Raw genomic sequence first — 230686 nt, 5'->3', positions numbered from 1 at the left:
TTATATGCAATGTCTTTTAAGTGCACTAGATTATTATCCAACCATTCTCTATATGGATGTTTCGAGGCTATTTCTTCCTTTATTTCTTCATCATTAATAATTCTACCTTCATCCATATTTACCAAAAACATCTTACCAGGCTCTAATCTCCCATGAAACTCTAAATTGCTTGGTTCTATATCTACTACACCAGTTTCAGAAGACATAATTACATATCCATCTTTAGTAACGGTATAACGAGAAGGTCTTAATCCATTTCTATCCAATACTGCTCCAATATAATTACCATCAGTAAACGGGATAGATGCTGGGCCATCCCAAGGCTCCATTGCACATGAATTATATTCATAAAATGCCTTTTTAGCTTCAGACATTTCTGAGTTCTTCTCCCAAGCTTCTGGCACCATCATCATCATAACTTCTGGAAGCGATCGTCCAGTCATCAATAACAACTCTACAACCATATCCATAGATGCAGAGTCTGATTTTCCTTTAAGAACTACTGGTAGTATCTTTTTTATATCATCTCCAAACCAATCACTGGCTAATAATTCCTCTCTAGAGCGCATTCTGGTTACATTTCCTCTTAAAGTATTAATCTCTCCATTATGACACATATATCGGAATGGTTGTGCTAAATCCCAGGTAGGAAATGTATTTGTAGAAAAACGTTGGTGTACCAAGGCTAACCTAGTTACCACTTTTGGATCCATAAGATCTGTATAGTACAATTTAATATCTTCTGGCATTAATAAACCTTTAAATATTAAAGTCTTTGTAGATAAGCTTGGTAAATAAAAGAACTTATTCTCTGACAGTTTAGAACTGTATATTTCATGTTCTGTAACCTTACGAGCAGTAAATAACTTTAAATTAAAGTCAAAATAGCTCTGCTCCCTATCACTTTTGCCAATAAAAATTTGTTTAATCGAAGGTTCTGTAGTTGCTGCTATTTCTCCTAAATGTACTGTATCAACAGGTACGTCTCTCCATCCCAAAAGAACAAGACCTTGATCGGTGATATTTTTTTCAAAAGTATCAATACAGTATTGTCTTTGATTTTCTTTTTTAGGTAAAAACACATTACTTACAGCATATTCTCCAGACTCAGGTAAATTAAATGAACAATTTTCTATAAAGAAATCATGTGGTATATCTATCAGTATTCCCGCTCCATCTCCTGTTTTTCCATCAGAGCTTACAGCTCCACGATGTTCTAATTTTTCAAGAATTTCTAGTGCCTTATGAATAATATCATTAGACTTTTTCCCTTCCAAGCTACAAATAAATCCGGCACCACATGCGTCGTGTTCGAATTCTGGCAGATACATTCCTTGTTTCTTCATATTATTTCCGATCTAAAGTGTTTCAAGTTGTTGAAATTAACAAAACCTTAAGGAAGGAGAAAGAAAAACCACTTATCGAACACCACTTTTTGGAGCTCAATAAAAAAAGTACTATTTAACTAATAGAATCCTAAAATAAGGACTTCAAATTACGAATTTAATAACGCGATTTTTGGTAAAAAACACCAAATAACATAGGGGTTTACAGCATTATAAGGCCAATAGGTACTAAAGAAAACGTTTTCGTAAAAAACAAAAACACCTAACTGCGAAATCCTCATTTATTTCTTCAAAAAATACACACCCCCAATTTTTTAGGGGGTAAATATTTTAAAATGATAAAAATACCTTGATTACCCTTCAAAATTTTGAGGCTAAAGAGTAATTCACATATTTTTGACATAGATTTAACATTAATTTTAACTTTTTAGTCTTTATGAAGAAAATAGAAGCAATCATCAGAAGATCAAAATACCGTGTTGTAAAAGAAGCTTTACACGAAAAAGGTATCACATTCTTTTCTTATTGGGATGTTACTGGTGTGGGTAATGAGAAACAAGGACACGTATATCGTGGAATCTCGTATAGCACCACAGATATCCAGAGACGTTTTTTATCTATCGTGGTAAACGATGAATTTGAAGAAGCAGCCGTATCGGCAATTCTTGAAGCTGGTAAAACAGGAGAAGTCGGAGATGGAAAGGTATTTGTATCCGATATCAAAGAAGCATACAGAATTCGTACTTCTGAAAAAGGAGGTTCTACACTATCCTAACCACCACACACACACAAATTACCAACTGAAAACAAAAAATAACTTTTAATAGTCAATTATATAATGGAAATGTTAACTATAAACAACGTATGGATGATGGTGTGTACAGCACTAGTCTTTTTCATGCATTTGGGTTTCTCTTTTTTAGAAATTGGATTAACTCGTCAAAAAAACACAATTAATATTCTTTTCAAAAATGTATTCATCATCTGTGTAGGTTTATTATTATACTGCCTAGTAGGATTCAATTTAATGTATCCAGGATTTGGAGAAGGTGCAGCAGGATTTATTGGATTTGCTGGATTTGGATTGAGTTCTCCTGTTGTAGAAGGAGCTTTAGACTTAACATATAATGAAGGGTATACATACTGGACTGATTTCTTATTCCAAGGAATGTTTGCTGCTACTGCAGCTACTATAGTTTCTGGAGCTGTTGCAGAACGTATAAAGCTAGGAGCTTTTATGATTTTTACCATAATATACGTAGGTGTTGTATATCCAATTGTAGGTTCTTGGCAATGGGGAGGTGGGTTCTTATCATCATTCCAGATTGGTGAAGCTGAAGGTTTTTATGATTTTGCCGGTTCTACCTTAGTTCATTCTGTAGGAGGATGGGCTGCTTTGGTAGCTGTATGGTTATTAGGGTCTAGAATTGGTAAATTCGGTTCTGATGGTAAACCTAAAGCTATACCAGGACATAACATCCCGTTAGCTGCTGCCGGTGTTTTAATTCTATGGTTAGGATGGTTTGGATTTAATGGCGGTTCTGTACTTTCTGCAGATGCTGCTGGAACATCTCTTACCCTAGTAACTACATCTCTTGCTGCTGCTGCCGGTGGAGTTGTTGCATTTTTAGTTTCTACATTATTATACAAGAACTACGACTTAACAATGTTCTTAAATGGTATTCTAGGTGGACTAGTAGGAATTACAGCTGGTGCTGATCAAATGACACCAACAGATGCTGTATTAATTGGAGCTATTGCTGGTGCTATCATAGTATTTGGTGTAGCATTGATTGACAAATTAAAGCTAGATGATCCTGTAGGAGCTATTGCTGTTCACTTAATCTGTGGTATTTGGGGAACATTAGCTGTTGGAATTTTTGGAGCAAAAGCAGGTTTTGACCAATTCTTAGTACAAGGAGTTGGAGTATTAGCTGCTGGTGGATTTTGTGTAGCTACCTCATTTATTATCATATTTGCATTAAAGAAAACTATCGGTATTAGAGTTTCTGAAAAAGAAGAAATTGATGGTCTTGACGGTCATGAACACGGAATGGATGCTTATCCAGATTTTAGATTAAATCAACACTAGAATTTAATTCAACTTATATATTTATAAAAAGGGTCGATTTACAATCGACCCTTTTTCTTATTCATTATTTTATAATGTCCATGGATAACGGATATGATGGCTCTTCTCCGTTACTAGCTTTAATTGCATTTATTATAGGAAATACTAAGCATAAAATACCTATAACAATTAATCCTAGAATTCCTACTCCAAATAATAGTATTAACGGTATACAAACAATTGCATAAATAAACATACTTATCTGAAAATTCATAATTGATTTTCCGTGATTATCCATTGCTAATACTTGTTCTCTTTGTGTAAGCCATAATATTAATGGTACTACAAACCCTCCGAACCCGGTTACAAGGTCTAATAATTGTGATAAATGGGTAATGACTAGTAATGATCTGTCTTGTCTCATGATTTCTTTTATTTTTGGTTGATGATTGCTTTACAGAATTGCTAATTTAATTAGCAACCTATGCATATATGACGAAATATTGAGCGAAACGTTACAGTTACATCTATGTATAAGAGAAAAAATTACAAAAAAAGCACCCTAAAAACCTAGGGCGCTTCTCTATTTTAGTAACTAAATTTAATTCTATATCATTTATTAATTGATTATTAGTTTTTGTGTTATAGATTCTCCGTCGCTCTCTATTCGAATTAAATAAATACCTAATCCTAATGATAAATTCTTAGCAGAAATCGTGTTTGCTCCTGGTTGAAGTTCTATCTCAGCTTGTTTTTGACCTAGAATAGAAAATACTGTCGCATTTGCTTTTTTAACAAACGGATTAAGATATATCGAAAAATTATTCGTCGCTGGATTCGGTGCAATTCTTACGTCATTAAATATACCTTCTGGTTCATCTCCTAAAATCGCTTCAGCAGATTCCAAATCAGCGATTAGACTTTCTGCATTAGCTGATTGTCCACAAGAACCTTCATAAATTTTAACATCAGAAAAAGTAGAGTTGTTACCACTACCCGCGTCATTATCATTTATAAATACTAACCTGTCCATATTTCCGGTATAAAAATTACCTACAGGAATCACATAAGTTGTAGATCCACTGCTGTAATTATCAAAATTAGTCACACCATAATTCTGGGTTCCATGAACTTTAAAATATCTGCTAGAGGTCAGCGTATTATCATCTTCAAAACCAACTCCGTGGATTTCTCCTTGACTACTACTACTAAAAGTAAACTCAATAACCGTATTAGCTGTTACATTATAATTAAAAGGAATAAATTTCCAAGTATTATTAGTCATTGATATCGATGCTCCTCCATTACCTATAGAAAAGTTCCCTGCAGAATCTTGGTTAGAAAAACCTGTAATTGCATAATCATTAAAATTTAATGAATCACAAGTCGGCGGTGGTGGTGTATTACCATTAGTTATGCTTAGGTCATCAATTGTAATATCTCCTTGCCAGCTAGTACCTGTAACTACATTTAATCGTAATTGTACACTAGAATTACCCGCATATGCAGAAAGATCTACGCTTGCAGCATTCCAATCAGCACCTTGATCTCCAGATCTAGTAAATACACTACTCCAGTTCCCAGTATTATTAGTTCTAGCTTCAACATTTAATGTTCCTACCGCATTTCCGGTCATATGATATTGAAAGCTTATTGTTGGAGAAGACACGCCATTAAAATTTAAACAAGGAGCATTTAAGATTGCTTGTTTATTTGGATATCCAGTTCCATTACCTGAAGCTTCTACATAAATGTAAGAATTACCATCTACTGCTCCACTAGGTCCTGTTCCATTAGAAGGAGTACCTCCTGAATTTACAGTCCAATTAATATCATCATTAGATGATTGTGACCAAGCACCGATAGATCCTTCAAAACTTTCGCTGTAAGGGAAAGATGAAACATTCCCTGAACACTCATCTGTTGGAGGTGGCGGCGGTGTCCCTAACCCCATTGCATCCCAAAAAGCAGGAATCGTAGCTCTTTCTCCGGAATTAGATCCTCCAGATCCAGAACATCCTCCATATGCATGCACTCCAACAGCATTACCCGTTGCTGTATCTATAATTGGGCTACCAGAGTTACCTCCTGTAGTATCTGTTCTATATCTTACAAAAGTATTTGTCGAAGAGCTTAATGGTCCAGTGTGAATTTGTTGTGTTTGATTATCAATTCCTGTATCTGTTCCGAAACCAGTTATTGTGATATTAGCTCCAGGCGCATCCTGTGTCACATTGTATGATGCTCCTTGCCCTTGAATTGGCGTTTGACCTGTTTGAGAATTCGCAAAACCATCAAAAACTGCCCAGTCATTTGCCTGACTCGGACTATTTGGATATGGTGATACAAAATTTCCTATTGGATATTGATCTTCTGGTCCAGGATGTACTATCGTTCTATCAGGATTTGATTTTGGTACATTAAATTCGATTATCTCAGCTCTACTACCCACACAGTGACCAGCAGTTACTAATTTACCATTTGTGATAATCCAACCTGTACATCCTATTGGAACAATTCTTCCAATAGCATCATCCGCAGAATCCACCCTATCATCGCTAGATCCGCATTGTGATTTTACAGTAGGATCAAGTTCCCCAACACTTAATTCCGAAATATTAATTCCTACTGATGAATCGTTTGCAGCTACCGATAATGTAACTGTAACTGCATCTCCGTTAAAATAAGCACTAGAGTTATTCCAGTCCTTTATAGTTTTGGATGTTAAGGTCTGAGTTGCTCCATCTAGTTTTGAAGTAATAGTAATTGTACTATTATTACCCAAATTTACGTCCTTAAAAAACAGACGTAGCCAAGTAGCTCCTGTTTCTGAAACTTCTTCGGTAATCACTTGTGAGTTATTCTTACCCACAACTCCATCTGATTTTAAGGTTAAATTATAAGGAGTTTCATGTCTTGCTAAACTCTGCGTCTGAGCATAATTGACAAATGGAATTAGCATAAATACTACGCAGACGGCAGCAATAATTTTGTGTTTTAATAGTAGTTTCCTATTATTAAATGAGTTTGTGCTGTGAAAATTCATAAAAATAAAAGTTTTAGTATATAGAAATTAAATTTAGTTACTAAATCAATTTTGTTTAAGGTTAGTTACTCCTTAAACATATACTCCATATAAATGCATTTAAAAACTATTAAATTACATCTACTTTATTTCCCTTTATTTTTTGTCTTAGAAATCTATTAAAATTTCAACCCCAGCAATAAAAGTAAGGAAGAAAATTTTGTCTACAAAAAAGTTTGAAGTCTAAAATGAAATGTAAGATTATATTATGTCTATTTTTGTACTTTCTATTAGTAAAATATGATTTCACAAGATACCATAGTTGCTTTAGCTACTCCAGCAGGAGCTGGTGCTATAGCAGTGATTAGAGTTTCGGGAAAAGATGCAATTAGTATTTGCGCTCCCCTATTTCGTTCTATTAAAGGAAAAGATCTAAATAAACAAAAAAGTCATACAATACATCTAGGTCATATTATTGATAATGAGCGTATATTAGATGAAGTATTACTCTCTTTGTTTAAAGGAACGACTTCTTATACAGGAGAACCTACTGTAGAAATATCATGTCATGGGTCAAGCTACATCCAACAAGAAATTATTCAGTTATTACTTCGTAAAGGATGTAGAATCGCTAACGCCGGAGAATTTACATTAAGAGCATTTATTAATGGTAAATTAGATTTATCACAAGCAGAAGCAGTGGCAGATCTTATCGCTTCTGATTCTGAAGCTTCTCATCAGATTGCTATGCAACAAATGCGTGGTGGTTTTAGTAATGAAATTCAAAAACTGCGGGATGAGCTTCTCAATTTTGCATCATTAATAGAACTAGAACTTGATTTTTCCGAGGAAGATGTAGAGTTCGCTAATAGATCGCAGTTTCAGGATCTAATCTCTCGGATCACCAAAGTTCTAAAGCGACTAATTGATTCTTTTGCTGTTGGAAATGTAATTAAAAATGGTATTCCGGTTGCAATTGTGGGAGAACCTAACGTTGGTAAATCTACGCTATTGAATGCTTTATTGAATGAAGAGCGGGCTATTGTTTCGGATATTGCTGGGACAACGCGTGATACCATTGAGGATGAAATTAACATAGGGGGTATTGGATTTAGATTTATCGATACTGCTGGTATTAGAGACACTAAGGATATCGTAGAAAGTATAGGAATAAAGAAGACTTTCGAAAAGATTGAGCAAGCACAGGTGGTTATTTATTTGATTGACAGTTCTGCATTAACCGTTGATAGTTTAAAGTTATTAAAAACTGAAATCGGTAAGATCAAAAACAAATATCCGCAGAAACCATTAATTGTTGTAGCTAACAAAGTAGATAAACTTAGTGAATCCGAGATTTCATCATTAACTTCAGAGATCGAGAATATACACCTGTTGTCCGCCAAACAAAATATTGGAGTTGAAGAATTACAAAGTAAACTCTTAGATTTTGTAAATACAGGAGCTTTAAGAAATGACGAAACTATTGTGACCAATTCTCGTCATTATGATGCTTTATTAAAAGCTTTAGAAGAAATTCAAAAAGTACAATACGGTATTGACAATGGTTTATCTGGAGATTTAATGGCGATTGATATTCGTCAGGCATTATATCATTTTGGTGAGATTACCGGTGAGATTACTTCTGATGATTTGCTTGGTAATATTTTTGCTAATTTTTGTATTGGGAAGTAGTTTAGATAATACTTCTCAACTCTGCTTTGTTATATGATTATTTATTTAAACTTATAATGCAATAAACTTAAATACAAAAAGTAGATCACCTCATTGTATTATCCATAATTATTCTGAAATAATTATTGTATTTTCATTCTATGAATGCAACAAGCTATACTCAAGGTATTTTACAATATATTCCTTTCTTTTATGTAATCTGGTCAGACGATTTATTATCCTACTCGGAAATTTCTGTTGTAAAGACAGCAATCCAAGGAGATGAAACATTAGGCAAGGAGGACAGAGGTGTTCTTACAAGTTGGTTAAACCCTAATGACCCACCTAAAGATCAAGAGCTAAAAAACTGGAAAAAAACAATAACAAATTCTTCCATTAAACTAGTAGAAAGTGAAGTGCATCCACTGGCAACATTCAGCCAAAATTTAGTTTGTTATTATCAGTCAGCATGTCCTTTTAATACACATTTAAAAGATATAGAAATAAACCTTGGTATTCAGCCCAACCACTACAGGCATTTATTTGATTTAGAAGTAGTCCAAGAAACATCGGCTGAACATTATGAAGCTTCTGCTATTGACCAGATTCTAAAGGGCGAGCACACCGATGTGGTTGATGCTTTTAGAGAAGTTCTTAAAGATCCAATTTTTGATTGGGATATCAGGAGAACCAAAGAAGAATTTAGAGAACACGTATTACAACAAGTAAAATTCTTAGCCAAAGAAGGATATGGAGCTATGGCGTATCCAGAAACCTATGGCGGCACCGAAGATATGCCTGGATATGCAGCTATTTTTGAAAATCTAATGTATGTAGATGGAAGTTTAGCGATAAAGTTTGGGGTTCAGTTTGGTCTTTTTGGAGGAAGTATTCAAAAATTAGGCACAAAAAAACATCATGATCAATACCTAGCAGATACCGGAAAAACAAAACTATTAGGATGTTTTGCCATGACCGAAACTGGACATGGTTCTAATGTAAGAGGTATTAAAACTACTGCAACATATCATAAAGAAACAGATAGTATAATTATACATACGCCAGGACAAAACGATAATAAAGAATATATAGGTAATGCCTTAGATTCTAAGATGGCATCAGTTTTTGCCCAATTAATTGTTAATGGTAAGAACGAAGGAGTACATGCTATTCTGGTTCCGATAAGAAATAAACAACACGAATTAATGCCTGGAGTCACTATTGAGGATAATGGTTATAAATTAGGACTTAACGGAGTAGACAACGGAAAGATATGGTTTCATCAAGTGCACGTTCCCAGAGAGAACTTATTAAACAAATATGGAGATATTGATGCAAATGGCTCATATCATTCTGATATCAAAAATCCAAACAAACGTTTCTTTACGATGTTAGGCACATTAGTTGGAGGTAGAATATGTGTAGCTCGCGCTGGACTAGGCGGAGCTAAAAAAGCCCTAGCAATCGCTGTTAGGCATGCTTTAAAAAGAAGGCAATTTAATGATAGTATAAAAATCCAAGAGGATCTCCTTATGGATTACCCCACACATCAATTACGCCTCACACCGGCTGTAGCAACTTGTTATGTATATGATATTACATTAACGCATATGATGAAAATCTACAGTGACAAATCAGTAATAGATAAACGAAAAATTGAAACTCAGGCAGCTGGACTTAAATCCATAATTACCTGGTTTGCAAATGATACGATACAAGAATGTAGAGAAGCCTGTGGTGGAAAGGGATATTTAATAGAGAATCAAATTGCTGACCTAAAAGGCGATGTAGATATCTTCACCACTTTTGAAGGAGATAACCATGTATTACTATTATTAGCGGCAAAGGGTATATTATCAGAGTTTAAATCTGAATTTAACAGTGCCGGTTTTACGGCTGTGCTAAAATTACTGGGAGCTAGACTTAATGATAAATTAAGTACTATAAATCCTGCTTATACTAACAATGTAGACAAGGATCATCTGTATAATCCTAAATTCCACAAACATGCATTTGATTATCGAACCAGAAGACTTACGTATACCTTAGCAATGCGAATTCGTAATTATGTAAAAAAAGGAATTCCCTCGTATCAAGCTTTTCTAAAAGTTCAAACACATTTATTATCCCTAGGAAAAGCATATAGCACTGAATTGGCATATAGCACTTTTACAAGTTTTGTAGATACCATAGAAGATAAAAAATATCAACAGTTGTTTCAGAAAATAGGTACTTTGTATGCATTACACGAATTAAGAAAAGATGCATCCTGGTATTTAGAACAAGGATATATTGGTAGTGCAAAATCAAAAGCAATTCGAAACCGTGTAGAGCGGCTTTCTACAGAATTAAGACCGCATATAAAAACATTAGTTGATGGATACGGAATTCCAGAGCATTGTATGAGTGCTCCAATAGCAATCTAAAAATAAAAAACCAGTAAATAAACAATTCATTTACTGGTTTTTTTAATAACTATATCTATTTTTATTTACTCTTGTTCCGAAACTTCTTCTTCGGCCTTCTTTTTATCTTCCTCAATCATTTTTTTATCCTCATCAGTAATACGCTCGTGTTCTGCAGCTATACCTTTATGCTCTTTCTCCATATGCTCATGTTCCGCTTTCATGGATTCATGTTCAGATTTCATTTGCTCCAATGTAATCTCTCCAGAAACATGTTTTGTTTCTAATTCAGCGTGCTTTTCTATCAATGTCTGATGATCTTCAATAAGTTTACCGTGTTTGGCTAATAAATCTATGTGACTCTTTTCTGTTATCAAATGAATTGAATCATTTTCGATTGTTTTATGAGCAGCTACCATCTGCTGATGATCATCTTTCATAGTGTTATGTTCTTTAGCCATAGTTTCATGAGAAGCTTCCATTTCTTGATGCTTTTCTACCATAGCTTTATGCTCAGGTGCTTCTGCGGGGTTTTGTTTGCAAGACACAAATAAAAGAACTGTTGCAATTACTGCTAATCTACTAAGTGTTTTCATGATTTTAATTAATTGGTTTACGATTCAAATGTATAAACTATTTTTTTACTGAATTATTTTAGTTTTGCTTTTTAAAAAAATTTAAAAATTCCCTATTCCCTAACAATCTAATTTGGAAAAATTTCCTTTATAAGTAAGGTTTGGATTAATCAGAAGACAAAATGGTGAGGTATACTTTTTTCGAATTTTATGAAAAAAAAGTACTTATGGTCAAAAAATCATTATTTTCGATAAAGTAAAGGAATCCGAATACGATAGCATGGAGATTAAAAAATCAAGAAATACTGAAAAACAAAATCTTGTTAAAAAAATCCTTTCTGACACGGAACATGCAATGTCTGCTGAAGAAATTATGGCTACTATGCCAATAAAAGTTAACAAGACCACCATATATAGAATTTTAGATCGATTTGCCGATAAAGGAGAGGTTCATTTCGTAACTGGCAAAAATGGAAAAGCGTATTATGCACTTTGTGATACTAATTGCGGAACATCTCATAAAATTCATAATCACATACATTTCGAATGTCAGACATGTAAAGAAGTAACTTGTCAACCCAATACACTACATATCCCAAGCTTAGAAGGGTTTACAATCCAAGAGACTCAATTTTTAATTATTGGTATTTGTAATAAATGTAAATAAAGAGAAACCATCAGCTCTCCAGCCAATGGTTTCGTAACTACACATCCCAACGTAAAAATAAAGACTGTGTCTTTTATCTTACTGCTATAGGATAGTTTTCTCCTCTGTTACTTACAGTACCAGATGTTCTAGGTCCGTTATTTCTAGCATGCATAATTCCAGCTACGTGAGGTGATGCCATTGATGTACCACTCAATGTTGCATAACCACCGTTTAAATATGTACTTCTAACGCTACTACCTGTAGCAATAACATCAACAGGATTCATATTGTAATTTGAGAAAGATGAGAATCCTTGACTACAAGTCATAGAAGCTACTGTGAATATATTAGTTCCATTCACACAAGCTGGTTGATAGTTTGCTGAATTAGCACTACTATTTCCTGCTGCAATAGCAACTCTAGTTCCTGCATTTCCAAGAGCTAATAATGCACTTCTGTAAGAAGAATTGTTTGCACATCCTGACCCAAAGAAACCTCCTAAACTTAAGTTAGCTACATCACCAGCTAAATCATATTGACCAACGTGGTTGATTCCATTTAATATTGTAGAAGTACTTGTACCACCACTACATCCAAAAACTCTTACTGGCACAACTGGTGCTCCAGCAGAAACTCCTACTACACCAATACTATTGTTTATAGCAGCTGCAGTTCCTGCTACGTGTGTTCCGTGACCATTACAATCATTAGCGGATCCACCTACAAATGATCTAGCATAAGTAGTATTTGTAACTACATTAAGGTCTGGATGATCTAAATCAATACCAGTATCGATTACCCATATCCAAGCATTACTACCAGAACCATCAGCGGCTCCACCAGCTCTAGTAATACCACAAGGTGTTTGCTGAGCCATTCTTTGTGATTGATCTCCAGAAACTACTTCTTCGATATCGAATTTAGGCAATTCTACCACTCTATCGTACTCGATCGCTGCAATATTAGCGTCTTTAGATAATTTTTGAAATTCACTATCGCCTAATTCAATAGCCATCCCCGAAATTTTGGTAGTATAGTAACTTAATACTTTAGACTGATCCAAATCATTTTCTGATAAGATGTCATTCATTTTTTTGATAGATACTTCGGAGATCTCTCTAACCGAATTTGCCTTATCTTCTCTACTCGTAAAAGATCTTTTTTCTAAAACTTTCGATGCAGGTTCTATTTTAGAATCTTTAAACACTACAATATACTGTCCGGGAATTATTTTCCCTTCAGTACTAGTAGGTTCTACAATAGTTTCTGCAGTTCCATCATTAAAATTTTCATTTTGACATGATGTGAATACCATAGCTGAGAGTAGTGTCCCCACAGCGATTTTACTTAAATTTTTCATATTGAGTTAAATTTGTGTTAGGCGCAAATTTATAAATTCAAACGAAAAATTTAATATGGTAAAACCGTATGCTATTTCGTTAACAATTAATAATTAAGATAAAAAATTGCATTTAAAAATAATTTGTTGCAACTTTGTTGCTTTAGTGATAATAATGGTTTCAAGAAGAATTAACAAAAACAAAAACCAGTACAAAAACACATAAAACTAAAATAATTAATCAAAATTAATTAACATTTAATTAACACTATTTAACTAAATTTTCCAAAGACAAGTACTTCTAAAGGTTAAAAACTGTTTAATTAACTAAAAATTATATTAAACAAAGTGCCACTTTTTCGAAAACATAGTAAAACAAAATAGCTTTATTAAATACTTTATTATCTAAAAAAGCTTATTAGTTATCATATCTAACCAATGAGGTTGAACTTTTATAAAAATATAATTTCTCTTTTTTTAGTTACAACTTTTCTGCTTTTAAGAGTTGTTAGTGCACACGCATTTTCACATTTTTCCGATGACACGTATCCAGATACAAATTGCGAATTATGTGAGATCATTACAGCATCAAATCAGCTTACACCTTTTATAGGTGATACTACCGAAGAAATAGAACAAAAATCTACAGCAGATTATCAAGAACATAAAGTAGATTTTAGTTACGAAACATCTAAATATAGTATAACACTGCCCAAAAGTGTTTACAACAAACCTCCTCCAACACTTTAAATTAGAGTTAAAACACTTTATTTTTTGCTTATTCTTTTACGATTATACAGTGATATATAAAATAACTCAACTTTTCCTGCTAGAAAACCTTATTTCAAATTTTTCTAATCTATAACAATTTTACTCATTATCAAGAAGGTTCTCTATCAGGTATAAAACCTCTCAATATTAAGATTTACATCAAATAACATTATTAATAATTTAAAACTTACCATGATTACTAAAAAAGAAATTGAAAATGCCCAAAAAATTTGGGGAGAAGGAGTTGTTCAAATAGGTGCACTTCATACAGATAGATCAGCAAATGAAACTTATACGGAAAACTTCGTAAATGATTTGTATGATTTTGACAACAAAGAAGTATTATTTAAACCAACTAAAGCTGCAATTGACCAGTTTAGAATTACTAAAGAAGGTGCGATTTCCTATTTTATTGGTGGTAATTCAAAATTTTCTGAAGATAAAGGTTTTGCTCTTCAACCTTGGACACAGGTTAGGTTTGAAAATGCAGCCTTAATATTAGAAGAAAGTAGGGCGTTAGCCATGGGGAATTATTTTTTTACTGATACAAATGGACAAGACACTAAAGTTGAATACACTTTTGGATATCGAAAAGATTCCAACGGAAAACTAAAAATAGATGTACATCATTCATCTTTACCATTTAGCATAGTAGAAAGTGTATGACTTTTAATAAACTAAAATCAGGTAATTCTCTGTTTTTGATTTGCCCAACGGACCATATAGAAGGTGTTTTAAGACAAACTTGTAGTAATGAAGCATTTTTCTATACGGCCCTTGGGGCTAATTTTAGATGGGATATTGATACTCAAGAAAACCTTATTTCTGTAATTAAAAATCAAAACATTACTCAAGTTATTTTTATAACAAAAAACACAAATATTTTTTACAGAGAAGTACTTGAACCAGAAATCGAACCCTTTTTCAACGCTAATAAAACCTTATTACAGCTTGATAAAACGTTACCTAAACATTTCTTAAGTCAAAGTCATCCAATATTGAGAGTAATGCTTTTGGCCTCCAGACATTTACAAAAACAACGAAAATACATGTTAGACACTCCAATACTGGGAAAAGCTTTAAAACATCACAATGTTATTACCCAAAGTTTTGTCTACTATTCAAATAACCAAATTTTTTATCCTCCAAAAACAATCGAAAATAAGGTTTTGTTATATGGTAAACTATCTCCTAACTAAAAACTAGGTAGCCAATTGTACAAAATGAAAATTATCATAATAATTAAAATACTGTAATTATGAAATTCTATCAAATATTACTTCTCGGATGTCTATTGCTATTTTCTACATCATTTAGCCTAACACATCCAATAAAGCTAACCTCATCATTAATTCAATCTTTTCCGGAAAGTAATATTTTAGGAGTAGAATGCAGAGTTTTTATTGATGATTTTACTTTTAGTATGAACGATACATTTACTAAAAATTTTAATGCATCAGACTTATCCGAAGAAGATATTGAAGGAATTGAGAATTATTTTAAAAAGTATTATAAAATAATCATTAATGATAAAATATACACCCTTAAATATATTTCATCAGAAGTTTTTGAAAAGCATAATGTTTTATCAATTAAGTTTTCCAAAAAAATTCCGGTGATAAAAGAGGGAGATCAAATTTGTATCGAAAACACACTTTTTTTTCAAGAATTTGACTTTTTACAATCGAATAGGATGACTGTTCGTATACCTCCATTTATTTCAGAAGATTACTTCGAAGTTACATCACTAGACAAACCTATAACTCTTAATTTATAATACCCTAATCCTAATGGATAATTTAAGTTCTTTTTTTATTAATGGATGGCATCATATCGTAGATATTAATGCATACGACCATTTATTATTTGTAATGACATTATGTGCTGCTTTTAAACTAGAGCAATGGAAGCAAATATTAGTAATCATTACCGCTTTTACTATTGGGCATAGCGGAACTCTTATTCTAAGCGCCTTAGATATAATTCCGGCAAATTCCAAACTTATAGATATGCTCATTCCTTTTACCATAATGTTAACTGCATTAGCCAATATTATCAATTACAATAAACACGGTAAATTTTCTGATACTAAAGTAAAATATAGCATTGCCTTAATTTTTGGGTTAATTCATGGATTAGCATTTGCCAGCAATTTTAAATTTATGCTATTTAGTGATAGCATAATTATGCCACTATTGGCTTTTAATATTGGTATCGAGGTTGGACAGTTATTTATTGTACTCCTTTTTATGTTATCCCTATGGATATATACTCAATTTATTAGGGGAGAACATTTAAAATGGAACCTGTTCATTTCGGGAGCTGGTTTTGGAATTGCTGCCACGATTTTATTAAACGCTTTTAATGATATACAATAATAGACTATGTTAACAAAGGAGTTTTAATATGTTTAAACAAATAGCTATTTACTTAATTCTTTCATTTTTGTTTGGATCTTGTGGGGCACAAGAAAAAAAAGAAGAATCTGAACTTATTATTGATCGAAAAAAAATTGATGCAACTTTTAACAAAGATGTATCTAAGCTATTATTAGATCATTTATACGTGGTTGTAGATAGCATTACTTATGAAAAATTAATAAAAAACAATAGCTGGAAAAGTAAATATGCCTCTATAGATATAGGATTACCAGATTTTGCTCCCGCAGATCATAAAGTATCTACCTGTTATTTACGAGGACATCAACATTATATTGAAATCTTAAGTCCAAAAAATAACTATAACGAACCTGTAGGAAAAAGTGGAATTGGTTTCTCTTTAAAAAACAATGACGAACATTTTCATTTGGGTGTTAAACCAAAATTAAAAACTACTAAAGACTCGCTTCTTTATGCTATGGAAACTGTTGAGATGCCTTTGGATGATCATAACCATACCTGGTTCAAGGCTTTTTACACACCAAGTCCTGGCACATCTTTACACACTTGGTATGGTTTTTATAACCCAGCTTTTTTAGATAACCTTCTAGGCAAAAGACATACCACATATTCACGGGAAGCATTTCTTGAATCTACGTATACTGATGAAAAACTTTTTAACGGGATTAAAGAAATTCATTTAAGCTGTATCCCAAATGATTATCGCCGCGTAACCCAAGAACTAAGGCATTTAGGTTGTAAGCTATTAGAAAAAAACGGAAATACTCTAACCATAGCTAGCGGTGACATTACTATTAATATTCAACCCTCTAATCAGATCGAATACAGTCAAATTACCAAAATAATTTGTCAATTAAACGAAAAAGATAACAGCACGATTCAATTAGGTAATGTTACCATAACCAATCAAGGGAATGAATCTACATGGAATTTTGATAAACTTCATAAAAACAATTTTTAGAAAACACTGTAATATTATTTAAAATTAAAACAAAATGAACAAAAAAACTCACTATCAAATTATTGTAACTCTTCTTTTATTTTTTGCTATTACATCCTGTAAACAAGAAAAAAAGGCTCCAGAAACTACTGATGAGTTAGAAACAGAAATTACTGAAGAAGCCGAAGTAGTACAATCTAAAATTATCTTAGAGAAATTAGAAGGTTCGCCTGCATATAAAGACGCCGCACTTATTTTAGATACTTCTGATGAAATAGTCGCTAAAAAATCTGGAGAAATGGATTTCTCTTTTAACGTTGAAAATTATGAATTAGGTGCTCAAACTAAAGGTCCAAACGCACAAAAACTAGCAAATTCTGGGAAAGGACAACATATTCATTTTATCCTAAATAATCAGCCCTACTCTGCACACTATGAACCAAATTTTAAAAAAGAAATACCTGATGGCATTCACCATTTAGTTGCCTTTTTAAGCCGTTCATTCCACGAATCAGTAAAGAACGAAAATTCTGTAGTTGTTCGTAAACTAGTAGTAGGAGAAAAACCTGAGGATAAATTAAACCTTAATATGGAGGCACCAACACTAATTTATAGCCGACCTAAAGGTGAATATACTGGTGACGGCACAAAGGAAGTATTATTGGATTTCTTTGTACTAAACACAAAACTTTCTAAAGAAGGAAATAAAGTTCGTGCAAAAATTAATGGCACAGAATTTACAATCACAGAATGGGTTCCTCACGTTATCAAAGGGCTTCCTATGGGAGAAATTACTATTCAACTAGAATTAGTTGATGAAGCTGGAAATGTAATTCCAGGGCCATTTAACAAAGTGACTCGTAAGATCACCTTAAAAAACTAAAAAATAAAGCCCATGAAAAAATTACCTGTAACTGTATTAAGTGGCTTTCTTGGAGCAGGAAAGACAACACTTTTAAATCATATTTTACATAACAAAGAAGGATTAAAAGTTGCTGTTATTGTAAATGATATGAGTGAAATCAACATTGATGCACAGCTTGTAGAAAATGAAAACACCTTATCTAGAACCGAAGAAAGACTCGTAGAGATGTCTAATGGTTGTATTTGCTGCACCTTAAGAGAAGACCTAATGGTGGAGGTAGAAAAATTAGCCAAAGAACAACGCTTTGATTATTTGATTATAGAAAGTACTGGGATTTCGGAACCTATTCCTGTAGCACAAACCTTTAGTTTTACTAGCGAAGATGGACAACTAGACTTAAGCAAGTTTAGCTATGTAGATACCATGGTTACTGTTGTAGATGGTTATAATTTTCTAAGGGATTTTTCTAGCCCACAATATCTAACAGATAGAAACCTTACTAATATTGAGGGAGACGACCGTACTATTGTTAATCTATTAACTGATCAAGTAGAGTTTGCCAATGTTATTTTGCTAAATAAAGTAGACTTGATAACGGAATCAGAATTGAGGAATTTATATGATATTATCCATAAATTAAACCCAAACGCTCGTGTTATTCCTACTCAAAATTCTCAAGTATCAATACGTGAAGTAATTGATACAGGTTTGTTTGATTTTGAAGAAGCAGAAGCATCTGCCGGATGGATACAGGAACTCGAAAATGAGCACATCCCGGAAACCGAAGAATATGGGATTGGTTCTTTTGTTTATCGAAAATGCAAACCCTTTCACCCTGAACGTTTTTTAAAATTTGCTACAGATCACTTTCCTTCAAATATTATTCGTAGTAAAGGATTATTTTGGCTTGCCTCTCGTCCCGACCAAGCCCTTATTTGGGGTTCTGCAGGAGGTTCACTCAAAACAGATCCAGCTGGGGTATGGTGGGCTTCGATGCCTTTTAGTGAACGAATCACTTATGCTTCGTTTTTAGATAATCAAAAAATGATTGAAACTGAGTGGGATCCTACATTTGGCGATCGTAAAATCGAACTCGTATTTATTGGTCAGAACATTGATGTTGATCTGGTAACTAAACAATTGGATGATTGTTTGATTACAAAATCAGAACTTGACGAATGGAAAAAAGGAGTATTTGCTGCAAATGATCATTGGCCAATTCCTAATTACGAAGGATCATCCATCTAACATATAAAACTGAAAGGTGTGAAATAACAATAAATCCGGTTAACTAAAAGCTAACCGGATTTATTTATACTCTATATATTATTAGAATTTTATACAACCATAGCAGTTCCGTCTGAAGTTTTATTTTTTTGGCTATCAAAATAAAAATCTATCCTACCTAGGTACAGACCGTAACACCCAACCTGATTTACCAGCACATTTTTATCTTTTCTATTTTTTACTACTGTTGGTTCTTTTAGAAAGGTATGCGTATGTCCACCTATAATTAGATCAATGTTTTCTGTAGCTGCCGCTAGGCTTAAATCACTCACTTTATTTGGCTCGTTTTTATAATCATATCCTAAATGAGATAAACATATAACCAAATCACACTTTTCTTCGTTTTTTAATACAGCACTCATGTCCTGAGCAATCTCTATTGGATTAAGATAGTTAGTCTCCTTATATAAATCTTTCATTACAAGTCCTTCTAACTCTATTCCTAAACCAAATATTCCAATCTTAATAGAATCCTTTATTATTATTTTATAAGGCTTTACGAACGTATCCATAACTGTATTAGTAAAATCATAGTTAGCGGACACAAAATTAAATTTTGCATAAGGCAATTGTGCATGCAATCCTTCAATCCCATTATCAAAATCATGATTCCCTATAGTTACTACATCGTATTTAAGCATACTCATCAACTTAAATTCTAGCTCACCTCCGTAAAAATTAAAATAAGGAGTTCCCTGAAAAATATCACCTGCGTCTAATAACAAAGTATTAGGGTTCTCTTTTCTTATATTTTCGATAATTGTAGCTCTTCGGGCCACTCCTCCTTTATTAGAATTTCTACCATCATTTGGCCCAAAAGGATCTATATGACTATGTACATCGTTTGTGTGTAAGATGGTTATCTTTTTCGCGTTACTCGCAGAAAAAGAAGATAAACCTACACCTCCAACTGTTAACAAGCCAGCCGTTAATGCAGAATGTTTTACAAATTCTCTTCGTTTCATCGCTTTATTTAATTAGTTGGTTTGTAAAAATCTATCGTCAATTTTCGGTGCAATTGTATCTACTTTTTTAAAGTAGTCAATCATTGCATTCCTAATTTTATAATTCAACTTATGAGCCTTGCCCGCTTTTTTAAAAAAATACATCTCACTACCACCATGATACAGATAATCATTAGTTGCTACGAAATAAACCTTGTCTTCGTTAATTTCCATATCATTAATCAAAGCTTTCACGATATTAAAATCTTCATCAACGGTCAATTTTAATCCAGAAATAGGATGTGCTTTTCTAGATTTTTGTAAATAGGAAATCAATTCTTTAATATGGGCGCCATTCATTTCCACAACTATGATACTATTCTCAAATGGCATCACCTGATAGGCAGTACGTGCGGTAACATTACCTTTTGGAATTGGTGCTCGTATTCCTCCTTGATTTAATAATACCATATCAATGGCACTTTTAGTTTTTGAGATAAAAAAAGGATTGGCTTGTTCTAATACGATATCGGCCATTAAATTACCAATAGCTGTATTAAGGTTTCCATCTCTTTTAGAGTAAGTTTCTGGAGCATACGCCAAGGTACTATCCAAAGTCTTATTTACATGTTCTTTATAAGGTTTTATAAAAGCCTCCACATCTGAATTATCCAGAGTAGTATCATTTATTTCAATTCTCACTCCTTCTACTTTTATAAGATGTTCTTTTTTCTTACAAGATGAGAAAACCAATATGAATGTAAGCAATAAGAAACTCTTATCAATCATATTTTTTCGCAGGTAATTATGATCTATTATTTTATCCATGTATTATAAAACTTGATTAATCCTTTCTCTAGCAGCTAATGTATAATTTTAATTCTATTTTACTGTATCAATCTAGCGGTTGCTTTTTTCAATATATAATTACAGTGATCAACATCATCCGCATTTAATTCTAGTATTCCCGTTACTTCTATTATTTGGTCTGTTTTATAGCCAGGTTTATTTTTAAAAATCACTTCTACAATAGTTTCAGGACCAGCTCCCCCGCAGAAAAAACAAGATGACATTGGATTTCTAGAAACCATAAAAAACTCTTCTTTATAAGAAAAATCTAAAAAATAACCCCTGATACTAATTTTGGATCCTTCATAAGACTTTATTTTAGGCCCAAATGTTGGTTTCAAAAAATAATCATCATAATGTACATTATAAATATCTTGAAAACTAACATCTGTAAAATCATCCCATAACAATTTTTGCTGAGCCATAAGATGAAGTGGGATACTGAAGACCAGAAATAAAAATACTTTACGCATCGGCTAAAATTTTAGAAATATTTAATTTAAATAAAGAATAAGAAGCAAAAATTGTAGCAAGTATTGTGGTAAAAAGTACTAGAGTGAATATAAAAAACTCTTCTGTATCAGGTATACTTATCTCCAATTGATACTGATATACCTCCGAAGCTAAGGTTGCAAATAGCAAAACACTTCCTCTACCTAAAATCCATCCTAAAATGCATCCAATGATGGATAAAGAAAGTGCCTCGTAAAAAACTAATTTCAGCAATTGAAAGTTCGTTGCTCCATATGTTCTTAATAAAGCTAATTCATGTTTTCTTTCTCTAACAGTCTTTATTAGGTTAGTAAAAATACTTAACCCTGCTACAAGTAGTATTGCTATGGCAATTCCATTAATTGCCTGAAAACCAACACCTAAAAATCTCAATAATCGGTCAATCTCTAATTTTGGAAGTGCTGCCTGTAATGAGCTATTTTTATTGATAGATCTAGAAAGTTGCAAGGCCCCAATAGGGTTTCTGAAATTTAATAATAAAGCTGTAATTTCTTTATGCTCTTCCTCGTGCTCTGTATGTTCCTCACCTTCGATGTGTTCTTCATCTGATGGATGCTCATGAACTTCCCAAATACTTTCAAGATTTGTTATAATAAGATCATCCACTACTGTTCCTGTAGACACTAAAATTCCACTAACTACAAAAGGTTTATCATCATGAATATCAATTTCATTTTGTATCAACCCATGAGAACTAACAAAAGTACTTCCAACGCTAAGGTTTAAGTTACTAGCTACTTTACTACCCAATACCGCTTCAAAATTTTTCGTGTTTAGTTTCCCTTCTTTACAGGTAGCATTATATTTAAGTAAATACTGACTAGAAGTTCCTAAAATCTTATAACCTTTATAATTATCACCATAAGAAACAGGTATAGCTTCCTTTATCATAGGATTTTTACTTATCCTTAAAGCTTCATCTAGAGATATATTTCCAGTTGGGTTATCTATGTGAAAGATAGTCGATAATACAAGTTGCAAAGGACTTCCTTTTGCCCCAACTACCATATCAAATGGTTTACTATTTTTCTCTAGATGATGATTAAGCTGTTTGCTTATTTGTAAAACAAAAGTAGCTAACAAAATACTTAACGTTAATAGCAAAACGCTAAGCATTGTATTAAGAGGTTTTGAAATGAGATTTTTAAACGCTAAGTATAACAAATTTAGAGGATTATATGTTTATCAAAATGTGGTTTAACTCTTTGATCATGGGTGATAATGACCAAATTACTTTTGCAAATCTGAGCCTCTTTTTTTAATAAGGAGATGACCCTCTCACAATTCTTATCATCTAAATTAGAAGTAGGTTCATCTGCTAAGATTACCTTTGGTTTATGTATAATCCCAAGAGCAATGGAAAGTCGTTGTCTTTGACCCTCGCTTAATTCTTGAACTTTCTTATTCCTAACATTCATTAAATCTAATTTCTCTATTAATCCTATTCTCCTTTCTTGATCTATTGTTTTTTTAGACAGTTTCTCACGAATTTTAATGTTCTCTAATAAACTTAAAGACTTAATAAAATATGCTCTTTGAAAAATTATTCCTATATGCTTACCTCTGAAATTATTTAATTGATTTCTTGTAAGTTGTTGCACACAAGTATTACCAATAAATACATTTCCTTTTTTTGGAACTAAAAGACCAGCCATGATATGTAACAACGTAGTTTTACCAATACCTGAGTCTCCCAAAATCAAAGCATTTTGTTCAAATGATAAATCTATGTCTGGAAAATAAAAAGTATTAGTTTTTGTGTTCTTATATGCAAACCTTAACGATGTCGTTCGGATCATAAAAAAGTTTTGTCAAAAATAAATAAATATTATTAACGCAACAAAGTTGCGTTTGTAAATTATACACTATCTTTGCCCTCATTAAAATATATACACTTTTACTTTGAATATTTTACAAATACGCAGCAACTCCGATACCTTAGGTATTATAGCCAGTAGCTTATGTTTAGCACACTGCTTAGCAACTCCTTTTTTATTTCTAGCCAATACCGGCTCCACCTTATTTCAAGATGGACATTCTTTATGGTGGAAATCACTGGATATTATTTTTTTAGGGCTTTCATTTATCGCAATTCGTCAAACCACTAAAACCACCACAAACCATAGAATAAAATATGCTTTTTGGTCAGCTTGGACGATGTTGTTATTTATTATAATGAATGAAAAACTATCAATTATACCGCTTCCTGAAGAAGTTATTTACGTAGTATCTTTAATATTAGTAGGATTACATTTTTATAATAAGAAGTACTGCCGTTGTAAAGATGAAAAATGCTGCACAAATTAATGCATAATGAGCACTAAGAATCAAAACGAAATAGAATTAATTGGAGATGCGCATATTTCCAATTCAACAGAAACTCCTTTACGGGCAAATGCTTTTGACACATCTGATGAAGACAAAATTAAAAACATACAACATCATTTTGCTGAAATCATGAAAGAGTTAGGACTTGATCTAACCGATGACAGTCTCTCTGGAACTCCTTACAGGTTTGCGAAAATGTATGTAAAAGAACTTTTTTACGGTCTAAATCCAAAGAACCGCCCTAAGACTTCCATTTTTGAAAATAAATATGGATATCAGAAAATGTTGGTTGAGCAAAACATCAATATTGATTCTTCTTGTGAACATCACTTTTTACCAATTGTTGGTACCGCACATGTGGGATACATTCCTAAAGAAAAGGTAATCGGGCTATCAAAAATCAATAGATTGGTAGATTATTATGCCCATCGTCCCCAAGTACAAGAAAGATTATGCTTACAAATTTTAAAAGACTTACAAGAAACTCTAGGAACTGAGGATGTGATTGTAGTAATACAAGCTAAACATCTTTGTGTTTCCTCAAGAGGAATTAAAGATAAAAGCAGTTTTACGACTACCATCGAATATAGAGGAAAGTTTATTGAACCGGATACTAGAAAAGAATTCTTTGATGTTATAAACAAACCTTTTGAAAGTATTTAAATGTTAGAAATCATTAAGTAAAAACCAATAATGAGATATAAACTAACATTACTTTTGCTTTTCACTATTTTTAAGTGTTTTGTTTCTTTTTCCCAAAATGGGAAAATTATAGAAAAGGAAAGGTTAATTTTAAGTGATTCTATAATTGCCAAAATCCACAAGGCTGATTCAGCCATGATTAAAGCACTTAAAAACATTGAATTTTTTCGAATTACATATCTATCAGACTCTCTTAAAGTTAAAGGTTTTATCGTTAAACCAGTTCAGAAAGGTAGTTTCCCTTGTATCATTTCAAATCGCGGAGGTACAGGTGAATTCGGGAAATGGAATGAGACTGGAGTGGGTTTCTTTTTAGGAAAACTTGCTAGTTGGGGATATGTAGTCGTGGCAAGTCAATACCGAGGTAATGATGGTGGTGAAGGACAAGAAGAAAGAGGCGGAAAGGACGTAAATGATGTACTAAGTCTTGTTAATACTTTAGGAGAAATTGATAATGCCGATACATCGAGAATTGGAATAGAAGGTGCTAGCAGAGGAGGTATGATGACATATCTTTCACTTAAAAAGACATGTCAATTCAAAGCTGCCGTTGTCCTTGCGGGTGCTGCTAATGCTTTCGAACATCTCGTACATAGACCCGATTTTGAAGAGCATGTATATGCCAAGGTTATTCCTAATTATTATGAAAATAAAGAAAAAGAACTCAAAGCACGGTCGGCAGTATTTTGGGCTGATAAAATGTGTAAAACAACTCCAATGTTAATAATGCAAGGTAGCGCTGACTGGCGTGTTCCGGCAACAGAATCACTAGAGTTATTGAACAAGTTGTATGAATATAAACATCCAGTTCGTTATATTTTATTTGAAGGAGCTGATCACCGAATATCTGAATTTAGAAAAGAGTTTTTTGCACAAACCAAAAGCTTTTTTGACTTTTATGTAAAAGAGCTTAATGATTTACCTAACATGGAGTTACATGGCGGATAACCTTCTTTTATTTAAAAGATGGATTAGTATTAAAAGTGTTGTATTGTTATTCGGAAATATAATCCCCGTCTAATCCAGTGGTATTTTACTCCTTTATTAATCTTCTTTAACCATATAAAATTTTACTTTTTTATTAAAACATGGAAGCTATAATTACAATTGTTGGTTTTTTGGGAGCTGGAAAAACGACACTTTTGAAGCATTTGGTAACAAGCTATATCAAGAATAATTGGAACCCTTTTATTGTTCTAAATGATTATGAAAATGCAAATCTCGATGCACTTCAGCTTATCGATAAAATTGATCCTAAATGGATAAGAGCCCTTACAGGTAGTTGTATTTGCTGTAGTGGTATTAATGAATTAAGAGATCATGTAAACCGAATTCCAGTACGTACTAATGGAGTTACTTTAATCGAAGCCAATGGCACTTCTGATGCATGTGCGCTAATGGAGTTCTTAGGTGTTGGACTTAACGATAGATTCTTACCCCCTATCCAGATATCCGTTGTTGATGTAAAAAATTGGCAAAAAAGAGGAGAATATGATGAGCTAGAAGCAAATCAAGTACAAGTGTCTTCATTGATTATCCTAACTCATCTTGAAAAAACAACTAAAAATAGACAAACTCTTGTTAGGAAAGAATTAAAAGCACTCAACCGATTCGCCAAAATTTTAACAATGGATGAAATTGATGCCACACTGCTTCGTGAACTTTTGCCTTCTAAAAACATCGCTCAAAAACTTGATCATCAAAAAGCGCATTGGTCTTCTTGCTCCACAGATCTGCCAGATCTGCCCAACTTAGATTGCATATATACTATCTGCAATGCATTACCAAAAAGTATACTAAGGGTAAAAGGTTGCACAAAAATTGGAGACGAAAAAAAGTATACTTATTTTGAACGTAATCCAGATGGTCAAGTTTTTATTCGACCATTTAACGGCATACCTATCACAGGTCCAAAACTTCTTACTGTAGGACCGGGAAGTGAATCTTCATTATTAGAAAAAGTTATCCAAACTAGTCTTAAAAAATAAAACTAAGACCCTAGTAAAATAAAAAAGAGTATCGCAGTAAATAGACAATATGCTCTACATATTCTTTATAAATATACCAATCTATTTCCAAAAATGAATCAAATAATATTTGTGCTAATACCACAGAATTTTAAAATCCATTAACATAATATTAACGCAACAGTGTTGCAAAAACAAATATTATAATTAAGTTTGCAACATAGTTGCTTTAAATACTCTTTTACAGTATAAACTATATGTTTTTTGATCAATTGTATAATTTGATTAAGGAACAAAAAGGGCTTAACTCTCAATTAAAAAAAACTCATATGCTTAAAGCAATAAATCTCACCAAAACATATGGTAAACATCAAGCACTTAGCCAATTAAATTTATCAGTTGATAAAGGAGAAATATTTTGTTTACTAGGTCAAAACGGTGCCGGAAAAACAACTACTATTAATTTATTTTTAGGCCTAATTGAATCTACTAGTGGCGAAGCTTTAATTAATGGAGTTACCGTTACACCCAATAATAACAAAACCACTAACATGATTGCATACATCCCTGAAGTTGTGCAATTATACGGTAATCTATCTGGTACTGAAAATTTAAACTTCTTCAGTAGATTGGCGGGTTTTAAATACTCAAACAAACAGCTTTCTGACTTTTTATCAAAAGCAGGACTACAAGAAAACGCACATCAAAACAAGCTATCCTCCTACTCCAAAGGGATGAGACAGAAAGTTGGTATTGCCATTGCACTTTCTAAAAATGCGGATTACATCTTCATGGATGAACCCATCTCAGGTTTGGACCCCAAAGCCACACTTGAGTTTACCAAAATTTGTAAAGAATTAAGCAATGACGGCAAGGCTATTTTTATGGCTACTCATGACATTTTTAACGCAGTCAATGTAGGAACAAAAATTGGAATTATGAAAGAGGGACAACTTGTACATACTTCCAATACCGACTCTATAACCGCAACTCAACTACAAGATTTATACTTAAAAACTATCTAAACGTAAAACAAATCAATTAACACACAATGAAACTTTTTAGATTATTACCCACCCTTTTATTTATACTATTTGGTTGTGCCACATTTGCACAAGTAAAAGTAACAGGAACCATCGTCGACGCCGAAAATACTCCAATAGTCGGAGCTACCATTTTATTAGAGAATTCTGAAAATAATTTTGGAAAACTAACTAATAGATCTGGACAATTTGAAATAGATGCTCCTTCTGGCAACTACAACCTAGAAGTGAGATATTTAGGATTTCAATCCTATAAGAAAAGTATCGAAATAGGTGATGATTCTACATTTGACGTAGGAACTATTCAATTAGAAGCAGGTACTGAGCAATTACAGACTGTCGAAGTTGTCGGTCGTGTAAGAAAAGATTACAATAGTGATTATTCCTTTTCTGCTACCAAAATAGCTATTAAAAATAAAGAATTGCCTCAATCGGTAGCTACAGTAACTAAAGAACTTATTGATGATCGTCTAGCATTTCAATTACCAGATGCTGTCAAAACAGTAAGTAGTGTATCAGCGACGGGATTATATAATCATTATAACATTAGAGGTATAACTCAAGCTGATGACGGACAAATGCTTAATGGAATGCGTACACGTCAATATTACTTTTTACAACCTATAACATCTCACCTTGAGCGTGTAGAGGTTATCAAAGGGCCTTCTTCAGTAACTTTTTCTAGTGCAGATCCTGGTGGAACTGTAAATATGGTAACTAAAAAACCATTGACTGAAAAAAGAAATTCAGTAAGTTTAACAACAGGGAGTTTTGGAACTTTAAGAGCGACAGCTGATTTCACAGGACCATTGAACGAATCTAAAACTTTATTATATCGTTTTAATGCGGCTTTTCAAGAAGCAGATTCTTTTAGAGATGTTGTAAATAACAATGCTATTTTAATCACTCCTTCTTTAAGTTATATTCCTAACGATAAGACCTCACTTAATGTTGAAATGATTTACAATAACGCCGAGGGTAATTTAGACAGAGGTCAGCCAATTTTTGGTGCAATTAATGGCGAGTTTGATTTGAATAGCACACCAATCACAAGAAACGTAGGTGCATCAAACGATCACTATAAAACTAAAGAACTCATATTCATGGCTAATTTTAGTCAAAAGTTTACTGAAGACTTTGGCTTTAATGCACAGTTCATGAAACAAACTTGGGATGAAGATTTAGCTGAGCATAGAGTTGATGGTACAGCCGTTGATATTGATGGAAATGTGATTCCTACACTTGCTAGAATGCGATATGACAAAAGACAACAATTTTGGGAAACAGATAACTTTAGTGCCTATTTTAATTATGACATCAAAAAAAATAATATTACCAATAAATTATTGGTTGGATACGATGCTACGAGATGGGAAAGAAAAATTGGAGCTGGATTCCTTCGCGCAAGAAGATATCTAACAGTTGATGGAGGTCAGGCTAATTATGACCCAACTAACCCTGGTAATTTTCAACAAATGGTTGTAGATGGTGTAACTATGCCTGTACCAGCTGTTCCACATTTTAATTTAGAAAACCCTTTTAATGGAGCCAGAAATACAAATAGTTACAATCTTGCTGAATTAACAATTCCTGCAAATTTAAACACTTCAAACGGTATCTATATTCAAAACCAATTCAAAATTGGAAAATTATCAGCATTAGTAAACTTAAGGTATGAGTGGTTTACAGACATTTTTGATTACAAAAATGATGAAGAAGAATTTAAAACTAGTGCTTTTGTACCTAGACTTGGTGTAACTTATGAAATTACAGATGATATTAGTGCGTATACAACATATTTAGAAGGATTTCAACCACATACGAATACAGTATCATTATCTCCAACTGCAGAAGGTTTTTTCTGGGCAGCCTCACCAAGTAGATTCGATCCATTAGAAAGTAGTCTAATAGAAGTAGGTGCTAAAGGAGAATTTTTAAATGGAAAAATCTTTGCCAACTTCGCAATTTTTAATGTTACTCAAAAAAACATCTTGCTAGGAGACACCTACGATTTAGATAATTTAACAACAAGAGGAGAACAAAGAAGTAGAGGTTTTGAAGCAGATATATCAGGTTATATACTACCAAATTTACAATTAACAGCTTCTTATTCTTATACAGATGCTACAATTGAAGAAGATGCTATCGCAGAATTTATAGGAGCTCGAATCGGTGGGGCTCCAAAACATAATGCAAATTTTTGGGGGAGATACGATTTTAATTCAATTTCATTTTTAAAAGGAATTGGAGTTGGTTTAGGTGCACAATATGTAGACGAAAGATTTACGTGGTACAATCCTACATACGATACCAATAGAGTATTATTACCAGAATACACAATATTTGATGCAGCTGTATATTACAAGCCTAGTTACATCAATATGCAGTTAAGCCTAAAAGTAAACAACCTATTTAATGATACTTATTGGTTAGGTGGTCTTAACCCTTCTAGACTAGGACCAGGTGCTCCAAGAAATATTTTGTTAAATGCAACGTATACATTTTAAAGAATGAAACCGATATGATTGGATCAATCATATCGGTTTTATATCACCATTGACAAACAATAAAAGCGAACATATGAAATGGGTTAATATTAAGTTATTCGTATTAAACTTTTGGCATAATGCAACAACTCCCAAGAGTTTCTATCTATTGTATTCCATTTTTATAGTATTAACGTGCTATGCCGCTGTTAGTGGTGTGAAAAATCATATTACACAGAATGAAATTCGATTAGATCATCAAGTCAAAGCTAGACAGAGTTGGGAGGCTAACCCAGATAAGCATCCACACCGAATGGCTCATTTTGGAACTTTTGCTTTTAGAATAAATGCTTCCTTAGGAATATTTGATCATGGGTTAGAAAGTTTTACTGGGAATACAGTTTTTTTAGAAGCCCATCGACAAAATAGCGTAAACTTTTCTGAAGCTACTTTTTCTACAGGTATGCTGCGATTCGGAGAATTAAGCTTATCATTATTATTACAGCTAGTACTTCCGTTGGTCTTGTTTTTTTTAGGATTCTCTAGTGTTGCAAAAGATCGCCAGAATGGAACGCTAAAAATGTTATTGTCCCAAGGAGCTACCTGGAAAGAGATCTTATTCGGAAAATCTCTCGGACTTTTTGCTATTTCTATGTTGTATTTTATTCCCGTTTTTTTGACAGTAATTATTGCCCTTTTGATTTATGGACAACAAGGTGCTAATGATTTTCTTTGGCTACGGTTATTATTCATAAGCTTTGGCTATTTAGCTTTTCTATTTATTATATCAACCTTAACCATCATTGTTTCTGCAAGCACCCATACTTCAAAAGGTGCTTTACTTAGGTTATTAGGTATTTGGTTACTATTAGTGGTGTTATTACCAAAATCTGCACAAGCTATGGGTAATTATTGGTTTCCTACTCCTAGCAAATTAGCATTTCAATCTGCTATTGAAAAAGAAGTTGTTAAAAAAGGTGATAGTCACAATCCTAATGATCCACATTATAATAATCTAAGGGACTCTGTTTTAAGTGTTCATAATGTTAAAAAAGTAACAGATTTGCCTTTTAACTACTCAGGTTTTGTTATGAGAGAGGGAGAAAAAATAACGGCTAATTTGTATCGAAAGCATTATAAAAAATTGATCTCTATTTATAACAGTCAAAATGATGTAACCCAGTTTTCATCATTTATCAATCCTTTTACTGCTATCAAACAATTATCCATGATAATGTCAGGAACAGATTTTTCATCTTATATTGATTTTCAAGATCAAGCCGATACGTATCGTTATCAGTTAGCTCAAACTATGAATGAATTACAAATGGAATATATAAGTCCAAAAAAAGAAAGTGGATCTGAAGGAAAAAAACATGTAGTTGATCATGAACATTGGTCAGAATTTAAAGATTTTAGACACCAACCAATGATTTTTTCTAAATCAATTAAAGAAGCTTCTCTTACATTGATCTCCATAACATTATGGATGTTATTTGTCTTCTGGTTATTGTTATTCACATCAAAAAAAGCAAAAGCTATATGACAACGTTAAAGTTATTTTTACAGCAATGTATCAGATCTAAAGAGGTCCGGATAAGTTTATTGCTTATTACACTTTTAGGTATAATTAGTATTGTTATTGGCAATAAACATCTGGAGAGACAACAAGATGCAATAGCAGAAGTAAAATCATATCAAGCACAACATTTTGATCGACAAGTAGCGCTGCATAATGAAGACTTAGGGTTATTACTATATTATGCAAAATTCGCCTATATAAACAACTTAAACCCATTAGCTGGACTATCCATTGGTCAGTCAGATGTGAATCCTACTGTAAAGCGAATTACTATTAAGACTTTTGAAGCTCAAAAATATGATACTGATTTGGTAAACCCAATGAATTTACAATCCGGTAATCTCGATCTATCATTTGTAATCATTTATTTATTTCCATTATTAGTCATTGTGCTATCTTTTAATGTTCTTTCTGAAGAAACAGAAACTGGTACTTGGCGATTAGTAACCATACAAGCGAGATCTAAATTAGGGTTCATTATATTAAAGCTTTTAATCCGAATGCTATTATTATATGCTGCACTAATCGTTCTTTTTTTCATAGCAAAACTAGTGCTTAATCTAACTTTTGACCGTAACTTATTTTGGATGTTAGGGCTATCAATGTTATATATCCTATTTTGGTTTACGCTTACTTTTTTTATCATTATTTTCAAGAAATCTTCTGGTTTTAATGCCTTATTACTTTTATCAGTTTGGCTAGTACTAATCATTCTTTTACCTGCTGGCATTAATGCATATGTATCAACGAAATATCCGGTCCCAGAAGCATTAAGCACAGCTATAGCACAGAGAGATGGGTATCACGTTAAATGGGATACCGATAAATTAGCAACTATAGAGAAGTTTTATGAACACTATCCTCAATTTAAAAGATATGGATATCCTACAGATGGGTTTAACTGGTTATGGTATTACGCCATGCAACAAATGGGAGATGATGACTCTAAAAATCAACAAGAAGCTTTAAATGAAAAGATAAAGCTACGTGAACAAACCAGTAATCAAATTGCATCAATAATTCCGAATATGCATATACAACTAGTTTTTAATCGATTATCTGGGACAAGTATGAGTCAACAAATGGATTATCTAGAAGCTACTGATGCGTATCATGAAAAACTAAGATTGTTTTTTTATCCAAAAATATTTGAAAAACAACAAGCAGAGACTATCGATTGGAAACAATTTACTCCAGAATATTATGAAACAAACACTAAGATATCACCTGTAAGAAGTATGATTCCAATTGTAATTGCATCCATATTTATGATTTTGATTTCAATACCAAGAATAAGACGTTTATAATTCGAATAGTAAGCTTTGTGTCTCTTTACATTGTTGGTATCATACCAACATTCATAATAGTTTCACCTTTATTAATAGGAGGAGTACCAATCATATAAAGGATCATTCCATTTTGTGATGCTTTAATATTTTCTAATGTATTGCCAAAAAAATCAGTTATGTATCCAACTGGTTCTCCTTTTTTAATAAAGTCCCCTGCTTTTTTATCAGAATAAAAAAGTCCAGTTGATAGACTTTTAATTGTAAATCGCTTCGCTACGATTATTGGTTTTGTTGAAACAGATTCGTCATTAGAGCTAGAGCTCATCATGTTAAGATGAACTAATAACGAAAACATTCCATCAACAATTCTATTCGTTTCCATTTTATCAGGAATCCCCAATTTACCACACTCAATATCAACCGAAGGTATTTTACGATGAAATGCTTCTTGTGAACAATACAAACTAGGTGTCTGGAGTCGTTCCTTTTTAATATTAAAAATGATAGTATAATCAAAACCCATTGCTAAAGCCATTTCTTTTCCTTTTCTAGAAACTTGTGGGAGCGCTTCGCTCTGATACCATGCATTATAAGAACGTAAATCTTCTGGTGCATCCCCAGCATGTATATCAACAAAGAAATTAGATCTTGCGATTACTTCTTTGGTAAGTACATCTGCCATGCGTTCGGTTATAGATCCATTAGCATCGCCAGGAAAAGAACGATTTAAATTCTTATTATCCAATGGATTTAAAAATGGGCTTCTACCTAAAAAAGCTGGTACATTAGCTATTTGCACTAAGATAATCGTACCTGATAATTTTGTTGGGTTTATTTTTTGATTCAATTGTTGAGCTGCAAGAATAGGTGGATATTCATAGCCATGAACTCCCGCTGTGATTCCTAAAACAGGCCCTGATTTTAATCCATGAAATATAGTAACAGGAATATAGGTACTATCCTTATCACTAACTACAGGTATTTTGAAATTTTCTTTAGTTCCTGGTTTGATAGATTTATTTTGAAAAATAAAAGAATTTTGTGCTATCCCATTAGCGACAAAAAAAATAAAAACGTATAACAAGAGTCTTGTGTTGAGCATATAAACAAAGATAATTAAGCTTATACAAAGTAAATTATAATAAGCTTTTATACATCATTATTATAATATAAAGTTTTGGTAAGTTTTATTAAAATTATGAAAGCTATTATAAAATACATAGACTATTAAGGTGATTTAAAATTTAGATATGAGTAAGAATTTTGTTAGTGATATAGCGTTTAGTGCAGAGGTAAAAAAGCGACAGGAAGAAATGGGGTCCAGAAAAACTTATCAAAAAATGGCAGAACGTCGTGATTGGCAGGATGAGATAAATGATAGTCTTAGATCTTTTATCAGTTTAAGAGATTCATTTTATATGGCTTCTGTAAATGCTAATGGGCAACCTTATATTCAACATCGAGGTGGACCTAAAGGATTCCTTAAAATATTAGATAAAAAACACTTAGCATTTGCTGATTATTCTGGAAACAGGCAGTACATATCAGTTGGTAATTTTGACACTAACACTAAAGTTCATCTTTTTTTAATGGATTACCCTAACAGGATGAGAATAAAAATTTGGGGAGAAATTGTTACTCACGAACCAAATAACCCACTTTTACAACAGGTACTTGATGAAAATTATACCGCCGAAGTAGAACGTATAATAAAAATTAAAGTTAACGCGTGGGATATCAATTGTCCTCAACATATAGAACAAAGATTCACAACCGAAGAATTTCAACCTCGTGTAAAACAACTTGAAAATAAAATAATCGAATTAGAAAAACAGTTAAAGGAACTTCAAAAATAGAACTATAAAAAAGGATAATTAAAAACTAATTATTTTTCCGCTTTTATATAACAAAATATAATTGCCAATTTAATCTCTAGAATACTAGACTAAACACGGTACCTTCATTTTCTCTGCTATTAACCAAAATTTTACCCTTATGGAGTAACATTATTTGTTTACATAAACTAAGTCCTATTCCACTACCTGTAGATTTACTTGTGAAAAACGGAATAAAAATACTATCCATAATATCTTGAGGAATCCCAGAACCATTATCATATACTTTAATAACTATATTTCTATTTGGTTTTTGTTCTGCTAGTACTCTTATTTGTGGATCTGGTCTATGCTTACACGCATCAACCGCATTAAGAATAAGGTTAATTAGTACCTGTTCTATAAGGTAGCTATCAATATCTAATTCAATTTTTGGAGGAGTAACCTTAAACTCAATGTTTATATTTTTTACATCTAGAGATGGTTGCATTAATAATTGTATCGTTTCAAAAAGTTCGGTTATTTTTTTTCTATCAAGGTTTAAGTGTGTTACTTTACTAAGACTTCGATAGGTCTTAGCAAATTTCAATAGACCTTCACTCCTATTCTTAATTGTTTTTATACCTGAATTTAAATCTTCAATTTCTAATGGATAGTCATCTGGATTATCAAGAGTAAGCTGTAAATGCGACTGTAAAGTATCTGCCAAAGACGAAATAGGCGCTATAGAATTCATAATTTCATGAGTCATTACACTCAACAATTTCTTCCAAGCTTCAGATTCATTCCTATTTAGTGTATCATCTATATTTTGTAATACTATAAGCTTAAATGGATCTTCTTTTACCTGAAAAACGGTATCAGAAATTAATACTTTTATTTTCTCATTTTGAACCGCGATAGAAATTGAATTTGGTTCTTTATGATATGTTTCAAATATAGCATCATATAGATCTGGTTTTCTTCCTTCTACAAAACGAATATTCTTAAACGAAGGAACATCTAAAGTTTCTCTAAAAGAATCATTAGACCATAATACATCTCCTGTTTCTAGATTATAGGCAATAATCCCAATATCTACCATTTCTAAAATCTTCTGTAGATATACATATTGGGCTTCATTCTTAGAGTTTATTTCTTTAATCGTTCTATTAACTTCATTAAAACCTTTATATAAAAACCTGATATCCTTTGGTCCTCTATCTTCTGGGAACCATCTAGAAAAATCTCGATATTTAACAGCTTCAAAAAAATCATCCATCACTACAAAACGTCTTTTCACAAAACTATATGTAGAATATAAAAAGTATAAAATAACGAAGCTAATTATAGTAATACTACTGGTATACTCTTTATCAATAGTATACACAAGACCTAATATTAGAGCTACCAATATTAAAATCCTAAAAAAGAGTCTGGCAATATAACCGTTATAGTTCATATTTATCTAGCCTTCTATATAATGCTGCTCTGGTTATTCCTAACTCTTTTGCAGATTTTGAAACATTCCCTTTATTTTTTTCTAAAACAGTAAGAATTGCATTTTTTTCTAAACTATCTAAATTCATTGTGGTGCTAGAAGTTTTACTAGTCTGTCTTTCTATGGAAGAAAACACCAAATCTTCTGGTTTTAAGGAAGTACTATCAGCCATAATTACGGCTCGTTCTAAAACATATTGTAATTCCCTTACGTTACCAGGGAAATCGTGATTTTTTAATTTAGAAATAAAACCAGAATCCAATGAAAATTGGCTTTTATTGTATTTATCAGCATATACGGATATAAAATGTTTTGCCAACAATGTAATATCCGTTCCTCTATCTCGTAAAGGTGGCATTACAATATCTACCGTATTAATTCTATAAATTAAATCTTTTCTAAACTTTTGCTCATCTGCTAATACTTTTGGTTCAATATTAGTAGCGCAAATAAGTCTAATATCAATTGATATAGCTTCATTAGATCCTAGTGGAGTAACTAATCTATTTTGTAACACAGTTAGTAAACGTACTTGCTGTCCTAAAGTAATATTACCAATCTCATCTAAGAATAATGTTCCACCATTAGCAGCCTCAAACCGCCCTACTCTATCTTCTTTAGCATCTGTAAAGGCACCTTTTTTATATCCAAATAACTCACTCTCGAACAATGAAGATGTTAATGCTCCAACATCTACTTTAACAAAAGGTTGATCTCTTCTATTAGAATTATCGTGTAATGCTTTTGCAATTAAATCTTTACCAGTACCATTTTCTCCTAAAATCAGAACATTTGCATCCGTAGGTGCAACCTTTTTTAGTTTTAAAAAAACATCTTTAATTGCTTCGCTTTCGCCTATTATTGCACTTGTTCCTACCTGAGATGATTTATTATCAGAAGCATTGGATTTTCTAGCCTTTAATAAAGAACTAATCGTGTGTATTATTTTTTCATTTTTCCAAGGTTTCACTAAAAAATCAGAAGCCCCTTCTTTTAATGCTCTAATTGCTAAATCAATATCCGCATAAGCAGTGATTAACACCACATCTGTTTTTGGTTTCGACTTTTTAATTTCATTTAACCAAAAAATACCTTCATTTCCGGTATTGACCAAACCATTAAAATTCATGTCAAGTATAATAATATCAAAACTCTTTTTATTTATCTGAGCTCCAATATTACTTGGGTTTTTTTCGATTACCACCTCTTTCACCAAAGGCTTAAATAAAAGACGTAATGCAGTTAGTACATCTACATCGTCATCAATAACTAAAATCGTAGCTTCTTTTAATACCATTGATACAATATTACAATATTATCTGCAGCATATAAAAAATAGAAAAATAAAATACTAAAGATTCTTAAATGTACTATTTCCGAACAGAAAGTGTATCGAAATCGAACACTTTTATTTTTATAAAAAATCATTAAATACTGATAATCAGCACCTTGTTTTTTTGGCACCATCTTGACTACATAAGAAATGAACACAAATAAGATGATAACCTATAACTAGATAACACAAAATAAAATGAGCAAATCAATTCTAATATTAATAGTAAGCTTACTGACTATAAAAGATGTTTGAAAATCTATTAACCAATTCGAAAAAAAAATAAAACAAAATCAACTAATAAACATCAATAATCAAAAGACCTGACATGGACGTTCCAATTCAAAAAAAGAAATTCTCAAAATCACGTGTAGCAATGTTGATAGGTGGTGTACTACTCCTAGCACTTTTAATATTTGTGTTTTCACAATCAATGGGTGGTTCTAAGTTAAATGTAGAGAAAGAACGCATTGCAATAAGTACAATTAAAAAAGATGTATTTCAAGAAAACATACCTGTTAATGGAATTGTATTACCAATTACAACTATCTATCTAGATGCTTTAGAAGGTGGAAGAGTAGAAGAAAAATTTGTAGAAGATGGTGCCATAATGAAAAAAGGAGAACCAATATTAAGATTGTCAAACACCGATCTAGAATTAAGTCTTATCAATCAAGAAACTTCAGTATATAATTTATTAACTCAAATGCAGATTTCTCAAAATGCTGCTCGTCAAAACACAATCAATCGTCGTAATCAATTTACCGATGTAGAAAACAGTTTGATAGAAGCTAAAAGAGTATATGAATTAAATAAAAGATTATATGATAAAGGAGCTGTAGGGCGACAAGAATATGAATCTTCTGCTAATGATTACAAATATCAACAACAACGTATGCAACTGGCTAAACAAGTATTAAGTCAAGATTCTTCTGCTACTAAACAAGAAGTTAGTCAAGCGCAGAGTTCATATGCTAGAACACAAAGTGCTCTAGAACTAATGAGAAAAAAAGTTGGTGATCTTGTAGTGCGTGCCCCAGTAGATGGCCAATTAACATCACTAGATGCAGAAATTGGACAATCAAAAAACAAAGGAGAACGACTAGGGCAAATTGATGTATTAAGCGGATTTAAAGTAAGAGTAGATATTGATGAACATTATATTTCAAGAATTTATAATGGCCAAAAAGGAACCTTTGCCTTTAATAATGAAACATATACGTTAATCATAAAAAAGGTATTTACTCAGGTAAACAATGGAAGGTTTCAAGTAGATATGCAATTCGAAGGTAATGTACCGGAAGGAATAAGAAGAGGGCAAAATCTTCAAATCCGAGTAGCACTTAGCGCAGAAAAACAAGCACTATTAATTCCGAAAGGAGGATTCTTTCAAAAAACTGGAGGTAATTGGGTATATAAAATAACAGAAAACGGAAACTCAGCATATAAAGTAGCTATCCGATTAGGTAGTCAAAATACAGAATACTATGAAATTATTGAAGGGTTACTACCTGGAGATAAAGTGGTAACATCAAGCTATGATAGCTTTGGAGACACTGAAGAATTAATATTAAAGTAAAAAAAGTCAATTAAAAAAACGAATAAAATGATACAAATTACGGACTTAGAAAAGTTTTACAGAACTGAAGAAGTACAGACCATAGCACTAAACAAACTATCTTTTAATGTTAAAGAAGGGGAATTTGTTGCCATCATGGGACCATCAGGGTGTGGTAAATCAACGCTACTTAATATTCTAGGGTTATTAGATGATCCCGATGGAGGAAGTTTCAAATTTAATGGTCAAGAAGTAGCTGGATATAATGAGCGTAAACGTTCGGATCTTCGAAAACATAATGTAGGTTTTGTTTTTCAAAGCTTTAACCTGATTGATGAACTTACAGTTTTTGAAAATGTAGAGCTTCCATTAATCTATACAGGTGTTAAACCAGCAGAACGAAAAAAACGTGTAGAAGAGGTTTTAGAAAAAATGCAAATCATGCATAGACGTAACCACTTTCCGCAGCAATTATCCGGTGGACAACAACAACGTGTAGCAGTAGCAAGAGCTGTTGTCAATAACCCGAAACTTATCTTGGCAGATGAACCTACAGGTAACTTAGATAGTACCAATGGTAATGAAGTAATGGATTTATTAATTGAATTAAATGAAGCGGGCACCACAATTATCATGGTTACACATAGTGAACATGATGCTAAATATAGTCATCGAATCATAAGAATGCTAGACGGACAAAAGGTTACAGAAAACGTATTAGTATAGAGGTCATCATCAAATCATCAAAAAACGAACAGTAAATCAGTAATTATGTTTAAGAATTATATCAAAATAGCATTTAGAAATCTCCTTAAAAACAGAATATATTCCTTGATTAATATTTCTGGTCTAGCCATTGGTATGGCAGTGACTATTATGATTGGACTTTGGGTTACAGATGAACTTAATTACAACAATTATTTTAATAACAAATCTACCGTTGCTCAGATATTTCAAAGTCAAACCTTTAATGGAAAGACTGGAACTGGGCCTGCAATCCCAAGGCCTTTGGAATTCGAACTACGTGAAAATTACAATGACCATTTTGAACATTTAGTAATGTCTTCTTGGACCAACTCTTCATACTTACGATATGGAGAAACTAGTATTTCACGTTCAGGTAATTTTATGCAAGAAGGTGGCCCTAAAATATTAGATTTAAACATTTTACAAGGAGTAAGACAAGGGTTAAAAGAAAACAATTCTATAATGCTATCACAATCTACTGCAAAAGCATTATTCAATAAAGAAAATCCTATTGGTAAGATAATCAAATTACAGAATGAAACAGATATGATCGTTACCGCTGTATATGAAGATGTTCCTATCAATAACTCTTTTGAAGATATGCATTATATCAGTCCTTGGAAATTTTATACTAAAATGCAACCTTGGATAGAAAATGCAAAAGATTCTTGGGGTAATAATTCTTTTCAACTGTTTGTTCAGATTAACAAAAACACAACAATGGAAGCTGTAACTTCCATTATAAAAGATGCTAAGAAAAAAGTAGCAGAGGACGAATCTAGATTTAATCCGCAATTAATGCTATTACCAATGGATGATTGGCATCTACGTTCTAATTTTGTAGACGGTATACGCAAAAATGGACGTATAGAAAATGTTTGGCTTTTTGGGATAATTGGGCTTTTTGTTTTATTACTTGCTTGTATCAATTTTGTCAATTTAAGCACAGCGCGTTCAGAAAAACGTGCTACAGAAGTTGGTATTAGAAAATCTATTGGCTCTAAAAGAGGACAACTTATTTTTCAATTTTTAAGTGAATCATTTTTAGTAGTTGTCTTTTCTTATGTATTAGCCATTATAATGGTATTACTCTTCTTAAGCAGTTTTAACAACCTAGCCAGTAAAGAAATTGTATTTCCTTGGAGTAGTATCCAATTTTGGGGTATTTCTTTAATTTTTATCCTTATCACTTCCTTCTTATCAGGTAGCTACCCTGCTTTATACTTATCTTCTTTCAACCCTGTTGCTGTATTAAAAGGCACATTTAAAGCAGGTCGTTTTGCAGCATTGCCAAGAAAAGTATTAGTAGTTACACAGTTTACTGTTTCCATTGCTCTTATAATAGGTACACTCATAGTTATGAATCAAATAGAGTTCAGTAAAAACAGACCTGCAGGTTATAGTAAAAAAGGATTGGTACAAATTCCAACATTCAGCCCAGAATTCGAAGGTAAGGCAGATATTATGCGTAATCAATTTATCGCGTCTGGTGCTGTCACGGAAATGGCAACCACCAGTAGTCCCACCACAGCAGTTTGGTCTAATCGCGGAGGATATACTTGGGAAGGGAAACCAGAAGGATTTCAAGAAGATCTAGCATATACCGCTGTTTCGTATGAATTTACAGAAGCGCTTAATATTGAATTAGTAGCCGGCAGAGGCTTCTCTAGAGAATTTGCTACAGATTCTAACGCCGTAATACTTAATGAAACAGCCGTTAAGTATATGGGGCTAAAAGATCCAATTGGAAAATATATAAGAGATTCTGATATAGAAGATCCGGAACCTCCAATGCAAATTATCGGTATTATGAAAGATATGATTGTGCAATCACCTTATAGTCCTGTAAAACAAGCAATGTACGTATTTGATAGACATAATAATGCTAGTTATTACAATGTACGTTTAAACCCCGATAAAAGCATAAGTAGTAGTTTACAATTAATCGAAGAAATATTCAAAAAGAATTTTCCAAACCTCCCTTTTGATTATCAATTTGTAGATCAAGAATATGCCAAAAAATTTAGAGCAGAAGAGAGAATTGCAGGTCTTGCCAAAGTATTTACAATCTTAGCTATTTTTATAAGTCTTTTAGGTTTATTTGGCCTAGCTTCTTTTGTAGCAGAACAACGTACCAAGGAAATTGGTGTAAGAAAAATACTTGGAGCTTCTCTAGGTAATTTATGGATGTTACTTTCTAAAGACTTTATAACCTTGGTAATTATAGCACTCTTTATTGCCGCTCCGATTGCTTATTATTTTATGAGTCAATGGTTACAAAAATTTTCTTATCGTACAGAGATCTCTTGGAATACATTTATTATAGCAGGTTTTGGAGCACTTATTATTACAATCATAACTATTAGTATACAAGCCATAAAATCGGTCACAGCCAATCCAGTCGATTCATTACGAACAGAATAAATAAATCAATCAATTTATCACTTTAGACAAATCAAAAAACGAACAGTAAACTAACAATCATGATCAGGAATTATTTTAAAATAGCATGGAGAAACCTTTGGAGAAGAAGAGGTTTTACATTCATCAATATTACGGGGTTATCAATAGGAATGACGGCTAGTTTTCTTATGCTGCTATATGTTAGTTTCGAATTAAGCTACGATAGCTTTCATAGTAAAGCTGATGACATTTACAGAGTAGTTGCCGATATTAAAACTCCTTCTGATAATATAGAAGCTAATATTACTGCTTGGGCAGTACCACCAAATCTAGAGAAGGATTTTCCTGAAATAATTTCTGCGGTAAGAATTAATGATTTAAATATGATTGTTCGAAAAGGCGATCTAAAATTTAAAGAAACAAATGCTATTGCTGCTGATTCTAGTTTTTTCTCTGTTTTTGATTTCGAACTACTACAGGGAAGCCCAAAAGAAGTATTAAAAAAACAATTCAGTGTCGTATTATCTGAAACTACAGCTAAGAAATATTTTGGTGATCAAAACCCTATTGGTAAATCCTTAAAAATAACTGAAGAAGGTTATAATTCTATTGTAACTGGAGTTATGAAAGATTTTCCTGAAAACTCTCATATACAAGCGGATATAATATTATCATTAACAACTTTTACGCAGCATTTAGATAAAGAATTAGATACTAGATGGGGTAGTTATGACGCTGCAGCTTACATTTTAGTGAATTCTAATACTGACCCTGATCAGCTTGCTTCCAAGTTTCCTGCTTTCTTAGAAAAGCATAGTGGTGAATTCATGAAACAGAGCAAAATGTTTGTAACTCTAAATTTAGAACCTCTAAAAAGTTTATATCTAGAATCCACAAGAGGTGGAACTAGAGGTGGCAGTATGACTAATGTGTATATATTTTCTATCATTGCCATTTTTATTCTTCTTATTGCATCTATTAATTTTATTAATCTTACCACCGCTCGTTCTGTAGAACGAGCAAAAGAAGTAGGAATTAGAAAAGTAATGGGAGCAGAAAAACAACAGCTATCATTACAATTTATTGGAGAATCTATTATAACTTGTTTATTAGCCTTTTTAATAACAACTTTATTAATCATTATAATCTTACCATTTTTTAATGAAATTGCTGGAAAAATAATTAGTGAAGGTCTTTTTTCTAACTACGTCAATATAATTAAACTATTAGGTATTTCATTAGCTATAGGAATTTTTGCTGGAATTTACCCTTCAATAGTTTTATCATCTTTTAAACCAATACAGGTTTTAAAAGGAAATTTTTCTACTGGTGGCAAAGGTGTTCTTCTTCGAAAAAGCTTAGTAATTGTCCAATTTACTATTTCAATTATTCTTATAACTGGTACGATTATTATTTATAATCAAATGAAATATATGCAAAATCAGGAATTAGGATTCAACAAAGATCGTTTACTAATTCTTGAGGCTGAATCTTCTAAATCACAATTATCGCTAAAGCACGCTATTGATAAAATCCCTGGGGTTAAATTTACAAGCTTAGGATCTAGTGTTCCTGGAGGAGGAAACTCATCTGCCTATTCTGAAATAGAAAATAAAGCGGGGGATCTTCAAATTGCAAACTTAGATCTCTATTTTGTAGATCACGAATATATCCCTCAATTCGATCTTAAAATAATAGCAGGAAGAGCTTTTTCTAAAGATTTTGCTTCTGATTCTACGCAAGCAATGATTATTAATGAAGAAGCGGTAAAACTTTTGGGATATAATGATCCGCAAAATGCAGTTGGTGCCAGGTTCAAGCAATGGGGTCGAGAAGGTCAAGTAATAGGTATTGTTAAAGATTTCCATTTTAATTCATTACACGATAATATTGGTCCACTCACGATGCGAATGGAGCGAAATAGAAATGATTTAATTACAGTAAAATTAGCACCTAACAATATAAAAGAAACCATTGGCGAAATTGAAAAATTGTGGGAATCTTTTTTACCTGAGCAACCATTTGATTACTTCTTTCTAGATGATTCTTTTAATGAACAATATGAAAACGAAGAACGATTCGGCAACCTATTTTTATACTTCGCTAGCTTAGCTATATTAATTTCTTGTTTAGGATTACTTGGACTTGCAGCATATAGTACCTTGCAACGAAGAAGAGAAATCGGAATTCGCAAAGTAATCGGAGCTTCTGTTTCAGAAATTGTAAACCTTCTGTCTAAAGACTTCTTAAAACTAGTAATGATCGCTTTTGCTATCGCCTCTCCTATTGCGTGGTATGTTATGTACAATTGGTTACAAGACTTTGCTTTTAGAATAGACATAAAATGGTGGATGTTCCTTTTATCAGGTGGTTCTGCTATATTAATTGCAATACTAACAGTTAGTTTTCATGCGGTAAAAGCTTCCTTATCAAACCCAGTGAAAACATTACGAACAGAATAAATCAATCAATTTATCACTTTAGACAAATCAAAAAACGAACAGTAAACTAACAATCATGATCAGGAATTATTTTAAAATAGCATTTAGAAGTCTATGGAAAGATCGAACCTTCTCCTTCTTAAATATTATAGGGCTTACAATAGCATTTGGGGTAGCTATATTGTTATCTATGTATGCAGTTTTTCAACTTTCCTTTGATCGTTTTCATGAAAAAGGAAACCAACTTTATCAAGTATATTCAGAAGATAGCACTCCCAAAGGGCTTAAAGCTAATATTGCAAAACCAGAGCCTTTTGCAGCAGCACTTCAGAATGAAACAACTGGCATTAAAAGGATTACACGACATAGTGGCTCGGGTATTCTATTAAGTCATCAAGGCAAACAACTGAATATGCATGCATCTTATGTAGATCCTGATTTTTTTGATATGTTTAGCTTTCCAATAATAAAGGGAAATGTTCAAAATCCAATAACCTCAGAATCTTCCATTGTTATTACTGAAGAAGCTGCAAAACGAATATTTGGAGCAGAAAATCCTATTGGGCAAACTGTTACAGTTTTAAGAGATGAAGAAGAAGTACCATTTAATGTTACTGCCATTGTTAAAGATTTTCCTGCTACAAGTTCCATGGGTTTTGATGTTGCGCTCAATTTTAAAAGTCAATCGAAGCACGCTTACGCCAGAACTATAGGGAGATGGGATATGTCGAATCACGAAGTTTATATACAACTCTCTAAAGAAATAACACCTGAACAGCTAGAGAAAAGCACGGTAAATTTCACCAAACTGCATTATAAAAGTCAGATTGAACATGCCAAACGTGACGGTGCACAACCTAATGCGGATGGACATTATAAACAAATTAAACTATTGTCATTTCCTGACACTCGTTTTGCTAATTTTAATCAAGGTATGGTAACTGTAAATCGTAGTATGCCATATTCGGTATTAGGTATTGCTATTTTGATTGTATTTATCGCCTGTATCAACTTCATAAATATGACCATCGCAAAAAGCTCGCAAAGATTAAGAGAGATTGGAATGCGTAAAACGTTAGGAGCTAATAAATCGCAACTGTTCTTTCAGTTTTGGGGTGAAAGTATTTTAGTCTTTTTGGTATCTACAAGTCTAGGAGTTTTTACTGCTTCTTTATTGTTACAACCTTTTCAGACATTATTTAAAACTAAAGCTTCTTTCGAAACCTTATTGAATCCTTATACATTATCTGGTTTAATTTTAAGCTTGGTAGTTATCACAGTAATTACTGGAGGGTATCCTTCTTTATTAATGAGCCGATTAGGCACTTTGCAAAGTCTAAAAGGCAAAATAGAAAGTAGTGGAAAGAATCATTTAAGAAACAGTTTAATAGTATTGCAATTTGGAATTGCTATAGTACTCATTAGTGGAACACTGGTGCTTTGGAATCAGTTAGAGTTTATGCGCACAAAAGATTTAGGATTTAATAAAGACCAGGTAATTGCTTTTCCTCTTAATGGAAAACGTAATGATCAGCAAGCTTTGAAACTACTTCGAAACAAACTTGAAGCCTATACAGATATAGTTAGTATTACAGCTTCCAATAATATTTTAGGTTTTGGAAAAGACGGAAATCGTTCTACCAGTGTTTTAGGTTTTGACCATAAAGGTCGTGGTATAAATACTCACATGTTAGTTGTTGATGCAGACTATGTAGAAACCTTAGATATAAATCTTACAGAAGGTCGTTCTTTTCGAAAAAACTTAGCCAGTGATAGTTTATCGGTAATCATCAATGAATCGATGGCGAAGCAATTAAACGAAAAAGATATTTTAAACACAAAAATCATCTTAGAAGATTCTATAGCGTTTTCGGTAGTAGGAGTTATAAAAGACTTTAATTTCCAGGAACTCGATCGAAATATTGCACCGATGTCGCTTTTTGCATTACCTAATTGGAATTTAAGACACGTATATGTAAAAGTATCACCTCACAATCTAGAACAATCCTTTACGAATGTAAAAGCTGCATGGGCATCCATAGAACCTAATGCAGAATTCCTAGGATCATTTTTAGATGAAAACATCGAACGTACACTACACAACGAGCGCTCAATGATAACTATGATTGGTAGTGGTTCTATCCTTGCAATTATCTTAAGTTGTATTGGTTTATTTGCTATCTCACTTCTAGTAGTGGCACAACGCAGAAAAGAAATTGGAATCCGAAAAGTAGTGGGTGCCAGTGTCTCAAAAATTACAATGATGCTCACTACCGACTTTTTAAAACTTGTACTCATAGCATTCATAATAGCTACTCCCATCTCGTGGTATTTTTCTTCTCAATGGCTTCAGAATTACACCTATCGTATACATCTCACCTTTTGGATTTTTCTTACAGCAGGAAGCATTGCAATCATAATTGCATTGGCTACGATTAGCATAAAAACGATCAATGCTGCTATACAGAACCCAATAAAAAGTCTTAAAACCGAATAAATCATCAATCAAAAAACGCACAATCATGATAAGGAATTATTTTAAAATAGCTTGGAGAAATATACGGAAGCAAAAAGTATTTTCTTTGATCAATGTAATTGGTCTTACTATAGGTTTAAGTGTATCATTCATTATTGGTCTAATGGTATATTATGATTACAGTTTTGATAAGTTTCATACCGATGGTGACCAGATCTACAGAATCGTTACAGATTTTCACAGTCCAGAAGGAACATTCTATAACTCAGGTGTCACGGTAGCCTTAGAAGATGCTATAAAAGATAATTCGAATTTTGAAATAGTAAGTGGCTTCTATGTTGAAAGACCAGCAAGTGTTCAAAACAAGGAACAAAACATCAAATTAAAATGGCCAAAACATGTGATTTTTACCGACCCAGATTATTTCGATCTTTTTCAATATAACTTTATTGCAGGAAATCAGTCAACTGCATTATCAAACCCAAATAATGTTGTGCTAACAGCCGAAAGAGCTTCCGATTATTTTCCTGATTTATCACCGAATGAAGTTATAGGAAAAACATTAATTTACAACGATTCATTAAATATTACGGTAACAGCAGTCGTAGAATCTTTTAAAGAGCGAACAGATTTTGTTTTTCAAGAATTTATCTCAGGTCCAACACTTCTTAAAACAAGATTAAGAGGAAACTTCTTAGACAAGAATTGGAATTCTACTGATTCTAATTCACAGTTATTTGTTAAGGTAAATCAACAAGCAAACTTTCAAAAAATACAGGAAGAGTTTAATGCTTTGGCAGATGAACATTTAGATGAATACTCTCGTAGCCACGGACAATCTAAAGAGTTTAAATTACAAACTCTAAATGATATTCATTTTAATAAAAACTATGGTGTTTACGATTGGACACAAGGGCAAGCCAGCAAACCTTTATTAAGAAATCTAGCACTTGTGGCATTATTTCTATTATTACTTGGATGTATTAATTTTATAAATCTTAATACTGCTCAAGCAACAAGGCGCGCAAAAGAAATTGGAATAAGAAAAACATTAGGTAGTTCTAGAAAACAACTAATTAGTCAATTCTTAGGAGAAACATTTTTATTGGTATTATTTTCTACTATACTATCACTAATATTATCAAAATGGTTACTTAATCTTTTTTCAGATTTCATAGCCGAAGACCTAGATTTTCAGTTATTCAGCAATCCAATAATTATCATTGGCATCGTAATACTTGTAGTAATAATCACCATACTATCTGGTTTTTACCCTGCACTGGTACTATCAAAATTTAATACTATTACGGTCCTGAAAAATAATATCGCAGTCGGGGAAAGAAAAAATGGGCTTAGAAAGTTTCTTACTGTTTTTCAGTTTACAATTGCTCAAGTTTTTATAATAGGAACCTTATTAGTAGGAAAACAAATTAATTTTTTGCTTAATCAAGATATGGGGTTTAAAACAGATGCTGTTGTATCGGTCTATAGTCCTAGAGGAGAACGACAACTTGATAAGAAGAAACGATACTTACAAAAGTTACAAAGTATTCCACAAATTAAACAATTAAGTTTAGGAGGTGCGCCACCAGCTTCTTTATCTTCTAACACTACAACCACCAATTACAAAACTGAAGAAAGAGATGTTCAATCAGATTTACAATTCATTTTTGGGGATACCAATTATTCAAAACTTTTTGAACTAGAATTATTAGCGGGTAGAACATATAGAAACGATACTATAAAAGAAATCGTTATTAACGAAGCAGCAAGAAAAGTCTATGGGTTTAAAACACCAGAAGATGCCATCGGAAAAAGAATAGACTTCGGAGATTATACTGTTCCTATTGTAGGTGTTATGGCCGACTTCTATCAACGTTCATTAAAATCAGAGATTCGTCCAATGGCATTACGAGGTGATTGGGACAGAGATGTTTTTAGTCGATTCCAAGCAGTACATATCGCTTTCCAAAACACCAATCCCGACGATTTGCAATCTACATTATCCAAAATTAAATCTGCATATGGTGATGTATACACAGATAAAGAAGACTATCGTATCGATTTTATGGATGAAACTGTAGCTAAGTTTTATAAAAGAGAACAAAAAGTTTCTAAATTATTGAATTGGGCAACAGGTTTATCAATTCTAATTAGTTGTTTAGGACTTCTTGGATTAGTAATCTATACTACCAATAGAAGGGTTAAAGAAATTGGAGTTCGCAAGGTTTTAGGAGCTTCATTATTACAGATAAACACATTGCTATGCAAAGAATTTTTAATTCTAGTAGGTATTGCATTTATAATAGCAACACCAATTGCCTGGTATGGAATTCATAATTGGTTACAGGATTTCGCATACAGAAGCGATATAAGTTTTTGGACATTTTTAGTAAGTGGATGTTTAATGATGCTATTCGCATTATTGGTAATAGGTTTTAAAACCTTTCAGGCAGCAAATGCTAATCCGGTAAACTCATTACGCACAGAATAAATCATCAATCAAAAAACGAACAATCATGATAAGGAATTATTTTAAAATAGCTTTGAGGAGTCTTCAAAAGAATAAATTACAAACAATAATCAACTTACTTGGATTAACTGTTGGGACTGTCTGCTGTTTAAGTATTTTAATTTATGTATTTGCTCAATTAGGGTATGATGATCATCATAAAGATGCAGAAGCAATATATCGGGTAAGAACCATTATTGAAGATCCTAACGCAAAACTATTTAATGCTGCTTCTAGCGGTCCTCCTATTGGGTTTGCTATGAAAGAAGATTTCCCAGAAGTAATTGAAGCTACTCGATTAGTATATATGGGTGAAGGCACCGAAGATTTACTTCGCACAAGTGATGGTACGGCAGGATTTTACGAGCCTAGAGGGTATCTTGCAGATCCCACAATATTTAACATTTTTAATTTCAATTTACTCGAAGGTAATCCAGATACTGCTTTGGTAGCTCCCAATACTGTAGTATTATCTTCTAGCTTAGCCAAAAAACTATTTGGTGATGTGCCTGTGCTTAATAAAACTATTATTTCTGGTAGTGGAGAACAACAATTATCACTAACTGTAACTGGTGTTTTTGATGATAGCGATCTAGAAAAATCTCATCTAAACCCTAATTATTTAGTCACCATAAACACTCCTGGGTTAGGACAGTTTGTTAGAACCGTTCAGAACTTTGCTACTCAAAACTTTATCTATACCTATGTAAAGTTAAATAATCCAGAAAATGCGTCTTTAGTTCAGAACAAATTACCTGAATTTTTAGAGAATCGTGGTGCAAAAGACTTTGCTGCTTTTAATTTTAAGAAAGAACTTATCTTACAAAAAGTGAGTGATATCCATTTACATTCCAAAGGTATATCTAGGCAAATCGGTCCGGTATCCGATATTAGCTACTTATACTTATTAATTACGTTAGCACTATTCATACAATTAGTAGCTTGTGTTAATTTTATCAATCTAAGTACTGCAAGAGCTAATAAACGTGCTAAAGAAATTGGTGTTCGCAAAACTATCGGTGCAGATAAAAAATCATTAATTGGTCAATTTCTTGGAGAATCTATTCTATTATCCCTATTAGCTACCGTTGTTAGTATTCCATTAACATGTATTTTATTACCTCTAGTGAATCAACTAACCCAAGGAGACATAAGTTTCTTAGCAATTCTTGACTGGCGTGTATTATCAATACTTCTTGTAATTGGTATTCTAACGGGCATTATCGCTGGGATATATCCAGCTCTTATATTATCTTCTATAAAGCCAACTCGTGTTTTGAAAGGAGCCGTCACCGCTGCTGTCGGTGGAACTTTTTTAAGAAAAGGCCTAGTAGTTTTTCAATTTGTAATCTCAATTGGCCTAATCGCCACGGTATATATTATCACGGAACAAGTTCGTTATGCTCAAAATAAAGATATGGGTTTTAATAAAGATAATTTAATTGCAGTTCGTTTAGGAACACAAGAAGCCTTTACTCAATACAATACTTTAAAAACAAATATGAGTAAGATTCCTGGAATAAAATCCATTTCTGGATGTAATATATATCCATCTCAATTTTTACGTGGAGATGTAGGTGCTTATTTACCTGGTAACGATCCAACGAAACCTTTATTGGTAAAAGTAAATGGTATTCAAAGTGATTATTTAAAAACAATAGATACCGAATTATTAACAGGTAGAGGACTAAAAAGTCAGGATAGTAGTCGTGTAGTAGTAAATAAAGCCACTATTGATGCATTTAACATTTCAATAGAAAATGCGGTAGGTACAAACCTTTCATTTTCTACAGGTGGTGATGTACAAACTGTAGAAGTGGTTGGTATCACAGAAGATTTTCATTTTGCTTCATTAAAAGAGGAAGTAGAACCAATTATGCTTTTTCTAGATATTAGTTCAGAATGGTTGCTTGTAAAAACGAACACTTCTGATTTCGAAATGATTCTTAATCAGATGGAAACTGTATGGAAACAAGTAAATAAAACTACACCTTTTATTTACAATTTCATTGATAAAGAAACAGAAAAATTAATAGCAGAAGAAAAAAGACTGGCAAATATTTCGATTGTATTTACTACCCTAGCAATCCTAATAAGTTGTCTTGGATTATTTGGCCTAATCTCGTTTATGGCAGAACAAAAAAAGAAGGAAATCGGTATCCGAAAAGTTTTGGGAGCAAGTGTCAGTACAGTCATGAAAATGTTAACAAAAGATTTTTTCTTACTAATACTTATTGCATTAGCCATTGCTACTCCTCTATCCTACTATTTTATGGAAAACTGGCTACAAGATTTTACATATAGAATTTCAATAAGCTGGTGGGTTTTCCTAATAGCAGGTATTGTAACAATGACTATTACTTTTTTAACGGTTAGTATACAAGCTATTAAAGCAGCAACCGCCAATCCTGTAAATTCATTGAGAACGGAATAAATAAAACAATATTTCTGCCCTTGGCAGGTCAAAAAACGAACTATCATGATCACTAATTATATAAAAATAGCTTTCCGTAGTTTACTTAAAAACAAAGGATATAGTTTCTTAAACATTTTTGGTTTAGCCATTGGAATTACGTGTGCTAGTCTAATTTTTCTGTGGGTAGAAGATGAATTAAGTTTTAATGAATCCTTCGCTGATCAGGATCAAATATATTATATTCCTACCAATCAGAACTATGACGGAGAGTGGCGAACTTTTTATTCAACACCTGGGCCATTAGCACAGGCTATGAAAGATGAAGTTCCTGGTGTAATTAAAGCAACTCGATCAAGTTCTGAAGAACGTCTTTTTACCGTTGGTGATAATGCTATCAATCGACAAGGAAGATACGCTGATGTAGATTTTTTAGAAATTTTTAGTCTAAAATTTATTGAAGGTACTAGAGAGAATGCTTTTAATAATCCTGAGGCCATTGTACTTACTTTAGAAACAACTGAGCAACTTTTTGGTAAAAATGCGAAAGCATTAGGTAAAACTATCAAAGTAAACAACAGAGATAATTATGTCATAACCGGTGTTATAGAAAACCTTCCTACCAATGTTACATTCCCTTTTGATTGGGTTGCTCCTTTTGAACGATATCAGGATGGTGCCGAATGGATGAATGAGTATGGCAGTAACTTTTCTGACACTTTTGTAAAATTATCTCCTGAAGCTAATATTGCGGAAGTAGATAACAAAATTAGAGAAATTATACCATCAAAAAATCCGAACACCGATACCTACGCCTTTTTGCACGCTTTAAAACATTGGCATTTAGAATCTAAATTCGAAGGAGGAGAAAAAGTCGGAGGAAGAATTAAGTATGTTCGTCTCTTTTCTATAATAGCTTTAATCATCATGTTAATAGCTTGCATTAACTTTATGAATCTATCTACAGCTAGAAGTGAAAAAAGAGCTAATGAAGTTGGAGTAAGAAAAGCTATCGGATCTAGTCGTCCAAAATTAATGATTCAGTTTGTAATAGAAGCACTTATGATGTCTTTATTAGCATCTATTCTAAGTATTTTTCTTTTATTACTGATATTACCACAATTTAATATTTTAATAGAAAAAGATCTGGTATTAGGTTTATCCAATCCATTACATATCGCTATTTTATTTATCACAACCATTATTAGCGGATTATTTGCTGGTATATATCCAGCATTCTATCTATCATCCTTTAAGCCTGTAGAGGTCTTAAAAGGAATAAAAGCTACTAGTGGTTCTGCTTCCTTTATTAGAAAAGGACTTGTGGTGGGGCAGTTTACAATTTCAATCGTCTTCATTATTTGTACTATACTAGTTTACCAACAAATTCAGCACGTAAAAAATAGAGATTTAGGATATAATAAAGATCAACTAATTAGAATGCGTGCTAATGGCAATATAATTGAGAAGTTTACAGTGATAGAACAAGACCTAAAAAACACAGGAGTTGTAAGCGGCGTGGCATTAAGTAATTCTCAAATTTTATCCGCAGGAAATAATGGTTCTGGCTTACAATGGCAAGGAGGAACCGATACAGAAGATGTTTTAATATCATATAGGCATGTCAATTCTGACTTTTTTAACACAACTGGTATAGAGCTTATAGAAGGAAGAGGTTTTAAGAAAAATCAGAGCTTGGATAGTACTAACATCATAATTACTCAATCTCTTGCTAAACTTATGGGAGAAAATTCTCCTATCGGAAAAACAATCACTGCCGGTGATGATGTTTTACAGATAATAGGTGTTACTAAGGATTATCAATATGGAGATATGTATGCTTCTAGTGATCCTGTTATATTTTTTAATAATCATAACTATGCCAGATACTTCTATATAAAGACTAAATCAGGTGTAGCTATGGAAGATACCTTAGCTTCTATCGAGAAAATTATGAAAAACAACAATCCTGCATTCCCTTTTGAATATACTTTCGTAGATGAGGCGTTTGACGCAATATTTAAAAGTGAACAGCTAGTTGGTAAATTATCTCAAATATTTGCATTACTCGCAATACTTATTTCTTGTCTGGGTCTTTTCGGTCTAGCTGCTTATACTGCAGAACAACGTAGTAAAGAAATTGGTGTTCGAAAAGTCTTAGGAGCCAGTGTAACAGGAATTGTAAAACTATTATCTAAAGATTTTTTGAAACTGGTATGTATCGCTATTGTATTAGCTACACCATTAGCTTGGTTAGTAATGAGTAATTGGTTACAGGAATATGCCTATCGAATAGAAATTAACTGGGTAGTCTTTATTATTGCTGGATTTGTTGCTATTATAATTGCATTAGCTACCGTAAGTTTTCAAGCATTTAAAGCCGCGATAGCAAATCCTGTGAGTAGTTTAAAAACTGAGTAATAAAAACGTACGTTATGATTAGACATATTTTTTTAATCGCTATTAGAAATCTAAAAAATAACAAAGTTAATTTTATAATCAATATTACAGGGTTATCTACTGGATTAGCCTGCGTTTTATTAATTCTTCTTTGGATACGTGATGAGAAAAGTGTTGACACTTTTCATAAAAATAAAGAGGACCTATACCAGGTCATAGCTAATTTCGAGGTAGAAAATAAGATCATCACTATGGATAACAATTCTTTTTTGTTAGGAGAATCCTTGGCAAAAGAATTTCCCGAAGTAGTATCTTCTACTGTAATTAATGCAGATTTCATAACACCAAAAGGTATATTTTCTAATCTAGAAAAAGAACAACTAGGGCAAGGTATTTTTGCAAGTTCAAATTTTTTCGAAAACTTTTCTTTTGATCTTTTAATAGGAGAAAAAACTACCGTTTTATCAAACAAAAAAAACGTAGTATTATCAGAAGAATTGGCAACAAAATTATTCAAAACTCCCGAAAATGCTATTGGAAAAATACTAGATTGGGATTATAAATGGAGTGACGGTTCAAAAAAAGTTACTGTTCAGGTCTCTGGAGTGTTTAAAAATGTTCCAGATAATTCTACACTTCAATTTGATTCAGTTGTACATTCTGATTTACTTAAAGAAACTTCACGCTGGGTCACCGATTGGAAAAGTGGTTATGCCAAAATTTTCCTAATCCTACAAGAAGGAACAGATATCAATAATTTCAACAAAAAAATTGCAAAACATCTATCTACTAAAGTTGATAATAGAGAAATGTTCACACTCTTTGTTCAACAATTTTCGGAAAGGTATTTAAAACAACCTTACCAAAATGGAATACAAGTTGGGGGTCGTGTAGTTTATATTAGATTATTCGGAATGATAGCATTTCTTATTTTGCTTATTGCCTGTATAAATTTTATGAATTTATCAACAGCTCAAGCGAGCAAAAGGTTAAAAGAAATTGGTATTAAAAAAGTTCTCGGTGGTCGTAAAAAAATATTAATAGCTCAATTTATTGGAGAGTCTTTTGTCCTGTCATTAATTTCTTTACTGGTAGCCATTGTCATTGTTATTTTAGTATTACCATATTTTAATACTATTACAGCCAAACATATCGAACTAACTATTAATCTAAATATTATAATCTCACTTATTGTATTATTAATATCCACAGGGTTTTTAGCAGGTAGTTATCCTGCATTTTATTTATCTAGTTTTAAACCTATTTATATATTAAAAGGAAAATTAAAAAAATCTTTTGGAGATGCATGGATTCGCAAAGGTCTTGTAATTTTTCAGTTTACATTGGCAATTGTTTTCATTATTGGAGTGTTTATAGTGAATAATCAGATCAACTTTGTAATGAATAAAAACTTAGGATACGAACGTGATCATATTCTTACTTTTTCTTATAATGGAGATGATACTAAACTAGACACTTTTATCAATGAATTACAAAACATATCAGAGGTTACTTCTGTTTCCTTTATAAATGGAAGTATCCTAGAAGCCAATGATAGTCAAAGTGGATTTTATTGGGGCAATCTTCCTTCTGATAAAAATATTATGTTTCAATCCCCTAGAGTTGGATATAAGTTTACAGAAGTAATGGGTATTCCACTTATAAAAGGGCGAAGATTTTCTAAAAAATTTCAGGATGATTACACCAAAATCATTATAAATGCTTCTGCTGCAAAACTTATGGGGTTACAAAACCCTGTGGGCACTTTAATAGATCAAGGAAATAAAAAAGTGGAAATAATAGGTGTCGTAGAGGATTTTCAATATGGTTCTTTACACAAAAAATTAGAACCTCTTATTTTAAGGTTTAGAAAATTTGGTACTGATATAGTACTAAAATTAAGTGGGTCCCAGACAACTACTGTCTTAGATCAAATCGAATCCATCCATAACACTTTTCAACCCGGATATCCTTTCGATTTTTCATTTTTAGATGCTGATTATCAGCAACTTTATGAAGCAGAACATAAAATTGCAACCTTATCAAAAATATTTACCCTATTTGTAGTATTAATCTCTTCTCTAGGGCTTCTAGGATTAGTAATTTTTAATGCTGAACAAAGAAAAAAAGAAATAAGTGTAAGAAAAATTCTAGGAGCAAGTGTTCTGGGAATTGTAAAATTATTATCTAAAGATTTTTTAAAACTCGTTTTGATTGCTATCATTATTGCAGTTCCAATTGGTTGGTTACTAATGAATCAATGGTTACAGGATTTTGCATATCAGGTACAAATAAACTGGTGGATTTTTATTATCGCTAGTTTAGCAGCAATCTTAATTGCTATAATAACAATAAGCATTCAAGCAATAAGAACCGCTCTAGCCAATCCTATTACATCTTTAAGATCTGAATAAATAAGTTTTAGAGTGTTCGTTTTTGAACAAAAAGTGTATCAAAACCGAACACATTTAATTTCAAAAACAAATTCAACTTTCTGTTTTTCAGGTTTTTATGATTTTGGCATCATCTTCACTATATAGATATCAAATTCAACAATCAAAAAATAAAATCAACGTCGTGATCAGAAACTATCTTAAAATAGCATGGAGAAATCTCATAAAAAACAAAGGGATTACTTTTATCAATACAGCTGGACTTTCATTAGGAATATGTTGCTTTATTCTTATTGCTTTATTTGTAACGGATGAAATAAGTTATGATCGATTTCACGAAAAAGCAGATCAAATTTATAGAATCAATTCTGATATACTCTTTGGCGGTACCCAAATGAATATGGCGGTGAGTTCTGATCCTATGGGAGCTACTTTGAAAAAAGATTATCCTGAAGTAGAAGAGTACACTAGAATATATGCTTCTGAAGGATCTAGATTAATCAGAAAAGGAACGGAACTTATAGAAGAGTTTTCAGTTGCTTATGTAGATTCTACTTTTTTTAATGTATTTACATTTCCCGCCTTAAAAGGAAATCCTAAAACAGCATTACAAGCGCCAAATACAGTCGTATTATCAGAAAAAGCAGCTATCAAATACTTTGGGAATGTTGATAATGCCATTGGTGAAACTTTAGAAACCAACAGTAATGGTAAGACCTTATATAAAGTTATGGCTGTTATAGAAGATATGCCAAAAAACTCTCATTTCCGGTTAGATTTTTTATTCTCTATGGAGAACGTTGATTATGGTTTCGGAAATTATCTAAGTCATAATTTCCATACATATGTTGTACTAAAAGAAGGTACAAATTATAAAGAGTTCAATACCCATTTTAGGGAAATTGTAGCAAAATATTTATTACCACAAGTATCTCAATACATGGAAGTTAAAACCATAGAAGATATTGAAGCCGCTGGTAACAAAATTGAATATTCCCTAATTCCTCTTAAAGATATTCATTTACATTCCTCTCGTAGTATAGAACTTAGTGCTAATGGCTCTATAAAGTATGTATACATTTTTTCTGCTGTTGCTTTATTTATTCTTCTTATTGCTTGCACTAATTTTATGAATCTTACAACAGCCAGATCATCGGGTAGAGCAAAAGAAGTTGGGATTCGTAAAGTATTAGGAACAGAGAAAAAATCATTAGTATTACAATTCTTAAGCGAGTCTACACTTATTGTAGTATTAGCACATAGTATTGCCATTATATTTGTATTTCTTTCTTTGGATTGGTTTAATAACATCTCCGGCAAGGAAATCTCAATAAAAGCATTACTACAACCACAATTTCTGGTTTTCTTAATTCTACTGCCTTTTATTGTTGGACCTTTAGCAGGTATTTATCCAGCATTTTTCCTTTCTAAATTCCAACCAATAACCGTATTGAAAGGAAATCTATCTAAAGGGGGAAACAAAAACAACTTAAGAAATTTCTTAGTCATTTTTCAATTTACCACCTCGATCGTGCTCATTATTGGAACCATTGTGGTTTATCAACAACTAAAACATATCCAAACTACCGATGTGGGATTTGACAAAGATCAAGTATTAATTGTAGATAATGCTAATTTATCCGATGAAACCCGGAAATCATTAAAATCAGAGATAGAACAATTTCCTGAAGTAAAATCAGCTTCTTTTGCAGGATATATTCCAGTTTCGAAATCTGCAAGATCTGATACCACTTTTAGCACAGAAATAGTTGCTACTACAGAAAACGGTTTTAATATGCAATATTGGAGAACGGATTATGATTATATAAAAACTATGGGAATGGAGCTTATCGCTGGTAGAAATTTCTCTCGTTCTTTTGGAACCGATTCTACCGCTATCATTCTAAATGAAAAAGCAGTAGCGTTAACAGGTTTTAAAGATCCAATTGGTAAGAAACTATATAAAACCACAGATACAAAAGAAAAAATAATTTATACGATCATCGGAGTAGTAAAAAACTTCAATTTCGAATCTTTACGTCATGATGTAGGACCTTTAAGTCTTAGATTAGGTGATAATAATTGGAGAACCGCATATCGATTTAATACAAGTGATGTAGAAAGTTTTATTAGCAAAATTCGTAATAAATATGAGACTACCTCTTCCGAACTAGCATTTACCTATAGTTTTTTAGATGATTCCTTCCTTGATATGTATCAGCAAGAAAAAAGAATTGGTACAATTGCTTTGATTTTTACCGTACTTGCTGTTATTATCGCTGCTTTAGGATTATTTGGATTAGCCACTTATATCGCAGAACAACGTACCAAAGAAATCGGAATACGTAAAGTTCTCGGAGCTTCTACGGCAATTATCGTAAAAATACTATCTAGAGATTTTATAAAACTAATTGTATTTGCCTTTTGTATCGCGACACCTATTGCGTGGTGGTTTATGAGCAGTTGGTTACGAGATTTTGCTTTCAGAATTCAACTAAATTGGTGGGTTTTTGCACTCACAGGTATTATCACTCTGCTAGTTGCAATCATCACACTAAGTTTTCAGACTATCAAAGCAGCTATCGCAAACCCAATTAAAAGTTTAAAAACAGAATAAAAATTAATATCATCAATTCAATCATATAAACGAACATAAAAACTCATTCATCATGAAACATTTAAAATATTTTTTGGCTTTAATTGCGCTATCTATTGCACAATTAATTTTTGGACAAACAAAGAAAACTGTTACTACTTTTAACAAAGTAATCATCAGCCCACATATAGAGGCAACTTTTGTGGAAAACAATCAAGAATCTGTAATCATAGAAAAGAGTACCGAACCAGAAGACAAAATAAATATCGAAGTAAATGGAAATGTACTTCGTGTCTATCTAGATGATGCTAAAGAGACTACAAAAAATAAAACAGTAATGATTAATGGCACCAAAAGAAAAGTACCTATTTATAAAGGCAAAGTACTTACCGTAACCATAAACTATAGACAACTTACTGATCTTTCTATTAGAGGAGAACAAGCTACAGTTTGTAAAAGTAAGATCACCGCAGAAACATTTCGATTAAAGGTTTATGGGGAATCACAAATAATTTTAAACGATGTAAATTTTGAATACTTTGATGTTGATATGTATGGAGCCAGCACATTAGCTATCAAAAACGGATCTATCGAAAATCAGAAAATAACAGCTTTTGGAGAAAGCACTTCGGATCTACTTGCCGTAGACAATAAAAATACTAAGCTAAAAGCCTTTGGAGAGGCCGAATTTAAAATTCAAGCATCTGATCGTATTAAACTTACAGCTTTTGGAGAAGCGAAATTGTACTACAAAGGTGATGCGAGCATTCAAAAAGGTTTAAATATTGGAGACGTAGAAATATCAGAAATTCAGTAATATTATGATTACAAAAATGAATTCAATTTCAGAAAATTATGTCTGTATGAGACGAGAAAACCCCAGAATATTTAATACCATTCGACCAAGACGCATCTCTCAGAAGACTCTTAAAAAATTAAACTGATTATTTTTTACACCAACGAAAAACAACATAGATAATCATCATCAAAAAACAACTATGATTTTACAACTTAACAATACATCAAGAATAATTAATTCAGGTGGAAAAAAAATAGCATTACTCGATGCTATCGACCTAAAAGTGCAAGAAGGCGAGTTTATTTCATTAATGGGACCATCCGGATCCGGTAAATCTACATTATTAAATTGTATCGGCATGCTTGACAATTTTACAGAAGGTAGTTACGCCTTTTTAGATGAAGCCGTGCATACCATGAAAGAAAAACAACGATCTAAACTATACAAGGAATACATAGGCTTTGTCTTTCAGGCGTATCATCTCATTGATGAATTAAATGTTTATGAAAACATCGAAACTCCCCTACTCTATAAAAACGTAAAATCTTCAGAAAGAAAAGCACTCGTAGCTGATATGTTAGATCGTTTTAATATTGTGGGTAAAAAAGATTTGTTTCCATCTCAATTAAGTGGTGGACAGCAACAATTGGTAGGAATTGCAAGAGCATTAATTACTAAGCCAAAACTAATTTTAGCTGATGAACCAACCGGAAATTTAAACTCTAAACAGAGTACGGAGATTATGGAGTTATTTTCTGAATTAAATAAAGAAGGTGTTACAATAATACAAGCCACTCATTCTGAAAAAAACGCTTCTTATGGATCAAGAATTATTAATCTTTTAGACGGACGTATCGTCTCTGAATAACCTAACAACTCATGTCACTGAAATCAATTATATGTATCAGTGTCTTTCTTTTACAATTCCTAGGATTTACACAAAGAAAAGACGCAGAAAGGTACTCCCTAGCCCAATGTGTAGATATAGCACTAAAAAATAATCTGGACCTAAAATCTTCGGTTCTAAATGCAAGTACTGCCAAAATTAATCATAGGCAGGCCACAGCAAACATTCTACCATCATTAAATGGGAATTATAATATAGGTGTAAATAACGGAAGAAGTATTGATCCGTTTACCAATGATTTTATAAATCAAGAACTTACTTTTTCTAATGCACGATTAAATCTCGACGCTACTATATTCAATGGTTTTAGATTATTAAATACAGTTAAGCAACAAAGATTAAATAGACAAGCTTCTGAAATGGAAATAGAAGAAGCTAAACAAACATTAATTCTTAATGTTACTTTAGCATATCTACAGGTACTAAACAGAACAGATATATTAGCATTAGCCAAAGCAAGATTAGTAGCGACCAATAAACAATTAAAACAACAAGAAGATTTATATAGTGAAGAATCTGGAAATCCAGCTGATTATGCCGACATAAAAGGTCAAAAAACTATTGATGAAACTAATATACTAGCGGCAGAAAGTGATCTAAACAGTGCAAAATTAAGTCTTACTAGATTGATGAATATCCGTGAAAATATTGATGCTGACAAAACATCTATTTTATTAGATTTTGAAAAATACGAACTTTCGTCTGAAGATGTTTTTAATGATGCAATGAAAAATTTAGCCACTTTTAAAGCTAAAGAATTAAGAGCAAAAGCAGCAGCAAAAGGAATAAAAGTTGCTAGAGCTCAATACATCCCAGAAATTTCATTTTTTGGACAGTTAAACACCAACTATTCTAGTGTTGCAGAAACATTTACTGAAATTGGATCGAGTATTGTAGAAACAGGAGATTTTGTTACCGTTAACAATGAAGAAATTTCGGTTTTCACTGAACAATCCCAGTTTAGAGGAGATAAAATTGAGTATTTGGATCAATTTGACAATAATTTGAATACAGTTGTTGGTATCGCGGTTGATATTCCTCTTTTTAATAGTTTTAGAGCAAAAAACAATGTAGCATTAGAAAAAATTAAAGCAGAGGAATCTCTTATAGAATTAGAACGAACTTCATTAGAAGTAAAAAATGCAATTGCCCAAGTCCATTTTGATATGCGGGCTGCATTTAATAGATATGAAAGTCTACAAAATCAAGTAACAGCTTTTGAAGAATCTTATCGGGTAAATGAAATTAGATTTAATAATGGAGTGTCAAATTTTATTGCTTATATAACAAGTAAAAATAATTTGGATAATGCAAGAACCAACCTCACCAATGCTAAATATGAATACTTACTTCGGGTTAAAATTTTAGAGTTTTATAGAGGTAATACTTTATAAAGATAAAACTATATCATCTCACCAGAAGATTGAATATTTAGTTCTACACGTTAGAACAGAAAAACATCTTATGTTCTTATAATTTCTCTCAAAAAAACAAAAAAGAGGCTGAAATTACTCAGCCTCTAACTAATTCAAAACTATTTATCTATTTTTAATTTAAGGTAGCAATAGGAGCTGTATATCCTCCTTTACTTACGGACCCATCTGTTCCTGTACTGTTACCTCTTAATAATAATATTCCTGCTACGTGTGGTGACGCCATAGAGGTACCTGAAATATTATTAAACTGACCATTTAACCAAGTAGACCAAACTGCTGTACCTGGAGCCCAACGATCGACACTACTACCAAAATTTGAACCAGAGGCAGGAGCATCTACATTAGTCATATTTCCAACACACCAAGATCGGCTAGTTATTAACCTTTGTGGTGAATAAAATTGAGTATCATCGTTACTGTTACCCGCTGCCATAGCTCCATAAGTTGTATTTTCTAAATTTCTAAACGTGTCGTCTATTGCCTGAGATGTAAATCGATTACGGAAACCTACGCTATAGTTCCAAGTATCTCCATTACCAGCATTGTTAGCTACATAGTCTATTCCTGCAAGAATTCCATCTGTAGCACCACTCCCTGCGGCATTTAAAACTCTAACAGAAACTACAGTTGCTCCATAAGCTACGCCAATAACTCCAGAACCATTATTTCTTGCAGCAACCGTTCCTGCTACATGAGTTCCGTGTCCATTTTGATCTTGCCAAGATCCACCAACAAAACTTCTACTTCTGCCAGTGTCTATGTTTAAGTCACTATGTGGTGCAATACCACTATCTACTATCCAGCAAGTTCTTCCTGCACCGTTAGCTCTACCTACTCGATTTATTCCCCAAGGAAGAAATTCTCCATTAGATAACTGTGAGTCATTAGTCACCGCTTTATTTTGTACTGTTGCCGGTAGTGTACTTACAGGTTTTCCTATTTTAACATCCAACTTTTGGATATAGTTAGGCTCTAAATAAGCTACTTCAGGATCGTTCCTAAGCAAATCAGCTTGCTTCTCGGATAAGTTTTTAACCGCAAATCCCTGAATAGCAGAACTATACGTTTGCTTTATATTATCTTCTGCTATTGCATATTTAGATAATGTTTGCGCCGATTTTGTTTTCATTTCTGCGCTTTTTCCAGAAATAGACTGATCTTCTGTATAAACTACTATATACTCTCCCGGTATCGCTTGATCAGCTCCTATAGCATCTACATTTTCAATTTCTGATTCTAAATCTGTAATTCCTTCTCCATCTTTTTCACAACTGTAAAAAAGAAAAGAAAATACTGTTACTGTGCTTAAAATTCTAAGTCTAGTTTTCATAATTTTTAATTTTGCGTTAAGTTTTAATTTTAGTTTTAAATTAAATGTTGAGTTCTAATAAAATTAGACTAACAAAATTATAGATTATTAACAACAACAGAATACGGGAAACACACAACAACCAAAGGGCAACACTCTACTCACTGCCCATGAATACTACAAAAAAAGTCTACACTACCAATAAAGCAACATAGTTGCATTATTGAAAATCAACAGGTTGAATCAAAAACCAAGAATTTCAGAAAAAGGAAAAAATAACAGGGAATTTACCCCTTAAAAAAATAAAAAATAAGTGAGTTTAACACTTAATTAACTGTAATTTGGCGAAAAAATAAAATTTATTAAGACTAATTCTAAAGAATTTAAATAAAAAAACTCCCAATAAATCATTCAATTTTCATAATTCAACCTAAAAAACTCCAAATTATACCTTAAAACTAATTATTGACTTGTATATAATTTTAAAACGCTTTCAAAGTCAATTTTATCATTAATTTCATAAAAATAATTAAGTTGCCATTTTTGGGTTTGTTGCGCCTGTTTACTTTTCGTGATGTCCCATTTAGGGTATACTCTAAATGCTCTTTTTCCTTCTTTTATTTCTGTTGATATAATCCCCTTTTTAATCAATAAAGATTTTGGAAATACAAATTGCCCCAACTTATTCTTTTTACTTACATTAACTATATAGAAGTCTATTTGATCAGATTTATCATATGGTTCGATAGGTCCATTCTCTTTTCGTTTCCAAAAAGTTACGAATTGCCCCACTTTTTTTGGTGTAACTTTAGCAGTTCTACTTAGAACATTTTGTCCATTAAGCTTAAATCTGCAAGCAGAATATTCTTGACTTTCTGATTCTTTTACATAATCTAAAATTTTTAAAGAACATCTATCATACACTTTCTTTTTTATCTGACTAAGATTATCATCCATGCGTTTAACTCTGTTTGTTTTTTCAATTCATAGGGTAATTAATAATATATACCATGTCCCATTTCAGTTTGTATTAAGCTCATATAGATGATCCTTATTTAAAAAATATTATGATCATTCTTAAACGTTTTAAACTCAATAGCATTTTTACTAAAATCTAAAATAAACATTGTTTGTTGTTCTCCTTTTTTATTTTGATATCTTTTTTGAGGCTTAAAAACAAAATCTACTTTATGATCTTCTAATCTATTTTGTATATCCCGAAATACCTTTCCATCTACAATACAACCAAAATGCGGAATCGGAACTTTAAGGTTCTCCACTCTTCCGCAATAATCTAATTCTGGTATTGCATCCGATACATGAGCAGAAAGTTGATGTCCAAAAAAATCAAAATCCACCCAATATTCTGTTTGTCTTCCTAATTTGCAGCCAAGTATGGTGTGATAAAATGAAATAGTACTTTCTATATCCTTTACCTTAAATGCTATATGAAATTTTGTATCCATTTTACTAATACCCTTTATGTAACGAAACCCTATTTAATAGTTCTCTATCATCTAAAAATCGCTTATAATTTTCTACAATTTTATTTGTCGCACTTTCTACATTAGTTAAACTTGCCACGTGTGGTGTTATTTGAATTTTTGGATGCTTCCAAAAAGGATGCTCTTTTGGTAATGGTTCTATTCTAAAAACATCAAGAAAAGCACCGGCAAGTTTATTCTTATCAAGTAATTCTATTAAATCTTCTTCTACCAAATGTTCACCTCTTCCTACGTTAATAAAAATTGCATCGGTAGCTAATCTCCTTAATGTATTTCTGTTTATAATATCTCTAGTTTCATCAGTTAAAGGCAATAGATTAATCAAAACATCAGATTGACTTAAACAAGAATCAAATGCATCAACTCCATTGAAACTTTTTACTCCAGAAATTTCTTTTTTCGAATTACTCCATCCCTTTACGGTAAATCCTAAATCAGCAAACTTCTTAGCTACATATCCCCCAATACTACCTAAGCCCAAAATTGTAATGGTCGTGTTTTCAATAGATTTATATTCTTTTTGATCCCAAATTCTCTTTTCTTGTTGTTGTACATATCTTTTGGTATTCTTTAATTGCATTAGTACAACAGTTAGCAAAAACTCCCACATATCAATAGACAATTTCATATCCACCATTCTTGTAATAATAATGTTTTCTGCAATTGTTTGCGAATTAGTAATATGATCTATAGAGGCACCCACAGATTGGATGACTTTTATGTTTGGGAACTTCTTCAGAATATCTTTTTCTGGTTTCCAACAAATAACAAAATCTACAGCAGCTACATCTTTTACATTTGGATATATTTCAATACTAGTAGTAACTATTTTTTTGCTTAATACCTTCTTCCAAGGTTCTGGATCTTTATTATTAAAAATTATAAGAATACTCATGAACAAGAATTTTACACAAAGGTAGACTAAACCCTATACACCAAAAAGTTGAATCGTCGAAATATAACTATATTTACCATCGAAAAACTGAATTTAAAAACAAAAAATCATCGATTCCATGATAGATACTATAGATAAGCAGTTGTTAGACATTTTAAAAAATAATTCACGACTATCATTTGCTGATTTAGGGAGAACTATCAATTTATCTCCTTCATCCGTTAGAGAAAGAGTTCAAAAGATGGAAGATTTAGGTGTGATTCAGAAGTATAGTATTCAAATTGATAATAGTAAACTTGGATACGATTTAGAAGCTTTTATATTGCTTAAAGTTTTTCCTGGACAATTAGCTCATATTCTTAAAGTAATTAAAAACTTCCCCGAAGTTAAAGAAGCACATCGCATTACAGGAAACCAAAATATACATCTAAAAGTTGTAGTGAAAAATCAAACTTCTTTACAAGAGTTATTGGATAAACTAATGATTCATGGGGATACTAATACGTTTCTTATTTTATCAAAAGTTTAATCTTATATTTTATATTCTCTTCGATAATGAGTATAATATTACTGTGGTCTGTTTTTCTATAGATTGTTTAATTACATTTGCTTTTGATTAAAAATCTTGCTTTAACTATATTTAGAGCAACTAAAAAATACTTTTAATGTCTTACTCCCAAAGTCTTTTAAATTTCATAGATTCCGGTTCTACCTCTTTTCACGTAGTTTCTAACTTAAAAAAAGAATTGATTTCTCGGAGCTATCAAGAATTATTTGAACAGGACATTTGGGATTTAAAGAAAGAAGAAAAGTATTTTGTAACTAGAGCTGATGGCTCAATTATAGTATTTAGAACTCCTAAAAAATGGTCTAATGATTATTCTTTTAAAATCATTGGTGCACATACGGATTCTCCTTGTCTAAAAATAAAGAACAATCCCATTTCTACAAAAGAAGGATATCAATTACTAAATATTGAAATCTATGGAGGTGTTTTATTAAGTAGTTGGTTTGATAGAGATCTTTATTTTGGCGGCAGATTAATTATAGAAAATGAAACAGGTGTATTAGAGCAAAAACTTATTACGGTAGAAAAAAAAATACGAATTCCTCGTTTGGCTATTCATTTAGACCGAGAAGTTAATAAAAAAGGATTTACTCCGAATCCGCAGGAACATATGTTCCCCGTTATTGGATTGTCTAATGAAATTAATTTTGAAAATTGGTTAAAGGAAGAAACCGGAGTTTCTGGAACAATTCTTAGTTGGGATTTATTTTTATTTGATGCAGAAAAATCAAGTTTTGGGGGTATTCATGATGAATTTATTTACGCTTCTAGATTGGATAATTTAGCAAGTGTCCATGCCTCGTTTGAAGGTTTAAAAAAATCTACTATTGCGGATAACGAAGTACAAATGGCCGTTTATTTTCAGCATGAAGAAATTGGTTCTGAATCGCAAAATGGAGCAAATTCTAATTTTTTAGAAACTACATTAAAACGCATTCACTCTTCTATTTCCTCCAAGGAAGAGACTTTTTTTCAAGCTGTAGCACGTTCCTTTTTTATTTCTGCAGATATGGCTCATGCAGTACATCCAAACTACACGACAAAACACGATGCCAATCATAAACCATTACTTGGTGCTGGTCCAGTAATTAAAAGTAATGCCAATATGCGTTACGCCACAGATGCATTTTCTATAGCTAAATTTAAACAATGGTGTAAAAAAACAAATGTTCCTTTTCAGGATTTTTGCAGTAGGAATGATATCGGTTGTGGTTCTACTATAGGTCCTATGGTTGCCTCTAACATCGGAATACCAACAATTGATGTTGGAAATCCAATGTTGTCAATGCATAGTATTAGAGAAATGTGTGGAACACAAGATCATGAATATATTATTGATGTTTTTACTGAATTTTACAAAACCTCATCTTAGATATATTAGTCTTGGGATCTTACATCCATTAATGCTTTATACATTGCATCAAGAAAATCTTGTTGTTTTTTATCATCCTTATCATAACGCTGGTATAACACGCTACAACCTTCTATATCTAATATATTAGAATTATTAAAAGACCAGTCATCTCTATTCTTTACAGTGATACCAAGATCACAACCTTCTTCTTTCCATTTTTTGTAAAATGTAGTTTCATTATCAGGCGTTACTTTAAAATTTGCATACACACTATAACCGCTCATATCTTTATTATAAAACTTATGAATAGCACTTATCGGTACACCTCCCCAATTTATAGTTTTGTTCTCTGGTAGTCTAAAACCTGTAAGGTATTTTTCATTTAATATTGAACCTTGCTCTCCTTTTTTTAGGAAGTGTTTTTCATACTCTAACTTGGTTCCTTCGGGTATTGTTACCCCTTTAACCGTAACCTGCTCCGTAGTTATAAAAAAAGGATTGTTAGGGCGTGGACCATTAGGGTTTAGGGTAAGATTACAGGCCGTAAGAAAACTTATAATCATTATGATAAAAGATAATTTTAAGAGCTTCATGAATTGTTATCTATTTTTTTCTGTGGAAAAACAATTTTCCTTGAACATTATAGGTTCTTCGAACTATAATATTCATATAAAAATAAACAAAATGTACACAATTACTATCATATTAGATTTCTTCAATTTTTATTTTTATTAGAAACAAACTATTGCTAAACCCTTACTTTTTCTTCAATGCTTTTTTTAAATTTTCTTGATAAACAGAAAGATCAGGAGAGTTGTCAGTTTTTGCAAGCTCTACTGCTTTTTTATAGTTTTTTATAGACTCATCATAGCTCCCCAGATTCATTAATCCTTCTGCATAGCTATCAAATCCATTTGCAGATTGTGGATGTAAAATAGTATTAGACTTAAATATACAGACTGCAATTTTTGTTTTTTTATGTTCCATCATATATTGATATCCTAGAGCATTAATTTCCCATTCTTCAATAAGTCCTTTTTCCTTACAATCTTTTAAAGTCGCTAATATATTTTTTTCAGAATTCACTTCATCATATTTCTCTAATTTTGATAAAAGATTAATAAAAGTATTGGTGTATAATCCTTTTAATTTCTCTCTAAATTGATCTGCTCCTTCTTTTGCTAATTCATGTGCTCTATTATATGACTCATCTTTACTTACTTTAATTTCAGGAACTACACCTACGCCTTCCCAATTTGTTTTAGTAATTGGATTAATAGCTTTTCCAGTTGGAATAAAAACACTTAAAAAATCATTAATTGGAACGGTACCACCTGGGTTAGCCCCTCCTCCTGTAGTTTGACCTATAATAGTCGCTCGTTTTTGTGTTTGCATGTTATATGAAAACTCTTCAGCACCAGAAAATGTTCTTTCACTTGTAATTACAAATAGGGGAACATCTATCATTTTTTTTCCATCCACCTTATCAAGTGTATGAAAATCAATTGTTCTATCACCTTCTCGGAAATAAAGGCTGTTTAAGTGAATATCGCCTTTAAAAAAATAACTACATAGGTATTGAACCATCTCAGGATCTCCACCACCATTTTTACTTAAGTCAATTATTACCGCATCTGTATTTCTGATAAGTTTCATGTAAGCATCTGCAATTACTTTTCCTTCTTTAAAATAAGTAAACCCTCTTAAATCAAGGTATCCTATATTTCCTTCTAGCACTTTAACATTATGAAAACCAGCATTATACTCTTTTTTTCTTTTGAGGTTAAAAATTTTCTCTTCAATAAGTCGTTCCGATGTCATAGCGGGAGCCTCGTATGGCGGTTGACTCATAATTTTCATATGTTTATCATTATTGATAGACTGTACCGATTGCGTTAGAGCGGTTGCAAAACTTTCATTAGATGTAAACTGATCAAAATGTCCTTTCTTAAATTGTTCCTTTATATGTTCCTCTGTTTTTTTTGCAATATCAGGAAAGACGTATTTATCATTCATCAAATCAGACAGGGTATTAATCACCTCTTTTTTATATTCTATGCTTAACACACTATCCTGCGAATAAATAAAGATATTACATAGTGATAGGGTTAAAAAAAGAAAAATGCATTTACGAATTACCATCATTGTTTTTAGATTTTAAACGAAATTAAAAAATAGAGTTTTTATAAAATTGTAAAAAAGTAAATGGTAAAAAAAAATCTCAAATCTATTATGATATAATAGGATCGTATTGATTAGTAAATCGTTTTGTAATATTAAGATTTGCAATTTCTACCAGGTTTGATTTTTGAGCAAAAAACTTAAATGGTGTTATATTAAAAATTGCATTGAAATCTTTAATGAAATGTGCCTGATCATAGAACCCAGCCTCTAAACCTATTGAAGTTAGACTCATATTCGGAAATTCTTCTCTTAGTTGAAGTATTCTGTTCATTCTCCATATTTGTGAAACTTTTTTTGGAGAAAGCCCTACTTTATTTACGAAATGTTTATGTAAAGTCACTTTACTTACATTAAATTCTTTGAACAATTCACTGATCTGTATACTACCATGTCTAAACATTATAAAGTTTAACTGAGCTCTTAAACTTTCATCTACTGACATTGTTTTTGATAACAAACCATTAATAAATTCATTAATAAGCTGTTCTTGTATTACAGTTTTACTTTCTATAGAAATTCTTTGGATAAGTAAGTGTGCTATATTATCTAGAGAGAAAATATTTTCTAGATTAACTATAGTATCATTAAAATTTATGAGTGGGTTCTTGATAAGATTTGCAAAAGCAAATGGTTTAAATCTGACTCCTGTAATATTAACAGCTCTTTTGGACTTAAAACTTAATGAAGTATTTGTTTGTCCAATAAAGTAAGCTCCGGGATTTAATCGTTTCCACTTGGTGTGCAAACTACTCCTTACAATACTATGAGAATCAATAAATATTATATTAAATGTACAAGTCGGCAGAAACATTTCTAAAGCATCTTCTGTTGGCTGTTTCTCAAAAAAAATATGCCAATAACTTTCTATATGATGCGAAAATAAATGATCTGGTAATGTTTCTTTGTATTCCATTTTTAATATATAACTATTATATGCATCCTAGTTTTATTATTATTAAATAAAATCTTAAAACAAATTCTGACTTCATTGATACTAAATCATACACCGTTGTTACTAGTGAATTATTTACCTAAAATTAGATTTTATATTTCACAATTTACACCATCTTCTATATTCATACTAAAAATAGTAAAGTGTAACCTTTCATAATTTGATTTCTCTATAATTTTCAATACCATAAGAAACTAATAAGCAATAAAAAAGTTCTAATTAATTTCAAAGTAAGTGGTTTATATCCGTTTTAAAACTCATCAAAAATGAAGCCAGTTTAGAGTAAACTATTTAAATAATAATACTATTGGTTACAGAGAAATCTTTCAATCCATCAAATAGTTATAGATTTAATCCGCAAATTGTACTCTTATAAGAGGGCTTTTAAAAAAACTTAATAGTACTTTACTATTCATATGAAAGCTAGCAGCAATTGATTCTGTAAAGTTTTTGAGTTCTATTATTTTTTCTGAGTCATAATAGACCCCATTCATAAGTACCCCATCAATTTTACTAGTATGGGTAATATTTTCTAGAGGATTATGTTGTAATAGAACCAAATCAGCTACTTTTCTTTTTTCTATACTCCCATAAGAATCTTCTTTTTTTGCATACTTAGCAGGTACTATAGTAGCACTTTGTAGAGCTTCGAGGTTTGTTAATCCACTTTTTGTTAACTCAATCAATTCTTCGTGAATACTAAACCCTGCAAATATATACGAGTCTGTTACATCTGTCCCAGTCATTATTGGCACTCCGATGCTATTAGCCAATCTCACTTGATTCATTGCCGCTTTGTAAAAGTTTTGGCTTATATCTTTAGTTTGATCATCCATATTTCTTGAAGCATTATTATTAGTATCTATACCCCACCATAACCTTTTTCTAATTCCTGTGATATATTTTAAATTAGGGTTTGCTACGTAGTCTTCGAGATGCGCATTCGCTTCAAACTTTAACGTTTGTAAGGTTGGTGTCCAATGGGCATTTTTTAATTGCATTAATTTCATAAGTTTAGTAGCAATCTTTGGATCAAATTCATCTACTAACCTTCTCTTTGATTTAGAAAAATAGCTTTTCCAATTATTAGGGTTTTTTAAACTATCTGCTTCCGGAAATGATTCGAACATAAAAATACGACCATGTTCGAAACTACGTTGTCCTAAATTAACAGCCTCCTCCAAACTAAGAAACATTGGTTTATGCCCAGCAATATGCATTTCATACGATGGTGCTTTTTTAGCCAAGGCTTTATATGATTCTTTTGGTATTTGCTGATATACCTTAATAAAATCTACCTGTTCTTTTTTATAAAAATGTAACAATGAATCTACCTGTTCTGGGGTATCTAGTTTAAAAAAATCTGGAAATCCATCAGGTACACTAGAAGCTCCATCTATTTGATAACTACTTTGTAAAACATATCTCGGCATAATTCTTTTATACGCATTCAATTCAGCATTCCATTGTAACCGTTCTCTACTACCTACCCAATAGCTATCTTTACGATCTAATTGCCCAGACATGTCTCTAATTCCTGTAATACCATTGGCTATGTAAAGTGGATGATGTAACCAAGGAGAATGCTGATTTGAATGTGTATGCATATCCCATAAACCTGGAATCATATATTTATTAGTACCATCAATTATTAATGAATTAGAATTTTTAACTAAAATTTCTAAACTATCAATAGCAGCAATGATATTATCTTTTATTAATACATTTCTGTTTTCTAAAACTTGACCAGACTTTACATCTATAATATTTATTGATTTTATGAGTATGGTATTATGTTTTACCGGAAGAATCAGTTTTGGCATTGGCCAAAAAGCTCCAACCATAATTAGTAGTATTAGAAATGATAAAATACCTAATAAAATTTTCAGAAATTTAAATAGTTTCTTTTTCATTATTATTTGAATCTTTTATAATCTAGACTCTATACTTAAAAAAATGTAACAACATCTTTACGCTACATGCGTAAAAATTTTGTTCACAATTTTCCAGTTGTCATTCACTTTCGTTAGCGATAAATAATCATAATAGTTATAACCTAACATAGGTACGCGTAGTTTTACCATAGCTACATTTCCTATAATATCAATCCCAACAACTTCCATTTTAAATGTTTCGTTTAAATCATTAGGGCTTTTTCTTTCTTTAACACCTTCCAAATATTCTATCACACTTTTCTTATAAGGAACTCCGTTAATATCACCATAGACAAACATATTATCCGTAAAGCAAGATGCTAGTTTATCAACCTGTCCATAAAAAATGCCTTCGAAATAATTCGTTATTACCTTTTGGATATCTTTTATATTATCTTTATACATAATTTCTCTTTTTTAAATAGCGTGCCCAACTGTATGACCTCCTGCTACGTTAATAGTCTCACCTGTGATAAAATCAGAAGATGCTAAATAGTAGGCAGCTTCTGCTATTTCATTAGCTTCTCCTATGCGATTTAATAAATGTAATCCAGCTAAACTATCAGCATCTTCAATTCCCATTTTTCCTTGTAAAGGACTTCTAATAATTCCAGGAGCTATTGTATTTACTTTAATGTTATTTTTACCAAACTCTGCTGCCAACTGTCTTGTTAATGAATGGATAGCTCCTTTGCTTGTTAACGGCGCAGTTGCAGGAAAACCATCAATAGCGTGATCTACAAGTACAGTACCTATATTTATTATAGAACCGTTTTGTTGTTTTATCATTTCTGGAATTGCCGCTTGTGTTGTAAAATAAGTTCCTTTTAAATTAACATTCCAATAAAGCTCTAAATCCTCTTCTTGAACATCTAAAAAAGGTTTTGGAGCAAACAGACCTGCATTATTTATTAAGACATCTACAGAGCCAAAATTTTCTTTCGCTAGACGTACTAGTTCCCGACCTGTAAATTTTTTACTAATATCTCCAGCCAAATACACTGCATTTTTTGGTGATCCAAGTTCTTCATACGTTTTTTGTAAATTCTCTTTATTAGATGAGTTCATAACTACATTACTATTTTGCTCAATAAAATAAGCTACTATAGCTTTTCCAATACCTGTAGAGGCTCCTGTAATAATTATTGTTTTGTTTTTCATGATTTAAATTTTTCTGAATTTGAATATTGTTTTGCATCTACTCCCCAATTATCAATAGGGATTTCTTCTATAACCACGTGCGTGGTTTTAGGGTTCTTGTCCAATACATCTGCAAGCAATTGTGTCGCACCTACAATTAACAGACGTTTTTGTTCTTTGGTTACCTGTTCATCGGTAACTTTGATGTTGATATAAGGCATCTTTTTATAGTTTTAAATTAACACTACAAAGTTGAGAGGAATCAGAAGAAATTATAAGGAGGTATATCACTACTTTAAAGTGATCTATGTCACTTTATTAGTATGAAAATTAAGTTTTATAAAAAATTAAACTATGGGTTAAGTCTACTCAAGGTTTCTCTAGAAACCCCTAAGTAAGAAGCTATAAGTTTTTTAGGGACTCTTTGAAATAGTTCGGGATATTGTTCTAGTAATAAATCATACCGTTCCTTAGCAGAATTTTTTAAAAGTGAAAGGATTCTTTTTTGTAAAGCGATACGACCAAACTTACTTTTTTTTGCCCAAAACCGTTCCATTTTATGCATTTGAGATGTAAGCTTATCCCTATTCTCAAAAGAAATGTATAACAACTCGCAATCTTCTATACAATCTATGTATATATTCGAGGGAGTCTGTTTTACAAAAGATTCATAGTCCGTAATCCACCAATGTTCCATTGCGAATCTAAGAATATGTTCCTTACCATTATCATCTAAAAAATAACTTTTTACACACCCTTGCGTTATCCAATATTCTTTTTTTACCACTTCCCCTTCTTGAACAAGATATTGATGTTTCCGTTTTTTATCAGTTTCAAAATGAGTTAAAACAAAATCAAATTCTTCATCCGTTAATTCAATTATCTCCTCAATATGTTGCCTTAATGGGTGTTTCATTTAGCTAATGGCTCGTAGTCCTAATTAGTAGTAACGTGTTTCGTGAAATTGCTTTTGGCGGAGGTAATTTACAAAATAAAAAAGAATAGCAATTCGAATAAAAAATCGAGTTACTATTCTCTATAAATGGAATTATGAGTCTTTATTTCTCTTTTCAATTATAAACTAGCTTCACCAATAAAAAAATATAGATTTTTTAATGAGGTATCTCTTTTAGGAAATAGTGCTTGCATTCGTTCATCTGCTCCCATTTGTTGTAAACCTTCCATTGAATCAAAATAAAAACGATGTATTTCATCTGGTTGTGCAATATCTCCCTTTGATTGAAATGGTGCTATAAAACGTTCGAAATGTGTACCGAATTCTGGCATTATCTCACAAACTTCATCATGATAATCCTCAAATTGCTTTTTATATTTCTCCCCTTCATTAAAGTAAATTAAGGCAATACCATAGGTTTTGGTTTTATCACCCTTTTCTTTCTTAAATTCAAAATCAGTGTTCCTACTCGTAAAAACTGAAATATTTTTAAGTGAAGGAACAGCATACTTATTTCTAATTTTTATAAACTCTGGATCTTCATTAAACATATTAAATACTTCCATACTAGGATAACTGGCAAAATGAATTTCATCAGGCATTTCTATTTTTCCTTTTGCTAGTATTTTTGGTTTAATAATACGTTCTATTCTTCCTCCATACTTCTTCAAAATAGCACCTCCCTTCTTCTTGTATTCTTCAAAACGTGTTTCTTCACCTTCTTTTATATATACCAAAGCAACATTTACTATTTCTTGATTTTTTGTTTCCATTTCACTCATATTTTTGGGATTGTTGTTTGAGTTTTGTGCATTCATAATACTTGGTAATAGTAATAACACTAAGACCGTAAAGCTTATTAACCTTTTTAAATATTTCATTTTTTACGGATTTAAATTAAGTGCTCCATTTGTAAAGCTTCCTTTATCAAATTTTCTTGAATTGGACTTACTATACTATTCAATTCATTAGTATTATAATCTACTCCGACAGCTTGTCTAATTGGTCTATTTCCTTTTTCCATTTCGACCACTTTTAAAATAGCATTTGGAATTTCTTGCGGATTAGGTGATTCATCACTTTTATAGAATTGATCAAAATTTTGAAGCATTGCTTTCGGAACATTGGCCATTTCTCCATAACTTTCTAATGTAGTTTTATCTTCTTCCTCGGGCCCACTATATAATAGCCCAGATGGATATGGCCCAGGTTCTATAACAGAAACATCTACCCCCATAGGTTTTAGTTCATATTTTAATGATTGAGAATATGCTTCTAAAGCAAATTTACTAGCACAATAAATCCCAAAATATGGAAAAACCAATCGTCCTGCTAAAGATGAAATATTGACTATCAATCCATCTGAAGATTTTTTCAAAAAAGGAAGAAACGCTTTGGAAGTTCGAATCACACCAAAAAAATTAGTGTCAAATTGTTCCTGCGCTTGCTTTATACTATATGCTTCTGTAATACCTACATACATTACACCAGCATTATTTACTAAAACATCCAATCCGCTTTTTTCTTCAGTAAGAATTCTAGCTACTAAATCATTAGTAGATTTATCACTAGTTACATCTAATTCTGCTATCGTAATTGAAATCTTTTCCTCTAAAGCAATTTTTTCAAGTTCTTCTTTTTTAATTCTGTTTTTTCCATTGATATCACGCATCGTTGCCCAAACTCTATGTCCATTTCTAGCTAATGTTAATGCAGATAAATAACCAAATCCGTTACTAGATCCTGTAATAAGTACTGTTTTCATTTTTACATATTTTTTGTTACTGATGCAAAGATGAGAATAGAGAAAACGGAAGTGTTTTAAGATTAGTTCAAAGGTTTGTCTAAATGGGTCAACTTATAAAATGTTGGAGAAATTCCATATTTATTTTTGAACGTTTTTGAGAAGTGAGAAGCATTCGTAAATCCACATTCATAAGCGATATCTGTAGTTCTTAAATCTGTAGATACAAGTAGCTGTATAGACTTTTCTAATTTTTTCTCTCGTAAATACGTGGCTGGGGATGAATTGTATATTTTTCTGAATTCTCTTTTGAAACTAGATAAACTTTGATTATTCAAAATTGCTAATTCTTCTAAAGATATATTTTCATAATAATGAGCTTTTACAATTTCTCTAAGGGAATATGAACTTGGACTAAATAGGTTAGAGAGTATCGATCGAATCGCTGGAGCATTTGTCGTCTGATTTAATAATAAAATGATTTCTTTAAGTTTTAGAATCAATATTTCTTCCGTTACCAAATCAGGATTTTGAAAATAAAACAAAATTCCCTCAATATATTTTCGAATTAAAATATCGCTATTAAGCTTAGACATACCTATGTCTAAAGGTAATTTTTGTGTAAGAAAATCCGGAAGTTTATCTTCATAGATTTTCATCAAAATATCAGGATAAAAGTGTACGGCAAGTGCTTGATATGTATCAGAAACTTCCGAAGAACGCATATTACAGGTATAGTTACCACATTTCATTAAAAGAGATTCTTGAGCCTCTATTTTAAGTCGTTCGGTTTCAGAAATGGAGTCATACTCTCCTTTTAGTATGTACAAAAAACAAGCCTCGTTTGGCATTAAATTTGGCTTTTTGTATGGTGGTTTTAAAATAATAGTTTCAAATAGTAGTTTTCCAAATAAGTCTATGGTTTTATAGTCTTGTACCATTTTCTTTTCTTGTAAAGATAGTTCTTACAGGTTGTTTTAAATTTTCTAATTGAGTCATTTTGTTGTCAATTTGGGTCATGTTTTAGGTTTTCATAAAAATAATTTTTTGCTAGCTCTAATTTTTATCAAGATGTAATTTCATTTCTAACTGCTCTAGATTATTTTCAAGTCCTATTCTTTCTAAAAATGCATTTACAGGTTTTGAGCTTTTATCTATATTAATAATAGAAAACTCATCCCCATATCTTTTAATTAATTCGTGAATTAAAGTAGAAGCTATTTTTTTATTTCTGAAATCTTTACTTACCGCTATTTGCTGTAATCGTTTATTACTTGGACTATAAATTATATAACCTATCAGTTTAGAATCTATATAGGCACCTAACGAAACATTGATGTTTTTTAATTCATCTACAACATTATTAGAATTTTGCCAAGTAGGGTATATATCCCAAAACGTTTTCATTAAGTCCCAATTATAATCTTCTAACACCCTAACAACTATATAGTCATTTGTATGTAATACACTAACCTTCCCTTTATAGCATAGTAATGCTCTTTCAATTTTATAACCCGATTTTTTATATGAAGTAATAGCCTGAATATTTTTAGTTATAACTTCTAGTTGCAGCGTATCGATTCTCTTTTCCATTAAAATGGGTAAAATAAATTGATACATTTTTTTTGTTAAACCAACACCTCTTTTTTCTGGAATAACTCCTGTTCCTCCATTATATACTACTTTTTTATTATCGATTATATCATATCCGTGCAAAATAAACCCTATCAGGCTTTCTTTTTCGTAAACTCCTACCGATATATTAAGATCTGTCTTATCGGCTAACATTTTCGAAATTAATTGTTCTTCAGATAGTCTAAAAGGAATAAAATAGTCCGAAAAAGATTTGTTGAATACATTTAGAATATCTTTTTTATTAATTCCCTTTAAGGTTTTAATTTCCATTTCCTAAATTTCTTAGTTACAACTACATTATCATTATTTTCCCGAATGTACCAAATTATTCTTTCGTTTATGTTTTTAAGTTCCCTCCTAACAATTGAAAGATCAAATTTCTCATCACATATAGTTAATTTATCTAATCCATTTTTTGTAATCAGTTTTCTTTTTTTAATTTCTGATATTTAATAGCTCAGTTTCTAAAACTGATTTAGCATTAATATCGTTTGTTGTCAAATTTCCATTTAATAAATTATTTTGTTCATAAGGATCGTTATTTAAATTGTAAAATTCTTCACTACCATTGGCGTTTTCGATAAGTTTATAATTCCCATTACTTATAGTCCAAAGATTATTAACCCCATCATCTTTTTCTGAATATTGATAATCTCTTATTGATACGGCTTCTGTAAATAAAGATATAAAGCTTTTACTATCATGAATTTGATTTACCGGTACTCCAGCAATTTCAGAAATGGTGGCAAACAAATCAGAACTTACAATTAAATTATCATCATTTCCAGTTCTCGAGACTCCTTTACCAGAAATAAACATTGGTGTATTTATCCCTCCTTGATTCAAAGAACCTTTTGCAGTAAAAAACGTGTATGGAGATTGTGCTACTTCATTCGGACTTCCATTATCACCAATAAAAATAATTATAGTATTTTCTCTTTCATCTAGAGGCATATCATCTAATAATTCCCCTATTTGATAATCCATTCCTTCAATCGCAGCCATATAATATGGTGTTTCATCCATTCCGCTTAAAAATGAAGGTAAGTTTCCTTGAGAATGCATTTCATTTGGTGGTACATGAAATGGTGTATGAGGAGCATTATAAGCCAACCACATAAACCATGGTTTATCTTGTTGATGTATCCAATCATTGGCCAAGTCAGTAATCTTTTTAGTTACATATTCTGTTTCTACATTACTTACTCCATTTTCCGTCAATTGCCAATTATAGTAACTCTGAGGCGCACCTCTTATAATCCCGGAGTAATAATCCAAACCAAAAATTTCAGGGTTTACTACTGTATTACCTCCTGATAAATGCCATTTCCCTACTATTGCAGTTGCATAATTACCATTTGTTTGATCGTTTATATATTTCTGTAAGCTCGTTTCTGATAAATCAAGTTCGTCTCCTGCCCATTTAACACCCGTTCTATAACCATATTTACCAGTTAGAATAGATGCTCTGGTTGGCGAACAAGTTGGATACGTCCAAAAATTGTTAAAAGACAATCCCGAATTTCGTATTGCATCAATATTAGGAGTACTCGGTTTTATGTTACCTTCGGAAAAACCATTAATAGCATCCTTACCTAAATCATCAGCAATAATAAAAAGAATATTTGGAGAAATTTCAATTGGGTTCGAAACATCAATAACCACCTCATCTCTATTACAACTAAACAATGTAAAAAACACCATTAAATACAGTAGTTGTTTAATATTATTCAAATGGATTACTATATTTTTCATCAGTTAACATTTGGTTGTCGGTTAATGTATTTAAAAAAGCTATTAAAGCCTCTTTCTCTTCTTCTGTAAAATTAAATTGGCCAACTTGTCCCTCTGAATTTACTAAAGGTGATATGAGACTTTGGTGGTTTTGAATCCCTGAACTATAATGTTCAATTACCTCTTCTAAGGTTGCAAACCTTCCATCATGCATATATGGTGGACGAATAGCGATATTTTTCAATGAAGGAACTTTAAATTTACCAATATCATTAGGGTTAGCTGTCGTTTCATTAACTCCTAAATCAGTAGTCGAAATTGCGTCCAATCCGTTGGTTGTGGCAAAAGTTGTAATTCCACTAGGAATTGGAGTAACTGTTGGAATAGGAGCTACAAAAGCTTCAGACACATGACAAGCGACACAGTTAGCATTCAATCCATTTGTAAGTGGTCGAGGCATATAAAAAAGTCTTTTACCTTCGTTTTCTTGTTCTGTAAAATTTGGAAAATCTACAATTGGCGAATCTACATCACTCCTTGCTTGATCGTATTTTGATGTTGTACTAACAAGACTTCTTATAAATTGTGCTAATGCTCTAGAGATTCTATCACTCGTTATATTCTGATCTCCGAAAGCATCTGCGAACAAACTCCAGTAATAAGTTTGTTCAGCTACAATATTAGTTAATTCTTGAAGTGTCAACCCCATTTCTACCTCGTCTTGAAAAGGCATCAACACTTGCTCTTCTAGAGTTGCTGCTCGTTCATCCCAAAAGAATTTCCCTCCTTCATAAAATCGAGCATTTACGATTCCCATGGAGTGCCTTCTGGTAAGTCCGCCTTCAAATCCTTTACTCAGAATATCTGGATCGGAAAATCCATGTTCAGCTTTATGACAAGAAGCGCAAGAAACGGTACCGTTTGCACTTAGTTTTTCATCGTAAAAAAGTACTCTTCCTAATGTTGCTCCTGCATCTGTTATGGGATTATCAATTGGTGTGTTATCGAATTCGATTGCCGCTTGAAACTGAAATTGATCAGGAAAACTATTTTCAGTATAATGTTCAGGTAATACGATATTGGCATAATTAAAAAATACGTCCGGAAGATTTATTTCGGAACTAGAATCTTCTTCTATTGGTACATAATCTTCTTGATCGTTATTACTACAAGAATTGAATAATAAAGCTATTAACAATAGTGATAGAGACATTAAATTTTTCATAAACTAAACATTTTAGTATAAGTTTAAGACTTTGACTATACCAAAACGTTTAATACGAAAACTTTTTATTTTACTTTTATTAATGCTTTTTCACTCCTAGTATCTCTAATATATTGACCATAGACTATTTCTGTATTCCTAACCAGATTAGTCATCAAAGAGCCAACTTAATATTTTGACAACAGAAATAATAACTAAAAATTATTATCACACGAACAAGTATGAGTTTAAAAAAATGACATAGAATAGAACCTTATTAGGGTTTGATAAATTGAGGAAAATTAGTTTTCATATAAACTGGTAGCAATAGTTTTATCCAATTTATACAATTCATACATCTGTTTTTTCATATAAGATTCAGGGGTGCTCTTAAGAATTAAGTTTCGAATGACTTCTATAAACCTATTTGTTATTGCGATTTTTGAGGTGAGTCTCGATTGTTTCACTAATTTTTCAACTTTTGTCTTTCTATAGGTATAGAGTTTATCAAAAGCTATTTCCGTATTATTAGTTTCTTTAATAAAATTTGACAAATAAAATGCATCTTCAATTGCTTGGGCACCTCCTTGTCCTAAATCTGGTGTCATGCTATGTGCAGCGTCCCCTATTAGGCAAATATTTCCTGAATTCCATTTATTTAGTAATTCTAAATCAGAAAGATCTCCTCTGAAAATTGTCTCGCTAGGTGTATTTTTAATAAGATCAGTTACCAATGGATCGTACTCTGAGAACATCCTTGTTAGAAGATTCTTTATAGTTTTCTTATCATCGGTCAAATTAGGCGCACTCAATTTAACAGCAAACCAATATACTTTCCCTTCGGAAATTTTAGATACCCCAAATTGTAATTTTTTACCCCATAAAGTAAAACCTACAGACTCTAATTGAGCGTCTAAATTATAGTTAGAAATACCTCTCCAACATGTTTGCCCTGAGTATCTTAATTTACTATTTGGAAATAATTGCTTTCTAATTTTAGAATTAATTCCATCTGCACCAATTATAGAATTAGTATTTACAACAGAGCCATCTCCAAAATGTAATTCATAAGATTTTTCGCCGTTCTCAAGGTATTCCATAAATTCTTTCCCTAATCTAATATTTTCTTCCTGCACGTATTTATATAAAATCTGCTGTAGCTTTCCTCTATGAATTGCCATAGTAGTGTAACCGAATTTTTCTTGAACAAAATCTTGTTTAGAGTCTGATATCGGTTTTAACTTATGATTAGCTACCATAATCCGGTTAAAAGTATTTCCAGTATTCTGAATTTCCTGCAATAAACTAGGGCTAATCCATTCTAAAACTTGCAATGCATTTGGTGATAACCATATCCCCGCTCCTACTTCTTCTAAAGAAGCAGCTCTTTCATATAATGTATATGGAATCTTTAATTTATCAAAGGATAAGGCAGTTACTAACCCCCCAATTCCGCCACCGATAATCGATATGTTTTCTGTCATGAATTTATCTTTTTAACCTATCATATTATATTGAAGTTTCAACAAATTTTCTGTGCTCTTTACTTATTAATTTTTCTAACAAATCAAAAGAATCAACATAACTTACTAAGCTACCATTAGATGAAATAAATTTTCCATTATGGATCACCGAAATTTTGCTATCATCCACTACTTCCAAGTTCGGATATTTCCTTTTTAGATATTCTCCACCATCAACATATGTAATTATTACCCCATAAAATAAAGAAAAAACCCACTAAAACCTGCAAGAGTTCCTAATACGTAAACAACCCCTATGAATACTCTAAAAGTTTTATGACCAAACATATTATAAAACATTCTTTGATTTCCACTTTCTGGGTCAATTGCCCAATTCTTATTTTTTACTGTTCCAATGAACAAAACAAGAAAAACAATACCAATGACAAGGTATATAAACTCTGGAAACTCCGTGAAAAAATCTTTTATGTTATTTAATATTTTCTCCACTATTATTTATCAGAATATTATTGTTATGAATATATTGACAATGTCGTTGCACAAGAAATTTAATGTTTAAAAAAATCATAGTTCGTGTTTTGTACAAAATAAATTTTTGATTTTCCAACGAACTAGCAACTCTCTTTTTATGTAATTATGCTTTAGTGTTTTCTTTTATAATGTTCAAAGTTTCATTTACAAAATCCGTTTTACCAAGAACATAAGAACCCCTATCATTTTTAAACTTAGATGCTAATTCTAATTTCAAACTTTCATATTCTTTTGCACGTTTATTGTTAGCGTTTAGATAATCTCTGAAGTCAATTTGTTTCCACATTACATTATCTTTCGGACACATATGGATATGAAAAATTTGTTCTTTAGTTCCATCTAAATTATATCCTTTTCCGAATGAAGAATACTTTTCGATATTTTCTCTTGCAGGAACTTCGAAATGTGAATAACCTAATTCTATAAATTGATCTATTAATTGTCTATCGAATAATAGTTCTTTAGGAATTTCGATCATTAAATCAATATATGGTTTAGATTTTATGGTAGTAATTGATGAACTACCAAAATGTTCTATTCGCAATATTTTTTCCTTTCCTACTCTATCTAAAATCCGTTTTTTTTCGTTTTCATAAATGTTTTTCCATTCGGGATTATGCTCAACCAATTCAATTGGAAAAAGCGTATTCCAATCTTCTTTGGTTAAATCATTTAAAGTCTTTTTCATTAGGTATCTATTTTTAGTTCATTTTAAAGCGCCAATATAGGTATCTTAAAAAGATTAAATGTTACCATACTTTTCTGTTTTCTATATATTGATTAGTAACTTTAAATTCTACAAAAAATACATTCACCTAAAAATACGATAAGCAGTTAATTAAATACACATTAACAGCCACACTATTTTAATGATAACCTTGGATTAATCTCTTCTACCTTTAGTAATATCTTTTAAATCTCTATGGATAATCGATAACAATTCTTTCAATATTTCATCGACGTCATCCAACAAATGATCTTTGATTTTAATTTCGGGGATTACACCTTTGTCTTCCTTTTTAGAATTAACACGCTCAATTAAACCTTTAGACACATCTATTATTATGTCTGTTTCCGGTAATTTATAGCTGAAAATTGAAGCATATAAATTGGCATATTCCGCTGTTTCTTCTCCTACGATGGTTCCAAAGTTATAATCCTGTATTTGAGCTGCTGTAACAGTAGATTGTGAATAAGACTGCCGATTCACTAACACATAGACCTTACCTTTAAAACGTTTTAATTCAGGTTGTGGTTCATAAAACCCAAAATCATAATTATATATTTTTCCATTTTTATGTTCTAGTACAGATCTCCAAAAAGCTTCGGTTGTATCTTTGGTTTGTTGTACATGTTCTTTTAGTAATTGACTAGTTTTAAGTTGAAATTTTGAAAACCACTTAAAAGGTTTATTCGCAATATAAGACACCATATAATCACTAAATGAATCATTTCCACCTGGATTATTTCTTAAATCAATAATAAGATTTTTTGTTTGGCTTTTTTTAATTTCAATAAAGGCAGAATCTATAAACTTTCTATAGTCATCCTCATTACCTGCAAAACTACCAGGGTTTAAATAAGCTGTCTTTGACTTAAATCTAAATACTCTTTTGTGATTTATTATATCATCCCTTTGCATTTCAAAATCTTCCAAGGCTTTTATGGCATCTAAACGTATTTCTTTTTGCTTGCCTTCTATAAAAAGTTCTATGTTAAAAACTTTTTGTTCTCCAAAAACTTGCCAATAGAATCTTGACAGCGTTAAAGACTCAATTTGTGCATTCTTTAAATAGGATCTTTCAGCTGAAATCTGAGGATAGATTTTTTGCAAAACCTCATCAATTGATCTGCCATTAATACTTTTCAATTCAGCACCGATTTTAATGTCATTTTTTGACCAATTTTTTCTAACTAAGGCTTTTCCATCTTCAAAAGCAATCTCTAATGGAAAAATGGTGCCCCCAGATTGAACGTATTCCATATATATAGAACCTGGGAACACAATTCTAGTATGGGCATTGTTTGCTGCAGATATAACTTTTTGTAATAGTGATGTTGTTTCAAGAAGATTAAAAGAGTCTTTTTTTATTTCACTTCTTACAATTTGATAATTTCTCTCAAAATCATCTTTTGATGTATATGCATATAAGTTAAAATGTGTGTTTTCTAATGAGTGGTACAAATAATCTAAATCACTAAGAACTTGTCCTTTTTGAAAATTTGTAGTTGCTTGTTGAGCATTTATAGTTCCATAAAGAAGTATAAAAATTAAGGGAATAATTGTTATGTTTTTTTTCATTAATTTTTGGATTAAGCACCTTTAATCACATCTTACATAAAGAGTAATCGATGCTATTTTAATTGTTTAAGCCACAATATTAATCCCTAAAAAGTTATTAATCGTCCTACTGCTTCTTTTCGGACGTATTTTCAATTCCCTTAAGATATTGACTTGGAGTTAACTGTGTTGTTTTCTTAAAAACATGGTTAAAAGTAGATTTTGAATTAAAACCACATTCATATGCAAGACCTAATAATGATAGTTTGTCCTTATCAGAGGATTTTAAACGTTCTTTAAATTCTGCCACACGATAAGAATTGATTAAATCATAAAAGTTTTTTGAACAATTTTGATTAATCTTTAATGAAACTATCTTGGGCTTCATTTGTAGTAATTCGGAAAGCTTAGTTAAGTTTATGTCCGTACTCAAATAAGGCTTTTCATTTTGCATTAACTGTTCCAATTTTTCAATAAATTGAGTGTCTTTTTTTATTGGTTTTTTTACCTTTTCGGATGTATCCACTAAAACTTTCAACGCCAAAGATGATTCTTGTTTTCTAAGGTATCCTTTAAAAGCGATCCAGGTACAGAGTATGGAGAGGACAACGAATGTAGGAAGAAAGTAATATTCTCTAAGGCTTCTATCAAAAACAAATCGGTCAATTTCTGTTATGATATTCCATAGAATAAAAAATGATGCATAAATAAGTATAGGGATTTTTAACCAGTCAAATGAATGCTTATCCAACTTAGCATAATATTGCTTTAGTAAAACTTGGTGATTAAAGAGTAACCGTAATGATATAATACTGTAGGTAATGATAGAAATAACACCTATCCATTGTTCTATTAAATATACATAACTTATACTAGGAATGGGGTTTTCATACAAACCATCCGCTCCATTTCTATAAATTGATGTTCTATAAAAAATAAACTCTAAAACCAACGGTAAGAAATGAATAAGATGTTGTTTTGAAAATTTAAATGATGTATTAGTAACACTTTTAGTATAAAAATACAGTGCAGGACCAATACCATAAAGCATTTCTAGCTGAATATATCTAAAAACATCAAGCATATTATGATCTTTCAAAACATTAACTAAGACAATATTTAATGCCATAATAGCATAAAAAAAAGTCAACATCGCTAAAAACTTCTGAGCCAATATTTTTGGGCGTTTAAAAAAAATTAATGCGCTTAGTACTATCGCCTGTAGTGCAAAAACACTAATAATCGTAAATAAAATGGAGTTTGATGTAATCATTTACAGCATTACTTATAAAGATATCTGTACGTCATTATTTTCGTAAACAAATTAGTAGTAGTGAAGTTAATTCCCCTTTTTCTTACCTAATGAAACCTTATAATCATCAATACTTCCTTTGATCTTTAGGTTAAGGTATTTTATTTTTTCATCCGGATCTACTTCTACAATTTCATCTTCTTGTGCTTTACTAACAACAGAATCTTTCTTTTTTCCGAATAACTTTTGCCAAGAAGCTTTTCGCACAGTTTTCCAAGGAATTCGTACGTAATAATCAATATTTTGGTTACTGTCATGCGAACCAGACAATTCCATATGCCCCAAAGTAGATTCGATCCGCATAGCAGGAATATTGATCTTCCCTTTATTTATATCCAAGCTGTTTTGTAAAGTATCAAATCGAATATTTTGTAAGTTTTTATCTCCCATATAGTCAGAAAGCGCAAGCATTGGATCATAATTTTTTAATCTCCCATTTAGTACTTTCACATCCATTTCTATGGTAGATTGATCCAGATCCGGTACCATATCTGGATATACCCTAATCTTACCTTTAATTCTAGATGTAAGTTTTCCTTGTAGATTTTCGGAAACGAGATGATCTTGTCCAAAATTTTCAAACTTGAACAGTAGTTTATCTAAATCTACGTTATTCATAACCAAATCTGGTTGCATATAAATATGTTCTGGATCGCTACCATTAAAATAACCACTTAATCGAATATTTCCTCCAGCTGCATCCATATCTAAGGTATCTATATAAATGTAATGATTGGGTGTTGTTCTGATATCCGCTTTAATATTTTGAAGATCTATTCTATGGTAAATAAAGTGGGTGATATCTGCCTTAAATTGCATGTCCGTAAACGGCAACTCATATAAATTAAAAGCTTCTGCATGTTCTTTTACATCAGCAGTTGTTGAAGTCACAACTTCTGTTGATTCTGGAGAGCTCACATCAAAGTTAAAAAGCGCATCATAGTCAATATAATTTGCTTTTACTGAGAGATAATTATCTCTTTTCTTTATTTTCTCATCTTCACCCAAATAGTAATTAAGGTCAAAATTAAAATTAGTAGTTCCTATTTCGCCATGAAAATCTTTTATTACCACGTGTTCATCTTCATAATGGATATTTCCTCTAAAATTATCAAAGCGTAGTGGGTGCAATTCCATTTTTGTATCCAACTTGTCTAAAGCTAAGTCAATGGAATGCAAAGCAGAATCTCTATAATGCATACTAGAAGTAAGGTGCAATGCCAAATCATCAAAAATTTCATGTCGATATTCTTCAGGAACATAATTCTCTCCCTTATACGAAAAGACATCTTCTAACCTTAACTTTTTAGAAGTAAGGTTGATATCTAAATCAACATCTCCATTAAGTTGGGATTGCATCCAAAAAGCATACTCATGTATAAGCCCATCAAAATGAAAATCACTATCATCTATATATCCTGTAAAATCAACTATTTTGAGATCCTTATCATCTATTAACACATCTGCGTGAAAATCATGTAGTTTATGTGGATAATGCTTTAAATCTGCATATAAGCTATCGATAAAAAATTCACCTTTGGGTAAATATTTAGATTCTGTAAAATCTTTTGCAGAAGCTTTAAAAGAAAGGCCTAAACTCAATTCTTTTATTTGTTCATCAAAACCAGTTTTAGTAGTATCCTGTGCTGAAAAACCAGTTAATTCGGCAATATCTAAATACTTAGAAGCGATATCTAAATGAACATCTACTGGGATGTTCGTATGATGTACAATTGCAGGTAAATCCGAAAGAAAACCACTTACAGATAGATCTGACTTCCCCATCAACAGTTCAAACTTATTTAGAGTTGCTTCTTTACCATTCATTACTAAATTTACATTCAGATCGTGCAATGGAGCTGGAAGATCTTTGGCTATTAAACTTAAGTCTTTTACAATCAATTCTGTAAAATACGCTTGATTCAGTTTCTGTAAAGCCTTTTCGGGTTCATCAATATCTATAATATCGTGAAAATTCATTTTCAATGAAACCTCTCCTGAAGCATCTTCTACCTGCTCCAGTTCAAAAAATTCTGTAATAAAATTGAGATTAAAATTTGAATTTATTTTCATATCCACTTCTGGAGATTCAAAATTCTTCACAAAAATAGACCCTTCAAATTCTCCTTTTTCTAAAGATGCAGTCATATCCGTTAACGAAAACTCCATCGTACTTACATCTCTATTTTTTCCATTTGTAAAATGACCATTAAATCCCATATTATCAATCTTCTTCCCTCTTTTAGTATTTTCTAGGAAAGCTTTCCCAGCTCCGAAATTGGCGCGAACAAAAGGCGTATTTCCTTTATTAGCAGGCCCTTCAATCTTAGCGTTAAAATAAATTTCACCAGCGTTTCTGTATTTCTCTAGTACAGGTATAACATCTGTTGGAGCAAAAGCAATCAACATATCAAAATTAGGCTTTGTTCCTTTTATAGAAAGGTTTAGATCTACATCATTCTTCGTATCTATTGATCCTTCTAGCTCAAAATCACCATTTTCCATAACAATCCCAGAAGGTTCTATGTCAAGAATTCCAGTATATTCATTAAATAACACATCTGTATGCACTTCGAAATGTTTATTATGAATGAAAGTGGTATCTCCATCTTTGATCACATTCAACTCAAAGTGGGTATCTATATGTCCAGCGATGATACTATCTTTTTGGCTAAAACCACCGGTACCAGCGTACATGAATTTTTCGACATCTGTATTTGTAGCCTCATCTAGAGTATGGATGTCTAGACTTTTAAATCTAATTTTTTTTAGATGAATATTAGTGGATGGTGTTTCTGTTTTAGAAGTACTCGCTAAGGAGTTTTGAATATTCGTCGTATTATTCTCATGAATTACAATATTAAAAACACCTTCTTCTATAACTAAAGACTGAATGTCATAATTTCCTTTTACTATATCCCATAGATTAAAACCAATGTATATATCTTTTACATCCATAATGATGGGTGCATTATCTTCTTTAGTTTCAAAGATTTTTACATCATATACTTTAATAGAAATGTATGGAAAGTTACTAAAAAGAGATAATTCACTTTCACCAACACTAATAAGACCTTTGTGTTCTTTGTTTAGTTTTGCTATCTCCCCTTTAATAATTTCGGATTGATTATTCTGAATATATAATATGAGGGCTCCAATTACCACAATTGGGACTACGATTAATCCTAATAAAATTCGTTTCCAGAATTTCTTAATTTTCACAACAGCGGTCTTTTAGGGTTAACAAAAGTCTTTGACGTTAAAAGTAACGAATTCGTATGAAAAAATCTTATTTCGCATACGAATTCCTATATGGTTTAACAGCATTTTTTATCTAGCTTATGTAGCATAAAAAATCTATTACTGTTTTATTAAATAAATAATTACTAAACATAAGCCCTGCAGAGTAATCTTCACACCTCCCTCCTACTTATCATAAGGCATAAAGTTCTCCCAATACCAAGGCATCCAAGTATCGCCCATCGCAACTTCTAGTAATTCTTTAAAAATACTTTCGGCATTGGAACTGTTGGACATGATTATAATTCCTAAATCTTGTGATGGATAAAATACGGTATAATGTTCCCAACCCTTAATATGTCCCTCTTTAAAAACTGCTTTTCCGAATGGTGTTTTATAGGTTCCAAATCCTAGGGCATAGCTTAATTGGATATCACTGTTTTCTGTCGTTTTTATTAATCGATTTTTACCAAATTGTTGCTTAGACTCAATTCTTATTTGTGGTTTAAAAAACTCCTCATACGTTATTTCACTAAGTCCCTTTTGGGCTAACATCGCTTGTATAAACTTGGCATAATCTTCTGGCGTTGTATCCATACTACCAGCAGCATATTCTTGATTTCTTTTTATTCGTTTTAAGGTTTTTCTTTTCTTGTAGTGACCAACCGCATAGTTCATATCAAATCTTTTTTGCCAAAGAAAACTTGTCATATCCATCTTAAATGGTTTAAAAACGTATTTTTCTGCAAGTTGCTCTAGATTAGTTTTAGTGATTTGTTCTACAACAAACTGAAGCAATTGAATACCTTCTCCTGAATAACTATAAAAAGTTCCTGGTTCCAATTCGATCTCCAGCGGGTTTTCCATATCAATCCCTGATTTAGTGATATATCTCCAGTTTGGAAACCCAGTAATATGCGACAAACACATTCTTGCGGTAATTTTCTCATATCTTTTATCGGTTTCTAAATCTTTAAAACCTTCATAACTGTGAGCAAATTCATAGGAATATAAAGGGTTATCTAAATATTCTACTAAAGGTTTGTCTAAATCAATCTTTTCTGCATCTACTAATTTCATAACAATAAATGCAAAAAGTGGTTTACTAAGAGAAGCAGCATAAAAATTATGTGAAGTTTTTAGTTCTTGCTTATCTTTTAAATTTCTGGAACCGTATGCTTTATGAAATAAAACACTGTCTTTAGTAACTATTGCAATTGTAAGACCGTGCACATTTCCAGCATTTTTTAAATGCATAATTTTATTGTCTAAAACTGAGGTAGAGATTACTGAATTATCTATTCTTTTGATAGATTGAGCATCAATATTAAAACTAACGACTAGAAATAAGAATGAAATGAAATATCGTGTTCTGACCATTGTTAAAACCTATTTTAGATTCCTTTATGATATAATAGACGCGTATTAAGATCAAATGGTTGCCTTAACAAGTAAAAAAGATACGAACTTGGTAAAACAGTTTATTATAAAGCTATTAAAAGAATTGAAAGTATTATAATAAAATTAATTAAGATTGAAAGAACATTTATTTTTATATGCAAATTATAATTTCTCAAATATTTTTTAGCTAAAAAATCAATAATCAAAAAAAAGAAAGCAATGAAAATAAAGAAAAAGGGTATTACAAACCCAGTTGGAGGAGTGTGACTACTACTTATTCCATGCTGAATAATCGAATAGATTGTAAAACATATTCCTAATAGATATAAAAAGGATTTAATTATTCTGTATATGTCCATTTCTTAGTACCTTCCTTGATATCACTGCTCCCAATAGTTTAGAACTAGCATATCATTTTGCTTTAGACACTTAAACTCTAAAATCAAATGAAACTAGATCTATAACTAGATCGTATACTTTATTACGGGTATGGTTAAAGGTTATAAACTAACTGTAGTGAAAGTTGCTAATGGGTATCCTTTAATATTCATATTCTAATTTCTCTTTGATTTCTAATAGTTCTTTTTCTTTATCAGGAAACATAAAAAAGAGCTTATCTAACAGCTCTTTAGCCTTGTGGCAATTTTTAAATTCACTTTCACATTGAAAGCTATATGATCGAACGAGTCTGTAATTAATTTCATAGTTTTTTTGGAAAACTTCTTTTGCTTGTTCATAGTAAAAAACAGAATTAGACCATTTTCCTTTTTCAAACCACTCATCTCCTTTTTCAATAAGTATTAAAAACTCATTTTCCTTTTCCTGGAATTTAAGTATTTCTATACTCTCTGTATCTACAGTGTTTTGCCGGATTACATTAATTGTAAAATATGTAAAAACACTTGTTATAAGTATTGCGATACCAATTAGTATTTTCTTTTCTTTTCGGTTTTCCTTTCTTATTTTTTTTCCTATTTGTTGTATTTCTTCCTCGGAAGCTTTTTTTAAGCTTGATTTTCCTTCAGTATCTTTTAAGTTTTCTTTTTCTAATAGTACTTTAGACCTCAGTAACGTTTCATTATTACGTAAGCTTGAAATCACTCCTCGAATACTTTCTCCTCCTAACATATTTTTAACTATTTACTTACGGTGAGATGTAAACAATTAGATACATCCCTACTAATATGTAGATTCAAAATTAAATTTGTTACAATAATTTTATGGAAAACAATCAAAAGCAACATACGATTTCTCTCTACTTCTAATATGAATAATCAGAAAATCAAGAACGTTTTTGAAAACTTCAAAGAACTGTTTCACCTATTGTAAGGACGCTCATTAATCCAGTTAAAACCGCGAGAGTTCAAATTAAATTTTTCGTGATCTTTTCTCGAAAATATGATATGTAATGTATCAGAGTCTATAATTCCATCCAATTCAAGAAATTCTGAATTGGGATTTTTATAACTGAAATTATAATGTTCAGCTTCCGAATCCTTTTTATGTATCATTATTTTTTGAGATGTCGAATCTGTTATGAACTTATATTGATATTTTAGATCATCCATTGTTTTTACAGTTGCCTTATCTTTTAAGTCCACAATAAGATAACGCCATCTATAATTATCTGTAATTAATGGTTGTAATGTATCTCCATTTTTAATAAAATATGAAGCCTCCCATATACCATAGAGTAATGGCTTTTCTCTATTGTTCCCTCTATGACTTTCTGTGGTATAAAAATTAAATGAAATTAAACTAACAAGAATAAATAAACCAATGGATTTTATCCAAAATATGACTTTATGATATTTGTTGTTTTTAACAGGGTGATAATAAGTAAATACATCTACTGCTTTATTTTTAATAAATACTTTTAAAAACCTATCGTCAGTTATAAAAATCACCAGAGCCATTAACACTAAATGAACCGAAAATAATTTCACAGGAATGTCATAACAAAAATTCATCATGGCCACTTGCGCCATTACTCCAATAATTATAAATGAGCCAAGTGTTTGTGTTCGTCTAGGAATTAATAACAAACCACCAAGTACTTCCATAAAACCAACAAATACATTAAAACCTTTTGAAAACCCCATATAAGTCCACGCTAATCCCATTGGCGAAAAATCACCTAAAGGGTCGAGCAAATGAGTCAATGAAGCTGATGGAAACTGAAGTTTAAAAACCTTAACAAAGCCATAAAGAAGCATTACAGCTACTAAAACAATACGTAGAAATACTAAAAACCAATAAAAAAGCATATTGTAGCTCTTACGGTTTCGATCTAAAATGCTCCAAATAACAACGGTTATTAATGTTAAAACTACAGTTACAAATAATGTCAAATATGCAAAAGTGTGATCTCCACTACCATTACCACTTACCTCATATTCGTAGTTTACTTTAAAAACTTCTTTACCAATCCATCTAAATGGTACTTCAAAAAGTGGATTTAATAACATTAGAAGTATATAGAGAGTAAAATATGTAAATAGTGCTCTGAATATTAATTTGCTTACCGTATTCCAATGTTCTTTATATTCTTGCGTCAATAATTTCATGGATGATTCCTTGTAGATTATTATAAATTATTAGTATCCGGAATTAGTAATGTGTTACAATGGAGTAGTATATAAGATTTACTATTAGAAAACTCAATATTTTTTCTATCCGTTATTTAAAAAACATAATGATATTGTAAAACTTTAGCCTTACTTAGTAGATCGGTTAGCATTACGTTTTTTTATAGTAACCAAAAATAGAATCAATTGTAAAATTGTATTAGGCAATATCGCTAAACCTATTGATAAAATATTATGTGAACCTAACGACATGTTTGATCCAAATTTTAACCATAAAAAAATAGCAATAAACATTAATAAACTAGGGAAGAAAAAAGCAAGAATTTTTTCATTATTTATTTCTTTAAAGGGTTTATAAAACAAATAAGGTAAATAGGAGATTGCAGCTATTACACAGTAAGAAAAAGCTAGAATAATGATCAAACATCTTTCGCCTTCGCAATTTATACTCAATAGAAATCCAGTTAGTATGTTTGCTAGTAATGCTATTAAATATTCCCTCCAATTATTCATTTATAATAGAATTCATTATTTTTCTTGGATATTTTTACCACAAACTAATATCCTTTTTTACTAGTTAGGGACTAACAAATATTACAAACCTCCATTAGATAATTTAAAACAACCTTACCCTAAAAAAAAATATAATGGTTATCCACTAGTAACAAAATGACGTTAGCTGTATCGAATTAATCCGTTTCACTACAAAATTTGTTTAGATCAAAAACTGTCATTGCACCTGCATATCTTTTAATTTCTTTTCCATTTTTTAATAAAATGAATTGAGGCAAACCTCTAATTTGAAATCTATCTAACAATTTTCTATTTAAATCGGCATTAACTTTAGCGATTTGTATATTCTTTGATTCATTTGCGAATTTTTCTATAGTAGTGTTCATCATCAAACATGGACCACACCACTCAGCCCAAAAATCGATTAAAACTAGTTTTTCCTCTTTCAAAACTGAATCTATATTTTTACCATTGAGATGAATGATTTTAGATTTATTTTTCTTTAAGAATATTTTCCTATATAAGAATCTAAAAGGGAAGGTAAATGCTGAGACTATTGTTGAAGAAAAGAAAATAATAAGAGCAAATATATAGTTTACAATTGTTGAAATATTTTTCTTTTCTTCAAAGTTCTTTTCAGAATCATTTTGGTATTTAATAAGCTTTTCTATCATTTCTATAATCAAGTACAACTCTGGAGTATATTTATGTTTTCATTATAATAGATTACCAACTACTCTCTATAGTTTATTTAGCTTTAAAAATAGCATAAAATCCCGATCAAACAAGATCGGTTACCCTTTTCTATATTTTCTTATGAGTATTGCTACTTATCGTAAACTAGCTGTAGCAGGAGAACCAGATAAATATTTAACTTGATTTTTTCTTAACTCCAATAATTAAAAGCCACAAACCAATTCCAATTTCGCCTAATGCATGAGGAAGACTTGCTATTGTTGGAATTATTGTTTTTCCATAGGAATCTGGATAAAGAAAGTATCCTAAAAAATCTATCAAGTAACCGAAACATCCAACTATGAGTAGAATTCCAAAAATTTTAGGAATAAAGCCAGATTTTAAAACTAAATAACCAAATGGAAGTAACCAAAGACCCCAAAATATTTGAACAATGCTAAACCCGTTATAATGCGATCTAAGAAGTATTAAAAGTTTTTCAGCCTGTATATCTGTAGTGTTAATTCCTACTTTATTATTAATCAAAGAAATGATATCAAGTTTAGGTATTAAGTTAACATATGAAAATGCAACACTTACTAAAACTAAAACAACCATTATAATTGCTACTTTATTATTGACTTGCTTGAGCAATTTGTATAGAGAAAGTGATAAAAAGATAAAAATAGTAATCATACACAAATCACTCAATATTCCTATTTTGAATAGCAATTCATTTGTAGTGATATTATTATGAGTTTCCAGGGCATTGTCTAAGGCATAAAGTTTTGACGGAATGTATACAAGACTAAACATTCCACATATAATCATAAGAATATATAGTAAACCAGAAACTCTAGCATCTTTTTTCATTGAAATCATATTAATTGGTTAGTTTCTTGTAAGACGATTATGAAGATGATTTGTTACGCCTCTCGTTTTGAAAGCTTTACTTCTAAGCTGTCACTAATCTATGATTAATGTAACTCGCAACTTTGGAAACATCTTTTATAAAACAATCATACCAAACAATATCTATCACTCTTTTATTGATTTTCTTAGTAATATCAATTCAGCAATAGCAGTAAATTCACCAGTATTCTAACAATCAATTACACAAGTTGCCGGCAATAGTTCTTTCACTTATTGCCGCACTGTTACGTACATGGATATCTTAGCACCTTTTGTTACATTCCAATTGCCTACACTTGATGAACGCCCAACTGCCCTTCCTAATAATTGCCCGTTATAATTAAATGGTGCTTGTTCATTATATTCCTGAGGTAAATATTCTATTGCAATAAAGACAGGGGTTTCATATTTCAAATCAAATTTTTTCAAATCGAATGTATTCCAGCCATTTATTATCTGTTTTTCAATAATGATATTACTAGCACCTATTTTCTCAAAAGGAAGATTATCTTTTATGCTGTAAAAATTTATTCTAAATTTTGCAGCATCGATATTTACATTAGAGAGTGCGATACTTACATCTAAGAGTTTTGAAGGTTTTTTTATTTTGAGTTTTTTAGCAAATTCTTGAATATTATTATTCTGATTATTATCGGCCCGAACATCACCTACAACGAAACTAACATACGATGTAGTTCCTAACTTTTTTTCTTTTGTTTTCTTTGAAATAATTGTGACTTCATCTAAAGACACCAATTTCTGATCAAGAACAAATTGGCTGATGCTTTTTTCAACAATATCAGAAATTTTAATAGTATGTTGTTTATAGCCTACATAGGAAAAAGATAAACTATCGGATTTATTTTCTTCTTGTATTCTAATACTAAAACTTCCATTTTCATCGGATATAGTTCCTGTATTTTTATTTTTAATTCCAATATTTACATATGCTAATTTTTTATTATTAGCTCCCTTAACTGTTCCTTTTAAAGTTAAATTTTGGGACCAACAAATATTAGATAGTACTAATAAAGTCAAGAAAAATTTTAAAGATAATTTGTATTGATGCATTTTTTGTTTTTTTAATTATTTTCCTTTTTATTTACGAGTCAATTCGTACGTTACGTCAGGTTGTATTATAATTAATTTCTTAAAAACTCCATTTTTCTCATTTTTGAATTCTAATTTATAGCCTTCTAATATTTCAGAAGAAAATTCGTGTTCTCCAGTTGGAACAAATTCATATTCTTGGCCTTCGGATACGAAAAGATAAATCTTAGTGTCATTCTCTTTTGTATGCACCCTCATTATATTTCCTGATATTTCATACTCGCCAACATATTTCTTTAAAGTATCTGCATTTACAGATATGATCTTTGGTTCATAAACAGTAGCATCAGGCTTCGGCTCTACTCTTAATATTGCTTCAGAAACGTTGCCATTTCCTGTCATTTCTTCATTAATCCATTGTATATACTGCGATACTCTTGTATAGTTTTCTACCACACCATAAAGTCCTTCGTCTCCTCCTTTTGTATCTTGCCATGAGCTAATTCCTGCCAAGTAAACGGTATTGTTCTTTACAATAAAAGCAGGTCCGCCACTATCACCTGGACCACTAATGCCTTCAAATTCTGTAAGATATTTTGTTTGGGTATCTGGATGATCAAATGTCCATGTCAACCAATTTTTAGTTGCTGTTTCAATTCTATTGGTAGCACCTCTTTGTTTTCCATCGTTACCGTTTATTCCAATGAGTCCATCACCTTTATTTCCTCTTCCAACCATGTACACGAGCTTGTCTACTTCGTCTTCATCAACATATAATTTAGCTTGCATCGCATCAATAGGTTTTGTTTTTAAATGTAATAATGCAATATCTTTTAATAAAGAATTATCGGCTTGTGGATCATCCCATTCCTTATACATAATAACCTTATCTACTTCTATTTCGACATCGTCTATGATCACAAAGTGTTTTCTTCCATTTTCAAATTTTTGCGTAATTCCTACGGCGCAATGAGCTGCAGATAAAACCCACTGATCCGCTACAATGGTACCTTCACAATCAGGTAGATTTAAATGACATATATATTTTTCGAACTTCTTGGCAAGTTTGAGAAACTCGGCTTCATCTTTGTCATGTCTGGTTATCATTACCTCACGCTTGTTACTAATTGTATAACTAAAGCTTACTGATATTAATGATACTATTAGAAACAATACGATTGAATTTATTCTTTTCATTTTAGTTTTTTGTATTAATTACTCCGTTTTACAGGGAACAGTTTTAAGTATAGTGCTTTTACTCTGCTAGTAAAAAGTTTGATATTCTTTTTGCTATTGAAAAGACACGTAGATCCGATTTATTACTAAGAATAATTATTGTAATTTCTTTTTTAGGATACATCCACAAGTCTGAACTAAACAAGTCACTCCCACCAGCGTGACGAACTATTTCGTCCTCTAAATCTTTATTTACAATTCCCCAACCATAGCCATAGTGAGCATTTCCACCATTGTATTCAAAATGAGGATAAAGATATTTAGATGTTGTTGCTTCATCAAGTACTGTGTAGTCACGTATTGCTTGACTCCAGAGCAGTAAGTCACTTGCTCTTGTTAGAATACCTCCATTTCCTTTGAGATTGAGATACGGACCATTGTCACTCCAATTCTCTTCATTAGGTTTTTTAGCTTCCGTACTATCTACATAACCATTAGCAATTTCATTATTTTTCCAATCAGGAATTACATAGCCAGTATGGTACATTTTCGAAGGTTTAAAAATTTCTTCATTCAAAAAGGTTTCATAATCCATTCCGCTAGCTTTTTCAATTATTAATGCGAGTAAGCTATATCCCATATTAGAATAATTAAATGCTGTCCCAACTGGACTTATCAGTTTACTACTAAATACTTGGCGTAGAAATTCCTCTTCTGTAATAGTGTCGTAATCACCTCCTATCCCAGCTGTTAAACCTGAAGAATGTGTGAGTAACTGATGGATGGTTATATTTCTTTTGTCGTTAGGAACGGCATCAAAGTATTTTGATAGTTTATCGGTAGTAGCCAGCTTATTTTGCATTGATAATTTTAGTATTCCTGCACCCGTAAACTGTTTGGTAATAGAACAAATATCAAAAACTGTATTTACGTCATTTAGCCCATTGTCTTGACTATTTTTTCTCCCATATGCCTTGTTAAATATGATGTTGTCATTTTGAGCAATTAAAATAACACCTGAAAAATCTCTCTCGGTAAGTTTCTTATCTAGGGTAGTTAAATCATCAATTCCCATACGAACCGCTTTTAACGTTTCATCAGGCTGTATTAGAATTAATTCATTAAAAGTGTCATTTTCTGCTTTCTTAAATTCTACCTTGATTTCTTCTTCGGTTCGAAAAGAAAATTTGTGTTCTCCAGATGCAATTAATTCACTTTCTCCTTCAAAGAGTGTGCTAAAATAAAGCTTCGTATCATTTTCTTTTTCTTTGGTATAAATATTTATTATGACTCCTGCTTCTTCATACATATACTCACCAACATATTGTTCTAAAGTACCATCAGCATTTACATTTGTAGCTTTTGGTTTACTAGTATTTGTACAACTAAAACTCATTAATGAAAATGATAGCATTAGAAATAATATCATTGTGTTTGTTTTTTTCATGATTTTCTGTTTTTTGATTTACTACTGCGAATGTAGATCTCAAAACGGAACTAAAAGCTACTATTGAGGTTGGAGAAGTACTGAAATAAAACAGTTTTACGAATTAGGACGTTTTATGAACCAAATCGTACTATAAATTATAGAAATGTGTTATTTGATTAAATTCTTCAATTGGATAAAGAAAAACCTAAGTTTTTATAACTCAGGTTTTTCTTTGTACAACTATTATTTTAGAAAAAGAAATAGCCAATAGATAGCTGAAATACTCCATTTCTATTTTTGTCTGAAATATCATCTATATCATTTATATTAGATAATCCTAGATTATATCTTGCGCTAAAATAAAGCCCGTTATCCAGTTTATAGCCTACACCAAAATTCACTCCAAAATCCATGGTTTTAAACTGATCTTTATAATCTTGAGTACCTCCTTTAGTAGAAAGTAAAAAACCTATTTGAGGTCCTGCTTCTAAACTCAATCCTTTGGTCACATAATATTTTGACATAAATGGAACATTCAAATAGTTGAGTGCTATAGTACCCTCAGAATCAACACTTGAACCATATCCTTGTCCGGAATACATCAATTCTGGTTGCAAAGAGAATTTGTCTGAAATCTTAATTTCAGCCATAACTCCCAGATTAAAATCTGTTGTCCAGCAGATTTCAGAGTTGTTCGCTCCTGTAAGTGTTGCAAAATTAAGACCTCCTTTTACTCCTAAGTTAAAGTCTTGGGCATTAACTTTAGATAATGCTAAAACTATTATAACTGTTATCAATACTACTTTCTTCATAAATTTACGTTTTTTGATTTATTCGTGTAAAAGTAAATTTCAAAAGAAAGCAAAAAGCTAATTTTGAGGTTGGTGAAGTACTAAAACAAAGGATTTACACGAATTAGGACGTTTTTTTGAGCTTTCTATAGGCTCCTGGAGACATTCCTAGACTAGAATTGAATGTTTTGTAGAAAGCACTTTTAGATTTGAAACCTACTTCCATTCCGATAGCCTCGACAGAGTATTTATTAAATACCGGATTATGTAATATATTTTGAGCCGCTTTCACTCGGTATTCATTTACAAACTGAACAACACTTTTATTAGTTTCATCGTTTATAATCTGTGATAAATAGCCTTCATTTGTTTCTAATCGAATTGCTAAATCGTACCTGCTTAAAAAAGGATCTTTAAATAATTGCTCCTCTTCCATTAAGGTATATAGTTGGGTAACAATTTTAGAAACAGTAGTTTCATTTATTATCCTTTTGGACTTCGCATTACTTTCTTTCTTAGAGGATAAATATTGGTGTATTTCGTCTTTTTGAACAATTACTTGCAGTTTGAATACGCCATAATACAATATCCACCAAGATAAAATCGACAGTAGAATTCTTAAGAGATTAGCGCTGTACTCCGACTCAAAAAAGGTTACCTCTATATTGGCCAAAAGCCAACATATGATAATACTGGTGATGAAAAAGTTTAATCGTAGTAACCAACGTTTTTTCTCTTTTGAGATCGTGTTCGATTTTGTTACTAAATGCCTGCTCCAAAAGATTAAAAACAAATTATAACTAAACACCGTAGAGAGCTTGATATAGTCTACAACAACTGCAAAATCAGAATCATATAGATGAAAAACAGTGTCTAGATGAAGAATAATTTCTATAATAAAAGAGCAAATGAATGGAGCATACAACCACTTAAACCATTTTTCTTTTAGATACTTGTGCTCGATTTGGATAAGAAAATATATAAATAGAGTGACAGCAACGAGATACTCTAACATGATAAGGCCTAAAAAATCTAAAATGAGATTTTCCTTATCCGACCAACTCCCTAAAAAAGTTAGATTAATTAGTAAAAATAATGATAGCGAGAGATAGTTGTTTGCACGACTCTTATAAAAAGACGTAGTTACCAGTGATAGGCATATGAAACATCCTAAAACTCCACTGGTAATAACTACCAAATTTAATGTAGTTTCATTCAACTTGTCTGAAAATTAAGTGCATTCTATTTTTTAATATGGATTCATCTACAACCCTATTTTTCTTTTATAATTAACTGCCTTGTTATATCACGTGTTGCAAAATTTTTAGAATAAAATATTCTAATGAATCTCTAAAAGATCATCGTGACAATGAATTGAGTTAAAGAATTCAGTTGTCGTTCGTTTACAACTAATATACTATCAGTTAAATATATAATTTCCAAAATAGATATCCATAGATTTTATGAGAATGTAAAATATATTTTCTAAGCATCATTATAGAATTATTGCCATAACTACTTTACCATTTCTCTTGAGAGCTTTTAGATCAAATTAGCGATGAAGACACCAAAACATATCACTACCAGCTTGGATAAGTTAAAGGTGTGACCTTCGCCAGTTTCAAACAAAATAGTTGTAGCAATATGTAAGAATATACCGATCACTATAGCATTAACAAAATCTACATATTCAGTAGCTAAGATCATATTATTAGATATATAGGTACCCAAAGGTGTCATTGTCGTAAATATGACTAAGAAACTAATAATTTGCACTTTGCTATACCTAGATTGTAATAAAAAGATAGTTATTAATGTCGCTATCGGGATTTTATGAATTAATACACCATATATCATATCATTGTGATGATGAATAGGAAACCCTTCTAAAAAACTATGAATACAAAGGCTTATAAATAGTACCCAGGGAAATTCTTTATCTTCTTTATGTGTTTGTACATGACCATGTTCTATACCTTTAGATAAAAATTCTAAAATAATTTGCAGTAAGATACCGCACATGATAAAAAGTCCGGTTTGCTTGGCACCTAAGCCATGATACACCTCTGGCAATAAATCAAAAAGTGTTAATGCTAATAGAAATGCACCACTAAATGATAATAAGAGTTTAGTACCTATTGGTTTTTGTTTTTTGGTTACAAAAGCAATAATAACACCGATAACAATGGCAAGAACTGGAAGTAAATACGTATTCATAATTATATCTGTAAAAATTTCACCTGGGTCTATTTTTATTTTTTCTATTCCTTAGTATTCTTCACTTTTGTAGAATAGGTTTTGCTAACAATCTTCCAATTCCCATCAATTTTTAGTAGATGCATAAAATCAATGTAAGAAAAAGTATCATACTCTAGTTCTAACTGAGCATTGGCTGCATCTCCTGCTATATTTATGGCCATAATGCTCGTTTTTGTTTTTATAGGATCATTTGCGTTGACATATTCGCTTAACGCTTCAATAGCATTTACATCCTCATATTTTTTTTCTACCCACTTCATGGTAGCATTGGGATGGAATGCCTTTTCAAAAGACGATGCATTGTGTGTAGTCATTCCGTCAAGGTAATAATTAATCGTTTTTTCAATCAATTGTAGATCGTTATTTTGTGCTTGCACTTGTGTCATAAATATTGTGATTAAGGTGAATACGAAAAATATTTTTTTCATGATAAATTATTTTAAATTTCTAATTCGAAAATGTTATGGGCGTAATGCAACTTTAAGCGTTCCAGAAGAACGATCACGCATTAAGTCATACCCTTTTTCTGCTTCTGATAATGGTAAAATATCGGTAAAAATCTTGCTAGGGTCAATAACTCCTCTTTCTACTATAGGAAGTAATTTTTCCATATATGCGGCTACATTTACAACACCAGTATGAATGGTTATATTTCTAAACAAAGCTGATGAATAGGGTTGTTCTACAGGTTCATAAAGATGTCCAAACCCTAGTACACTTATAGACGCACCTGCCTGAGTCATTTCCATACCTTGTGCAATTGCCGTTTTATTACCCACAGAATCGATTATAGAATTTGCACCTCGCCCATCTGTAAGTGATTTTACAAATGCTACAGGATCTTCATTTTTTGAGTTCACTATATGGGTCGCTCCTATCGTTTTTGCTAATTCTAATCGACTATCGTGACGCCCTACCAAAATAATAGTAGATGGACCGAATAATGTAGCAGCCATTACTGCGCTTAAACCTACTGCACCATCACCAATCACGACTACAGTTTCTCCTGTTTTGATATTCGCATTTAATGCTCCATGATAACCGGTAGCAAAATTATCTCCTAATGGAAGAACTTTTGTATCGTGCTCATCACCAGTTAACCCTTCTGGAAGTTTAAATAATGAAGAATTACCGTAAGGAACACGTATAAATTCGGCTTGACCTCCCTGAATATCATCTCCTCCATGTTCTGCAAATAATGGAGTCCCAAATAAACCTCCATGGTCACATGCCGAAGGTAAATCCCGCTTGCAATAATAACAATCTCCGTCAATAAACATAGCCGAAGCTATGACACGATCTCCAACTTTTAATGAATGAATATCTTTACCTACTTGGTCTACGATACCAACAAATTCGTGGCCTATTCGCATCCCTTTAAACAAACCCATTTCTGGCCCATTTTGGGTAAATTCTAAATCTGCACCACAAACACCTGCAAGTGTAATACGTACAATAACATCATCATCTTTTAATAATTGTGGCTTTGGTATATCTACGACCTCAATTTTTGCTCGTTCCTTATACACTACTGCTTTCATAATAAAAATATTTACTTTTTTTATTTTTAAAAAGAATACAGTTTCGTTTTATAGAACTAACGCCTCATAAAACGTAAACTAGTATCTGTCAATTATTGACAAGACAAAGTTGCGCCATAGTTGACTAAACAAATATGATATGTATTAAGAAAAAAGCTTGACCTATATCAAGAAGTAAAATTGATTTATATCAATTTATTTATGATCGTGAGCGAATTCTACTTATTGATTCTGGAGAAATGCCTAAGTATGATGCCAATACGTACTGTGGTACTCTGTTTGCAATTTCTGGGTATTTATTAACATATTCCCAATATCGTTCTTCTGTAGTTTTACTAATATTAGAAATAGTTCTTTTATAAGAATAGGCCATAGACCTTTCTGTAAATAATCTAAAATATTGAGATAAAGCATGTATTCTACTACAAAGCTCTTCCACATCTTCATACTTCATTTGTAGGATTATAGAGTCCTCAAGTGCCTCTGCATAATATTCTGCAGGAGTTCTATGTATATAACTATAAAAGTCTGTAAAAAAATAATCTTCTATTGCTATGATTACCGTATGTTCTTTTCCTTGATCATCTAAATAGAAAACTCTAACCGCGCCTTCTACAATATAGTTTCGATATTCAGACACAAACCCTGGTTGAACAATAAATTGCCTTTTTTTTACCCTAGTGGTTTTTAATATCGAAATAAATTCCTCTATTTCACTATCTGATAATTCGACATATCTGGCTATGTGATCCAATATCCCCTTGTATTCACTCATCAATTTAGGTTTTTGACTCTTGTCGGTAATGTGTTTTTTATATTGTTTGTTGTGTGTTTCAACAACTAATTTAGTAAACTACTAACCGAATAAGAAATCTATGAGATTTTTCTGAAGTAACCAAGTACTAGTTATGAATTATACATGTTGTTTTGCAAAGTTTCATTTCGATTATGTTTTTATAAATTATAGCAGACAATATCTCTTGTCTTGTCCTGAAATAGGTTTACACAAAAAGTGTGAAAATATAGAAAGATATTCAAAAACATCAACAACAAAATGGCAAAATAGGTATAGTGAAGAGTTTAAAGATTTCGTTTGCAACGAATTTTTAACAGGAACTTTAAAGCGAAAAACAATTGAAGATAAATATAATCTGGGTCACGGAACATTAACAAGCTGGTTAAAAGACAAAGGATATGATTATACAAACCCAAGTATAGTATCTTTACCAGTAATGGCAAATCAATCAAATAAAACTTCAGACAACAAAAACGAATCTGTATCTCAATTAAAGAGGGAACTACAAGAAGCTCGATTATTGGCCGAAACTTACAGAAAAATGATTGAGGTTGCAGAACAAGAATTTAAAATAAGAATTGTAAAAAAGTCCAACACCAAGTAATCCAAGAGATGAAAACCCTTTATCCAAAAGTAAGTTTAGGCAGGTTCTGTCGATTACTTGGTGTTACCCGACAAGCATATTATCAGCATTTTTGGTATCGAGAGCAACTAGCTTTCGAAGATGAATTAATTGTTTGTGAGGTCTTAAAAATCAGAAAGAACCATCGTCATATGGGAGGAAGAAAGTTATACGAGCTTTTACAACCCTTCTTATTGGAACATCAAATTAAGATGGGAAGAGATAGGTTATTTGATGTTTTATCTGCTAATCACTTATTAGTTAGACGTAAGAAAAAACAAACAATAACCACAAACTCATTTCATAGATTCAAGAAGTATTCGAATCTTATCAGAGAACTTGTTCCTGAAAAACCTAATCAATTATGGGTTAGTGACATAACTTATTGGAGAATTGAAACAGGCTTTGTGTATATAAGTTTTATCACAGATGCATATTCTAGAAAAATAGTTGGATATCATTTAGCTGGTAGTTTACAAACATCTGAGACAATCCAAGCGTTGAACATAGCAATATCGAATCTCAAAACAGATATTGATAGTACCTCTAAACTTATACATCATTCAGATAGAGGAACTCAATACTGCAGTTATGAATATGTGAAATTGTTAAAAAACAATAACATTGAGATTAGCATGACAGAAAATGGAGATCCCTTAGAAAATGCAATAGCAGAAAGAGTGAATGGTATTATAAAGGAGGAATACCTAAACGATTATCAAGTAGAAAACATACAAGAAGCTACAGAATTATTAGAAACTGTCGTGAAGTTATATAATAACGAAAGACCACATATGAGTATAGGAAACCTTACCCCAAACCAAGTACATCAAAACAATATAAAAACTAAAAAACTATGGAAGAATTATTATATAAAAAATCCTATTATTGTAAACTAATAATAGGATTAAGAATAAGTTGTAAATCTATTTTAGGATTAATATAAAATATGTAAACTTTTTTTAGGACGAGACACTACAACTGTCTCTAGTTGCCAACTAGCGATAGCAGGGTTTTCTTATTCATTATCGGAAATAGTTCATTTCCTTTATCCTAGTTTTTCATAAATCAATTCCTGTTCATCGATTTTAAATAGTATTGAATACTTATATTTTTTTTGAGAAAACTATATTTTCATACGCTTTTCCATTGACAAGAAAGTTTAATTCTCCTATATTTTTGAATTCATTTCTTTCATAGAATCTAATGGCTCTATTATTTTTTATGTAAACCGTAAGCCACATCGTATCTAATTGTAATGCTTTTATTCTTTCTTCAACAAAAGTTAGAAGTTGCTGTCCAATTTTTAATGGAATAAATTCATTTTGAATAAAGATTCTTTCTAATTGACAACTATTTTGAGAGGCAATATTTTCATTTTTTGCGTTTACCACCAATTTTGCATAACCAGCAGGTAAATCATCTACATAGATAATATAGAAAAGGTTTTTAGGATTGCTTATATCTCGTTTCATTTTAGAAACTGAAAAATTCTCGTTTAGATATTTTAATAAGTTGTTTTTATCCTCTATATAATGCCCATGAGATTCGGCCCAGGTTACTCTTCCTAAAAGTGCTAAAATCGTTATATCCGTTTCTTTAGCTTTTTCTATTCTAATCATTTTCCATCCTTTTTAATTGTCAATCGTCTTAAATGATATCCATGCAGAAATACAGCAATAGTGCATCCTACAATTATTGGAGTTGCACTAATTATTGTGCCGTATAAAATGTAGACTGCATTAGCGATTAACGAGATTAGTCTTAGTTTATACTCACCTTTAGTGGACATTGAGTATAAGTTTATAACTAAACCTCCATAACCAATACAATCAATTAAAAATGGATTCATGTTTTATCTTTTTTCTATTTGAATATTTAAAATTGGAAACTACCTATCCAAAATCAACAAAACAAATATAGAACGTAAAAATCCATTTTTACATTACAATCAAATTAATTGAACTATATTTACATTCGATTGTATCGAATAACACATAAAATAATTTTGATTACAAATGGATATATTAGACAGAAAAATATTAGAAATGCTGCATATCAATGCTAGAGAAAGCTTTGCTACTATTGGAAAAGAAGTTGGGTTGTCTGCTCCCGCAATAGGTAAACGTGTTAGACAAATGGAAGAAGAAGGCATAATCGAAGGTTATGTTTTAAAGGTGAATCACGAAAAATTAGGTATTGAGACTAAAGCATATATAACATTAGTAATGCACCGAGGACCTGCAGGAACATCTGATGCTATAAAACAAATAAGTACGATGGAAGAAGTACAAAGTTGTGATAGAATTACTGGTGATGATTGTTTATGCATTTTAGGTTATTTTAGAAACAATAAGCATCTTGTTTCCTTTCTTGAAAAAATCGCTGAGTATGGTGCTTCTAAAACGAGTATTATTTTAGAAGTATAATACATTTCTTATGAAGGGTAAAAGGGATGTATTCTTTTAGAAATATCATATTAACTTTAATGGACAGAAACGTTCGGTTTTATTGGGTTATGGTTTTATCATTCTTAATTTTTTAGTTTGTTGAAAGATAATTTACCATCCATTGCACTCCGAATTTATCAGTAAATGTTCCAAAGTATGCTCCCCAAAATGTATCCTCTAATGGTGATGTTATTGTTCCTCCTAATGAAAGCCCATTAAACAACTTAATAGCTTCTTCTTTACTCTCTGGACTGATTGATATATAATAATTATTTCCAAACGTTAGTGATTGTCCGTTGGATTCAAGTACATCAGTCCCCATAAGGAAATTCCCAGGTCCTATTGGTAATCCAACATGCATTACTTTTCTCTTGTCTTCTTCCGACATTAAATCATTTTCAGGCATATCTCCAAAACGTCTTATTCCACCAACGAATTCACCACCAAATACAGATTTGTAAAAATTAAATGCTTTTTCAGTGGTCCCCATAAAGCTTAAATAAGTATTGATTGTTGCCATATTCTATTTTATAAGCAATTAATATGCAATGTTTTACAAATTATTTCATTATGTATTTAAGTTACTAATTTAGCAAATACAATCTCAATTCTTTGTTCTTGGAGCATTAATTTAACTTCTATTATTAGTTATTTAAAGATCTGTCTATTTTTATAAATCAAAAATGATAGCCTATAAAAAACCAAAAATTGTTTACGAATTTATGCGATGAAATTGCAGTCTCTCCCCACTTTGTTTCGGGAATATCATTGACGTAATATCTCTAAGCTGACGTTAAGTTTACAACTAGTGTACCACGCAACTTTAAGCATATCATTTATCAAAAATGTATCAAACAAGATTTAAGACTCTTTAGTGTGTTTTATCACGAATATTGCCACTAGTTAGAAACTAGCGGGAGTGAAGGTCGTTAATTTCTTTAATGAATTGGAATAGTGCTAAGAAAAGTCCAGATTATAAACAGAAATTGTAGAGGAATTCTAAACCATAAATATGCCAGACCGCTTCCGTCAAATGTTCCTTTTTGGTAATTTATATTATTTATTGAAGCATAAATATTAGCTGGTAACATTAGTAGAAGAAAAATAATTAGTGTCCAACCAGATATATATTTCAATCGCGGAATAAGAAGGCTTATTGCAAGTAAAATTTCAAATACACCTGTTAGATGAACGAATACCCCTTTATATGGAATAAATTTAGGTATCATCATAGACATTCCTTTGGTAAATATAAAATGTCCAATTGCTGTAAACACCAACATTATCGACATTGCAATTCTTCCTGATAATGCAAAATCATATTCCTTGTTTATAATTTTGATAGCAAACAAGGAAATTACAAAACTTGATAAAAGTATAATTAAAGGTTTCATATAATAAGATTATTGAAGTACAAAAGTCAACAAGGAATTCCTAAAAAAAATTGACTTTGGTTAAGTAATAGGTTTCTTATTTATTTCACTTCTTAACCAAAGTCAATTTATAACTTTATAGATGGCTATAGATTTGTATTACTATGTAAAATACAAAACTATGAAAGCAATGACCAAAGCTTCGGGGATTGCATACCTATTAATTTTCATTTCCGGTTTCTACGCAAACTTTGCAATTCTAGAAAATCTGGTAGATTTAGATAATAGTGAACAAACAACCTTGAATATTATAAATGATTCCATTCAATTTAGACATGGGTTGATTGCTTTTTTTATAATGCTAATTTTAGATGTGTTTTTGATCTGGTCATTATTTAAAATCACAGAACCAACTCAAAAAATAGTACCATATATAGCTTCCTTATTTAGAGGTTTACACGCTTCATTTTTTTTAGTTGCTCTAGTCCAATTAAATAAGATCTATACTATTACTTCTGGCAAAACAAACTCTTCAGAGTTACAAACTAGGGTAATTGATTTGTTCAAAAAATTCGATGAATTTTGGACTATCGGTCTTCTATTTTTTGGAATCCATTTATTATCACTTGGTTTTTTGGCTTTTAAATCTAATTACATAAATAGATTTATTAGTTTTTTATTGATTATAGCCGCTTTAGGTTATTTTATTGATGGATTATCAAAACTATTTTTAGTTAGCTATAATGAATATCAATCTTATTTTCAGGCAATTGTTGTTTTTACTGGTGTAATTGGTGAGTTGTCATTTACGATTTGGTTATTGGTTAAAGGCTTTTCACAAAAAACCTTTAATATATGATATCTTTAAATAACTATGTAAAAAAGCGAAATGGTGTTCCGCTTGGACATTCGAATTCTTTAGGTAATATGTTTAAAAGGTCTTTGGGCGCCAACTCTTTTGATTTGTTTTGGGTACACTGGAATCCAATATGGAACTACTACCTCAATAAATATATTTATAAACCATTAAAAAGAGTATGTCATTCGTATGTAGCTCTAGTCTTAACGTTTGGTTTTTCAGGATTTGCACACGATTTAGCTGGTCTTTTAATTTACACAGAATTATCTTTCCTATTTACCATTTGGTTTATAATTATGGGAGTTTTAGCAGCTGTTTTTAAAAGGAATAAGATTTATTATAAAACACAAAAGAAAGAAGTTAACTATGGTTTTAATGCAATATTAATTGTCAGCAGTTTTTTACTAGCAAAGTGCATACTAAATGGAATTTATTTTTTTAATACGTAACCAATATCAATTATGAAAACACTTATTAAAATATTAATAATCTCGATACTCATACTTTTTACAACAACTCAAACTATAGCGCAGAATGTTACTAAGACGCATAAGGACTCATTAGAAATTGGAGTCCAAAAATACTATGATGTAAACCTTAAGACATTTCAAGCTAATTCTACAATAAAAGATATTGACTTAATTTTTGAGCTTTTTACTGATGATTTCACATATGTTCATCCAAAATATGGAGGTATTTATTCTAGAGAAAACTTGTACAACGGTTATGTTCGAAATCAAAAAAATGGAGCGTATAATGGAGAAATCGTGGATATTAAAATAAAGAATAAAATTGTTGGACTCAATGTTGTCATGGTTAAAAGAAGCTATATGTTAAAAAACAATGGAAGAATTGAAGAAGGAGAACCGCAAGTGACACTTTTTGAATTTAGAAAAGGTAAAATCTCTAAAATATTTGAATATTGGTAGTAAAGTAAAAACAACTATTAGGATCTATTTTTCATAATCCTTTTTCTAATTCTACTTAATGATTCTGGTTTTACACCGATGTAACTTGCTAAATAATATAATGGAACTCTATTTAACAGCTTTGGTTTATCATTAAGTAAACTTACATAGCGTTGTTCGGGTGAAGAGATTAAATAAGCAGCCAAAGAATCCTGTTGTTTGCCCAAGTCTTCTTCTACTGAAGTTCTACACAAGGCTTCATACTTTGGCACTTTTTCTATAAGCTCCTTTTCTTTATCCTTATTTAAAACAGCAAGTTTACAATCTTCTATACATTCAAAATAGTGTTTCGCAGGAGATTGTTGATGCAGACTTGTAAATGAAGCGATTGATGTGCCTTCCTCGTAAAAATTAGTTGTTATTTCATTACCATCGATGATATAATATTTACGAACTAATCCAGATAAATTTTGATATGATTCTTTTGAGACTTGACCTTCTTTTAATAATATTGTCCCTTTCTCAAAGGTTTTGATTGGAATACAATCTTCAACTATTTTAGCTTCTTCATCAGAAATCTCTATTGCTTTTCTAATAAGTTCTACTATTTCACTAAACATTATGCTATTTTTATCTTATTTCAGTTTTATAGCCAAATTAAAAATTTGGCGGTCTTTGTTAAAAGTTCTAAAATTTTGGTCAAGAACTGAGCCCTGAATTAATTATAGCCCTTGTTACTTATTGGTTTTTTATTTTTTATTACAATAGCACAAAAGATTACCCATATAACAAACACCAACTCTACCATTCTTTGATAAAGTCCGATATATTCAGATTTTGAGTTAGAAACTAATATATATACAAGCAACATACTAATTGCGCCAAATACAATTGATTGTAAAGAAAACGTATTATTGAGCCCTTTTTTTAATTCAAATCCAATTAAAATCATAAAAACAGGAACAAATAAATAAGTTAGTATACCCACAAAATTATGAATTAGCTGAGAAGAACTAGGATCAATTAATTCTTTATTACAACCAATGTCACAAGGAAATATTCCAACAACTACTGTAGCTAACCCATAAAATATTCCGATTCCGCGAAATCCTATTTTCAGTAGTTTAGACGGTGGAAAATATCTCACTCCAAGAAAGCAAAATAAAGCAATAAGAATACCACTTGGAATATAACCAAATATTCTAAAAAAAATTCCATATTTAGTATCAATTGCATAAGATTCACTTATATATTGACTGAATATGTTATAATTTTCAATTAGAAATCCACCTAAAATAGAAGAGACTACAAAAAGACTAACTCCTAGTATTCCTATAAAAAAAGTGATTTTATTGTTCATTCACTATTATTTTAGGTCTCTTTTATGCACTTGCAGGTAAGGTCTTCGTATATGACTAGTTCCAGCCCAGGTACTTAGTACTAGCTACACGAAAAATTAATTGTTTTTATAAAACTAGTAATTTTTTAGGTAGGAAGCCTGATATTAGTTCTATGTGTTTTTATTAGCAGTTGATTCAATTACACCTGACCAATCTTGAGATCGAATCCGGATATTTTCTAAGATTAAAGTAAAACGGATAGTTTTAGACTTTAATTAGTTTATACCTATCGTAATGCAGCGAGTCCAAATTTATTTGAAATCTGCGATTAGTTTCACATTTAAAGAGGCTCAAATTGTAGTCCCAGCTGTTGTTTTATAACTAGTGTGCTACGTAATTTAGATATATCATTTATAAAAAATGTATCAAATAGGGTTTAAGACTCTTGGTTATGTTTTCTCATGAGTATTGCCACTAGCCGCAGATTAGCGGTAGCGAGTGGAGCAAATGAACTATACGAATTGTTAGCAGTTGTATTATTTTCTTTTTAGGTCAGTTATCAATAATGGATTTTCTTTTTTTAACCTATCTAGCACAATCTTAGTTTCACCAGTCTTAGGGTTTTGCTTCAATTGCTCATATTCTTCCGTTGTAATTCCTACCATCTGTAAAAACTGAACATTTCCATTAGGTGTCTTAATTGTTCCCATTTCAGGATCTTCAACGAAAGCAATTGCAATAATATTAGTTTCCGTGTTTAATCTAATAGGTCCATTTGCAGGTATAAAATGATATTCTTCAAACCATTTTTTACTATTAAAAACATATTTTGCAAGATTTTGCATTAAGGAAATCACCCATTTAGGATCTTCGTTATCTTCCTCAAATGGGATTAGTCTAAATGTAAACTCAAATCCCCATCCACTAAATTCCTCTTCACAATTATCCAGATCATAGTACAAGTTAGACATTCCGTAAGACACAAAATGATAATGGTTATTTTGATTTTTACTTTCATAAATACTAACTCCATCTAATGGATCTTCGCCACCAAGCATATATTTGATAACTGTTCCATAATGTTTAGGTTCTTGGTTTGGGTATAGTTTTTCTGTCAATTTATCCAAACTTAACCACCCAACAGCTTCATCTTCTTCAAATTTTCTTTTATATTCTTCTTTAGTCATTTCTTGTTATAACTACTAACGTTTTATATATGTTGTATTTACTTCCCAAAGGGAGGATATGAACTATACAAACTGTTACACCTAGTTTTCATTTTTTTTGAATTTCAAAATAGATTCATTTTTAGGATTGTAAAGATGAAGTTCTTTACCGTCAAGTTTTACAATTTTTATGAATTCAGTTTTGTTTTCACTTTCAATGACAAGAGTCTTTTTATCTTTTTCGATTTTCCAAATACCAATAAGTTCTATATCAAGTGGTGCATTGTTTATGAACATTCCATCTTTTTTGAATTCGTAATTAACGACCTCATCTTTATTGTGTTTAAGTATTACCCCACTCTCTTTTCCATCTTTTATTCGTCCATTATAAAACCATTTTCCAAGTAAGTTTTTCGCAATTATTTTTAAGCCTTCTATTTTATCTAGTGAATTCTGTTGAATCTCAATAGCAGCCTTTTGGTCAGATTTTATTAATTGCCATGCTCTATTTTTCTGTTTGAATATGATTTGATTTTTACTAATCTTTTTAATTATAACTTCATATTTATAACCTTTTGATGAACTGAATTCGTAAGTACTTTCGCTAATTAAAGACCATGTTCCGCTTTCTGATTTCCCCATTACAATTTGAGTATAATTATTTTGGTCGAATGAAAGAGTCATGTCTTTAAAAAATTCATTAGCCATTTTAAGTCCTTGTTCATCTATTTCAATATGGTCAGGGATTTTTTCATATTTCCATTTTCCTGCTAAAAAATCCTTCTGCGCAAAAGAAAATGAAGTTATTAGTAGTAGCGTTAAAATTAATAATCCTTTTTTCATGTTGTTTATTAAGGTTAGGTGTAACGTCCATTCTATGATGCGTTTGCATCCTCGGGATGCTTATACATTATACAAATTGTTAGCAATAGATTTTGTTATATTTATTTAGTAAATAATCTTCATTATCATCTTTTCCATAAGCATCCGCTTCTGTTATATGTCCGTCAATTCCACTAATTCGTGTGATCATTTTACCTTGTCTGAAAACTATTTGAAGTCCATGCTCTTCTTCCCACTCACAATTACATTTTATACTCACATAAATATCCTTATCAGACCATATTCTTCGCTCTACGTGAATCTCATTAAAAGTTATGTAATTCCATATTTCTGTTTTATTCTTTATGTCAAGAAACTCTTGAAATTCATCTCGATATTCTTCTTCAATTCCATTTACAAATTCAATACAACTTTTATGTATCAAATTCGTAATGGTTTCATAGTCCTCTATTTTTGTCAAATTCTCTAATGCACTATCAGCTTCTGTTATAAAATTCAAGTCTTTTTCAGGAACAAATCCAGTGAATGTAACAGGTAATTCCTCATTTTTTAAAATAGGGGCTTTTAAATTCCCACCATACCACCATTCATCAAATTCTTCATCCTGTTCAAGTTTTCCCACAATGTTCGAGTTCATTGATTTGTTTTTCAAATTATTACTAACGTTGCGGGTATGTTGTCGTAGCTGACGTTAGGAGGCTATGCAATATACCCATTGTTGGCTACCGTTTTATTTGCATATTTGGATTAACTACAGGTAGAATAGCGCCATTTAAAAATGTACCTCTAAAAATCCCATACATAACTCCTCTAAGTGTAGAAATAGAAATAGAGTTTAACGTAGTAACAACACCTTGAGGTAGGTTTGGTGTATTTGTTTTTTCATCAAAGTATTGTTTGAAATTTTCAACATAGTATAAGCAACTTGCATTGACGTGACCTAATTTATCTTTAGAATTGTTATCTAACACATCAATGTTTAATGTTACTATAACTAATTTTTTTTCTAAATTAAAACTGTGCTGTGCCTGCAAATCAAATCCAAATACTGTATTTCCATCGATTCTATTCTTTGGTCTTACAATACTTGTATCAAGAATTTCAATACCTTTTATTTGAAAATTAAATGGTTTTTCTTCAGACATAATTTAAGCTCGATATTCTGTACAATTATTAAAGGAATTTGATAAATTAATTTGATTTGAATTTAATATATAATCCAAACTGCTAAATGAATCAAATCCATCTGTCTTGTTTTCTAAAACTGGAAAACTAAATTCTATAGTGATTTTTTGTTCTATCGTTTCAAAGAAATTGATTTCCAAAACTTCTCCTATTTCTACTAAAGTGTCTTGAGTAAAATTATGAGTTCCACTTAACCATTTAGTTATAATGCTCGGGCTTTTCATATTTAGCGCTTCTAATAATTTGGTATTGTTCCACCCTTTTGCATCCATAGCTTTGCGGATTTTCTCCGCATTAAGCATACGCTGTTCAATTTTTTTCATTTCTACAGGCGATATTTCTTCTAAAATATCGTCTATAAAGTCAAAATTTTCTTGTGCAGATTTATTCATAATTATAGTTTTCTATTATTAAGTCGCCTTCAAAATCTAAGCCATCCTCACTAAACCAAATTTCTTTGTCTTGCATTTTTTCGGTAATAAGTTTTGATAAGTCTCTTAGAATAAAATTTTGTTTCTCTAAATTTTTATCTTCTTGGAAAGTTCTAATAGATTTTGGTTTGTGACCACCACTACCAAGTATTACAATTTGAGAGCCATAACGAATACAATATAATCTTAAGTTACTATCTTCTTTGTCATACAAGGCGCAAACACCATCTCCAGGGTTGCCTTCGTAAAGTTTAAAAAAGTCTTCTTTCATACCTGTTTTAAACCCCATAGTTTTTAAACGTCCAACTATATCTTTTATTTCACTTTTAAATGAATCATTATTATCCATTACAAAGTTTTTGAACGCTGTTGTTTCTTCTTCATCAATTAATATAGTATATATAGAACCCTTTGGTCCACTAAATTGAGGTACTTTAATCAATTGGCATTTCGAAAACATATGGCTTGCAAATATATGATAATTTTACTTATAAGTGAAATTTTGTAGCGTTTAAACAATTTTAAAAGTTTTTGTAGCAATAAAAAAAGGAAAAAGTATTAAAATATCTGTCTATTGATAGAGTGAATTCAAATGGTAGCCAACATGCGGATATAGTTACCTTATTAAAAGTATATTTTCATTTGTAAATGATTACAAACACTTACAAATGATTATTACTAATACTTATCTTTTTTTGTTAAGATCTAAAAATAGGGTAAAATTTCCCTAAAATCCAAATAAGATATATTCTTTTTATCAAGAAATCAGCTTTTATAAAATAGGGAAATAAGCATCTAGTTAGGTAGTTTCTATTTTGGGCACTAGCCATAGATATCCCATACAACATAGAAAGAAGATATATAACCCTATTGGATTTATGGGTGCTACAGGAGCCCTTGTTGCTGTGGCTGTAGGTATGGATCGATCAAAGAAGCGACTGTTTTGTTGCATCTTATCATATACCAACTGTGATCGCCAAGCGATGGTATCCGTCACATAATACTCCAATACCGCACTACTGTCTTGTGCAATCGAGATTTGGTGCCAACCTAGCTTTTTAGGATAGGTGGTTCCCTGCCAACGATTGGGTATGTGTATGTCTTGCTGCATCGCTATGCGATATCCATCTGCTATTATTACTTCTGGTGTAGCTACTTTGGTTCTAAGCGTAGCAATATAGGGTTGATCTTTTATCGCTAATAATTGGTTGGTATCCCAATCTACCTCAGCAATTTCTTTTTTAGCAATTGCTGTAAGTATTCCTGCCCATAGTTGTTGATACTCTTGGGTATTGCCATCCAAAATCAATTCATAAGTACCCCCTATTACCGTAGTGCCTACTTTTCCTTTTCCTATATATTTATATCCAGAAATGATCTTCTTATCTGTATTGCGATGTACGGCTAGAATCTCTGTTTGATTATTAAAAACAAAGGGATAAGTTGTTATCTTGGTTTTTGGTGCAATAGGTAGCTTCGTTTCTGTACGTTTTACCGATATATAATCAAATCCTGCAAATCCTTTTCTGGATCTAAAGGAGGTTTCATCGGGCTGGATAAACACGCCCAATCCTTGTTGTCTTACTGCATTCTTTAACGCTGTGGTCGCATTTCTTCCAAGATTCTTGATTGTATTAGCATCTAAGATCACCAGATCAAAGGGACTCAGGTTTTTCTCGGTAAAAGCACCCATCGGTGTTCGGTCTCTATTAAAATACTCGAACTTATACTTTCCTTTGGTTATTTTACTCTTTACCAATACCTCGTGGCCCATTTCGGAGAGGTAATTTTTTAGATACTTGGTCTCAAACGTAGGAAAGTCATTAACGATCAACACTTGTAATTTTTTACGATCCTGCACCTTCATTGGAATTGGATCCTTAGCTACTATTTTTCCTGCAGCGTCTTTTTCGGTTACCCAAAAGATATAGGTACCACTCGCTTTTAATTTGGTACGTAAACTAAAAGATTGTTCTGCATCTGCAACCAAGTTAATAGAATCCAGGCCATTGCCTCCAGGTCCTTCTAGTACCAATCTATTTCCTTTTATTGGATTATTATAGATCCCTTCTAGTCCAAACTCTGCTCCTACTACTTTTTCTTGATCATATGTATATCTAATGATTCCTGTGGGGATATCTCCAGACACATACTGTACCTGATTATTCGCTAGCTGCCAAAAATCAAAAGGCGCTACACCAGATCCCAATACAAAAACGGTATCAGAAGTTGTTGCTTTCCCAAAAATGGGCTGATTCTCTATATAATCAACCGTCTGTAATCGTTTATATATTTTTTTTAAACTGTCTAACTGTGATCGCTCATATCCTGGAGTTAGTAGTGCTACTTTGGTGTTTTTAGGCAGTATCGATCGAGCAGGTTTTAGCGCGATGATCGTTATAGATATCACGGCAAGAAGCGCAACCGTGATTCTGATCCAAAACTTTGGTTTTCCCCAGAGAGGTAATTCTTTCCAAACAAAAACTAACCATAGTACCAGCGCACTACACCCAATCTGCCACATCCAATTACTATGTAAAAAAGTAATATTCTCAATCATGAATTTCTAACTCTTTTACTAATAAATCATTTATTTCGCTCGATTGCTGTGCTGTTTTTACAGGATTTGGTGATACTGCTGGTAGTGCCATAAATAGTCCTTTTTGCAATGCAATCAATGCTTCTTCTGGGACTGTTACATCTTCAGAAATCCATTTTAGCTGTTGTAATGTTTCTAGGTATTTTCCTGGATCTTCTATCGCTTTTATGGCTAGCTCATTTCCGGCTTTGCCAAAAAGTTTTTTATCATCCTCCGTAATCCCCGTTTTTTCTGAGATGAGTGCTTCTAATCTAGCGATCGATTCACGTATTGCGGGATACAGATCTTCTTGTTCTAGTTCTTCTGTTTTTCTATACCCAGCTACCTTATCAGTTTCGCCCGTCAATCGTTTATCTTCTTTGATGGGTGGAGGATCGAAACCAATGCGATGTACATAAATACGAGCGCTATTTTTAATATCCTGGATTAGTTTTAGCGCTCTGTACTGATAAGGCAGTGATTTTTCTGGTGTGTATAATCGTAAATACAGTTCTGCATCCCACATTTCATTCAGTGCTTGGCGTAACTTGCTCTTTAGTGATTGTGTAAAGAGTGTAGACTCTTCTGGATCATCATGATTATGTAAATATTCTTCTAGAGGGTCTTCTTTTTTTTCTTTTTCCTCTACCAGATTATGTTCATTATGACTATCGTGTTTATGGGTGTATTTTGCTAATGGATCTTCTTCCTCGTGTCCTTCTTCATGACCGTGTTCTTCTTCGTGCTCGTGCTCATCATCATGTTCATCACCTTCTGTCATACCTTCTGACTCTGATTCATCTCCCATAAATTCCGCATACTTAAGGCGCAATACTTTCTGATCAAAACCTAACTCGTTACTTCTGGATTTATACTCTTGGGTAGTCATTTTAGATTTGTCCTTAAGAAGTTTTTCGGTATCTATAATCAATTGTCGTTGGCTTCTAAAATAATCTGGCATCAGGTCTACTCCCATCGTTCCTTCTACCGCAAAAGTATCGGAAATGGTATCCTTAATTACTGCAAAAAAGGTTTCGCTTCTGGAAATATTGGCTTTAGGTCTTTTGCGATCCAAAGCTTCTACATAAAAATACAGCTCATCACCTGGTTCCATATTCATCTGATCTAGGTCAATCCTTTTAGAAAGGTTTAGATTTTTATTTCCTGTAGTTACGTTGCTAAAATTGAGTTTCTCTTCTCTAAATTTTACCGATTCACCAGAACCTTTGCTCACTGTAGCAATAATATAGGCATCTTCAATCCCATAATCATCTTTAATTTCTGTGATAAAGGATACTTTTTTAGATTGCTCATAATCAAAAGAAGTAAATTGTTTTATTCCTTTAATGGCCACAGTAGGACTCTTATCTTTTGTCACTTCGATAGCATACAAATCTGACACATACGAGTTGTTTTGGTGATCTGTAAACTTAAAATTATAAAATCCAGAAGTGCTAAGCACAGTGTTCCCTTTATATACTCCATCGATCTGTTCCATAGCATACCTATTGTCTGCACTTTCTATAGTCACTTCTTTAATCTCTTTATCAAACTGTATCTGCCAAGATATGCGCGATCCTTCTACCGCTTTGATATCCATTGTGGTTGTTTTGGCAGCAGGAAGTTGTGTATATCGTGGATATGTAATAAGTAGTTCTTGCTTTAGAATTTTTGGCGGTGCTGTTGAAATCTCAGTAGAATCCGTGGCTGTAAAAACAATGGTTTCTGGAATAGTTTTGGGCTGCTGAGATTTTTGTATTGCTCCAAATAGATCAAATTTGTATAACACAAAACCGATCAACACACATACAATTACCAATACAATTCCTCTAATCAAATGATGCGGAGGTTTGATGGTTTTTAGCTTTGTGATCAATACATCCTGGATTCTGTGTTGCTGTATTCTGGCTAAACCAGATAAATGTTCTTCTGATGCTAATAGCAGACTCGTACTATATTCTGTCCCCTCTAAATGCAGATCGATATAACTAGCAATATTTTGTAAACTCTTTTTCCATGGTTTTATGATCATTGCAGCAATACTTGCTACCACAAGTAGCGCAATCACAGTCCATAAAACACTAGAAGAGACAACATATACAAGAATTGCAGGACCTGCGGCATATAAGATCACTTCTAACCAAAGCATCAGTTGCCATCGCTGTCTAAATTCAACTAATATATTATATCCTGATCTCACTATTGTTTTCTATATTTTGCGATACTTCGTTCTGCTATCAATCCAATTGCTACTAATAACCACAACCATTTAGAAATATCTAACAATTCATATTGTTTTTTATCTCCTGCACTCACCGAAGTTATGGGTTCAAATTCTGATATATCAATACTTCGCATATCATAGTTACCGATATCTAATTTTTCTTCTTTATAAAAATCAAACAATTGCAAAAGTTGTTCTGACAGGTGTTTATCAATACTATTCTCTCTATTCAACGGTTCTGTAAGGTAAAAAATGGTGCTCGAAATCCCTGCTTCAATAATAGTATTAGCAAATGTATCCGGACGATACACCAATAATTTTGTTGTCGTATTAGGAGCACTCGCTGTAGATAACCAAACTACCAAATCATATTCTGAATACGCTATGTCTTCTGTTGCTGTTCGTATTTCGATATCTATAGTTCTCCTTAGATATTTTGATATTGCATTTAGCGATGCTTCAATATATTTTTTTTGAGTTTTTAGACTATCTGTATACACCAACATCACCTTCGCTGTTCGTTCCGCTGTAAGTGCTACCGTTTGCTCTTTTCCTTTAGCCGAAAAGACTAAACTATCATTTGTTCTAGTATACCCGAGTGTATTGCTATTCTTCGCTACTCTTTCTTTATTAAAAGATGCTACATTTTGATCACTTGTCATTGAGAGTATTTCTACTGTATCTTTTGTTTTAGTTACGCTGAGAACTCTTTCTACAGATTCGTTATTATCCAATGCGATCCAAGTACTATTTTTAGAAATCGTTGGTCGAGCTCCTTTTAACCCGGTTATCTTTGCGCTTATAAAAACAACAATACTATCGGAACGCAATGTTTCCATATCCTTTGCTAATTGCCAATAGTTAGGTGTTTCGTCATTTTTAAAATCAAACTCATCTTTATCCAACTCAGGGAAACCAGTCTTTAAGAGTCGCAGCGATGTTCCACTTTCTAGAGTATCTACAATGGTTTGTATCCTCTGATCTTGTACCAACGTAGGTTCTATGATATATGTTATTGGAGTCGAATTCGCTCTTTTCTTAATTTGAAATCCAGCAATTAGGAAAACTAACATTGCTATTAATACCATTCTAAGAATTAGTAGTAATAATTCATTCAATTGGATGCTTCTGGATTGTTTAGAGTCTGATTCGCTTAATAATTTAGTACTACCTACTTTTATTGTTTTTCCTTCTTTTTTACTCCAAAGGTGTATGGCCAAAGGTACCAAGAGTCCTAATAATGCCCATAAATATGTAGGATATAAGAAAGACATATCAGATTAGATTATTTCGTTTTTTAAGGAACACTTGTAACGCCTCTCCGATATGATCATTTAATTTAAACATATGATAACTAATATCGTTCATCAATAAAGTATCTTTTGTAGTACTGATCATGGCCTCTAAAGCCTTTAAGTATTCTTTTTTAGCGGTCTTCGTATCTATTTTTAGCTTTGCTCCTGTCTCTAAATCCTCGAATGTTACAGTTCCTTTATAAGAAAACTCTAATTCATTATTTCCCATAAGATGTAATACCACCACCTCGTTTCTAGGGGTTTTTAATCGTTTTATAAAAGAAGTTAACTCTTCATCATGCTCGTATAAATCTGTTATAAAAAAAATGAGTTCTTTATGATTGCGGTCATGTAAGCTTTTTGATGCATTTGGATTCGCAGGCCACTTGCCTTTATTCTCTATATTGGCCAGTTCTAATAAAAAGCGATTGTAATGCTGTTTCTGGATTTTAGGATATAAATCATATAAACGATCTTCGTTTAATCCAAACAATCCAATAGCATCGCCTTGTTTTTGAGACATATATCCTAATGAAGCTACTAATACTCTGGCATAATCCATTTTAGAAAGTTCCTGCTCTTTGTGTAACATAGAGTTACTAGCATCCAAAATAAATTTTATAGAAATATTGGTTTCTACCTCCGATTGTTTGATATAATATCGCCCTGATCTGGCCAGCATTTTCCAATCCAGCAATCTTAGATCATCTCCTGGTTCATAATTACGAAATTGAGTAAACTCCATTCCCGAACCTACATTACGACTATTATTTAGTCCCGACAAATACCCATCAACAATCACCCTCGCTATAAGCGATAAGCCAGAAACACTTTTTATCAGTTCTGGTTTTAATAATTGATGATAGTTTTGTCTCACTTACTTCTTTTTTCTAAGCTCATACTTTTATATCATCTAATAGATGATGTGTAACATTATCAGGTGTAATACCCTCTGACTCTGCTCTAAAATTGACAATAACTCTATGTCTTAAAACAGGTATGGCTACGTGTTTAAGATCATCTAAAGTCACTGATAATCTTCCTTTTGCTAATGCTCTAGCCTTAGCCGTTAATATCATTGCTTGACCAGCACGTGGTCCTGCTCCCCAATTGACCCATTCCTTCACATAAGAATTCGTTGTTGTTTCTGGTCTGGTAGCTCTTATAACTTTACTGACAAAAGAGATCAGATCATCGCTTATAGGGACTTCTCTAACCAAATGTTGTAACCTAATAATATCGTCCCCCGAAATTACTTTATTCAAGGTTTCTTTTTTCGAACCTGTCGTATTTTTTAAAATTGTTGTTTCATCTGACTCCGTAGGATACCCAATTTTTATGTACAATAAAAAACGATCTTGTTGTGCCTCTGGTAATGCAAATGTTCCTGATTGTTCTATTGGATTTTGCGTAGCAAGAATAAAAAATGGTTTGTCTAATTCATATGTTTTTCCAGAATAAGTTACTTCAAACTCTTGCATTGCTTCTAACAAAGCCGCTTGTGTTTTTGGTGGTGTACGATTGATCTCATCCGCCAATATGATATTAGAAAAAATAGGTCCTTTATTAAATTTAAAAAACTTCTTTCCTGTGCTATAATCTTCTTCTAGTATCTCTGTACCAATAATATCAGACGGCATTAAATCAGGCGTAAACTGTATCCTCTTAAAGTTTAAATCAATGGCTTGAGCCAAAGTTCTAATCATTAAGGTTTTGGCTAAACCAGGAACTCCTTCTAATAGTGCATGACCACCTGCAAGAAAGGTAATTAATAGTTGTTCTATAGTTTCTTCTTGGCCTGTAATAACCTTCCCTATTTCCTTCCTTAATTTCTGAAGTTTTTCGGTAAGAATATGTACTTCTTGTTCTATATCTACTAACTCTTTATCCATATGAATTCTATCTTTTATGATGTTAATGCATACATCACGATATTAACACCAAATCGGGTATTGTCTATTTTATACCACCGTTTATTTCTAAAATCATAATCCCATTCGCAACCATAATCCTTGTTACTGAATAAAACTCCTATCCTTCCGTTAATAACTATTGCTTTTAAATAATCATGTACAATATCATCTCCCCATCCATTTAATTCCTGAGATGTAGTTGGAGGTCCATCTTCAAACTCAAAAAACACCTTATAAATTTCGTGATTATTAGGTATCTTTTTTAACGCTTGTGGACCGAAAATATCCCCCATCTGCCTAACAAAAGACTTAGAAAATAACCCATCAATATCGTGATTACAATCATCTGCAAAAACAAAACCACCGTTGTTTACATACTTTTTAAAGTTTTCTCTTTCCTTTTTAGTGAACTGTACTAACTTATGACCAGAAATATAACAAAATGGACTTTTGAAAATTTCATCACTACTTAACGAGATGATTTTTTCTTGAGTGTCTACTTTTAAGGTGGTATACTCCACAAGAGAATTTAACAGATTAGAAGGCATCCTTTGGTCTACATCCCAATCTCCTGATTCGTATTGTAATCGTGTAAAGAAAAATTTATTGCTCAATATGAAATTAACTAGGTATACTAAGGAAACAATATAGATTATTAAATACTAAATGATCTAAAATTAAAGTTAATTAGGATTCTCTTAAACCAATTACTACCATTAGAGCGTAATTAAAAAATATGTGATTTACACTATACATTTTAACTACGCTCTATCTGATAGTTTCTAATTTTTAGTTAAGACAGTACTACAAGATTATACTGCATCAGAAAGACTGGTAAAGGTAAAGTCTCGTATCTTCATATAAGGCACCAGATTTCCGTCAATCCTAACCTGCTTTCCTAGAGTTTCTAGGTTATTTAGCATAATGATTGGGCTCTCGTTAAATCTGAAATTCTTAACTGGATATTTAATCTTTCCGTTTTCTATATAGAAAGTTCCATCTCTGGTTAGTCCTGTGTATAATAATGTTTGTGGATCTACAGTTCTGATATACCATAATCGCGTAACTAAAATACCTTTCTTAGTTCCTTTGATAAGATCTTCTAATGAAGCATCACCGCCTTGCATAATAAATCCATTAGGAAAAGGAACAGGATCTACTCCTTTTTTCTCTGCCCAATAACGACTATATGCTAGGTTTTTCACTACTCCATTTTCTATCCAACTTGTCTTTTTAAGTGGTTGTCCTGAACCGTTCCAAGTTCCTGTAGGCACTTCTGGATTTAAAGGGTCTGACCATATATTCACTCGCTCATCTACGATCTTTTCCCCCATTTTGGTTCCTCCTCCTTCTTTAGACATAAAACTACGTCCTTCATCTGCCGTACGTGCATTAAATGCAAACGCCATATTACCTAAAAGACCAACTGAAGCTGCTGGCTCTAAAATAACCGTATATTTTCCTGGTTCTATTGCCTTTGCTTCCTTAGACATTACTGCTTTATTGATCGCTACGTTTGAGGCTTCTACTGCATCAAACTTAGAAATATCATTGTAATCTCTAGTCACCCAACCAGATCCAGTACCATCATTACTACGCATAGTTACTGTAAAACTAGCATCTGTAAATTGGTTGTATGCAAACAAACCACTAGAGTTCATCATTGCGCTAAAACCTGCGGAGTCGTTAAAAAACCCCGCTGCAGTAACATCCTTAGCAGCAGCTGGTTCGATACTGCTATTAGCAACTTCTGCACGATATTCTGGTGATACCTTTGCTGTGGCTTCTTTATATGTAATCGATTTATCGTATGTCTGTGGTCCCAGTGGGGCCATAAATTCTGGATTCTCTGGAGAGAGTTTTGCCAGTTCTTCGGCTCTTTTTACCACTTTTTTTAATGATTCATCATCAAATTCATCAATCGTAGCTGTACCCGATTTTTTTCCAAAATTAGATTGTACAACCAAGGTTTGATTCGATCTGTGTCCTGCTGTAGACACTGTATTTCTAGCATAACGGATATTACCGCTTTCGCTTCCGCTTAAATTTACTTCACAAGCATCTGCAGTAGAAAAGCTCAATGCCTTTTCCATAATCTGTTTTGCTTCTTCTTTGGAATATATTGCCATGATATTTTTTATTTGTAAATAAGACTGTGATTTAAATTTTTCTACCTGTGTTGATCACATTCACGCCATTAAAACGTGTAGTAGAACTTCCGTGAGATACAGCACTTACTTGTGAAGGCTGTCCTTTACCATCAAAGAATGATCCGAACATTCGGTAATCATCTTTGTCACATATCTTAGCACAAGAATTCCAGAACTCCTGTGTATTAGATTGATACGCTACATCATCTAGCATACCCACAATTTTTCCGTTTTTGATTTCAAAAAATACAGTTCCACCAAATTGGAAATTATATCGTTGCTGATCTATAGAATAAGAACCTCTACCTGCTATGTAGATTCCTTTTTCTACATCTTTGATCATATCGTCTATAGAATACTTCTCTTTTCCTGGTTCTAAAGAAACATTAGGCATACGCTGGAATTGTACATCATTCCAACTCTGAGAATAACAACATCCATGAGATTCTTTTTGGTCTATCATATGAACCTGATCACGTATTGCCTGGTAATTGGTTAATACACCGTTACGAACTAAATCCCATTTCTTAGTTTTTACTCCTTCATCATCATAGCCTACAGCTCCTAAGGATCCTACTTGGGTTTTATCTGCTACTAAGTTTACAATATCACTACCGTATTTAAAGTTTTTAGTCTTCCATTTATCTAAGGTAGCAAAACTTGTTCCTGCATAATTGGCTTCATATCCTAAAACTCTATCCAACTCTAATGGATGTCCAACAGATTCGTGAATTGTTAACCCTAAATGATTTGGTTCTAGTACTAAATCGTATTTACCAGCTTCAACAGATTTAGCAGTTAACCTTTGCTTCGCTTGCTTAGCTGCCAATGTTGCATCTTCTATAATATCATAACTTCCACGATATAGTTTGAGACCTTCAGGGCCTTTTAATTTTTCTGAAGCTAATCCGTCCATATACTCATACCCCATACCCATTGGAGCACTCATTGCTTGGCGTGATTTAAATTTACCAGTACCTTTATCAATTGCGGTAACTGTAAATGTTGGCCAGATACGATGTACATCTTGATCAATATATGATCCATCTGTAGATGCAAAATATTTCTGTTCATTTACCATAAAGAGTCCAGAATTGACATAATTAGCTCCGTTCTCTAATGCTGCTGCATTTGCCGATAATAGTAAGTCTACTTTTTCGGAAACTGGTACATCTTTAAAATCCTTTTTTATAGGAGTTTTCCAAGATACTTCTCCATGTGATTTTACTGGAGCCAGTTTTACTTCTTCTTTTTGAAATTTAGAATTTGCTTTTGCTATTGCTACTGCTTGATCTGTAGCTTTCTTAATTCCGTCTTCGGTAACACTATTGGTAGATGCAAATCCCCAAGTACCGTTAACAATTACTCGAATTCCGATACCAAATGATTCTGTATTAACTACGTTTTGTACTTTATCTTCTCGAGTAAATACATATTGGTTTAAATACCTACCTATTCTGGCATCGGCATATGTTGCTCCCAATGATTTTGCAGTATTGAGTGCGACATCCGCCATCTTTTTCTGAATGGCAATATCCATTCCCGGATTAAGCAATGCTTCTGCGGGAATATCATTTCCCAGAAGTAATGAAGGCATCATTAAAGCGCCTGCTCCTAATCCTGTGTATTGAATAAAATCTCTACGTTTCATAAACCTCTTTTTTGATTGAGTGAATATTAAAATAAGTCTGATGAACTTTTTCCTGTAAAAAACACTTTAACTAATCAATTACTAGAAGAGATTACTAAAGTTTTGTTACAAGACTAACTTCCGTTAGCTTTAAAAGTAGAAAAATAATATTAAACTTCCATACTCTGAAAGAGGACTACGATTAAATCCACAACGTAGGATTCCGCAAAGTAGCTCTTTCAACCAACCAACCATAAACAACTGACAAACAATTAATTAACTTTGTTTTAATAATTAAATAATTCTCAAAGAAACACACCAAAAACAACGAAAAAATCATTAAAAACACACATACTTAAACTTTTGTTAAACTTTTAAGCTCTTCCTTATTAAATACACAAAAACACGACTAAATAGATCAAGCTGAATAATACAAACCACAAGTTAGGGCAATACGTTCTAAAAAAGGAGATGAATGTATTGTCTTTATAATAAGCTTATTATTAACATGAACTGTTAGAATATTTTGTAATTTAACCTTCTAAATTTCCAACATTATATGGATACTCTTTTATCTTCAATTTCAAAATGTGACGTATGCGCCCAAAAATTAGAATTAGGTCCGAGACCTATTATTTCTGCTAATACACGAAGTAAAATTGTAATTATAGGACAAGCTCCAGGAAGTGTTGTTCATAAATCCGGAATTCCTTGGGATGATAAAAGTGGACAAAATTTAAGAGCGTGGATGGGAATTGATAATGACACTTTTTATAATTCTGAAATCACAGCTTTAATTCCAATGGGTTTTTGTTACCCTGGAAAAGGAAAATCTGGTGACCTACCTCCTACTAAGGAATGTGCTCCATTATGGCATCAAAAATTACTAAGCAATATGAAGGATGTAGAACTTATACTATTAATTGGTACCTATGCACAACAATATTACTTAGGAAATAAACTTAAAAGAACACTTACAGAATCTGTGAAAAATTATAAAGAATACCTACCTAATTATTTTGTACTACCACATCCATCTCCAAGAAATAATATATGGCAGGCTAAAAACGAATGGTTTAAAAAAGAAATAATCCCCGAATTACAACTTCACATTAAGTCGATTATCGCATCATAATTCATATAACATCTTAAAAAAATAGCTGTCTTTCTGAACACCTATTTTTATTAATGCAACAACTTTTATAAACAATATTAATATTATTACAGAATAGTATATCTCGTTATTCCTGAGCCTCTCTAAGCTAAGAAAATAAAATGCTAAATCCTTAAAAAATAGTTAATTATAATCGAGACTATATTAATTCTATCTTATCTTTAAGAAAAAACAAAGCCCCTATATCTTTTTAAAAAGATCATTTACAACTGTATTGTTTATTTTATTTCACTTTTATAAATATGAGACACACTCCCTGAGTGTCTTTTAAATTGTTCAGGGAATTAATCATTTTTAAAATAATTATCATCATGAAAAAAAAGTTGTTAAACCTGGGGCGAACACTAGACAGAAATCAGCAAAAAAACATTAAAGGAGGTATGGTTGGGCCTATAGAAGTAGGTGATGAAATAATATCTGATTCATGCTCTAATCGACCATGTGTATTAAATTCTAATGATTGTCCTGCTGGTGAAGTTTGTACATCATTCACTACCAGAAAAGAATTTAGCGGAGGCGGTACCACGGTAGTTTGGTATGAAAATGAAAATCTTTGTGCTTGTTAAAATGCATTTAGTTTGAAACCAGAAGTTTGAAACTTCTGGTTTTTATTTTTTATAAAGACTATGTTAGTCAATATCTCCAAAGCTATATTAGTGAATTAAAGTTATACTAAATATCTTTCTTTAATAATGTCAATATGCCAAATCTCATGACCAATAATTGTAAATGCTGCTGCACGAGCAGACATATCCCCTCCACTAGCATTACCTATGTATGCTAACTGATAATCCGTAACACTTTTAATAAAGGAAATAGAACTCTGTCTCACTATTTCGAATTCACTTATCAATTCGGTCATCGATTTTTGATTCGCTCCTGAAGGATCTACATATATATTCTGATCATACCCTGCCAAAGAAGTTTTATCATTTCTAGCAATACGGAAACATCGATACATGAATACACGCTCAGTATCTATTAAATGTTGTAAAATTTCTTTTGGACTCCACTTATTATTATCATACCTATATTCTTGCTTATCTGTAGAAATCGACTCAAAAAAGATTTTTACAGTATTTCGACCTACTTCGAAACCTTCTCTCAAATCTTGTTTTGGAGATACTTTATCAATATATCTACCATAATATCCATCATATTCTTTAGAACTCAAATCTCCGTTATACATTTTTTACATTTTTAGTATATCTACAATGATATTACTTCTTAAAAAAATAATTGTAGTCCAGTTTTTATATAATGGAGATCCCAGTCCTATTTATTTGCAATAAAAATATTATCTATTTATTTTTTTGAAAATAATAGATTATCAAATTATAAAATGGATAAAAACTTAAAAAACAATGTATTTAATTAGTTAAATATTTGAAGTAAACACAACATTTGCTAAAAAAACATCTATTTATCAAAACCAAGTATAATCATCATTTATCATTTCATTTATTTCAGTTATATATAAGAGATGATAAATGTGGTTTTTTTTTATATATTTACCCCAAAAGTGTTAAATTAAAGGCTAAATAGTTTATTTTTTTATCAAATAGTCTAAAACATTTTTATTATTACAATAAATATTGAGTTATGGAATTAATGGAGAAAGCACGTGAGTTTGAGGGCAGAAGTATGAGCAATATGTCCACTAGTGATCGAGTTGAAGCATCTAGAGAAGCAAAAGATCTCGTTTTGAGTCTTAATGAAATCTACAAACAAAATAAAGATCCGGAGATCATGGAAATGATGAAGATCATCACTGCTAAAAAACAAAAAATTGAAAAAAGACTTAAGGGTAGACCTGAAGTTTAAAAAACAATGTATATGATAAGTAAACTATATAGTATAGTTTACTTATCATATATTACTTATTAATTACTTTGTTATTATTCTGGAATCGTAAAGTAAAAGGTTGTTCCTTTTCCTTCTATTGATTCTAACCAAATTTCGCCGTTGTGAGATTCTACAATTTTCTTGCAGTGCGCTAATCCTATTCCAGTACCTTGGTATTTTTCTCTGGAATGTAATCTCTGGAAAATTGCAAAGATTCTATCTTGATGAATTTTGGGAATTCCAATTCCATTATCCTTAACTGAAAACTCCCAATATTTTTTGGATGGGTTATCTTTATAATGTTTTTGGACAGCTCCTACTTGAATTTCTGGAATAGTATCGTCCTCCATAAATTTGATCCCATTACTTACTAAGTTTTGTAACAATAATCGTAATTCTACAGGATTACCATTAATAATAGGTAATTTTTTTGAATCTATTTTAGCATTAGTCCTTTCCAAAATATTTTTAAAATCTCCTTTTAGTTCTGAAAAGATTTTATTCATATCCACTTTTGTAAAATCCCTCGTTCTACCTAATCTAGAATATTCTAATAAAGAATCTATAAGCTTCTTCATCCGAATACTAGCGTCCTTTATGAAATTAAGGCTTTCCTTTCCGATATCATCAAAACTATCGCCATAATCCTCTGATATTAAACCTATAAAACTGGAAATTGTATTTAAAGGTTCTTGCAAATCGTGACTAGCGATATACGCAAATTGTTCTAGTTCTTTATTTTTTGATTCTAGCACTAATGATTGCTCGTGTATTTCTTTATTCTTTTCCTCTAGGGACGCATTCAATCTTTTTTTATTGAGATAACTTCTATAGATAAAAAAACCTCCAATTAGAATTAGAGCGATCAACGCAATTAAGTACCAATTAATCTTTTTTTGATTGTCTATCTCTGAACGTTGTTGTTCTAAAATTTCCTCTTTTTTTCTAATCTCTTCATTCTGTTCCTCCAAATACTCTTGTTGCTTTTCAATCTCCTGAATACTCGCTTCAATCTTTTTTTCTTGAGTTTTTATAAATGCAACTTGATCTTGAATATTTCGCTCTAGCTCTTTTTCTATAAGTAATTTTTCTTCGTATTTCTTTTCTTGTATTTTACTTTCACTTGATAGCTTTTCAATCCAATTATTTCTATCTATTATACTCCCTTGGATTGTATCAATAGCCCTTGCTTGATTTGATATTTTTTCTTCTTGTTGCTTTATTTGTTCTTCTTTATCCTTAATAGCAACCTTCTGCTCCTCATTTTCGTCTAAAGCTTTTTCTAAGGATTCTTCTGCTGTTTTAAATAAACCTTTCCATTTTTGAGAAGACGTAATTGCGTATTCTTCTAACGAGGGAGCTATTACAAAACCTTCATTTTTAATTCGATTTACATTAATCTCGTATTCAAAAGAATCGCCAACATTAACCATGTTGATCATAGAAGAATTATAAAAGTAATCTTCTGTAACTAGTAATATATTTTTTTCTGAAATTTTGCCAAGAATATAATTGATATCATAATTATACTTATTATGAACATATAACAACTGAACATCTTTAATACTTTTTACAAATTGAAAACGAACAATTTCTACCGGCTTTCCAAAAATCTTCCTTTTTTGAGCCATTGATTTTAGGTCGATGATTGTTCTATCTGGTCCCAAAACCCCAATTTTAAAAGTATCTATCTCATCTATTTCTGGCCAGCCTACTTGTTGCGCAAAATTATATATGAATATGGCACGTTGTAATCTTTTCACTTCTTCATTAGCTGTCTCCTGAGCAATAAGGTTGTTAGCCCCAAATACGGAAAACCAGGCTAACAATGCGATTAAAACATATTGCCTATTCCATTGAATACATAAAAAAATACACAAATTATTAATCATAACTTTAACAATAACCGAAGATAATAATTAGCACCATTAACTCCGAATTGTTGTACTCTTCTGCTGTAAACAAAATTGCCGTTACTAGTATTTGCTGAATGTTTATGTCTATCTGGATAGACATTAAAAATGTTGTTCCCTCCTAGTGTACATTTCACATAATCATTAATCTGATAAGAAACTGCTAGGTCGGTTGTTAGTTTTGGAGAAAATGTTTGATCACGAGATTCTATATTTCCGGTATAATTATTTAGTACCCAATTTGATTGATCTCCATCATCTGGATGTACAAACTTTACTTCTCCAAATAAAGTATTAACCATTTGTAATCGAAATTTACCAAACTCATACGAAAATAAAGAGTTTACCTTATAATTAGGTTGCGCAGACTCTACTCTTGCAATCTCTTCTCTATTAAAAAGTACGTCCTCTTGACCAATAAGAGAAGGAGATACTTTTATATTTCCTTTTACCTTAGTACTAGTAATATTAGCGCCTAAAGAAGCGCCTAATTTTCCACTACCAAGATCTTCTTTATAATGTATTGCTAGATCTCCTCCTGATGTTTTAGAATCAATAGCATTGGTAAAAAACTGAGCCGCACCTACCCCAAATGGTTCAAGAATTGTTTCATACCCTTCTGCAAATCTACCAGAGAGTACAATTCTGTCATCAATATTAATTAAGTAGTAATCAAAAGTAAAAGTGAAGTTATCATTCAATTTTCCACTTACTCCGGCACTAAAATGCTTGGATAATTCTGGTTTTAATTTATCAATCTGAAATGCTTCTGTTGCTACAGCACTTTCATTATTAAACGTCCCTACCTGAATACTTTCTCCATTTACAAATTGTGTACTAATATTTTGGAAAAATACTTGATGCAATGATGGTGCTCTAAAACCTGTAGAAAATCCTGCTCTAACACTTATACCATCATTAATTCTATATCTACTTGATAGTTTCCAGATAGCTTGTCCTCCAAAATCATTATAGGCTTCATATCTTGCTGCTGCTTTAACCAATAATTTTTCTGATATGTTAGTCTCAACATCAAAATAGGCGGAACTATTTGTTCTAAAACGATTTAGTTCATTTTCTGGTTGAAAACCAGGAAAAACTTGAGCTCCGGCAGCTCTTGGAAGCTCATCTCCAAATTCATCAAAATAGGTACTACCACCTGCTATATATGATGCTTCTTCTCCTGCAATAATTTGATAATTCTCTACTCGTAATTCTGCTCCGAATGCTATATTAACTCCTTTGAGCCAATCAAAAGTTTTAGAAATATCTAGATTCGTAGTATTTTGTTGGTACTCAAACCCGCCGGCATAGAAAGTTCTGGGCGAGGCTACTCCTAACGAAGCATTATTAGAATTATTTACTGTATAATCTAAACTATTGATACCAATAGAGTGACTAAAATCTACATTCCATCCATTCTTGACTCCTCTAATTCCACCTGCCACTACATCATCCTGAATATCTGTTAATATCTGAGGAGAAAAACCATTAGGAAATAACTCTGGAACTACTCTATCCTGATCCTTTGGGAAACGATAAAATCCAGCTGCCATCCCTTCTCTATAATTTCTTCCTCCTTGTAGGTAAAATGTTGCTTTTTCGGACATTTTGATTTCTCCATTAAATGCCAACGTAAGGTTTTGCGTTTCTGCACTTCCAATTTCCATAACTCTATTTCCGGAATAGCCTGTTTGGTCAAAGAAATTATTTTCTTGGATCAACCTCTGATCTTCTACAAGATCTTCAGTATATACAGTACCTGTATAATCTCCAGCCCTATTTATCGACTCTCTATCTCTATATTCGGCAGTCACATTGATATATCCTTCTTTTCCAATTTTTAATCCAAAATTAGCCGCAGAATACGTAGTAAAACCATCTCCTTCTGTCGTAATACCAACCCTATTATCTATATTAATGACCTCTGTTTGTTTCTTTAAAATAATATTTATCACACCTGCTATTGCATCTGATCCATATTGCGAAGTTGCTCCATCACGTAATATTTCTATTCGCTCTATAGATGCTATAGGAATCGCATTAAAATCAGTCCCCACTGTACCCCTACCAACAGTTCCATTTACATTTAACAAAGAGCTATTATGCCTGCGTTTCCCATTCACTAATACTAAGATTTGATCAGGTCCTAAACCACGTAAAGTTGCTGGATCAATATGATCCGTACCATCCGCTATGGTTTGATTAGTAGAGTGAAAAGATGGAACTAAATAATGTAAAATATGGCTTAACTCTATTTGTGAAGAATTAGTAATCTCCTGAGGAGAAATAATATCTACAGGTGCTGTTGTTTTAAGTAAAGATCTTGGTTTTGCTCTGGAACCTACTGAAATGGGTTGATCTATAGAAAACCCCGTTTCTAGAACAAAATCCAACTGGGCAGTTTCTCCCACATTTACGGTTGTAGTCTTGGAAACTGAGTTATACATCACAAATCCAGCGGTAAGAACATACTCGCCTTCTTCTACATCAAACGTATAGTTTCCATTTACATCCGTTGTAGTGTTTTGATTAGTCCCTTCTATACTAACTCTTGCTCCCGGTAAACTACCAAATTGATCGGAAACATTCCCAGAGATAGTTGCTCTAGATTGTGATAAAGTTATTTGACAAAAAAAGAATATTGAGGCGATACAGGATATAGTCTGTAATCTAACCATAAAGGTAATTTTAAATTTATTTCCTATTAAAACGTTTGTGTTCTTAAACCGTTTGTGCAATATAAATAATAAAAAACAAAAGTTTCTTAAAACTAATGTTGTTTGATGGATTTAAAGAAAGAATACTTTACTCTACCGGAATTAATTCTTCATTAAAGTATTTAGTTATAATGCCATCTACACTAACTCTAGATAACATTTTACCACTAAATTCTTTAATTTGATCAATAGAACCTGCTAATTCTTTATCTTCTTTTGTCAGTTCTGCTCCAATCATTAAAATGATCGTTGTATTCTTTAAAGAGTTTTCTAAGTCTTGAAATTTTGATAAAAATTCCCAACCATCCATTACCGGCATGTTAATATCTAAAAAGATAATCTCTGGGACTATTCCTGATTGGATAATCTGTAAAGCCTCTAAACCATTTTTAGCGATCAATACCTCATCAACATATCCAGTTTTTGAAAGTACGATCTTATTAAAAAAAATAGTTGCATCACTATCATCGACTAAAAGTACTTTTGCTATTGTTTTCATTGGAGTGGGGTTTAAAAAAATGTCTTTTAACTACTTTATTTAAAGTTGGGAATGATAATGGCTTATTAACAAGATCTTTTACAAAATGGTTTTCTTTGGATTTCTCTACATCTCTAACATCAGAAGATGTGGTAAGTATTATAACCTTAATACCTTCTATCACTTTTTGATTTAGTTTGGAATACTCAATTAAGAATTCCCAACCATTCATCGCAGGCATATTAAGATCAAGAAAGATTAGATTAGGTTTTAATTCGGTTCCTTTTTCGACGTCATTTAGATATTCTAAAGCAGCTTTACCACTCTGTCTTACCATTATGTTATTGAAACTATTATGTTTTGATAAAACTTTGCTATTGAAGTAATTAGTAGGCTTATCATCATCAATCAATAAAACGCAATCAATTGGATTATTCATAATATATTTTCGTTGGTTTCGCACAAAAGAAACACATCTATATTAAAAAACAATCTTCAACAAAATTCTAAACAGCTGATTTACGATTAAAAGCACAAAAAACACGATAAAACGTATTTCACATTAAAAAAAAGTAACTTTCTGGGAAATTTAAGATCATTCCTAAAAGATTTAAACAGCTATTAACTTACCGAATCTTTAAAATATGTAGAAATAATTTCTAAAACAATCTCTTTGGTTAACATCTTATCCCTAAACTCCATAACTCTTGAAAAAGATGTTAGTTTTTTTTCCTGCTCCGTACTTAACTTAGTACCTAACAATATCACAATTACTGAGTTCTTACAATGTTCTGACAACCCCTCATATTGTTCTAAAAACTCCCACCCGTTCATTACAGGCATATTTAAATCAAGAAAAATTATATCGGGAACAGAACTCGTCTGGATACTATGTAAAGCTTTTTCGCCATTAGTTACTAACACGACTTCTTCAACACAATCAGTTTTTAGGATTATTGTTTTATTAAAAAAATTGGTTGCCTTACTATCGTCAACTAAAAGGATCCTTTTTAACTTATTCATTTAGGCAAAAATATAAAAAACACTTAAGCTATCTAAAGAGTTCTAAGCTTAACTTTTTACAATATTTTTAGTAAAATGTTTTTCTATAACATTATCTAACAAATCCAATGATAATGGCTTATTTATAAAATCATCTACTGAATGATTTTTTATTGACTCATTAACGTCATCGGGATTAGAAGATGTAGATAATAAAATCACTTTAATCCCATCTGTAGTAATCTTATTTAGCTTAGCAAATTCTACTAAAAACTCCCAGCCATTCATAGCTGGCATGTTAATATCTAAAAAAATAAGATCTGGTTTCACTGCTTCTTTATTCTCAACTTTGGATAGATACTCTAATGCAGCTTTCCCACTCTGCACCGTATTTACATTATCAAAACTATTATGTTTAGTAACTACCCTTTGATTAAAGAAATTTGTGGCCTTATCATCATCGATTAAAAGCACACAAGTGACTGATTTCCCCATAAAAATTTCCAATTACACTCAAAAAAACTAAACTTATTCGACATACACACCATAAAACCAGACTTTTCGAAACAGTTTTCGTTTAAACACAAGATTTACACGACAAAACAACATTAAATGTTTACCCATAATAAAATTACGGTATTAAAGCTTTAATAAATCGTAAAATCAAAATTGACAATCGTTTAACAAACTACTATTAAAAATAAATGTAAATTTGAATGCTATTCAGACAACAGTTTGTCAAAAACATTGGTAAGGGATTTATGCTTGACAAAATAAAAAATAGTTGTAGAACAACTAAACTTCATTATTCAATATTTCAGAGTACTAATGATGTTCCTTCTAAAGATTGGAATAGTGTAAATAATGAAAATAATCTTTTTCTTACACTAAACTATCTTAACACTTTAGAACAGACATTATCAGAAACTATTGGATTTCGATATGTTTTATTCTATGATCAAAATATCCCTGTAGGAATTGCTGTAACACAACTTATAAAATTTAACACTGAAGATTTAAAGTTTCAGGAGTTCCCTTGTCGAATAAGTGACGCAATCAAAAATACTTTTATGAAAAGTATGGATGTGAGAGTACTTGTCTGCGGAAATCTTTTTTCTTGTGGAGAACATGGTTTTCTGTATGCTCCTCACATTAGTTCTAAAGAAGTGTTTGAAAGTTTATCAGATGCGTTACGAGAAATTCGAAAATCAGAAAAATCAGAAAAGCCATCATTTATATTATTAAAAGAATTTTGGCCTTCTTCATTTAATCAAAGTGATTATATTAAAAGACAAGATTTTAGAGAGTTTAGCATCGACGTCAATATGGTATTAAAAATACAACAAGACTGGAATAGCTTTGATGATTATCTGGATAGTATGAAAACTAAATTTAGAACAAGAGCTAAAAAGGTTTTTAAAAAGTCTGCTGATATCATTGTCAAAGATTTTACGGATGAAGATATTAATACATATCATAAAGAAATAGACGCCTTATATCTTTCTGTTCTGGATAAAGCTGATTTTAAAATTGGAAAACTTAATGCAATTACTTTTGAAAATTTAAAAAAGACGCTTCAGGATTCGTTTATTTTTAAAGCGTACTTCTTAAAAGATACCCTTGTTGGTTTCACCACTTCTTTTATTCTTAATAAAATTGTAGAAGCAAATCATATTGGTATTGATTACAAATACAATAAGTCTTATGATATTTACCAACGTATGCTTTATGATTATGTAGATCTTGCTGTATCTAAAAAAGTAGACGAATTAAGATTGGGTAGAACAGCAGAAATCATAAAAAGTTGCGTAGGTGCAAAACCCGTAGAAATGAAATTATATGTTCGTCATGGAAATTCAATTTCTAACAAATTATTAAAACCTTTGGTTGATTTCATTTCTCCCAGCGAATATGAAGTAAGAAATCCGTTTAAACTTCAGTTAAGTTAATAATGGATTCATTAACTCAGATTGTACTCGGTGCTGCTGTTGGTCAAGCTGCTATAGGAAAAAAAGTAGGAAATAAAGCTATGCTTTGGGGCGCAATTGCTGGAACGATTCCCGATCTAGATGTTTTAGCTAAATTATTTTTTGACAGCGTTACTTCTAATGAATTGCATAGAGGGTTTTCACATTCTATTTTGTTCAGTATACTTATGGCTCCACTTCTGGGATGGCTAGTGAGTAAAATATATAAAAACAAAGAAGCAGATTGGAAAGATTGGACCAAGCTTATGTTTCTTAGTCTATTTACCCACCCTATTTTAGACGCATTTACGACTTGGGGAACACAATTGTTTTGGCCTTTAGATTATAAAGTGGCTTTTCATAATATTTTTGTAGCAGATCCTTTATATACTGTCCCGTTTTTAGTTTTTGTACTCATAGCTATGTTTTACAAACGTACAAATCCTAAAAGAAAGTTTTTTAATAATCTAGGATTGTACTGTAGTAGTTTTTATATGTTGCTTACTTTGGTATTACAACAAATTGCAGAATCTAATTTTACCACTAATTTAGAAAACCAACATCTTACATATAATCAAATACAAACTCGACCTACTGCATTAAATAGCATTTTATGGACAGCCAATATAGAAACTGACGAATCCTTTCTTATCGGATATTATTCCTTACTTGACGAACCAGATATTATTAATTTTACTGAGTTTCCTAAAAACCATTATTTACTAGGTGAAGCAAAAAATGATCCTTTAATTCCGCGTCTAATTAAATTAAGTGAAGGTTGGTATACGATCGAATCTGATAACGATAAATTATACTTTAATGATCTTAGATTTGGACAATTAGGAATGGGTAAAGATGCAAGTCGTTTTGTCTTTAGCTACGAATTGTATTATAATCAAAATGGTAATTTACAAGCTAAAGAACGTGAACGTAATGTGGAAGAAGCTTCCCCTATGCTTAAAAAACTCTTTTCTCGCGTACTTGGGAATAAATAAAAAAAAGAGGATTAATAATAGGTATAAACCCTCTTCTTTTATTGTTAAATACATTAGGTAAACTCACAAATAATGCCTCCCATTAATGCTAGGCACACAGTCCAATACCCAACATTTACTAGTATATACTTCACTCCCTTTCTTTCGAATAAAGCATTTGTTCCCAACACAGGTAAAACTAAAAATATTCCAGCCATTGCACCGTGCAAAGCACCATGTTTAAATGTTCTAAAGTTGGTTCCATATTTATTCATAAAATCCTGAGTATACTGATAGATTTCTGTCCCTTCCTTAGTTAAGTCCGGCTCATTCATTAAGCTCTGAAAAAAACCATTTTGATGTATTACCATAGTAGGAAGCGAAGAAGCCAACATAAGACTTAGAATAAGAGAAACAATAAAAATTACAGCCATGTTCCCTCCTTTTAAATCTTCTGTTGTAAATCCACAAGCATTCATCCAAGCAGTACCAAAAACCTTTGGGTTATACCATATAAACCCTAATACTATAGGTACAAGAGCAGCGATTGCAACTATTAATAAATTAAATTCCATATTGGTTTGTTTTTTAAGTTGTTACTCAAATATAGCGAAAATGAATTTTATCAAACATCACCAAACCAAGTAGGCTAAACGGAAAGAAAAGATTAGCAAAACTACTCCAGTTATCCTAAAGAATATTTTCAATCTATAAGGAGATATGAATGGCTTAAGCTTATCTGAAAGAAAAACTTTCAGTAAATCTATAGTCAATATACCGGTTAGAACAGCTGTCAAAAAAACTAAAAACGCTATGGAATCTGAATATTTTTCATGTCCATATTTAAACACTGCAATCCAAACAATAAATACAAAAGGATTAAAAAAATTAACGCTAAATCCTTTGATAAAAAAAGAAGTCCATTTTTTAGAATTAATAGATATATCATTAGTAATTACAGCTTTTTTAAGCAGATAATTAATTCCCAATCCAAAAAGTATAACACTTCCTATAATACCAATCCAAAATTGATTCTGAGTTGCTGTCATAAAAGTAGAAAGTCCATAATAACATAATAAAACACATATGACATCACTGACTATAATACCAAAAGCAACAGAAAACCCTGCTTTCACACCATACTGAAAACTACTATTGAGTAACAAAAAAAATACTGGACCAACAAAAATGATCATCGCTATACCAATAAAAAATCCTTCAATAAATGACATACATTAAAATTGTTCCAGAACATACATAATTATATATGTTATGTAAATATAGATATAATCGTCTGCTTTTTTAACCAACTATTTTAAGAATATAAAAGTACAAAGTGATCTCTCTGAAACCACAACAAAACCTTTTTGACACCTTTTTACAACCCTATTCTTTAAATATTTCAACCTTCTCTTTTTTTTTCATTTTCTTAGAAAAGACACCCTTTATCAAACATTTTTTAAAAATTTCACAAGAAATACCTATGATGAATATAAATACCTATATTTATCGACCAAATTGAATGGTTTATTTATGAGTACAAACTATAAAGTAAAAGTAAATAAGGACTTTGAAACTAGCTTATCTGAAGATACTATTTTGAAAGCCAATATTATTGAAACTTCCAATTCAAAATTTCATGTTATTAACAATAATCAATCCTATCATACAGAAGTTATAAAATCTGATTTTGTTAATAAGAACTATACAGTAAAAGTAAATTCTAATATCTATGAGGTCGATATATCTAACTCATTGGATATGATGATTTCGGAAATGGGTTTTTCTATTGGTGCGTCGAAACAAGTAAACTCTATAAAATCTCCAATGCCTGGGTTAATTATAGATATACAGGTAGAAATTGGTCAAACCGTTAAAGAAGATGACTATTTACTAGTTTTAGAAGCAATGAAAATGGAAAACATTATTACTTCTCCAAGAGAAGGAACTATTAAATCCATAGCTATCTCTAAAGGAGATGCAGTAGACAAAGGAAAATTATTGATTGAATTCGAATAAAACCTCAAAGTAAGTTTAAATCAAAAGACATATCATAAGTTCTAATACATTATGAAAAAAATACTTGTTGCAAATAGAGGAGAAATTGCCATTAGAGTAATGAAAACCGCTCAAAAAATGGGAATTAAAACAGTGGCTATATATTCTACTGTAGATCGAGATGCTCCTCACGTAAAATTTGCTGATGAAGCAGTTTGCGTTGGTGAAGCACCTTCTAACGAATCCTACTTGTTAGGTTCCAAGATTATTGCATTTGCCAAAGAATTAAATGTGGATGCAATACATCCTGGTTATGGATTCTTAAGTGAAAATGCTGATTTTGCAGAGGAAGTAGAAAAAAATAACATCACTTTTATAGGACCAAAATCCAAAGCTATTAAAGTTATGGGTAGTAAGCTTGCTGCTAAAGAGGCAGTAAAAGCATATGACATACCTATGGTCCCAGGTATTGATGAAGCAATTACTGATGTTGATAAAGCTAAAAAAATTGCACTAGAAATTGGGTTTCCCATTCTAATAAAAGCTTCTGCTGGTGGTGGTGGAAAAGGAATGCGTGTAGTAGAGAAAGAAAGCGAACTAGAATCACAAATGCAACGTGCTATAAGTGAAGCTATTTCTGCTTTTGGTGACGGATCAGTATTTATCGAAAAATACGTAGCATCTCCAAGACATATTGAAATACAGGTGATGGCGGATACTCATGGAAACGTTATTCATCTTTTTGAAAGAGAATGTAGTGTACAACGAAGACATCAAAAAGTAGTGGAAGAAGCTCCTTCTGCTGTCTTAAGTCCAGCTTTGAGATCCGCAATGGGCGAAGCTGCTGTTAGAGTTGCACAAGCCTGTGATTATGTTGGCGCAGGAACTGTAGAATTCTTATTAGATGAAAACCATAATTTCTATTTCCTAGAAATGAATACTCGTTTACAAGTAGAACATCCTGTAACAGAACTAATAACGGGCACTGATCTTGTAGAGCTACAAATAAAAGTAGCAAGAGGAGAAGAACTTTCTATTAAACAAGAAGATTTAAAAATAACTGGACATGCATTGGAATTAAGAGTATATGCAGAAGATCCATTAAATGATTTTTTACCTAGTGTAGGGCACTTAGATACTTACACAATTCCGACAGGTAATGGTATTAGAGTAGACAATGGTTTCGAAGAAGGAATGGATATTCCTATTTATTATGATCCTATGTTGTCAAAATTAATCACTTATGGTGATAGCCGAGAAGAAGCTATTCAATTAATGATTAAAGCCATTGATCAATATCATATAGAAGGTGTGCAAACAACCTTATCCTTTGGCAAATTTGTGTGCAAACACGAAGCGTTTGTATCCGGTGCTTTTGATACTCATTTTGTAAAAAAATATTACACCCCAGAAGTGTTAAAATCCGAAATGGAGATAGAAGCAAGAATAGCAGCGCTCACAGCCCTAAAACAATATAAAAAAGATCAACAAGTATTACGTTTACCAATTCGCTAACATATGAACTCTAAAATAAAAACTTTACAAGAAAAAATTGATCTAGCACATTTAGGTGGCGGTAAACAACGTATTGAAAAACAACATCAAAAGAAAAAATTAACCGCTAGAGAACGTGTAGATTATTTCTTAGACGAAGGATCTTTTGAAGAAATCGGAATCCTAGTTACTCACAGAACAACGGATTTCGGAATGGAAAAAGAAATCTATTATGGTGATGGTGTAGTAACAGGTTATGGTACCGTACATGGAAGATTAGTATATGTATTTGCTCAGGATTTCACCGTTTTTGGAGGTGCACTATCGGAAACACACGCTGAGAAAATTTGTAAAGTAATGGATCTGGCAGTCAATGTTGGAGCACCTATTATTGGATTAAATGATTCTGGTGGAGCTAGAATTCAAGAAGGAGTGCGATCCTTAGGTGGTTATGCTGATATTTTTCATAAAAATGTACAAGCTTCTGGAGTAATTCCACAAATTTCTGCTATTATGGGACCTTGTGCCGGTGGAGCAGTTTATTCTCCAGCTATTACCGACTTTACTATTATGGTAGAAGATACTAGTTATATGTTCGTAACTGGACCAAATGTAGTGAAGACTGTAACCAATGAAGAAGTAACTTCTGAAGAATTAGGTGGAGCTAGCACACATTCCTCAAAATCGGGAGTAGCTCATATAACTTCATCAAATGATATAGAATGTCTAGAAGATGTAAAAAAGTTACTGAGTTATCTTCCTCAAAATAACCAAGAAACACCAAAAGCTCTTTCCTATGAATTATCTGATGAAAAAAGAGAAGTTCTAGCAGAAATAGTACCGGATAACCCAAATAAACCTTATGACATGCATGAGGTTATTGAAGGAATCATTGACGAAGATTCTTTTTACGAGATTCATAAAAATTATGCTGAGAATATCATCGTAGGTTTTGCCAGAATTGGTGGAAGAAGTGTTGGAGTTGTAGCTAATCAACCTATGTTTTTAGCAGGTGTTTTGGATGTAAATAGTTCTAAAAAAGCTGCACGTTTTACACGTTTTTGTGATTGTTTCAATATTCCATTACTTGTTTTGGTTGATGTACCTGGATTCTTACCTGGTACAGATCAAGAATGGAATGGAATCATAGTACATGGAGCAAAATTATTATATGCACTAAGTGAAGCAACAGTTCCAAAAGTAACGGTAATAACCCGTAAAGCGTATGGTGGTGCTTATGATGTAATGAACTCTAAGCATATTGGAGCGGACCTTAATTTTGCTTGGCCAACTGCGGAGATAGCTGTAATGGGGGCAAAAGGTGCCAGTGAAATAATTTTTAGAAAAGAGATCAAAGCTTCGGATAACCCTGAAGCAAAACTTGCAGAAAAAGAAGCTGAATATGCAGATAAATTTGCAAATCCATATAGAGCAGCACAACGAGGGTTTATAGATGAAGTAATTCTTCCAGAAGATACTAGAAGAAAACTAATTAAAGGATTTAGTATGCTAGAAAAAAAATCTGTTGATCATCCAAAAAGAAAGCACGGTAATATTCCTCTATAATATATATAAGTAGTATCCATAACATTTTTCTATTTTTACGATATTATAAAAATAGATGTAGACCCCATGAATAATAGACAGCTTACTAAATTTGCAATCTATGCAATTGCTGTACTTTGTGCAGCACTTATTAATGAGTTCGTGATTAAGTATGTAAAAAAGCATATTCATGAACAAGGATATCTTTTGGTAATCATAGATATGCTAATAGTGGTGTTAATTTTTGCACCGGCTTTTGCGCTAGTTTCTAAATACACTAAGAAACTATCCAAAGCCTATTTAAAAACATCTAAGAAAGTTTCAAGTAGCAAAAATGGGAATCTGTTAGGTTTTACTGTAGCGATTATTATTTTGTTTATTCTTTTTGCGTATTTACGACATAATATTAATGTGATTCAGGATTTAAAAACTATAATACCTTAGTTTACTAAATTGTTAATCTGATCTTGTCGAAGACTTTAGAATCTTTGTTTTATTAATTTTACTTCTACAAGTTGGGTATAACAAAAAGGGAAATATTACTTTTTATTAGATGGTAATAAATAATACAGGTTTAAACGTCACAAATCGTTATTCCTTCTTTTAGCGCCTCTAAACTATCTTGATACGTTGGAATAAACTCTTGAGCAACATAACCTGTAAACTTATTAGCTACAATAGCTTTCATAATAGCTGGATAGTTTAATTCTTGAGTGTCATTTATCTCATGTCTTCCCGGAACACCACCCGTATGATAATGAGAGATATAATTTTTATATTTATTAATGGTAGCAATAATATCTCCTTCCATAATTTGCATATGGTAAATATCATAGAGTAATTTAAAATTAGTAGAACCAATTTTATCAACCAATTGAACTCCCCAAGGTGTATGATCACATTGATAATCTTTATGATCTACCTTACTATTAAGCAATTCCATTACTAAAGTAACATCATTCTTTTCTGCATGTTTTACAAGTGGTTCTAATCCCACAGAACACTGTTCTAAACCTTGATCAGAAGAAATACCATTCTTATTACCCGAAAAAACGATTACCTGTTTTATACCCGAATTAGACGCTTGTGAAATGAGATTGAAATATTTTTTCTGAAGTTCCTCATGATTCCTAGGATCATTAAACCCTTTAGTAATACTAGCAAAGGTATCTGTTGCCAAAGAGCACTTAAGTCCTTTTTTTATAACAACTTCCCATTCATACGGTTTTAAAAGATCAATCGCCTTAATACCTATATCGTTTGATTTTTCTGCAAATTCTTCCAATTCGATATTACCATAACACCACCTACATACCGCGTGATTTATATTTCCTTTCAAACTATTTTGAAAGGAATTCGAAATGTCTCCTGATATGGACTGCGGTATTACGACACCTCCAAGACCAATAGCACCAATACTAAGAGAAAGGTTCTTAATCGCTTTTCTTCTATTTAATTTTGACATTAGCTTTGAATTTTTTTTTAATGTATCACTAATTTAATTAATGATTTGTTAATTGTATTGTTAAAAAGCAAACAAACTTCTTATATTAGAACCTGAATTTGATGATATTAATTTTATAACTATTAATTATTATCATTTTTAGCTAAAACACCTTTCTTCCAGAACAAGAAGAAAACAGACAAACAAAACTACTATCAGAGCTAACAATAGTGCTTGTAAAATCACTATATGAGTTATATAAATTAATAGAAGTCTAATACTATTTCTATTGATTTATCCTATTCATTATTATTTAATTTATAGACCGTCTGTAAACATCAAAAAAAGTATGGAACAAGAACCTCAATATGACGCAATTGTCGTAGGAACAGGAATTAGTGGTGGCTGGGCTGCCAAGGAGCTTTGTGAGAAAGGGCTTAAAACACTGGTATTAGAGCGTGGCCGTATGGTTACCCATATCGATGATTATACCACTGCCAATGAGGATCCTTGGGATTATGATTTGAAAGGTGAACCTTCAAGATCTGAAATAGCCGAACAACCAAAACAACATCGTACAGGATACGTAACTGATAAAGCACATCGTCATTTCTTTGTTAATGACCTAAAACACCCCTATAATGAAACCAAACGTTTTGATTGGATACGAGGCTATCACGTGGGAGGTCGATCATTAATGTGGGGAAGGCAAAGTTATAGACTATGTGATTTTGATTTTGAAGCAAATAAAAAAGAAGGGATTGCCGTTGATTGGCCAGTTCGTTACAAGGATATTGCTCCTTGGTACGACAAAGTAGAAGAATTTATTGGTGTTAGTGGAGAAAAGCTAGGATTAGAACAACTACCAGATGGACAATTTCTTCCTCCAATGGAACTAAATTGTGTAGAAGATCATCTAAAAAAGAATATTGCTGAGAATTATGAAGATAGACTTTTAACTATTGGAAGAACTGCACATATTACTGGCACCAAGACGTTTGAAGGAAGGATGAATTGTCAATACCGTAATCGTTGTATGAGAGGTTGTCCTTTTGGAGCATATTTTAGTAGTAACTCCTCTACTCTACCAGCGGCAGAGAGAACTGGAAATATGACTTTACGTCCTAATTCTATTGTTCATCAAGTATTATATGATGATAAGACAGGAAAAGCAACTGGGGTAGAAGTAATAGATACGATCTCCAAAGAAAAGATACAATTTACTGGCAAAGTTATATTTCTATGTGCATCAGCAATTGCTTCAGCGAGTATATTAATGCAATCGAAATCAGAACGTTTTCCGAACGGAATGGGTAATGACTCTGGAGAATTGGGTCATAACATTATGGATCATCACTTTAAAGCTGGTGCTTTTGGAAAATATAATGGGTTTGAAGACAAATATTTCAAAGGTAGAAGACCTAATGGAATTTATATCCCTCGTTTTAGAAACATAGGAGGAGAAACTGACCAAAAGAATTTTAAACGTGGATATGGGTATCAAGGAGGCGCTAGTCGTTCTAATTGGGAAGAAACTATTGCCGAGCTTGGGTATGGTAAAGAACTAAAGGATAAAATTTTAGAACCTGGTGGATGGCGTGTTGGACTTATGGGATTTGGCGAATGCTTACCATATCACGAAAACAAAATGAGTTTAGATTATAATAATTTAGATGAGTGGGGATTACCAACAGTAACATTCGATGCAGAGTTTAAAGAAAATGAACTCGAAATGCGAAAAGATATGATAAAACAAGCAATGGATATGCTTACCAAGGCTGGTTTTACAGATATACAACCTTGGGACGATATTGGAGCTCCTGGTTTAGGAATTCACGAAATGGGAACTGCTAGAATGGGTAAAGATCCAAAAACATCAGTTCTAAATGCAAACAATCAAATCCACGCAGTACCTAATGTATATGTTACTGATGGAGCATTTATGACTTCTGCCAGTTGTGTAAATCCATCATTAACCTATATGGCATTTACCGCAAGAGCTGCAGATCACGCAGCAACACAAATCAAAAATAACGCTTAATCTTAGTACTATGAACAGAAGAGAAGCATTAAAAAACATAGGGTTATCAGCTGGATATATTGCCGCTACCCCAACAATACTAAGTCTATTACAAAGCTGTCAAAAAGAATATGTATTGGATTGGACTCCAGAGCTACTATCAATAGATGAAGGAAAAGCTTTAGAACAAATAGTAGATCTTATTCTTCCGGAAACGGATATTCCTGGCGCAAAATCATTACATGTACCAATGTTTATTGACAAATTTATCAATCAAGGTGTAGAAGAAGCTGAGGAAACACAAATGTTTAAGTACGGTGCAGGAGTTATCTTAGATGAACTGGGCGTTAACGAAGAAAAAAATGTTGACGATGTAACCATAGAAGAATACGATGCATTGCTAGCTAAATATTTAAAAATTTCTAAAGAAAAACGAAAAGAATACTGGGAAGAAATGGCCATGATAAAAACTCCTGAAGATTTAGAAAAAGTATCTAAAGAAGCAATATCTTTTACTTTCCTTTCTTCTGTAAGAGATCTATCTATTTATGGATTTAAAACATCAAAAGAGATTGCAGAAAATGTACTTAACTATCTACCTGTACCTGGAGAATATATTGGTTGTGATTCTGTAGAAAACCTAACCGGCGGAAAAGACTGGGCTTTATAAAAATTACCTAACTAAACTTAAAATTATGTACAAAACCATCCTTAAAGGGCTTTTATGCTTGCTAATCATTAGCTCCTGTAAGAAAACTACTAAAGAAAATACAACAATCGAACAAGAAGAAGAAAAAATCATAGAAGAGCCAAAAGAATCAGTACCTTTTTTCGAACTATCACTAGCGCAATGGTCACTTCATAAAGAAATACAATCTGGGAAATTAAATCCCATGGATTTTGCAAAAAAAGCAAAAGAGTTAGGTTTTTCTGGAGTAGAATACGTTAGTCAATTATATTCATACAAGGATGCAAAAGATCCTAAACTAGCATTACAACAACTTTTGGATTCTTTAAAATCAGAAAGTAACAAACATAATGTACAGAACCTTCTGATTATGGTAGATGGAGAAGGAGACTTAGCGGTAATTGACGAAAAAGAACGAAATCAAACTGTAGAAAATCATAAGAAATGGGTAGATGCAGCTCAGTTTTTAGGATGTCACTCGATACGAGTAAATTTATTCGGTACAAATGATCCAAAAAAATGGGTAGAAGTTGCTACCGATGGGTTGACTAAATTATCAGAATATGCGGCTACTAAAGATATCAACGTAATTGTAGAAAATCACGGATATCTTTCTTCTAATGGCTCTTTACTTGCAGAAGTGATGCGAAATGTAAACAAACCAAATTGTGGTACGTTGCCTGATTTTGGTAATTTTTGTTTAGAACGCGAAGGAGGCGAACGATGGGGAGCTAAATGTGTTAAAGAATATCCTAAATACAAAGGAACTGAAGAATTAATGCCATTCGCAAAAGGAGTAAGTGCTAAATCCTATGATTTTGACGAAAATGGAAATGAGACTACCATAGACTACAAAAAAATGTTAGAGATTGTTAAAGCATCAGGATATCAAGGGTATATCGGTGTAGAATATGAAGGTGATCGATTAAGTGAAATTGATGGAATTATCGCTACACGTGATTTATTAATTAGCCTTTCTAAACAACTAAATTAACCAACTACTATACTAACTATGAATAAATTTATTCAGTTTCAGTTATCCTTACTAATGTTCTTAGAATTCTTTATTTGGGGTGGCTGGTTTGTAACCATGGGTATTTATTTACCAAATTCTTTAAACACAAGTGGCGGAGAAATAGCTATGGCATATTCTACGCAATCTTGGGGAGCTATTATTGCTCCATTCATCATTGGGCTAATTGCTGATCGTTTTTTTAATGCAGAACGTATCTTAGGAGTACTACATCTTATCGGAGCAGTCTTAATGTATCAAATGGCGAATGCTACGGATTTTTCTATTTTCTATCCATATGTATTAGGTTATATGATTGCCTATATGCCAACACTTGCTCTAGTAAACTCTGTATCATTTAATCAAATGACAGATCCTGCAAAACAGTTTTCATTTGTACGAGTTTTTGGAACTATAGGATGGATTATTGCAGGTCTTGTGATTAGCTATGTCTTTCATTGGGATTCCGCAGAAGGGGTTGCTAATGGAATGCTAAAAAACACCTTTCTAATGACTGCTATAGCCTCTGCTATCCTTGGCGTATTTAGTTTCACTTTACCTAAAACACCACCTAAAATTGGTAAAGATCAAAAAGTAACAATTTCAGATATTTTAGGATTAGATGCAATAAAGCTTTTAAAAGATAAAAACTTCTTAATGTTTTTCTTAGCATCCATACTTATATGTATTCCTCTTGCATTTTATTATCAGCATGCTGGGCAATTTTTAGGAGAAATAGGTGTTGCAAATCCGGCTGCAAAAATGACCATTGGTCAAATATCTGAAGTACTATTTATGTTACTTCTACCATTTTTCTTTAAAAAATTTGGATTCAAAAAAACAATATTAGTAGGAATGTTAGCTTGGACAATTAGATATTTATTATTTGCCTATGGTAATTCAGGAGAGCTTGCTTTTATGCTTATTGTTGGTATTGCCTTACACGGTATTTGTTATGATTTCTTCTTTGTTTCGGGGCAGATTTATACCGATTCTAAAGCTGGAGAAAAGTTCAAAAGTGCCGCGCAAGGCCTTATTACTCTAGCTACCTACGGATTAGGAATGTTAATTGGATTTTATGTTGCAGGAAAAATTACGGATACAAACCTGATTTCTGAAGGGCAGCATAATTGGAATAGCATTTGGATATTCCCAGCTATTTTTGCTGCTACAGTAATGATACTATTTGCTGTTTTCTTCAAAAACGAAAAAATAGAATATAAAGAAAACTAATTATGTCAAAACTTAAAATGGGAATGGTCGGTGGTGGCACTGGATCATTCATTGGTGATGTTCATCGCAAAGCCGCTGGTATTGATGGGATGATTGAATTAGTTTGCGGAGCTTTTTCTTCTAGTAAAGAAAAAAGCCTTATCTCGGGAAAAGAACTAGGGATATCAGATAAAAGAATATACGGCGACTTTGAAGAAATGATTGTTGAAGAAGCAAAGCTTCCAGAAGAAGAACGAATGGATTTTGTAGCTATTGTTACTCCTAATCATATGCATTTTCCACCCGCAAAAATGGCTTTAGAACATGGATTTCATGTAATTTGTGATAAACCTCTTTCTCTAACATTAGATGAAGCAATTGAATTAGAAAAAGTAGTCACTTCTTCCGGAAAAGTATTTGCATTGACACATAACTATACCGGGTATCCAATGGTGAAGCAAGCAAAAGCTATGATTGCGAAAGGAGATCTGGGAAACATCCGAAAAATTAACGCTCATTATTTACAAGGATGGCTTTCTACTGCGGTAGAAAAAACCGGTCAAAAACAAGCTGCCTGGAGAGTGGATCCTAAACGTTCTGGTATTGGCGGTGCTTTAGGAGATATTGGAACGCACGCAGAGAATTTAATAGAATATATATCTGACATTAAAATTAGTTCTATTGCGGCCGACCTTACGGCTTTTGGGGATGGACGAAGTCTAGATGATGATGGTAATATATTACTACGATTTGAAAATGGTGCTAAGGGAATCATGTCTTTTTCGCAAATTGCAACTGGAGAAGAGAATAACTTAGGTATTAAAGTCTATGGTACTAAAGGTAGTATAGAATGGTATCAAGAAAATCCAAATCAGCTTATTGTAAAATGGCTAGATCAACCCAAACAAATATATACTCCTGGCGGTAATGGAACATATCCAGAATCATCAGAATATGTTAGGATTCCGGCAGGACATCCAGAAGGATATTTAGAAGGATTTGCAACAATTTACAGAAGCTTTGCCAAAGAATTAATAAATTTCAAGAGTAAAAAGAGGATTTCTCAGCATTTAGATTTCCCAACAGTTATTGATGGTGTTAGAGGGATGAAATTCATCTATGCTGCTGTAGAAAGCAGTAAAAATAATGCTAGCTGGACTAAAATTTAAAAAATTATGAAAACGATAAAAGGACCGGCAGTATTTCTTGCACAGTTCATGGATGATAAAGAACCATTTAATTCATTAGATGGATTATGCAAATGGGCATCTGATTTAGGATATAAAGGAATACAAATACCCACTTGGGAAACTCGGTTAATTGATCTAAACACTGCAGCAGAAAGCCAAACATACTGCGATGAATTAAAAGGTAAAATAGCCGATTATGGTTTAGAGATAACGGAATTATCTTCACATCTTCAAGGACAGCTAGTTGCAGTGCATCCTGCTTATGATTTAATGTTTGATAACTTTGCACCTGATAATTGCAAAAATAATCCTAAAAAACGTACAGAATGGGCTGTTAATCAAGTTAAGAATGCAGCAACCGCTAGCAATCGACTAGGAATTAAGGCACACGGCACATTCTCAGGTGCATTATTATGGCATACCATGCATCCATGGCCGCAACGTCCAGCAGGATTAGTAGAAATGGGGTTTGAAGAATTAGCTAAACGTTGGTTACCTATACTTAATCATTTCGATGAACAAGGTGTAGATGTTTGCTATGAAATTCATCCTGGTGAAGATTTACACGATGGAATTACTTTTGAAAGATTCCTAGAAGCAACAGGAAATCATAAACGCGTAAATATATTATATGATCCTAGTCATTTTGTTTTACAACAATTAGATTATATAGAGTATATTGATCATTATCATGAATTTATAAAAGCTTTCCACGTAAAAGATTCAGAATTTAATCCTACAGGAAAAAAAGGAGTTTTTGGAGGATATAGTGATTGGATAGATCGAGCTGGACGCTATCGCTCTCCTGGAGATGGACAAATTGATTTTAAAACAATATTCTCTAAACTGACGCAATATGGTTGTGATGTTTGGGCAGTTATGGAATGGGAATGTTGTATCAAATCCCCTGAGCAAGGAGCCAAAGAGGGCGCCCCATTTATTCAAAATCATATTATAGAAGCCACTGAGAAAGCTTTTGATGATTTTGCTGGAGCAGAAATCGATAAAGAACAACTAAAAAAAATATTAGGACTATAACCAACAGAACATCATTATGAACAAAATCATATATCCACTTTTAATTTGCGCTATCATTTTTTCCTGTAATGAACAAAAAAAGGAAGTAAACACTGTCTCTAAGATGGATACTGCAAAAGATGAACAACCTCCTACCCCTAAAAAAGAAATCACCGATCCTAAAGAAACTGAGGTATGGGAACCAGAACCTAAAGCAATTTCTTTTGATAAAACCAATATTCCTTCAGATGCAATTGTACTTTTTAACGGAGAAAACTTAAGTCAATGGATCTCGACAAAAGATAGCACTACTGCCGGATGGACAATCAATACTGATAAAACAATGACAGTAAAACCCGGAACGGGAGATATCCAGACGAAAAATAATTTTGGAAGTGTCCAATTACATCTAGAATGGAAAGCTCCTAATATTGTAGAAGGAGAAGGCCAAGGAAGAGGAAATAGTGGCGTGTTTTTTCAAAATAAATATGAAATACAAATTCTGGACAGTTATCAAAATCGTACCTATTCTAACGGACAAGCTACTTCTATTTATAAACAACATATACCTTTAGTAAATGCTACCAAACCGAATGATCGATGGCAGACGTATGACATTATATTTCATCAACCAGAATTTACAAATGGTAAAAAAGTGAAATCAGGATCATTTACTGTAATTCACAATGGAGTCTTAGTACAAGATCATGTAGAAATATTAGGTAGTACAGAATATATTGGTCCTCCTAAAAATGTTCCACATGGCAAAGGGCCTATAAAATTACAAGATCATAGTAATCCAGTACACTATCGAAATATTTGGATTAGAGAATTGAATTAACTATTGACTTTTTATAAAATCCTGAACCTCTCTATCACTAAAAACAGGATTAGCACCTGCGCTACCCGCTACCATAGCTCCGATCGCACAAGCATAATTTACAGATAATTGAGGTTCATTTTTTTCTACTAATTTAGATATTAACGTTGCTAAAAAAGAATCTCCTGCACCAACAGTATCTACTACTTTTATAGTATATCCATCATTATGATAAAAAGAATTATTATAATATAACGTTGCTCCTTTTCCTCCCTTGGTAATACAAATTTGAGAAGTATTGGTATATGCCGCAATTGACTTAATCTGTTCTTCGAGAGTGGATTCTTTTATTCCAAAATGAATACAGATCTCATCCAATTCTTCATCATTCAACTTAATAAAGTCTGCTCTTTTCATTAAATCATTAAGTAACTGTGCGTCGTAATGTGGTGGTCGAAGGTTGACGTCTAAAATTTTAAACTTGGCTTTATTAAGAAGTTTAAACAAAGTATTTCTTGAAACATTATTTCTAGCTGCTAAACTTCCAAAAATAAAAGCATCCGAAATATTCACTTCTTCATCCGCTTTTTGAGTATTTTCTATAAAATCCCAAGCAACCGGACGACTAATCTCATAGGAGGCTGTTCCTTCTTTATCTAAAGAAACCAAAACTTCTCCAGTATGATATTGATAATCCTTTTGAATCGTATCTAACGATAATCCCTGTTTATTTATATATTGGATAATGTCTTCCCCTAAGTCATCGTTTCCCACTTTAGTAATAATCGAAGCATCTATCCCTATAGTTTTTAATCGTAAAGCAACGTTTAACGGTGCTCCTCCAATTTTTTTATGATTAGGAAATATATCCCAAAGCACTTCTCCGAAACAGGTGATTTTCATAATTTTTAAATTTAAACTAATATATTAATTATTAAAGTATCGTACATAAAAAACAACCCTCAGCGGTTAACTACTCCGCTGAGGGTCTAGGTTGAAGCTAAAAAAATTAAACTAACTCAACTTACACTCAATTAACTGCTCCAACTTCTCTTATATACTTTATATCTATTTAAACAGATTCTAGCTTTTTCTTTATATCATCTAAACACAAATTATTAATACTACCTAAATGACTATGCTTTGTATTCTTCTCTGGCTTATAATTGCCATTTTCAATATCTAATCCTATTTTTACATAGGCATCTCTAAAGGACATTCCTTTCATCACTAATTCATTTAATGTGTCTACACTAAACAAATAATCATATTTATTATCATCTAATATTGTTTCATTAATCTTCACATTTTTCAAAGCATAGATAGCCATTTCTAATGATGCCTTCAGGTCCTGAATTGCAGGGACAATTCCTTCTTTAAGTAATTGTAAATCTCTATGATATCCGCTAGGTAAATTATTAGTCAATAAACTTAATTCATAAGGTAATGCTTGAATTTTATTACACTTCCCTCTAATTAGCTCAAATACATCAGGATTCTTCTTATGTGGCATAATACTAGAACCAGTTGTAAATTCTGAAGGGATACTCATAAAATCAAAATTCTGACTCATATATAAGCAAACATCCATCGCCAGTTTAGATAATGTTCCTGCCACACTACTCATTGCAAAAGCTGTAGACTTTTCGGATTTGCCTCTACTCATCTGAGCTGCAACTACATTATATTTTAAGATTTCAAAACCAAGTTCTTTAGTAGTGAATTCTCTATCTATAGGAAATGAACTCCCATATCCTGCTGCACTCCCTAATGGGTTTTGATCTACAACTTTTAATGCTGCATTTATAAAATGTAAATCATCTACAAAACTCTCTGCATAGGCAGAAAACCAAAGTCCAAATGAAGATGGCATCGCAATCTGAAGATGCGTATATCCCGGTAACAAAACTTCTTTATATAATTCTGCAGCATCTAATAAATTCTCAGACAACTCTTTAATTTGGGATTTTATTTGCAATAATTCATCTTTCAGGTATAAATGCATTGCTACTAATACCTGATCATTTCTAGATCTAGCAGTATGAATTCTCTTTCCAGCATCTCCAATTTTTTTTGTTAGTTCGAATTCAATCTTAGAATGTACATCTTCAAATTGATCTTCAATTATAAAAGTCCCGTCTTCGATCTGCTCAGCCAATATTTTTAGTTCTATTTCAATTGTAGAAATATCCTTATCAGTCAGTAATTCTATCTTGTGTAACATCTTAGCATGTGCTAATGTAGCTCGAACATCATATTTAGCTATTACTAAATCTAATTGTCTATCGTTACCGACAGTAAAAATATCTATTTTTTGATCTGTTGGTAATCCTTTATCCCAAAGTTTCATACTATTCCTTCTAAAATTTTAATATACAGCTCTACGCCCTCCTTAATCTCATCTACATAAATAAATTCGTCAGCCGAATGCGATCTTGTAGAATCTCCAGGACCTAGTTTTAAAGATGGACAACTTAACACCGATTGATCCGAAAGTGTCGGCGAACCGTAGGTCGTTCTCTCTAAAACAATTCCTGATTTTACAATTGCATGATCTTTTGGTATTGATGAGGAACCTAAATGCAAGGATCTAGGTTGTACCTCGACATTATTTGGCATTGCTTGTTTAACTATTTCTAAAACCTCTTGATTTTTATATTTATCATTCACCCTAATATCAATTACAAGATTACAATGAGATGGAACCACATTATGTTGATTTCCTGCATTGATTTGGGTAACGGTCATTTTAACTTCTCCTAAAGTTTCAGATCCATTTTCAAACATATAATTCTTAAACCATTCAATTACTTCTAGTGTATTATAAATAGCATTATCATCATTAGGATGTGCTGCATGACTAGCTGTGCCTTTTACAGATACATCCAATACCAACAAGCCTTTTTCTGCAATTGCTAATTGCATCAATGTTGGCTCTCCAACAACTGCAAATTCTACATTTTTTAGATACTTCAGAATACTTTTCAACCCTAAAGGCCCACTACTCTCTTCTTCTGCAGAAGCTGCAATTACAAAATTATATTTTAAGTCATCTCGATCATAGAAATAGGTAAATGTAGCAATTAATGACACCAAAGAGCCTCCCGCATCATTGCTCCCTAATCCATATAATTTACCGTCTTCGACAAATGCTTTAAAAGGGTCATTGGTATAATTACCATTAGGCTTTACAGTATCATGATGAGAGTTTAATAATATTGTAGGTTTGGTTTCATCAAAATTTTTGTTGTATGCCCAAATATTATTGTTCTCTCTTTCAAAAGGAATATTATATTTATTAAACCAATCTTCTATCAACAATGCTGTTTCTTCTTCTTCTGAAGAAAAAGATTGAGTTTCGATCAGTTTATGTAATAGCTCAATAGCTTTATTCGTTAGTTCTTGTATCATTTTTATAGACTTAAAGTCGTATGTTTTATCGTATTATCTTTTATAAAATCTGCATTTGCTATATGTACTTTACGTACGTTCTTTTGTAATGCATCAAAACAGTTCTTCAATTTTGGTAACATCCCATCCGAAATTGCCTCGGAATCTCTTAACTCTGTATACTTCTCTAAATCAATATATTCAATAACAGATTCTTTATCATCTATGTCCTCCAAAACTCCTTTCAATTCAAAACAATAAAATAATGACACATCAAAATATGTTCCCATCGCTGAAGCAACTTCTGAGGCAATGGTATCCGCATTAGTATTAAATAATTGACCATTCTTATCGTGTGTTACAGCACAAAAAACTGGTGTTATTCCTAATTCTAAAAACCCTTTGATAGTCTTACCACTTACATTTGTAACATCACCAACATATCCATAATCAACAAATTGTGGAGGTCTTTTATCCGCAACAATTACATTTGCATCTGCACCTGTTAACCCTAACGCATTACAATTATATTTTTGCAAGCCAGAAACGATGGTCTTATTCAATAAACCTGCGTATGTCATTACTACAATATCTAAATTATCCGAAGAAGTAATTCTACGACCATCGATCATTTCCGTCTTAACTCCTAATTTTGAAGCTAACTTCGTTGCTGATTTACCACCACCATGAATTAATATTTTGGGCTCTTCAATTTTTGAAAAATCTTCCAAAAATGAATCCAAAACATGTTTGTCTTCGATAATATTACCACCAATCTTAGCCACTAACAATTTTTGTTTTTTCATCCCTTAGTTTTTTCTAGAATTTTCTTTAAAACCAATTGAGCAGCATATGTTCTATTATTTGCCTGTTCTATCACAATGGAATTATCACTATCAATTACCGCATCATCTACAACTACATTTCTTCTTACTGGTAAGCAATGCATGAACTTAGCATTATTAGTTAATTTCATTTTTTCTTCAGTAATTTTCCAGTTTTGATCCTGAGATGTTTTTCCATACTCGGCATATGAGCTCCAGTTTTTTACATACACAAAATCTGCGTCTTTCAATGCATTTTCTTGATTGTAATCAATGGGCACCTCATTAGTAATATGACTGGCTAACTCAAATCCCACAGGGTGGGTAATTACAAAATCTGCTTCCATTTGCTGCACCATTTCTACAAAAGAATTTGCAACTGCCTGCGGTAAGGCTTTCGGATGCGGTGCCCATGATAATACAATCTTTGGTTTATGTATTGGTTTATTTTCCGTGATCGTTATTGCATCAGTTAATGCTTGTAGAGGATGACCAGTTGCACTTTCCATATTAACTACAGGAATAGTTGCATGTACCATAAAATTTTTTAGTACATTTTCTTTATAATCATCTTCTCTATTTTCTAGTTTAGCAAATGCTCTAATTGCTAATACATCACAATATTGAGAGACTACTTGGGCTGCTTCTTTTACGTGTTCAGAATTACCTTGATCCATTACTGTACCATCACCATATTCCAGAGACCAACCTTCTCCCGTAAAATTCATTACAATTACATTCATTCCCAAGTTTAAAGCAGCTTTTTGAGTACTTAAACGCGTACGTAAACTAGGATTAAAAAACAACAAACCTATTGTTTTATCAGCTCCTAAAACCTTATTAGATAAAGGGTTTTGTTTTAATTCAATCGCTTCATTCACCCAAGTATCAAGTGAATCAACATCTTTTATTGAAAAGTAATTATTCATTATACACTGCTTTAACTATTTTGGTAAAAGGAACTTTCTTATCTATCGCATCTACCATAAAATTATCTTCTAACCCATTTACAATCCAAGTTTCTATGGCTTCATTTTGGGTAATACTCGCTGCCTGCACTTTGGATTGCATTCCTCCAGTTCCGTGTGTAGAGATAGAGGAAACAATTTCATCCGCTAATTCTTTCATATCATACACCTCATCTATTGTTTTAAAGGTTTCATTCTCTATTGATTCTTTAGTACAAATACCATTGGTATTTGTAGCTATCACTAATAAATCTACTTCTAATAAACAAGCTGTCAATGCTGCCAATTTATCATTGTCTCCAAATTTAATTTCATCAGTAGCTACAGTATCATTTTCATTAATGATAGGTATGTAATTATTAGCCAATAATACATTTATTGTATTTACTATATTTCTCTTAGATTGTTCTCTTTCAAAATCGGAGTAAGACAATAAACATTGGGATGTTAGTAATCCAAGATCTCTAAAACTTTCTTGAAAAATCCTCATTAAATGAGGCTGTCCAATAGATGCCAATGCTTGTTTTACATTAATTTCTTTCCCATTACTTTCTAAGTTCACAAATTGTTTAGCCACAGCAATAGCACCAGAACTAACAATTACAAATTCATATGCATCTTGTAAAGCAACAATCTGTTTACCTATATCTTCTATCTTACCTCTAGATATATGATCTGTTCCTTTGGTTAAAACATTAGACCCTATCTTTAGTACGATACGCTTTTTATCTGATCTGTCCATCACCATGTATATACCATTTATTAGTAACCAAATGCTGTAATCCTATTGGACCTCTTTGATGCAATTTATCTGTACTTATTGCTAATTCTCCTCCTAAACCTAATTGAAAACCATCGGTAAATCTTGTAGAAGCATTATGATATACTGCGGCGCAATCTACGTTGGTCATAAAAGTCTCAGCTTCTATCTGATTTCTTGTAATAATTGCTGCAGAATGTCCCCCGCTATATTCATTTATTGTAGAAATTGCTTCTTGCGCATTCTCTGTTTCTCCAATAACTATCTTATAATCCAAAAATTCTTCTTGCCAAATACTGTTATCAGATATAGGTAAAACTTCTTCATATTTGGATAAAGAAGTATCCCCTAATATTTCTACATTGAAATTTTTAAGAGTTGTAATAAGGTTTTTCACGAAATCTTCCTTATTAGGAAGATTCTTATCAATTAGAACTTTATCCACTGCATTACATGCTGAAATTTTATCAATTTTTCCATTAATAATATTATCCAAAGCCAATGCCTTATCCGCTTCATTATGGACATAGACAAAGTTATTACCTCTTCCACTAACAATTACTGGGCAAGTAGCGTGTTCCTTTACAAATGCAATCAATCTTTCTCCTCCTCTAGGGACAATTAAATCCACATTTTGCGTTGGTTTTTCCAGAAAAGATTGTGTCTCTAGTCTATTATAATTTAAGTATGTAATCCAATCTAAAGAGATAGTCTCTTCCTTTAGTGCTTGATGCCAAAGTTTTGCTATTGCAAGATTAGAGTGTAAGGATTCTTTTCCTCCTTTTAGTAAAATTTTATTTCCTGATTTAAATGCAATTCCAGCTGCTTCAACTGTTACATCTGGTCTTGATTCATAAATAATCAATACTGTCCCAAAAGGTGCTGTTTTATTGTACACTTGCATACCATTATCATGAGTAAATCGGAATCGCTCTACCCCAATTGGATCTTCTTGATATGCCAATTGCTTGAGAGCAGCAATCATCACTTCAATTTTATGGTCATCCACTTTTAAACGGTCACGCATTGCAAGATCACTCCCTTGATAAGATTTAAGATCTATAAGATTTTCATTTAGTATTTCATCCCGGTTTTGATCCACTAAAATTGCCATCTTTTTCAATACTGAATTTCTTTGTGATATATCTAACACTATGCTCATAATCATATCTTTTGTAACACCAAAATATCTTGTAACGCTTTAATGAATTGGTCTATTTCAGATTTTCCAATTGTTAGTGGCGGGAGTATTCTTAACAACTTCTTATTCATCGCTCCACCAGTAAAAATATGCTGATCATAGATCAGTTTTTTTCTAAGGTCTCCTACTTCAAACTCAAATTCTAAACCTAACATTAGCCCTCTACCTTTTACTTTTTTGACTCCAGGAAGACGAAGTGCTTGAGAAACAAAATAATCACCAGTTAGTCTAGCATTATCTATTAAGTTTTCTGTCTCTAATATTTCTAAAACCGAAGATGCTGCTATACAAGCAAGATGATTTCCGCCAAAAGTTGTACCCAACAACCCATAACTAGGTTTTATATGTGGTGCTATCATAATTCCACCTATAGGAAAACCATTTCCCATACCTTTAGCAATTGAGATAATATCTGGAGTAATTCCATGATGCTGATGTCCAAAGAATTTACCTGTCCTTCCGAATCCAGCTTGTACTTCATCTAGAATAAGAACTACGTTGTTTTCTTTACACAACTCTTCTAATCCCTTAAAGAATTCAGTAGTTCCTTCATCTAAACCTCCAACTCCTTGTATAGGTTCTATAATTACGGCACATACATCTCCTTTTTTTAATTCAGTTTTTACAACTTCTAAATTATTTAATGGTAAAAAAGTAACTTTTTGTTGTTGATTTAAAGGAGCATTGATCTTTTCATTATCTGTCGCAGCAACTGCTGCAGAAGTCCTACCGTGAAAACCATTCTGAAAAGAAACAACTCTCGATTTCCCTGTGTAAAAAGAAGCCAATTTTAATGCGTTTTCATTTGCTTCAGCTCCAGAATTACATAAAAACAACTGGTACTCTTTGTATCCAGATAATTGGCCTAGTTTATTTGCCAATTCTGATTGCAAACTATTATGAACAGCATTCGAATAAAACCCGATTTTTTCTATCTGTTCTTTTAATCTTTTAACATAATGTGGATGCCCGTGACCTACTGAAATTACTGCATGTCCTCCGTATAAATCCAAATATTCTACACCATTTTTATCAATAACAATACTGTCATGCGCACTAACAGGTTCGACATCATAAAGTGGGTATACATCAAATAGTTTCATAGCACTTTATTTTATAGTATTAATTTTCTCATAAGAAGCCATTACCCCTTTTATAACGGATGAGCTCAATCCCTGATGCTCCATTTCATTTAACCCTTCTATTGTACATCCTTGTGGCGTAGTTACTTTATCAATTTCTCGTTCTGGATGGGTACCATTTTCCGCCACCAGGGTTGCCGCCCCTATGGCTGTTTGCACTGCTATTATCTGGGCTTCGTGTGGATGAAATCCCATCTGGATTCCTCCTTGTATCATTGCTCTAAGAAATCTTAAAAAGAAGGCGATCCCACTAGCTCCAAGAACAGTCGCTGCTTGCATCAGTCTTTCTTCAATTACTAAGGTCTCTCCAATAGTGTTAAACATCTTTTCTACAACCAATAATTCTTCTTTAACATTATCATTAGCTGCAATACAAGTCATCGATAATTTTTTTGACGCTCCAGTGTTGGGCATTACCCGAACTACTTTATTACTAGGAACTACCTCATTAATTTCTTCAATAGAAGTACCTGTAACTGTTGAAATTAATATTTGATCATTACTTAATACATCTTTAATCTCTTGTAAAACAGCATCCAACTGTCGAGGTTGCACACATAAGATTACCCATTTAACATCTTTTATAGAAGTAATAATATCTTGCGATGTTGATACACTTAGCTTTTCTTCTACTTCTTTTAAATTATATTTTGATTTATCTACTACGATAATATTTTTCGCTTCAAATAAATCACTATTTGCCAATCCAGATATTATAGATTTACCTAGATTACCTCCTCCTATGATCGTTATTTTATTCATCTTAAAATGCACTTGCTTTTAATTCTAAACCTATTTTTTCTTCTAATCCAAACATTAGATTCATATTATGAATTGCCTGTCCAGAAGCTCCTTTAATCAAATTATCAATCACAGAAGTAATTAATAACATCCCATCTTTTTTAGTAACATGAATAATACATTTATTTGTATTTACTACTTGCTTCAAATAAATTTCTTGATCTGATATAACTGTAAATTTTGCATCCTTATAAAAAGAATTGTAAAGTTCTTTAGCCTCTTCTTCGGATCCGTCATATCTAGTATACATTGTAGCATAAATCCCTTTACTGAAATTACCTCTGTTGGGAATAAAGAAAATTGGAGATTCAAAACTAGTTTGCAATTGTTTTATACTCTGATGAATCTCATCCAAATGTTGATGTGTAAAAACCTTATAACTAGAAAAATTATTATCTCTCCAACTAAAATGTGTAGTACCGCCAGGCATTACTCCAGCTCCCGTACTCCCAGTAGTAGCATTTACGTGAACGGTATCTATTAATTTACCCGAAAATGCAAGTGGTAATAAACTTAATTGAATGGCTGTTGCGAAACATCCTGGGTTTGCTATGTACTGCGCAGACATGATTTTGTCCTTTTGTAATTCTGGCAAACCATATACGAAATCTTTATTTTGAAATTTATGATCCCTCTCTAACCTAAAATCATTTCCTAAATCAATGATTTTGGTGGTCTCAGAAAATGTATTTGTTTCTAAAAAAGCTCTAGATCTTCCATGCCCAAGGCACAAAAACAAAACGTCTACATTTGGATTGATTGTATCTGTAAATGAAAGAGTGATATCTCCTAATAAATCAACATGCTGTTTACTAACAGGTACACCTGCATTAGTCGTGCTAAACACAAAATCTAAATCAACTTCTGGATGGTGAACCAACAATCTTAATAATTCACCAGCTGTATATCCAGACCCTCCTATAATTCCTACTTTTATCATGACTCACTAGGATTTACATTGTGATATATCTTATTTGCATTCCCATAGATTTTTATAAAACCTTTAGCATCATCAGAAGTCCAAGAATTATTCATCTCACCATACTGACCAAAATCCGATTTCATCATATCAAACTCTGACTCGATTCCTTCTAAAGTAAAATGATAAGGTTTTAATTTTACGATTACGTCACCTGTAACTGATTTCTGAGAATCATCGAGAAATACTTCAATATTTCGCATTACAGGATCCAAATAATTACCTTCATGCAATAACATACCATACCAATTAGCTAATTGTTCTTTCCAATATTGTTGCCACTTTGTCAACACATGCTTTTCAAGTAAATGATGGGCTTTGATTATTACCAGAGGTGCTGCTGCTTCAAAACCAACTCTTCCTTTTATACCTATAATAGTATCTCCTACATGAATATCTCTACCTATAGCAAAGGCGCTTGCTAATTCTTCTAACTTCTGAATGTTTTTAACTGGTTCATCTTTGATTCCATCTAAACCAATTAATTCTCCTTTTTCAAAATTTAACGTGATCGTTTCTTCTGTTTCTTTTTTCAGTTGACTTGGATATGCATCCTCTGGCAAAGCATTTTTAGATGTAAGTGTCTCTTTACCTCCTACACTCGTTCCCCAAATACCCTTATTTATAGAATATTGTGCCTTTTCCCAGCTATAGTGTACCTGATGTTTTTTAAGAAACTCTACTTCTTCTTGTCTAGAAAGTTTTAAATCTCTTATAGGAGTAATAATTTCAATTTCTGGAGCCAATGTCTGAAAAATCATATCAAATCTAATCTGATCATTTCCTGCACCCGTACTTCCGTGCGCGATATATTTTGCTCCAACTTTTTTTGCGTAATTAATTACTTCAATTGCCTGAAAAATTCTTTCAGCGCTTACAGACAAAGGATATGTATTATTTTTTAATACATTACCAAAGATTAGATATTTAATAGCTTTCTGATAAAACTCGTTTAATATTGTTTTATTTACATGAGAACTACTTCCTAACTCATACGCTCTTTTTTCGGTTTGTATGAGCTCTTCATCAGAAAATCCGCCTGTGTTTACTAATATTGTATGAACTTCTAATTTTTTTTCATGAATTAAATATTTTACACAATACGAGGTATCCAAACCTCCACTATATGCTACTACTACTTTTTCCATAACAACAACTGTTTATTGCTTGCTAGCATTGTTTGTTTTATTTTCTTTAATCTTTTTAATACTTTTTTATCGTACCATTTTTCTTTTTTCTTCACTTCAGTAGAAGGGTCATATAACATACCAGTGCATAAACACATTTTATGATCTTTAGCTTTTAATATATCGTAGTTTGTACAAGTCTTACATCCAGCCCAAAATTTAGGATCATTGGTTAATTCTGAAAATGTAACTGGTTTATATCCTAAATCTGAATTTATTTTCATCACGGCTAGTCCTGTAGTAATTCCAAAAACTTTAGAATCAGGATATTTTTTTAAAGAATAATTAAAAGTAAATTCTTTGATTCTTTTGGCTAATCCCTGATTTCTATAATCGGGATGTACAATAAGACCTGAATGCGCAACATATTTTTCATGACCCCAAACCTCTATATAACAAAAGCCTGCAAACGTTCCATTACACAATGCTATAATTGCATTTCCATTTTCCATCTTTCCTTTAACATAATCAGGTGTTCGTTTAGCAATACCGGTACCTCTTACTTTAGCAGAATCCGATATTACATCACAAATCTCCTGAGCGTATTCAAGATGATCATTAGTGGCTATGATTATTTCTATCTGTTTCATCCGTTTGTTTCTATAACTCTTTCTTAATGCCAGATGCAATTATGAACAACTTTTCTATTGATAAAAATTCATTTTGTACATGAATTATAAATATCAAAAAAGTGTCAATACTTAAAATTTAAAAGATATGATTCCTGAGAAGATGCGAATGTAGTTTATGTCAAAAACCAATTATAAAAGAATATTCTTTTAAAAGGAATTAATAACTAAATCGAAAAAAGGAATGTTTTTCTAAGGGAAGTAGGACGCACCTACTTCATAATAATTTTAAACCCCCAAGGGGCGACGAAAACGGCGTATAGATGATATATTAATATCAACTGATTTGTTCAAGGATTGAACTTTAACTTCTCTAATAATAAATGTTGGCGTTTTCATAATAGTAACTCTAAATCGTCGGCCGTAGCCCCTTTCGTTAACTAGATGGTACAATATTACGCAAAAATAATTTCTAGTTTGAAATAAAAAAACCAATTTATCAAAGAATTATCATTTTAATAAAATCAACATCCCAATTCCTTATAAATCCTAAAAAAACAATAATAAATTTACATTTTACTCATTATTAATGATTTAATAATACCTTAAAACAAAATATAATTTATGATGATTAAATAAATAATTTGTTCAACTACATAATATAATAGGTAATAATTCTAAAAAAACCGAACTAAAGGGGTATCACAACAAGCTACCCCATAAATAAATATGTAGTTTATAAAATACCGATATCACAAAACGAAAAGCATATAGAATGTGTTTTTAGTTAAAAAACATTACTTTTTTTAAACTTTCATAAGATTTTTAACATATAAATTTTGTGATAATAAAAAAAAACAATACTTTTGGTTAACCAGATTGGTCAACCAGTTAAAATCAAACCCAGTATATGCGATTAAAAACAGAGAAGGAAACGGAAGTTATATCCAACTCCAAGAAAGGTTCCGAAGATATAATTATTTCTAAAATTAGGGAATTAATTGTTTCTAAGCAACTTGAACCGGGTGATAAGCTTCCTGCAGAAAGAGTTCTTGCCGAAAAGTTAGGTGTAAGTAGGAATCAATTACGCCAAGCAATTCAACGATTAGAATTCTATGGGTTGGTTAAAAAATATCCCCAAAGTGGGACAAGAGTATCGAATATAGGAGTTACCGCACTTAACGGAATGATGACTGATATTTTACAATTACAAGAACCTGATTTTAAATCCTTGGTAGAAACAAGATTGATACTGGAAACAAATGCTGTAAGATTAGCTGCCACAAGAAGATCAGATGAACATTTACGTCAAATACAAGCAGCACATGAAGCCTACAGTGAAAAAGCAATTAATGGTCTAAATGCGGTAGAGGAAGATTTAATGTTTCACCTTAAACTTTCTGAAGCTAGTGGCAATAGTGTTATTAACTCTTTAATGTTAGTAATTACTCCAGAAATCATTACCCACTTTGTTGCCAACAAAGTTTGTAATAAAGATGAAAATCATTTATTAATTAAAGAACATCAAGCTATTATAGATGCCATTATAGATAAAGATCCAGATAGAGCGGTTGCTAAACTAGAAGAGCACTTTAAAGATTTATATAAATTTTGTTATGATTAAGAAAATCAAAAAAAATAAAGGAAATAAATCTAATACCAATCGAATATGTAACACAAACAATAAAAACTAAAAAAAGGGACAGCTACCACACTAATCCCTTTATTTTCGAAACTTTACTTAGTTTAAAAAGTAAAATCATTACTATAATTACTTATAGATAGATAAAAACAAAGATATAAAAAATAGATAAACGTCATTCCGTTTATGATTTTTTATGATTTGTTTATAAAGTAAGTAATTACAAAAAATAGGTTTTGCTTTTAAAATTGAAAACAAATCAATTAATGATTTAAACTAAAGCATTAAAAAACAAAAATAATTACTTATGTATTTCAAAAAGATTATAGCAGTCTTCCTGATTGTTCTATCTCATTGTACGTTGCTTGCTCAAGATAGCATTACATTAGAAGGAACAGTAACTTCTCGGGAAGATGGAATACCAATACCGGGAGTTAATGTATTGATATTGAAATCCAATACGGGAACTACTACGGATTTTGATGGATTTTATCAACTTAAGGTAAACAAAGGTGATGTCGTTTCATTCTCTTTTACCGGAAAGAAAACCATAACAGTGGCAATCGATAATCAAACTACACTTGATATTGCTCTAGAAGAAGAGGCATCCGAACTAGAACAAGTTGTCGTTATAGGATATGGAGTTCAGAAGAAATCTAGTTTAACAGCTTCTGTATCCAAATTAGAAAACACCAATTTAGATGAATTGCCTTATTCTGATGTTTCTAATAGTATAAAAGGTAAAATTGCCGGAGTTCAGATTAGAAATACCACTGGTAATGTTGGTGATGAACCAGAAATAATAGTAAGAGGTATTGGATCTATAAGTCTTAGTTCTGCTCCACTTGTTGTTGTTGATGGATTCCCTTTTGATGATGGACTTCAATTTATAAATCCAAGTACCATAGAATCTATAGAAGTATTGAAAGATGCGAGTTCTACGGCAATATATGGATCCAGAGGAGCGAATGGTGTTATCCTTATAACTACTAAAGAAGGAAAAGCAGAAAAAACTTCTTTTGAGTTCAAATCCCTCTCAGGTTTTAAACAAGCTGCAAGAAGTATTGATATCATAGATGCAATTGCATTCTCTGACTTAGACCGAAGTAGAGATCAATTAGTAGAAAATTTTAATGCTCAGCAAGAAAATAGAGAACCTAATTTTGTAAATTATGATAATGTTCAAATAGGAAAAAGAACCATTGCTCAAAACATTGGCGGTCCTACTAACTGGCAAGATGAAGCATTGAGAAACCCTGCTAGGATTGACAATTATCAGTTAAATGTTTATGGAGGTGGAAGCAGAACAAACTATTTAATATCTGCAAACTATATTTATAACGAAGGACTTAGAAAAGATAATGATTTAGAAAGATTAAACTTATCAGCTAGACTTAAATCTAAATTGTCAGACAACTTAAGTTTTGATTTAAAAATAAATCCTTCTTATACACTTACAAGAAGATCTTCTATTAATTTTACAGATACAGGAAGATATGAAACTTGGATTCCTGTTAGACATAATCAATATACATCCGATTTAACAGGACAACCTGTCGGAAGTTTTGCACACGCTTTACATTTTAGAAACCTTAATTTTGATTATGTAGATCCAGTAACTGGTTTAACAGAAAATACAGGTAATATAGAAAACCTATGGTCTTCATCTAACTTTAATCCTATATCTAGACAAGAAGCCAGCAGACGTAATCGTTTTGAATATAGATTACTTGCTAATGGTTCTGTGAAATGGAAAATAGCTCGAGGGCTTACTTTAAGATCTTCATTAGGTGGTTATGTAAGATACCGTACAGGAGAAGAATATTTTGGTTCAGATGGTGATAGAGACGGAGAAACAGAAGGGATTTTAGCAGATCAACTTACTGTTAAGTACATAAATGAGAATACATTAAACTACAATAGAGATTTTAATGGTCATGATATTGGATTATTATTAGGTATCACCTACGAGAATACTACAGAACGTCTTAGTAACCTTAGAATAACTAATTTTGATGATGAGACTATAACGACTCTTAACGGTGGAACAATTATAGATCTAGATAATACATTTACTTTAAAAGATAAAACCGTATTATCTTCATACTTAGGAAGGATTAATTATGCTTATAAAGATCGTTACTTAGTATCTTTAGCAGGAAGAGCCGATGGCTTCAATAAGTTTGGTAAAAACAACAAATATGGATTTTTCCCTTCTGTATCTGTGGGATGGAATGTAGCTAACGAGAATTTCTGGAGAAATAGCATTGGTAATACAATTAATAACCTAAAGTTAAGGTCTAGTTGGGGAATTAGTGGATCTGCTCCTGCCCTATTTGATTTCTTAGCACCAACCATAGTAGATTTCGGAAATTACAGTATAGGAAATACTGGTGGCGTAACAACGGGACAAGGTGAAGTAGATTTTTTACAAGGAAACCCTGATATTACCTGGGAAACAAACACTGAATTTAATAATGGTATAGATCTAGGTCTTTTCAATGGTGCTGTAAACCTTACCGTAGATTATTATTATAAGCTATCCGAAAAACTTCTGTTAAGACAACAAATTTCCAATTCAACTGGTTTTGATGAGCAATGGAATAATATTGGAAAAGTTCAAAACTCAGGATGGGAATTTGATTTATCTACAAATCTTGGAAGAGGAAAATTAAAATGGCAAGGGAGTGCTAATATCTCATTTAATGAAAATAAACTTATTTCATTCGGTGGATCTGAAAGAATAATTAATAATGGAGAGCGGACTGATCAATATATTACTCGTGTAGGAGAACCATATATTCAATTTTATGGATATCAAACTGATGGTATTTTTCAGAATGCTGAGGATTTAGCCAATAGTCCAAGTGGTATTGCTGATGCAGTTGGAGGACTTAAAAGAGTAGATGTAAACGGTGATGGAGTTATTAATGAAGATGATAGAACTGTAATTGGTGATCCATTTCCTGACTTTATTTGGGGTTTCACTAACACATTTACATACGGAAACTTAGATCTTAATTTCTCTTTCCAAGGATCTCAAGGAGGTGAAGTTGTTTGGGGTGAAGCATTTTATAATGAAGTTGCTCGATATGGAGCTACATATGCAGAGGACCAATGGTTTAATGAAAATATCCCTGCTAGCAGACCTGGAATTAGAATTGGTGTTCCATGGTTAGAAACAGACTATGCTGTTCAAGATGCTTCTTATATATCATTAAGAGAAGTAGTACTAGGATACTCTATACCTACTCATTCGACTAAGAAAATGGGATTAGAAAAAATGAGAATTTATATCTCTGGACAAAATTTATGGTATCAAGCTGCAGATGATTATTTAGGTAATAATCCCGAAGGAAACACAGATAGAAACAATGTTTTGATCAGAGGGTATCAAAGAGGAGTTACACCAGTGCAAAGGCAACTAGCACTTGGATTAGATATCAATTTCTAAAAAGCAATTAATGATAGTCTATTTCATATTTAATTAGCAAAAGCTAATTCCAATGAATGAAATAACGGACTAAAAAATATACATAATGAAACATATTTTTAAACTTCAAAATAGATTCATAAATTTTAATATTTATGCATTGTCATTGACATTATTGATGGTGTCTTGTGATCTAGAAGAAGAAGTAACTTCTTTTAGAACAGATGACAACTTCTATCAAGACCAAGAAGAGTTAAATAGAGGAGTAATTGCTTCATATTCTAGTTTATATGATGTGATGGAAGTAGAATGGAATATTACAGAACTTCGTTCTGATAATACATTTACAAATCCAGATAGATCTCCAGAATCAGATGCTCCTCGTTTTACATTGGATCGACTTACAGTAGATACCAATAATTCGATAAATCAAGCTTACTATGCTAATTGTTACAAAACAATAGCTTTAGCTAATAGAATCATAGCTAACATCGATGTTGCAGTTGATGAAGACTTAAGAAATCAATATGAAGGTGAAGCCAAATTTCTTAGAGCGTTAATGCATTTTAACTTAACAAGGTTATATGGTAGTATTGTGATTGTAGATAGAGTTTTAATTGGTGAAGAAGGTTTTCAATTATCTCGTAGACCTCAATCAGAAGTATATCCTTTTATTATTCAAGACTTAGAAGATGCAATCGCACTTTTACCAGAACAATACGATGATTCAGAATTCGGTAGAGCAACAGCAATAGCAGCAAGAACTATATTAGGAAAAGTTCATTTAACGAATCCTGATAGAGATCTAGAAGCTGCAATTACTCAGCTAGAATATGTTAGAGACAGAGGAATAAATGATCTAGTTACCGATTATGATAACCTGTTTGAACCAGGTGATGAATTAAACAATGAAGTAATTTTTTCTGTTCGATATGAACAAGGACTTATAGGTTTAGGTTCCCCTTTTCCGAACTTCTTTGCTCCTTTACAAAGTGATGGAAACGTAGTTTTTGGTAATGGTGATGGACTTAATGTACCTACAGAAGATATATCCGATTTATATCTAATAAATGATTCAAGAAAACCTTCATCCATGGCGGACAGTTATATTGCAACTAACGGAACTGAAATCTTTAACAAGCACGTTACTAAATACAATTCGGCATTTAACGCACTGGATGATGGTGATGTAGATTGGCCAGTTACAAGATTTGCTGATGTGCTATTAATGCTTTCTGAAGCATATGTAGACGCTAGAGGAATTTCTGAAGCCTTAATCGAACTAAACAAGGTAAGAACACGTGCTGGTCTAGATGATCTATTAGAAGCTGATGTAAACTCTAGCTTTGCTTTTAAATTAGCCTTAGAAAATGAACGACGTCTTGAGTTTGCTTTCGAAAATCATAGATTCTTTGACCTACTAAGAACTAATAGAGCTTTGACTGTAATAAATGAACATTTTACAACAGAGTTTGCTTATAACAATCCAGACAATCCTGATCTTGATGCAAGTCCTATTTCGGATTTTCAATTACTATTACCAATACCACAAAGAGAAATTGACCTAAACCCTAATTTAGCTCAAAATATAGGTTATTAATGATTATAAATAAGCAACATATCATTACTACAATAGTATCCATTCAACTATTCTTTATTGGATGTACATGTTTTGCTAATGAGATTAAAGTAGCAACTATTGATGAATTCAATAATGCTATAAAATCTGTAAAAGCAGGAGATCGTATAATATTAAAAAATGGAGAATGGAAAGATGTAAAATTAGTAGCTAAAGGTGAAGGAACATCAGAAAACCCTATTATTATAGAAGCAGAAGAATCCGGTAAGGTAATCCTTACCGGAGATTCCAACCTAAAAATAGCTGGAACTCATTTATTAATCAAAGGGTTGTGGTTTAAGAATGGTTACACTTCTGGAAAATCAGTGATTTCGTTTAGAGTGAATTCTAAGGAATATGCAAGTCACTCCAGACTTACTGATTGTGCAATTACATATTACAATCCAAGTAAAAAATCTATCGATTATAAATGGATAAGTGTTTGGGGTAAAAATAACAGAATAGATCACAACTATTTTGTAGGGAAAATTAACTCTGGCACTACTCTAGTTGTATGGTTAAAGGGAAAAGAGCATATAGAAAACAACCATCGAATTGATCATAATTATTTTGGAGAAAGACCTACTTTAGGTTTTAATGGTGGGGAAACTATTAGAATTGGAACTAGTAAAAATTCATTATTATCTTCCAGAACAATTGTAGAGGATAATGTTTTTGAAAAATGTAATGGAGAGTTAGAAATTATTTCTAATAAATCAGGTAACAACGTATATCGTAACAATCTCTTTTTAGAAAGTGAAGGTGTCTTAACATTAAGACACGGAAACAAGTGCCTAATAGAAGGTAATGTATTTATAGGAAATCAAAAACCAAATACTGGTGGTATAAGAATTATAAATGCAGGTCATGTTGTTAGAAATAACTTAATGATGAATCTTACAGGTGATGGTTTTAGAGGGCCAATAGTTGTAATGAATGGCGTACCTAATAGCCCTGCAAATAGATATCATCAAGTTAATGATGTAAAAATTCAGAACAATACTATCATAAATTGTTCTCCAATTCAACTTTGCGCTGGTAGTGATGAAGAAAGGTCATTAACCCCAATAAATACAACCTTTTCTAATAATATCATATACAATGATAAAAATGGTGATATAGCAACAATACATGATAAAATAGATGGATTTAATTTCTATGGGAATATTTTAGATACTCAGAAAAATTTTGATCAAGAAGGCTTTACAAAAATGAAAGTAAATTGGGATACATTTGAAGATATTCTTTACATCCCAACTGAAACGAACGAAGAATTAATTAAAAATTCGAAACCTGAAGCTAAATCACCTAAACTGGATATTACCGGAGCAAAAAGAACTACTTTCATTGCTGGTGCTTATAACCTAGGAAATAATAAGTTCCCTAAGGCATTGATTCTTAGAAGTGGAACCTCTTGGGACTCTAAAACAAAACCTAAGAAACTTGTGGCTACATCAGAAATCATTGAAGTAGAACCAGGTTTAGGAACATTGCGTAAGGCATTAAAAAAGGCTTCTTTCGGTAGTATTCTAAAATTAAAATCTGGAGAATACATTCTAGAAAAAGGAATAAAAATTACAACAAACATTACTATTCAAGGAGAAACTAAAGGTAAAAAACCTATATTAAAAGTAAAAGAAGGTTTAGAAAAAAACCCAACATATTTCTTTAGAGTAGAAGGTGGTAATAGCTTATACTTAAATAATTTAGAAATTTCTGGAAACTTAAAAACACCTATAAAATATGCTGTAGTCTCTCCTGACAAAGGTGTCGCCGAATCATACTCTGTATTTATTGACAATTGTCATATTCATGGGTTTAAAAACAAAAAAGGGGGTAGTTTTTTCAAAGGATACAAAGGAACTTTTGCAGATACTTTAAGTATTGCTAATTCTAGAATTGAAAACTCATACCGAGGGATCAATCTTTCAGAAGAAAAAGAAAGTTTCGGAAAATATAGTGCTCAAATAGTACGTATTAATAACACAATTTTTAAAGACATAGAACAATGGGCTTTAAATTATTATCGTGGAGGAACTGACGAATCTACTTTAGGAGGTAATCTTTCTGTACAAAACTCTGTGTTTAGTAATGTGGGAAATGTAGAAAAAGGTACCGTGCTTAGAACCAAGGGGATTGTAACAGTAAACATCAAAAATTCAGTTTTCGAAAAAAGCTACAAAGTAATTAACCCTGTTAACTTAAATGGAAGCAAGAATAAGATAAGTAACTGTGTCGTTTTTGATTGTGGCACTGTAAAAGCAACGAAAGGAGCATCTGAAAAAAATGTAATATATAAAAACCCTAAATGGGAAGATAAAGAAAAATTCATTCCAAGTGAAAAATCGCCATTGCGAAAAGAACAACATATTGGACTGAAATGGGATACTAAAAAATAAAATTAACACAATAGAATTATGAAAAATTACGAAGCATCTTTTAAGAGAATCTTAGCAGGTCTATTGGTTTTCTGTTTAATGTTGATATTTGTAATATCCTCGTCTTGTGATGCGGATATCGAAGTGGATCAAACTGTTGAAGAAATAGAATCTGCAACTCCAATAATCTCTAATTTTTCTCCATCTAGTGCAGAAATACTTGAAGAAGTACTTGTAGAAGGGGAATTTCTTCAATTTGTGGATAGAGCAACCATAGGTGGAATACCTACTGAAATTAAAAGTAAAATTAGTGATACTCAAATTTTACTAAGAATCGACCCTGCTGTTATTTCTGGGCAAATCGTACTTATCAATGATTTAAGTAGACAAGGTGCAGAAAACTTGGAATTTACAGCTACTTCTACCGAAAGTTTAACTGTATCGTATCCTGTACCATCAGTAACGAGTGCAATCCCTAGTGAGGCTACAGCAAATGATTTACTAATCATAGAAGGAGCTAATCTTGGTGTAGTATCAAGTGTTACTTTTGGAGGCGTAGCTGGTGTTATATCTTTTCAAGAAAATGATGTAATTGTAGTAACTGTGCCAAACCCAGGAACTCTAGATCCTGTTGCTATTAATTTAACTTATAATAGTAATAGCGGAGAAATTGCACAGGAATTAAGTTCTTCTTTCTTAGTTAACATACCAACACCAGAACCAGATAATGTGCCTAGAATAATGGCTAGAGATAATATGGTAACAATCACAGGAGCTAATATCAATTTTACAACATCTGTTACAGTTGATGGTATTGAGGCAACAATTACTACCTCTCCTACTGATTTAACTTTTATGGTTCCATCTGGAGTAACAACAGGCATATCTGAAGTTATCATTACAGATACAGAAATGCGTCAAACTGTGTTTAATATACCATACATCAACGGACCATATTACGAATATTATGATTTTGATACGAAAGCTTTAGAAACTGTAAGAGATAATAAGAATGGTGATCCTACTGAAGTGGTTTTATCATTGGGAGAAGACGAAGCAGAACAACCAAGATTCCCAGGAATGACAGAATCTTTTGGAAGTAGATATTTGCACTTAGATTACCCTAAAGCTACTACTAGTACTTTAGCCTCTATATATTGTTATGATTTTAGCGATGATTTTGGAACCGAAGAAATGGGAGAAGAATCAGCTGCTTTATTAGATCCAGCTGGTAGATTTGGCGGAAACCCTGTATTACATTTCTGGATGAGAATTAATGGAGCAAACTGTAGAACAAAAATATATCTAGGAACTTCAAGTGCTCAGCGTAGAGAATCTAATGGTCCTCTTTTAGACACAGGAGGAGAATGGGTATTAGTTGCTGTAAGACTTAATGGTTTTATGGATAGTGCAGCAGATTTTTCAAGATTTCATTTCCGTCTTACAGCAGGTAGCTCTTCTGATAATATACCAAGATCAGCTGATTACGATTGGATAATTGTAACCGACAGAGTATTAACAGAGTTTGGAGCTGTAGATTACTCAGCAGCTTCCATTACGGATGAGACTAACTGGAAAGATCAAGGTTAAAAAACAATAAATAACGAATTTTCATAATATTATAAATGATCCAATCACCTTTACATACTATTCGGTTAAGGTTAGGCATTCTTTGCCTAACCCTAACTCTTAGTATTCTAAGTTTTGGCTGTACCAAAAACGAAAACACAGCATCAACCAAAACAGAGATTAAAAATCAAAAACCAACACTTTCTTTATCTACTTCTGAAGCTAATGAAATAAAAAAATTACTAAACACTAATGATGTTTTAAAAGTCTCCTTTGAACAACATAAAGAAAAAGCAGACAAAGCAATTAAGAATGGTATTGAAGTGCCTATTCCAAAAGATCCTGGTGGTGGATATACACATGAAAAACACAAACGTAATTATGGAGAAATGTATTCTGCAGGAATTTCATATATAATTACTGAAGACACTAAATACTCCAAGTTTGTTACTGATATGTTATTAGCGTATGCTAAAATGTATCCTAGTTTACCTTTACATCCAAAAAGTAAAAAAAATCACCCAGCTGGAAAGCTTTTCTGGCAAGGATTAAATGAAAGTGTTTGGTTAGTTAATTCAATACAAGCATATAATCTGGTAAGTGATGTAATTTCTGAAGAAAATAAGAAAATAATAGAAGACCAAGTTTTTAAGAAAGTAGCAGAATTTATTAGTGTTGATTCTAAAAAAACCTTCAATAAAATACATAACCATGGAACCTGGGCAGTAGCGGGCGTAGGTATGACAGGATATGTTCTCAAAGATCAGGATATGGTCGACCGTGCTTTATACGGTAGTAATAAAGATAAAGAAACAGGTTTTCTTAAGCAGATAGATATGCTTTTTTCTCCGGAAGGATACTATTCTGAAGGTCCTTATTATCAGCGATATGCTATGATGCCTTTTATGCTTTTCGCTCAAGCTATCCAGATCAATCAACCTGATCTTAAAATCTTTGAATACCGAGATCAATTATTAGGTAAAGCGGTAACCACAGTATTGCAACTAACTGACGAAAATGGAGCATTTTTTCCTTTTAATGATGCATTAAAAGAAAAGAACTATTTAACCAGTGAATTGATATTTGCCAGCAATATTGCCTACGCCTACTATAAAGACAGCTCGCTACTGCCTATTACTTTAGCACATGAAAAAGTCAGCATATCAGGTGCTGGACTTGAGGTAGCTAAAGCTCTGAAAGATTATAAACCAAAATCGTACGAAAAAAAACCGCTACTAATTACAGACGGAAAAGATGGAAAGGATGGAGGTTTAGCATTATTACGTATGTCTAATGGTAAAAAAGACAAAAAACTTACCACCGTTTTTAAATTTGCTTCTCAAGGGATGGGACATGGTCATTTTGATCGACTGTCTATATTTCTGTATGATGGAAAACAAGAAATTTTACAAGATTATGGCGCTGCAAGATTTTTGAATGTAGAATCAAAACAAGGAGGAAGATATCTACCAGAAAACAAAACGTGGGCAAAACAAACTATAGCGCATAATACAGTTACTGTAGATGAGTCTTCTCAATTTGGAGCTAACGTAAAAGCATCGAGTAAAGTAAATCCAAAACTTCTTTTTTCAAACTTGAAAGATAATAACCTTCAAATTGTTAGTGCTAAAGAAGAAAATGCATACCCAGGAGTTCATATGCAAAGAACACTGGCCTTAGTTAAAAATGAAGCTACAGAAAGACCTCCTTTCGTTATAGATGTATATGCAATTACTGCTAAAGAAGCTCATCAATACGATCTAAACTTTATGTATCAAGGACAAGTAATGGAAACTAATTTTGAGTATCTCAAAGAAAATACATTAGATCCACTTGGAATTAAGAATGGATACCAACATCTATGGAAACTAGCCGAAGGTAAGAGTGATCAAAATTTTGCAACGCTAACTTGGTTAAACCAAAATAGCTTCTACTCTATCTCAAGTCTAATAGATAAGGAAAGTAATATGGTCTTTGCGAGTCTAGGAGCTAACGATCCTAATTTCAATCTTAGAAATGAAGCGTCATATATGCTAAGAGAAAAGAACAAGAAGGATCATGTTTTTGTAAATGTTATAGAACCTCACGGGAATTTTGATCCAAAATTAGAATCTGTACAAAATCCACATTCTGATGTTAAAAATATTGAACTGATCTATTCTGATAATAACTATACTATCGTAGAAGTGAAATTCAAAAATAATGAAAGTTATACACTAACGGTCGTTAATCAAGAACACGACCCACACAAACAACATGAATTGACTATTGGTAATAAAACATATCAGTGGACAGGCAATTATAATTTAAAAACTAACTAAACAATGAGCTACTCAAAAATTAAGAGTGAAGTATTCTTTGTAACCAAAGACAAACCATGGGAACAAGCCGCAGAAGGTATTACACGTCAAATGATCGGATATGATGTTAATATAATGATGGTTAAAGTAAACTTCGAAAAAGGGGCAATTGGATACATTCATGACCACTTTCATTCTCAAACAACATATGTTGAATCTGGAAGTTTTGAAGTTACTATCGGAGATGACAAAAAAGTATTAAATGCAGGTGATGGATTCTTTATTCCGCCTAATGTTCCTCATGGAGCAGTATGTTTGGAAGCTGGAGTTCTTATTGATGTATTTAGTCCAATACGCGAAGATTTTTTAGAAATTTCACACGAAAAGAAGTAATTAGATGACTAAGCTAAAAGGATTACGTTGGTGGATCATTGTGTTAATTTTCCTAGCAACAGTTATTAATTATATCGATAGGACTGCATTTGCACTTTTATGGCCCGAAATGGGTAAGGATTTAGGGATGGATAACTCCGATTATGCTCTAATGCTTAACTTCTTTCTCGCTGCATATGCCATCGGTAAATTTGCTTCCGGAAAATTGTATGATGAAATAGGTACCCGTTTAGGATTTACAGTTTCTATTATTGTATGGTCTGTAGCTTCTGTCTTTCATGCATTTGCAAGAGGACTTGTTAGTCTTTCAATTTTTAGAGTATTACTAGGTTTAGGAGAAGCCGGAAATTGGCCAGGAGCTGTAAAAAGTAATGGTGAGTGGTTTCCTATAAAAGAACGTGCAATTGCTCAAGGTATTTTTAATGCCGGTGCTTCTATAGGAAACGTAATTGCACCATTTATTATCATATTCTTATACACACAATATGGTTGGAAAACCACCTATATCATCTTAGGTTTTGTTGGTATATTATGGGTAATTCCTTGGTTATTTATTAATAAAGCCAAACCAGAAAAGCACCCATGGATTACTGATGAGGAAAGAGCACTTATCATAAAAGATAGAATAGAAAAAGTTGAGCCAGAGAATGAAGTAAAAGAAAAAGGGTTAAGTATTGGCCAAATATTAAGCCATAAAGAATCTTGGGGAGTTCTATTCTGTAGATTTTTTATAGAACCAATATGGTGGTTTTTTGTAGGATGGATGCCTATTTATTTAGGTGCAAAATTTGGATCTGACATTGAAGAAACTAAAAGTATTTGGATTTCCTATTTAATGGCAGCTGCGGGTAGTATAATAGGTGGTATGTTTACAAAAGCTTTAATGAAAAAGTTCTCTGTAGATGCATCAAGAAAAATAACAATTGCGTTAGGAGGTATTCTAATTTTAATCGCATTTGTATCCATCATTAACTTCGTTACAGACCAGAACTTTATGATGTTCATATATCTTGCTGGATTAGCATTATTCGGATTCCAATTTGCGATTGGAAACATCCAAACGATTTCTAGTGACTTATTTAGAGGTCCTTCTGTTGGAACACTAGCAGGATTAGCAGGAACTGTAGCGGCAGTATCGCCAATGATTATGAACTGGTTTGTCGGTCAGATCACCACAAGTTCATATACCCCAGCATTTATAGCAATATGTGTTTCTGTAATACTTGGGGTCTTATCTATTTTCTTGTTTATCAAAAAAATAGGACCTGTAAGAAAATAATACACCAGTATAAATTGGTGTAAATTAAAATTAATCAACTATCAATAATTTATAATTAATAAAAAGAAAAAATGAGTTTAAAAGGAAAAGTTGCCATTGTAACTGGTGCCACCGGTGGAATTGGTTTTGAGGTTGCTAAAAGATTAGGTAACGATGGATATACTGTAGTTTTAAATGGTATAGAAGATGATAAAGGAGCTGAAAGAATCAAAGAACTTACAGCGCTAGGAATAACTGCCGAATATTACGGATTCGACGTTACAAACGAAGAAGCAGTTACTTCTAATATTGTAGCTATTGGAGAAAAATATGGTAAAATAGACCTACTGGTAAATAATGCTGGTGGATTAGGAGGAAGATCTAGATTTGAAGGTATGACTACAGAATTTTATCGATCTGTAATGGCCTTAAATTTGGATTCTACATTTTTTGCTTCTAGAGCTGCTATCCCATTTTTGAAAAAAGGAGAAAATTCTTCAATCATTAACTATACATCGAATGCAGGATGGACTGCAGGAGGTCCTGGAGCAGGAATTTATGGAACATCAAAAGCTGCGGTTAATGCAATTACTAGAGCGTTAGCAAAAGATTTAGCAGAATATGGAATTAGAGTAAATGCGGTATCACCAGGTACTATAGATACTCCATTTCATGCTCAAATTAAATCTACAAAGCCTGAGGTTTTCGCATCATGGAAAAACAACATTATGTTAGGAAGATTAGGACAACCAGAAGATGTAGCTTCTGTAGTTTCTTTCTTAGCAAGTGATGATGCTGCTTTCATAACAGCCGAAACTATCCAGATTGGTGGTGGACAAGCATTAGGTATTTAATATAAAGAAACATATAAAATGAAAAAAGTAGTAACCTTTGGAGAAGTTTTAATGCGTATTGCTCCTTTAGGGAACAAAAAATTAAAACAATCTAACCAATTAGAATACTACTTTGGTGGAACCGAAGCCAACGTAGCGATATCGCTCGCTCAATTCGGGAACAATACACAACATATTACAGCAGTATCCAACGATTTTGTTGGTGATGCAGCAAAGAGCTACTTGCAGAAACTGGGAGTAGATACTGGTTTGATTATTGACTCGCGTCATCCTCTGGGATTATATTTCCTGGAGGTTGGTGCAGTCATGCGATCAAGTACTATAGCGTATAACAGATCTAACTCCGCTTTTTGCAATATAAATCCCGAAGAAATTAATTGGGAAAAAGCTCTAGAAAATTGTGATTGGTTCCACTGGACAGGTATTACCCCTGCTTTATCCCTAAATGCATTTAAAGCACTAAAACAAGGATTAGAAATTGCTAATAAAAAAGGAATTACAATATCCGCAGATCCAGCATATAGAAGTGGTCTCTGGAATTATGGTCATGAAGCAAAAAATATACTTAATGAATTGGTAGCATTGTCCAATATTTTTATTGGAGGTCCAAATGAAATTAATGAACTTCTAAACACTAATTTCTCCTTTACTAATGATGATTTTATCGAAGCCAGTAAACTTCTATTACAAAGGTATCCTAATATTAGAGGAGTATTTGATAAAACAAGAGTTTCTCTTAATGCTAGCTGGCATAAGATAAAAGCTAGAATGTGGAATGGACACGAATTTTCGGAAACCAATGAATTAGAAATAACACACGTTGTTGATCGAATTGGTACTGGTGATGCTTATGCTGCAGGATTAATTCAAGGTCTATTGCACTATGATGATGTAAAAGCATTGCAATTTGCTAATGCATCTTGTGCTTTAAAGCATACTATAGAAGGAGATGCTAATCTAGTAACAGAAGCTGATGTACTAAGTATCATTGAAGGTAATATATCAGGACGAATAAAAAGATAACATGGCACAATATACACGAATTGAAGTTGCACAAGTAATGGGAAACACAGGAGTTGTTCCCCTATTCTATCATAAAGATATTGATATTGTAAAAAAAGTAATCAAAGCAAGTTATGATGGAGGTGCGCGAGTATTTGAATTTACCAATAGAGGTGATCACGCACAAGATATATTTACAGAGATATCAAAGTGGATTGAAAATGAATTACCTGGTATGATTTTAGGAATTGGATCTGTTGTTGATCCAGGTACAGCATCATTATTTATACAAAAAGGAGCCAATTTTATCGTATCCCCTATTCTAAATTCTGAGATAGCAAAAGTTTGTAATCGCAGAAAAATTGCGTGGCTTCCTGGTTGTGCAACACTTACCGAAATAAATTATGCAGAGGAGTTGGGAGCAGAAATAGTAAAAATATTTCCTGCAGCGCAAATCGGAGGAGCTGATTTTGTAAAAGGTATAAAAGCACCTTGCCCATGGACAAGTATAATGCCAAGTGGAGGAGTATCACCAGAAGAAAAAAACCTTACAGATTGGTTCAATGCAGGGGTACACTGCGTAGGAATGGGATCTAAGCTTATTGCGAAAGATGAAAACGGAAACTTTGATTACAATAAAATAACTGAATTAACTAAGAGTTCATTAAGAATTGTTAAAGATTTAAAGCGTAATAATCAATAGTTTTTGTGCATTTATCAATCTAAAGGCTCGTTCCGAATAACAAATTGCTAACAAATCAATTGAATCACATGATTTTCAACAAAAATTGTGTTAAATAAAAATAAATCTATATATTTGGTTGACCAATTTGGTTAACCAAATATAAATTTCACCCAATTTTCAAAATAAGACAATTATGAAAAATTTATTACTTACCTGTATGATGTTAACTATGAGCATTGCATTTGCTCAAATTCCTTCGGGATCTGGGGTATATCTTAACAAACTAATTGTTAGCCCTAATGGCGATGATCTTACTAATGAATATATCGAAATTCGTGGTACTCCTGATGCCGTGATTCCTTCCGATTTATATCTAATTAATGTTGAAGGTGATGGAGAAGCTAGTAGAGATGATTACGGAGAAGTTGGTGAAGTAATTCAACTAGGTGATGGAACAAGAACTTTTGGTTCTAATGGCTTTTTAGCGATTGTAGCCAACTATACGGATGAAAATACAAATGTGGTAACAACAAATCCATATACTAGTGTCATCGCAGCAGGAACAACCATAGTGACTATAGAACTTATTGGAAATGATGTTACAGGTTCTTCTAGTAGTAATGTTTCTTCATTTACACCAGATATCGGTTATGATGGAAATTTCGAAGATTGGAGTGCTACATATATGTTAGTACAAGCTCCAAGTGACCCAAGTGGTGTTGATATCGATGCAGATAATGATGGTGTTATTGATGCAACTGGAGATCATACAATGTGGACTCGTTATGATTCTGTTAGCTTTTTAGATGAAGATGATTTATTAGATTCAGGAGACAATGGTGAGTTTGGATACGGCCAAATTATAGTTGTTAGAGATTTAGCAGAAAACTCTAGTAATGGTATTTTCACTGATACAGGAGCAACTGTAATAGAAAACACAGGTAGTAATGTACATTTCTGGGGAAGACAAGGAACCTCTACAGGTTTTACTACATCGGATTGGATAGCTGCCTCATTTGATGGAACAGGTCCTAATTGGGAATTCTCAGGTAACACTGCAAGAGTATCACCTGCAGAATTTGCAAGCTATATTATTCCTAGTGAAATATATGGAGCCCTAAATCCTACGGCTGCTACTCTATCTATAACAGAACAAGAATTAACCGACGATATTTCATTTTTCCCAAATCCAACTACTAACGTAATTAATATCAGCTCTAAAAATGATATTATTTCATCTATAGAAGTAGTAAACGTAACTGGTCAAATATTAATTCAAAAAGAAAATGATTTAGACGTTATTGATTTAACATCTTTCTCCACTGGATTATATTATATGAATATCTATGGTGATGGAGCTAAGATTACCAAAGCGATCGTTAAAAATTAAAAAATACTTTTTAAACAGTTTGATTTTAATTTGAGTTTAGATAATATCCTTGCATATTTTTGCAAGGATATTCCTATTAAAACCTAAATTTAATACCCCATAGATAATGAAACCTTTTACAATAATTTTTATTCTATTTATAAGTTTTGGTACTCAAGCTCAGATAACATTAGATGCTGACGGTCCCGGCAATACCTATGAACTTATTAATAGCGTTTTTGCACCAACAAGCGGAAATGTCATAGAAGCACCCGGAATTACTGGTAGTACTTGCGATAACCATTCTACCTATTCTGGTACAGATGGAAATCGTCATATTGATGAAGTATTCAATACAGACTTAGGGGTTAATGTATTTAGATTTATCATGCATGTTAATGAAGATATTGATCGCGACAAATGTTCCACTACAGATCGCCAGCGCAATGAAATTAAAACTTACGCTCCTTCTCCTGATAATCTTAAAGGAGTAATAGGAGAAACTGTGGAATACAAATGGAAATTTAAAATAGATGCAAACTTTCAACCTTCCGGAAGTTTTACTCATTTTCATCAATTAAAATCTGTTGGAGCAGATTCTGCAGAAGAAAGTCAGCCTCTGATTACCTTAACTGCTAGAAAGGCAAGCCCGGATCGATTAGAATTAAGATATGCACCTACTACTTCACAATCTACACTTACTACAGTCGATCTATCTGTATTAAAAGGAAATTGGGTTGAAGTTCTTGAAACTGTTACCTATGGAGAAACTGGAAATGCTTCTTATAGCATTATCATCACTAATGTAGATTCGGGATCAGAAATATTAAACTACTCTTCTTCTTCGCTTAGAATGTGGAAGACAAATGCAGATTTTATTAGACCAAAATGGGGAATCTATAGAAGTTTAAATTCTGCCTCAGATTTAAGAGATGAAGAAGTATTGTATGCTAACTTTTCCGTAACTGAAAACCCTACGCTCTCTGTACCAACAATATCAGAAAAAGAATTGTTTGATGTATTTCCGAACCCTACTAAAGCAGTAATAAGTTTTAATTTTTTCGAGAACACAAACGACTACACAATATCAGTTATAGGTGGGTCAGGAAAAATTGTCAAGAAACCACAAGAATTAAAAACTACTGATCAGCTAGATATTAGTGATCTTTCTAATGGAGTCTATTTTATAAAAATTATTGATAAGCAAACTAATACCTTTTCTATAAAGAAAATTGTAAAAATAGATTAATAGAAGTTTAAAATAAAAAACAACATATTATGAAATTTGCTTTTGTTCTATTTGCTCTTTTGACATACATTTCTTCTTATGCTCAGGTCTCTCTTACTGCTGATGGCCCAGGAAACACATATGAGCTTATTACTTCTAAATTGGCTCCAGGATATAATCCTATAGAAGCGCCAGGTATGGTAAGAAAAGATTGTGATAACCATCTTAATTATGGTAAGCACATTAGTGAAGTTTATGATGATGAACTCGCTAAGAATGTATTTAAATTTGTCATTCATGTTAAAGAAGACAATGACCGTTGCAAAACTTTTGATAGACAACGTAATGAAATAAAAAGCTATAAATCATCACCAGATAATCTAAAAGCTACGATTGGGGAAACTGTAGAGTACAAATGGAAATTCAAGATAGATAAAAACTTTAAGCCATCTAAGAACTTTACGCACCTCCATCAATTAAAATCTGTAGGAGAAACAGAAAAAGCAAAACCTATTATCACCCTTACAGCTAGAAAAGGAAGTGTTGATAAATTAGAGCTTAGACATTCTAGCGGAAAAGATCAAAATACACTTAAAAAAGTAGATTTGGACTTATTAAGAGGTAATTGGGTAATGGTTACAGAAAAAGTTACTTACGGAAACTTAGGTAAAACCTCTTACGATATATCTATCGCCAATATAAAAACAGGGAAAATAATTTTGGAATACCAGAGTACTAACCTACAAATATGGAATGCAGGTGCAGAATTCGTTAGACCAAAATGGGGAATCTATAGGAGTTTAAAAAACGCACAAAACCTTAGAGATGAAGAAGTACTATTTGCAGATTTTTCTATTAAAGAAAGTAAATAGTTGACATTAGCAGAATTAATCACCTATAAAAATATTTTTTCGCTCTACAGATCAAAGACTCTACTTAAATTAAACCCAAAGAAAAAATCACCATCTCCCCAATCTCCAGATCCTTGACCTAAGAAACCATTTTCAAACATAGGTTGTGCATTTGTAAAATGAACCTGAAATACATGACCTCCTGTTTCTATATCAAAACCTATTGATAATGGATTTTTAAAAGTAGAAGTACTACTTCTATTAAAATGATATCCGTAATCTACATTAAGACTAAAACGTTTCGTTAATTTGTAACGACCTCCTACTCCCATAATAAATTGAGAATTATCCTGATCATCAAATCTAACAAAATTTTCATGTAAATAAGACGGTGCTAGTTCTAATGAAAGTCTTTTACTTACCTTTCTAGAAATTAAAACCTGAGACACATAAGATAATCTATTATTAAATTCTAATTTAGGTAATTGATTTTTTTCTAAACCTGTATTAATCGTTAATAAATTATATCCAACAATAGTAAAAGGGAATCCGTTTTTTTTCTGTCTTGTTAATCTATACTTAATATGGGCTCCATAGGTTTTTTGAAAAGAGCTACGAGCAATCCCAACATTTAGTCCATCCGTTATACCATAAATAAATTTAAGTTGAGTAACGGCTTGATCCAATCCAAAAAAATCATCAATTCCATTTTCTACACTACCAAAACGGTGAGCAACTACAAAAAATAAACTACGTTTATTAACCAATTTTGTAGATTCAAAATTTACAATCTTAAGTCCCTTAAAAGTAGATGTAACATAATTATCTTCTTGAACATCCGACTCTAACTCATTTAATAAATCATCTTGAGCAAGTGTAATATATGGTAGTAAAAATAAAATGAATAAGAGTTTTTTCATGAACGAGGTTTTAAAATACTATAAAAAGAAATTATTTAATAATTGATGCTTGGTCTAACTTAACTACTTCTAGAAGTTCGTCATAACCGATGCATCTGCCCTTTATGATATATTGTGAACGTAAACTAGATGCAGTAATATTGTGATCAGTATCAAAAGTGCAATACGCAGCTTCATTGAGCATTAAAGAATTAGTTTCTATCTCTGTCACTTCTCCTTTAACAATAATTGTTTTATTTAAATACTTTTTAGAAGCTGTATCTGAGCTTTCCGAAAATTCTCTTACCAAATCAGTAGCATCAACTGTAAATTCCGCTTTTTCCTCCTGAATATCCCTATGAGATTGATACACATATTTATATCCAACAAAAGCCGCAATTCCTAAAATTAAAATTACTATAAGTAGTTTTTTCATTGTGTATTTTCCGTTTAAACTTGTTTTAAAAGTATGAAAATTATCCACCTAATGAAACATATTTTTGCATATCAATTAAATTTGATCTAATTTTTACCTTCCAAAACTAGAACTCAATAGGCAATTTATGAAAATAAATATTTTAAAATTTTTGATTTTTTGTATGATTTTATTCAACATAAGTTGTGAAAATGATAGCGAAAAAGATTTAATAGATATTACACCTGTTACGTTGGTTACTTATAACAATAATGTAAAGGCTATCGTTGATAGTAACTGTACTACTTGTCATAATGATCCACCGATTAACTTTGCTCCTATGCCACTTTTAACTTTTGATCAGGTAAAGGAGGCTGTGGATAACAGAGGGTTACTAGAGAGAGTTTCTTCAGAAGATATTAGTTTTTTGATGCCTTCTGGAGGTCCAAGGTTACCACAAGCGACCATTGATATTATATTACAATGGAATACTGATGGATTATTAGAACAATAAAACCATATACCCATGAAAAATATCTTATTCTTTTTATTAGTATTTATTTCAGGATCTATTCTTGCGCAAGGAAAATTTATTACCAAGAAAGGTACTATTAGTTTTGAAGCTTCTGTGCCATCTTTTGAAGAAGTAAAAGCTAAAAACAGTACCGTAACTGCCATTTTAAATACTGATAACGGTGACTTTGCTGCTTTAGCCTTAATAAAAGGTTTCAGGTTTAAGAATGCTTTGATGGAAGAACACTTTAATGAAAACTATATTGAATCTGACGATTATCCCAAAGCAACTTTTAAAGGTAAGCTTGTAAACTTTGACATCAGTAATATTCAAAATGAATATGCGATTAAAGGAACATTATCATTACACGGAAAAACAAAGGAAATCGAGGTAAAAGGCGTAGTCAATAAAGATGGTGATGATACAATTTCTATCGCTTCATCTTTTATAACAAAACCTGAAGAGTTCGATATTAAAATTCCAAGTATCGTTAGTAAAAAGATCGCTGATGATATTTCGGTATCGCTAAATTTTATTTTAAAAAAGAAATAGTTTTTTAATATTTCAATTTTTCAACTTGAAATATTCCTTTTTTAAATCTAATTTTTCCTTTTTAGTACATTTTTATTGAATGTCTGTATCATAATCTTGTTTATTAGCGCTAATAAACTGTTTGAATATGGTTTCATTCAAAAAACCATATTATTAATATATAATCAGGAGCTATGTAAATAACTATATAATCAACATATTCAGATTCAAACACACTAATTAATTATTAAAAAATGATATAATATTATTTTTAATAACGTCTAATTAAAACTCAACTCTCGGTGAAATCTCTTAAAACGTTGCTATATTTTTCCATTTTTAAATATCCTCTTTCAGCCGAAGAGATTTATTTGTTTTCTGCTGCCTCTGATCAGAGTGAAATCAAAAACGAACTTGAATATCTCAAAAAAAAGGGAGTTATTTCTTATGATAACAGTTATTATTTTCTAGATGGAAACTTACAATCTGTTTCTCGTCGTATAGAAGGAAATAAAATGGCTAAATCTGTTATGCAAAAAGCAATTAAAAAAGGTACTTTAATTGCTAAGTTTCCTTATGTAAAAGCTGTTGGTATTTCTGGCGCTTTGTCAAAAAATTATCATGATAAAGATGGTGATGTTGATTTTTTTGTGATTACAAAATCAGAACGTCTATGGGTTGCAAGAACGCTATTAATGTTGTACAAGAAAATATTCTTATTCAATTCCAGAAAGTTCTTTTGTATCAATTACTTTATAGCGGAAAATTCATTAGAAATATCAGAAAAAAATATATTTACGGCTACCGAATTATTAACGTTAATTCCGGTTTCTGGAGATTTCACTAGTTTCTATAGACAAAACCAATGGGTTTCTAACTTTTTACCCAATTTAGAAATAGGTAAATCTTCCGTCAAAAATTTAAAAAGTAAGCCTTTAATAACTAGAATTATAGAATTAATACTAAACACTAAAATCGGAAATAGTTTAGAACGTATTTTTCTAAAAATGACATTAAAAAAGTGGAATACTAAATTTAAGACTTTACACAAAGATGATTTTGACATAGCAATGAAATCAACGGATGGGGTATCCAAACATCATCCTAGAAATTTTCAGAAAAAGGTCATTGACAGGTTAAACAAACGGTACAATGAATTTCAATTAAAATATAATATAGAATTAGAAAAAGAGCATGCTTGATATTTTGTTTTCACATTCTTATTACTACCCTTTAGATCTTAAACAATGGAAGAATCAAACACCTTATCCTCCATTAGGAACTATATACGCTGCTTCTTTAATGCGAGAAAAGGGTTTTACGGTTGATCTTTTTGACACCAACCTAAGAGATAACCCATATGACATTGAAAAAGAAATCATAGAAAAGAAACCTCGATTTATGGTTTTATATGATGATGGCTTTAATTACTTGACAAAAATGTGTCTAACTACTATGCGTGAAGCCGCTTTTGAGATGATGAGAATTGGGAAAAGCCATAATTGCACTATAATTGTCAATAGTTCTGATGCTACAGATCATTATCCTAAATATTTATACAATGGTGCTGATTATATTATCCAAGGAGAAGGAGAACTGGCTTTATTAGAACTTATTTCGGCTCTTAAAAATGAGCAACCAATAGAAAAAATTAAAAGCCTTGTATATAAAAAAGATGAAAACACTGTTACTAATCCTAAACGGGAAGTTTTAAAAAAACTAGATGAGTTACCTATGCCCGCATGGGATCTTGTGGACATTAATTCTTATAAAAAAGTATGGCATGATGGAGGTAAAGAATTTACTCTAAATCTTGCTACTACCAGAGGGTGTCCATTTAAATGCAACTGGTGCGCTAAACCAATTTATGGAAATAGATATAATACGCATTCTCCAGAATATATAGTAAACCACATACAATATTTACAGAAAAACTATGATGTCGAACGTTTCTGGATGTGTGACGATATTTTTGGTTTAACTCCAGGATGGGTACAGAATTTTAATCAAGAACTAAAAAACACAAATACTACACTAAAGTATTACATCCAAAGTAGAGTTGATTTATTACTTAAAGAAGATACTATAGATGCTCTTGCTGAATCTGGATTACAAGAAGTTTGGGTTGGAGCAGAAAGTGGTTCTCAATCCATCCTCGATGCTATGGATAAAGGAACTAAAGTAGAAGAAATATACAATGCCACAACGTTACTAAAAGAGAAGAATATACGAGTAGCATTTTTTATTCAATTTGGTTATCTCGGTGAAACCAAAGATGATATTTCTAAAACTATAAAAATGATAAAAGAACTAGTTCCAGATGACCTAGGTATATCCGTATCTTATCCACTTCCGGGAACTAAATTTTATGATAAAGTAAAAGATGATCTTCGATTCAAAGCAAATTGGACAGACTCGGATGATTTAGCCATGATGTTTAAGAGTACTTATAATTCTAAATACTATAAAAAACTACATAGATATGTACATAAGGAATATAGAAAAAGTCAAGGACTACGATTCCTAAAAGCTACTCTAAAGAGTCCTTCTAAAATTTCTACTAATACACTAAAACGAATATCATATTTACTGTATTATTTCCCAAGTGCATATATGGATGCTCAGATTTTAAAAAGAATGGAACATATTAATGAATGAGAGTTTTGACATAGCGGCGATAACCTATGATACTACTTTTACTCATAGTAAAATTGGCAAACTCCAAAGAAACTTGGTGTTTGATCATTTGACAAAAATGCTTCCGCCAAATCAAAAATTAGATATTTTAGAAATTAATTGTGGTACCGGTCATGATGCAATATGGCTAGCTGAACAAGGACATCGTGTTATTGCTACAGATATATCATCAGAAATGATTTCAATCGCTAAATCGAAGCAACATAACCAGATCAAAGATCTAGAGTTTCTACAACTAGATATTAACAAGCTAAGCACATTAAATTCTGAACAGCCTTTTGATTTGATATTTTCAGATTTTGGAGGATTAAATTGTCTTTCTCCAGATCAATTAAAAGAGTTTTTTATAGCCGCTCAGGCAAAATTAAAACCAAATGGCATAATTGTAGGAGTTATTATGCCTAAGCAATGTTTGATGGAGAATATTTATTTCACGATGAAAGGTAAATTCAAACAAGCTTTTAGACGTAATACTGATAATGTAGTCATAGCAAATGTCGACGGAGTCGATGTAAATACTTGGTACTATAATCCAAAAATGATACAGAAAATATCTAGCAAATTATTTAAAACAAATGAATTAAAACCCATCGGATTATGGATCCCTCCTTCTTATCTTGAATCGTTTTTTAAGAACAAGTCGGGAATTTTAAAAATCTTATCAAATCTGGATATGTTTTTCCGTCGTTTCGCATTCCTATCAAAATATAGTGATCATTATCTAATCTCCCTCATCAAAAAATGAGTATAGTTCTTACCCACGCATATTATCTAAGTACAGATCCTAAGGAACAAAGGATCATGAAACCCTATCCTCCTCTAGGACAGCTTTATATTTCTGGATACTTAAAAGAGCACGGTTTAGAGAATTATGTTTTTGACACAACATTTAGCTCTAAAAAAGAGCAACTAAGTTTTATAGCATCCAAGAAACCAGATGTAGTAGCTATATATGCAAATCTAATGACTAAAGTAGAAGTCATTAAACTTATTAAAACACTAGTTACAGAAGCTACATACGGTTTCCCAAAAATAGTACTAGGAGGTCCTGATGTTACTTATAACACCGAAAATTACTTAAGATCTGGTGCTCAATATATCGTAATCGGTGAAGGAGAAGAAACGTTATATGAACTCCATCAAGCCATTAAAAACAAAACTGATATAAAAGCTGTTTCAGGAATTGCGTATTTAGATAATGACAAAGTAGTAAAAACTACTGCCAGAATAAAAATGAAAGATTTATCAGTGCTTCCACTCCCAAACCGAGAAGCTATTGATATGCAAAAATATCTTGATACTTGGAAAAATAACCACGGACAAAGTTCTATGACCATTAGTACTCAGCGTGGTTGTCCATATACCTGTAAATGGTGTAGTACAGCAGTTTATGGACAGAGTTATCGAAGAAGACCTGCTAATCTTGTAGCACAAGAATTAGCAATGCTTAAGCAGAACTATAATCCAGATACTATTTGGTTTGTTGATGATGTATTTACAGTAAGTCATAAATGGTTAGCAGAATTTCATAAAGAAGTGATACAACAAGATGCTATTATTCCTTTTGAATGCATTACCCGAGCAGAACGTTTAAATGATGAAGTTTTACAACAGTTAAAAGAAGCTGGTTGTTATCGGATATGGATTGGTGCAGAAAGTGGTTCACAAAAAATAGTGGATGCAATGGATAGACGCGTAAAAGTTGAAACTGTTAGAGAAGCCATCCAGAAAACTAATCAATTAGGTATCGAAACAGGAACTTTTATTATGGTAGGATATCCTGGTGAAGATGAAAAAGATATCGCAGAAACCATACATCATCTAAAAGTAGCGAACCCTACTCATTTCACAATCACTGTTGCTTATCCAATAAAAGGAACTTCTCTATATAATGAAATCGAAAATGATATCACTATACAACCGGATTGGAATACCTCAACAGATAGAGACATTGATTTTAAAAGAACTTATCATCGTAAATTCTATGATTTTGCTGTAAGAAGAATTGTTAATGAAGTAAACTATTTTAAAAACAGAAATAACCTAAAAGAAAAATTAAAATTAAAAGTAAAATCGATAGCCGCTTTACTACTAATGAAATATTATAAATTGAGATAAAATTCTTTATTTAAAAATGGATGATATATGATTAGTGTTGTAATACCAACCAGAAATAGATTAGAATCTTTAAATAGAGTATTAGATTCTCTATATAAACAGGCTCTAAAACCTAAAGAAATAATCATTATTGACTCCAGTGATCAAGCTTTTACAACTAAAGATCTCATTACACCTCCTAATACTATTAATTTAATTTTGGAGCGATCCACTCCTTCAGTTTGTGAACAAAGAAATATCGGTATTAAATTAAGTTCTAATCCTATTATTTTATTAAGTGATGATGATTTAGTCTTCGAAGAAGAATATATAGTAACATTATATGACTATCTGAAAAAAAATCCCTCTAAAAAAGCTGCTAGTGGAATAATTTTAGAAAAAAACGCAAAAGATGAATGGGCATATGCCAATGAGATTTCTGATATAAAACTAATTTATAATTGGTTCTTTGGTCTTTCCATCTTTTCTGATTTATCTAAAAGTAAAAGAGGCAATATTCTTGTTAACCGAATAAAAACTAAATTATCTAACAAAGGAAACCAAATCTCAAAAGCAGGATGGCCTATTTTCGTAAACTGGAATAAAGATGAAAATGATTTTCCTTTTTTTTCATTAATGGGTGCAATGATAAGAAAACCTGAAGAAGATTTATTTGATCCCGTTTTCGTATTTAATGGTATTGGAGATAATTATGATGCTTGTATTAAATTAGGTTTCAATATTACCATTTTAAAAAAGACAAAAGCCTTTCATCACAAGGAAATAACGAATCGAATCAGTCCAAAAGAAGGTTTCTATTACCGAACTTCAGCATTACATTATATACTACTTAACAATTCTAATTTCTCAAGTTCAAATCGTTTATTTTTACTTTGGTCCTTGATTGGAGTTTTAATTCCAAACTTTCTTAAAATGAATACAGAAATGATAAAATATAATCTGATATTAATCTTCAGGATATTATTTAAAAAAAATCTATATCAACAAGAAACCCTTAATAATATCAGCACATAACAATAATTAAAACATTTCATTTCAAATTTTGAAAAAATTAATTGAACATATAAAATATCTAATTCCTCAATCTAAAAGGAAAAGACTTCCCTTTTTCTTTTCTATTTCTATTGTCAATTCAATTTTAGACTTCATTTCCATCGCGTTTTTAACACCATTTATTCTATTAATAATTGATAAAAAGAAAGTAGATGATTTTTTGGTTTCCCATTTTGGTATTACTTATCAAGAAAAGCATATACTATATGCCCTTATAATTCTAATAGTTTTTTATTTACTAAAAAATTTACTCCAAACCAAAATTGTATCCCGACAATCAAAATACCTCTACTCTATTGGTACTTTGTTATCTGAAAAACTAGTATCCAATTTTACCTATGGAAACTATGAAAAATATTACCTCATCGATAAAGGAGAATTAATCAGAGATTTTCATAAACTTCCAACTATTTTCGTAACTAATATTCTTATCCCGATTTACCACTTAACATCAGAAATAATTATAATATCTATGATTATGATAGCAGGATTTATTCTTAATCCTTTGGCAACTATTTTTTCTATAATTTTTGTCTCTATTTCTGCACTATTATTATTGTTTTTGCGTAAAGGTAAAACACAACGCTTTAATGAAATCATTTCTAAATCATATAGAGACACCTTAAATAATTTAATGAATATCTTAAACGGAATCATCGAAATAAAAAGTTCTAAATCAGAAAGCGATTTCATTAATCGATTTGGCAAATCCTATGAGGAACAAAATGATACATTAGCTTCATTAAGTACTTTTAAACAAAATAATGTACGATATCTAGAAGTAATGACAATTATTTTTATTTCATTTTCTATTGCTTTCATACTATTAAACTCAAGTTCAATTAAAGATCTGGTATTACTTTCTTTTTATGGAAGTGCCGTTATTAAAATTATTCCGTCATTCAATAAAATCATTAACGCGTACATAGATTTAAAAAGTAACAAACACGCGGTTGATATTTTAGCATCTTACAAATTTGACCAACCTAATGAACTAAATGAAAATCTGTTCGAAAATTCTTTACGGTTAGAAAACATTAATTTTAATTACCCTAATAATGATTTAATTATATCTAATTGTAACTTAGAAATAAAGAAAGGGGATTTTATCGGAATTATGGGTAAATCTGGTTGCGGAAAAACGACCTTACTACATATTATCTGTAGAATGCTTCCATTTAAATCTGGTAAGATCATATTAGACGAAAATGTTATTACGAATACAGCATCGTTTCCTTTCGTATATATGTTATCGCAACATTCATTTATTTTTCAAGGAACATTGATTGAAAATATAACAATGAATAAAAAAGAAGATATTGATTATAACTATATAAATCACCTCTTTGATAGTTTTGATCTAAAAGATTGGTTTCTAAATTTAGACGATGGTTTTAATACTGTATTAAACATTGATAGTAAAAGTATTTCTGGTGGGCAAAAACAACGTTTAGCTTTGATTAGAGCCTTATATACAAAACCAAAAATTCTATTACTTGATGAAGCTACAAATCAACTAAATGAAGATTTAGAGATAAAAATTATGACATATTTAAAAAGTAGAACAACAGAAAATGAATTGTCAATAGTTGCTGTTTTTCATAATAAAAACCTCTCTAAATTTGCAGAGAAACATTACACATTTCAAAACAGTAATCTCATAAAGGGATGAAGAAAAAGTTGTTATTTATTACACCACTATTTCCAGGGAACAAAAATGAGGATACTATCGTTCCTTTTATTTATCAATTCTGTAATTACTTAGATACTAATTTTGATGATCTAGAAATAGATATAATTACACTCCGATATCCTATTAAAAAAGAGGAATACAATATTAACTCTATTAAAGTGTATGCAATTGGAGGTGGATTTAAAACCAAATGGAATAGTATATTGGTGATTAGTAAAGCCTTTATAAAAGGTGCCAAACTTTTTGGCAGAAATGACTATGACGGAATCCTATCTTTCTGGTATAGTGACACCGCTATTGTTGGTAAGTTACTTAGGATATTTTTTAGAGTTAAACATTTTACTTGGTTGCAAGGACAAGATGTAAAATCAAATAACAAATACTTTAAACTCTTCAGGCCATCCGCAGATCAATTGATTGTCGTCGGAAAAAACCATCAAAAGGTTTTAAAAAAACATTGGGGTATTACCGCTAAAAAAATTGCCAATGTAGCTGTAGACACCAATAGCTTTCCGAAACTGAATATTGGATCAAGAACCATTGATATTATTGGTGTAGGAAATTTAGGCGCATTAAAAAATTATTCTTTATTTATTGAAATCATTTTCGAATTAAAAAAAGTGTTGAATACCATAAATGTTGTTATCTGTGGGGATGGAGAAGAAAAAGAAATGCTTACTACTAAAATTAATGCGCTAGGACTAAGAGAAAATATTACATTAATGGGGTATGTACCCAATAACAAGGTTCGAGATCTTTTAAACAATAGTAAACTGTTACTACATACTTCTCAATTCGAAGGGAATTCTATGGTTGTTCAAGAAGCTCTGTATAGTGGTTGCAAAGTAATTAGTACATTCCCTTTATCAGAAAACATAACGAACTTTTTCTATGAAGATAATAAAGCGGATTTAATTAAAACATCAATGGATTTATTAAATAAAAATCAAGAAACTCAAAGGATTAGGCATTTTAAAATTGAAGATACCGCAGATGTAATCTATTCTTGTTTTTTTGATTCTAAATAATGAAACGTTTGATAAATATCTTCAGCTATTGCTTTATGAGTCAATTTATCTTCTACACATTGCAATAATTCTGATTGTTTTTTAGAATAATCTATAGTTTTTGTTTCACAAAATGCATTAAATAGTTCTTCTCCATTACCTGGTGCAAACAATAAAGCACAGGCTCCATTATTAGTCATATAATTAAAAGACGGAATACTAGTTACAATCGGAACACAACCACACGTCATTGCCTCTGCAAGTGCAAATCCACTACCCTCATAATGAGATCCCAAAACAAAATACTCATGAGTTTGATATAATAACTCGATTTCTTTTCTATCTAATTTCCCTATAGTATTAACTGCTTGTTTTAAAAGTGTACTTGAGCTTAACAAGTCATTTACTTCTTCTAATAATTCAAACTCATTATATACCATCGTTAATGTAGCCAAAGGTTCTTTAACTAGGTATTTTTGAAAAGCACTCAAAACAGTAATTGGATCTTTATTCTTATCCAATCTCCCGACCCACAAAAAGGATTCTTTCTTTCTCTTAATCTCTGGGTTGAATGTAAAATTGGCAGCACCTTCCATTACTTCGAAAACTTTATTATTATCAAAAACTCCAGACGCTACCCAATCTTTGGCATTTTCTTTTCCTGTAAAAAAATAACCATCTATATATTTATCAGCCCAAGTATATATTAATTTCTTTAAACCTTTGGGCGCTTCAGCATATCCTTGAACTTGAACCAAAATTATTGATTTCTTACGTAATTGTTTCCGTAGAAAATAACTATACCTCCCATATCCCATTCCATGTATTAAAATGTAATCTGGTGCTAACTTATTTATGAAATTATGGTATAAAAAAGGAATACTATATTTTTTTATTTTCCTTCCTTTATAGAATAGATAATGAACTCCTTCTTTTCTCATAGAAAAATTAATCCCAATCCTATTCAATGAAATTGTTTGTGTTTTATCCTTCAAATACGGAAGGTACCCTAAACTATAATTAAACTTTTTAATTAATAAATCCGGTTTTTTTATCTTCTCTGAATAGTAATTTAAATCTAGAAAAACCTTATTCATACACAAAAACTAAAAATTTAATCATAACCAAATCTTTCTTTACTATAATCTATGATTACTAAATACTTTTTTTAAAATCACTAGATATTAAAGATTATGACTAAATTTAATTAAATATCTAATAATAAACTCTTGAGACTTATATTAAATTCTATTTGTCGTTTTTTTATAAAATCAACAATTGTTTGACCTATAATTCTTCTTTACAAGTATGAGAAAAAAAATTAAGGATTTCATTATCATTATCTTCATATCATTCCTTTTATTAGTAATATTAGAAGTCATCCTTGGTTTTTTTTTCGAAAACAGAAAATTTCAACATCAATCTAATAAAATAGACCGTGTCTTAGCATCCAATTCATATTCTGAAAAAGATATTCCTTTTATAAAACAGTTTTACAATGATTACCATAAGCTAACCTATGAATGGGATCCATTTACGGAATATAAACTTAAACCATATACAGGTAAAGCAATAAATATTGATGTACAAGGTAATAGAAAAACTATCAATGAAGACACTATCATAACTGATTCTACATATACTATCTATTGTTTTGGTGGTTCTACTATGTTTGGCGAAGGAGCTAGAGATATAATGACAATACCGTCATTATTATCCAAAAAATTAAAAGAAAAAGAGCCAACAAAAAAATTTCATATTACCAACTACGGTGTTCCCGCTTATAGCAGATCACAAGAAACTGCACTATTAATAGAAGCTTTAAAAAAAGGAAAAAAACCAGATATTGTTGTTTTTTATGATGGTTTTAATGAAGTACTTTTAAAACACCCTAATTATTTAAAAAACGTTAGGGAACCAATAAAACAGTCATATGATGCTATCAAAAAATCTAACAAACAATTCATATTAGCACTTAAATCAAGTAATGTTAATATGGGTATTAAAAAACTACAAAACAAATTAAAGCACGTAGAAAAAGAAAAATATGATGTCATCATAAACGACTCTATACTTGATGAAATTATAAAAGGATATAGAAATAATATTAAAATTACGGACGCTATCAGCAATCAATATCGTTTTAATATCTTTAATTACTTACAACCATCTGTTTATACCAAGAAATTAAGAACCGAATATGAAAACCTTCAATATAACAAACATGAAGGTTTAGATAAGGTATTTAATAAGTTATATCAACAATTAACAATTGATTCAATATTACAAAACTCAAATAACTTTATTAATATCAGTAACTGTTTTGACACTAGTAAAGAAAATATATTTATTGACAATTGCCATATTTCTGAATATGGTAATTCTATAATAAGTGAAATTATTGCTAATGATATTATTACATCAATTAATAATATCAACTAGCTTAGGACTTATATATCATCATTAGAACATCTCATTCAATGAATCATAATTTATTTAAAAAGAAGTACTTAATCTCTTTATTTAAAAAATTGATTTTAATATTTGGCTTTACATTCCTTCTTTTGGAAGTAGTACTAGCTATATATACGAAGAATAGCAATCTTAATATTGAAATCCCTACATACTCTTTAGAGAATACACAGAGTTTTTGGTATGACATTAATAAAAATTTTGGAACCTCTCATCTCCCAAATAATAATTATAGGCAAAAAAAAACATGCTTTGATGTAACTTATCAATCCAATTCCAAGGGTTTTAGAGATCAAGAAAGAGCTATAAGAAGTTCTAATAAGAGAGTATTGGTTCTTGGAGATTCATTTATCGAAGGTGTAGGTGTGTCTAGAGAATTCAGACTATCAAATCTATTAGAAAATGAAAAAAAAATACCACACTTAAATTTTGGAATGGCAGGCAATTTTGGATCTACACAATATTACATGTTATATAAAACATTAGCTAGTTCTTACACTCATGATGCCATTTTAATAGGTGTTTTACCTGCAAACGACTTTATTGATGATGACTATGAAATAAACTTAAAAATTAATTCGGACCGATATCGACCATATCTCGTTGGAGACTATCCGCATTATTCATTGACCTATCATCTGGATAGCATCCATAAGTCAAGAGTGCATACTAAGAAACTTAAACCTATTAAAAAAATATTTAAAAATTTCACATATTCATACAACGTTCTTTTATATGCTAAATCAGTATTAAAACAATCTATAAAAAAAGATAATAAAATAGTATCTGAAGATGAAATTCCCGGATATTTTAATTATTCAGAAAAGCAATTAAATCGCCTAAAGTATTCATTAGAACAGATTAAATCAATAGCTGGGGAAAGAGAAGTTATGGTTTTTACAATTCCAGTATTAAGAGATATTCAAAATTACAAAAAACATAAAAATAATCCTTTAGGTAAAGAAATGTCCGCTTTTTGTGAATCTATAGGAATCAAATATTTGGATCTTCTTTTAGAAACAGATAAAATTTCCATAAAAGATTCTGAAGAACAGTTTTTAACTTGTGATGGGCATTGGAGTAAAAAAGGAAATGTTTTTGCTAAAAAACATATCCAATCTTTTTTTGATTATTACAATTAATATCCATTACATATTAATCAATTGATTAAACAACTCGTATTCTTCTGGATATTTAGATGTATCAACATCAATGTACTGTGAGTTATTAATAATTTTTCCTTCTTTTATATTAGCACTAGGATCCCCACTGGTACCTGTAAAATTAAATGTTTCATATTCCGATTTAAGTGGTGTAGACATCTCTAAAAACTCACTTATTTTATCTAAAATTACATTTGGTGCACGCACTAACTCCTCAGAATTTATAACTAAACACTGATCATTAGATAATTTTTCTCTCAGTTTTATTAGGTAAGACATCCGATCATGATAATATTTTTTTGATTTATCATCTGACCATGGTGTATAATGTTTTTTAGTAAGTGCCATAATACTAGCTACTGATGGATCAGGAGGTCGTGTCAGAATAATCACTTTAAAATTCTTTTTTTGAAAAATCTTTGGATTGGGAGTTTTCGAATTATGATTTATTTGATCTACATAGGTTTTTTTAAAAAAATTAACAGACCTATTCTTTAATAAGGTCTTAGATTTCATATAAAGTAATTTTAAATTACTCTCATATATCGCGTTACTTTCTCCAAGTCCCACCATAGTAGGGTGTGATAAAAGAATATGAGTCAACAAAGAAGACCTACTCCTCATATGCCCCATTACGAAAAGATAATCTGTTCTTTTAGTTTCCATTATAGTGTGTGGGTTTATACCTAGTATATATCATATTCTAAAAAAGTAGCTCTATTTATAATTTTTCAGGTTCTGTTTTAATAAAACTATGCTCTATCATTTTTTTTAATGAGCTCTGATAATTTATTTTTTCAGTTGGTATATGTAAGTCTACCTGTTTAGGAGGTTCGTATGGATCATCAATCCCTGTGAAATTTTTTATTTCTCCTTTTAGTACTTTTTTATATAATCCTTTGGGGTCTCTTTCTATACAACCTTCAATAGAACAATCAACATAAATTAGTTTAAAATCAAAACCGCGACTTTCTATAAGTTTCTTAGCATCTAATCTATGGTCATTATACGGAGCTATAAGAGAAACAATAACACTGATTCCTTTCTTAAGATAAGAGATCGATAACTCAGCCGTTAACATTAACTGCTTATGTCTATCTTCTTTACTAAACCCTAAATCACAGTGCAATGCCTTGCGCAGATCATCTCCATCTAAATGAAAAACTTTATTTTCTCTACTTGAGTAGTAATTTGTTAAACCTTTTCCCAAAGTAGTTTTCCCACTACCTGACAAACCCGTTAAAAGAATAAAAACTGGTTTCAATTATGCTACTATTTTAATTATTAAAATGATCGTTCTTTTTATATGTATTTTTAAAATAAAGAATAGACAAAGGGTGATACAACAGAATTCTCCGTGAAAACTAATAAAGCCCCTAATAAAACCAAAACAATAATAATTGGGATCAACCAATACTTTTTTTGACGCATCAAAAACTTCAAAAATTCTAAAAATATCCCTGATTTATTCATTACTAATATAATTTTTCATAATCGATACTTTCTTCTTTATCTATCCATCCAATAGTTGTTTTTTTCTTATTTATAATCCTTAAAACAAACGTAATTGGAAAAAAAAGTAAATAATAGACTATCCCTAAAATAACAAAAGAACTGATCTCTCCCAAAATATTACCTACAAATAACCAAACGAATAGAAAAGGATAAAACAGCATTGGTAACAAAAGCGTAATTATTGACACTCCCACAAAACCAATGGTCGTATTGATCTGTTTTGCATTAAATATGAATCCATCTTTATATACCGAGACACAAAAAATTAACAATAATAACACTAATACTAATCCTCCAAATTGTCGTTGTTTTCTTTTAGCATTGCTATTATCCTGAACAATATCTATCACACCACTAATCCAACTCATACTGTATTTGTTTAGAAAGTGTTTCACTTACATTCCTATTCCTTTCTTTATATATTATATAATTACCTAATACCAATATATCCATTTCAGTCTGAAAAAAACATCTCAACGCATCTAACGGAGAGGCAACTATAGGTTCGCCTCTAACATTAAATGATGTATTAATCAATACAGGGCAAGACGTTTTATCTTCAAAAGAAGAAATTAATTGGTGTAACAATGGGTTTTCTTCTGAAGAGAGCGTTTGAACTCTAGCTGTGCCATCTTCATGAATACAAGAAGGTATTTTTTCTTTCTTATCACTTCTAAATGTAAAAAGCATGTATTTAGAAGATATACTATCCAAAAACCAATCTTTAGCTTTTTCTTCTAATACTATGGGAGCAAAAGGTCTAAACCCTTCTCTTTTTTTGATTCTCATATTCACATGCTTTTTCATATCACTATATAACGGACTTGCCAAAATACTGCGATTACCCAAAGCTCTGGGTCCAAACTCCATTTTACCCTGAAACCAACCTATTATTTTTTTGCCTTTAAGCTGATCCGAAACCTCTTCACATAACTCCTTATCATTTACTAAACTATAATCAATCTGATGTTCCTTTAAAACAGCTTCTATAGCATCATTACTATAACCAATTCCTAGATATGCTTGTTCTGGTAATGTATTATCGATATAAGTTCTTTCGTTTTTTAAATAATGATACCATCCCACGAAAGCCGCTCCCATTGCTCCTCCACCATCTCCTGCTGCTGGTTGCACCCATATATTTTTAAATATATCTTTAGTAAGCAACTCTCCATTTGCTTTACAATTTAGCGCTACTCCTCCTGATAAACATACATTGTCTGATTTAGTTATTTTCTTTGTATACCTAAGTAATTTTACCAAAAAGTCCTCGGTAACCGATTGTATAGAACTTGCTACATCACAATAAAACGATGTCATTTCTTCACTTGGTTTTCTAGCTAATTGTCCTAAAACGTCGCAAAATGCCTTGTTAATTGTAGTTTTTCCTTTATCGAATGAGAAATATTTAAGATCTAAATGTATTTCTGCCTGATCTGTAATTGTAACAAAATGTTTTAGAATTAACTCCTTATAAATCGGTTTACCATACGGAGCCAATCCCATTAGCTTATACTCTCCAGAATTAATTTTAAAACCACAATACTGTGTAAATGCACTGTATAAAAGCCCAAAAGAATGTGGGTAATGTTGTTCTTTTATAATCTTTACTTCATTATTGTTACCTAAGCCTATAGTGGTACAAGCCTTTTCTCCCACTCCATCTATCGTAACTATAGCACTTTCGGAAAAAGGTGAAGAAAAGAAAGCTCCTGCTGCGTGTGCTTCGTGATGTTCAGAAAATAAAACGTTACCTGTAAATGCTAATTCCTTTTTAATAATTGCGGGAATCCAAAGTTTGGTTTTTGTCCAAGATTTAATAGATTTTCTAAAAAAAGAAAAACCAAAAGGTGTGTTAGCTTGAATAGAATTAATAATCCTATCAAATTTTAAAAAAGGTTTCTCATAAAAAACGATTAGTGATATCTCTTCTATCCCTATGCCTGCTTCTTTTAAACAAAACTCAATAGCCTTTTTAGGAAAAGAAGGATCATGTTTTTTTCTAGTAAAACGTTCTTCTTGAGCAGCGGCTATAATTTTACCATTTTTAAGTAAGCAAGCTGCTGAATCATGATAAAACGCTGAAATTCCTAAAATATAACTCACACTCTATTCGTTTGATAATAATTCCTCTTCTAAAAAAGTGCCTAAAACCTTTTGACCATACTCGTTTAAATGAGGATCGTTAAGATAATAAAGTCTTTTCTCTTTCGTATCTTTTTCTCGTAATTGTTCTAATGGGTTTAGTAAAGTCACATTTTTATATTGTTGTATATCCAAAGAAGCTTTTTCAAAAAAACCATATTCCATTTTCTTAAATTCAGTTTCATCAGAAAACTTTGCTCCCAATTCACGCATATTATTGAAATAAAAAGAATTTAACTGCGAACAATGTGGGACAAAAACAATAAAGACTTGGACATCAGTTGGGATTCCTTCTATAAATTCTTTTAATTCATCAATCCAGATAGCATATCGGTGTTGAAAACTCCCTTCTGCTGTTACTGATTTATATAAGTATGCTGAATCCGACTTAAAATATAATTTACTTCGCTGATTATAATCCTTTACACTAAATCTTTGATCATTAAACATCTTATTAATTGGTGCAACGCTCGATTTAAAATGCCCTAACCGATAATTGACATAAGAACTACTCAGAAACATATCGGATACATCCCAATATACATTTCTTATCAAGGGTAATTCTTTATAGTTGGTCAAGTGATCAACATCTATAAGATCATTTCCTACATATACTTGATAGATAATATTTTTTGGCTGATATTTCTGTATTCGTCGATTTACGAAAGTATTAACCTGCTTCACTCCTATTCCTTGTACGCCAGAATTTATAAATGTTTTATCACTAGAACTCCTTAGGTACTCAACATAATTATTTGTTGTGGCAGAAAAAGAATCTCCAAATACTAAATAATCTATATCCTTAGATTCGATATCATTAGCATCATTTAGAGAAGTAAACTCTGCTTTATAAAAATCAATAAAAGAAAACCGATACGATAGTTCGAAAAGAAGAAACACAATAATCAGAATAATCATTGTTTGATATAACCATCTTAAAACTTTCTTCACACCTTGGAAAATTATCTAATTATCGTTTCTAAATCTCACATGCTTGTAGCATAATCAGCAGCATAAATTGAAAAACATCAAAATCGTAAAGAGTTCTTTTTATCAAAATCTTCTTTAGTAATCGGCTTACCATTAATTGTGGTTGTATCCCAATCTTGTGTTATTTTCCATATACCATTGATCTTTTTTAATACAATATGGAATTGACCATACAAGTATTGTGTCTTATTATCCGCAGTTATTCCTATTTTATAAAAACCAACTTCATACGAAGTATCGTCATTGGTATGCCTACTATCGAACCAAAAATCTAATTTTATTTGTGTATTACTTTCTTTAGAAGCTTTTAGACGTTCTACATTCTTACTCTTAAATACATTCTTGGTATCAATCCCTTCTGGTGTAACACGTAATACCTCATCTGCATATATCTCGTTTAATGATACTGCATCTAACGCTTCATACGCTTTCTGGAACGGTTTCCAAACCGTTTGATCAATTTGTTTTTGGATTTCTAAACTATTCACCTGTCCGAGCATAATCGAACTAAATAACATAAAAACAGGAATAAAAAATCTAATCATAATATATGTATTGGTAAAAGTATAAAGTTAAAACTTTCTTTAGTCTTAAGACTTAATTATTAACAAACAAAAAAACCCGCTGTTATAGCGGGATTTAAGATTCTATATTTTATTAAAATTACTTACTCAAGTACATCTTACGTCTTGAATATAGATCGTAAAACTGATCATCTTTAAGATCATCAATAAATAAAATACTTTCTCCAGTACTCTTCATTTCTGGTCCAAGTTTCTTATTTACATTCGGGAACTTATTAAATGAAAATACAGGCTGTTTGATTGCATATCCATCCAAATGTGGTTTGAAATCAAAATCCGTAACCTTCTTCTCTCCTAACATTACCTTAGTAGCATAATTTACATATGGTTCACCATACGCTTTCGCAATAAAAGGTACTGTTCTAGAAGCTCTTGGATTTGCTTCTATAATGTATACAACATCATCCTTTATAGCAAACTGTATGTTAATCAATCCAACAGTATTCAATGCCAATGCAATTTTATGCGTATGGTCCTTAATTTGTTGCATAACAAATTCTCCAAGGTTAAATGGTGGCAAGGTAGCATTAGAATCTCCTGAGTGTATCCCGCAAGGTTCAATGTGTTCCATAATACCAATGATATACACATTCTCTCCATCACAGATTGCATCTGCTTCGGCCTCTATAGCTCCATCAAGGTAGTGATCTAATAATAATTTATTATTCGGTATTTTGCGCAATAAATCAACAACGTGTTCTTCTAATTCTTGTTTATTGATCACAATTTTCATTCCTTGACCACCAAGTACATAAGATGGACGTACTAATATTGGAAAATCTAAACGATCTGCAACCTCTAAAGCTTCATCAGCCGTTTCGGCAATATCGAACTCTGGATAAGGAATGTTATTTTCTTTTAATAAAGTAGAAAAACTACCTCTATCCTCTGCTAAATCTAGTGATTGATAGGTTGTTCCAATAATCTTAATTCCATATCGATCAAGCTTTTCAGCAAGTTTTAAGGCTGTTTGCCCTCCTAACTGAACGATAACACCTTCTGGCTTTTCGTGACGAATGATATCATATATATGTTCCCAGAAAACAGGCTCAAAATATAATTTATCCGCTGTGTCAAAATCGGTAGAAACTGTTTCAGGATTACAGTTAATCATAATTGTTTCGTACCCACATTCTGCAGAAGCCAAGACTCCGTGAACACAACAGTAATCAAACTCAATACCTTGACCAATACGATTAGGACCTGAACCTAATACTACTATTTTCTTTTTATCAGTAACAATACTTTCATTAGCAACAATAATCTCTCCGTCGGCCGTCTGTGTTTCAGCCTCAAAAGTAGAGTAAAAATATGGTGTTTGTGCTTTAAATTCAGCAGCACAAGTATCTACCAACTTATACACTCTATTGATTCCTAACTCGTCTCTTTTGTTGTATACTTCACTTTCATAACAACCAAGCATATGAGCGATCTGTCTATCAGCAAATCCTTTTTGCTTAGCTTCTAGAATCAAATCTTTGGTTAATGATTGGATTGTATACGTTGAGATTTCTTTTTCTAATAAATATAATTCTTCATACTGCTTTAAGAACCACATATCTATTTTAGTAATCTCGTATATCCTACTAAGCGGAATACCCATTTGGATTGCATCATAGATCACAAAAACTCGATCCCAACTAGCGTTGGTAAGTTTTTCTATTATTTGATCGTAATCTTTATATCCTTTTCCGTCTGCTCCAAGACCATTTCTCTTAATCTCTAGAGACTGAGTAGCTTTATGTAAGGCTTCCTGAAAAGAACGTCCAATTCCCATTACTTCACCTACTGCCTTCATCTGCAGTCCTAACCTTCTATCAGATCCTTCAAACTTATCAAAATTCCAACGAGGTATTTTTACGATTACATAATCTAATGTTGGCTCAAATAAAGCCGACGTAGATTTTGTAATTTGATTATCTAATTCATCCAATGTATAGCCAATTGCTAATTTAGCCGCTATTTTTGCAATAGGATATCCTGTAGCTTTAGAAGCTAATGCCGAAGAACGAGATACGCGTGGATTAATCTCAATTGCTATAATATCTTCATTTTCATCTGGACTTACAGCAAACTGCACATTACATCCTCCTGCAAACTCTCCTATACTTCGCATCATATGAATTGCCATATCACGCATACGCTGATATGTTTTATCACTAAGAGTCATTGCTGGAGCAACGGTAATAGAATCACCTGTATGAATCCCCATAGGATCCATATTTTCGATCGCACAAATAATTACCACATTATCATTAGCATCTCTTAATAATTCTAATTCATACTCCTTCCATCCTATCAATGCTTTATCAATCATTACTTCGTGGATAGGAGAAGTCTCTAACCCTCTAGTCAATAATTCATCAAACTCTTCTTCTTTATATACAAAAGATGCCCCAGCACCTCCTAGTGTATAAGAAGCCCTTATTACTAAAGGAAAACCAAACTCCTGAGCAATTTCTTTCCCTTTTAGGTAAGATCCTGCAGTAGCTTGTGGTGCCATTCCGATTCCGATCTTAAGCATTAGCTCTCTAAACTTCTCACGATCTTCTGTTATATTAATGGCATCTATATCTACACCTATTATCTCTACATCAAAATCTTTCCAAATTCCTTTCTCATCTGCTTCAATACAAAGATTTAAGGCAGTTTGACCTCCCATAGTTGGCAGTACCGCATCTATGTTTGGATGATTTTTAAGGATTTCGATAATAGATTTAGTATTCAATGGTTTCAGATATACATGATCTGCCATTGAAGGATCCGTCATTATAGTTGCCGGATTAGAATTTATCAATATGGTTTCTATTCCATCTTCACGTAAAGAACGTAAAGCTTGTGATCCGGAATAGTCAAACTCACATGCCTGGCCAATAATGATTGGTCCTGATCCAATGATCAATATACTTTTGAGTTTTTCGTTTTTTGGCATTTTGGTGTTGGTATTGAAATTTAAAAAATAATTTAGGAATCAACTAGATATAAAAAAAGGCGTTACTCCTAAAAGTAACACCTTAAATATTTTCGTCGCACTACAATCATTAGTGCTTATGTCTTAATTCTGAAGAAACAGATAGCTTCTTTCTGCCTTTAGCTCTTCTACGAGCAAGGACCTTTCTACCATTAGCAGAAGCCATACGCTCTCTAAAACCGTGTTTGTTTTTTCTCTTTCTCTTCGATGGTTGAAACGTTCTTTTCATTGCTATCTATCTTTATATATCTTCTTGAAATCTCTTTTTTGTAAAACTAGTTGGAATCTCATCCCAAAACTGCGGGCAAATATACGAAGAGTTTTTACTTTCACAAACCTAAATATCAAAATATTTATAATTGTTTTTATTACCTTTGCCGCGACAAAAAAAATAATACATTTTATGTACAACAAAAACATTAAATTAGTAATTGCAGCATTAATTGTTGGTACTGCCATTTGGCAAATCATAGAAGGATATATTGGAAATGGAATTATGCTGATTTTACTAGCCTCGATTTTTGTCTTTTTATATTTTAAAAACGAATTAATTTTACTTTCATTCTTAAGATTACGTAAACAAGATTTTCCAGGAGCAAAAAAATGGTTAGATAGAATTAAGAACCCTGAAAGTGCTCTTACCACTAAGCAACAAGGATATTACAACTATCTTTTAGGTATTATGTTATCACAAACAAATATCACGCAAGCAGAAAAATATCTCAAAAAAGCTATAAAATTAGGGCTATCCATGAATCAAGATTTAGCCGTTGCTAAACTTAATCTTGCAGGTATTGCCATGACCAAAAGAAGAAAAAGAGAAGCTCAAAATTTACTTACCGAAGCTAAGAAATTAGACAAGCATGGTATGCTAAAAGAGCAAATCACTATGATGAAACAACAAATGAAAAAGATTTAGGCACACTAATTGTTCTTATAATTACGTTATCTAGTAGTTCAAAGGGTAAAATAAGGGCAGTACTAAATCTATAAATAATGTTTTAAGACACTAAAACTGTTATTTTTAAAGACTTTATAGTACATTAGCTCGCGTAATAAAGTTGTAATGAAGAAAATATTAATTCTAGGAATACTTTTTTTATATATAGGAAATGTTTTTGGACAGCTAGAAAGAAAGATTCCTTTTTCAATTGCTGTTGCAGCCCATATCAAAAAATATAATTTAAAAAGTAATGAAGCATACAAGGATCAAGATCTAGAATATGCTAAATTCTTATTTGATTCACTTGTTCAAAATCATCTGGTTGGAACTTATATGGATGATTTTAAGATGAGTCCCTTAAAAGGAGAACCAATCTCTTTTAAAGAAATTGAAAAACCTATATTCTTAATTACATATGCCACTTGGTGTGTTCCTGGTATTGGAGAAATACCAGCATTGAATGACTTATCCGATAAATTTCATGATCAAATAGATTTCATTGTCTTATTCTGGGATACTAAAGAAAGATTAAAAGAAAAAGTTGGAGAGTATAGCGAAAACATTCAACTCTTATATGTAAATGAGCTTACGAACCAAAATTCTTATATCATTAATAACCTTAAACACTCTCTTGGTTTTCCTATGATGTATTTTATGGATAGTGACAAAAAATTATTAGATATTCGAAAAATTGTCACGCACCATTCTAGCGAGACTCTTAGCAACTCTTACACAATACATTACAATTCATTATCTAAAGGTGTTTCTCTTTTAATAGCAGATCTAGACGCTAAAGGAGCGTTAGCAACTCCTGCAGAAGAAGATAAAAAAGATCTTAAAATAAAAGGAGATACTAGAACACAAGAAGAGCGTGATATTGATGAAGAATACGAACGCTACAGACGAGAAAAAGATTCTTTAAACAATCAGCGCGGTAATAATAGATAAAAACTTATCATCTATTTCCCAAAAATCATTTTTAATGCTACAAGTAAAAGAATCCCTCCAAAGATTTTTTTCAATGTTGCTTGATTTAGAGAAATTGCAAATCTACTACCCAGGTAGCCTCCAACTATAAAAGTAACTGCCATTATAGCGGCGAACTTCCAATTTACGTGACCTTCTTTATAATAATTAAAAGCGGCTAATAAAGTTACTGGAACCGAAAGAACTGCTAAACTAGTTCCTTGTGCTTGATGTTGCGTAAAACCAACCCATAAAATTAATAGTGGTATCATTACTACACTTCCACCAATTCCCATAGTTCCACTAAGAAAACCAGCTAATAAACCTATAACCACTAATGAAATAACCGTCATTGTATCCATAACACAATTTTACAATAATTGTAGTTATAGCTCTAAAAAAATAGAACAATATTTAGTAAAATTAATGAATACTACTGTCCGACACCTGTTTTATAATATCCTTCTCTAGGGATTTTTATCAAATATTCCTTTCCAGTACCATTGTTAAGATGAGTTTCACGTAACCAAGGGTTATGTAATTTCAAAATCTTATAATTGATATTATATTTAGCTGCGAACTCATTAAAATCTACTATTGGCTCATCAACTAAAACATTAAAAGTAGGAATATACTCGTATAAATCATTTTTAGTAAAGTTAAACCCATACTTTTTAGGATTACTTAGGATCTCTTTTACTGCCGTAATTCTAAAAACATACCTTCCTGTTTCCTGACCTAAAAGAAGATCGTAATATGTAGTAGCATTTTGTCTTTTTAATTGCTTATTTATTCCTCCAGGACCAGCATTATAAGCTGCTGCTGCCAAAGTCCAGCTTCCAAAACGCTTTTTTGCATTCTTTAAATACTTACAAGCAACTCTTGTGGATTTTTCGATATGGTATCGTTCATCTACATTATCGTTTACCTCCAAACCATATTCTCTTCCAGTATTTTTTAATATTTGCCAGAAACCAGTAGCCCTAGCAGGAGAAACCGCTTGTGTTAAACTACTTTCTATAACTGCTAAGTATTTAAAATCATCCGGAACACCTTCTTCCTTAAGTATTGGCTCTATAATTGGAAAATACTTATTTGCTCTTTTAAAAAGCAATAAACCATTTGATTGCCAATAGGTATTGACCAATAGCTCTCTATCCATTCGTTCTCGAATATCTGGGTTTTCAACTGGCACTAATTCTCCAGCAAAATTCATGTTATCAGGCATAGGAACGGCGTAGACATTGTAGTCATTAATCAATTTTTCTTCTAAAAGTTCCTGTGCAATAGGTTTCTGAGGCTCTTGTTGTGTAGCATTTACTAGGATACTGAAAGTAAATAGTACACCTAAAAAAACTAACATTTTTCTTATCATCTTCATCTTTAAGTAGGTTTTATTGGGGAATAAATTCTTAAGTTTCCAAAATAATGTAAAATATTGGAATATTGGCTATTAATTCTCAATTATTTCTGGAAGATGCTTGTTAAACCAGCGTGCTCGATTAATAATCATCACATGAGTACCCTTTTCTACCGTTATACAGTTATCAATGTAAGAAATCGGAAAAACGATATCTTTACTACCATGGATATGAATAATTCCATCAATAACCTCTTCTTGATCCCAACAAACTATCTTTTCGATTGCCCAATCCAGATACGTCTTATCATTTACAGATAAATACTTTTGATACATTGCAGCTCTCTTTTTTGCAAAATCACCAAAAGCCAGTTTTTCCCAATTATCTATTTTAGAAACTAATGACGTAGGCATTAATTTATAAGCTTTTGTCTTTCTGACTAACCGCATTCGTTTCGGAAGTTCATATTTTGTCTTAACACTAGAAATCACAACTAATTTCTTAACATTAAGATACTTACTCATTTCCTGAACCATAATCCCTCCAAAAGAAACACCTATAAGAACACATTCTTTATGTTCAATCTCATCACACATTCGTTTTGCATAAAATTCTATAGATTCATTCTTCTCCGGAATCTTCCAGGGAATCGTATATGTTCTATATTTTTCTTCAGGGAGTTTTATATATTCAAAAATAGATACGTCTGCAGCCATACCAGGAACAAAATAAACATGGGTAACTTCCTTCATACTAGGTATTTTAACAATGGTTTATACGTTTAAAGTTCTAATTTTCTTATCTTTGCAGCTCAAAACTATAGTAATACTTTATCAGAAAAAAGTAAACAGGATATTAAATTATTGTAAAAGGGAAAATTTTAACTAACAAATCTTAGTTAGGCTAAGTAAGTAATACTAAAATTGAATCTTCTGGACACCTTAATTTTTTATAATTGATATGAAATTTCTGAAAATGAAAACTATTTGTTTTAAAACCCATTTTAATTTTTATCAATAGTAAATTAAAAAAAATATGGAGAACATGAGCGATGTGGAATTAGAAATAGTAGACAACGAATTTTTGAGACAATTCGAAACTACTATTGAAGGTCAAAAATCAAAGATCGAATATGCTCAACAAGAGAGAAAAATATTCCTTACTAAACTCGTGATGAGCGAGGAGCAAATGGAAAAGGGATATTCCGAAGAATTTATAGTAGCTGTTTTTAATATTATCGAAGAACGTAATATTAGACTTGTTCCTACAAGCCCTATTATCGCAAAATTCATGCGAAAGAATAGAAGAAAATACAAAGATTTACTTCCTGTTGGAATCAACATATAGAAGTATCTTTAGAAACATAAAAAAACCTGCTATTCAGCAGGTTTTTTTTATGTTTCTATAAGTACTAATTTCATCTAGTATAGACAAAAAAAACAACTTGTTTTAGCTTAACAATCATACATGCTTTTGAATCCTTAAAATGTATTACTTTAAAAACTCAAACCGCACCAAACCATCATCATCAATATCTGTTAGCTGTACTCCACATAATGTATTTACATAAGAAGGATCCCAAGGCATCTTTACCTTTACATAATTCTCTGTAAACCCATGAATATATCCTTCTTTATTTTCTGACTCAAACAATACAGTTCTTTCTGTTTTCAATTGGCTTTCATAAAAAGCTCTACGTTTTTTAACAGACAAACCTCGCAACATTTTACTTCTCTTCTTTCTAACATCTTGTGGAACTACATTATCCAATGAAGCTGCTACCGTATTCTCTCGTTCAGAGTAAGTAAACACGTGTAAATAAGAAATATCCAATTCGGACAAAAAATTATAAGTGTCCAAAAAATGATCATCTGTTTCTCCTGGAAAACCAACAATCACATCAACCCCAATACACGCATGAGGCATTACTTCTTTTATTTTCTGCACACGATCTACATACAAATCACTTAAATACCTACGACGCATTAACTTTAATATTTCGTCATTACCAGACTGTAATGGAATATGAAAATGAGGTACAAATGTTCTTGATTTTGACACAAAATCAATCGTTTCATTCTTTAAAAGATTTGGTTCAATAGATGAAATACGAAGCCTTTCTATACCATCTACTTCATCAAGAGCTTGTACCAATTCATAAAAAGTATGTTCGTGCTTTTTATTACCAAACTCCCCTTTTCCATAATCACCAATATTAACTCCAGTAAGTACTATTTCTTTAATACCTTTTTCTGAAATCTCTTTTGCATTTTTCAACACATTGTTTAATGTATCACTACGAGAAATACCTCTAGCCAATGGAATCGTACAATATGTACACTTATAATCACATCCATCTTGAACCTTTAAAAAAGCTCTCGTACGATCACCAATAGAATAACTACCTACATAAAAATCTGCTTCCTCTATTTCGCAAGAATGAACTTCTCCAAACTCATTCTTAGACAAATCATTAATATAATCAGTAATTTTAAACTTTTCTGTAGCTCCTAATACCAAATCCACTCCATCTACTGCAACTAACTCTTCTGGTTTTAACTGAGCATAACAACCAACCGCTGCCACAAAAGCATCCGGATTTACCTTTTGCGCCTGTTTTACAATCGTTTTAAATCTCTTATCAGCATTTTCTGTAACAGAACAAGTATTTATTACATAAATATCAGCATTTTCAGAAAAATCTACACGATCAAAACCTTCATTATTGAAATTTCTGGCAATGGTAGAGGTTTCTGAAAAATTCAGTTTACAACCCAATGTATAAAAAGCTACTTTCTTTCTCATTACAATTATCACGTCATTTCTGCAAAGACAGAAATCTATTTATATTTACACTTGTTTTTAATCAAAAGATCCCGACCTTTGTCAGTATCTTAATTAAAAGCCGTCAAAGATACCAACAATAATCCGTTTACTAAAATTGAAAATCAACCAATCAACTTATATAATTCACTATTTAGCAATAGTTTACCTCTGCACACTGTGCTTTTCTTGCGGACCCCCTTCTGAAGAAAACAAAGATCATCTAGTATTTAGATATAATGAATACTCTAACACACTTACCTTAGATCCAGCATTTGCTCGTAACCCATCTATTATTTGGCCTACTAATCAATTATTTAATAGCTTAATTCAACTTGATGATTCTTTAAACATACAACCCGATATAGCCAAAAACTGGAAAATTTCTGATGACAATTTAATTTACACCTTCACATTAAGAAACGATGTAAGGTTTCATAAACATGCTGAATTTAAAACTACAGATAGTACAAGAATCGTAACTGCTAATGATTTCGAATACAGTTTTGATAGATTAAATGATCCAAAAGTAGCATCTCCCGGAAACTGGGTTTTAAAAAATGTAGACACGTACAAAGCAGTCAATGACACAACATTCCGGATACAATTAAAAAAGCCTTTTCCAGCATTTTTGGGTTTAATGAGTATGCGCTATTGCTCAGTAGTTCCAAAAGAAATTGTTGAATTTTACGGAAGTGACTTCAGAGCGAATCCAATTGGTACTGGACCATTTAAATTTAAATTATGGGAAGAGAACGTTAAATTAGTCTTACGTCGTAATGAACTATATTTTGAAAAAGACAAGAACGGGAAACAATTACCATACTTAGAGGCTGTAGCTGTAACATTTTTACCAGACAAACAAACAGAATTTTTACAATTTGCGAAAGGAGAAATTGATTTCTTAAATAGTCTGGATGCATCGTATAAAGATGAATTATTAACTCCAAGTGGAAAACTTAGAGATAAATATAAAGATCAAGTAAACTTATCCAAAGGGCCATATCTAAACTCCGAGTATCTTGGATTCTACTTGGATGGAGATAAAGATGAAGTAAAATCCAAACTACTACGCAAAGCTATCAACTATGGTTTTGACAGAGAAAAAATGATTACGTATCTAAAAAATGGTGTTGGAACTCCTGCCACGAATGGTTTTATTCCAAAAGGTTTACCCGGTTTTAATAATCAAAAGGGATTTACCTATAACCCAAAAAAATCTCGTAAACTCATTAAAGAATATATCAAACTTACCGGAAACCAAAACCCAACCATTAGCATTGCAACCGATAGTAATTATCAAAGTATTTGTGAATTTATACAACGTGAACTAGAAAAGATTGGACTTAACATTATTGTAGATGTGATGCCGCCATCCACCATCAGAAAAAAGAAATGGAGCGGAGAATTAGATGTATTCAGAGCGAGTTGGATTGCGGATTACCCAGATGCCGAAAATTTCTTATCACCATACTATAGCAAGAATTTTACACCTAACGGTCCTAATTACACACATTTTAAGAATGAAACTTTTGATCGATTGTATGAAGAAAGTTTTTCTATTAAGGATATAAAAATACGGGAAGCGTATTACGCGAAAATGGATTCGATTGTAATCGCCCACGCTCCAATTGTGCCTTTATATTACGACCAAGTAGTTCGTTTTACTAGGAAAAATGTTAAAGGATTAACCAATAACCCTCAAAATTTCTTGGTTCTAAAACGCGTTTGGAAAGAAAAATAAAGCCATTTAACAATTAGTTATAAAAATTAAATGGCTTTCTTATACGTAAAAACAATTAGTTACTAACTTTATAAATTACATTTTTACTTTTTATAATATAAAGACCTTTTGGCAACTCATTTATTACCTCTTTTTCTTTTTTAGAATCATTCACAACCTCACTAGAATGCCTTGTTCCATTAAAGTTATAAATCTCAATAGTGTAATTTTTCATATCGGAAACATCATTATTAAATATTATTCCAGAAGCAGCGGATTTAACTTCTATTGGAATGCTAACATAATTATTGGAAACATCCGATTCACCTAAATTTTCAATCACATCAATAACCAAATAATAGTTTCCAGGTGCTACGCTAAAATCAGAGAGCACAAATATTTGGTTTGTCAAATATTCCTCTCCAGAAGCTAGATTTGGTATTTCAATAGTCTTTTCAACAGCATTAACCCCCAATAAACTATTATAACCAGTAGACATGTAAAAATTAACCTCTGTTTTTTTAGAAGAAGTCTGACCTATGTTTCTAATCAACAACTGAGTCTCAACAGTGTTTCCTTCTGTAGACATTAAGTGCTTTCTTATAGGAAAAGTACCTCCAGCAAAATCAGGGTTCAAAATATCTAATTGACTAGGGCACTCAACGCAAGCACTATACACATTTACGTTAGACTCTTTCAAAAGAATATCATAATTTGAAGTATCCTCGTTTTCTTCTTCCTCTTCTTCTTCCTCAATATCATCACAAAACCTCGAAAAAGGTCCAGAAAAAAAACCAGAGGCATCAGTGAAATCAGCATTCCTATGAGCTGGAAACATATCAATGACCTCATAATAATTATCATATTGAGAATACAACATTCCTTCTGACAATACCACAGGTAGTTTTAAATTAATATCGGTTATATTACCAACGTTTTCTACACATTGATTGTACCTAGCGTCTTCTAAAGTACGACCTCTAGACATCAAGCTATATCTTTTAAAATCGGTTAAATCACACTTTGTAAGTATAGTTTTTTCCGTCCAATAAGTTCTATTTCGTGTTATATTTCTATATTGTCCTTTAACTTCTATATTCATGTAACTATCTGGCATATTCACATATACAACACCTGTTTCATACACTTTTGACCCATCTGTCAATGTTCTTACTACTCTATCTAAAGTTTTTGAATATGCAGGGTTCAAAGGAGGATAACCATACTGATTTTCTTGAGACTGCCTATAACACAAAACATTCACACGATTTACTCTTGAGTTTGTATTAATAATTCTAAGCCTAAAACTCTCTACACAGATACCATCAGAGTCAAATTTTTTATCAAAAACTTCTATATCTTGTGAATAAATATTCACAAAACTAAACAGCCCTAAGACAACAAGTAATACTTTTTTCATAATATGATTTAAATTGTTCAAAAATTAAAAAAAACAAAATTAACCTAATAAATCTGTTTACCAACCAAACAAAATAGGGATAATTCCCTTTTTATTTTAAAAAAATTCTTTTAACAAAAAACTTATGAATTCATAATAAAAAAGGCAAAATATGTATTAAAACAAAGATCAAATTATGAAATCTGTTAAAAAAAACACCCTAAATTAATTGGTACTTGGAACTACACAAAAAGAACTAGAAATGGAGTTACAGAAGATACTATCGGCGCAGAAGAATGTGATGAAACTACTGTATTTTGTGCAAATGATACAGAATTATTGGTAGAAAATGCTTATTGTGATACTCTTTTATCACTTCCTATAACATTTAATGCTGATGGTACTTATACTTATGTAGGACAACCAATTACACCAATTTGGATTACGAAGCTACAAGAGAAACTTGTACAGCAACTTTCGAAACTGAAGCTAAAGAATTATATAGTTCTAGAGGGAATTGGGCATATGATGAAGAAGAAGGAAAATTAACTTTAGTAGAGTTTGAATATACAGAAACTGTTAATGGAGATCCTTCAACAGGTATCGAAGAAAACGGATATCTTTTATTTGATGGTAAAGCAACTGTAACTGACAGTCTTATTATCGAAGGAGATTATGACGATGACCAGGAGACTTACACTGCAGAATTTCATTTTAATAGATAACATTTCTTTTATCTAAATACTATAAAACTAAAACCCCATCTTTTTTATTAAGATGGGGTTTATATCACTCATAACTCTTTCGCCATATTTTTGTTTTTTCAAAAATATGTTCTAAGATTTTTTGATCCTCTTCCGTTAATTCGATTTTACGTCTAGCCATCACTACTTTTGCTACTTCAAAAGCTTTTTTAGTAAGATATGTAGTAAAACCACTACTTCCACCCCAACTATAACTAGGTACAAAATTACGTGGAAATCCACTTCCAAAAATATTGGCATTTACTCCTACAACCGTTCCTGTGTTAAACATTGTATTAATACCACATTTAGAGTGATCCCCCATCATCAATCCACAAAACTGTAACCCTGTTTTAGCAAAACCTTCAGTTTCATAACTCCATAATCGCACTGGAGCATAATTATTTTTAAGATTCGATGTATTGGTGTCTGCACCAAGATTACACCACTCTCCTAATACTGTATTCCCAATAAAACCATCATGGCCTTTATTAGAATATCCAAACACCACAGAATTACTAACCTCTCCTCCTATTTTAGAATGAGGTCCGATTGTAGTTCCTCCATATATTTTAGCACCCATTTTTACAGTAGCATGATCACACAGCACAAAAGGTCCTCTGATTAAACTTCCTTCCATAATCTCTGCATCCTTACCGATATAAATAGGTCCTACAGAAGCATTGAGCGTAGTAAACTCTAATTTAGCACCTTCTTCTAAAAAAACATTTTCTGGTTCGATTACATTATTACTTTCTGGTATCGGTTGACTTTCTCTATCCTTAGTCAACAAATCAAAATCTTCTTTGATTGCCCGTTCATTTTTAGAAAAAATATCCCAAGTGTATTTAACCGTAAACACATCGTAATTATATTGTATCACTTCATACACATCAAAATCTACCTCTTGATCTTCTTTTGCATAAAAAGCAATTGGCTCATCATCATAAAAAATAGCTTGATCTGGCTCTAAATTTGAAACCATCCTTACCAAATTTTCTGTGGGAAGAAATGAAGCATTAATCATCACGTTCTCCTCTAATTCTACCATTGGATATTTCTCACTAAGATAATCCTCTGTAATTGTAGAAGTAGCATACCCTAAATGTTTTTCCCATTTCTCTCGAATAGTCAAAATTCCGATTCTGATATCAGCAACAGGTCTGGTATACGTAAAAGGAAGAAGTGAGTTTCTAGAAGCTCCATCAAAAAGAATATAATTCATAGCTATAAAAGTGAAAAATTTGTATTGCGAATCAAAAATACGGTAACGTATAAAAACAAAAAAGCCTTTCTGAAAAGAAAGGCTTCTTAAAATCGTTGTGTACTAAATTACTTTTTGAATTTAGCATATTTGTTTTTGAACTTGTCGATACGTCCTGCAGTATCGATAAGTTTAGATTTACCTGTATAGAAAGGATGAGAAGTTCTTGAAATTTCTAATTTCACTAACGGATACTCAACACCATCAACTTCAAGTGTTTCTTTAGTATTCGCAGTAGATTTAGTTAAAAAAACTTCATCATTTGACATATCCTTAAAGGCAACTAGTCTATAATTATCTGGGTGAATATCTTTTCTCATTATATAATATTATCATTTTCGAGGTGCAAATTTAAACATTTTTTGTAGAATAGCAATATTTAAGTTATTATTTTTTTGTCTAAAATTAATTTAATTAGCTTCTTCATCTTCTCCACTTTCTTGACATGAAAAAAGTTTAATTAATATTGATATTAAAGAATCAGTTCCATCTGGAGAAGAAGAAGTTGTGCAATCATCATTCTTTGATTGACTAAGAGAATTTGTTTTCGCTAAGGAAAGATATTCAATCACTACATTCCTAAGTTCATTTTCTGTTAAATTTAATGATACTACATAATAATACAATTCTACAAATTCAGCACTTTGCTGACTTAATAATTCTTGTTCGAGTTCTTGCATTTCTTCTTGAGTTAAACCAGTTGAAGATTTTAATTGTACAACTTCAACATATTTAACAAAACTTGGAGAAGGAATTACATCTCTAGCAAAAAATTCTACAAGGTTTTTTACTTTTAATTCTTGTTCTTCTAAAGATATTTCATTATTATTTTCATCGGTAGAACAAGAAGTAAATAGAATAAGCATAAAACTTATTAGAAAGAATAATTTTGTTTTCATACTACAATATTTTGGGAGTTAAAAAGTTATAAAAAGCAGCTAAAATACACATCTAAATTATTGTCTTTGACTTGTAAAAAACAATAAAAACAATGGTTTAACCGTAATAATATAACGTAAATATAGCATTTTTTATTTAAAATGGTCTAAAAAAATAACAAAACAACTATCTTATAATTAACATTTTATTATATTTGAGCAAGAATTTATGCAAACAAACACCCTGTTAAAAAATGAAAGGTAAGATTATTCCTATAAGAGAAACCATTATTAAATTTGGTGTAATTTTTGGAATAGCAAGAATTATTTTTAGCCTTACTTCCTATCTAAGCGGTTACTACGCCAATCAGGGCTTAGCTCATTTAATTATCCTTTTTTTGATTACGGTTATTAGTATAGTTATTGGTCAGCTAATATTTAAAAAAAGTAATAATGGATTTATTAGTCTTGGGGAAGCACTGAAAATTAGTATTGGAATTTCTCTATTAGGTGGTCTAATGGCTGTTTTATGGAAAGTCCTTTTGATAAAGGTTATTGATCCTGAAATAATAACTCAATTAGAGGATAATCATATAAAAAGAATAGCTGAGACTTCTGCAGATTTCACTCAAGAAAATATTGAAAGAACATTAGCTATCAATAAGAAGCATTCCTCTTCCTGGAGAATGATTACAAAAGCTATTATTGAAGATCTTTTTTATGGTTTTTTATTCGGACTCATTTCCGGCCTCATCATAAGTAAAAAAAGAGATCCATTTAAGTAACCCTACTCCACATTTAATTATACATATCAATATTTTTCTGAGCAAAATGTAACAAATTCGTAAATTTGTGTACTTATGTGTTATATCTAAATAACCAAAACTATATAATTATGGAAAAATCTGTTAAATCTAATGCTATATCTCTTGGAGTTATTTTAGGAGTAGTCCTATCACTTGTAACTGTTCTTGCCTATACAGTATACCAAGGAATGTATACTAATTGGATGGCCGGAATTGGATTATCGCTAATGATCATCGTCTTTGGTATCGTTTCTGCAGTAAAAAGTAGAAAGTTACTTGGTGGTTTTATAGACTTTAAAAAAGCATTTACTTCTTATTTAATAACCGTTGCCATAGGAACATTAATTAGTACAGTTGTTACTATTTTAATATATGTTGCAGTTGATCCAGATGCAGCCACGGCTATTAACGAACAAATTATAGAATCTACTGTTGGTTTCATGGAAAAATTCGGAACACCAGAATCAGAAATTGAGAAAGCGGTAGCAAAAATGCAAGAAGAAAATCAATTTAGCCTTGTTAATCAAATAAAAGGTTGGTTCTGGGGAATGCTTATATATATCATTATTGGATTATTAGCTTCTTTAGCAATAAAAAAGAAAGAACCTTTATACTAGAACACACATAAAGTAAAAAATACAATTGGATTGCCTAAACGGCAATCCAATTTTTTTATGTAATTTTCTATAAATGGAATACCTATATTTGTCAACCAAATCATTTTACTAAAATATCAATGGGGGTTTCTCATAAAAATTTTCTTACTTATATTATTATCATAGCTATATCCACCGGTATCGCTAGAGTAGCGTTGGATTACCTATCAAGAATATTAAACATATCTCCCATCCTTTATTATCTTACTTTTTTAATTGCGTTAATATTGGAGATTGTTATCATTATATATGTAATCAAAAAATATAAAACACATAAAAGTGTGCTAAATATTACTGATGCATTAAAAGTTGGGATTATAATAATGGGTATAGTTGGCTTGTGTTACTGTTCTATGGCATATATATATGATGTTTATATAGATCCTGATTTTCAAACTAATATGACATTACGTTTTACAGAACAGTTTACTCCAGAACAATTGGATCAGGTAAAACAAAATTTAGAAAATCAAGATAGTAGTAAATCCTATATCGGTGTAATCATGTATACCATATGGTTCATATTTATTGGAGCTGTGATATCATTAATTGCAGGTTCTGTTTTTAAAACTAAAGTAGCATCATCATAGTATGGATATTTCTGTAGTCATACCATTGCTTAACGAGCAAGAATCACTTACCGAACTTTATAATTGGATTGTAAAAGTGATGCAATCCAAGCAATATACGTATGAAATTCTTTTTATTGATGATGGTAGTACCGATAAATCGTGGGATACTATTACCTCTTTATCAAAAAAAGATCAAAATGTAAAAGGAATACAATTCCTTAAAAACTATGGTAAATCGCAAGCGCTACACGCAGGTTTTGCAGAAGCGCAAGGAGATGTAATCATTACTATGGATGCAGATCTGCAAGATAATCCAGAAGAAATTCCGGAGATGTATGATATGATCATTAAAGATGGATACGATTTAATATCTGGTTGGAAAAAGAAACGGTATGATTCTGTAATTGCTAAAAATTTACCCTCTAAACTTTTTAATGCAGCTGCAAGAAAAACATCTGGTTTAAAGTTGCACGATTTTAATTGCGGATTAAAAGCATATAAAAATCAAGTAGTTAAGCAGGTAGATGTTCATGGAGAAATGCATCGTTACATACCTGTATTAGCAAAAAATGCAGGATTTAATAAGATCGGCGAAAAAGTTGTTTTACATCAAGCGAGAAAATATGGTAAAACTAAATTCGGGATGAACCGTTTCGTAAATGGGTTCTTAGATTTGATCACCATTTGGTTTATGTCACGTTTTGGAAAACGACCTATGCATTTCTTTGGTCTGATTGGTACAATTCTTTTTATAATAGGGTTCTGTTTTTCATTATATTTAGGGATAGATAAACTCTTTATAGAAAAAACAGGAAGATTGATAGCCTCGCGACCAGAATTTTATATCGCTTTGACATCGATGATACTAGGAACGCAGTTTTTCTTAGCTGGCTTTCTAGGAGAAATTATGTTAACCAGCAAACGTGATAAAGAACGATATCATATTTCTGAAAAAATACATTTATAACCCTCTATTGTATAATAAAAATATAAACGAACACCCCTTTTATCATTAGATTATTAAATAACTTAAATTTAACGTGGATCTTCCTTTTTACAGGAATTTTCTAACAAAATTAAATAATACTTTTATCAACAAAACCTAAACAAATGCAAGTTTCAGAATCCTTAATCCACACTAGAGTTGAAGAATGGTTATCACCTGTTTTTGACAAACAAACGCAAGAAGAAATTGTAAAACTACAACAACAAGACTCTGATGTATTAAAGGAGAGTTTTTACAAAGACTTAGAGTTTGGAACTGGTGGTATGCGAGGTATTATGGGAGTAGGAACAAATCGCATAAATAAATACACCTTAGGAAAAAGTACACAAGGGTTGAGTAATTATTTACAGAAACAATTCCATGGTGAACAAGCAAAGGCAGTAATCGCATACGATTGTAGAAATAATAGTGATACACTGGCACAATTAGTAGCCGATGTATTTTCTGCTAATGGCATACAAGTTTATCTATTTTCTAGTTTGCGACCAACACCAGAACTTTCGTACGCTGTAAAAGAATTAGGATGCCATTGCGGAATCGTACTAACTGCTAGTCATAACCCTCCTGAGTATAATGGATACAAAGTATACTGGCAAGATGGAGGACAATTAGTACCACCACAAGATGGCGAAATCATTGCCGAAATAAACACTCTGAATTATGCTGATATTAAGTTTGATGCAAATACAGAACTTATAAAAATAATAGATAAAGAAATTGATACTCCTTTTATAGAGAATAGTGTAAAGAATGGAAGTTTTGCTGCTACACAAGAAGCAAAAGATAATACGACCATTGTATTTACCTCACTACATGGCACATCCATCACTGCGGTTCCTGAAACTTTGAAGAAGGCAGGATACAGCAATGTACATATTGTAAAAGAACAGGAAGTACCTGATGGTAATTTTCCAACGGTAAAATCTCCAAATCCAGAAGAGCCAGAAGCACTTGCAATGGCAACAGCACTTGCCGAAAAAGTGAATGCCGATATTGTAATCGGAACAGATCCAGATTGCGACCGACTAGGGATTGCTGTTAGAAATACTAACGGAGAATTACAATTACTTAACGGAAATCAAACCATGATTGTAATGACTTGGTTTTTATTAAAGCATTATAAATCAAAAGGAATAAAAGGAAACGAATTTATTGCCTCTACTATCGTATCCACTCCAATGATGAAAAACCTTGCAGCAGCATATGAGGTAGAATACAAAGAAGTACTTACTGGTTTTAAATGGATCGCTAAACTTATTAAAGACTTCCCTGACAAACATTTTATTGGTGGTGGTGAAGAGAGCTTTGGTTTTATGGTAGGTGACTTCGTTAGAGATAAAGATGCCGTTACCTCTACCCTTCTGGCCTGTGAGATTGTTGCGTACACAAAATCTCATGGAAGTTCATTTTATAAAGAGCTATTAAACCTATATGTTGATCACGGCTTTTACAAAGAAAACCTTGTTTCTCTTGTAAAAAAAGGAATAAAAGGAGCTGAGGAAATCAAGCAAACAATGATCGATTTAAGAAACAATCCTCCTACCGAGATCGCTGAAGAAAAGATTGTATTAATTGAAGATTATCAAACAAGCATAGCAACAAATACTTTATATAAAACTGAACATTCAATTGAAATCCCAAAATCTAATGTATTGATTTTTTACACTGAAGCAGGAAGCAAAATAGCTGCAAGACCAAGTGGAACCGAGCCAAAAATTAAGTTCTATATGAGTGTACAAGAATCTATTGACGATTTGTCAGCTTTTGATACTGTGGAACAAAAACTGAATACTAAAATAGCAGCAATCAAAAAAGATTTACAATTAACTTAAATGACGGTTATTACCGTTTCTAAAATAATTAATGAATTACTTTAAACAAATCCTTCGCTTTGCGAAACCTTATAAAATATATGCAATATTAAATATCATATCAAATATTTTCTATGCGCTATTTGGAACACTTGCAATGGTATCTTTATTCCCAATGTTAAATGTTCTTTTTGACCAGACTAAAAGAGTTAGTCAAGAGCCTGAATGGAATGGTATTTTAAACATTAGAGAATACGCGGAAAGTTATCTTAACTATTTTGTTACTCAAAAAGCAGAACAAGGAAATGATGATGTACTCCTATTTATGGTTGTATTAGTCATTACTATGTTTTTCATGAAAAATATCTTTAGCTATTTAGCTATGTATTTCATTACGTTTTTAAGAAATGGAGTATTAAAAGATATTCGAAATGAATTATATCAAAAAACAATAGACCTTCCTCTTTCCTACTTTTCAGAAAAAAGAAAAGGAGACACTATCGCCAGAATTTCTACAGACGTATTGGAGATTCAACATTCCTTTTTATCAATATTAGAATTGATAGTAAGAGAACCGCTAATGATTATATTCACTATATGTGCAATGTTATTAATTAGTGTGAAGCTAACGATATTTGTTTTTATTTTTATTCCAGTTTCAGGTTTTTTAATTTCCTTAATCGGAAAAAAACTTAAAAAACACTCTGATAAAGTTCAGAAAGAGCAAGGGTACTTTCTATCCATAGTAGAAGAAACGTTAGGAGGATTAAAAGTTATTAAAGGGTTTAATGCCGAGAATATTTTTGGGAAAAAGTTTCAAGAATCTACATTAAGGTTTTACAATTTTTCGAATTCACTATTAAATAGGCAAAACCTAGCATCGCCTACAAGCGAATTTTTAGGAATTACTGTAATAGCTATACTATTATGGTATGGTGGTCAAATGGTACTTGTTGAAAAATCTTTAGACCCAGGTCTTTTTATTGTTTATATGGGACTTGCATATAATATTCTAACTCCGGCCAAAGCAATTTCTAAAGCAAGTTATGGAGTAAAAAGAGGAAATGCGGCAGCAGAACGTGTATTAGAAATTCTTAATACAGAATCTCCATTAAAAGATAAAACAGAAGCTACAACTAAAAACGACTTTACTACTGATATAAAGCTAGAAAATATTTCATTTAAATATGAAGAAGAATATGTTTTAAACGATTTTAACCTTACTGTCCCAAAAGGAAAATCAGTAGCCTTAGTTGGTCAATCAGGTAGTGGTAAATCTACTATAGCAAACTTAGTGACCCGATTTTATGATGTAAACAAGGGAGCTATAAAAATTGATGGTACTGATATTAAAGATATTACCAAAAATTCTCTTAGAGGATTAATGGGCTTAGTTACTCAGGACTCTATTTTATTTCATGATACTATTAAAAATAATTTGCTAATTGGTAAAGAAGATGCAACCGATGAAGAGATTATTAATGCTCTAAAAGTTGCTAATGCTTGGGAATTTGTAAAAGAAAAACCAGAAGGACTTAATTCCGTTATTGGTGATAGTGGCGATAAATTAAGTGGCGGGCAGAAACAAAGGCTTTCTATTGCAAGAGCAGTACTTAAAAATCCGCCTATAATGATTCTGGATGAAGCTACCTCAGCATTAGATACAGAAAGTGAACGTTTAGTTCAATCTGCCTTAGAAAATATGATGAAAAATCGAACGAGTATTGTAATAGCACATAGGCTATCAACTATACAAAATTCTGATTTAATCGTTGTAATGCAAAAAGGACGTATTGTAGAACAAGGAACTCACGAAGAACTTATTGCTAAAAATGGTGCATACCAAAAACTAGTTACCATGCAATCATTTGATAATTAAAATCCAGATTATCAAATACATATAAACAAAAAAGAGCGTCTCCACGCTCTTTTTCTTCACACAAATCATCTTAATTTAGGGGCTTAATCTAAAATTAAAACTCACTTTTATAAAAACCTTCATTTTGGGGGAAATGAAAGTACTAACTCATTTTCACAGTGTAAAGATAGAACTATTTTTGTATAACGCAAACAAAAAATGTATTTTATCTGTAAAAATGTGCTTTTTAACATTTAAAAATACATAAAACAATTAAAAAGTAAGTAAAAACCTACTTTTTTGTTACTTATCAAATACATATTATTTAATTATAGTATATGAGGGCAAATATGCGTATAAACAAAAAAGAGCGTCTCCACGCTCTTTTTCTTCACACAAATCATCTTAATTTAGGGGCTTAATCTAAAATTAAAACTCACTTTTATTAAAATCTTTCATCTTGGGGAAAATGAAAGCGTTAACTCTTATTTACAATGTAAAGATATTATAATTTTTTAAACTCGCAAACTTTATGTGCTTTTTATCTATAAAAAATGTATTAAAACATAAAAGTTAAATCAAAAACAACAAAAAAGTAGTATTTTTCTTACTTTAATAATAAAAAAATAAGAAACTAAAAAAACAATGAAAACAAAAAAAAGAGTGCGGAAACACTCTTTTAATTGAAACAAATCATCTTAATATAGGGGCTTAATATAAAATAAAAACTAAAATTATTTTTTTGAACTTTACATTTAAAAAATGTGAAAGTATTTTTTCTAAATTACAATGTAAAGATAATACATTTTTTTAATAAAACAAATTTATTGTGTATTTTATCTAAAAAATATATTGTTTTAACCTAAATAATATAATTATTCCTACAAATTCTTACAAAGAAAATAATTCAACATCATATTAAACCTTTTTTTGTTATTTTAGTCTAATAGTAAACTAGCGTATACTAATCATTACTTAAATCATTATTTACTATTGAATATTCAAGAAGAGGACTTACTTATAGCGTTACAAACAGATAAAGACATAAATAATGCCTTTACTAAGCTTGTATCTATGTATAAGCAACGGTTATACTGGCACATAAGAAATATGGTCAAAAATCATGACGACACCGATGATATCCTACAAAATGTCTTTATAAAAGTATATAAGAACATTTCAAAATTTAAAGGGGATAGTAAACTATATTCTTGGATGTATAGAATTGCAACCAATGAATCAATCACCTTCTTGAACCAAAAAGCAAAAAAGTATAATATTAGTAATGAAGAACTACAACAACAACTTATTGAAAACTTAGAAGCCGATGTATATTTTGAAGGAGATGAAATCCAACTTAAG

Annotated in this window: 209 protein-coding genes (2 of these 209 cut by a window edge); 96 read left to right on the top strand and 113 right to left on the bottom strand. The window is 31.7% G+C overall.

What is annotated here, in order from left to right:
- Nucleotides 1-1346, bottom strand: the 5' end (the start) of a protein-coding gene (gene gltB, locus D1815_RS01830; protein ID WP_118385699.1) for a glutamate synthase large subunit. Its footprint begins 3154 nt before the window's first position; the window shows 1346 of its 4500 coding nt (coding positions 1-1346); its start codon is at nt 1344-1346; its stop codon lies off the left edge, out of view.
- 436 nt (nt 1347-1782) lie between these two features.
- Here gltB and D1815_RS01825 point away from each other — a divergent pair, with 436 nt between their 5' ends.
- Both D1815_RS01825 and D1815_RS01820 read left to right on the top strand, forming a co-directional pair.
- Nucleotides 1783-2121, top strand: coding sequence for a P-II family nitrogen regulator (locus D1815_RS01825; RefSeq protein ID WP_027391878.1), 339 nt, complete (start codon nt 1783-1785; stop codon nt 2119-2121).
- Between the two features lie 63 nt (nt 2122-2184).
- The gene (locus tag D1815_RS01820) at nt 2185-3438 is read left to right on the top strand and encodes an ammonium transporter (protein WP_118385698.1); all 1254 of its coding nucleotides are present in this window, start codon (nt 2185-2187) and stop codon (nt 3436-3438) included.
- A 64-nt stretch (nt 3439-3502) separates the two neighbouring features.
- On the opposite strand, the gene D1815_RS01815 is transcribed toward D1815_RS01820, so the two are convergent.
- Nucleotides 3503-3841 (bottom strand): DUF4870 domain-containing protein, encoded by a 339-nt coding sequence (locus tag D1815_RS01815; RefSeq protein ID WP_027391880.1) that lies wholly within the window; start codon nt 3839-3841, stop codon nt 3503-3505.
- Between the two features lie 195 nt (nt 3842-4036).
- Nucleotides 4037-6463 carry a T9SS type A sorting domain-containing protein gene (locus tag D1815_RS01810; RefSeq protein ID WP_118385697.1) on the bottom strand — a complete coding sequence of 809 codons (2427 nt, stop codon included), beginning with the start codon at nt 6461-6463 and terminating at the stop codon, nt 4037-4039.
- A gap of 279 nt (nt 6464-6742) precedes the next feature.
- Between D1815_RS01810 and mnmE the strand changes: the two genes are divergently transcribed.
- Together mnmE and D1815_RS01800 are read left to right on the top strand one after the other, a co-directional pair.
- A complete protein-coding gene (gene mnmE, locus D1815_RS01805) occupies nt 6743-8134 on the top strand; it encodes a tRNA uridine-5-carboxymethylaminomethyl(34) synthesis GTPase MnmE (RefSeq protein ID WP_118385696.1) in 1392 nt (463 codons plus the stop codon).
- A gap of 140 nt (nt 8135-8274) precedes the next feature.
- On the top strand, nt 8275-10539 hold the full coding sequence (locus tag D1815_RS01800) for an acyl-CoA dehydrogenase (protein ID WP_118385695.1): 2265 nt from the start codon (nt 8275-8277) through the stop codon (nt 10537-10539).
- 65 nt (nt 10540-10604) lie between these two features.
- Here D1815_RS01800 and D1815_RS01795 read toward each other — a convergent pair whose 3' ends face one another.
- Nucleotides 10605-11114 carry a hypothetical protein gene (locus tag D1815_RS01795; protein ID WP_027391885.1) on the bottom strand — a complete coding sequence of 170 codons (510 nt, stop codon included), beginning with the start codon at nt 11112-11114 and terminating at the stop codon, nt 10605-10607.
- A gap of 259 nt (nt 11115-11373) precedes the next feature.
- On the opposite strand from D1815_RS01795, the gene D1815_RS01790 reads away from it, so the two are divergent.
- Complete coding sequence (locus D1815_RS01790; RefSeq protein WP_027391886.1) at nt 11374-11760, top strand: Fur family transcriptional regulator; 387 nt, start codon at nt 11374-11376, stop codon at nt 11758-11760.
- A 73-nt stretch (nt 11761-11833) separates the two neighbouring features.
- On the opposite strand, the gene D1815_RS01785 is transcribed toward D1815_RS01790, so the two are convergent.
- Entirely contained in the window at nt 11834-13102 is a 1269-nt protein-coding gene (locus tag D1815_RS01785) for a S8 family serine peptidase (RefSeq protein ID WP_118385694.1), read from the bottom strand.
- A gap of 417 nt (nt 13103-13519) precedes the next feature.
- Between D1815_RS01785 and D1815_RS01780 the strand changes: the two genes are divergently transcribed.
- From D1815_RS01780 to D1815_RS01745, 8 genes are all read left to right on the top strand, one after another.
- Nucleotides 13520-13831, top strand: a complete 312-nt coding sequence (locus D1815_RS01780) for a hypothetical protein (RefSeq protein WP_118385693.1) — start codon at nt 13520-13522, stop codon at nt 13829-13831.
- Nucleotides 13832-14044: 213 nt separating this feature from the next.
- The gene (locus D1815_RS01775) at nt 14045-14518 is read left to right on the top strand and encodes a hypothetical protein (RefSeq protein WP_118385692.1); all 474 of its coding nucleotides are present in this window, start codon (nt 14045-14047) and stop codon (nt 14516-14518) included.
- A complete protein-coding gene (locus D1815_RS01770; RefSeq protein ID WP_027391889.1) occupies nt 14515-15051 on the top strand; it encodes a hypothetical protein in 537 nt (178 codons plus the stop codon). The genes D1815_RS01775 and D1815_RS01770 overlap by 4 nt, the downstream gene beginning before the upstream one ends.
- Nucleotides 15052-15110: 59 nt before the next feature.
- Nucleotides 15111-15629: a DUF6702 family protein gene (locus D1815_RS01765; RefSeq protein ID WP_027391890.1), complete on the top strand. Its 519-nt coding sequence runs from the start codon at nt 15111-15113 to the stop codon at nt 15627-15629.
- A 13-nt stretch (nt 15630-15642) separates the two neighbouring features.
- Entirely contained in the window at nt 15643-16230 is a 588-nt protein-coding gene (locus D1815_RS01760) for a HupE/UreJ family protein (RefSeq protein ID WP_027391891.1), read from the top strand.
- Nucleotides 16231-16258: 28 nt separating this feature from the next.
- A complete protein-coding gene (locus tag D1815_RS01755) occupies nt 16259-17212 on the top strand; it encodes a DUF5829 family protein (protein WP_118385691.1) in 954 nt (317 codons plus the stop codon).
- A 34-nt stretch (nt 17213-17246) separates the two neighbouring features.
- Nucleotides 17247-18074: a hypothetical protein gene (locus D1815_RS01750; RefSeq protein ID WP_118385690.1), complete on the top strand. Its 828-nt coding sequence runs from the start codon at nt 17247-17249 to the stop codon at nt 18072-18074.
- Between the two features lie 12 nt (nt 18075-18086).
- Nucleotides 18087-19304: a GTP-binding protein gene (locus D1815_RS01745; RefSeq protein WP_118385689.1), complete on the top strand. Its 1218-nt coding sequence runs from the start codon at nt 18087-18089 to the stop codon at nt 19302-19304.
- An 89-nt stretch (nt 19305-19393) separates the two neighbouring features.
- Here the strand turns inward: D1815_RS01745 and D1815_RS01740 are convergent, their stop codons facing one another.
- The 5 genes from D1815_RS01740 to D1815_RS01720 are packed head-to-tail and all read right to left on the bottom strand — an operon-like array spanning nt 19394 to nt 23448.
- Entirely contained in the window at nt 19394-20308 is a 915-nt protein-coding gene (locus tag D1815_RS01740) for a bifunctional UDP-sugar hydrolase/5'-nucleotidase (RefSeq protein WP_118385688.1), read from the bottom strand.
- Nucleotides 20309-20320: 12 nt separating this feature from the next.
- The gene (locus tag D1815_RS01735; RefSeq protein WP_240337538.1) at nt 20321-21115 is read right to left on the bottom strand and encodes a 5'-nucleotidase C-terminal domain-containing protein; all 795 of its coding nucleotides are present in this window, start codon (nt 21113-21115) and stop codon (nt 20321-20323) included.
- 59 nt (nt 21116-21174) lie between these two features.
- A complete protein-coding gene (locus D1815_RS01730; protein WP_118385687.1) occupies nt 21175-21609 on the bottom strand; it encodes a hypothetical protein in 435 nt (144 codons plus the stop codon).
- Nucleotides 21602-22765, bottom strand: a complete 1164-nt coding sequence (locus tag D1815_RS01725) for an ABC transporter permease (RefSeq protein WP_118385686.1) — start codon at nt 22763-22765, stop codon at nt 21602-21604. The genes D1815_RS01730 and D1815_RS01725 overlap by 8 nt, the downstream gene beginning before the upstream one ends.
- Before the next feature lie 50 nt (nt 22766-22815).
- Nucleotides 22816-23448 carry an ABC transporter ATP-binding protein gene (locus D1815_RS01720; protein WP_118385685.1) on the bottom strand — a complete coding sequence of 211 codons (633 nt, stop codon included), beginning with the start codon at nt 23446-23448 and terminating at the stop codon, nt 22816-22818.
- A gap of 103 nt (nt 23449-23551) precedes the next feature.
- Here D1815_RS01720 and D1815_RS01715 point away from each other — a divergent pair, with 103 nt between their 5' ends.
- The 8 genes from D1815_RS01715 to D1815_RS01680 all read left to right on the top strand — a co-directional run bounded on the left by D1815_RS01715 (nt 23552) and on the right by D1815_RS01680 (nt 33064).
- Complete coding sequence (locus D1815_RS01715; RefSeq protein WP_233557601.1) at nt 23552-23956, top strand: MerC domain-containing protein; 405 nt, start codon at nt 23552-23554, stop codon at nt 23954-23956.
- A gap of 6 nt (nt 23957-23962) precedes the next feature.
- Entirely contained in the window at nt 23963-24640 is a 678-nt protein-coding gene (folE, locus tag D1815_RS01710; RefSeq protein ID WP_027391900.1) for a GTP cyclohydrolase I FolE, read from the top strand.
- Nucleotides 24641-24670: 30 nt separating this feature from the next.
- Nucleotides 24671-25627, top strand: coding sequence for a S9 family peptidase (locus tag D1815_RS01705; RefSeq protein ID WP_118385684.1), 957 nt, complete (start codon nt 24671-24673; stop codon nt 25625-25627).
- 140 nt (nt 25628-25767) lie between these two features.
- Nucleotides 25768-26667: a GTP-binding protein gene (locus D1815_RS01700; RefSeq protein ID WP_118385683.1), complete on the top strand. Its 900-nt coding sequence runs from the start codon at nt 25768-25770 to the stop codon at nt 26665-26667.
- 308 nt (nt 26668-26975) lie between these two features.
- Nucleotides 26976-27671, top strand: a complete 696-nt coding sequence (locus D1815_RS01695; RefSeq protein WP_027391902.1) for an ABC transporter ATP-binding protein — start codon at nt 26976-26978, stop codon at nt 27669-27671.
- A gap of 26 nt (nt 27672-27697) precedes the next feature.
- Entirely contained in the window at nt 27698-30196 is a 2499-nt protein-coding gene (locus D1815_RS01690) for a TonB-dependent receptor (RefSeq protein ID WP_027391903.1), read from the top strand.
- 73 nt (nt 30197-30269) lie between these two features.
- Nucleotides 30270-31721, top strand: coding sequence for a DUF3526 domain-containing protein (locus D1815_RS01685; protein ID WP_118385682.1), 1452 nt, complete (start codon nt 30270-30272; stop codon nt 31719-31721).
- A complete protein-coding gene (locus D1815_RS01680; RefSeq protein WP_118385681.1) occupies nt 31718-33064 on the top strand; it encodes a DUF3526 domain-containing protein in 1347 nt (448 codons plus the stop codon). The genes D1815_RS01685 and D1815_RS01680 overlap by 4 nt, the downstream gene beginning before the upstream one ends.
- Nucleotides 33065-33089: 25 nt before the next feature.
- Here D1815_RS01680 and D1815_RS01675 read toward each other — a convergent pair whose 3' ends face one another.
- Nucleotides 33090-34148 carry a succinylglutamate desuccinylase/aspartoacylase family protein gene (locus D1815_RS01675; protein WP_118385680.1) on the bottom strand — a complete coding sequence of 353 codons (1059 nt, stop codon included), beginning with the start codon at nt 34146-34148 and terminating at the stop codon, nt 33090-33092.
- A gap of 148 nt (nt 34149-34296) precedes the next feature.
- Between D1815_RS01675 and D1815_RS01670 the strand changes: the two genes are divergently transcribed.
- On the top strand, nt 34297-34902 hold the full coding sequence (locus D1815_RS01670; protein WP_027391906.1) for a pyridoxamine 5'-phosphate oxidase family protein: 606 nt from the start codon (nt 34297-34299) through the stop codon (nt 34900-34902).
- A gap of 76 nt (nt 34903-34978) precedes the next feature.
- On the opposite strand, the gene D1815_RS01665 is transcribed toward D1815_RS01670, so the two are convergent.
- Both D1815_RS01665 and D1815_RS01660 read right to left on the bottom strand, forming a co-directional pair.
- Nucleotides 34979-36322 carry a PAS domain-containing sensor histidine kinase gene (locus D1815_RS01665; protein WP_118385679.1) on the bottom strand — a complete coding sequence of 448 codons (1344 nt, stop codon included), beginning with the start codon at nt 36320-36322 and terminating at the stop codon, nt 34979-34981.
- A complete protein-coding gene (locus D1815_RS01660) occupies nt 36312-37658 on the bottom strand; it encodes a sigma-54 dependent transcriptional regulator (protein WP_118385678.1) in 1347 nt (448 codons plus the stop codon). The genes D1815_RS01665 and D1815_RS01660 overlap by 11 nt, the downstream gene beginning before the upstream one ends.
- 364 nt (nt 37659-38022) lie before the next feature.
- Here D1815_RS01660 and D1815_RS01655 point away from each other — a divergent pair, with 364 nt between their 5' ends.
- The 13 genes from D1815_RS01655 (at nt 38023) to D1815_RS01595 (ending at nt 62733) form a co-directional block, all read left to right on the top strand.
- Complete coding sequence (locus tag D1815_RS01655) at nt 38023-39273, top strand: efflux RND transporter periplasmic adaptor subunit (protein ID WP_118385677.1); 1251 nt, start codon at nt 38023-38025, stop codon at nt 39271-39273.
- 27 nt (nt 39274-39300) lie between these two features.
- Complete coding sequence (locus tag D1815_RS01650; RefSeq protein ID WP_027391911.1) at nt 39301-39978, top strand: ABC transporter ATP-binding protein; 678 nt, start codon at nt 39301-39303, stop codon at nt 39976-39978.
- A 45-nt stretch (nt 39979-40023) separates the two neighbouring features.
- Nucleotides 40024-42423, top strand: a complete 2400-nt coding sequence (locus D1815_RS01645) for an ABC transporter permease (protein ID WP_118385676.1) — start codon at nt 40024-40026, stop codon at nt 42421-42423.
- A 59-nt stretch (nt 42424-42482) separates the two neighbouring features.
- Nucleotides 42483-44864, top strand: a complete 2382-nt coding sequence (locus D1815_RS01640) for an ABC transporter permease (protein WP_118385675.1) — start codon at nt 42483-42485, stop codon at nt 44862-44864.
- A 55-nt stretch (nt 44865-44919) separates the two neighbouring features.
- Complete coding sequence (locus tag D1815_RS01635) at nt 44920-47340, top strand: ABC transporter permease (protein WP_118385674.1); 2421 nt, start codon at nt 44920-44922, stop codon at nt 47338-47340.
- A gap of 25 nt (nt 47341-47365) precedes the next feature.
- Complete coding sequence (locus tag D1815_RS01630) at nt 47366-49813, top strand: ABC transporter permease (RefSeq protein WP_118385673.1); 2448 nt, start codon at nt 47366-47368, stop codon at nt 49811-49813.
- A 25-nt stretch (nt 49814-49838) separates the two neighbouring features.
- Nucleotides 49839-52265 carry an ABC transporter permease gene (locus tag D1815_RS01625; protein ID WP_118385672.1) on the top strand — a complete coding sequence of 809 codons (2427 nt, stop codon included), beginning with the start codon at nt 49839-49841 and terminating at the stop codon, nt 52263-52265.
- A gap of 45 nt (nt 52266-52310) precedes the next feature.
- Entirely contained in the window at nt 52311-54665 is a 2355-nt protein-coding gene (locus D1815_RS01620) for an ABC transporter permease (protein ID WP_118385671.1), read from the top strand.
- A gap of 14 nt (nt 54666-54679) precedes the next feature.
- Nucleotides 54680-57058 (top strand): ABC transporter permease, encoded by a 2379-nt coding sequence (locus tag D1815_RS01615; protein ID WP_118385670.1) that lies wholly within the window; start codon nt 54680-54682, stop codon nt 57056-57058.
- Between the two features lie 163 nt (nt 57059-57221).
- Nucleotides 57222-59654 (top strand): ABC transporter permease, encoded by a 2433-nt coding sequence (locus tag D1815_RS01610; RefSeq protein ID WP_118389828.1) that lies wholly within the window; start codon nt 57222-57224, stop codon nt 59652-59654.
- Between the two features lie 52 nt (nt 59655-59706).
- The gene (locus D1815_RS01605; protein WP_027391920.1) at nt 59707-60450 is read left to right on the top strand and encodes a GIN domain-containing protein; all 744 of its coding nucleotides are present in this window, start codon (nt 59707-59709) and stop codon (nt 60448-60450) included.
- A 181-nt stretch (nt 60451-60631) separates the two neighbouring features.
- Nucleotides 60632-61300 carry an ABC transporter ATP-binding protein gene (locus D1815_RS01600; RefSeq protein ID WP_027391921.1) on the top strand — a complete coding sequence of 223 codons (669 nt, stop codon included), beginning with the start codon at nt 60632-60634 and terminating at the stop codon, nt 61298-61300.
- 11 nt (nt 61301-61311) lie between these two features.
- Nucleotides 61312-62733: a TolC family protein gene (locus D1815_RS01595; RefSeq protein WP_118385669.1), complete on the top strand. Its 1422-nt coding sequence runs from the start codon at nt 61312-61314 to the stop codon at nt 62731-62733.
- A gap of 154 nt (nt 62734-62887) precedes the next feature.
- On the opposite strand, the gene D1815_RS01590 is transcribed toward D1815_RS01595, so the two are convergent.
- The 4 genes from D1815_RS01590 to D1815_RS01575 form a co-directional block, all read right to left on the bottom strand.
- Nucleotides 62888-64105 carry a S8 family serine peptidase gene (locus D1815_RS01590; protein WP_118385668.1) on the bottom strand — a complete coding sequence of 406 codons (1218 nt, stop codon included), beginning with the start codon at nt 64103-64105 and terminating at the stop codon, nt 62888-62890.
- 441 nt (nt 64106-64546) lie between these two features.
- Nucleotides 64547-65041 (bottom strand): MepB family protein, encoded by a 495-nt coding sequence (locus D1815_RS01585; RefSeq protein WP_027391923.1) that lies wholly within the window; start codon nt 65039-65041, stop codon nt 64547-64549.
- Between the two features lie 98 nt (nt 65042-65139).
- Nucleotides 65140-65550, bottom strand: coding sequence for a VOC family protein (locus tag D1815_RS01580; protein ID WP_118385667.1), 411 nt, complete (start codon nt 65548-65550; stop codon nt 65140-65142).
- Between the two features lie 4 nt (nt 65551-65554).
- Nucleotides 65555-66484, bottom strand: a complete 930-nt coding sequence (locus tag D1815_RS01575; RefSeq protein WP_118385666.1) for a glyoxylate/hydroxypyruvate reductase A — start codon at nt 66482-66484, stop codon at nt 65555-65557.
- Nucleotides 66485-66602: 118 nt separating this feature from the next.
- Here D1815_RS01575 and D1815_RS01570 point away from each other — a divergent pair, with 118 nt between their 5' ends.
- Both D1815_RS01570 and D1815_RS01565 read left to right on the top strand, forming a co-directional pair.
- The gene (locus D1815_RS01570; protein WP_118385665.1) at nt 66603-67013 is read left to right on the top strand and encodes an Lrp/AsnC family transcriptional regulator; all 411 of its coding nucleotides are present in this window, start codon (nt 66603-66605) and stop codon (nt 67011-67013) included.
- 136 nt (nt 67014-67149) lie between these two features.
- Nucleotides 67150-68424: a M18 family aminopeptidase gene (locus tag D1815_RS01565; protein ID WP_118385664.1), complete on the top strand. Its 1275-nt coding sequence runs from the start codon at nt 67150-67152 to the stop codon at nt 68422-68424.
- 5 nt (nt 68425-68429) lie between these two features.
- Here the strand turns inward: D1815_RS01565 and D1815_RS01560 are convergent, their stop codons facing one another.
- The 34 genes from D1815_RS01560 to D1815_RS01390 all read right to left on the bottom strand — a co-directional run bounded on the left by D1815_RS01560 (nt 68430) and on the right by D1815_RS01390 (nt 105846).
- Nucleotides 68430-68999 (bottom strand): hypothetical protein, encoded by a 570-nt coding sequence (locus D1815_RS01560; RefSeq protein ID WP_027391928.1) that lies wholly within the window; start codon nt 68997-68999, stop codon nt 68430-68432.
- A gap of 163 nt (nt 69000-69162) precedes the next feature.
- Nucleotides 69163-70446: a S41 family peptidase gene (locus D1815_RS01555; protein WP_162897318.1), complete on the bottom strand. Its 1284-nt coding sequence runs from the start codon at nt 70444-70446 to the stop codon at nt 69163-69165.
- Between the two features lie 190 nt (nt 70447-70636).
- The gene (locus tag D1815_RS01550; RefSeq protein WP_118385662.1) at nt 70637-71503 is read right to left on the bottom strand and encodes a helix-turn-helix domain-containing protein; all 867 of its coding nucleotides are present in this window, start codon (nt 71501-71503) and stop codon (nt 70637-70639) included.
- Nucleotides 71504-71892: 389 nt separating this feature from the next.
- Entirely contained in the window at nt 71893-73455 is a 1563-nt protein-coding gene (locus tag D1815_RS01545; protein WP_118385661.1) for an amidohydrolase family protein, read from the bottom strand.
- A 57-nt stretch (nt 73456-73512) separates the two neighbouring features.
- A complete protein-coding gene (locus D1815_RS01540) occupies nt 73513-73881 on the bottom strand; it encodes a nuclear transport factor 2 family protein (protein ID WP_118385660.1) in 369 nt (122 codons plus the stop codon).
- A gap of 12 nt (nt 73882-73893) precedes the next feature.
- Nucleotides 73894-74637, bottom strand: coding sequence for an SDR family NAD(P)-dependent oxidoreductase (locus D1815_RS01535; protein ID WP_118385659.1), 744 nt, complete (start codon nt 74635-74637; stop codon nt 73894-73896).
- Entirely contained in the window at nt 74634-74837 is a 204-nt protein-coding gene (locus D1815_RS01530) for a 4-oxalocrotonate tautomerase family protein (RefSeq protein WP_027391933.1), read from the bottom strand. The genes D1815_RS01535 and D1815_RS01530 overlap by 4 nt, the downstream gene beginning before the upstream one ends.
- A gap of 131 nt (nt 74838-74968) precedes the next feature.
- The gene (locus D1815_RS01525) at nt 74969-75532 is read right to left on the bottom strand and encodes a Crp/Fnr family transcriptional regulator (protein ID WP_118385658.1); all 564 of its coding nucleotides are present in this window, start codon (nt 75530-75532) and stop codon (nt 74969-74971) included.
- Nucleotides 75533-75690: 158 nt separating this feature from the next.
- The gene (locus tag D1815_RS01520) at nt 75691-76452 is read right to left on the bottom strand and encodes a hypothetical protein (RefSeq protein WP_118385657.1); all 762 of its coding nucleotides are present in this window, start codon (nt 76450-76452) and stop codon (nt 75691-75693) included.
- Nucleotides 76453-76463: 11 nt separating this feature from the next.
- The gene (locus D1815_RS01515) at nt 76464-77336 is read right to left on the bottom strand and encodes an SDR family oxidoreductase (protein WP_118385656.1); all 873 of its coding nucleotides are present in this window, start codon (nt 77334-77336) and stop codon (nt 76464-76466) included.
- A gap of 62 nt (nt 77337-77398) precedes the next feature.
- Entirely contained in the window at nt 77399-78256 is an 858-nt protein-coding gene (locus D1815_RS01510; RefSeq protein ID WP_118385655.1) for an AraC family transcriptional regulator, read from the bottom strand.
- A gap of 115 nt (nt 78257-78371) precedes the next feature.
- Nucleotides 78372-79220 carry a GNAT family N-acetyltransferase gene (locus D1815_RS01505; protein WP_118385654.1) on the bottom strand — a complete coding sequence of 283 codons (849 nt, stop codon included), beginning with the start codon at nt 79218-79220 and terminating at the stop codon, nt 78372-78374.
- Nucleotides 79221-79385: 165 nt separating this feature from the next.
- Nucleotides 79386-80705 carry a sulfatase-like hydrolase/transferase gene (locus tag D1815_RS01500; protein WP_233557674.1) on the bottom strand — a complete coding sequence of 440 codons (1320 nt, stop codon included), beginning with the start codon at nt 80703-80705 and terminating at the stop codon, nt 79386-79388.
- Nucleotides 80677-81909 (bottom strand): cytochrome-c peroxidase, encoded by a 1233-nt coding sequence (locus tag D1815_RS01495; RefSeq protein WP_118385653.1) that lies wholly within the window; start codon nt 81907-81909, stop codon nt 80677-80679. Before D1815_RS01495 ends, D1815_RS01500 begins: the two co-directional genes overlap by 29 nt.
- A 281-nt stretch (nt 81910-82190) precedes the next feature.
- Entirely contained in the window at nt 82191-83372 is a 1182-nt protein-coding gene (locus D1815_RS01490) for an FAD-dependent monooxygenase (RefSeq protein WP_118385652.1), read from the bottom strand.
- Between the two features lie 228 nt (nt 83373-83600).
- Nucleotides 83601-83861 (bottom strand): Imm17 family immunity protein, encoded by a 261-nt coding sequence (locus D1815_RS01485; protein ID WP_158594498.1) that lies wholly within the window; start codon nt 83859-83861, stop codon nt 83601-83603.
- A 145-nt stretch (nt 83862-84006) separates the two neighbouring features.
- The gene (locus tag D1815_RS01480) at nt 84007-84591 is read right to left on the bottom strand and encodes a GrpB family protein (protein ID WP_118385650.1); all 585 of its coding nucleotides are present in this window, start codon (nt 84589-84591) and stop codon (nt 84007-84009) included.
- A gap of 195 nt (nt 84592-84786) precedes the next feature.
- Entirely contained in the window at nt 84787-86205 is a 1419-nt protein-coding gene (locus tag D1815_RS01475) for a S41 family peptidase (protein ID WP_118385649.1), read from the bottom strand.
- 106 nt (nt 86206-86311) lie between these two features.
- Entirely contained in the window at nt 86312-87457 is a 1146-nt protein-coding gene (locus tag D1815_RS01470) for an AraC family transcriptional regulator (protein ID WP_118385648.1), read from the bottom strand.
- A gap of 66 nt (nt 87458-87523) precedes the next feature.
- Complete coding sequence (locus D1815_RS01465; RefSeq protein WP_118385647.1) at nt 87524-90718, bottom strand: AsmA-like C-terminal region-containing protein; 3195 nt, start codon at nt 90716-90718, stop codon at nt 87524-87526.
- 204 nt (nt 90719-90922) lie between these two features.
- Nucleotides 90923-92116 (bottom strand): serine hydrolase, encoded by a 1194-nt coding sequence (locus D1815_RS01460; RefSeq protein ID WP_118385646.1) that lies wholly within the window; start codon nt 92114-92116, stop codon nt 90923-90925.
- 561 nt (nt 92117-92677) lie between these two features.
- The gene (locus D1815_RS01455) at nt 92678-93265 is read right to left on the bottom strand and encodes a hypothetical protein (RefSeq protein WP_118385645.1); all 588 of its coding nucleotides are present in this window, start codon (nt 93263-93265) and stop codon (nt 92678-92680) included.
- Nucleotides 93266-93453: 188 nt separating this feature from the next.
- Complete coding sequence (locus D1815_RS01450; protein ID WP_118385644.1) at nt 93454-94704, bottom strand: DoxX family protein; 1251 nt, start codon at nt 94702-94704, stop codon at nt 93454-93456.
- Between the two features lie 710 nt (nt 94705-95414).
- A complete protein-coding gene (locus D1815_RS01440; protein ID WP_120650553.1) occupies nt 95415-95912 on the bottom strand; it encodes a co-chaperone YbbN in 498 nt (165 codons plus the stop codon).
- Nucleotides 95913-96108: 196 nt separating this feature from the next.
- Entirely contained in the window at nt 96109-96795 is a 687-nt protein-coding gene (locus D1815_RS01435; protein WP_027391952.1) for a DUF4386 domain-containing protein, read from the bottom strand.
- A gap of 261 nt (nt 96796-97056) precedes the next feature.
- A complete protein-coding gene (locus tag D1815_RS01430) occupies nt 97057-97896 on the bottom strand; it encodes a carboxypeptidase-like regulatory domain-containing protein (RefSeq protein ID WP_118385642.1) in 840 nt (279 codons plus the stop codon).
- Between the two features lie 27 nt (nt 97897-97923).
- On the bottom strand, nt 97924-99072 hold the full coding sequence (locus tag D1815_RS01425; RefSeq protein ID WP_118385641.1) for a trypsin-like serine protease: 1149 nt from the start codon (nt 99070-99072) through the stop codon (nt 97924-97926).
- Nucleotides 99073-99130: 58 nt separating this feature from the next.
- Nucleotides 99131-100498, bottom strand: a complete 1368-nt coding sequence (locus D1815_RS01420) for a serine hydrolase (RefSeq protein WP_118385640.1) — start codon at nt 100496-100498, stop codon at nt 99131-99133.
- Nucleotides 100499-100728: 230 nt separating this feature from the next.
- Nucleotides 100729-101292 (bottom strand): porin family protein, encoded by a 564-nt coding sequence (locus tag D1815_RS01415; RefSeq protein ID WP_118385639.1) that lies wholly within the window; start codon nt 101290-101292, stop codon nt 100729-100731.
- A gap of 103 nt (nt 101293-101395) precedes the next feature.
- Nucleotides 101396-102286 carry an AraC family transcriptional regulator gene (locus D1815_RS01410; RefSeq protein WP_120650131.1) on the bottom strand — a complete coding sequence of 297 codons (891 nt, stop codon included), beginning with the start codon at nt 102284-102286 and terminating at the stop codon, nt 101396-101398.
- Nucleotides 102287-102813: 527 nt separating this feature from the next.
- Complete coding sequence (locus tag D1815_RS01405; RefSeq protein ID WP_118385637.1) at nt 102814-103488, bottom strand: ZIP family metal transporter; 675 nt, start codon at nt 103486-103488, stop codon at nt 102814-102816.
- Between the two features lie 44 nt (nt 103489-103532).
- The gene (locus D1815_RS01400; RefSeq protein WP_118385636.1) at nt 103533-103958 is read right to left on the bottom strand and encodes a nuclear transport factor 2 family protein; all 426 of its coding nucleotides are present in this window, start codon (nt 103956-103958) and stop codon (nt 103533-103535) included.
- 33 nt (nt 103959-103991) lie between these two features.
- Nucleotides 103992-105071 (bottom strand): zinc-binding dehydrogenase, encoded by a 1080-nt coding sequence (locus D1815_RS01395; RefSeq protein ID WP_118385635.1) that lies wholly within the window; start codon nt 105069-105071, stop codon nt 103992-103994.
- A gap of 199 nt (nt 105072-105270) precedes the next feature.
- On the bottom strand, nt 105271-105846 hold the full coding sequence (locus tag D1815_RS01390; RefSeq protein WP_118385634.1) for a Crp/Fnr family transcriptional regulator: 576 nt from the start codon (nt 105844-105846) through the stop codon (nt 105271-105273).
- Between the two features lie 133 nt (nt 105847-105979).
- On the opposite strand from D1815_RS01390, the gene D1815_RS01385 reads away from it, so the two are divergent.
- Together D1815_RS01385 and D1815_RS01380 are read left to right on the top strand one after the other, a co-directional pair.
- Nucleotides 105980-106471 (top strand): hypothetical protein, encoded by a 492-nt coding sequence (locus D1815_RS01385; RefSeq protein ID WP_147404018.1) that lies wholly within the window; start codon nt 105980-105982, stop codon nt 106469-106471.
- Between the two features lie 8 nt (nt 106472-106479).
- Entirely contained in the window at nt 106480-107388 is a 909-nt protein-coding gene (locus D1815_RS01380) for an IS3 family transposase (RefSeq protein ID WP_118385632.1), read from the top strand.
- Nucleotides 107389-107595: 207 nt separating this feature from the next.
- Here D1815_RS01380 and D1815_RS01375 read toward each other — a convergent pair whose 3' ends face one another.
- The gene (locus D1815_RS01375; RefSeq protein ID WP_118385631.1) at nt 107596-108111 is read right to left on the bottom strand and encodes an N-acetyltransferase; all 516 of its coding nucleotides are present in this window, start codon (nt 108109-108111) and stop codon (nt 107596-107598) included.
- Nucleotides 108108-108341, bottom strand: a complete 234-nt coding sequence (locus D1815_RS01370) for a hypothetical protein (RefSeq protein WP_027391959.1) — start codon at nt 108339-108341, stop codon at nt 108108-108110. The genes D1815_RS01375 and D1815_RS01370 overlap by 4 nt, the downstream gene beginning before the upstream one ends.
- A gap of 166 nt (nt 108342-108507) precedes the next feature.
- On the opposite strand from D1815_RS01370, the gene D1815_RS01365 reads away from it, so the two are divergent.
- Entirely contained in the window at nt 108508-108918 is a 411-nt protein-coding gene (locus tag D1815_RS01365) for an Lrp/AsnC family transcriptional regulator (protein ID WP_118385630.1), read from the top strand.
- A gap of 112 nt (nt 108919-109030) precedes the next feature.
- On the opposite strand, the gene D1815_RS01360 is transcribed toward D1815_RS01365, so the two are convergent.
- Both D1815_RS01360 and D1815_RS01355 read right to left on the bottom strand, forming a co-directional pair.
- Entirely contained in the window at nt 109031-109459 is a 429-nt protein-coding gene (locus D1815_RS01360) for a VOC family protein (protein WP_118385629.1), read from the bottom strand.
- A 418-nt stretch (nt 109460-109877) separates the two neighbouring features.
- Nucleotides 109878-110333, bottom strand: coding sequence for a hypothetical protein (locus D1815_RS01355; protein WP_118385628.1), 456 nt, complete (start codon nt 110331-110333; stop codon nt 109878-109880).
- Between the two features lie 160 nt (nt 110334-110493).
- On the opposite strand from D1815_RS01355, the gene D1815_RS01350 reads away from it, so the two are divergent.
- Genes D1815_RS01350 through D1815_RS01340 form a run of 3 tightly spaced genes read left to right on the top strand, consistent with a single transcriptional unit; the run spans nt 110494 to nt 112100 of the window.
- Nucleotides 110494-111171 (top strand): DUF4386 domain-containing protein, encoded by a 678-nt coding sequence (locus D1815_RS01350; RefSeq protein WP_027391963.1) that lies wholly within the window; start codon nt 110494-110496, stop codon nt 111169-111171.
- Nucleotides 111168-111620, top strand: a complete 453-nt coding sequence (locus D1815_RS01345; RefSeq protein ID WP_118385627.1) for an MBOAT family O-acyltransferase — start codon at nt 111168-111170, stop codon at nt 111618-111620. Before D1815_RS01350 ends, D1815_RS01345 begins: the two co-directional genes overlap by 4 nt.
- Before the next feature lie 12 nt (nt 111621-111632).
- Nucleotides 111633-112100, top strand: coding sequence for a nuclear transport factor 2 family protein (locus D1815_RS01340; RefSeq protein ID WP_027391964.1), 468 nt, complete (start codon nt 111633-111635; stop codon nt 112098-112100).
- Between the two features lie 17 nt (nt 112101-112117).
- Here D1815_RS01340 and D1815_RS01335 read toward each other — a convergent pair whose 3' ends face one another.
- The 16 genes from D1815_RS01335 to D1815_RS01260 all read right to left on the bottom strand — a co-directional run bounded on the left by D1815_RS01335 (nt 112118) and on the right by D1815_RS01260 (nt 128855).
- Complete coding sequence (locus D1815_RS01335) at nt 112118-112699, bottom strand: Crp/Fnr family transcriptional regulator (RefSeq protein ID WP_118385626.1); 582 nt, start codon at nt 112697-112699, stop codon at nt 112118-112120.
- Nucleotides 112700-112797: 98 nt separating this feature from the next.
- Nucleotides 112798-113439 (bottom strand): DUF998 domain-containing protein, encoded by a 642-nt coding sequence (locus tag D1815_RS01330; protein WP_118385625.1) that lies wholly within the window; start codon nt 113437-113439, stop codon nt 112798-112800.
- A 516-nt stretch (nt 113440-113955) separates the two neighbouring features.
- On the bottom strand, nt 113956-114606 hold the full coding sequence (locus D1815_RS01325; protein ID WP_118385624.1) for a suppressor of fused domain protein: 651 nt from the start codon (nt 114604-114606) through the stop codon (nt 113956-113958).
- A gap of 81 nt (nt 114607-114687) precedes the next feature.
- A complete protein-coding gene (locus D1815_RS01320; RefSeq protein WP_118385623.1) occupies nt 114688-115428 on the bottom strand; it encodes a hypothetical protein in 741 nt (246 codons plus the stop codon).
- 79 nt (nt 115429-115507) lie between these two features.
- Entirely contained in the window at nt 115508-116065 is a 558-nt protein-coding gene (locus D1815_RS01315) for a hypothetical protein (RefSeq protein ID WP_118385622.1), read from the bottom strand.
- A gap of 85 nt (nt 116066-116150) precedes the next feature.
- Entirely contained in the window at nt 116151-116573 is a 423-nt protein-coding gene (locus D1815_RS01310) for a hypothetical protein (protein WP_118385621.1), read from the bottom strand.
- Nucleotides 116574-116576: 3 nt separating this feature from the next.
- Nucleotides 116577-117005: a helix-turn-helix transcriptional regulator gene (locus D1815_RS01305; protein WP_118385620.1), complete on the bottom strand. Its 429-nt coding sequence runs from the start codon at nt 117003-117005 to the stop codon at nt 116577-116579.
- Nucleotides 116998-117486, bottom strand: coding sequence for a hypothetical protein (locus D1815_RS01300; protein WP_199726705.1), 489 nt, complete (start codon nt 117484-117486; stop codon nt 116998-117000). Before D1815_RS01300 ends, D1815_RS01305 begins: the two co-directional genes overlap by 8 nt.
- 357 nt (nt 117487-117843) lie before the next feature.
- Nucleotides 117844-119604, bottom strand: a complete 1761-nt coding sequence (locus tag D1815_RS01295; RefSeq protein WP_118385618.1) for a hypothetical protein — start codon at nt 119602-119604, stop codon at nt 117844-117846.
- Nucleotides 119597-121822 (bottom strand): tryptophan-rich sensory protein, encoded by a 2226-nt coding sequence (locus D1815_RS01290; protein WP_369899354.1) that lies wholly within the window; start codon nt 121820-121822, stop codon nt 119597-119599. Before D1815_RS01290 ends, D1815_RS01295 begins: the two co-directional genes overlap by 8 nt.
- Nucleotides 121822-123120 (bottom strand): BatA domain-containing protein, encoded by a 1299-nt coding sequence (locus D1815_RS01285; RefSeq protein WP_118385616.1) that lies wholly within the window; start codon nt 123118-123120, stop codon nt 121822-121824. The genes D1815_RS01290 and D1815_RS01285 overlap by 1 nt, the downstream gene beginning before the upstream one ends.
- 1 nt (nt 123121) lies before the next feature.
- On the bottom strand, nt 123122-124018 hold the full coding sequence (locus D1815_RS01280) for a DUF58 domain-containing protein (protein WP_118385615.1): 897 nt from the start codon (nt 124016-124018) through the stop codon (nt 123122-123124).
- Between the two features lie 19 nt (nt 124019-124037).
- Nucleotides 124038-125033, bottom strand: coding sequence for a MoxR family ATPase (locus tag D1815_RS01275; RefSeq protein WP_118385614.1), 996 nt, complete (start codon nt 125031-125033; stop codon nt 124038-124040).
- A 14-nt stretch (nt 125034-125047) separates the two neighbouring features.
- Nucleotides 125048-125668, bottom strand: a complete 621-nt coding sequence (locus D1815_RS01270; RefSeq protein WP_118385613.1) for a DUF4159 domain-containing protein — start codon at nt 125666-125668, stop codon at nt 125048-125050.
- Between the two features lie 198 nt (nt 125669-125866).
- Nucleotides 125867-127183, bottom strand: coding sequence for a TldD/PmbA family protein (locus tag D1815_RS01265; protein ID WP_118385612.1), 1317 nt, complete (start codon nt 127181-127183; stop codon nt 125867-125869).
- A 31-nt stretch (nt 127184-127214) separates the two neighbouring features.
- Entirely contained in the window at nt 127215-128855 is a 1641-nt protein-coding gene (locus tag D1815_RS01260) for a TldD/PmbA family protein (protein ID WP_027391978.1), read from the bottom strand.
- Nucleotides 128856-129393: 538 nt separating this feature from the next.
- Here D1815_RS01260 and D1815_RS01255 point away from each other — a divergent pair.
- Entirely contained in the window at nt 129394-129969 is a 576-nt protein-coding gene (locus D1815_RS01255; protein WP_118385611.1) for a uracil-DNA glycosylase family protein, read from the top strand.
- A 350-nt stretch (nt 129970-130319) separates the two neighbouring features.
- Nucleotides 130320-130574, top strand: a complete 255-nt coding sequence (locus D1815_RS01250) for a hypothetical protein (protein ID WP_091409004.1) — start codon at nt 130320-130322, stop codon at nt 130572-130574.
- 101 nt (nt 130575-130675) lie between these two features.
- Here the strand turns inward: D1815_RS01250 and D1815_RS01245 are convergent, their stop codons facing one another.
- Complete coding sequence (locus tag D1815_RS01245) at nt 130676-131197, bottom strand: DinB family protein (protein ID WP_118385610.1); 522 nt, start codon at nt 131195-131197, stop codon at nt 130676-130678.
- A 413-nt stretch (nt 131198-131610) separates the two neighbouring features.
- On the opposite strand from D1815_RS01245, the gene D1815_RS01240 reads away from it, so the two are divergent.
- A complete protein-coding gene (locus D1815_RS01240; protein ID WP_027391981.1) occupies nt 131611-131832 on the top strand; it encodes a hypothetical protein in 222 nt (73 codons plus the stop codon).
- Nucleotides 131833-131906: 74 nt separating this feature from the next.
- Here the strand turns inward: D1815_RS01240 and D1815_RS01235 are convergent, their stop codons facing one another.
- The 6 genes from D1815_RS01235 to D1815_RS01210 all read right to left on the bottom strand — a co-directional run bounded on the left by D1815_RS01235 (nt 131907) and on the right by D1815_RS01210 (nt 138461).
- A complete protein-coding gene (locus D1815_RS01235) occupies nt 131907-133745 on the bottom strand; it encodes a YfiR/HmsC family protein (protein WP_118385609.1) in 1839 nt (612 codons plus the stop codon).
- Nucleotides 133742-136447, bottom strand: a complete 2706-nt coding sequence (locus tag D1815_RS01230) for a TonB-dependent receptor (protein ID WP_233557455.1) — start codon at nt 136445-136447, stop codon at nt 133742-133744. The genes D1815_RS01235 and D1815_RS01230 overlap by 4 nt, the downstream gene beginning before the upstream one ends.
- A 127-nt stretch (nt 136448-136574) precedes the next feature.
- The gene (locus tag D1815_RS01225; RefSeq protein ID WP_091408998.1) at nt 136575-136985 is read right to left on the bottom strand and encodes a response regulator; all 411 of its coding nucleotides are present in this window, start codon (nt 136983-136985) and stop codon (nt 136575-136577) included.
- Nucleotides 136951-137403, bottom strand: a complete 453-nt coding sequence (locus D1815_RS01220; RefSeq protein WP_118385608.1) for a response regulator — start codon at nt 137401-137403, stop codon at nt 136951-136953. Before D1815_RS01220 ends, D1815_RS01225 begins: the two co-directional genes overlap by 35 nt.
- Nucleotides 137404-137585: 182 nt before the next feature.
- A complete protein-coding gene (locus D1815_RS01215) occupies nt 137586-137987 on the bottom strand; it encodes a response regulator (protein WP_118385607.1) in 402 nt (133 codons plus the stop codon).
- Between the two features lie 48 nt (nt 137988-138035).
- Nucleotides 138036-138461, bottom strand: coding sequence for a response regulator (locus tag D1815_RS01210; RefSeq protein ID WP_118385606.1), 426 nt, complete (start codon nt 138459-138461; stop codon nt 138036-138038).
- Nucleotides 138462-138727: 266 nt separating this feature from the next.
- Between D1815_RS01210 and D1815_RS01205 the strand changes: the two genes are divergently transcribed.
- Both D1815_RS01205 and D1815_RS01200 read left to right on the top strand, forming a co-directional pair.
- Complete coding sequence (locus D1815_RS01205; protein ID WP_118389822.1) at nt 138728-139915, top strand: peptidogalycan biosysnthesis protein; 1188 nt, start codon at nt 138728-138730, stop codon at nt 139913-139915.
- Nucleotides 139916-139917: 2 nt separating this feature from the next.
- Nucleotides 139918-140928 carry a metal-dependent hydrolase gene (locus D1815_RS01200; protein ID WP_118385605.1) on the top strand — a complete coding sequence of 337 codons (1011 nt, stop codon included), beginning with the start codon at nt 139918-139920 and terminating at the stop codon, nt 140926-140928.
- 53 nt (nt 140929-140981) lie between these two features.
- Here the strand turns inward: D1815_RS01200 and D1815_RS01195 are convergent, their stop codons facing one another.
- Nucleotides 140982-141482 (bottom strand): DUF1761 domain-containing protein, encoded by a 501-nt coding sequence (locus tag D1815_RS01195; RefSeq protein WP_027391989.1) that lies wholly within the window; start codon nt 141480-141482, stop codon nt 140982-140984.
- A gap of 57 nt (nt 141483-141539) precedes the next feature.
- Entirely contained in the window at nt 141540-142139 is a 600-nt protein-coding gene (locus D1815_RS01190; protein WP_118385604.1) for a LysE family translocator, read from the bottom strand.
- A gap of 301 nt (nt 142140-142440) precedes the next feature.
- Between D1815_RS01190 and D1815_RS01185 the strand changes: the two genes are divergently transcribed.
- From D1815_RS01185 to D1815_RS01170, 4 genes are all read left to right on the top strand, one after another.
- Nucleotides 142441-142926, top strand: a complete 486-nt coding sequence (locus D1815_RS01185; protein ID WP_118385603.1) for an acetyl-CoA carboxylase biotin carboxyl carrier protein subunit — start codon at nt 142441-142443, stop codon at nt 142924-142926.
- Nucleotides 142927-142977: 51 nt separating this feature from the next.
- Nucleotides 142978-144420 (top strand): acetyl-CoA carboxylase biotin carboxylase subunit, encoded by a 1443-nt coding sequence (accC, locus tag D1815_RS01180; RefSeq protein ID WP_118385602.1) that lies wholly within the window; start codon nt 142978-142980, stop codon nt 144418-144420.
- A 3-nt stretch (nt 144421-144423) separates the two neighbouring features.
- Entirely contained in the window at nt 144424-145965 is a 1542-nt protein-coding gene (locus D1815_RS01175) for an acyl-CoA carboxylase subunit beta (protein ID WP_027391993.1), read from the top strand.
- Nucleotides 145966-146031: 66 nt separating this feature from the next.
- Nucleotides 146032-146388, top strand: coding sequence for a hypothetical protein (locus D1815_RS01170; RefSeq protein WP_027391994.1), 357 nt, complete (start codon nt 146032-146034; stop codon nt 146386-146388).
- 130 nt (nt 146389-146518) lie between these two features.
- Here the strand turns inward: D1815_RS01170 and D1815_RS01165 are convergent, their stop codons facing one another.
- The gene (locus D1815_RS01165) at nt 146519-147409 is read right to left on the bottom strand and encodes a hydroxypyruvate isomerase family protein (RefSeq protein ID WP_118385601.1); all 891 of its coding nucleotides are present in this window, start codon (nt 147407-147409) and stop codon (nt 146519-146521) included.
- Between the two features lie 328 nt (nt 147410-147737).
- Between D1815_RS01165 and D1815_RS01160 the strand changes: the two genes are divergently transcribed.
- The 7 genes from D1815_RS01160 to D1815_RS01130 are packed head-to-tail and all read left to right on the top strand — an operon-like array spanning nt 147738 to nt 155368.
- Nucleotides 147738-149429, top strand: a complete 1692-nt coding sequence (locus D1815_RS01160; RefSeq protein ID WP_118385600.1) for a GMC oxidoreductase — start codon at nt 147738-147740, stop codon at nt 149427-149429.
- A gap of 10 nt (nt 149430-149439) precedes the next feature.
- Nucleotides 149440-150078 (top strand): gluconate 2-dehydrogenase subunit 3 family protein, encoded by a 639-nt coding sequence (locus tag D1815_RS01155; RefSeq protein ID WP_118385599.1) that lies wholly within the window; start codon nt 149440-149442, stop codon nt 150076-150078.
- Between the two features lie 25 nt (nt 150079-150103).
- Complete coding sequence (locus D1815_RS01150) at nt 150104-151090, top strand: sugar phosphate isomerase/epimerase (protein ID WP_118385598.1); 987 nt, start codon at nt 150104-150106, stop codon at nt 151088-151090.
- An 18-nt stretch (nt 151091-151108) separates the two neighbouring features.
- On the top strand, nt 151109-152341 hold the full coding sequence (locus D1815_RS01145) for an MFS transporter (protein ID WP_027391999.1): 1233 nt from the start codon (nt 151109-151111) through the stop codon (nt 152339-152341).
- Between the two features lie 2 nt (nt 152342-152343).
- Entirely contained in the window at nt 152344-153489 is a 1146-nt protein-coding gene (locus tag D1815_RS01140; RefSeq protein ID WP_118385597.1) for a Gfo/Idh/MocA family protein, read from the top strand.
- Between the two features lie 6 nt (nt 153490-153495).
- Nucleotides 153496-154548 (top strand): sugar phosphate isomerase/epimerase, encoded by a 1053-nt coding sequence (locus D1815_RS01135; RefSeq protein ID WP_118385596.1) that lies wholly within the window; start codon nt 153496-153498, stop codon nt 154546-154548.
- A 16-nt stretch (nt 154549-154564) separates the two neighbouring features.
- Nucleotides 154565-155368 carry a DUF1080 domain-containing protein gene (locus tag D1815_RS01130; RefSeq protein ID WP_118385595.1) on the top strand — a complete coding sequence of 268 codons (804 nt, stop codon included), beginning with the start codon at nt 154565-154567 and terminating at the stop codon, nt 155366-155368.
- Here D1815_RS01130 and D1815_RS01125 read toward each other — a convergent pair whose 3' ends face one another.
- The 12 genes from D1815_RS01125 to D1815_RS01070 form a co-directional block, all read right to left on the bottom strand.
- Entirely contained in the window at nt 155369-156250 is an 882-nt protein-coding gene (locus D1815_RS01125; RefSeq protein ID WP_035084520.1) for a carbohydrate kinase, read from the bottom strand.
- Between the two features lie 169 nt (nt 156251-156419).
- Nucleotides 156420-157697, bottom strand: coding sequence for an argininosuccinate lyase (gene argH / locus D1815_RS01120; RefSeq protein ID WP_118385594.1), 1278 nt, complete (start codon nt 157695-157697; stop codon nt 156420-156422).
- Nucleotides 157694-158758 (bottom strand): M20 family metallo-hydrolase, encoded by a 1065-nt coding sequence (locus D1815_RS01115; RefSeq protein WP_199726720.1) that lies wholly within the window; start codon nt 158756-158758, stop codon nt 157694-157696. The genes argH and D1815_RS01115 overlap by 4 nt, the downstream gene beginning before the upstream one ends.
- Nucleotides 158759-158760: 2 nt before the next feature.
- A complete protein-coding gene (gene argB, locus D1815_RS01110; protein ID WP_118385592.1) occupies nt 158761-159543 on the bottom strand; it encodes an acetylglutamate kinase in 783 nt (260 codons plus the stop codon).
- Nucleotides 159540-160490, bottom strand: coding sequence for an N-acetylornithine carbamoyltransferase (locus tag D1815_RS01105; RefSeq protein WP_027392007.1), 951 nt, complete (start codon nt 160488-160490; stop codon nt 159540-159542). The genes argB and D1815_RS01105 overlap by 4 nt, the downstream gene beginning before the upstream one ends.
- Nucleotides 160483-161271 carry a glutamate 5-kinase gene (gene proB, locus D1815_RS01100; RefSeq protein WP_118385591.1) on the bottom strand — a complete coding sequence of 263 codons (789 nt, stop codon included), beginning with the start codon at nt 161269-161271 and terminating at the stop codon, nt 160483-160485. The genes D1815_RS01105 and proB overlap by 8 nt, the downstream gene beginning before the upstream one ends.
- On the bottom strand, nt 161255-162451 hold the full coding sequence (locus D1815_RS01095; protein ID WP_118385590.1) for a glutamate-5-semialdehyde dehydrogenase: 1197 nt from the start codon (nt 162449-162451) through the stop codon (nt 161255-161257). The genes proB and D1815_RS01095 overlap by 17 nt, the downstream gene beginning before the upstream one ends.
- A 2-nt stretch (nt 162452-162453) precedes the next feature.
- Nucleotides 162454-163593, bottom strand: a complete 1140-nt coding sequence (locus D1815_RS01090; protein ID WP_027392010.1) for an aspartate aminotransferase family protein — start codon at nt 163591-163593, stop codon at nt 162454-162456.
- 6 nt (nt 163594-163599) lie between these two features.
- Nucleotides 163600-164394 (bottom strand): pyrroline-5-carboxylate reductase, encoded by a 795-nt coding sequence (gene proC / locus D1815_RS01085; protein WP_118385589.1) that lies wholly within the window; start codon nt 164392-164394, stop codon nt 163600-163602.
- Between the two features lies 1 nt (nt 164395).
- The gene (argC, locus tag D1815_RS01080; protein ID WP_118385588.1) at nt 164396-165373 is read right to left on the bottom strand and encodes an N-acetyl-gamma-glutamyl-phosphate reductase; all 978 of its coding nucleotides are present in this window, start codon (nt 165371-165373) and stop codon (nt 164396-164398) included.
- Complete coding sequence (locus D1815_RS01075; RefSeq protein WP_118385587.1) at nt 165370-166560, bottom strand: argininosuccinate synthase; 1191 nt, start codon at nt 166558-166560, stop codon at nt 165370-165372. The genes argC and D1815_RS01075 overlap by 4 nt, the downstream gene beginning before the upstream one ends.
- Entirely contained in the window at nt 166548-167189 is a 642-nt protein-coding gene (locus D1815_RS01070) for a GNAT family N-acetyltransferase (protein WP_118385586.1), read from the bottom strand. The genes D1815_RS01075 and D1815_RS01070 overlap by 13 nt, the downstream gene beginning before the upstream one ends.
- Before the next feature lie 889 nt (nt 167190-168078).
- On the opposite strand from D1815_RS01070, the gene D1815_RS01065 reads away from it, so the two are divergent.
- The 14 genes from D1815_RS01065 to D1815_RS01000 all read left to right on the top strand — a co-directional run bounded on the left by D1815_RS01065 (nt 168079) and on the right by D1815_RS01000 (nt 187769).
- Nucleotides 168079-168792, top strand: coding sequence for a FadR/GntR family transcriptional regulator (locus D1815_RS01065; protein WP_118385585.1), 714 nt, complete (start codon nt 168079-168081; stop codon nt 168790-168792).
- 325 nt (nt 168793-169117) lie between these two features.
- Nucleotides 169118-172264: a SusC/RagA family TonB-linked outer membrane protein gene (locus D1815_RS01060; RefSeq protein WP_118385584.1), complete on the top strand. Its 3147-nt coding sequence runs from the start codon at nt 169118-169120 to the stop codon at nt 172262-172264.
- Nucleotides 172265-172349: 85 nt separating this feature from the next.
- Nucleotides 172350-173843: a RagB/SusD family nutrient uptake outer membrane protein gene (locus D1815_RS01055; protein ID WP_035084532.1), complete on the top strand. Its 1494-nt coding sequence runs from the start codon at nt 172350-172352 to the stop codon at nt 173841-173843.
- Nucleotides 173843-176260, top strand: a complete 2418-nt coding sequence (locus D1815_RS01050; RefSeq protein WP_233557540.1) for a polysaccharide lyase 6 family protein — start codon at nt 173843-173845, stop codon at nt 176258-176260. The genes D1815_RS01055 and D1815_RS01050 overlap by 1 nt, the downstream gene beginning before the upstream one ends.
- 18 nt (nt 176261-176278) lie before the next feature.
- Nucleotides 176279-177829 (top strand): IPT/TIG domain-containing protein, encoded by a 1551-nt coding sequence (locus D1815_RS01045; RefSeq protein WP_118385583.1) that lies wholly within the window; start codon nt 176279-176281, stop codon nt 177827-177829.
- A gap of 35 nt (nt 177830-177864) precedes the next feature.
- Nucleotides 177865-180129 (top strand): heparinase II/III family protein, encoded by a 2265-nt coding sequence (locus tag D1815_RS01040; protein WP_118385582.1) that lies wholly within the window; start codon nt 177865-177867, stop codon nt 180127-180129.
- Between the two features lie 3 nt (nt 180130-180132).
- The gene (locus D1815_RS01035) at nt 180133-180501 is read left to right on the top strand and encodes a cupin domain-containing protein (protein ID WP_027392020.1); all 369 of its coding nucleotides are present in this window, start codon (nt 180133-180135) and stop codon (nt 180499-180501) included.
- A 4-nt stretch (nt 180502-180505) separates the two neighbouring features.
- Complete coding sequence (locus D1815_RS01030) at nt 180506-181780, top strand: MFS transporter (RefSeq protein WP_027392021.1); 1275 nt, start codon at nt 180506-180508, stop codon at nt 181778-181780.
- Between the two features lie 71 nt (nt 181781-181851).
- On the top strand, nt 181852-182613 hold the full coding sequence (locus D1815_RS01025; RefSeq protein ID WP_027392022.1) for an SDR family NAD(P)-dependent oxidoreductase: 762 nt from the start codon (nt 181852-181854) through the stop codon (nt 182611-182613).
- An 18-nt stretch (nt 182614-182631) separates the two neighbouring features.
- Nucleotides 182632-183636 carry a sugar kinase gene (locus tag D1815_RS01020; RefSeq protein WP_027392023.1) on the top strand — a complete coding sequence of 335 codons (1005 nt, stop codon included), beginning with the start codon at nt 182632-182634 and terminating at the stop codon, nt 183634-183636.
- Between the two features lies 1 nt (nt 183637).
- Nucleotides 183638-184318: a bifunctional 4-hydroxy-2-oxoglutarate aldolase/2-dehydro-3-deoxy-phosphogluconate aldolase gene (locus D1815_RS01015; RefSeq protein ID WP_118385581.1), complete on the top strand. Its 681-nt coding sequence runs from the start codon at nt 183638-183640 to the stop codon at nt 184316-184318.
- Nucleotides 184319-184493: 175 nt separating this feature from the next.
- The gene (locus D1815_RS01010) at nt 184494-185690 is read left to right on the top strand and encodes a T9SS type A sorting domain-containing protein (RefSeq protein ID WP_118385580.1); all 1197 of its coding nucleotides are present in this window, start codon (nt 184494-184496) and stop codon (nt 185688-185690) included.
- Nucleotides 185691-185796: 106 nt separating this feature from the next.
- Nucleotides 185797-186918 carry a T9SS type A sorting domain-containing protein gene (locus tag D1815_RS01005; RefSeq protein ID WP_051335990.1) on the top strand — a complete coding sequence of 374 codons (1122 nt, stop codon included), beginning with the start codon at nt 185797-185799 and terminating at the stop codon, nt 186916-186918.
- Nucleotides 186919-186947: 29 nt separating this feature from the next.
- Nucleotides 186948-187769 carry a heparin lyase I family protein gene (locus D1815_RS01000; protein ID WP_051335991.1) on the top strand — a complete coding sequence of 274 codons (822 nt, stop codon included), beginning with the start codon at nt 186948-186950 and terminating at the stop codon, nt 187767-187769.
- Nucleotides 187770-187813: 44 nt separating this feature from the next.
- On the opposite strand, the gene D1815_RS00995 is transcribed toward D1815_RS01000, so the two are convergent.
- Together D1815_RS00995 and D1815_RS00990 are read right to left on the bottom strand one after the other, a co-directional pair.
- The gene (locus D1815_RS00995; protein WP_027392026.1) at nt 187814-188668 is read right to left on the bottom strand and encodes a DUF5777 family beta-barrel protein; all 855 of its coding nucleotides are present in this window, start codon (nt 188666-188668) and stop codon (nt 187814-187816) included.
- Nucleotides 188669-188699: 31 nt separating this feature from the next.
- Nucleotides 188700-189083, bottom strand: coding sequence for a hypothetical protein (locus D1815_RS00990; RefSeq protein ID WP_027392027.1), 384 nt, complete (start codon nt 189081-189083; stop codon nt 188700-188702).
- A 163-nt stretch (nt 189084-189246) separates the two neighbouring features.
- Here D1815_RS00990 and D1815_RS00985 point away from each other — a divergent pair, with 163 nt between their 5' ends.
- From D1815_RS00985 to D1815_RS00945, 9 genes are all read left to right on the top strand, one after another.
- Complete coding sequence (locus D1815_RS00985; protein ID WP_233557539.1) at nt 189247-189576, top strand: hypothetical protein; 330 nt, start codon at nt 189247-189249, stop codon at nt 189574-189576.
- 12 nt (nt 189577-189588) lie between these two features.
- A complete protein-coding gene (locus D1815_RS00980) occupies nt 189589-190128 on the top strand; it encodes a YceI family protein (RefSeq protein WP_118385579.1) in 540 nt (179 codons plus the stop codon).
- A 281-nt stretch (nt 190129-190409) separates the two neighbouring features.
- Complete coding sequence (locus tag D1815_RS00975) at nt 190410-191309, top strand: hypothetical protein (RefSeq protein ID WP_027392030.1); 900 nt, start codon at nt 190410-190412, stop codon at nt 191307-191309.
- Complete coding sequence (locus tag D1815_RS00970; RefSeq protein ID WP_118385578.1) at nt 191302-192765, top strand: radical SAM protein; 1464 nt, start codon at nt 191302-191304, stop codon at nt 192763-192765. The genes D1815_RS00975 and D1815_RS00970 overlap by 8 nt, the downstream gene beginning before the upstream one ends.
- The gene (locus tag D1815_RS00965) at nt 192758-193549 is read left to right on the top strand and encodes a class I SAM-dependent methyltransferase (protein ID WP_118385577.1); all 792 of its coding nucleotides are present in this window, start codon (nt 192758-192760) and stop codon (nt 193547-193549) included. The genes D1815_RS00970 and D1815_RS00965 overlap by 8 nt, the downstream gene beginning before the upstream one ends.
- Entirely contained in the window at nt 193546-194922 is a 1377-nt protein-coding gene (locus tag D1815_RS00960) for a radical SAM protein (protein WP_118385576.1), read from the top strand. Before D1815_RS00965 ends, D1815_RS00960 begins: the two co-directional genes overlap by 4 nt.
- A 27-nt stretch (nt 194923-194949) precedes the next feature.
- Complete coding sequence (locus D1815_RS00955) at nt 194950-195936, top strand: glycosyltransferase family 2 protein (protein ID WP_118385575.1); 987 nt, start codon at nt 194950-194952, stop codon at nt 195934-195936.
- Between the two features lie 28 nt (nt 195937-195964).
- Nucleotides 195965-197647 (top strand): ABC transporter ATP-binding protein, encoded by a 1683-nt coding sequence (locus tag D1815_RS00950; RefSeq protein ID WP_118385574.1) that lies wholly within the window; start codon nt 195965-195967, stop codon nt 197645-197647.
- Nucleotides 197644-198696, top strand: coding sequence for a glycosyltransferase (locus D1815_RS00945; RefSeq protein ID WP_118385573.1), 1053 nt, complete (start codon nt 197644-197646; stop codon nt 198694-198696). Before D1815_RS00950 ends, D1815_RS00945 begins: the two co-directional genes overlap by 4 nt.
- Here D1815_RS00945 and D1815_RS00940 read toward each other — a convergent pair.
- Nucleotides 198669-199772 (bottom strand): glycosyltransferase family 4 protein, encoded by a 1104-nt coding sequence (locus tag D1815_RS00940; protein WP_118385572.1) that lies wholly within the window; start codon nt 199770-199772, stop codon nt 198669-198671. The genes D1815_RS00945 and D1815_RS00940 overlap by 28 nt on opposite strands.
- 211 nt (nt 199773-199983) lie before the next feature.
- Here D1815_RS00940 and D1815_RS00935 point away from each other — a divergent pair, with 211 nt between their 5' ends.
- Both D1815_RS00935 and D1815_RS00930 read left to right on the top strand, forming a co-directional pair.
- Nucleotides 199984-201117: a hypothetical protein gene (locus tag D1815_RS00935; RefSeq protein ID WP_118385571.1), complete on the top strand. Its 1134-nt coding sequence runs from the start codon at nt 199984-199986 to the stop codon at nt 201115-201117.
- Nucleotides 201118-201155: 38 nt separating this feature from the next.
- Nucleotides 201156-202289, top strand: coding sequence for an SGNH/GDSL hydrolase family protein (locus D1815_RS00930; protein WP_118385570.1), 1134 nt, complete (start codon nt 201156-201158; stop codon nt 202287-202289).
- A gap of 6 nt (nt 202290-202295) precedes the next feature.
- Here the strand turns inward: D1815_RS00930 and D1815_RS00925 are convergent, their stop codons facing one another.
- The 9 genes from D1815_RS00925 to rpmH form a co-directional block, all read right to left on the bottom strand.
- Nucleotides 202296-202976 carry a sulfotransferase gene (locus tag D1815_RS00925; RefSeq protein ID WP_118385569.1) on the bottom strand — a complete coding sequence of 227 codons (681 nt, stop codon included), beginning with the start codon at nt 202974-202976 and terminating at the stop codon, nt 202296-202298.
- Nucleotides 202977-203031: 55 nt separating this feature from the next.
- Nucleotides 203032-203574 (bottom strand): adenylyl-sulfate kinase, encoded by a 543-nt coding sequence (gene cysC / locus D1815_RS00920; protein WP_118385568.1) that lies wholly within the window; start codon nt 203572-203574, stop codon nt 203032-203034.
- A 50-nt stretch (nt 203575-203624) separates the two neighbouring features.
- Nucleotides 203625-203783 carry a DUF5989 family protein gene (locus D1815_RS23875; protein ID WP_255411785.1) on the bottom strand — a complete coding sequence of 53 codons (159 nt, stop codon included), beginning with the start codon at nt 203781-203783 and terminating at the stop codon, nt 203625-203627.
- 2 nt (nt 203784-203785) lie between these two features.
- Nucleotides 203786-204193, bottom strand: a complete 408-nt coding sequence (locus D1815_RS00915; protein ID WP_118385567.1) for an SxtJ family membrane protein — start codon at nt 204191-204193, stop codon at nt 203786-203788.
- A complete protein-coding gene (locus D1815_RS00910) occupies nt 204180-205931 on the bottom strand; it encodes a carbamoyltransferase N-terminal domain-containing protein (protein WP_118385566.1) in 1752 nt (583 codons plus the stop codon). Before D1815_RS00910 ends, D1815_RS00915 begins: the two co-directional genes overlap by 14 nt.
- 3 nt (nt 205932-205934) lie before the next feature.
- Nucleotides 205935-206921: a hypothetical protein gene (locus D1815_RS00905; RefSeq protein ID WP_147404168.1), complete on the bottom strand. Its 987-nt coding sequence runs from the start codon at nt 206919-206921 to the stop codon at nt 205935-205937.
- Nucleotides 206922-206998: 77 nt separating this feature from the next.
- Complete coding sequence (locus D1815_RS00900; protein WP_118385564.1) at nt 206999-207505, bottom strand: nuclear transport factor 2 family protein; 507 nt, start codon at nt 207503-207505, stop codon at nt 206999-207001.
- Nucleotides 207506-207623: 118 nt separating this feature from the next.
- Complete coding sequence (carB, locus tag D1815_RS00895) at nt 207624-210476, bottom strand: carbamoyl-phosphate synthase large subunit (protein ID WP_118385563.1); 2853 nt, start codon at nt 210474-210476, stop codon at nt 207624-207626.
- A 109-nt stretch (nt 210477-210585) separates the two neighbouring features.
- The gene (rpmH, locus tag D1815_RS00890) at nt 210586-210744 is read right to left on the bottom strand and encodes a 50S ribosomal protein L34 (protein WP_081414554.1); all 159 of its coding nucleotides are present in this window, start codon (nt 210742-210744) and stop codon (nt 210586-210588) included.
- 174 nt (nt 210745-210918) lie between these two features.
- Here rpmH and D1815_RS00880 point away from each other — a divergent pair, with 174 nt between their 5' ends.
- Together D1815_RS00880 and D1815_RS00875 are read left to right on the top strand one after the other, a co-directional pair.
- Nucleotides 210919-211434, top strand: a complete 516-nt coding sequence (locus D1815_RS00880; RefSeq protein WP_118385562.1) for a DUF2892 domain-containing protein — start codon at nt 210919-210921, stop codon at nt 211432-211434.
- A 147-nt stretch (nt 211435-211581) separates the two neighbouring features.
- The gene (locus tag D1815_RS00875; protein ID WP_118385561.1) at nt 211582-212406 is read left to right on the top strand and encodes a redoxin domain-containing protein; all 825 of its coding nucleotides are present in this window, start codon (nt 211582-211584) and stop codon (nt 212404-212406) included.
- An 11-nt stretch (nt 212407-212417) separates the two neighbouring features.
- Here the strand turns inward: D1815_RS00875 and D1815_RS00870 are convergent, their stop codons facing one another.
- From D1815_RS00870 to D1815_RS00860, 3 genes are all read right to left on the bottom strand, one after another.
- Entirely contained in the window at nt 212418-212786 is a 369-nt protein-coding gene (locus D1815_RS00870) for a sulfite exporter TauE/SafE family protein (protein ID WP_118385560.1), read from the bottom strand.
- A 71-nt stretch (nt 212787-212857) separates the two neighbouring features.
- Nucleotides 212858-213805, bottom strand: coding sequence for a lytic transglycosylase domain-containing protein (locus D1815_RS00865; RefSeq protein ID WP_118385559.1), 948 nt, complete (start codon nt 213803-213805; stop codon nt 212858-212860).
- 72 nt (nt 213806-213877) lie between these two features.
- Nucleotides 213878-214537, bottom strand: a complete 660-nt coding sequence (locus D1815_RS00860) for an alpha/beta fold hydrolase (RefSeq protein WP_118385558.1) — start codon at nt 214535-214537, stop codon at nt 213878-213880.
- Between the two features lie 292 nt (nt 214538-214829).
- Between D1815_RS00860 and D1815_RS00855 the strand changes: the two genes are divergently transcribed.
- Nucleotides 214830-215132 carry an N-acetyltransferase gene (locus D1815_RS00855; protein WP_027392050.1) on the top strand — a complete coding sequence of 101 codons (303 nt, stop codon included), beginning with the start codon at nt 214830-214832 and terminating at the stop codon, nt 215130-215132.
- Nucleotides 215133-215276: 144 nt separating this feature from the next.
- Here D1815_RS00855 and mtaB read toward each other — a convergent pair whose 3' ends face one another.
- Entirely contained in the window at nt 215277-216590 is a 1314-nt protein-coding gene (gene mtaB / locus D1815_RS00850; protein WP_199726737.1) for a tRNA (N(6)-L-threonylcarbamoyladenosine(37)-C(2))-methylthiotransferase MtaB, read from the bottom strand.
- A 136-nt stretch (nt 216591-216726) separates the two neighbouring features.
- On the opposite strand from mtaB, the gene D1815_RS00845 reads away from it, so the two are divergent.
- On the top strand, nt 216727-218352 hold the full coding sequence (locus D1815_RS00845) for an ABC transporter substrate-binding protein (RefSeq protein ID WP_233557577.1): 1626 nt from the start codon (nt 216727-216729) through the stop codon (nt 218350-218352).
- Between the two features lie 55 nt (nt 218353-218407).
- On the opposite strand, the gene D1815_RS00840 is transcribed toward D1815_RS00845, so the two are convergent.
- Nucleotides 218408-219751 carry a CARDB domain-containing protein gene (locus tag D1815_RS00840; protein WP_118385557.1) on the bottom strand — a complete coding sequence of 448 codons (1344 nt, stop codon included), beginning with the start codon at nt 219749-219751 and terminating at the stop codon, nt 218408-218410.
- Between the two features lie 416 nt (nt 219752-220167).
- On the opposite strand from D1815_RS00840, the gene D1815_RS00835 reads away from it, so the two are divergent.
- Nucleotides 220168-220455 carry a hypothetical protein gene (locus tag D1815_RS00835; protein WP_118385556.1) on the top strand — a complete coding sequence of 96 codons (288 nt, stop codon included), beginning with the start codon at nt 220168-220170 and terminating at the stop codon, nt 220453-220455.
- A gap of 64 nt (nt 220456-220519) precedes the next feature.
- On the opposite strand, the gene D1815_RS00830 is transcribed toward D1815_RS00835, so the two are convergent.
- The 3 genes from D1815_RS00830 to D1815_RS00820 all read right to left on the bottom strand — a co-directional run bounded on the left by D1815_RS00830 (nt 220520) and on the right by D1815_RS00820 (nt 222636).
- Nucleotides 220520-221698 (bottom strand): GlmU family protein, encoded by a 1179-nt coding sequence (locus tag D1815_RS00830; RefSeq protein ID WP_118385555.1) that lies wholly within the window; start codon nt 221696-221698, stop codon nt 220520-220522.
- A gap of 107 nt (nt 221699-221805) precedes the next feature.
- Complete coding sequence (locus tag D1815_RS00825) at nt 221806-222057, bottom strand: type B 50S ribosomal protein L31 (protein ID WP_027392055.1); 252 nt, start codon at nt 222055-222057, stop codon at nt 221806-221808.
- A gap of 90 nt (nt 222058-222147) precedes the next feature.
- Entirely contained in the window at nt 222148-222636 is a 489-nt protein-coding gene (locus D1815_RS00820) for a hypothetical protein (RefSeq protein ID WP_162897316.1), read from the bottom strand.
- Nucleotides 222637-222869: 233 nt separating this feature from the next.
- Between D1815_RS00820 and D1815_RS00815 the strand changes: the two genes are divergently transcribed.
- The 7 genes from D1815_RS00815 to D1815_RS00785 form a co-directional block, all read left to right on the top strand.
- Nucleotides 222870-223400 (top strand): DUF4199 domain-containing protein, encoded by a 531-nt coding sequence (locus D1815_RS00815; RefSeq protein ID WP_118385553.1) that lies wholly within the window; start codon nt 222870-222872, stop codon nt 223398-223400.
- 110 nt (nt 223401-223510) lie between these two features.
- On the top strand, nt 223511-224038 hold the full coding sequence (locus tag D1815_RS00810; RefSeq protein WP_108803781.1) for a DUF4199 domain-containing protein: 528 nt from the start codon (nt 223511-223513) through the stop codon (nt 224036-224038).
- A 119-nt stretch (nt 224039-224157) separates the two neighbouring features.
- Nucleotides 224158-224667, top strand: coding sequence for a DUF4199 domain-containing protein (locus D1815_RS00805; RefSeq protein WP_118385552.1), 510 nt, complete (start codon nt 224158-224160; stop codon nt 224665-224667).
- A 1-nt stretch (nt 224668) separates the two neighbouring features.
- Nucleotides 224669-225616 (top strand): glycosyltransferase family 2 protein, encoded by a 948-nt coding sequence (locus D1815_RS00800; RefSeq protein ID WP_118385551.1) that lies wholly within the window; start codon nt 224669-224671, stop codon nt 225614-225616.
- A 143-nt stretch (nt 225617-225759) separates the two neighbouring features.
- A complete protein-coding gene (locus D1815_RS00795) occupies nt 225760-227487 on the top strand; it encodes a phospho-sugar mutase (RefSeq protein WP_118385550.1) in 1728 nt (575 codons plus the stop codon).
- A gap of 31 nt (nt 227488-227518) precedes the next feature.
- Complete coding sequence (locus D1815_RS00790; RefSeq protein WP_027392062.1) at nt 227519-229345, top strand: ABC transporter ATP-binding protein; 1827 nt, start codon at nt 227519-227521, stop codon at nt 229343-229345.
- 978 nt (nt 229346-230323) lie between these two features.
- Nucleotides 230324-230686, top strand: the 5' portion of a protein-coding gene (locus D1815_RS00785) for an RNA polymerase sigma factor (RefSeq protein WP_369899416.1). The gene runs 177 nt beyond the window's last position; 363 of the gene's 540 nt are visible here — the first part of the coding sequence; the start codon lies at nt 230324-230326; its stop codon lies off the right edge, out of view.

This window comes from Aquimarina sp. AD1 (genome assembly GCF_003443695.1).
In the GTDB taxonomy this organism is placed as follows: Bacteria; Bacteroidota; Bacteroidia; order Flavobacteriales; family Flavobacteriaceae; genus Aquimarina; species Aquimarina latercula.
This window is presented reverse-complemented; position numbering and strand designations above follow the sequence as displayed.

Coding starts and splice junctions, on each gene's coding strand:
- D1815_RS01825 (WP_027391878.1), top strand. CDS start 1,783: ATGAAGAAAATAGAAGCAATCATCAGAAGATCAAAATACCGTGTTGTA.
- D1815_RS01820 (WP_118385698.1), top strand. CDS start 2,185: ATGGAAATGTTAACTATAAACAACGTATGGATGATGGTGTGTACAGCA.
- D1815_RS01815 (WP_027391880.1), bottom strand. CDS start 3,841: ATGAGACAAGACAGATCATTACTAGTCATTACCCATTTATCACAATTA.
- D1815_RS01810 (WP_118385697.1), bottom strand. CDS start 6,463: ATGAATTTTCACAGCACAAACTCATTTAATAATAGGAAACTACTATTA.
- mnmE (WP_118385696.1), top strand. CDS start 6,743: ATGATTTCACAAGATACCATAGTTGCTTTAGCTACTCCAGCAGGAGCT.
- D1815_RS01800 (WP_118385695.1), top strand. CDS start 8,275: ATGAATGCAACAAGCTATACTCAAGGTATTTTACAATATATTCCTTTC.
- D1815_RS01795 (WP_027391885.1), bottom strand. CDS start 11,114: ATGAAAACACTTAGTAGATTAGCAGTAATTGCAACAGTTCTTTTATTT.
- D1815_RS01790 (WP_027391886.1), top strand. CDS start 11,374: ATGGAGATTAAAAAATCAAGAAATACTGAAAAACAAAATCTTGTTAAA.
- D1815_RS01785 (WP_118385694.1), bottom strand. CDS start 13,102: ATGAAAAATTTAAGTAAAATCGCTGTGGGGACACTACTCTCAGCTATG.
- D1815_RS01780 (WP_118385693.1), top strand. CDS start 13,520: ATGAGGTTGAACTTTTATAAAAATATAATTTCTCTTTTTTTAGTTACA.
- D1815_RS01775 (WP_118385692.1), top strand. CDS start 14,045: ATGATTACTAAAAAAGAAATTGAAAATGCCCAAAAAATTTGGGGAGAA.
- D1815_RS01770 (WP_027391889.1), top strand. CDS start 14,515: ATGACTTTTAATAAACTAAAATCAGGTAATTCTCTGTTTTTGATTTGC.
- D1815_RS01765 (WP_027391890.1), top strand. CDS start 15,111: ATGAAATTCTATCAAATATTACTTCTCGGATGTCTATTGCTATTTTCT.
- D1815_RS01760 (WP_027391891.1), top strand. CDS start 15,643: ATGGATAATTTAAGTTCTTTTTTTATTAATGGATGGCATCATATCGTA.
- D1815_RS01755 (WP_118385691.1), top strand. CDS start 16,259: ATGTTTAAACAAATAGCTATTTACTTAATTCTTTCATTTTTGTTTGGA.
- D1815_RS01750 (WP_118385690.1), top strand. CDS start 17,247: ATGAACAAAAAAACTCACTATCAAATTATTGTAACTCTTCTTTTATTT.
- D1815_RS01745 (WP_118385689.1), top strand. CDS start 18,087: ATGAAAAAATTACCTGTAACTGTATTAAGTGGCTTTCTTGGAGCAGGA.
- D1815_RS01740 (WP_118385688.1), bottom strand. CDS start 20,308: ATGAAACGAAGAGAATTTGTAAAACATTCTGCATTAACGGCTGGCTTG.
- D1815_RS01735 (WP_240337538.1), bottom strand. CDS start 21,115: ATGGATAAAATAATAGATCATAATTACCTGCGAAAAAATATGATTGAT.
- D1815_RS01730 (WP_118385687.1), bottom strand. CDS start 21,609: ATGCGTAAAGTATTTTTATTTCTGGTCTTCAGTATCCCACTTCATCTT.
- D1815_RS01725 (WP_118385686.1), bottom strand. CDS start 22,765: ATGCTTAGCGTTTTGCTATTAACGTTAAGTATTTTGTTAGCTACTTTT.
- D1815_RS01720 (WP_118385685.1), bottom strand. CDS start 23,448: ATGATCCGAACGACATCGTTAAGGTTTGCATATAAGAACACAAAAACT.
- folE (WP_027391900.1), top strand. CDS start 23,963: ATGAGCACTAAGAATCAAAACGAAATAGAATTAATTGGAGATGCGCAT.
- D1815_RS01705 (WP_118385684.1), top strand. CDS start 24,671: ATGAGATATAAACTAACATTACTTTTGCTTTTCACTATTTTTAAGTGT.
- D1815_RS01700 (WP_118385683.1), top strand. CDS start 25,768: ATGGAAGCTATAATTACAATTGTTGGTTTTTTGGGAGCTGGAAAAACG.
- D1815_RS01695 (WP_027391902.1), top strand. CDS start 26,976: ATGCTTAAAGCAATAAATCTCACCAAAACATATGGTAAACATCAAGCA.
- D1815_RS01690 (WP_027391903.1), top strand. CDS start 27,698: ATGAAACTTTTTAGATTATTACCCACCCTTTTATTTATACTATTTGGT.
- D1815_RS01685 (WP_118385682.1), top strand. CDS start 30,270: ATGAAATGGGTTAATATTAAGTTATTCGTATTAAACTTTTGGCATAAT.
- D1815_RS01680 (WP_118385681.1), top strand. CDS start 31,718: ATGACAACGTTAAAGTTATTTTTACAGCAATGTATCAGATCTAAAGAG.
- D1815_RS01675 (WP_118385680.1), bottom strand. CDS start 34,148: ATGCTCAACACAAGACTCTTGTTATACGTTTTTATTTTTTTTGTCGCT.
- D1815_RS01670 (WP_027391906.1), top strand. CDS start 34,297: ATGAGTAAGAATTTTGTTAGTGATATAGCGTTTAGTGCAGAGGTAAAA.
- D1815_RS01665 (WP_118385679.1), bottom strand. CDS start 36,322: ATGAACTATAACGGTTATATTGCCAGACTCTTTTTTAGGATTTTAATA.
- D1815_RS01660 (WP_118385678.1), bottom strand. CDS start 37,658: ATGGTATTAAAAGAAGCTACGATTTTAGTTATTGATGACGATGTAGAT.
- D1815_RS01655 (WP_118385677.1), top strand. CDS start 38,023: ATGGACGTTCCAATTCAAAAAAAGAAATTCTCAAAATCACGTGTAGCA.
- D1815_RS01650 (WP_027391911.1), top strand. CDS start 39,301: ATGATACAAATTACGGACTTAGAAAAGTTTTACAGAACTGAAGAAGTA.
- D1815_RS01645 (WP_118385676.1), top strand. CDS start 40,024: ATGTTTAAGAATTATATCAAAATAGCATTTAGAAATCTCCTTAAAAAC.
- D1815_RS01640 (WP_118385675.1), top strand. CDS start 42,483: ATGATCAGGAATTATTTTAAAATAGCATGGAGAAACCTTTGGAGAAGA.
- D1815_RS01635 (WP_118385674.1), top strand. CDS start 44,920: ATGATCAGGAATTATTTTAAAATAGCATTTAGAAGTCTATGGAAAGAT.
- D1815_RS01630 (WP_118385673.1), top strand. CDS start 47,366: ATGATAAGGAATTATTTTAAAATAGCTTGGAGAAATATACGGAAGCAA.
- D1815_RS01625 (WP_118385672.1), top strand. CDS start 49,839: ATGATAAGGAATTATTTTAAAATAGCTTTGAGGAGTCTTCAAAAGAAT.
- D1815_RS01620 (WP_118385671.1), top strand. CDS start 52,311: ATGATCACTAATTATATAAAAATAGCTTTCCGTAGTTTACTTAAAAAC.
- D1815_RS01615 (WP_118385670.1), top strand. CDS start 54,680: ATGATTAGACATATTTTTTTAATCGCTATTAGAAATCTAAAAAATAAC.
- D1815_RS01605 (WP_027391920.1), top strand. CDS start 59,707: ATGAAACATTTAAAATATTTTTTGGCTTTAATTGCGCTATCTATTGCA.
- D1815_RS01600 (WP_027391921.1), top strand. CDS start 60,632: ATGATTTTACAACTTAACAATACATCAAGAATAATTAATTCAGGTGGA.
- D1815_RS01595 (WP_118385669.1), top strand. CDS start 61,312: ATGTCACTGAAATCAATTATATGTATCAGTGTCTTTCTTTTACAATTC.
- D1815_RS01590 (WP_118385668.1), bottom strand. CDS start 64,105: ATGAAAACTAGACTTAGAATTTTAAGCACAGTAACAGTATTTTCTTTT.
- D1815_RS01585 (WP_027391923.1), bottom strand. CDS start 65,041: ATGGATGATAATCTTAGTCAGATAAAAAAGAAAGTGTATGATAGATGT.
- D1815_RS01580 (WP_118385667.1), bottom strand. CDS start 65,550: ATGGATACAAAATTTCATATAGCATTTAAGGTAAAGGATATAGAAAGT.
- D1815_RS01575 (WP_118385666.1), bottom strand. CDS start 66,484: ATGAGTATTCTTATAATTTTTAATAATAAAGATCCAGAACCTTGGAAG.
- D1815_RS01570 (WP_118385665.1), top strand. CDS start 66,603: ATGATAGATACTATAGATAAGCAGTTGTTAGACATTTTAAAAAATAAT.
- D1815_RS01565 (WP_118385664.1), top strand. CDS start 67,150: ATGTCTTACTCCCAAAGTCTTTTAAATTTCATAGATTCCGGTTCTACC.
- D1815_RS01560 (WP_027391928.1), bottom strand. CDS start 68,999: ATGAAGCTCTTAAAATTATCTTTTATCATAATGATTATAAGTTTTCTT.
- D1815_RS01550 (WP_118385662.1), bottom strand. CDS start 71,503: ATGGAATACAAAGAAACATTACCAGATCATTTATTTTCGCATCATATA.
- D1815_RS01545 (WP_118385661.1), bottom strand. CDS start 73,455: ATGAAAAAGAAACTATTTAAATTTCTGAAAATTTTATTAGGTATTTTA.
- D1815_RS01540 (WP_118385660.1), bottom strand. CDS start 73,881: ATGTATAAAGATAATATAAAAGATATCCAAAAGGTAATAACGAATTAT.
- D1815_RS01535 (WP_118385659.1), bottom strand. CDS start 74,637: ATGAAAAACAAAACAATAATTATTACAGGAGCCTCTACAGGTATTGGA.
- D1815_RS01530 (WP_027391933.1), bottom strand. CDS start 74,837: ATGCCTTATATCAACATCAAAGTTACCGATGAACAGGTAACCAAAGAA.
- D1815_RS01525 (WP_118385658.1), bottom strand. CDS start 75,532: ATGAAACACCCATTAAGGCAACATATTGAGGAGATAATTGAATTAACG.
- D1815_RS01520 (WP_118385657.1), bottom strand. CDS start 76,452: ATGAAATATTTAAAAAGGTTAATAAGCTTTACGGTCTTAGTGTTATTA.
- D1815_RS01515 (WP_118385656.1), bottom strand. CDS start 77,336: ATGAAAACAGTACTTATTACAGGATCTAGTAACGGATTTGGTTATTTA.
- D1815_RS01510 (WP_118385655.1), bottom strand. CDS start 78,256: ATGGTACAAGACTATAAAACCATAGACTTATTTGGAAAACTACTATTT.
- D1815_RS01505 (WP_118385654.1), bottom strand. CDS start 79,220: ATGGAAATTAAAACCTTAAAGGGAATTAATAAAAAAGATATTCTAAAT.
- D1815_RS01500 (WP_233557674.1), bottom strand. CDS start 80,705: ATGAAAAATATAGTAATCCATTTGAATAATATTAAACAACTACTGTAT.
- D1815_RS01495 (WP_118385653.1), bottom strand. CDS start 81,909: ATGAAAAATTTAATGTCTCTATCACTATTGTTAATAGCTTTATTATTC.
- D1815_RS01490 (WP_118385652.1), bottom strand. CDS start 83,372: ATGACAGAAAACATATCGATTATCGGTGGCGGAATTGGGGGGTTAGTA.
- D1815_RS01480 (WP_118385650.1), bottom strand. CDS start 84,591: ATGAAAAAGACTTTAAATGATTTAACCAAAGAAGATTGGAATACGCTT.
- D1815_RS01475 (WP_118385649.1), bottom strand. CDS start 86,205: ATGAAAAAAAACATAACAATTATTCCCTTAATTTTTATACTTCTTTAT.
- D1815_RS01470 (WP_118385648.1), bottom strand. CDS start 87,457: ATGATTACATCAAACTCCATTTTATTTACGATTATTAGTGTTTTTGCA.
- D1815_RS01460 (WP_118385646.1), bottom strand. CDS start 92,116: ATGGTCAGAACACGATATTTCATTTCATTCTTATTTCTAGTCGTTAGT.
- D1815_RS01455 (WP_118385645.1), bottom strand. CDS start 93,265: ATGTTAGGAGGAGAAAGTATTCGAGGAGTGATTTCAAGCTTACGTAAT.
- D1815_RS01450 (WP_118385644.1), bottom strand. CDS start 94,704: ATGAAATTATTGACGCAAGAATATAAAGAACATTGGAATACGGTAAGC.
- D1815_RS01440 (WP_120650553.1), bottom strand. CDS start 95,912: ATGATAGAAAAGCTTATTAAATACCAAAATGATTCTGAAAAGAACTTT.
- D1815_RS01435 (WP_027391952.1), bottom strand. CDS start 96,795: ATGATTTCAATGAAAAAAGATGCTAGAGTTTCTGGTTTACTATATATT.
- D1815_RS01430 (WP_118385642.1), bottom strand. CDS start 97,896: ATGCATCAATACAAATTATCTTTAAAATTTTTCTTGACTTTATTAGTA.
- D1815_RS01425 (WP_118385641.1), bottom strand. CDS start 99,072: ATGAAAAGAATAAATTCAATCGTATTGTTTCTAATAGTATCATTAATA.
- D1815_RS01420 (WP_118385640.1), bottom strand. CDS start 100,498: ATGAAAAAAACAAACACAATGATATTATTTCTAATGCTATCATTTTCA.
- D1815_RS01415 (WP_118385639.1), bottom strand. CDS start 101,292: ATGAAGAAAGTAGTATTGATAACAGTTATAATAGTTTTAGCATTATCT.
- D1815_RS01410 (WP_120650131.1), bottom strand. CDS start 102,286: ATGTTAGAGTATCTCGTTGCTGTCACTCTATTTATATATTTTCTTATC.
- D1815_RS01405 (WP_118385637.1), bottom strand. CDS start 103,488: ATGAATACGTATTTACTTCCAGTTCTTGCCATTGTTATCGGTGTTATT.
- D1815_RS01400 (WP_118385636.1), bottom strand. CDS start 103,958: ATGAAAAAAATATTTTTCGTATTCACCTTAATCACAATATTTATGACA.
- D1815_RS01395 (WP_118385635.1), bottom strand. CDS start 105,071: ATGAAAGCAGTAGTGTATAAGGAACGAGCAAAAATTGAGGTCGTAGAT.
- D1815_RS01390 (WP_118385634.1), bottom strand. CDS start 105,846: ATGAGTGAATACAAGGGGATATTGGATCACATAGCCAGATATGTCGAA.
- D1815_RS01385 (WP_147404018.1), top strand. CDS start 105,980: ATGAATTATACATGTTGTTTTGCAAAGTTTCATTTCGATTATGTTTTT.
- D1815_RS01380 (WP_118385632.1), top strand. CDS start 106,480: ATGAAAACCCTTTATCCAAAAGTAAGTTTAGGCAGGTTCTGTCGATTA.
- D1815_RS01375 (WP_118385631.1), bottom strand. CDS start 108,111: ATGATTAGAATAGAAAAAGCTAAAGAAACGGATATAACGATTTTAGCA.
- D1815_RS01370 (WP_027391959.1), bottom strand. CDS start 108,341: ATGAATCCATTTTTAATTGATTGTATTGGTTATGGAGGTTTAGTTATA.
- D1815_RS01365 (WP_118385630.1), top strand. CDS start 108,508: ATGGATATATTAGACAGAAAAATATTAGAAATGCTGCATATCAATGCT.
- D1815_RS01360 (WP_118385629.1), bottom strand. CDS start 109,459: ATGGCAACAATCAATACTTATTTAAGCTTTATGGGGACCACTGAAAAA.
- D1815_RS01355 (WP_118385628.1), bottom strand. CDS start 110,333: ATGAAACCTTTAATTATACTTTTATCAAGTTTTGTAATTTCCTTGTTT.
- D1815_RS01350 (WP_027391963.1), top strand. CDS start 110,494: ATGAAAGCAATGACCAAAGCTTCGGGGATTGCATACCTATTAATTTTC.
- D1815_RS01345 (WP_118385627.1), top strand. CDS start 111,168: ATGATATCTTTAAATAACTATGTAAAAAAGCGAAATGGTGTTCCGCTT.
- D1815_RS01340 (WP_027391964.1), top strand. CDS start 111,633: ATGAAAACACTTATTAAAATATTAATAATCTCGATACTCATACTTTTT.
- D1815_RS01335 (WP_118385626.1), bottom strand. CDS start 112,699: ATGTTTAGTGAAATAGTAGAACTTATTAGAAAAGCAATAGAGATTTCT.
- D1815_RS01330 (WP_118385625.1), bottom strand. CDS start 113,439: ATGAACAATAAAATCACTTTTTTTATAGGAATACTAGGAGTTAGTCTT.
- D1815_RS01325 (WP_118385624.1), bottom strand. CDS start 114,606: ATGACTAAAGAAGAATATAAAAGAAAATTTGAAGAAGATGAAGCTGTT.
- D1815_RS01320 (WP_118385623.1), bottom strand. CDS start 115,428: ATGAAAAAAGGATTATTAATTTTAACGCTACTACTAATAACTTCATTT.
- D1815_RS01315 (WP_118385622.1), bottom strand. CDS start 116,065: ATGAACTCGAACATTGTGGGAAAACTTGAACAGGATGAAGAATTTGAT.
- D1815_RS01310 (WP_118385621.1), bottom strand. CDS start 116,573: ATGTCTGAAGAAAAACCATTTAATTTTCAAATAAAAGGTATTGAAATT.
- D1815_RS01305 (WP_118385620.1), bottom strand. CDS start 117,005: ATGAATAAATCTGCACAAGAAAATTTTGACTTTATAGACGATATTTTA.
- D1815_RS01295 (WP_118385618.1), bottom strand. CDS start 119,604: ATGATTGAGAATATTACTTTTTTACATAGTAATTGGATGTGGCAGATT.
- D1815_RS01285 (WP_118385616.1), bottom strand. CDS start 123,120: ATGTCTTTCTTATATCCTACATATTTATGGGCATTATTAGGACTCTTG.
- D1815_RS01275 (WP_118385614.1), bottom strand. CDS start 125,033: ATGGATAAAGAGTTAGTAGATATAGAACAAGAAGTACATATTCTTACC.
- D1815_RS01265 (WP_118385612.1), bottom strand. CDS start 127,183: ATGGCAATATATTCCAAAGAAGAAGCAAAACAGATTATGGAAAAGGCA.
- D1815_RS01260 (WP_027391978.1), bottom strand. CDS start 128,855: ATGAAACGTAGAGATTTTATTCAATACACAGGATTAGGAGCAGGCGCT.
- D1815_RS01255 (WP_118385611.1), top strand. CDS start 129,394: ATGGATACTCTTTTATCTTCAATTTCAAAATGTGACGTATGCGCCCAA.
- D1815_RS01250 (WP_091409004.1), top strand. CDS start 130,320: ATGAAAAAAAAGTTGTTAAACCTGGGGCGAACACTAGACAGAAATCAG.
- D1815_RS01245 (WP_118385610.1), bottom strand. CDS start 131,197: ATGTATAACGGAGATTTGAGTTCTAAAGAATATGATGGATATTATGGT.
- D1815_RS01240 (WP_027391981.1), top strand. CDS start 131,611: ATGGAATTAATGGAGAAAGCACGTGAGTTTGAGGGCAGAAGTATGAGC.
- D1815_RS01235 (WP_118385609.1), bottom strand. CDS start 133,745: ATGATTAATAATTTGTGTATTTTTTTATGTATTCAATGGAATAGGCAA.
- D1815_RS01230 (WP_233557455.1), bottom strand. CDS start 136,447: ATGGTTAGATTACAGACTATATCCTGTATCGCCTCAATATTCTTTTTT.
- D1815_RS01225 (WP_091408998.1), bottom strand. CDS start 136,985: ATGAAAACAATAGCAAAAGTACTTTTAGTCGATGATAGTGATGCAACT.
- D1815_RS01220 (WP_118385608.1), bottom strand. CDS start 137,403: ATGAATAATCCAATTGATTGCGTTTTATTGATTGATGATGATAAGCCT.
- D1815_RS01215 (WP_118385607.1), bottom strand. CDS start 137,987: ATGAATAAGTTAAAAAGGATCCTTTTAGTTGACGATAGTAAGGCAACC.
- D1815_RS01210 (WP_118385606.1), bottom strand. CDS start 138,461: ATGGGGAAATCAGTCACTTGTGTGCTTTTAATCGATGATGATAAGGCC.
- D1815_RS01205 (WP_118389822.1), top strand. CDS start 138,728: ATGCTTGACAAAATAAAAAATAGTTGTAGAACAACTAAACTTCATTAT.
- D1815_RS01200 (WP_118385605.1), top strand. CDS start 139,918: ATGGATTCATTAACTCAGATTGTACTCGGTGCTGCTGTTGGTCAAGCT.
- D1815_RS01195 (WP_027391989.1), bottom strand. CDS start 141,482: ATGGAATTTAATTTATTAATAGTTGCAATCGCTGCTCTTGTACCTATA.
- D1815_RS01190 (WP_118385604.1), bottom strand. CDS start 142,139: ATGTCATTTATTGAAGGATTTTTTATTGGTATAGCGATGATCATTTTT.
- D1815_RS01185 (WP_118385603.1), top strand. CDS start 142,441: ATGAGTACAAACTATAAAGTAAAAGTAAATAAGGACTTTGAAACTAGC.
- accC (WP_118385602.1), top strand. CDS start 142,978: ATGAAAAAAATACTTGTTGCAAATAGAGGAGAAATTGCCATTAGAGTA.
- D1815_RS01175 (WP_027391993.1), top strand. CDS start 144,424: ATGAACTCTAAAATAAAAACTTTACAAGAAAAAATTGATCTAGCACAT.
- D1815_RS01170 (WP_027391994.1), top strand. CDS start 146,032: ATGAATAATAGACAGCTTACTAAATTTGCAATCTATGCAATTGCTGTA.
- D1815_RS01165 (WP_118385601.1), bottom strand. CDS start 147,409: ATGTCAAAATTAAATAGAAGAAAAGCGATTAAGAACCTTTCTCTTAGT.
- D1815_RS01160 (WP_118385600.1), top strand. CDS start 147,738: ATGGAACAAGAACCTCAATATGACGCAATTGTCGTAGGAACAGGAATT.
- D1815_RS01155 (WP_118385599.1), top strand. CDS start 149,440: ATGAACAGAAGAGAAGCATTAAAAAACATAGGGTTATCAGCTGGATAT.
- D1815_RS01150 (WP_118385598.1), top strand. CDS start 150,104: ATGTACAAAACCATCCTTAAAGGGCTTTTATGCTTGCTAATCATTAGC.
- D1815_RS01145 (WP_027391999.1), top strand. CDS start 151,109: ATGAATAAATTTATTCAGTTTCAGTTATCCTTACTAATGTTCTTAGAA.
- D1815_RS01140 (WP_118385597.1), top strand. CDS start 152,344: ATGTCAAAACTTAAAATGGGAATGGTCGGTGGTGGCACTGGATCATTC.
- D1815_RS01135 (WP_118385596.1), top strand. CDS start 153,496: ATGAAAACGATAAAAGGACCGGCAGTATTTCTTGCACAGTTCATGGAT.
- D1815_RS01130 (WP_118385595.1), top strand. CDS start 154,565: ATGAACAAAATCATATATCCACTTTTAATTTGCGCTATCATTTTTTCC.
- D1815_RS01125 (WP_035084520.1), bottom strand. CDS start 156,250: ATGAAAATCACCTGTTTCGGAGAAGTGCTTTGGGATATATTTCCTAAT.
- argH (WP_118385594.1), bottom strand. CDS start 157,697: ATGAAACTTTGGGATAAAGGATTACCAACAGATCAAAAAATAGATATT.
- D1815_RS01115 (WP_199726720.1), bottom strand. CDS start 158,758: ATGATACAAGAACTAACGAATAAAGCTATTGAGCTATTACATAAACTG.
- argB (WP_118385592.1), bottom strand. CDS start 159,543: ATGAAAAAACAAAAATTGTTAGTGGCTAAGATTGGTGGTAATATTATC.
- D1815_RS01105 (WP_027392007.1), bottom strand. CDS start 160,490: ATGAATAATTACTTTTCAATAAAAGATGTTGATTCACTTGATACTTGG.
- proB (WP_118385591.1), bottom strand. CDS start 161,271: ATGGACAGATCAGATAAAAAGCGTATCGTACTAAAGATAGGGTCTAAT.
- D1815_RS01095 (WP_118385590.1), bottom strand. CDS start 162,451: ATGAGCATAGTGTTAGATATATCACAAAGAAATTCAGTATTGAAAAAG.
- D1815_RS01090 (WP_027392010.1), bottom strand. CDS start 163,593: ATGAAACTATTTGATGTATACCCACTTTATGATGTCGAACCTGTTAGT.
- proC (WP_118385589.1), bottom strand. CDS start 164,394: ATGAATAAAATAACGATCATAGGAGGAGGTAATCTAGGTAAATCTATA.
- argC (WP_118385588.1), bottom strand. CDS start 165,373: ATGATAAAAGTAGGAATTATAGGAGGGTCTGGATATACAGCTGGTGAA.
- D1815_RS01075 (WP_118385587.1), bottom strand. CDS start 166,560: ATGGAAAAAGTAGTAGTAGCATATAGTGGAGGTTTGGATACCTCGTAT.
- D1815_RS01070 (WP_118385586.1), bottom strand. CDS start 167,189: ATGAAACAGATAGAAATAATCATAGCCACTAATGATCATCTTGAATAC.
- D1815_RS01065 (WP_118385585.1), top strand. CDS start 168,079: ATGCGATTAAAAACAGAGAAGGAAACGGAAGTTATATCCAACTCCAAG.
- D1815_RS01060 (WP_118385584.1), top strand. CDS start 169,118: ATGTATTTCAAAAAGATTATAGCAGTCTTCCTGATTGTTCTATCTCAT.
- D1815_RS01055 (WP_035084532.1), top strand. CDS start 172,350: ATGAAACATATTTTTAAACTTCAAAATAGATTCATAAATTTTAATATT.
- D1815_RS01050 (WP_233557540.1), top strand. CDS start 173,843: ATGATTATAAATAAGCAACATATCATTACTACAATAGTATCCATTCAA.
- D1815_RS01045 (WP_118385583.1), top strand. CDS start 176,279: ATGAAAAATTACGAAGCATCTTTTAAGAGAATCTTAGCAGGTCTATTG.
- D1815_RS01040 (WP_118385582.1), top strand. CDS start 177,865: ATGATCCAATCACCTTTACATACTATTCGGTTAAGGTTAGGCATTCTT.
- D1815_RS01035 (WP_027392020.1), top strand. CDS start 180,133: ATGAGCTACTCAAAAATTAAGAGTGAAGTATTCTTTGTAACCAAAGAC.
- D1815_RS01030 (WP_027392021.1), top strand. CDS start 180,506: ATGACTAAGCTAAAAGGATTACGTTGGTGGATCATTGTGTTAATTTTC.
- D1815_RS01025 (WP_027392022.1), top strand. CDS start 181,852: ATGAGTTTAAAAGGAAAAGTTGCCATTGTAACTGGTGCCACCGGTGGA.
- D1815_RS01020 (WP_027392023.1), top strand. CDS start 182,632: ATGAAAAAAGTAGTAACCTTTGGAGAAGTTTTAATGCGTATTGCTCCT.
- D1815_RS01015 (WP_118385581.1), top strand. CDS start 183,638: ATGGCACAATATACACGAATTGAAGTTGCACAAGTAATGGGAAACACA.
- D1815_RS01010 (WP_118385580.1), top strand. CDS start 184,494: ATGAAAAATTTATTACTTACCTGTATGATGTTAACTATGAGCATTGCA.
- D1815_RS01005 (WP_051335990.1), top strand. CDS start 185,797: ATGAAACCTTTTACAATAATTTTTATTCTATTTATAAGTTTTGGTACT.
- D1815_RS01000 (WP_051335991.1), top strand. CDS start 186,948: ATGAAATTTGCTTTTGTTCTATTTGCTCTTTTGACATACATTTCTTCT.
- D1815_RS00995 (WP_027392026.1), bottom strand. CDS start 188,668: ATGAAAAAACTCTTATTCATTTTATTTTTACTACCATATATTACACTT.
- D1815_RS00990 (WP_027392027.1), bottom strand. CDS start 189,083: ATGAAAAAACTACTTATAGTAATTTTAATTTTAGGAATTGCGGCTTTT.
- D1815_RS00985 (WP_233557539.1), top strand. CDS start 189,247: ATGATTTTATTCAACATAAGTTGTGAAAATGATAGCGAAAAAGATTTA.
- D1815_RS00980 (WP_118385579.1), top strand. CDS start 189,589: ATGAAAAATATCTTATTCTTTTTATTAGTATTTATTTCAGGATCTATT.
- D1815_RS00970 (WP_118385578.1), top strand. CDS start 191,302: ATGCTTGATATTTTGTTTTCACATTCTTATTACTACCCTTTAGATCTT.
- D1815_RS00965 (WP_118385577.1), top strand. CDS start 192,758: ATGAATGAGAGTTTTGACATAGCGGCGATAACCTATGATACTACTTTT.
- D1815_RS00960 (WP_118385576.1), top strand. CDS start 193,546: ATGAGTATAGTTCTTACCCACGCATATTATCTAAGTACAGATCCTAAG.
- D1815_RS00955 (WP_118385575.1), top strand. CDS start 194,950: ATGATTAGTGTTGTAATACCAACCAGAAATAGATTAGAATCTTTAAAT.
- D1815_RS00945 (WP_118385573.1), top strand. CDS start 197,644: ATGAAGAAAAAGTTGTTATTTATTACACCACTATTTCCAGGGAACAAA.
- D1815_RS00940 (WP_118385572.1), bottom strand. CDS start 199,772: ATGAATAAGGTTTTTCTAGATTTAAATTACTATTCAGAGAAGATAAAA.
- D1815_RS00935 (WP_118385571.1), top strand. CDS start 199,984: ATGAGAAAAAAAATTAAGGATTTCATTATCATTATCTTCATATCATTC.
- D1815_RS00930 (WP_118385570.1), top strand. CDS start 201,156: ATGAATCATAATTTATTTAAAAAGAAGTACTTAATCTCTTTATTTAAA.
- D1815_RS00925 (WP_118385569.1), bottom strand. CDS start 202,976: ATGGAAACTAAAAGAACAGATTATCTTTTCGTAATGGGGCATATGAGG.
- D1815_RS23875 (WP_255411785.1), bottom strand. CDS start 203,783: ATGAATAAATCAGGGATATTTTTAGAATTTTTGAAGTTTTTGATGCGT.
- D1815_RS00915 (WP_118385567.1), bottom strand. CDS start 204,193: ATGAGTTGGATTAGTGGTGTGATAGATATTGTTCAGGATAATAGCAAT.
- D1815_RS00900 (WP_118385564.1), bottom strand. CDS start 207,505: ATGATTAGATTTTTTATTCCTGTTTTTATGTTATTTAGTTCGATTATG.
- carB (WP_118385563.1), bottom strand. CDS start 210,476: ATGCCAAAAAACGAAAAACTCAAAAGTATATTGATCATTGGATCAGGA.
- rpmH (WP_081414554.1), bottom strand. CDS start 210,744: ATGAAAAGAACGTTTCAACCATCGAAGAGAAAGAGAAAAAACAAACAC.
- D1815_RS00880 (WP_118385562.1), top strand. CDS start 210,919: ATGTACAACAAAAACATTAAATTAGTAATTGCAGCATTAATTGTTGGT.
- D1815_RS00875 (WP_118385561.1), top strand. CDS start 211,582: ATGAAGAAAATATTAATTCTAGGAATACTTTTTTTATATATAGGAAAT.
- D1815_RS00870 (WP_118385560.1), bottom strand. CDS start 212,786: ATGGATACAATGACGGTTATTTCATTAGTGGTTATAGGTTTATTAGCT.
- D1815_RS00865 (WP_118385559.1), bottom strand. CDS start 213,805: ATGAAGATGATAAGAAAAATGTTAGTTTTTTTAGGTGTACTATTTACT.
- D1815_RS00860 (WP_118385558.1), bottom strand. CDS start 214,537: ATGAAGGAAGTTACCCATGTTTATTTTGTTCCTGGTATGGCTGCAGAC.
- D1815_RS00855 (WP_027392050.1), top strand. CDS start 214,830: ATGAGCGATGTGGAATTAGAAATAGTAGACAACGAATTTTTGAGACAA.
- mtaB (WP_199726737.1), bottom strand. CDS start 216,590: ATGAGAAAGAAAGTAGCTTTTTATACATTGGGTTGTAAACTGAATTTT.
- D1815_RS00840 (WP_118385557.1), bottom strand. CDS start 219,751: ATGAAAAAAGTATTACTTGTTGTCTTAGGGCTGTTTAGTTTTGTGAAT.
- D1815_RS00830 (WP_118385555.1), bottom strand. CDS start 221,698: ATGAATTATATTCTTTTTGATGGAGCTTCTAGAAACTCACTTCTTCCT.
- D1815_RS00825 (WP_027392055.1), bottom strand. CDS start 222,057: ATGAGAAAAGATATTCACCCAGATAATTATAGACTAGTTGCCTTTAAG.
- D1815_RS00820 (WP_162897316.1), bottom strand. CDS start 222,636: ATGAAAACAAAATTATTCTTTCTAATAAGTTTTATGCTTATTCTATTT.
- D1815_RS00815 (WP_118385553.1), top strand. CDS start 222,870: ATGAAAGGTAAGATTATTCCTATAAGAGAAACCATTATTAAATTTGGT.
- D1815_RS00810 (WP_108803781.1), top strand. CDS start 223,511: ATGGAAAAATCTGTTAAATCTAATGCTATATCTCTTGGAGTTATTTTA.
- D1815_RS00805 (WP_118385552.1), top strand. CDS start 224,158: ATGGGGGTTTCTCATAAAAATTTTCTTACTTATATTATTATCATAGCT.
- D1815_RS00800 (WP_118385551.1), top strand. CDS start 224,669: ATGGATATTTCTGTAGTCATACCATTGCTTAACGAGCAAGAATCACTT.
- D1815_RS00795 (WP_118385550.1), top strand. CDS start 225,760: ATGCAAGTTTCAGAATCCTTAATCCACACTAGAGTTGAAGAATGGTTA.
- D1815_RS00790 (WP_027392062.1), top strand. CDS start 227,519: ATGAATTACTTTAAACAAATCCTTCGCTTTGCGAAACCTTATAAAATA.